This is a genomic window from Streptomyces sp. NPDC001714, from assembly GCF_042892755.1.
In the GTDB taxonomy this organism is placed as follows: Bacteria; Actinomycetota; Actinomycetes; order Streptomycetales; family Streptomycetaceae; genus Streptomyces.
This window is the reverse complement of sequence record NZ_JBIAUL010000020.1, coordinates 21,797-204,785: the sequence shown is the minus strand read 5'-3', so window position 1 is coordinate 204,785 and position 182,989 is coordinate 21,797. Positions and strand designations below refer to the sequence as shown.

The 182,989-nt window shown below is 72.0% G+C and carries 155 protein-coding genes and 3 pseudogenes; 91 read left to right on the top strand and 67 right to left on the bottom strand.

Going from position 1 to position 182,989, the window contains the following annotated elements:
- Positions 1-132: 132 nt before the first annotated feature.
- The 3 genes from ACFY0P_RS40610 to ACFY0P_RS40600 all read right to left on the bottom strand — a co-directional run bounded on the left by ACFY0P_RS40610 (position 133) and on the right by ACFY0P_RS40600 (position 2,103).
- Positions 133-969 (bottom strand): RNA polymerase sigma factor SigF, encoded by an 837-nt coding sequence (locus tag ACFY0P_RS40610; protein WP_388925393.1) that lies wholly within the window; start codon positions 967-969, stop codon positions 133-135.
- Between the two features lie 241 nt (positions 970-1,210).
- Positions 1,211-1,339, bottom strand: coding sequence for a hypothetical protein (locus ACFY0P_RS40605; protein ID WP_388925390.1), 129 nt, complete (start codon positions 1,337-1,339; stop codon positions 1,211-1,213).
- Between the two features lie 71 nt (positions 1,340-1,410).
- Positions 1,411-2,103: a GntR family transcriptional regulator gene (locus ACFY0P_RS40600; protein ID WP_388925387.1), complete on the bottom strand. Its 693-nt coding sequence runs from the start codon at positions 2,101-2,103 to the stop codon at positions 1,411-1,413.
- Positions 2,104-2,221: 118 nt separating this feature from the next.
- Between ACFY0P_RS40600 and ACFY0P_RS40595 the strand changes: the two genes are divergently transcribed.
- The 3 genes from ACFY0P_RS40595 (at position 2,222) to ACFY0P_RS40585 (ending at position 6,017) form a co-directional block, all read left to right on the top strand.
- Positions 2,222-2,755 carry a YbhB/YbcL family Raf kinase inhibitor-like protein gene (locus tag ACFY0P_RS40595; RefSeq protein ID WP_388925384.1) on the top strand — a complete coding sequence of 178 codons (534 nt, stop codon included), beginning with the start codon at positions 2,222-2,224 and terminating at the stop codon, positions 2,753-2,755.
- A 437-nt stretch (positions 2,756-3,192) separates the two neighbouring features.
- Positions 3,193-3,993: a DUF4239 domain-containing protein gene (locus ACFY0P_RS40590; protein WP_388925382.1), complete on the top strand. Its 801-nt coding sequence runs from the start codon at positions 3,193-3,195 to the stop codon at positions 3,991-3,993.
- Positions 3,994-4,163: 170 nt separating this feature from the next.
- The gene (locus ACFY0P_RS40585) at positions 4,164-6,017 is read left to right on the top strand and encodes a glycoside hydrolase family 15 protein (protein WP_388925379.1); all 1,854 of its coding nucleotides are present in this window, start codon (positions 4,164-4,166) and stop codon (positions 6,015-6,017) included.
- Between the two features lie 426 nt (positions 6,018-6,443).
- Here the strand turns inward: ACFY0P_RS40585 and ACFY0P_RS40580 are convergent, their stop codons facing one another.
- Positions 6,444-7,283 carry an SDR family oxidoreductase gene (locus ACFY0P_RS40580; protein ID WP_388925376.1) on the bottom strand — a complete coding sequence of 280 codons (840 nt, stop codon included), beginning with the start codon at positions 7,281-7,283 and terminating at the stop codon, positions 6,444-6,446.
- Between the two features lie 227 nt (positions 7,284-7,510).
- A pseudogene (locus tag ACFY0P_RS40575) lies at positions 7,511-7,977 on the bottom strand (hypothetical protein); the annotation flags it as partial.
- A 362-nt stretch (positions 7,978-8,339) separates the two neighbouring features.
- Between ACFY0P_RS40575 and ACFY0P_RS40570 the strand changes: the two are divergent.
- From ACFY0P_RS40570 to ACFY0P_RS40555, 4 genes are all read left to right on the top strand, one after another.
- Positions 8,340-8,579, top strand: a complete 240-nt coding sequence (locus tag ACFY0P_RS40570) for a ferredoxin (protein ID WP_388925373.1) — start codon at positions 8,340-8,342, stop codon at positions 8,577-8,579.
- Positions 8,576-9,970, top strand: a complete 1,395-nt coding sequence (locus ACFY0P_RS40565; RefSeq protein WP_388925370.1) for an NAD(P)/FAD-dependent oxidoreductase — start codon at positions 8,576-8,578, stop codon at positions 9,968-9,970. Before ACFY0P_RS40570 ends, ACFY0P_RS40565 begins: the two co-directional genes overlap by 4 nt.
- Before the next feature lie 37 nt (positions 9,971-10,007).
- Positions 10,008-11,228: a cytochrome P450 gene (locus ACFY0P_RS40560; protein WP_388925367.1), complete on the top strand. Its 1,221-nt coding sequence runs from the start codon at positions 10,008-10,010 to the stop codon at positions 11,226-11,228.
- 103 nt (positions 11,229-11,331) lie between these two features.
- Positions 11,332-12,267, top strand: a complete 936-nt coding sequence (locus ACFY0P_RS40555) for a TolB family protein (protein ID WP_388925365.1) — start codon at positions 11,332-11,334, stop codon at positions 12,265-12,267.
- Here the strand turns inward: ACFY0P_RS40555 and ACFY0P_RS40550 are convergent.
- Together ACFY0P_RS40550 and ACFY0P_RS40545 are read right to left on the bottom strand one after the other, a co-directional pair.
- Positions 12,255-12,842, bottom strand: a complete 588-nt coding sequence (locus tag ACFY0P_RS40550; RefSeq protein ID WP_388925362.1) for a hypothetical protein — start codon at positions 12,840-12,842, stop codon at positions 12,255-12,257. The two genes, ACFY0P_RS40555 and ACFY0P_RS40550, sit on opposite strands and share 13 nt — an antisense overlap.
- A gap of 55 nt (positions 12,843-12,897) precedes the next feature.
- A complete protein-coding gene (locus ACFY0P_RS40545; RefSeq protein WP_388925359.1) occupies positions 12,898-13,584 on the bottom strand; it encodes a response regulator transcription factor in 687 nt (228 codons plus the stop codon).
- A 110-nt stretch (positions 13,585-13,694) separates the two neighbouring features.
- Here ACFY0P_RS40545 and ACFY0P_RS40540 point away from each other — a divergent pair.
- Positions 13,695-14,290, top strand: a pseudogene (locus tag ACFY0P_RS40540) (M15 family metallopeptidase).
- A 38-nt stretch (positions 14,291-14,328) separates the two neighbouring features.
- Entirely contained in the window at positions 14,329-14,484 is a 156-nt protein-coding gene (locus tag ACFY0P_RS40535) for a DUF6131 family protein (protein ID WP_351496377.1), read from the top strand.
- Positions 14,485-14,558: 74 nt separating this feature from the next.
- Here the strand turns inward: ACFY0P_RS40535 and ACFY0P_RS40530 are convergent, their stop codons facing one another.
- From ACFY0P_RS40530 to ACFY0P_RS40515, 4 genes are all read right to left on the bottom strand, one after another.
- Positions 14,559-16,514 carry a YncE family protein gene (locus ACFY0P_RS40530; RefSeq protein ID WP_388925356.1) on the bottom strand — a complete coding sequence of 652 codons (1,956 nt, stop codon included), beginning with the start codon at positions 16,512-16,514 and terminating at the stop codon, positions 14,559-14,561.
- 85 nt (positions 16,515-16,599) lie between these two features.
- The gene (locus ACFY0P_RS40525; RefSeq protein WP_388925353.1) at positions 16,600-17,622 is read right to left on the bottom strand and encodes an aromatic acid exporter family protein; all 1,023 of its coding nucleotides are present in this window, start codon (positions 17,620-17,622) and stop codon (positions 16,600-16,602) included.
- A 160-nt stretch (positions 17,623-17,782) separates the two neighbouring features.
- Entirely contained in the window at positions 17,783-17,905 is a 123-nt protein-coding gene (locus ACFY0P_RS40520) for a hypothetical protein (protein WP_388925350.1), read from the bottom strand.
- Positions 17,906-17,967: 62 nt separating this feature from the next.
- Positions 17,968-18,666, bottom strand: coding sequence for a DUF4232 domain-containing protein (locus ACFY0P_RS40515; protein ID WP_388925348.1), 699 nt, complete (start codon positions 18,664-18,666; stop codon positions 17,968-17,970).
- Between the two features lie 187 nt (positions 18,667-18,853).
- Between ACFY0P_RS40515 and ACFY0P_RS40510 the strand changes: the two genes are divergently transcribed.
- From ACFY0P_RS40510 to ACFY0P_RS40495, 4 genes are all read left to right on the top strand, one after another.
- The gene (locus ACFY0P_RS40510) at positions 18,854-20,260 is read left to right on the top strand and encodes a helix-turn-helix domain-containing protein (RefSeq protein WP_388925345.1); all 1,407 of its coding nucleotides are present in this window, start codon (positions 18,854-18,856) and stop codon (positions 20,258-20,260) included.
- Positions 20,261-20,797: 537 nt separating this feature from the next.
- Positions 20,798-22,057 (top strand): nucleotide sugar dehydrogenase, encoded by a 1,260-nt coding sequence (locus tag ACFY0P_RS40505; RefSeq protein WP_388925422.1) that lies wholly within the window; start codon positions 20,798-20,800, stop codon positions 22,055-22,057.
- Positions 22,058-22,116: 59 nt separating this feature from the next.
- Positions 22,117-22,290, top strand: a complete 174-nt coding sequence (locus ACFY0P_RS40500; RefSeq protein WP_388925343.1) for a hypothetical protein — start codon at positions 22,117-22,119, stop codon at positions 22,288-22,290.
- The gene (locus ACFY0P_RS40495) at positions 22,287-23,582 is read left to right on the top strand and encodes a glycosyltransferase (RefSeq protein ID WP_388925340.1); all 1,296 of its coding nucleotides are present in this window, start codon (positions 22,287-22,289) and stop codon (positions 23,580-23,582) included. Before ACFY0P_RS40500 ends, ACFY0P_RS40495 begins: the two co-directional genes overlap by 4 nt.
- Before the next feature lie 34 nt (positions 23,583-23,616).
- Here the strand turns inward: ACFY0P_RS40495 and ACFY0P_RS40490 are convergent, their stop codons facing one another.
- The gene (locus ACFY0P_RS40490) at positions 23,617-26,628 is read right to left on the bottom strand and encodes a hypothetical protein (protein WP_388925337.1); all 3,012 of its coding nucleotides are present in this window, start codon (positions 26,626-26,628) and stop codon (positions 23,617-23,619) included.
- 213 nt (positions 26,629-26,841) lie between these two features.
- Between ACFY0P_RS40490 and ACFY0P_RS40485 the strand changes: the two genes are divergently transcribed.
- Both ACFY0P_RS40485 and ACFY0P_RS40480 read left to right on the top strand, forming a co-directional pair.
- Positions 26,842-29,508, top strand: coding sequence for a SpoIIE family protein phosphatase (locus tag ACFY0P_RS40485; RefSeq protein WP_388925335.1), 2,667 nt, complete (start codon positions 26,842-26,844; stop codon positions 29,506-29,508).
- Positions 29,509-29,620: 112 nt separating this feature from the next.
- The gene (locus ACFY0P_RS40480) at positions 29,621-29,962 is read left to right on the top strand and encodes a cupin domain-containing protein (protein WP_388925419.1); all 342 of its coding nucleotides are present in this window, start codon (positions 29,621-29,623) and stop codon (positions 29,960-29,962) included.
- On the opposite strand, the gene ACFY0P_RS40475 is transcribed toward ACFY0P_RS40480, so the two are convergent.
- Together ACFY0P_RS40475 and ACFY0P_RS40470 are read right to left on the bottom strand one after the other, a co-directional pair.
- Positions 29,959-31,569: an IS200/IS605 family accessory protein TnpB-related protein gene (locus ACFY0P_RS40475; protein WP_388925332.1), complete on the bottom strand. Its 1,611-nt coding sequence runs from the start codon at positions 31,567-31,569 to the stop codon at positions 29,959-29,961. The two genes, ACFY0P_RS40480 and ACFY0P_RS40475, sit on opposite strands and share 4 nt — an antisense overlap.
- Positions 31,570-31,813: 244 nt before the next feature.
- Positions 31,814-33,136: a phosphatase PAP2 family protein gene (locus ACFY0P_RS40470; RefSeq protein WP_388925329.1), complete on the bottom strand. Its 1,323-nt coding sequence runs from the start codon at positions 33,134-33,136 to the stop codon at positions 31,814-31,816.
- A 274-nt stretch (positions 33,137-33,410) separates the two neighbouring features.
- Here ACFY0P_RS40470 and ACFY0P_RS40465 point away from each other — a divergent pair, with 274 nt between their 5' ends.
- The 3 genes from ACFY0P_RS40465 to ACFY0P_RS40455 all read left to right on the top strand — a co-directional run bounded on the left by ACFY0P_RS40465 (position 33,411) and on the right by ACFY0P_RS40455 (position 39,203).
- Positions 33,411-34,757, top strand: coding sequence for a S8 family serine peptidase (locus ACFY0P_RS40465; protein WP_388925326.1), 1,347 nt, complete (start codon positions 33,411-33,413; stop codon positions 34,755-34,757).
- A gap of 232 nt (positions 34,758-34,989) precedes the next feature.
- Complete coding sequence (locus tag ACFY0P_RS40460; RefSeq protein WP_388925323.1) at positions 34,990-37,464, top strand: SpoIIE family protein phosphatase; 2,475 nt, start codon at positions 34,990-34,992, stop codon at positions 37,462-37,464.
- 602 nt (positions 37,465-38,066) lie between these two features.
- Positions 38,067-39,203, top strand: a complete 1,137-nt coding sequence (locus ACFY0P_RS40455) for a sugar ABC transporter substrate-binding protein (protein ID WP_388925320.1) — start codon at positions 38,067-38,069, stop codon at positions 39,201-39,203.
- A 19-nt stretch (positions 39,204-39,222) separates the two neighbouring features.
- Here ACFY0P_RS40455 and ACFY0P_RS40450 read toward each other — a convergent pair whose 3' ends face one another.
- The gene (locus tag ACFY0P_RS40450) at positions 39,223-40,527 is read right to left on the bottom strand and encodes a hypothetical protein (protein ID WP_388925317.1); all 1,305 of its coding nucleotides are present in this window, start codon (positions 40,525-40,527) and stop codon (positions 39,223-39,225) included.
- Between the two features lie 169 nt (positions 40,528-40,696).
- Positions 40,697-42,979 (bottom strand): heterodisulfide reductase-related iron-sulfur binding cluster, encoded by a 2,283-nt coding sequence (locus tag ACFY0P_RS40445; protein ID WP_388925314.1) that lies wholly within the window; start codon positions 42,977-42,979, stop codon positions 40,697-40,699.
- A 228-nt stretch (positions 42,980-43,207) separates the two neighbouring features.
- Here ACFY0P_RS40445 and ACFY0P_RS40440 point away from each other — a divergent pair, with 228 nt between their 5' ends.
- The 5 genes from ACFY0P_RS40440 (at position 43,208) to ACFY0P_RS40420 (ending at position 48,471) form a co-directional block, all read left to right on the top strand.
- Positions 43,208-44,227 (top strand): MraY family glycosyltransferase, encoded by a 1,020-nt coding sequence (locus tag ACFY0P_RS40440; RefSeq protein ID WP_388925311.1) that lies wholly within the window; start codon positions 43,208-43,210, stop codon positions 44,225-44,227.
- A gap of 94 nt (positions 44,228-44,321) precedes the next feature.
- A complete protein-coding gene (gene dnaK / locus ACFY0P_RS40435) occupies positions 44,322-46,154 on the top strand; it encodes a molecular chaperone DnaK (protein ID WP_388925308.1) in 1,833 nt (610 codons plus the stop codon).
- Positions 46,151-46,807, top strand: a complete 657-nt coding sequence (gene grpE / locus ACFY0P_RS40430) for a nucleotide exchange factor GrpE (RefSeq protein WP_388925305.1) — start codon at positions 46,151-46,153, stop codon at positions 46,805-46,807. The genes dnaK and grpE overlap by 4 nt, the downstream gene beginning before the upstream one ends.
- A gap of 36 nt (positions 46,808-46,843) precedes the next feature.
- Complete coding sequence (gene dnaJ / locus ACFY0P_RS40425) at positions 46,844-48,019, top strand: molecular chaperone DnaJ (RefSeq protein ID WP_388925302.1); 1,176 nt, start codon at positions 46,844-46,846, stop codon at positions 48,017-48,019.
- A gap of 5 nt (positions 48,020-48,024) precedes the next feature.
- Entirely contained in the window at positions 48,025-48,471 is a 447-nt protein-coding gene (locus tag ACFY0P_RS40420) for a heat shock protein transcriptional repressor HspR (RefSeq protein WP_089100113.1), read from the top strand.
- A 52-nt stretch (positions 48,472-48,523) separates the two neighbouring features.
- Here ACFY0P_RS40420 and ACFY0P_RS40415 read toward each other — a convergent pair whose 3' ends face one another.
- Positions 48,524-50,500 (bottom strand): PA14 domain-containing protein, encoded by a 1,977-nt coding sequence (locus tag ACFY0P_RS40415; RefSeq protein WP_388925299.1) that lies wholly within the window; start codon positions 50,498-50,500, stop codon positions 48,524-48,526.
- Positions 50,501-50,507: 7 nt separating this feature from the next.
- A complete protein-coding gene (locus ACFY0P_RS40410) occupies positions 50,508-52,541 on the bottom strand; it encodes a PA14 domain-containing protein (RefSeq protein ID WP_388925296.1) in 2,034 nt (677 codons plus the stop codon).
- A 293-nt stretch (positions 52,542-52,834) separates the two neighbouring features.
- Here ACFY0P_RS40410 and ACFY0P_RS40405 point away from each other — a divergent pair, with 293 nt between their 5' ends.
- On the top strand, positions 52,835-53,944 hold the full coding sequence (locus ACFY0P_RS40405; protein ID WP_388925293.1) for a sugar ABC transporter substrate-binding protein: 1,110 nt from the start codon (positions 52,835-52,837) through the stop codon (positions 53,942-53,944).
- A 275-nt stretch (positions 53,945-54,219) separates the two neighbouring features.
- On the opposite strand, the gene ACFY0P_RS40400 is transcribed toward ACFY0P_RS40405, so the two are convergent.
- The 3 genes from ACFY0P_RS40400 to ACFY0P_RS40390 all read right to left on the bottom strand — a co-directional run bounded on the left by ACFY0P_RS40400 (position 54,220) and on the right by ACFY0P_RS40390 (position 57,710).
- On the bottom strand, positions 54,220-55,062 hold the full coding sequence (locus tag ACFY0P_RS40400; protein WP_388925290.1) for a transglutaminase N-terminal domain-containing protein: 843 nt from the start codon (positions 55,060-55,062) through the stop codon (positions 54,220-54,222).
- 1 nt (position 55,063) lies between these two features.
- On the bottom strand, positions 55,064-55,996 hold the full coding sequence (locus tag ACFY0P_RS40395; protein WP_388925287.1) for an alpha-E domain-containing protein: 933 nt from the start codon (positions 55,994-55,996) through the stop codon (positions 55,064-55,066).
- A gap of 172 nt (positions 55,997-56,168) precedes the next feature.
- Positions 56,169-57,710: a circularly permuted type 2 ATP-grasp protein gene (locus ACFY0P_RS40390; protein ID WP_388925284.1), complete on the bottom strand. Its 1,542-nt coding sequence runs from the start codon at positions 57,708-57,710 to the stop codon at positions 56,169-56,171.
- Between the two features lie 395 nt (positions 57,711-58,105).
- Here ACFY0P_RS40390 and ACFY0P_RS40385 point away from each other — a divergent pair, with 395 nt between their 5' ends.
- Positions 58,106-59,158, top strand: coding sequence for a LuxR C-terminal-related transcriptional regulator (locus ACFY0P_RS40385; protein ID WP_388925282.1), 1,053 nt, complete (start codon positions 58,106-58,108; stop codon positions 59,156-59,158).
- Here ACFY0P_RS40385 and ACFY0P_RS40380 read toward each other — a convergent pair.
- Positions 59,121-60,107, bottom strand: a complete 987-nt coding sequence (locus tag ACFY0P_RS40380; RefSeq protein ID WP_388925279.1) for a helix-turn-helix transcriptional regulator — start codon at positions 60,105-60,107, stop codon at positions 59,121-59,123. The two genes, ACFY0P_RS40385 and ACFY0P_RS40380, sit on opposite strands and share 38 nt — an antisense overlap.
- Complete coding sequence (locus tag ACFY0P_RS40375) at positions 60,104-61,108, bottom strand: helix-turn-helix transcriptional regulator (RefSeq protein ID WP_388925276.1); 1,005 nt, start codon at positions 61,106-61,108, stop codon at positions 60,104-60,106. The genes ACFY0P_RS40380 and ACFY0P_RS40375 overlap by 4 nt, the downstream gene beginning before the upstream one ends.
- Before the next feature lie 327 nt (positions 61,109-61,435).
- Between ACFY0P_RS40375 and ACFY0P_RS40370 the strand changes: the two genes are divergently transcribed.
- Positions 61,436-61,774: a hypothetical protein gene (locus ACFY0P_RS40370; RefSeq protein WP_388925274.1), complete on the top strand. Its 339-nt coding sequence runs from the start codon at positions 61,436-61,438 to the stop codon at positions 61,772-61,774.
- Positions 61,775-61,964: 190 nt separating this feature from the next.
- Here ACFY0P_RS40370 and ACFY0P_RS40365 read toward each other — a convergent pair whose 3' ends face one another.
- Positions 61,965-62,378 carry a pyridoxamine 5'-phosphate oxidase family protein gene (locus ACFY0P_RS40365; RefSeq protein WP_388925271.1) on the bottom strand — a complete coding sequence of 138 codons (414 nt, stop codon included), beginning with the start codon at positions 62,376-62,378 and terminating at the stop codon, positions 61,965-61,967.
- Between the two features lie 113 nt (positions 62,379-62,491).
- Between ACFY0P_RS40365 and clpB the strand changes: the two genes are divergently transcribed.
- Both clpB and ACFY0P_RS40355 read left to right on the top strand, forming a co-directional pair.
- Positions 62,492-65,125 (top strand): ATP-dependent chaperone ClpB, encoded by a 2,634-nt coding sequence (gene clpB / locus ACFY0P_RS40360; protein WP_388925268.1) that lies wholly within the window; start codon positions 62,492-62,494, stop codon positions 65,123-65,125.
- A gap of 102 nt (positions 65,126-65,227) precedes the next feature.
- Positions 65,228-65,758 (top strand): YbjN domain-containing protein, encoded by a 531-nt coding sequence (locus ACFY0P_RS40355; protein WP_294006887.1) that lies wholly within the window; start codon positions 65,228-65,230, stop codon positions 65,756-65,758.
- Between the two features lie 9 nt (positions 65,759-65,767).
- Here the strand turns inward: ACFY0P_RS40355 and ACFY0P_RS40350 are convergent, their stop codons facing one another.
- Together ACFY0P_RS40350 and ACFY0P_RS40345 are read right to left on the bottom strand one after the other, a co-directional pair.
- Positions 65,768-66,949 (bottom strand): hypothetical protein, encoded by a 1,182-nt coding sequence (locus ACFY0P_RS40350; protein ID WP_388925265.1) that lies wholly within the window; start codon positions 66,947-66,949, stop codon positions 65,768-65,770.
- Positions 66,950-67,101: 152 nt separating this feature from the next.
- Complete coding sequence (locus tag ACFY0P_RS40345) at positions 67,102-68,289, bottom strand: pyridoxal phosphate-dependent aminotransferase (RefSeq protein ID WP_388925262.1); 1,188 nt, start codon at positions 68,287-68,289, stop codon at positions 67,102-67,104.
- A 140-nt stretch (positions 68,290-68,429) separates the two neighbouring features.
- Here ACFY0P_RS40345 and ACFY0P_RS40340 point away from each other — a divergent pair, with 140 nt between their 5' ends.
- The 8 genes from ACFY0P_RS40340 to ACFY0P_RS40305 all read left to right on the top strand — a co-directional run bounded on the left by ACFY0P_RS40340 (position 68,430) and on the right by ACFY0P_RS40305 (position 76,411).
- Positions 68,430-68,693, top strand: a complete 264-nt coding sequence (locus ACFY0P_RS40340; RefSeq protein ID WP_388925259.1) for a hypothetical protein — start codon at positions 68,430-68,432, stop codon at positions 68,691-68,693.
- A gap of 331 nt (positions 68,694-69,024) precedes the next feature.
- Positions 69,025-69,555 (top strand): DUF2617 family protein, encoded by a 531-nt coding sequence (locus ACFY0P_RS40335; RefSeq protein ID WP_388925256.1) that lies wholly within the window; start codon positions 69,025-69,027, stop codon positions 69,553-69,555.
- Between the two features lie 85 nt (positions 69,556-69,640).
- Positions 69,641-71,290, top strand: coding sequence for a polyamine aminopropyltransferase (locus ACFY0P_RS40330; protein WP_388925253.1), 1,650 nt, complete (start codon positions 69,641-69,643; stop codon positions 71,288-71,290).
- An 85-nt stretch (positions 71,291-71,375) separates the two neighbouring features.
- Positions 71,376-72,119, top strand: a complete 744-nt coding sequence (locus ACFY0P_RS40325) for an SRPBCC family protein (protein ID WP_388925250.1) — start codon at positions 71,376-71,378, stop codon at positions 72,117-72,119.
- Positions 72,120-72,357: 238 nt separating this feature from the next.
- Entirely contained in the window at positions 72,358-73,155 is a 798-nt protein-coding gene (locus ACFY0P_RS40320; protein ID WP_388925247.1) for an aldose 1-epimerase, read from the top strand.
- Between the two features lie 10 nt (positions 73,156-73,165).
- The gene (pyrE, locus tag ACFY0P_RS40315) at positions 73,166-73,714 is read left to right on the top strand and encodes an orotate phosphoribosyltransferase (RefSeq protein ID WP_388925244.1); all 549 of its coding nucleotides are present in this window, start codon (positions 73,166-73,168) and stop codon (positions 73,712-73,714) included.
- A 161-nt stretch (positions 73,715-73,875) separates the two neighbouring features.
- On the top strand, positions 73,876-74,898 hold the full coding sequence (gene fbaA, locus ACFY0P_RS40310; RefSeq protein WP_388925241.1) for a class II fructose-bisphosphate aldolase: 1,023 nt from the start codon (positions 73,876-73,878) through the stop codon (positions 74,896-74,898).
- A 73-nt stretch (positions 74,899-74,971) separates the two neighbouring features.
- Complete coding sequence (locus ACFY0P_RS40305; protein WP_388925236.1) at positions 74,972-76,411, top strand: MFS transporter; 1,440 nt, start codon at positions 74,972-74,974, stop codon at positions 76,409-76,411.
- Positions 76,412-76,576: 165 nt separating this feature from the next.
- On the opposite strand, the gene ACFY0P_RS40300 is transcribed toward ACFY0P_RS40305, so the two are convergent.
- From ACFY0P_RS40300 to ACFY0P_RS40290, 3 genes are read right to left on the bottom strand one after another with little or no spacing between them, the layout of a single operon-like run.
- Positions 76,577-77,254, bottom strand: a complete 678-nt coding sequence (locus tag ACFY0P_RS40300; protein WP_388925233.1) for a hypothetical protein — start codon at positions 77,252-77,254, stop codon at positions 76,577-76,579.
- Positions 77,251-78,243, bottom strand: coding sequence for a metallophosphoesterase family protein (locus ACFY0P_RS40295; RefSeq protein ID WP_388925230.1), 993 nt, complete (start codon positions 78,241-78,243; stop codon positions 77,251-77,253). Before ACFY0P_RS40295 ends, ACFY0P_RS40300 begins: the two co-directional genes overlap by 4 nt.
- A complete protein-coding gene (locus tag ACFY0P_RS40290) occupies positions 78,240-78,677 on the bottom strand; it encodes a cupredoxin family copper-binding protein (protein ID WP_388925227.1) in 438 nt (145 codons plus the stop codon). The genes ACFY0P_RS40295 and ACFY0P_RS40290 overlap by 4 nt, the downstream gene beginning before the upstream one ends.
- Before the next feature lie 203 nt (positions 78,678-78,880).
- Here ACFY0P_RS40290 and ACFY0P_RS40285 point away from each other — a divergent pair, with 203 nt between their 5' ends.
- From ACFY0P_RS40285 to ACFY0P_RS40270, 4 genes are all read left to right on the top strand, one after another.
- The gene (locus ACFY0P_RS40285) at positions 78,881-79,483 is read left to right on the top strand and encodes a sigma-70 family RNA polymerase sigma factor (RefSeq protein ID WP_388925224.1); all 603 of its coding nucleotides are present in this window, start codon (positions 78,881-78,883) and stop codon (positions 79,481-79,483) included.
- A gap of 25 nt (positions 79,484-79,508) precedes the next feature.
- Positions 79,509-80,285, top strand: coding sequence for a zf-HC2 domain-containing protein (locus tag ACFY0P_RS40280; RefSeq protein ID WP_388925221.1), 777 nt, complete (start codon positions 79,509-79,511; stop codon positions 80,283-80,285).
- 264 nt (positions 80,286-80,549) lie between these two features.
- Positions 80,550-80,978: an ATP-binding protein gene (locus tag ACFY0P_RS40275; RefSeq protein ID WP_388925218.1), complete on the top strand. Its 429-nt coding sequence runs from the start codon at positions 80,550-80,552 to the stop codon at positions 80,976-80,978.
- A complete protein-coding gene (locus tag ACFY0P_RS40270; protein ID WP_388925215.1) occupies positions 80,975-81,547 on the top strand; it encodes a hypothetical protein in 573 nt (190 codons plus the stop codon). The genes ACFY0P_RS40275 and ACFY0P_RS40270 overlap by 4 nt, the downstream gene beginning before the upstream one ends.
- Positions 81,548-81,558: 11 nt before the next feature.
- On the opposite strand, the gene ACFY0P_RS40265 is transcribed toward ACFY0P_RS40270, so the two are convergent.
- Entirely contained in the window at positions 81,559-81,978 is a 420-nt protein-coding gene (locus tag ACFY0P_RS40265) for a DUF3151 domain-containing protein (protein ID WP_294005701.1), read from the bottom strand.
- Positions 81,979-82,129: 151 nt separating this feature from the next.
- Between ACFY0P_RS40265 and ACFY0P_RS40260 the strand changes: the two genes are divergently transcribed.
- The 9 genes from ACFY0P_RS40260 to ACFY0P_RS40220 all read left to right on the top strand — a co-directional run bounded on the left by ACFY0P_RS40260 (position 82,130) and on the right by ACFY0P_RS40220 (position 92,075).
- Positions 82,130-82,972, top strand: a complete 843-nt coding sequence (locus ACFY0P_RS40260; protein WP_388925211.1) for a tryptophan 2,3-dioxygenase family protein — start codon at positions 82,130-82,132, stop codon at positions 82,970-82,972.
- A complete protein-coding gene (gene kynU, locus ACFY0P_RS40255; RefSeq protein WP_388925208.1) occupies positions 82,965-84,173 on the top strand; it encodes a kynureninase in 1,209 nt (402 codons plus the stop codon). Before ACFY0P_RS40260 ends, kynU begins: the two co-directional genes overlap by 8 nt.
- Before the next feature lie 207 nt (positions 84,174-84,380).
- On the top strand, positions 84,381-85,256 hold the full coding sequence (locus tag ACFY0P_RS40250; RefSeq protein WP_388925205.1) for an alpha/beta hydrolase: 876 nt from the start codon (positions 84,381-84,383) through the stop codon (positions 85,254-85,256).
- 297 nt (positions 85,257-85,553) lie between these two features.
- A complete protein-coding gene (locus ACFY0P_RS40245) occupies positions 85,554-86,609 on the top strand; it encodes an alpha/beta hydrolase (RefSeq protein ID WP_388925202.1) in 1,056 nt (351 codons plus the stop codon).
- A gap of 49 nt (positions 86,610-86,658) precedes the next feature.
- Positions 86,659-87,837 (top strand): acyltransferase, encoded by a 1,179-nt coding sequence (locus tag ACFY0P_RS40240; protein ID WP_388925199.1) that lies wholly within the window; start codon positions 86,659-86,661, stop codon positions 87,835-87,837.
- A gap of 4 nt (positions 87,838-87,841) precedes the next feature.
- Positions 87,842-89,245: a sensor histidine kinase gene (locus ACFY0P_RS40235; protein WP_388925416.1), complete on the top strand. Its 1,404-nt coding sequence runs from the start codon at positions 87,842-87,844 to the stop codon at positions 89,243-89,245.
- Positions 89,242-89,928: a response regulator gene (locus ACFY0P_RS40230; protein ID WP_388925196.1), complete on the top strand. Its 687-nt coding sequence runs from the start codon at positions 89,242-89,244 to the stop codon at positions 89,926-89,928. The genes ACFY0P_RS40235 and ACFY0P_RS40230 overlap by 4 nt, the downstream gene beginning before the upstream one ends.
- A gap of 108 nt (positions 89,929-90,036) precedes the next feature.
- On the top strand, positions 90,037-91,404 hold the full coding sequence (locus ACFY0P_RS40225) for a sensor histidine kinase (RefSeq protein ID WP_388925193.1): 1,368 nt from the start codon (positions 90,037-90,039) through the stop codon (positions 91,402-91,404).
- Positions 91,401-92,075, top strand: coding sequence for a response regulator (locus ACFY0P_RS40220; RefSeq protein ID WP_388925190.1), 675 nt, complete (start codon positions 91,401-91,403; stop codon positions 92,073-92,075). Before ACFY0P_RS40225 ends, ACFY0P_RS40220 begins: the two co-directional genes overlap by 4 nt.
- 113 nt (positions 92,076-92,188) lie before the next feature.
- On the opposite strand, the gene ACFY0P_RS40215 is transcribed toward ACFY0P_RS40220, so the two are convergent.
- From ACFY0P_RS40215 to ACFY0P_RS40205, 3 genes are all read right to left on the bottom strand, one after another.
- A complete protein-coding gene (locus ACFY0P_RS40215) occupies positions 92,189-92,434 on the bottom strand; it encodes a hypothetical protein (RefSeq protein ID WP_388925187.1) in 246 nt (81 codons plus the stop codon).
- Positions 92,435-92,554: 120 nt separating this feature from the next.
- On the bottom strand, positions 92,555-93,748 hold the full coding sequence (locus ACFY0P_RS40210) for an MFS transporter (protein ID WP_388925184.1): 1,194 nt from the start codon (positions 93,746-93,748) through the stop codon (positions 92,555-92,557).
- A 20-nt stretch (positions 93,749-93,768) separates the two neighbouring features.
- Positions 93,769-94,509, bottom strand: coding sequence for a GntR family transcriptional regulator (locus ACFY0P_RS40205; RefSeq protein WP_388925181.1), 741 nt, complete (start codon positions 94,507-94,509; stop codon positions 93,769-93,771).
- Positions 94,510-94,690: 181 nt separating this feature from the next.
- On the opposite strand from ACFY0P_RS40205, the gene ACFY0P_RS40200 reads away from it, so the two are divergent.
- Both ACFY0P_RS40200 and ACFY0P_RS40195 read left to right on the top strand, forming a co-directional pair.
- Positions 94,691-95,896: a cytochrome P450 gene (locus ACFY0P_RS40200; protein ID WP_388925178.1), complete on the top strand. Its 1,206-nt coding sequence runs from the start codon at positions 94,691-94,693 to the stop codon at positions 95,894-95,896.
- Between the two features lie 87 nt (positions 95,897-95,983).
- Positions 95,984-96,577: a Uma2 family endonuclease gene (locus tag ACFY0P_RS40195; protein ID WP_388925175.1), complete on the top strand. Its 594-nt coding sequence runs from the start codon at positions 95,984-95,986 to the stop codon at positions 96,575-96,577.
- Between the two features lie 10 nt (positions 96,578-96,587).
- Here ACFY0P_RS40195 and ACFY0P_RS40190 read toward each other — a convergent pair whose 3' ends face one another.
- The gene (locus ACFY0P_RS40190) at positions 96,588-98,165 is read right to left on the bottom strand and encodes an ABC transporter permease (RefSeq protein WP_388925172.1); all 1,578 of its coding nucleotides are present in this window, start codon (positions 98,163-98,165) and stop codon (positions 96,588-96,590) included.
- Entirely contained in the window at positions 98,162-99,058 is an 897-nt protein-coding gene (locus ACFY0P_RS40185; RefSeq protein WP_388925169.1) for an ATP-binding cassette domain-containing protein, read from the bottom strand. Before ACFY0P_RS40185 ends, ACFY0P_RS40190 begins: the two co-directional genes overlap by 4 nt.
- Positions 99,059-99,131: 73 nt before the next feature.
- On the opposite strand from ACFY0P_RS40185, the gene ACFY0P_RS40180 reads away from it, so the two are divergent.
- A complete protein-coding gene (locus ACFY0P_RS40180) occupies positions 99,132-99,632 on the top strand; it encodes a GbsR/MarR family transcriptional regulator (protein WP_388925166.1) in 501 nt (166 codons plus the stop codon).
- A 216-nt stretch (positions 99,633-99,848) separates the two neighbouring features.
- Here ACFY0P_RS40180 and ACFY0P_RS40175 read toward each other — a convergent pair whose 3' ends face one another.
- Positions 99,849-101,372, bottom strand: coding sequence for an APC family permease (locus ACFY0P_RS40175; RefSeq protein ID WP_388925163.1), 1,524 nt, complete (start codon positions 101,370-101,372; stop codon positions 99,849-99,851).
- 160 nt (positions 101,373-101,532) lie between these two features.
- Here ACFY0P_RS40175 and ACFY0P_RS40170 point away from each other — a divergent pair, with 160 nt between their 5' ends.
- Together ACFY0P_RS40170 and eutC are read left to right on the top strand one after the other, a co-directional pair.
- The gene (locus ACFY0P_RS40170) at positions 101,533-102,915 is read left to right on the top strand and encodes an ethanolamine ammonia-lyase subunit EutB (protein ID WP_388925160.1); all 1,383 of its coding nucleotides are present in this window, start codon (positions 101,533-101,535) and stop codon (positions 102,913-102,915) included.
- A complete protein-coding gene (gene eutC / locus ACFY0P_RS40165) occupies positions 102,912-103,676 on the top strand; it encodes an ethanolamine ammonia-lyase subunit EutC (protein WP_388925157.1) in 765 nt (254 codons plus the stop codon). The genes ACFY0P_RS40170 and eutC overlap by 4 nt, the downstream gene beginning before the upstream one ends.
- Positions 103,677-103,694: 18 nt before the next feature.
- Here the strand turns inward: eutC and ACFY0P_RS40160 are convergent, their stop codons facing one another.
- On the bottom strand, positions 103,695-104,528 hold the full coding sequence (locus ACFY0P_RS40160) for a diacylglycerol kinase family protein (RefSeq protein WP_388925155.1): 834 nt from the start codon (positions 104,526-104,528) through the stop codon (positions 103,695-103,697).
- Between the two features lie 197 nt (positions 104,529-104,725).
- On the opposite strand from ACFY0P_RS40160, the gene ACFY0P_RS40155 reads away from it, so the two are divergent.
- Positions 104,726-106,009, top strand: a complete 1,284-nt coding sequence (locus tag ACFY0P_RS40155; protein ID WP_388925152.1) for an adenylosuccinate synthase — start codon at positions 104,726-104,728, stop codon at positions 106,007-106,009.
- A gap of 163 nt (positions 106,010-106,172) precedes the next feature.
- Positions 106,173-107,999, top strand: coding sequence for a bifunctional metallophosphatase/5'-nucleotidase (locus ACFY0P_RS40150; protein ID WP_388925150.1), 1,827 nt, complete (start codon positions 106,173-106,175; stop codon positions 107,997-107,999).
- A gap of 222 nt (positions 108,000-108,221) precedes the next feature.
- On the opposite strand, the gene ACFY0P_RS40145 is transcribed toward ACFY0P_RS40150, so the two are convergent.
- Positions 108,222-109,070 (bottom strand): LysR family transcriptional regulator, encoded by an 849-nt coding sequence (locus ACFY0P_RS40145; protein WP_388925147.1) that lies wholly within the window; start codon positions 109,068-109,070, stop codon positions 108,222-108,224.
- Between the two features lie 102 nt (positions 109,071-109,172).
- On the opposite strand from ACFY0P_RS40145, the gene ACFY0P_RS40140 reads away from it, so the two are divergent.
- A complete protein-coding gene (locus tag ACFY0P_RS40140) occupies positions 109,173-109,901 on the top strand; it encodes an SDR family oxidoreductase (protein WP_388925144.1) in 729 nt (242 codons plus the stop codon).
- 1 nt (position 109,902) lies between these two features.
- On the opposite strand, the gene ACFY0P_RS40135 is transcribed toward ACFY0P_RS40140, so the two are convergent.
- Positions 109,903-110,142: a DUF397 domain-containing protein gene (locus ACFY0P_RS40135; RefSeq protein WP_388925141.1), complete on the bottom strand. Its 240-nt coding sequence runs from the start codon at positions 110,140-110,142 to the stop codon at positions 109,903-109,905.
- Positions 110,139-110,981 (bottom strand): helix-turn-helix transcriptional regulator, encoded by an 843-nt coding sequence (locus tag ACFY0P_RS40130; RefSeq protein WP_388925138.1) that lies wholly within the window; start codon positions 110,979-110,981, stop codon positions 110,139-110,141. The genes ACFY0P_RS40135 and ACFY0P_RS40130 overlap by 4 nt, the downstream gene beginning before the upstream one ends.
- Positions 110,982-111,105: 124 nt before the next feature.
- Here ACFY0P_RS40130 and ACFY0P_RS40125 point away from each other — a divergent pair, with 124 nt between their 5' ends.
- The 4 genes from ACFY0P_RS40125 (at position 111,106) to ACFY0P_RS40110 (ending at position 112,786) form a co-directional block, all read left to right on the top strand.
- On the top strand, positions 111,106-111,513 hold the full coding sequence (locus tag ACFY0P_RS40125; protein WP_388925136.1) for a hypothetical protein: 408 nt from the start codon (positions 111,106-111,108) through the stop codon (positions 111,511-111,513).
- A 137-nt stretch (positions 111,514-111,650) separates the two neighbouring features.
- A complete protein-coding gene (locus ACFY0P_RS40120) occupies positions 111,651-111,998 on the top strand; it encodes a hypothetical protein (RefSeq protein ID WP_388925133.1) in 348 nt (115 codons plus the stop codon).
- Between the two features lie 75 nt (positions 111,999-112,073).
- Positions 112,074-112,340 carry a hypothetical protein gene (locus ACFY0P_RS40115; RefSeq protein ID WP_362326915.1) on the top strand — a complete coding sequence of 89 codons (267 nt, stop codon included), beginning with the start codon at positions 112,074-112,076 and terminating at the stop codon, positions 112,338-112,340.
- Positions 112,337-112,786 (top strand): hypothetical protein, encoded by a 450-nt coding sequence (locus ACFY0P_RS40110; RefSeq protein ID WP_388925130.1) that lies wholly within the window; start codon positions 112,337-112,339, stop codon positions 112,784-112,786. Before ACFY0P_RS40115 ends, ACFY0P_RS40110 begins: the two co-directional genes overlap by 4 nt.
- Before the next feature lie 103 nt (positions 112,787-112,889).
- Here ACFY0P_RS40110 and ACFY0P_RS40105 read toward each other — a convergent pair whose 3' ends face one another.
- The 5 genes from ACFY0P_RS40105 to ACFY0P_RS40085 all read right to left on the bottom strand — a co-directional run bounded on the left by ACFY0P_RS40105 (position 112,890) and on the right by ACFY0P_RS40085 (position 118,825).
- Positions 112,890-113,150 carry a hypothetical protein gene (locus ACFY0P_RS40105; RefSeq protein WP_388925127.1) on the bottom strand — a complete coding sequence of 87 codons (261 nt, stop codon included), beginning with the start codon at positions 113,148-113,150 and terminating at the stop codon, positions 112,890-112,892.
- Between the two features lie 165 nt (positions 113,151-113,315).
- Positions 113,316-113,966, bottom strand: coding sequence for a hypothetical protein (locus tag ACFY0P_RS40100; protein ID WP_351956489.1), 651 nt, complete (start codon positions 113,964-113,966; stop codon positions 113,316-113,318).
- A gap of 78 nt (positions 113,967-114,044) precedes the next feature.
- Positions 114,045-116,513 carry a dolichyl-phosphate beta-glucosyltransferase gene (locus tag ACFY0P_RS40095; protein ID WP_388925124.1) on the bottom strand — a complete coding sequence of 823 codons (2,469 nt, stop codon included), beginning with the start codon at positions 116,511-116,513 and terminating at the stop codon, positions 114,045-114,047.
- Entirely contained in the window at positions 116,510-117,211 is a 702-nt protein-coding gene (locus ACFY0P_RS40090; protein ID WP_388925121.1) for a GntR family transcriptional regulator, read from the bottom strand. The genes ACFY0P_RS40095 and ACFY0P_RS40090 overlap by 4 nt, the downstream gene beginning before the upstream one ends.
- A gap of 255 nt (positions 117,212-117,466) precedes the next feature.
- Complete coding sequence (locus ACFY0P_RS40085; RefSeq protein WP_388925119.1) at positions 117,467-118,825, bottom strand: aspartate aminotransferase family protein; 1,359 nt, start codon at positions 118,823-118,825, stop codon at positions 117,467-117,469.
- Positions 118,826-119,034: 209 nt separating this feature from the next.
- On the opposite strand from ACFY0P_RS40085, the gene ACFY0P_RS40080 reads away from it, so the two are divergent.
- A complete protein-coding gene (locus tag ACFY0P_RS40080; RefSeq protein ID WP_388925115.1) occupies positions 119,035-120,813 on the top strand; it encodes a serine/threonine-protein kinase in 1,779 nt (592 codons plus the stop codon).
- 134 nt (positions 120,814-120,947) lie between these two features.
- On the top strand, positions 120,948-122,474 hold the full coding sequence (locus tag ACFY0P_RS40075) for a PstS family phosphate ABC transporter substrate-binding protein (RefSeq protein WP_388925112.1): 1,527 nt from the start codon (positions 120,948-120,950) through the stop codon (positions 122,472-122,474).
- A gap of 211 nt (positions 122,475-122,685) precedes the next feature.
- Here the strand turns inward: ACFY0P_RS40075 and ACFY0P_RS40070 are convergent, their stop codons facing one another.
- The 4 genes from ACFY0P_RS40070 to ACFY0P_RS40055 form a co-directional block, all read right to left on the bottom strand.
- Positions 122,686-123,723 carry a Gfo/Idh/MocA family protein gene (locus ACFY0P_RS40070; protein ID WP_388925109.1) on the bottom strand — a complete coding sequence of 346 codons (1,038 nt, stop codon included), beginning with the start codon at positions 123,721-123,723 and terminating at the stop codon, positions 122,686-122,688.
- 1 nt (position 123,724) lies between these two features.
- Complete coding sequence (locus tag ACFY0P_RS40065) at positions 123,725-124,723, bottom strand: Gfo/Idh/MocA family oxidoreductase (protein WP_388925106.1); 999 nt, start codon at positions 124,721-124,723, stop codon at positions 123,725-123,727.
- Positions 124,720-125,874, bottom strand: a complete 1,155-nt coding sequence (locus tag ACFY0P_RS40060; protein WP_388925103.1) for a Gfo/Idh/MocA family protein — start codon at positions 125,872-125,874, stop codon at positions 124,720-124,722. Before ACFY0P_RS40060 ends, ACFY0P_RS40065 begins: the two co-directional genes overlap by 4 nt.
- Positions 125,875-126,624: 750 nt before the next feature.
- Positions 126,625-127,380: an SLATT domain-containing protein gene (locus ACFY0P_RS40055; protein WP_388925100.1), complete on the bottom strand. Its 756-nt coding sequence runs from the start codon at positions 127,378-127,380 to the stop codon at positions 126,625-126,627.
- A gap of 295 nt (positions 127,381-127,675) precedes the next feature.
- On the opposite strand from ACFY0P_RS40055, the gene ACFY0P_RS40050 reads away from it, so the two are divergent.
- From ACFY0P_RS40050 to ACFY0P_RS40040, 3 genes are all read left to right on the top strand, one after another.
- Positions 127,676-128,020, top strand: a complete 345-nt coding sequence (locus ACFY0P_RS40050) for a YbaB/EbfC family nucleoid-associated protein (protein ID WP_388925097.1) — start codon at positions 127,676-127,678, stop codon at positions 128,018-128,020.
- Between the two features lie 93 nt (positions 128,021-128,113).
- Entirely contained in the window at positions 128,114-128,713 is a 600-nt protein-coding gene (recR, locus tag ACFY0P_RS40045; RefSeq protein ID WP_093500254.1) for a recombination mediator RecR, read from the top strand.
- Positions 128,706-129,371 (top strand): DUF5063 domain-containing protein, encoded by a 666-nt coding sequence (locus ACFY0P_RS40040; RefSeq protein WP_388925094.1) that lies wholly within the window; start codon positions 128,706-128,708, stop codon positions 129,369-129,371. The genes recR and ACFY0P_RS40040 overlap by 8 nt, the downstream gene beginning before the upstream one ends.
- Before the next feature lie 52 nt (positions 129,372-129,423).
- Here the strand turns inward: ACFY0P_RS40040 and ACFY0P_RS40035 are convergent, their stop codons facing one another.
- Positions 129,424-130,143, bottom strand: coding sequence for a TSUP family transporter (locus ACFY0P_RS40035; RefSeq protein ID WP_388925091.1), 720 nt, complete (start codon positions 130,141-130,143; stop codon positions 129,424-129,426).
- A 112-nt stretch (positions 130,144-130,255) separates the two neighbouring features.
- On the opposite strand from ACFY0P_RS40035, the gene ACFY0P_RS40030 reads away from it, so the two are divergent.
- Complete coding sequence (locus ACFY0P_RS40030; RefSeq protein ID WP_388925088.1) at positions 130,256-130,423, top strand: hypothetical protein; 168 nt, start codon at positions 130,256-130,258, stop codon at positions 130,421-130,423.
- A gap of 157 nt (positions 130,424-130,580) precedes the next feature.
- Here the strand turns inward: ACFY0P_RS40030 and ACFY0P_RS40025 are convergent.
- A pseudogene (locus tag ACFY0P_RS40025) lies at positions 130,581-130,711 on the bottom strand (response regulator); the annotation flags it as partial.
- A gap of 198 nt (positions 130,712-130,909) precedes the next feature.
- Between ACFY0P_RS40025 and ACFY0P_RS40020 the strand changes: the two are divergent.
- The 4 genes from ACFY0P_RS40020 to ACFY0P_RS40005 all read left to right on the top strand — a co-directional run bounded on the left by ACFY0P_RS40020 (position 130,910) and on the right by ACFY0P_RS40005 (position 135,731).
- On the top strand, positions 130,910-132,181 hold the full coding sequence (locus ACFY0P_RS40020; RefSeq protein ID WP_352361221.1) for an aspartate kinase: 1,272 nt from the start codon (positions 130,910-130,912) through the stop codon (positions 132,179-132,181).
- Positions 132,178-133,257, top strand: a complete 1,080-nt coding sequence (locus ACFY0P_RS40015) for an aspartate-semialdehyde dehydrogenase (protein WP_388925085.1) — start codon at positions 132,178-132,180, stop codon at positions 133,255-133,257. The genes ACFY0P_RS40020 and ACFY0P_RS40015 overlap by 4 nt, the downstream gene beginning before the upstream one ends.
- A gap of 543 nt (positions 133,258-133,800) precedes the next feature.
- The gene (locus tag ACFY0P_RS40010; RefSeq protein ID WP_388925082.1) at positions 133,801-134,478 is read left to right on the top strand and encodes a SigE family RNA polymerase sigma factor; all 678 of its coding nucleotides are present in this window, start codon (positions 133,801-133,803) and stop codon (positions 134,476-134,478) included.
- A gap of 119 nt (positions 134,479-134,597) precedes the next feature.
- Positions 134,598-135,731 (top strand): hypothetical protein, encoded by a 1,134-nt coding sequence (locus ACFY0P_RS40005; RefSeq protein WP_388925079.1) that lies wholly within the window; start codon positions 134,598-134,600, stop codon positions 135,729-135,731.
- Positions 135,732-135,753: 22 nt separating this feature from the next.
- Here ACFY0P_RS40005 and ACFY0P_RS40000 read toward each other — a convergent pair whose 3' ends face one another.
- A complete protein-coding gene (locus ACFY0P_RS40000; protein WP_388925076.1) occupies positions 135,754-136,548 on the bottom strand; it encodes an SURF1 family protein in 795 nt (264 codons plus the stop codon).
- 160 nt (positions 136,549-136,708) lie between these two features.
- Between ACFY0P_RS40000 and ACFY0P_RS39995 the strand changes: the two genes are divergently transcribed.
- Entirely contained in the window at positions 136,709-138,517 is a 1,809-nt protein-coding gene (locus ACFY0P_RS39995) for a S9 family peptidase (RefSeq protein ID WP_388925073.1), read from the top strand.
- A gap of 266 nt (positions 138,518-138,783) precedes the next feature.
- Here the strand turns inward: ACFY0P_RS39995 and ACFY0P_RS39990 are convergent, their stop codons facing one another.
- Complete coding sequence (locus ACFY0P_RS39990) at positions 138,784-140,697, bottom strand: NAD-binding protein (protein ID WP_388925413.1); 1,914 nt, start codon at positions 140,695-140,697, stop codon at positions 138,784-138,786.
- Positions 140,698-140,868: 171 nt separating this feature from the next.
- On the opposite strand from ACFY0P_RS39990, the gene ACFY0P_RS39985 reads away from it, so the two are divergent.
- Together ACFY0P_RS39985 and ACFY0P_RS39980 are read left to right on the top strand one after the other, a co-directional pair.
- Complete coding sequence (locus ACFY0P_RS39985) at positions 140,869-141,939, top strand: permease (RefSeq protein WP_388925070.1); 1,071 nt, start codon at positions 140,869-140,871, stop codon at positions 141,937-141,939.
- Entirely contained in the window at positions 141,936-142,691 is a 756-nt protein-coding gene (locus ACFY0P_RS39980; protein ID WP_388925067.1) for a TIGR03943 family putative permease subunit, read from the top strand. Before ACFY0P_RS39985 ends, ACFY0P_RS39980 begins: the two co-directional genes overlap by 4 nt.
- A 23-nt stretch (positions 142,692-142,714) precedes the next feature.
- Here the strand turns inward: ACFY0P_RS39980 and ACFY0P_RS39975 are convergent, their stop codons facing one another.
- Positions 142,715-143,620 carry an alpha/beta hydrolase gene (locus ACFY0P_RS39975; RefSeq protein ID WP_388925064.1) on the bottom strand — a complete coding sequence of 302 codons (906 nt, stop codon included), beginning with the start codon at positions 143,618-143,620 and terminating at the stop codon, positions 142,715-142,717.
- 101 nt (positions 143,621-143,721) lie between these two features.
- On the opposite strand from ACFY0P_RS39975, the gene ACFY0P_RS39970 reads away from it, so the two are divergent.
- Positions 143,722-144,603 (top strand): helix-turn-helix transcriptional regulator, encoded by an 882-nt coding sequence (locus tag ACFY0P_RS39970; RefSeq protein WP_388925061.1) that lies wholly within the window; start codon positions 143,722-143,724, stop codon positions 144,601-144,603.
- Between the two features lie 36 nt (positions 144,604-144,639).
- Here the strand turns inward: ACFY0P_RS39970 and ACFY0P_RS39965 are convergent, their stop codons facing one another.
- The 3 genes from ACFY0P_RS39965 to ACFY0P_RS39955 form a co-directional block, all read right to left on the bottom strand.
- Positions 144,640-145,872 (bottom strand): cation:proton antiporter, encoded by a 1,233-nt coding sequence (locus ACFY0P_RS39965; protein ID WP_388925058.1) that lies wholly within the window; start codon positions 145,870-145,872, stop codon positions 144,640-144,642.
- 7 nt (positions 145,873-145,879) lie between these two features.
- On the bottom strand, positions 145,880-146,365 hold the full coding sequence (locus tag ACFY0P_RS39960) for a cation:proton antiporter regulatory subunit (protein ID WP_388925055.1): 486 nt from the start codon (positions 146,363-146,365) through the stop codon (positions 145,880-145,882).
- 99 nt (positions 146,366-146,464) lie between these two features.
- The gene (locus ACFY0P_RS39955) at positions 146,465-146,833 is read right to left on the bottom strand and encodes a peptidoglycan-binding protein (RefSeq protein WP_388925052.1); all 369 of its coding nucleotides are present in this window, start codon (positions 146,831-146,833) and stop codon (positions 146,465-146,467) included.
- 419 nt (positions 146,834-147,252) lie between these two features.
- On the opposite strand from ACFY0P_RS39955, the gene ACFY0P_RS39950 reads away from it, so the two are divergent.
- The gene (locus tag ACFY0P_RS39950; protein ID WP_388925049.1) at positions 147,253-148,236 is read left to right on the top strand and encodes an ATP-binding cassette domain-containing protein; all 984 of its coding nucleotides are present in this window, start codon (positions 147,253-147,255) and stop codon (positions 148,234-148,236) included.
- Positions 148,233-149,027: an ABC transporter permease gene (locus tag ACFY0P_RS39945; protein WP_388925046.1), complete on the top strand. Its 795-nt coding sequence runs from the start codon at positions 148,233-148,235 to the stop codon at positions 149,025-149,027. Before ACFY0P_RS39950 ends, ACFY0P_RS39945 begins: the two co-directional genes overlap by 4 nt.
- On the opposite strand, the gene ACFY0P_RS39940 is transcribed toward ACFY0P_RS39945, so the two are convergent.
- The 3 genes from ACFY0P_RS39940 to ACFY0P_RS39930 form a co-directional block, all read right to left on the bottom strand.
- Entirely contained in the window at positions 149,005-152,178 is a 3,174-nt protein-coding gene (locus tag ACFY0P_RS39940) for an ATP-binding protein (RefSeq protein WP_388925043.1), read from the bottom strand. The genes ACFY0P_RS39945 and ACFY0P_RS39940 overlap by 23 nt on opposite strands.
- 151 nt (positions 152,179-152,329) lie before the next feature.
- Positions 152,330-153,913, bottom strand: coding sequence for an adenosine deaminase (locus ACFY0P_RS39935; protein WP_388925410.1), 1,584 nt, complete (start codon positions 153,911-153,913; stop codon positions 152,330-152,332).
- 409 nt (positions 153,914-154,322) lie between these two features.
- Positions 154,323-155,534: a permease gene (locus ACFY0P_RS39930; RefSeq protein WP_388925041.1), complete on the bottom strand. Its 1,212-nt coding sequence runs from the start codon at positions 155,532-155,534 to the stop codon at positions 154,323-154,325.
- Positions 155,535-155,685: 151 nt separating this feature from the next.
- Between ACFY0P_RS39930 and ACFY0P_RS39925 the strand changes: the two genes are divergently transcribed.
- Complete coding sequence (locus ACFY0P_RS39925; protein WP_388925038.1) at positions 155,686-156,375, top strand: GNAT family N-acetyltransferase; 690 nt, start codon at positions 155,686-155,688, stop codon at positions 156,373-156,375.
- Here ACFY0P_RS39925 and ACFY0P_RS39920 read toward each other — a convergent pair.
- The 5 genes from ACFY0P_RS39920 to ACFY0P_RS39900 all read right to left on the bottom strand — a co-directional run bounded on the left by ACFY0P_RS39920 (position 156,364) and on the right by ACFY0P_RS39900 (position 161,196).
- A complete protein-coding gene (locus tag ACFY0P_RS39920; protein ID WP_388925035.1) occupies positions 156,364-157,023 on the bottom strand; it encodes a zinc ribbon domain-containing protein in 660 nt (219 codons plus the stop codon). The two genes, ACFY0P_RS39925 and ACFY0P_RS39920, sit on opposite strands and share 12 nt — an antisense overlap.
- Positions 157,024-157,205: 182 nt before the next feature.
- Positions 157,206-158,561 (bottom strand): beta-1,3-glucanase family protein, encoded by a 1,356-nt coding sequence (locus ACFY0P_RS39915; protein ID WP_388925032.1) that lies wholly within the window; start codon positions 158,559-158,561, stop codon positions 157,206-157,208.
- A gap of 284 nt (positions 158,562-158,845) precedes the next feature.
- Positions 158,846-159,604, bottom strand: coding sequence for a DUF2182 domain-containing protein (locus ACFY0P_RS39910; RefSeq protein ID WP_388925030.1), 759 nt, complete (start codon positions 159,602-159,604; stop codon positions 158,846-158,848).
- Positions 159,601-160,215: a DUF1326 domain-containing protein gene (locus ACFY0P_RS39905; RefSeq protein ID WP_388925028.1), complete on the bottom strand. Its 615-nt coding sequence runs from the start codon at positions 160,213-160,215 to the stop codon at positions 159,601-159,603. The genes ACFY0P_RS39910 and ACFY0P_RS39905 overlap by 4 nt, the downstream gene beginning before the upstream one ends.
- Positions 160,216-160,365: 150 nt before the next feature.
- Complete coding sequence (locus ACFY0P_RS39900) at positions 160,366-161,196, bottom strand: GAF and ANTAR domain-containing protein (protein ID WP_388925026.1); 831 nt, start codon at positions 161,194-161,196, stop codon at positions 160,366-160,368.
- A 271-nt stretch (positions 161,197-161,467) separates the two neighbouring features.
- Between ACFY0P_RS39900 and ACFY0P_RS39895 the strand changes: the two genes are divergently transcribed.
- The 10 genes from ACFY0P_RS39895 to ACFY0P_RS39850 all read left to right on the top strand — a co-directional run bounded on the left by ACFY0P_RS39895 (position 161,468) and on the right by ACFY0P_RS39850 (position 177,646).
- Positions 161,468-162,415 (top strand): ABC transporter ATP-binding protein, encoded by a 948-nt coding sequence (locus ACFY0P_RS39895; RefSeq protein WP_388925023.1) that lies wholly within the window; start codon positions 161,468-161,470, stop codon positions 162,413-162,415.
- Entirely contained in the window at positions 162,412-163,254 is an 843-nt protein-coding gene (locus tag ACFY0P_RS39890) for an ABC transporter permease (RefSeq protein WP_388925020.1), read from the top strand. Before ACFY0P_RS39895 ends, ACFY0P_RS39890 begins: the two co-directional genes overlap by 4 nt.
- Positions 163,255-163,282: 28 nt before the next feature.
- Positions 163,283-164,584, top strand: a complete 1,302-nt coding sequence (locus tag ACFY0P_RS39885) for a sensor histidine kinase (protein ID WP_388925408.1) — start codon at positions 163,283-163,285, stop codon at positions 164,582-164,584.
- Positions 164,581-165,249, top strand: a complete 669-nt coding sequence (locus tag ACFY0P_RS39880; RefSeq protein WP_388925017.1) for a response regulator — start codon at positions 164,581-164,583, stop codon at positions 165,247-165,249. Before ACFY0P_RS39885 ends, ACFY0P_RS39880 begins: the two co-directional genes overlap by 4 nt.
- A gap of 114 nt (positions 165,250-165,363) precedes the next feature.
- Positions 165,364-166,851, top strand: a complete 1,488-nt coding sequence (locus ACFY0P_RS39875; protein ID WP_388925405.1) for a hypothetical protein — start codon at positions 165,364-165,366, stop codon at positions 166,849-166,851.
- 170 nt (positions 166,852-167,021) lie between these two features.
- A complete protein-coding gene (locus tag ACFY0P_RS39870) occupies positions 167,022-168,062 on the top strand; it encodes a cation diffusion facilitator family transporter (RefSeq protein ID WP_388925014.1) in 1,041 nt (346 codons plus the stop codon).
- 108 nt (positions 168,063-168,170) lie between these two features.
- The gene (locus ACFY0P_RS39865) at positions 168,171-169,421 is read left to right on the top strand and encodes an acyltransferase family protein (protein WP_388925011.1); all 1,251 of its coding nucleotides are present in this window, start codon (positions 168,171-168,173) and stop codon (positions 169,419-169,421) included.
- A 162-nt stretch (positions 169,422-169,583) separates the two neighbouring features.
- Positions 169,584-170,246: a hypothetical protein gene (locus tag ACFY0P_RS39860; protein WP_388925009.1), complete on the top strand. Its 663-nt coding sequence runs from the start codon at positions 169,584-169,586 to the stop codon at positions 170,244-170,246.
- Positions 170,247-170,333: 87 nt separating this feature from the next.
- On the top strand, positions 170,334-172,361 hold the full coding sequence (locus tag ACFY0P_RS39855; protein WP_388925006.1) for an SPFH domain-containing protein: 2,028 nt from the start codon (positions 170,334-170,336) through the stop codon (positions 172,359-172,361).
- A 272-nt stretch (positions 172,362-172,633) separates the two neighbouring features.
- On the top strand, positions 172,634-177,646 hold the full coding sequence (locus ACFY0P_RS39850) for a DNA repair ATPase (protein ID WP_388925004.1): 5,013 nt from the start codon (positions 172,634-172,636) through the stop codon (positions 177,644-177,646).
- On the opposite strand, the gene ACFY0P_RS39845 is transcribed toward ACFY0P_RS39850, so the two are convergent.
- Together ACFY0P_RS39845 and ACFY0P_RS39840 are read right to left on the bottom strand one after the other, a co-directional pair.
- Complete coding sequence (locus ACFY0P_RS39845) at positions 177,613-178,668, bottom strand: PucR family transcriptional regulator (RefSeq protein WP_388925001.1); 1,056 nt, start codon at positions 178,666-178,668, stop codon at positions 177,613-177,615. The genes ACFY0P_RS39850 and ACFY0P_RS39845 overlap by 34 nt on opposite strands.
- 267 nt (positions 178,669-178,935) lie before the next feature.
- Positions 178,936-179,433: a hypothetical protein gene (locus tag ACFY0P_RS39840; protein WP_388924999.1), complete on the bottom strand. Its 498-nt coding sequence runs from the start codon at positions 179,431-179,433 to the stop codon at positions 178,936-178,938.
- A gap of 451 nt (positions 179,434-179,884) precedes the next feature.
- Here ACFY0P_RS39840 and ACFY0P_RS39835 point away from each other — a divergent pair, with 451 nt between their 5' ends.
- The 3 genes from ACFY0P_RS39835 to ACFY0P_RS39825 all read left to right on the top strand — a co-directional run bounded on the left by ACFY0P_RS39835 (position 179,885) and on the right by ACFY0P_RS39825 (position 182,624).
- Positions 179,885-180,160, top strand: a complete 276-nt coding sequence (locus ACFY0P_RS39835; protein ID WP_388924996.1) for a hypothetical protein — start codon at positions 179,885-179,887, stop codon at positions 180,158-180,160.
- Between the two features lie 217 nt (positions 180,161-180,377).
- The gene (locus tag ACFY0P_RS39830; protein WP_388924993.1) at positions 180,378-180,584 is read left to right on the top strand and encodes a hypothetical protein; all 207 of its coding nucleotides are present in this window, start codon (positions 180,378-180,380) and stop codon (positions 180,582-180,584) included.
- Between the two features lie 564 nt (positions 180,585-181,148).
- Positions 181,149-182,624: a sialidase family protein gene (locus tag ACFY0P_RS39825; RefSeq protein WP_388924990.1), complete on the top strand. Its 1,476-nt coding sequence runs from the start codon at positions 181,149-181,151 to the stop codon at positions 182,622-182,624.
- Positions 182,625-182,989: the final 365 nt, after the last annotated feature.

Below are 182,989 nucleotides of genomic sequence, written 5' to 3'. Positions count from 1 at the left end.
GCTACGAGAAGACCGCGACCATCTACCTGGCCGGACTCCATATCGCCGGCATCTTCCTGTGGTCCGCCCCCTGATCCAAACGAAACAGCCTAGGCATCTGGCAGGCGTCGGGCAGGCGTCAGGCGTCAGGCGTCAGGTGAGCATGCCTTCGCGAAGGCGGGCGAGGGTGCGGGACAGGAGCCGGGAGACGTGCATCTGGGAGACGCCCAGGCGTTCGCCGATCTGGGCCTGGGTGAGTTCCTCCACGAACCGCAGGTGGATGATCTGCCGGTCGCGCTCGGCGAGTTCGGCGATCAGCGGAGCCAGGGTGTGGAAGTCCTCCACCAGTTCCAGCGCGGTGTCCTCGGCGCCGATGAAGTCCTGCAGGGCGCTCTCGCCGTCCGCGCTGCCGTTGATGGTGGCGTCCAGGGAGGCGGAGCTGTAGCCGTTGGCGGCCAGACGGGCCTCGCGCACCTCGTCCTCCGGCAGGCTCATCAGGTCGGACAGTTCCCTGACCGTGGGCGTGCGGCCGAGGCGGCTGCGGAGCTCCTCGGTGGCGCGGGCGAGCTGGACGCGGGCCTCCTGGAGCCGGCGCGGGACGTGCACGGCCCAGGTGGTGTCGCGGAAGAACCGCTTGATCTCGCCGACGATGTACGGCACGGCGAAGGAGGTGAACTCGACCTCGCGGGAGAGCTCGAAGCGGTCGATCGCCTTGATCAGGCCGATCATGCCGACCTGGACGATGTCCTCCATCTCCTCTGCCCCGCGGCTGCGGAAGCGGCCGGCGGCGAAGCGGACCAGGGACATGTTCATCTCGATCAGCGTGGTGCGCGCGTACTGGTACTCGGGCGTGCCCTCCTCCAGTACCGCCAGCTGGTCGAAGAACAGCCTCGACAGTTCCCGTGCGTCCTTCGGCGCGACCTTGCAAGGGTCCGCGATCTCCGGAACGTCCACGGTCTGCCCGACGGTCCGCACGGTTGTCGTCCGCATGATGCGCCCTCCCAGTCGATCGCCCTCGGCATCGCCGGCCCGTGGCTCGGCATGCACGCGCCTACCCCGGTCGCCGACCGGCATTCCTGGCGATCACCGACGTGCGGCGCTCAGGCGCCGGGTGCCCGGCCCACCTTGTCCGTGATGCCGAGGTCCAGCAGTGCCTGGTCCGCCGTGCCGAGGAAGGCGAGGGTCTTCCGGTCGAACACCCACACCGTGCGGCCGTCGCGGTCCTGGAGGCTCAGGCCGATGCCGGGGCGGCCGGTGCGTCCTCGGCGTCGGCGACGACCGAGACGCCCGGGATCCTCGCGGCCGCGCGGTAGAGGGCGGCGTCCAGTTCGGGCAGGAGCGTGGCGGCGGGCAGTTCCACGACCAGCCCTGTCCGCCCACCACCTGTCGTCCCTGTGGCGCCGATCACGCCGTGGTGAGCGTCGGGCTCGCTTACGGGGTCGAGGGGGCGTCGTCGGTCAGTACGTCCGCGGTCTGGGTGAGGTGCTGGACCAGGACCTCGGCCGCAGTGTCGGCGTCCCGGGCGAGCGCCGCCTCCTCCAGCCGGCGGTGTTCGCCGACACCGTCCCGGCCGGGGTTGCGGTGTGCCGACCAGCGGCGGGCCAGCTCGCTCGCGGTCCACATCCGGTCGAAGGTCTCCAGCAGGACGGGGTTGCCGCAGCCCTCCAGCAAGGTGCGGTGGAAGACCCGGTGGACCTCGGACCACGCGGCGCTGTAGTGCTCGCCCTCCTCCGGCAGGTATGCCGGGGTGCGGGCCAGCCGGTGGTGGGCGGCGCGCACGCGGGCCTCCCAGTCGACGTCGCCGCGCTCGACGGACATGCGCAGCATGACCGGTTCGATGGTCCGGCGGGCCTCCGCGAGCTGCTGCCAGCGGCGGTCGGAGAAGGCCGGAACGGCGAAGCCGCGGTTGGGCAGCCGGTCGGCGAGGCCGTCCCCGACCACGCGCACGAGCGCCTCGCGCACGACAGCCAGGCTCACGCCCTGCTCCCTGGCGAGGTCCTGCGGTTTCAGCGGGTCGCCAGGGGCGTGGTCACCGCGCAGGATCGCGCTCCGCAGGTGTGCGTAGACCTGCTCGGAGAGCATCTGCTTGCCCGCGGGGGCCGAACTGCGAGCCGTGTCAGTCATGCCCCGAGTGTAGACGATCTCCTAAATCATCGATTATTCGTGCTATCGTCGATGATGTGAGGGTGGCGGAGCGTGCACCCGCCACTGCCCAGCGCACAGCCTTGAGAGGACCGCCGAGATGAACGCCAACGACCCCTTCGCCCGTCTCCCCGAGGCGGCGTCCTTCACCGTCACCAGCACCACCGTCGCCGACGGTGCCGCCTGGCCGCCCGAGCAGCACGCCTCGGGCCTGCCCGGCGGGAAGGACGTCTCTCCGCAGCTGTCGTGGAGCGGCGCCCCCGAGGGCACCAGGAGTTACGCCGTCACCGTTTACGACCCGGACGCCCCCACCGGGTCCGGGTTCTGGCACTGGGCGGTCGCCGACATCCCCGCCACCGTCACCGAGCTGCCCGAGGGCGCCGGCGACGACACCGGCACCGGGCTGCCCGAGGGCGCCTTCCAACTGCCCAACGATGCCCGCCTGGCCCGCTACATCGGCGCCGCACCGCCGGCCGGGCACGGTGCGCACCGCTACTTCACCGTGGTGCACGCCCTGGACGTCGCCTCCATCGGCGTTCCGGCCGACGCCACCCCGGCCGTTCTCGGCTTCACCATGTCCGGCCACGTCCTCGGCCGCGCGGTGCTGACCGCCACCGCCGAGACGCGAGCCTGACCGGCGAGGGCCGCCGTACGGCCGGGACCGGTTTCGCTCCTTACGCCCTGGACACTCGGCACGGGAAGAGGAACAGGGGCAGGACGGACGAACCGGGCCCCGATCGGCCGGAGTCGGAAGGAAGATGAGCCGCCGTGACCGCGGAAGTCAGCAACCCGATCGCCGTTCGACGGCCCGAGACGGGCTGGGCGAGGGCGCGTCGCCTGCGTGGGCGAGGCATACGCACCTGTAGGCGCGCGACGCTCGACAACAACCGGGGACAGGTGCGGCCGGGGGACGACTGGAACGTCGTACGGGGCGAGGACTGACCGTCGTCACACGGACCCCCGAGGTCCCGCGGCTTGCTCACTCGGTGGTGTGAACTTCTCCCCGTGTGCCCTTAGTTGCCCGCGGAGCTATGGTTTTGGGTTGTTCTGCCCGGCCTAGACTCCGGGCCCATGTCGCTCTGGCTGCTCAACCACTTCAGTACGTTCACGCTGGCCGTCGTCACGGTCGGCGGCACCGTGGCCCTGGCGGTCGCCGGCAGCGTGCTGCTGCGGCGCAGGTATCCGTCGGTGGCCGGCGGGGAGCACAACGACATGGTCGGTGTGACGCTGGGGATGTTCGGCGCCATCTACGGGATCATCCTCGCGTTCGTGATCGTCACGCTGTGGACGCAGTTGGAGGACACCCAGACCATCGTCGCCGCCGAGGCCACCGACGCGGCGCTCATCACCCGTGACGCCGCCGCGTTCCCGGCGGCGGTGCGGGCCCGTCTCGACTCCGCCATGAGCGGCTACGTCCACGCGGTCGTCGAGGACCAGTGGCCGCGGATGCGCGCGGGGCACCCCAGCTACGGGGCCACGGAGACCCATCTCCGGGCCGCCTTCCAGGTGCTGCAGACGTACGACCCGAAGAGCGAGCGGGAGCAGGTCTTCTACGAGCAGACCGTCAGCCATCTCGACGACGTCGCCTCCCAGCGGCGTGCCCGCATCACCATGGCCCGCCAGGAACTTCCCCCGCTGCTCCAGGTCCTGGCCGTCGGCGGCGCACTCGTCCTGGTCCCGCTCACGTTCCTGTTCGGCATGCGCAAACTGAGAGTCCAGATCCTGTTCGTCGCCTCGGTCGCCGGGCTCGTCGGCTTCAGCCTGCTCCTCGTCTTCGTCCTGGACCGCCCCTTCTCCGGTGACCTCAGCGTCAGCCCGGCCCCGTACCGGGAAGGGGCCCTCGCCCAGTACTGGCCCTCGACGCAGCGCTGAGTACGGCAGGGCGTCCCCGGCGGGCCACCGGGGTCCCGGCGGCCCGCGGCTACGCCCGGGCCGGGGGCCGGCCGTACCGGGCCGCGCCCGACGAGCCGGAGCAGGGGCTCCGGCATACGCTGATCGAGGGGGTGCGTTCGGGTGAATCGCACACCGGAAGGGGCGCCCCGATGGACGACTACCCGCTGATCGAGAACCACGGGCTGATCGGCGATCTCCAGACCGCGGCGCTGGTGACCACCGACGGGGCGATCGACTGGTTCTGCTCCCCGCGGTTCGACTCGCCGAGTCTGTTCGGGGCCCTGCTGGACAAGGACAAGGGCGGCCACTGCACGGTCCGGCCGGCGCACCCGACCTGTTCGACCAAGCAGTTGTACCTGCCCGACACGGCGATCCTGGTGACCCGGTTCATGACCGAGGCGGGCGCCGGCGAGGTGATCGACTTCATGCCCGTGACCGGTACGACGGTCACGGACCGGCACCGCCTGGTCCGCCTGGTCCGCTGCGTGCGCGGCACCATGAGCTTCGACGTGGAGATCGCCCCGCGGTTCGACTACGGGCTCATGAAACACCAGTTGCACATCACCCCGCACGGAGCGGTCTTCGCCGCGGAGGACGGCACGGAACTCACCGTGCACCCCATCCGGGAGCCGGAGGACCCGCGGCTCGCGGAGGTGCTGACGTACCGGGACGCCGACCTGCAGGTCTCGCTCACCCTGGAGGCGGGCGAGCAGCGCGGGCTGATCCTGGAGACGGGTGCCGAGGGGCCGCCCAGGGAGATCCGGCGCGCCGAACACGAGCGGCTCTTCGGCGAGACCGCGGCGTTCTGGCGGTCCTGGCTGGCGCAGTCGCGCTACGCGGGGCGCTGGCGGGAGGTGGTGGAGCGGTCCGCGATCACGCTGAAGCTCATGACCTTCGCCCCCAGCGGCGCCGTGGTCGCCGCTCCCACGGCGGCCCTCCCGGAGCAGCTGGGCGGCGAACGCAACTGGGACTACCGCTTCACCTGGATCCGGGACGCCTCCTTCTCCGTGTACGCCCTGCTGGGACTGGGCTTCACGGAGGAGGCCAGGGCGTTCATCATCTGGCTGAGCGACCGGGTCAAGGAGCGGGCCGGCAGCGCGGGCAACACGGGCCCGCTCAACATCATGTACAAGGTCGACGGCTCCTCCGACCTGAACGAGCGGATCCTCGACCACTGGGAGGGCTACGCGGGGTCCGCCCCGGTCCGGATCGGCAACGGCGCCGCCACCCAGCTCCAGCTGGACATCTACGGAGAGGCGCTGGACAGCATCTACTTCGCGCACCGGCACGGCTTCCAGGTCGGGCACGGGGGCTGGACCTCGCTGCGTACGGACCTGGACTGGCTGGCCGACCACTGGAACCAGGCAGAGGAGGGCATCTGGGAGACCCGCGGCGGCCGCCAGGACTTCACGTACGGCCGGGTGATGTCGTGGGTGGCGTTCGACCGCGCGCTGCGCCTCGCCGAGTCGAAGGGGTGGCCGTCCGCGGCCGGCCGCTGGCAGGCCGAGCGGGACGCCGTCTACGAGCAGGTCATGGCCAAGGGGTGGAGCAGGGACCGGCAGGCCTTCGTCCAGCACTACGGCACTGAGGTCCTGGACTCCTCGCTGCTGCGCATGGCGACGGTCGGGTTCCTCACTCCCGGCGACCCGATGTGGGCGTCGACCCTGGACGCCATGGAGGAGGAACTGGTCAGCGACAGCCTGGTCTACCGCTACAACCCCGACGCCTCGCCCGACGGCCTGCGCGGTTCGGAGGGCACCTTCTCGCTGTGCACGTTCATGTACGTCGACGCGCTGGCGCGCGCGGGCCGTACCGACCGGGCGCGGCTCGTCTTCGAGAAGATGATGGGGTACGCCAACCACCTGGGCCTGTACTCCGAGGAGATCGACCCGACGGGCCGTCAGCTCGGCAACTTCCCGCAGGCGTTCACCCACCTCGCCCTCATCGACTCGGCCATCACCCTGAACGAGGCCCTCGACAGCCGGCGGCTCCAGCAGGTCTAGGAACGCTCCCGCCGCAGGTCGGCGTCGGTGAGGCCGTCCAGTTCACCGTGGGTGTCCGCAGTACAGGAAGGGCGACGGAGTCGCCGAGCACGAACTGTACGGGCGTGCACACCGCCGCGAGTCTGAAGGGGACGGAGAAGCCGGGCCGGTGGTAGCGGTCCCGGCGGCCGCGCAGCCGTCCGGCGGCGTAGAGGCCGACCACCGCCGGGCGAGCAGCAGGGCGGTGGCGTCGCCGCGGCGCAGCCCGTAGCCGTGCATGACGAGCGTGATCAGCGGCAGCGCCACGCCCAGGGGCACCAGGATGATGTGGGAGGCCAGGGGAAGGCCAGCTTCGACCGGGCCGGCAGCGTCTGCGCCGGTGCGTCGGCCGGCAGCAGGACCGTGTGCGTGTAGTCGTCCCCCCGGGGCCGACGCGGACGGGACGGGTCAGCCGCCGGTGGCGAAGCCCGGGAAGAGCGTCATCCCGCCGTCGACGTACAGGGTGGCGCCCACGACGTAGTCCATGAGGTCGGAGGCGAGGCCCACGGCCGCGTAGCCGATGTCCTCGGGGTCGCCGATGCGGTTGTAGGGGATCAGCCGCAGCAGGTCCTCCCGGGCCTGGGGCGTCTCCCAGGCGCCGCGGTTGATCGGGGTCTTGATGGCCCCGGGGGCGATCGCGTTCACGCGGATCTTCTTCGGCGCGAGCTCCTGGGCCAGCGTCTCCATCATCATCTGCACGCCGCCCTTGGAGGAGGCGTAGTTGACGTGCCCGGCCCACGGGATGATCTGGTGCACCGAGCTCATGCAGATGATCTTCCCGGCCGCGCGCGACACCTCGGGTACGACACCTCGGCGCAGGAACTCCTTGGTCGCCTCGCGAGCGCACAGGAACTGTCCGGTGAGGTTGACGTCCAGGACCTTCTGCCACTGGGCGAGGGTCATCTCGGGGAACGGGGCGTCGCGCTGGAGTCCCGCGTTGGCGACCAGGATGTCGATCGTGCCGAACTCCTCGACCATCCGGTCCATCATGGCGACGACCTGCTGCTCGTCGGAGACGTCCGCCTCGTAGGCGGCCGCCCGGACCCCGAGGCCGGTGATCTCCTCGACCACCTTCTCGGCCTCGTCGCCGCCGGCCACGTAGTTGACGACGACATCGGCCCCCGCCCGGCCCAGGGCGACGGCGGTCGCCCGGCCGATGCCGGAGTTCGCGCCGGTGACCAGAGCCTTCTGGCCCTTCAGCAGATGCGCGGGGATCACGCCCTGGGGGGCGCCCTCGGTGGAACTCACGGTGTCCTGCTCCTCCACTGCGTGCCCGCCTCCGCCGAGCCCGTCGCCCGGAGGTCCGGGCCTCAGCCAAACACCGGGGCGGGACGACGGCATGGCGCACCGGACCGCGTTGCGCTGCCCGGCGGAGGATCTTCGCCCGCTCGGGGGCCGGGCGCCGCGCGGGCTCAGCCCAGCCGCTCCAGCAGGTGGTCGCCGACGCGCAGGGCGTTCGCGATGGCCGTCAGCGACGGATTCACCCAGTCGTCCGCGCCCAGGTACCAGTCGTGCAGGGCGGGGGTCTCCTGGAACCGGGTGTCGTCGGGTTCCTCCGAGACGGCCATCAGCGTCAGGTTGTTGTGGCGCATGCGGTACCGGCCGACCACGTCTGCACTGTTCGCGAGGCCGCGCGGATGCCGGTCGTTCGCCGAAGCCAGTGGCAGCGCCGTCGAGTTGACGGCCCCGCGGGCCCACCACCACCTCGAGGTCGTCGTAACCGAGCGGCCAGGGCGGGGGAGATGCCGTCGTGGTGGCGGAGTCCGCTGAAGTCCTCGGGGCGCAGCCGGAACAGCGCCGCGCCGTAGAACTCGGTGTTCCCGCCGACGTAGTGGTTCACCCCGGGCGGGAACTCGTCGCCGTGCCGGTCCAGCCAGAACTCCGAGGCCCGGTACGTGGCCTTCACGAACACGGCCGTGGAGTCCCCGTTGTCGCCCTCCTGCTGCTGCGGGCGCTCCTGCCGGCACCGAACCCCCGGGACGGGCAGGCCACACTCCCGGCGTGGGCGGAGTGCGTCGCCCGGGCGACGCGACCGGGCGCCGGCGCCCGGTTTCCCGGGGTGCGGGCGATGTGGGCGCGGCATACGCTGATCGGGTGAAACGGCAGGATCTCCAGGCGGTCCCACCGCCGCCGGCCGCCTTCGCGCGTTGACGGATTCCTTCGAGCGTTCCTTGCCGCGATCACCAAATCGTTCCTGCGGAGACCCGACAGGCGTGGTGCGCCGCCTCGCCGTGCGCGGAGGCGGACACGGCGGGGGCCGACGGCATCGGGGGCCCGCAGCCTGCAGCCCCTGTGGAGGCCGCGATGCGAGTCGTCGTTGATCTTTCCCGATGTGAAGGGTATGCGCAGTGCGCGTTCCTGGCTCCGGACGCGTTCCGGATGCACGGCGAGGAAGCGCTGATGTACGACCCGGAACCCGACGACGCCCAGCGCGACCGGGTGCTGCGCGCCGCGGCGGCCTGCCCGGTCCAGGCGATCCTGGTCGACCGGTTGGAGGGGCGGCCGGAGAGACGGGACGCACGGTTGGAGGCGTCGAGGCCATGACCAGTGCCGACAACCTGCGTGCGTTCAGGCGCGAGGGCCGCATCGTGATCGTCGGGGCGTCGCTGGCGGGGCTGCGGGCCGCGGAGGCTCTGCGGGACGAGGGTTTCACCGGATCGCTGACGATGATCGGTGACGAGCTGGGCGAGCCCTACGACCGGCCTCCCCTGTCCAAGCAGGTCCTCACGGGGTGGGTGCCCGCCGAGGGCACCAGGTTGCCGCGGCGGCGTGAGATCGACGCGGAGTGGCTGCTGGGGGTGCCGGCGAGGGGTCTTGACCTGGCCACCGACCACGTGCGGCTCGCCGACGGACGGGAGGTGCCCTTCGACCGGGTGCTGATCGCCACCGGGGTGCGGGCCCGGCCGTGGTTCGTGGAGTCCGAGGCGGCGCTGGACGGGGTGTTCGTCGTCCGGACCCGTGAGCACGCCGAGGGGCTGCAGCGGGCGCTGGCCGCGGGGCCCTCGCGGGTGCTGGTCATCGGGGCGGGGTTCACCGGCTCCGAGATCGCGTCGGTCTGCCGGGAGCGGGACATCCCGGTGACCGTCGCCGAGCTCGCGCCGTACCCGCTGGTCGGGGCGCTCGGCGCGATGATCGGCGAGGTGGCGGCGCAGATGCAGCGGGCCCACGGTGTCGACCTGCGGTGCGGTGTCAAGGTCACCCGGCTGGAGGGCGACGCCCAGGGACGGCTGCGCCGTGCGCACTTCGACGACGGCAGCACGGTCGACACCGACGTGGCGGTGGTCGCGCTCGGGGGCATCCGCAACACCGAGTGGCTGCAGGGCTCCGGACTGGCGGCGGGTGTCTGGGGCATCGCCTGCGACACGGGCTGCCGCGCCCTCGACCTCAACGGCCTGGTCACCGACGACGTCTTCGTCGCCGGTGACGTGGCGCGCTGCCCCAACCCGGTCTACGAGTACCGGCTCATCTCCCTGGAGCACTGGGCCAACGCCGTGGAGCAGGCCGAGGTCGCGGCCCACAACATGGTCAACGGCCAGGCGGAGCGCTGGCCCCACCTGTCCATCCCGCGGTTCTGGTCGATCCAGTTCGGCGTCAACATCAAGTCCGTCGGCGTGCCCACCTTCGCCGACGAGGTGGTCGTCAGCCAGGGGTCGGTGTCCGACCACCGCTTCGTCGCCGCGTACGGCTACCAGGGCCGGGTCACCGCGGCGGTGACCTTCAACAACGCGAAGTGGCTCGACCACTACCGGCGGCTCATCGAGACGGCCGCGCCCTTCCCGCCGCCCTGCCCCACGCCGGACCAGCCCGTCGACACGAAACCGGTGCCCGTCGACTTCCCCGGCCCCACCCTGCTCGCCCAGGGCGCCACCGTGGTCGTCACCGGACACGACCCGGGCGAACGCCGCGTCACCGCCGCGCACCAGCACCACCGGTAGGCCCGCCGGCAGGACCACCGGAGGAAAGGACAGCGAGATGACCACGACCGAGACGCCCGACACGCTGCGCCGGATCCTCGACCACTCCTCCCGGGCCGACCCGTACCCGCTCTATGCCGAGCTGCGCAGGACACCGGTGGCCCGGCAGGAGGACGGCAGCTACGTCATCAGCACGTACCGCGAGCTCGAGGACATCCTGCACAACCCGCACCTGAGCTCCGACGTCCGCAACCTGTCGCATCCGATGCCCTCGGCCGAGGGAGCGGCCACACCGGCGTTCATCAACATGGATCCGCCCGAGCACGACCGCCTGCGGCGGATGGCGATGCGGCACTTCGGCCCCCCGCACACCCCGGGGCTGGTGACCGGCCTGGAACCCGCCCTGGCCGACACCGTCGGCGGGCTGGTCGACGACGTCGCGGGCAAGGAGCGGATCGACGTCGTCGACGACCTCGCCTACCCGTTCCCCGTCACGGTGATCTGCCACCTGCTCGGCGTGCCGCGCGAGGACGAACCACGGTTCCGGGTGTGGGTCAACGACCTCATCAACTCGATCGACTACGACGCCAGGGTCGACCCCGAGGAGAAACTCACCAAGGGCGTGCAGGCCCGCCAGGACCTGCGCCAGTACCTCGGCGGACTGGTGGAACAACGCCACGGCCACCCGAGCGACGACCTGTTGTCACGGCTGGCCAACGACGACGGGCCGGACGGGCGGATGACCGACGAGGAGATCATCAGCACCGCCAACCTGCTGCTGATCGCCGGCCACGAGACCACCGTCAACCTCATCGCCAACGGCATGCTGACGCTGCTGCGCCACCCGCAGGTGCTGCAACGGCTGCGCGACGAACCGGACCTGATCGTGCCGCTGGTCGAGGAACTGCTCCGCTACGAACCCCCCGTGCAGATCATTCCCTGGCGCGCGGCGTACAGCGACGTCACCGTCGCCGACACCGTCATCCCCAGGGGCTCGCAGATCATGCTGATGCTGGCCTCGGGCAGCCGCGACCCGAACCGCTTCCACGATCCGGACCGCTTCGACCCCGACCGGCGCGACAACCGGCACCTCGGCTTCGGCAGCGGCATCCACCTCTGCTTCGGCGGCCCGCTGGCCCGACGCGAGGCCCAGATCGCGCTGACCGAGCTGGTACGCCGCCTCGACCACCCCAGGCTGGTCGCCGACCCGCCCCCGTACCGGCGCAGCCCCGTGCTGCGCGGGCCGATCCATCTGCAGGTCGAGCAGAACGGCGGTTAGCGCGGGCTATTGCACAGCTGTGACAGCGGACGCACAGCTCCGTCACCCCCTGTCGGAAGACTTCTCCCATCGCAGTGTCGTTCACAGCCCTGGGGGAACCTCGATGTCCGCTCGTCACCGTCGGAGCACCGCCGCCGTCACCACCGCGAGTGCCGCCGCACTGTTCACGCTGTGCGCCGCGGCCGCCACCGCGACGGCCGTTCCGTCCTCAGGCAGCGTCGCCTCGGTCGCCGTGCCCCGGGGGCTCAGCATCAGCAACGGCACCCGGCACGTCGTGGTCGGCGGCAGGTCGATCGACTTCGGCACCATCGTGCGCGACCTGGCCTGGAACCCCGGCGGCAGCAAGGCCGCCTTCGTCGACGGGCACGGAAACCTCGTCGTCTCCGACCCCGACGGCGGCCACCGCGTCACCGTCGCCGTCAACCCGGGCGGGCAGACCTGGTCCCACCCCACCTGGCAGGTGACCGCCGCCGACCGGGCGAACCACATCCCCGCGAAGAACAACCTCATCTTCTCGGCCAAGATCCACGGCCACACCGTCCTGGAGGGCGTCAAGGCCACCAGCAACCACGGCAAGCCGGCCCGGATCAGCCTGAACGGCGACCCGGGCGACGGCAACGTCCCCCAGACGGACAACACCTGGCCGAACGTCGGCGGCACCTACGGCACGGCCGTCTACGAGAACACCCACACCGGCGAGGTCTACATCCGCGACGACTACCTGCGGCAGCAGGGCGGGGCGCTGACCAAGGGGTCCGAACCCGCCCTCTCGCCCGACGACGAGGAGGTCGTCTTCGTCCGCTCCGTCCACGGGCACGACCACCTCTTCGTCGAGGACTTCGGCGGCTCCACCACCGTCGTCAAGGACGTCACCCCCAACGCCACCACCGACTACACCGAGCCCACCTGGTCGCCCAACGGCAAGACGATCGCCTTCCGGGCTCCGACCGGGACGTACACCATCACGAAGACCGCCCACGGCTTCGGCAAGCCCGTCAAGGTCTCCACGCACACCGGCCTGCCCGCCTACCGCGGCTGATCGCCGCCCGACCTGCCGCCGGAGCGGGCGAGTTCGGCCTCCAGCTCCGGCAGGTGCTGGTCGGCGGTGTCGTGCGGCAGGTACTCGACCACGTCGAGGAAACGGAACAGGACCCGGGTCCCGGTGACGGCGAACTCGTAGTCGCCGTACCCCACCACGGCACCCATCTCCCCACGGACGGCGCCCCGGACGACATGCGCGGTCATGTCGTCCGGGCTCTGGGCCGTGAGCCCCCGCCGCGCGTTGGGGCGCGCCAGGTACGGGCAGACCATCGAGGCGTAGAGCATGCACGCGCGGTGCCCCGGACCCTCCAGGGTCGCCGCCATGTTGCGGTACGGACGCCCGGCGGAGAGCGCCTCGCGGATCGCGCCGCTCTCCGCGGCACCGACCACCCGCCACACCGGGCCCCTGGGCATCAGCGTGTTGCAGACCGAACAGAGCCGCCGGCGCGCACACTCGGCGCTGCGCCCGTAGTCGGTGAGCGCGAACTGCGGCTCGTCGCCCTCCCACGGCGTGATGGCGGGTACCGGATAGCCGCGGCTGTCACGAGGCCTGGCCTCGACGGTCGCCGGCATGGGAACGGAATCGAATCGCACACCCCATGGTGAACCACACGGTCCCGCCGCCGCCTCACTTTCCCGTGCGTCCGGTCTCCGGCTGCGTGTCGATGCGGTACCCGGCGCCGGGGACCGTGGCGATGATCCAGGGTTCGCCGAGCCGCTTGCGCAGTGCCGAGACGGTGATGCGCACGGCGTTGGTGAACGGGTCGGCGTTCGCGTCCCACGCGCGTTCCAGGAGTTCCTCGGCGCTGACGACACCGCCTTCGGCGCCGACTAGGACTTCGAGCACGGCGAACTGCTTCCTGGTCAGCGCGACATAGTGCCCGTCGCGGTAGACCTCCCTGCGGAACGGGTCGAGACGCAGCCCCGCGATCTCCCGTACGGGGGGCCGGCTGTGGGCGCGTCTGCGGTCGAGTGCTCTGAGCCTGAGCGCGAGTTCCTGGAGTTCGAAGGGTTTCGTGAGGTAGTCGTCGGCGCCGAGTTCGAAGCCGGACGCCTTGTCGTCGAGACGGTCGGCCGCGGTGAGCATGAGGATCGGCATGCCGCTGCCGGAGGCGACGATGCGCCGGGCGATCTCGTCTCCCGACGGCCCGGGGATGTCGCGGTCGAGGACGGCGATGTCGTAGTTGTTGACGCCCAGCAGTTCCAGTGCCGTGCCACCGTCCCCCGCGATGTCGGCGGCGATCGCCTCCAGACGCAGGCCGTCGCGGATGGCCTCCGCCAGATAGGGCTCGTCCTCGACTATCAGCACACGCATGTCATCGAGGCTACGGGCCGGCACCTATGGCCGGCGTATCGAAATCCGCATACGCGCCGGCAACAGCCCACGGTCTTGGCTGGAGGCATGTCCTACGGCGAACCAATCCGGTGAAGGACGGTTTCGTCTTCGTGGACGAGCTCGTTCCCGGAATACGTTGGGATGCGAAGTACGCCACCTGGGACAACTTCACCGGCAAACCGGTGGACGGATTCCTGGCCAATCGAATCGTCGGTACGAGCGCTCTGTGCGCGGGTCTGGAAAAGGCGCGGCAAAAGGCGGCGTCCCTCGGCTTCGGACTGCTTCTCTGGGACGGTCACCGCCCGCAGCGCGCCGTGGACTGCTTCGTGCGCTGGTCGCGGCAGCCGGAGGACGGCCGGACGAAGCCAGGTCGGGCCACAGCCGGGGGAGCACCGTCGACCTGACCCTGTATCACCTGGCCTCCGGTGAACTCGCTCCCATGGGCGGCGGCCATGACCTGATGGATTCGATCTCGCATCACGGAGCGGAAGGGATCACGCCGGCCGAGGCGGCCGACCGTCGATATCTGCGCTCTGTCATGGCGGCCTCCGGTTTTGGCTCCTACGGGTGCGAGTGGGGGCACTACACGCTGAAAGACGAGCCTTATCCGGACACCTATTTCGATTTTCCCGTCACCGGGTCGACCGCCGCCGGTATGACCTCGCCGCTTCGGGGAACCCGGTAACCCGACAGAGGTCATGGAAAGCACTGGGAGGCACGGTCATGATCGCTCTCGGCATCATCCTGCTCATCGTCGGATTCCTCACGGGCATATCGATCCTGTGGACGCTGGGCATCATTCTGCTCGTCGTCGGTGCCGTCTTCTGGATCATGGGATCCATGGGCCACGCGGTGGCCGGCCGACGTCACTACTGGTGAGCGTGACAGCGCGCTGCCACCGGAGTGTCAGGAGGTGAGGACGGAGTTCGCGTCTCCGGGCGCCGGCTCCGGCCTCACTTCGTGAAGGTGAGGTACTTCCAGGCGCCGTACGTCGTCGTGTTCACGCTGTCGCCCGAACCGCTGATGTAGGAGTCGCGGACCCGGAAGCGGTAGCCGGTGGGCGGGGTGCCCGTGAGCGTGACGACGGACCTGCCCGTGGAGTCGAGCTTGAAGTACTCCTTGTCCGTGGTCTGCCAGACGCCGTCGTAGTAGACCTGGACCTGCAGCAGCTGCTTGCGTCCCGGGTACGCCGTCATCGTGGTCGTGACGACCGGGTCCTTGGACTGCTTGAAGTACGAGTACGTGTGGTTCCACGTGTACTTGGTCCGGTAGGCGCCCCCGAGGGCCGTGGCGACCTTCACCCGCGCGCCGACCGTGCTCGTCGCCGTCCCCGGCGCGTAGCGGGCGTCGCCGGTGAACTTCGCCGTGAGCTTGGTCTTCCGCTTCAGGGTGACGGTGACCGAGAGGTTGCCGCCGGAGCTGACCGTGCCGGACTTCACCAGGGTGTTGGGCCTGTCCGAGCCGTACGGGTCGGCCCAGATCTCGACCTTGCGGTTCTTGTAGGTCGTGCCGAGGTGCGCGGTGAACGTGACGGACCTGCCGTAGTCGTACGCCTTGCCGTTGTTGTTCAGCGTCAGCGTGGGCGTGGCACGCGAGACGTCGACGGTGTCCGAGGCCGTCGCCGCGGTGTGCGTGGTGTCGCCCGCGTACGTCACCGTGTACTTCACCCTGCCGCCGGCCGGCGGGGTGTCCGTGAAGGAGTAGGCGCCGCCCGTGCCCAGGTACCTGGTGCCGAGGAACTTGCCGTTCGGCGACTCCAGGTCGGTGCGGGTGACCTGCAGCGGGGTGCCCGCGGGCAGCGCCAGGTTCGCGGTGAGCTTTCCCCTGACGGTGAGGGACTTGGCGCGGGTCGCCTTCGCCGGGGCGTCGGCGGTCAGGGTGGGGGCGTACATGCGGGGCGCGTCGACGGTCTGGAACCGCATGGCGTCGCTGCGCCCGGTCAGCACGAACAGCCGTGAGCCGTCGGCCGACCAGCTGGTGGAGTGGCCGCCGGCCGGCATCCAGTCGCGCGACAGGTCGCGGACGCTGGCCGGCCGGTCGGGGTCGGTGCCGAAGACAAACGTGTCGCCGGTGTTGTCGGTGTCGAGCACGGTGGCCGCGACGGTGCCGTCCGGGGCGATGCTGACCGTCTCCGGGTTCCGGGCGATCGGGAAGGTGCGCACCTCGGACAGGTCGGAGAGGCGGTACTCGGTGAGCACCCCGACCCCGGGGCCGGTGACGACGACGTTCTGGCCGTCCGGGGTGAGGGCCGCGTCCTGGTAGGAGCCGCCCTTCTCGGCGGTGACGCGGATCGCCGGGGTGCCGGAGGAGATGTCGTAGACGACGATCGGGCCGGAGCTGATGCCGCCGTCGAGGGCGAGCAGGGTGCCCGGGTTGTCGGGGTCGGCGTAGAGCATCGGCGGGCTCGCGAAGTCGTGGCCGGCCGCCAGGTCGAGGGTCACCGCGGGCGTCGGGGCGGTCAGGTCGACCTCGCCGAGCCCCGATTCCCACTGGTCGCCGTAGCCGAACCACAGCCTGCCGTCGGCGTAGGCGAGCCGCGAGGGGGCCGTCTTGTCGCCCGTCGGGTACTCGGCGGTCTGCGTGAGCTGTCCGGTGTCGATGGCGACGATCTCGTCGGCGCCGCCGACCGCGGCCCACAGCGTGCCGGAGTCCGGGCTCAGCTCCAGGTCGCCGACCTGGGACAGCCCGGTGAGTTCGGTGACGACCTTGCCGGCGAAGTCGGTGACGACGATCTGGCTGTCGTAGCTGTCGCTGATGAAGACCCGCTGGTGGACGCCGTCCACCACGGTGTCGGTGGCGCCCCAGACCGGTATGGACGTGCTGGAGTCGGCGGACGCCGGTGCGGCGAGCACCACCGAGCCGAAGAGGGCCGCCAGGGCTGTGGCGGCCGGAAGGGTGCGCAGACGCACGGTGTCGATCCCCCCGGAACTGGGAAAAGCCAAAGTGAACGAAGAGTAAACGACGTCGCGGGGTGGCGCGGCACCGGGATCCTCCTCAGCTCCGGAAGCCGTCGCAGAGGTCGAGGATCCTGGTGAACGGCCTGCGGAGCACCACGGCGGCGGGCTCTCTGTCGTTCTCGGCGTACCGGGTCAGTCCGGCGCGGGCGGCGTCCGTGTCGGCGCCCGGATCCCGCCCCGCGAGGACCGCCTCCAGGGCGCGCCCGGTGGTCTCGGCGACCGGGAGGAGAGAGGTCCGGGCCAAGGAGAGCGCCGGGGTGGGCCCGTCGCGCACGCTGAAGAACTCGCCCTCGGCGGCCAGGGAGAGGAGATGGGGCACCGCCCGGACGGCGAGGTCGATCCGGTCGCCCAGTTCGGTCACCTCGCCGCGGTGGCGCCGCCGCAGCGGATTGAACCGCAGGGCCTTCTCCGCCTCCCGCGCCCGCGCCCCGTAGCCGCGCAGCCGGTCCGCCGCCGCCTGCGCCGACGTCCGGTTCGCGCGCGCCGCGTCCGGGGACCCGATCGCGCGCGTGGTGCGCACTAGGCTCTCCGCGAGGCCGTCCGCGCACTCCCGTGCCAGCGCCGCCGCCTCCTTGCGGGGGTCCCGCGGCCAGAGCAACGGACCGAGGACGGCGGTGACGGCACCTCCCAGCGCGTTCTCCCACAGCCGGGCGAGGCCGTACGACTCCGGTGAGGGGTTGGCGAAGACCAGCAGCGAGGTCACCGCGACCTGCACGTTCAGCGTCGTCCCGGAACTGATGACGGTCCCGCCGAGCAGGGCCAGCCCCATCACGACGGCGAGGACGAGCGTGCTCGGCCGGAAGAGGCTGACCACGGTGACGCCCAGGGCCACGCCGGCCATCACGCCGAGGATCCTCAGCAGCAGTGCCGTCAGGGAGGAGGCGGAGTCACCGCGCAGGCACAGCAGCGGGACGATGGCGGCGAACACCGGTGGCTGGTCGGCTCCGGCCCACAGCGCCGTCTGCCAGCAGAGCACCGCGATCACCAGGATCCGGGCCGCCGTCGGCCCCTGCATCCGGAGCCTGCGGCCCACCCGCGCCCACGGGAAAACGCCCGTCACCCGCCCACTTTAGGCACACATCACGGTCTGTCGCTCTGTGGCGACACCCCGTGGCGCCGCGTCCGCCGTCTCCGTCGCGTGCTCGTCAGGAGGCACCGGAGGACGAGCCCTTCCTGGCGGCAGGCGATCGGCTGGTGGCCGTTCCCGTGCTCCGTCCGTCCTACCTGCGGCGGCGGACCGCCGCGGCCTGGGGCAGGTCGCCGGTGCCGCCCAGGACGACGACCTGGAAGGCGGCGCGGAGATAGGCGGTCACGAAGCGGGAGATCCTGCGGGTGCTGTGCATGGCGGGTCACCTTCCTGCCGGGGTCGGTCCTGGGGCCGGTGCTGCGAACGGGGGCTCGGGCGTCACCAGTTGACGGCGTCGTCCATCGACTGCTGCCAGTACGTGACCTTGAGCGAGTCGTCGACGTAGACGCCCTTCGCGGGCAGCGGCGGGTGGGCGCCCGTGCCGACGCTCTCGTTGCCGGAGCGGCCGTGGAAGTAGACGGTCAGGGAGTTCACGGTGTGGCCGTCGGCGCCGCTGCCGTCGGTGGCGGACAGGTTCACCGAGGCGTAGCCGGACTCGCCCGGCGCGAGCGTGACGACCGCCTGCGGCTGCGAGTCCTCGATGACCGGGGGGACGGACTGGGCCTCGCCGAAGCGGACGGCCGGGTAGGAGTAGAGGTAGCAGGTCCTGCTGCCGGTGTTGGTCACCGTGAGGAGCATGTGGTTCACCGGGCGGTTCAGCGGGGCCGCGACCGTCTTGGTGTTGGACCCCTCGCAGGTGACCGGCTTGCCGGCCGCGGCGGTCGCCTTCGAGGCGGGGGTGGTCACGGCGGACCTCGGTGTGCCGGTGGCGGTGCCGGTGGCGGGCTTGGCCTCCGCGGTGGAGGCGGCGGACGGGGCGTTCGCGGCGGGGGAGTTCGGGGCCGGGTCGGTGGCCGCCACGACGCGCTCGGCGTGGACGCCCGTGCCGTCGTTGCACGCGGTCAGGGACAACGCGGCGAGTACGACGGTGGTGGCGGTGCCGACGAGACGGGTGCGGGAGGTGCGGAGGCTGGACATGCGGACGTGCCCCTTCGTTGTTCGGGTGGCGGTGGTGATTGGATGACCGAAGCCTGCGAGGCGATCTGTCCCAACCGCCAGCCACGACGGGCAGTTGGGGACACTGGAACGCGGAAACGGGCTCTGGCCAGGGTGAACACCGTGACCCTGGAACGCGGGACTGGAACGCGAGGGGATGGGGGGACGGGTGTCAGGGGCAACAGGGGCCGACGCGGCGGAGGCGTTCGCGCTGCTGCTGCGGGAGCTCAAGGACCGCTCGGGTCTCAGCTACGGAGTGCTCGCCAAGCGGCTGCACATGAGCACGTCGACGCTGCACCGGTACTGCAACGGCACGGCGGTGCCCGTCGAGTACGCACCGGTGGAGCGCCTCGCACGGGTCTGCCGGGCGACGCCGGACGAGCTGGTGGAGCTGCACCGGCGCTGGATCCTGGCGGACGCGGCACGGGGGAGCCGGGCGGACCAGGCCGCGGCGACGGCTGCGCCGCGGCAGGCTGACGCCGCCGCGTCACACGGCCCCGACGACGGTGAGGAGCCGGTCGGCGTCGACTCCGCCGCGTCACACGGTGCCGGCGACGGTGAGGAGCCGGTCGGCGTCGACTCCGCCGCGTCACACGGTGCCGGCGACGGTGAGGAGCCGGTCGTCGTCGACCTGCCGCCGCAGCCCGCGGCGCCGCGCCGGCGCCGTACCGCGCTGATCGCCGCCGTGGCGGTGGCCGCCGTGCTGGGGGCCGTCGTGTTCGCCGTGCATCCGTCGTTCGGCGGCAAGAACGGCGGCGCGGGCGACCGGCAGGCGGCCGGTGACGCCGCCGCGATCACCGGCACGGCGGACACCGGGAAGACCTCGGACTCCCCGTCCCCGAGCGCGCACGGACGCAAGCCCTCCGCATCGGCCTCCGCCACCCCCACCGAGTCCGCGGGGACCGGGTCCGGCGGTTCGGCGGCCGACGGCAAGCAGGGCGGCGGGGCCCAGGACGCCGACGGCGGCACCACCGGCACCGCCGTCCCGCTCACCGTCAACACGCGTCCCTACGTCTACGACGACCCCTGCAGCCAGCACTTCCTCGTCGACAGCGAACCCGCGCAGGTCGGCCCGCCGGCGAGCGAGCAGGACGCCCCGCGCTGGGCCGCGGCGTACGGTGCGGTGTCCTCGGACGAACAGGAGGTCGCCCTCACCGTCCAGGGCACCGGCGCGGAGACCGTCGTCCTGGAGGCGCTGCACGTGCGCGTGCTCAGCAAGGACGCGCCGCTCGCCTGGAACGACTACGCGATGGGCGTCGGCTGCGGCGGTGGCGTCGGGACCAAGTCGTTCGACATCGACCTCGACGACGGCAGCCCCACGGTCACCGCCAAGAACGGCCAGCGCGACTTCCCGTACAAGGTCAGCGAGTCCGACCCGGAGGTCTTCTACGTCTTCGCCCGCACCAAGGCCCACGACGTCCGCTGGGACCTCACCCTGGACTGGTCCAGCGGCAGCCGCCGCGGCACCGTCCACGTCGACAACACCGGCACCCCCTTCCGCACCAGCGCCGACGCCGGCCGCCCGGGCTACGACTACCCGCTGGGCGGCAGCGAGTGGATCCCACGGGGCAGCTGACGGGGTGTCGGCCCTTGGGGACGGCGGTGGCGCGCGGGGCGCGCGGAGCGGCGCGTGATCGTTGTCGTGCGCCATCTCGGGGCGGAGATATGGGAACTCCGCTTCCGTTTGTGGCGGGTGTGCTGAAGTCTTGGATACGCGGTTCGCTGCACCGAGGGGGGCTTCGGGGCGGCGGGCGGCCATGGCCAAGGCGTGGGCACCAGCAGCCCACAGCCGCAGTCCACGGTGCTTCTGCCGGGACTGCCGGCGCCTCCCGGCCTGATCTGTCGGTCTTCAGGGTGGTTCTCTCGGATCCACGAACCGAGATCCACAAACAGGGGGAAGTTATGAAGATCATCCTTTGCGTCTGGCATCGGACCAGAGGTCCTCAGACCCACGAGTGAGACAGCGGTTCGTCGGATCCGCCGACCCACCGCGAATTCCGTGCCGCACCCGACGCCGCGGCTGCCCGCCTCAGGACCAGGCAGCCGCGTTCCAGGGGCGCCGTTTTCCGGTCTGCGTATGCCCGCAGGCCGGCTCATGGACGAGGACACCACCATGCGCATCTGCGTACTCGGGCAGGGCTATGTCGGCCTGCCCCTGGCCCTCAGGGCCGCCGAAGCCGGACATGTCGTCACCGGCTTCGAACCCGACCAGGAACGCTGCGGCAAGCTGGCCGCCGGCAGGTCGTACGTCGAGGACGTCGGGTCCGACCGCCTCCGGGACGTGCTGCGTTCGCAGGCCTACCGGCCCAGCTCCGACCCGAAGGACCTCAAGGGTTTCGACGTCGCGGTCATCACCGTGCCGACACCGCTGACCGACAGAGCCCCGGACCTCACCTGCGTACGGGAGGCAGGAAGGCTGCTGGCGGTCCGGCTGGAGCCCGGAGCCACCGTCGTACTCGAGTCGACCACGCACCCCGGCACCACCCGCGACGTGCTCGTCCCTCTGCTGGAGGAGGGTTCGGGCCTGGTGGCGGGCCGTGACTTCCACGTCGGGTTCAGCCCCGAGCGCATCGATCCCGGCAACGCCGACTGGCGGCTGGAGAACACGCCCAAGATCGTCGCGGGGCTCACCGGCGCCTGCCTGGCACGGGTGAAGTCCTTCTACGACTCGGTCACCGAGATCACCGTGCCGGCCTCCGGACTGGAGGAGGCCGAGCTGGCCAAGGTCTTCGAGAACACCTACCGGCACGTCAACATCGCGCTGGTCAACGAGCTGTCCCGGATGGCCCACACGCTCGGCGTCGACGTGTGGCACACCCTCGAACTCGCGGCGACCAAGCCGTTCGGGTTCACCCGGTTCCTGCCCGGCCCGGGGGTCGGCGGACACTGCCTGCCCATCGACCCGGTCTATCTCAGCCACCACGTCAAGGCGCGGCACGGACAGACGTTCCGGCTCATCGAACTGGCCCAGGACATCAACGAGAGCCAGCCCGACTACGTGGTGCGGCGGCTGCAGGACGCGCTCAGCAGCCGCTTTTGCCGCAGCGTGCACGGCGCACGCATCCTCGCCCTCGGCGCGGCCTACAAGCCTGGCACGTCCGACGCGCGGCAGTCGCCCGCCGTCCAGGTCATCGACCGGCTGCGGGCCATGGGCGCCGACGTCGTCGTCGTGGATCCCCACCTGGCCGACGGCGGCCGCCGGCAGATCCCCTTCGGCGCGGCGGCGGACGGCGAGAGCGTCGCCGACTTCGACGCCGTCGTGCTGCTCACCCCGCACCCGGAATTCGACCTCGCCCGGATCGCCGACGAGGCGGCCTACGTGCTCGACACCCGGGGCGTCATGGCGCCCGCGCCGCACATCGAGCGGCTCTGAGGCACCCGAGCTCTCGAGCTCTCGAGCTCTCGAGCACCCGAAGAACAAAGGACGGAAACATGTACGGACACAACGGTGTGGGTGCCGCGATCGGCACCGCCGCGGGAGGCGCGGCGCTGGCCGCCACCGGCGGCACGGAGCTGGGCTGGATCGTGCTGGGCGCGATGCTTCTGGTACTCGGCGGGGTCTCGGTCTTCCGGCTGGCCACCCGCGGCAGGCGGGTGACGGCTTGAGCACCCCACCACGGGCCCGGTTCACCGCGGTGACCGCGGTGGTGGCGGCGGCCCTCGCCGCTGCCACCGTGGTGGTCCACCTCCAGTCGAAGAGCCCGATTCTCACGTTCTACTGGTGGCTGGGCATGGTGGTGATCCTGCTCTGCCTGCTCTCGTTCCTCAAGGGCCGCTCGTTCGCCCACCTGCCGGTCGCTCCCGGCCGTACCGTGGCCATCGTCCCGGCGTTCGAGGAACCCACGGAGAACCTGCACCGCACGGTGCGCTCGCTGCTGGCCCAGACGCGGCCCGTCGACGAGATCCACGTGATCGACGACGGCTCCCGGCAGCACCCCGTGGAGCCCTTCGACCACCCCCGGGTCTTCTGGCACCGGCAGGAGAACAAGGGCAAGCGCGGCGCCCAGGTCACCGTGCTCCGGTACCTCCAGGAGCAGGGCAGGCACTTCGACTTCGTCCTCACGATCGACTCGGACGGGGAGCCCTTCCCGGACGCGCTCGAACAGCAGCTGCGCGCCATGAGCAACCCGAGGATCCAGGCGACCACCGGGATGATCTACATCCGCAACTTCGAGGAGAGCTGGGTCTCCCGGGCCGCGGACATCGACATCGGCACGTCCTGCGTGATGATGCGCTCCTCACGCTCCATGCTCGGCGCGCTGGAGACCACCTCGGGGGCGCTGGCCCTCTACCGGGCCGAGCTGCTCTACGACCACCTGGACGCCTACGAGGTCGAGTGCGGCACGGGCGACGACCGGTGGCTGGCACTGCGGGCCCTCATGCGCGGGGAGGTCGTGGCCGTCAACGAGGCCGGCGTGGTCACCGACATGCCGACCACGCTCGGCAGGACGTACCGTCAGCGGCTGCGCTGGGCCCGCTCCTGGTGGTGGATGCTCCCGTTCGTGTACGCGCGGCTCTCCTTCAAGCAGCTCATATCGCCGACGTTCGGTCTGCTCCAGCTCGTCATCACGCCGATCATGCTGGCCTGGACCGCCGTCATGACGGTGCTGACCATCGGCGGGCGGTACCACAACCCCGGCGTGGCCCTGGTGTACCTCGGCACGTACCTCGTCGTCCGGTACGGCCAGGCGGGCCTGTACGTGCTCATGCGGCCCGACCTGACCACCCGCCAGCGCTGGCGCTCCTGGCTCGTCGGAACACCGGCGGCGGTGTTCATGAACATCGTGCTGCTGTGTCCCACCCGCTACTGGGCCCTGTTCAAACTCCGCGACAACGCCTGGCAGTCGCGCGGACTGACCGCGAGGACCGCGCTGCCGGCGGGTCCGCGGGCGTCCTGAACGCGCGTCCGCGGACCGCCGGCCCGTGCCCCGCTCAGCGGGTGACCATCACCGCGTCCAGGGCGACGGTGGAGCGTGCGGAGGTGCTGCCGGAGAGGATCCGCAGCTGCACCTTGTGGGTGGTGATCGTGGTGCCGAGGGTGCGGGTGAAGACGACCTGCCGGTAGGCGGTCCTCGCGGCGTAGGTGTTCACCGTGCCGACCGTCCTCCCGTCCACCACGACGGCGAACCGCCCGCCGTCGGACTTGCGGGTCGCCACGATGCGCAGCCGGGTGCCGTCCGCGGAGAAGGACACGTACGCGCCCTTGGCGGTGGAGGTGCGTTCGGTGCCGGACCAGGCGCCGGACGCCGACACCGACTTCCAGGCGCCGGTGTAGTGCAGTGCCGTCGCGCGGTCGTCGAGCGGGATGCCGGTGGTCGCCGCCGTGCTCCAGGCGCCGGTCTGGCCGGCGTCGTCGTGGGCGCGGACGTAGAAGCGGTAGGTGAGTCCGGCGCCCGGCCGCACGGGGCTGCCCGCCTTGCCGAAGACCGCGGAGGTGGCCGTGGTGCCGGTGCGCCAGGTGTGGAGGGGGCCGAGCTTCCAGGCACCCGAGCCGTCCCGGGTGGCGACCCGCCAGCCGATGTCGTACGCCTTCACGCCCGCGGTCTTCGCCGACCAGGTGACCGGCACGGAGGCGGTGGTGGCCGCGCTGCTCGCGACGGCCGGGGCGGTGACGGCGGCGGCGGGGGCCGTCCGGCGCAGGGTCACCTTGCCGGTGACGTCGGCCGCCGCCCGGCCGGTGACGGTGTCCCGCACGGTCAGCGTCCAGGTGTACGCGCCCTCGGCGGCCGTACCGCCGGTCTCGGTCCTGCCGTTCCACACCGGCGCGACCCTGCCGTCGGCGGCCGTACCGGTCAGGGAACGCACCTGCGTGGTACCGGACTTGAGGGTGAGCGTCCAGCTCACCGGGCGGTCGTAGGTCCAGCTGGGGGTCCAGGTGTCGGCGGACGCGTCGCCGTTGGGGCTGAAGCCGGCCGGTGCGGTGGCCGACGCCGCGGTGGGCACGCCCGCCCAGGTCACGTGGGTGACACCGGCGTCGTCCAGCCAGGCCGCCCAGGGCGCGTCGCGGTCGACCGCCCAGCGTTCGGCGGCGGCGGAGTCCGCCCTGACCGGGAGGGTGAACAGGGGCTGGGCCGTGGCCGACGTCCCGCCCAGCGGCTGGGCGTTCAGCGTGACGGCGGCGCTGCCCGAGGACTTGGTGAAGGTGTAGAGGACGTCGGCGCCGAGGATCGGGGTACGGACGGAGGCGTCCACGGTGGTGCCGGCCGAGCTGCCGGCCTTGAGGAGGAGGCCGGTGGTGGCGGTGGCGCCGCAGGTGGTCAGCAGGATCCAGGAACCGCGCGCCTGGAGGGTGCCGGGCAGGCAGTCCACGGTCGCGACGGTGGTGGCCGTGCCGGTCGTCAGGTCGGTGCGGCGGATCGCCCAGGTGGACGTGGTGCCGTTGCGCACCGAGGAGTACACGGCGCCGCCGTACAGCGCGGAGCCGGCCGGCACCCGCTCGTGGTGGCCGTCCGCGAAGGTGTGGAGGAGAAGGGTGCCGTCGGAGGTGGTCGTCCGGTCCGAGACCAGGGCGTGGGCACCGTCGAAGTCCGCGACGGTCACCGTCGAGCCGTTGTCCTGGTCCAGCGGGGTGCCGACCGGCTTGCCGTCCTCGTAGACCTGGAGGGGGCCGTCTTCGGAGGCGGTGCCCTGCTGGACCAGGACCCGGTCCCCGGCCGCGGCCAGGGTCTGGTGCACCAGGCCGCCGGTGTAGGCCAGGACCCGGGACGGCGTGCTCGCCGAGGCCCCGGACGCGCCGACGGCCAGGTCCGAGCGGAGCAGGACGCCCTGCCGCCGGGACGAGTCGTCGGCCGTGTAGAGCGTGCCGCCGGACAGGGCCAGGGCGTCGAGCCGGGCGGGGCCGGCCGGGATCGTGGTGGCGTCGCCCGCGGTGGCGGAGACCCGGCCGTCGGCGAGTGTCTGGATCGCGGCGTCCACGTCGGGCCGGTAGAGCGTCGTGCGCATCCTGCCGTCGTCGCCGACCGAGAGGTCGGTGAAGGTGCCGCCGAGGTCCTGGGCCGCCGTGGATCCGTCCCTGGCCGCCGCGAACAGCTCGTTCGAGCCGTCCGACGCGTTCCGCTCGTACCAGGCGAGGGTGTCGTCGCTGATCCAGCGCGCCCCGCTGACGGGCAGGGTGACGGTGGCCGGGCCGTCACCGGGCGCCGACCGCTGCCACTCGGTCAGGGTCGAGCCGTCGACGACCCCGACACGGCCGGGCGTGAACTCCAGGCCCTGCGGGAGTTCGTCGGTCGCGGGCTCGGCCACGGCGACCGTCGCGCCGGTGGCGAAGCCGACGTACACGATCTCGTGGCCCCAGCCGGGCGCGGTCCGCCGCAGCACCAGGGCGCCGTCCGCGTCGGAGGCGAGGACCTCGTACTGCTCGTCGTCGGAGAGCAGGGTCCGGTCCGTGCCGCCGGGGGTGCGCAGCACCAGCCGCACCCGGTAGGCCGAGGTGTCGTCCTGGTAGCTCTGCTGGACGAGGATGCCGTCGCCGGCCTGCCCGCGGTAACGCTCGTCCCCGGCGGCTCCCGAACCGTCGTAGGCGACCGGGAGCACCTCCTCGTCGCCGGAGCCGAGGTGGCGCAGGGTGACGTGGTCGGCGAGGGCGCCGTTCGGGTTGGTGGAGGTGGCGACCGCCACCACGCCGTCCTGCACGGAGACCGCGTGGACGGTCACCGTCTCGTCGGTGTCCGCGAGCCGGCCGAGGTCCTGGGGGGTGCCTCCGGCGACGGCGAGCCAGCCGTGTGCCGCCGTGTCCGCGCCGGTCGTCTGACGCCAGACGACCGCCTGGCCGGAACCGGACACGTCGGCCGCGGCGGGCGCGGAGGTGGTCCGCGCGGCCAGCGTCGTCGACACGTCGGTCGCGGCTGTGGCGGCGGCCGGGGCGGGGGTGACCGCCTGGGCCACGGCGAGCGCCGTGAGGGCGGCTACCGGGACCGCGAGGAAGCGGCGTCTGTGCGAAGGCATGGCGGCCCGATCTCTTTTCGGAGGTCAAGGCGGGAATTCTCACACAGCTGTCCGCACCGCCCGGCGGCGGGATCTTGTGTCGGCCCCGGCCCGGGCCGTACTCCGCCGTTCGCTCACATGCCGTACGCGCCCGGGCGCGCAGCGCGTCGGTGCTGCGAGCGGATGCGGCTCAGGGGTGATGGAGCCGGATGGGTTTGGTGTTATATGAGCCGTATGCACCACATGCTCCGGCAGGTGCGGTCCTGGTACGGGATACGCAGCGTTGCCGGTCAGATGTTCCTTCTGCAGGTCGGCGTCGTCCTGGTTTTCGTGGCGACGGCGGTCGCCGCTCTTCTCCTGCAGGCACGGACCGACGCAGATCGGGAGGCCCGGAACCACACCCAGGCCGTGGCCGCCTCGGTCGCCGCGGATCCCACCGTGCGCCAGGCGCTGACCGGCACCCATCCGACCGCCGTGCTCCAGCAGTTGGCCGAGGAGACCCGCCGGCGCGCCCATGTGGACTTCGTCGTCGTGATGAGCCCCGAGGGCATCCGGTACACCCATCCGAACCCCGCCGAGATCGGCCGCCGCTACATCGGCGGCATCGGGGCGGCGCAGCGCGGCGGCACCGTCACCGAGACGACGACCGGGACGCTGGGCCCCTCCGTCCGGACCGTCGTCCCCGTGACCACCGCCGACGGCAAGGTCGTCGGGCTGGTCTCCGCGGGCATCACCCTCCACCAGGTGAGCCTGGCCGCCGCCCGGCAGGTGCCGCTCGTGCTCACGGGCACGGCGCTGGCACTGACGGCAGCCACCGCGGGCACGGCACTCGTCGGCAGGCGCCTGCGCCGCCAGACCCGCGGTCTGGGGCCGGTGCAGATCACGCGCATGTACGAGCATCAGGACGCCGTCCTGCACTCGGTGCGCGAGGGCGTCCTGATCGTCGACCGGCAGCGCCGGCTCCTCCTGGCCAACGACGAGGCGCGGCGCCTGCTGGGACTCGCGGCCGACGTGGAGGGCCGGCCCGTCACCGGCCTGGGGATCGCCCCCAGGGCCGAGGAGCTCCTCGCGTCCGGCAGGGCGGCCACGGACGAGGTGATCGAGGTCGGCGACCGGTTGCTGGCCGTCAGCCAGCGGCCCATGGACGGGCCGACCGGACCGGGCGGCTCGGTCGCCACCCTGCGCGACACCACCGAACTCACCGCGCTGACGGGCCGGATCGAGGTGGTCCAGGAACGGCTCACGCTGCTCTACGACGCCGGACTGCGCATCGGCACCACCCTCGACGTGACGCGCACCGCCGAGGAACTGGCGGAGTTCGCCGTGCCCGGGTTCGCCGACTACGTCACCGTCGACCTGGCCGACACCGTGCTGAGCGGCGAGGAACCGGACGAGGTGGACACGGGCCGGCTGCGCCGGGTCGCCCTGCACGGCATCCGGCAGGGCGTGCCGCTCTGTCTGCCCGGCGCGCTCATCCACTTCGAACCCTTCACCCCGCAGGGCGAGGGCTTCGGTTCCGGGCGGATGGTGCTGGAGTCCGACATGGCGGCCTTCTCCGGCTGGCAGGCCCAGGACCCCGACCGGGCACGTCAACTGGTGGCCTACGGCATCCACTCCATGATCGCCGCTCCGCTGCGGGCCCGCGGCGTGATCCTCGGCGTCGCGACCTTCTGGCGTTCCAAGGAGCCGACCCCCTTCACCGCGGAGGACCTCACGCTCGCGGAGGAGCTGGTCGCCCGCGCGGCCACCAGCATCGACAACGCGCGCCGCTTCACCCGGGAGCGCACCATGGCGGTCACGCTGCAGCGCAGCCTGCTGCCGCACGCCCTGCCGGAGCAGAACGCGGTCGACGTGGCGTACCGCTACCTGCCGGCGGGGGCGGGGCTCGGCGGTGTCGGAGGCGACTGGTTCGACGTGATACCGCTGCCCGGAGCGCGCGTCGCCATCGTGGTGGGCGACGTCGTGGGCCACGGAGTGCACGCCGCCGCCACCATGGGGCAACTGCGCACCGCCGTCAACAACTTCTCGACGCTCGACCTGCCGCCGGACGAACTCCTCTGGCACCTGGACGAGTTGGTCACCCGCATCGACCAGGACCGGGACGGCGAGCAGGGCACCCGCACCCTCACGGGCGCCACCTGCCTGTACGCGATCTACGACCCCGTCTCCCGGGTGTGCACCATGGCCCGGGCGGGCCACCTGGAGCCCGTCATCGTGCTCCCGGACGGCGACGCCCACCTGCCCGGCGTACCGGCGGGGCCGCCGCTGGGGCTGGGCGGGATGCCGTACGAGACGGGCGAGGTGCTGCTGCCCGAGGGCAGCGGCATCGTGCTCTACACCGACGGCCTGATCGAGGACCGGCGCGAGGACATCGACGAGGGCATCGAGCGTCTGCGCCGCGCCCTGGCGGTGGCCGGGCGCACGTCGGACCAGATGTGCCAGGCGGCCATGGACGCCATGCTGCCCGGGGCGTCCCGGGACGACGTGGCCCTGCTCGTCGCCCGCACCCGGGCGCTGGACGACAAGCACACCGCGTACTGGACCGTGCCGTCCGATCCCTCGGCCGTCGCCGGGGTCCGGGCCGCGGCCACCGAGCTGCTGCGGGACTGGGGCCTGAAGGAGGAGGCGTTCACCCTGGAGCTGATCCTGAGCGAGCTGGTCACCAACGCCATCCGGTACGCGACGGGCCCGGTCGGGGTGCGCCTGATCCACGACCGCTGCCTCATCTGCGAGGTCTCCGACGGCAGCAGCGTCTCCCCGCACCTGCGCCGGGCCGCCACCCTGGACGAGGGCGGCCGCGGACTCTTCCTGGTGGCCCAGTTCGCCGACCGCTGGGGGACGCGCTACACGCCCGACGGAAAGGTCATCTGGACCGAGCAGTGGTTCGGCACGGGGCCGTGAACCGGCACGGCGCCGTCGGCGGACCGGTCCCGCGCCGGGGTTGCGCACCCGGTCCGCGCAGCAGAAGGATGCCCGGACGTCGATGCCCGCGATCGAGACCGGAGGCGCCGCGGTGAGCAAGCCCGAGCTGGAGTTCCATGTCCCCGACGGACCGTGGCGGACCCCGGCCGGCGCCGGTCCGGGGGTCCAGGAGCGCGTCCTGGCCGAGGACCCAGGGGACGGGTCCCGTACCGCGCTGGTCCGCTGGGCCCCGGGCACGGACACCTCGGCGGACGGGGTGACCCGCCACGACTTCTGGGAGGAGGTCTACCTCGTCGAGGGAGCCCTGCACGACCTGACGCTGGACCGGACCTTCACCGCCGGCATGTACGCCTGCCGCCCGCCCGGCATGCCGCACGGCCCCTGGACCGCCCCGGACGGCGTCACCATGCTGGTGATCACCTACCGTTCCTAGAGACTGAGCGGGAGTGAGTCCTGTTGCCAGGATTCATGCTCAGCCGAACGCCCCGCACGGTGTTGGGCGTTCTGGTCGACCGCGTTCGCTCCGCGTCCGGGCAACACGGATCGTGTCCGTGGTCCGGGGGCGTGGGGGCGGTTTCCCTCGCACTCTGGGATTTCCGGTCGGGCCTGGACGGTCCGATGCCCGCACCCATCGCTCTGGTGGGTGCGGGGCGGTGCCGTCCGTCGCCGGATCGGGTGTCCCAGGGCGCGTCTTCCGATCGCCACGGCGGCTGCGTCGTGGCGAGTGGTCTTACGAGTAATGGTGGTGAGGGGTTTCTGCCAGTGCTGGGCTCCCCACCTGCTGGTGTAGGCGGGGTCGACGGCGATGACGGGGATGCCAAGTTCGGCCGCCATGCACACCAGCCGGGCCCGCAGCCGAGCTACGGGCATACCGGAGATCAGCTTGCGGAATCGCTTCTTGCGGCCGTGTTTCTCCCGGGTGGTCTCGGCGGTGAAGTCGAGGTCCTCGACAGCGATGGCGAGCTCGTTGCTTTTGGTCCAGTGCAGCAGTCGGATCAGTGCGTGCCGGATTTGGGCGTCGCGGTGCTGGGAGGTCCCGGTGAGGTCGTAGCCGAACCGGAGCGGCTGGCCGACAGGGTTGCCGTGTGCATCCAGGCGCCAGGCGGCGAGGTGGTCGGCGTTGGTGTCGACGCCGACCAGACCGTTCGCGCGGGCTGCATCCAGCGGCACCGTCCGGACGGGTGGGAGGGTCCAGGAGGCGGTCAGGTACCAGCGGTCGCGTGCGATGTCTTCGTGGATGCCGTAGGCAACGGCCCTATGGGCAGTAGCGCGGTCGGCCCACTGCTCGCCCCGGTGTGCGAATGACACGCGGGCGGTGAGGACGTACCGGCCGCGCGGTGCGTTCGCCAGGTGTGCCAGCGGCGAGGGCAGCTTGATCGAGACTTCGCCGTCAGGGGCGACGCGGATGGTCTCATTGCCATACCGCTTGCCGGACTCGCCATCGGCCTGGAGGAACCGACGCCCGGTCTGCCACCGTCGACGCCACTCTTCTTCAGTGAGCTTCGCTGCCTTGAGGTGGTGCCGTGTGGTCAGCAACCGCTTCCCGCCGCGCACCACGTGCACGACCCCGGCCTGCCACTCCGCCCTCGTCGCCTCCAGTCGGTCTTCGAGGACGCGCAGACGGCGGGACTTGGCGTGCCACTCCTTGCGCGAGCGGTAGCCGCCCGGAGCGTGCTTGTCACCTTTCTCGCACAGAGGCAGGGACAGTCGGTGCACGATCGTGCGCACCCCAGCGTGGAGGTTCTGGATGTGCGCGAGCTGACTGCGCCGGGCGAGCGCCCACTGGTCGTGGGTGGCCTTCGTGATCGAACCGGCCCAGCGCGAGGAGGACTCCTCAGTGAGGGCACGTTTGCGCTGTCCCCACTGTTTGCTGTCGTGGTCCGGCCCGGCCGCGCACCTGGTCTTCAGATCACGGGAGGCGAGCGACCCGAGATGGTCCCCGACCAGGCACAGCACCTTCTCGTCCTCGCCGGTCAGGCCCTTGAGCCGGGTACGGACCGTAACGCCCGCAGGACCGGGCACCACGAACGGTGTCGCCACCTCTCGCAGCTCACCCTCCGCCCGCCCCCCGACCCTGTGTCGCCGAAATCCGTCACCCCGTCCAACGACCACTACCGGTGAAGGTCACGTATTCGATGCAAGAACTCTCGTTCCCCCGGAGTGGACCTGCCAGCGCCCGGAAACCCTGAGCGTGGACCCCAGACAATGGTCGACGACGGCATACCCGGCTCGCGCGTTGCAGGCGGCCGGGGCGTCCGACATGGCCTCGTGGCAGCAGGCCGCTTCAGACGAGTTCGGGTTGCGGGGCCCCTCGTCGTGCCGTCGGCTCGGTCCGCGGTTCCCAGCGGTTGGCGGTCCGCACGTAGGCGTGGACCACCGAGGCCGTCGCCAGTACGAGCAGCGGGCCGGACACCCAGGGGTGGGTGGCCATCTGCAGCGGCAACCAGCGGTAGGACGCCAGGAGTGCGGCGAAGACCGCCGTACCGTGGGCGACCAGCCGGACGCCCGAGCGGTCCCAGCCGCGGTCGAACGTGCGCAGGGCCGCCTCGACCGTGAGCGCGAACACCGCGCCGGCGAGGAGGTCCGCGCCGTAGTGGTAGCCGAAGCCCAGCGTCGCGGTGACCGTGGCGACCAGCCAGAACGTGCCCGCCCAGCGCAGCGCCCGGGGGCCCCTGCGGGAGTGCACGAAGATCGCGGTGGCCCACGCCGTGTGCAGGCTGGGCATGCAGTTCCGCGGGGTGAAGCCGTCGTACGACACGGGGTGCGGGGCGGTGACCCGCGGCACCGTTCGCGGCCACAGGTCGGGCACCGGCCAGTGCCCGCCGTGCGGCGGACGCTCCGGCCAGAGGCTGACCGATGCCCAGTGGTCGGCGCCGGTGCCGTAGGCGAAGACCGGTCCGACCACCGGGAAGAGCATGTAGACGGCCGGCCCGAGCAGGCCTATCACCAGGAAGGTGCGGACCAGATGGTGGCGCGGGAAGCGGCGGTCGGCCGCCACGTGGCGCAGCTGGTACAGCGCGACGGCGACCGCGGCCACGGCGAGCTGGCCGTAGACGACGTCGAGGACGTTGAAGCCGACCGGGCCGGTGGCCGTGACGAGCCGGCCCACCAGCCACGACGGGTTGCCCAGGGCGTGGTCGGCGGTGGCCACGTACTGGTCGAGCACCGTCGGGCGGGTCTTCGAGGTGATGAGCAGCCAGGTGTCGCCGGTCTTGCGGCCGGTCACCAGCAGCAGGCCGAGGCCGACGCCCTTCAGCAGCAGGACGCGCTCCTGGCCGGTGCGGCGGGTCACGGCGACGACCGCACAGCCGAGCAGCACCCACAGGGCGCCGTTGCCGAACGGCTGGCCGTGGGTCACCTCGGCACCGGTCGCCCACCGGACCGCCGCGAAGGCGAGGTCGATGGCGATCGCGGCGCCGAGGGCGACGAACCGCTGCCGCCAGGTGAGCACCACCATCGTCAACGCCAGCCCCGCGTACAGCAGGAAGCCGGACTTGGGGGCGCATATCGCCTCACGGGCCTGGTTGGTGAGCGGTCCCGGCAGACCGTAGTGACGTGCGGCGACCTCCAGGGCGACGAGGAACGCGAAGGCCGTGGCAGCAGCCACGGCCCAGAGTCTCGGTGATGTGTGTCTCAAGGTCCGGCCGATTTGTTAGAGGTTGAGGGACAGTTGGGATCCTGTTCGACGAGGGAAGACGGAAAGACCGCTACCGGGGTTCCAGCTCTGTTCTCGACGGCTGGAAGGCTAATGGCGGGATAACGCAGGGTAAAGGGTTCGGCATCGTCGGTTCAACGCACTTGATCTGTGCATGACCTCTCCGGTGGGATGCGCGAAGACCACTCGAGATCACTTCGTGAGACTCCGAACCACAGGGGGATCCATGCAGATAGCCCGTACCGGGCGGGGCGTCGCGGCTGCCACGTCCGTCGCCGCCCTCGCGGCCACCGCGCTCACGGCCGCCGCGCCCGTCGCCGCACCGCACACCCTCGCGGTGCCGGCCGTCGTCGGGCACACCCTGGTGCACAGCGTGAGCAGCCCGCTCTCCGACGCGCAGTGCCAGGCCAAGTGGCAGATCAACTGCTACACCCCGCTCCAGTACCGCACCGCGTACGACCTGAACGCCCTCTACCGCAAGGGCGTCACGGGCAAGGGCCGCACCATCGTCATCGTCGACTCGTACGGCTCGCCGACCGTGCAGCACGACCTCGACGTCTACAGCAGGCAGTTCGGGCTGCCCAGCACCAAGGTGAAGGTCGTCAAGTGGGGGCACGTGCCCGCCTTCGACCCCAAGAACTCGGACATGACCGGCTGGGCCGGCGAGACCACCCTGGACGTCGAGATGGCGCACGCGGTGGCGCCCGCCGCGAAGATCGTCGTCGTCGAGACGGCCGTCTCCGAGACCGAGGGCACCACCGGTCTGCCGGAGATGATGGACGCCGAGAAGTACATGATCGACCACGGCGTCGGCGACGTCATCAGCCAGAGCTTCGGCGCCACCGAGAACACCTTCCCCGGCTTCGCCAAGGGCGACTTCTCCAGCATCAAGAAGCTGCGGTACGCCTTCCAGGACGCCAACCGCAAGCACGTCACCGTGCTCGCCGCCTCCGGCGACGGCGGCGCCACCGACCTCCAGGCGGACGGCAAGACGTACTACAAGAAGCGCGTCAACTCCTGGCCATCCTCCGACCCGTTGGTCACCTCCGTCGGCGGCACCCAGCTCCACCTCGATGACAAGGGCAAGCGCGTCAAGCCGGACAGCGTCTACAACGACTACGGTTCCGGCGGCGGCGGTCAGTCCCACGTGTTCACCCGCCCGTCCTTCCAGAACGGCGTGAAGAAGGTGGTCGGCACCCGCCGCGGCACCCCGGACATCTCGATGTCCGCCGCGGTCAACGGCGGCGCCTGGATCTACTCCAGCTTCGACCCGACCGCCACCGGCTGGGACGTCAGCGGCGGCACCAGCGAGGCCACCCCGCTCTTCGCGGGCATCGTCGCCCTCGCCGACCAGGCCGCCGGCCACCGGCTGGGCAACATCCAGAAGCGGCTGTACGACCTCTCCTCCTACCGCTCCAGGATCACCGGCGTCGTCGACGTCAACGACGGCACGAACAACAGCTACCAGGGCGTGACCGGCTACAAGGCGGTCAACGGCTACGACCTCGCCACCGGCGTCGGCACCGTGGACGCCCTGCGCTTCGTCCCGGCCCTCGCCAAGCAGAAGCCCTGACCCTGCTCGCACCGCACGGACGACGGCCCGGGTCCCGCACCCGGGCCGTTCCCGTCGCCCGCGCCCGCCCGTCCGCCGCGCGGCGGAGGTGACGTGTCGGGGTGGGCGAAGGACGATGGAGAAGAGGTGTGAGGGCGACGCGGTGAGACCGGTCGGCTCCGGGTCCCATGGCCTCCTCGGCGGTTGCCCGGGGCCACGGCGGACGGGGCCGGCAGAACAGGCGGTGACCGGCATGCGTGATGCCACCCCGGGCGGCGGGAGCGGCGCCGTACCGCCCGACCCGGCGGACCCGGCGGATCAGGCCACGGCGGTCGTCGACGACCGGGGGGTCGTGGCGGGGTGGAGCGCGGGCGCCGAGCGGCTGCTCGGCTACCCCTGTCAGGAGGCCCTCGGCAGCCCGGTCGGCCGCCTGATCGCTTCGGACGGCGGCGGGGACGCCCTCGCGGCCCCGGGCGGGACCGCGACGACGGCCCTGTTCCGGCACCGGAACGGCCGGCCCGTGCCGCTGCGGGTGCGGGCCTATCCGTCGGTCGACCGCGAGGGCCGCACGCAGCGGCTCCTCGTGGTGACGCCGCCGGAGCCGCCGGAGTCACCGGAGTCACCGGAGTCACCGGAGCCGCCGGAGCCGCCGGAGCCGGACGTGGTGACCGGGGACGAGGCGTTCGGCCAGTGCAGGCTGGCCGTGATGGTGTACGACTCCGCGCTGCGGGCCGTGAAGGCGAGCGCCGGTGCCGTGCGCGAACTCGGTCTGCGCGAGGAGCGGATGCGCGGCCGGCGCATCACCGACATCCTGCCGCCGCACCTGTGCCACCGGGTCGAGGACGGCATGGTCCGGGTGCTCGCGACGGGCGAACCCGAGGAGTTCCGCCTCCGCGGCCGGGTCCGGCCGGACGGTCCCGAGCGCGTCTGGTCCATCACCGTCTCGCCGCTCGTCACACCGGCGGGGCGGGTGCGGCACGTGGAGGTCTCCGCGCTGGACGTCAGCGAGCAGTACCTGGCCAGGGAGCGGCTCGCGCTGCTCAACGACGTCAGCGCCAGGGTGGGCAGCACCCTGGACGTGATGCGCACCGCGCAGGAGATGGCCGACGTCACGGTGGGACGGCTCGCCGACTTCGTCACCGTCGACCTGCTCGACTCCCTGTACCGGGGCGTGGAGCCAAGACCGTCCGGGACGGGCCGGGTCCCGCTGCGGCGGGCGGCCCAGCAGTCCGTGCTGCGGGGTGTGCCCGAGGCGCTGATCGAGCCGGGGGACGTGGACGACTATCCCGCGTCCGCACCCCCGGTCCGCGCCCTGGCCACCGGCAGGTCCTCGCTGCACAGCACCGGGGACGAGGCGATCCGGAACTGGGAGCTCGTCGATCCCGAACGGTCGGGTGTGGTCCGCAGGTTCGGGATCCACTCGGTCATGGTCACTCCGCTGCGCGCCCGCGGCATCACCCTCGGCGTGGCGGTCCTCGTCCGGCACCGGCGCGAGGAACCCTTCACCCGCGACGACCTGCTGCTGGCCGAGGAGATCGCCGCGCGTACCGCCGTGGCCGTGGACAACGCCCGCCGGTACACCCTCGAACGCGGCACCGCCCTGGCCCTGCAGCGCAGCCTCCTGCCCCACCGGCTCTCGGCTCAGGACGCCGTAGAGGCGGCCCACCGCTACCTTCCGGCGCGCACCCGGGCGGGGCCGGGCGGCGACTGGTTCGACGTGATCCCGCTCTCGGGCGCCAGGGTCGCCCTGGTGGCGGGAGACGTGGTGGGCCACGGACTGCGGGCCTCGGCCACCATGGGACGGCTGCGGACCGCCGTGCGCACCCTGGCCGACGTCGACCTGCCCGCCGACGAACTGCTCACCCACCTCGACGACCTGGTCACCCTCCTCGCGGCCGAGGAGGAGAGCACCGCGGAGCACGAACCCGACGTCGAGCCCTGCACCGACCTCATCGCCACCTGCCTGTACGTGGTCTACGACCCGGTCTCCCGCCGGTGCACGGCCGCCAGCGCGGGCCACCCGCCACCCGCCGTCGTCGGTCCGGACGGCCCGGCGGACTTCCTCGACGTGCCGCCCGGGCCGCCGCTGGGCGTGGGCGGGCTGCCCTTCGAGACCGCCGAGCGGGTACTGCCCCCGGGCAGCCTCCTCGCGCTGTACACCGACGGCCTGGTTCAGGACACCGGGCACGACCTGGCCGGCGGTCTGGCGCGGCTGCGCCGGGCCCTCGACCGGAACGCCCCCCGGCCGCTGGAGGAACTGTGCGACGAACTGCTCCGGACGCTGCTGCCCGCGCGGCCCGAGGACGACGTCGCCCTGCTCGTCGCCCGCACCCGGGCGCTCGACGCCGACCAGGTCGCCGCCTGGGACCTGCCCTCCGATCCGGCCCGGGTGGCCGACGCCCGGGCCCAGGTGCTGGCCCGGCTGGAGGACTGGCACCTGCCGGACGTGGCGTTCACGGCCGAGCTGGTGGTCAGCGAACTCGTCACGAACGCGATCCGCTACGGGCAACCGCCCGTCCAGCTGCGGCTGATCCGGGGCGCCGCGCTGATCTGCGAGGTCTCCGACGGCAGCGGCACCGCCCCGCACCTGCGCCGGGCCCGCACCTACGACGAGGGCGGCCGCGGCCTGCTGCTCGTCGCCCAGTTCGCCCGCCGCTGGGGCACCCGCCACCAGGCCGGCGGCAAGACCATCTGGGCCGAGATCGGACTCACCGGCCCGGTCACGTGACGGCGGCGGAGGCGGAGCGGACGGGGCTGCCGCCGGGGCGGGGGCGGCCCCGTCCCAACCGCGCCCGTCGCGTCCGACCGTCGACTCGGCCGCCCGGTAGGGGACACGGGCATCCGGGCCGGTCGCGCCCGCGACCGGGCCGCACCGGCCGAGCGCGCCGTCGACGCGGCCGGCGCCGCCCCGTGCCGGCCGTGCGTTCACGAGCCCGCCCATGGACCGCCCCATGGCGAGCGTGCGCCGAGGCCTGCCGATCTTCGCGGTAGCAGTTCTCAAAGCGCTTTAAGATCTTGTTCCGCCGAGGGAGGACTGTGAAGACGGGGTAGCGACTGCGAAGGCTCGGTGAAGTCCCCGACGTCGGCGGCCCGTTGCCCGCCCCGGCTCCGCCGCCTTCGTGATCTCCGGCCCCGCGGCCCCGGCGAACTCCCGCTCCACCGGCCTGACCTGGGATAACCATCTCCCGCTCGGGCGCCTCCGGCCGACGTGCGTGCCGCGCCCCAACTGCCGCGTTGTCCTTACGTCTTGACGTACCCGGCCGGTACGCGTTTGCTTCCTTCACACCATCGGTTGCGCATGACGCTCCCCCCACCCGGAAGGCGCCTGATGTGAGCGTTCCTACCCTCCGCGGGACCCCTCTGCCCCGCATCGCGACAGTCCTGGCCGCCTCCGCGTCCGCCCTCACGCTCACCGCGTGCGGCGTCGTCGACGGCATCGGCGGGAGCGACGACTCCGCGTCCGCGAAGAAGGGCGACGACATCACGGTCGGGCTGCTCCTGCCCGACAAGGACACGGCACGGTTCGAGAACTTCGACCACCCCATCATCGAGAAGGAGGTCGCCTCCCTCACCCACGGCAAGGGCAAGGTCGACTACGCCAACGCCGAGGCGAGCGTGGCCACCCAGAGCAGGCAGTTCCGGCAGATGGTGGACCGGAAGGTCGACGTCGTCCTGGTCGACGCGGTGGACGCCAAGGCCATCGCACCGGACGTCCGGAAGGCGAAGGCCGCCGGCATCCCCGTCATCGCCTACGACCGGCTCGCGCAGGGCCCGATCGACGCGTACGTCTCGCACGACAACGAACTCGTCGGCGAGGTCCAGGGCCGCGCCATCCTCGGGGCGCTCGGCAGCAGGGCGGCGACCAGCGAGGTCGTCATGATGAACGGCGACCCCGCGGACCCGAACACGGCGAGCTTCAAGGAGGGCGCCCTCGGCGAACTGCAGAACAAGGTCCGCATCGCCGAGCAGTACGACACCGGCAAGTGGTCGCCCGCGGTCGCCGAGGCGAACATGAAGAAGGCGATCCGGGCCGTCGGCCTGAAGAACATCGCCGCCGTCTACTCGGCCAACGACGGCATGGCCGGCGCCGTCATCGACGCCCTGAAGAAGGCGGGCGCCACCACGATCCCGCCGGTCACCGGGCAGGACGCGAACCTGGATGCGGTGCAGCGGGTCGTCTCGGGCGAGCAGTACATGACCGTGTACAAGTCGTTCCTTGACGAGGCCACCGACGCCGCGCAGATGGCGGTGTACAAGGTGCAGGGCCGTGACATCCAGTACGACGCGCTGGCCCAGGACAAGGTCGACAGCCCGACCGAGAAGGACATCCCCGCGACGCTCGTGCCGGTGGTCGCCCTCACGAAGGACAACATCCAGGACACGGTGATCGCGGACGGCGTCTACACCGTCGCCCAGATCTGCACCTCGAAGTACCGGTCGGCGTGTGCGGCGATCGGCCTGAAGTAGCGGCCGAGCACGTCTGCCGTCAGGCGGGTGACCGGGCCGGGGGCTCTTCCCCGGCCAGGAACTCCACCACGGCCAGCACGAACAGCAGGCACAGGGCGATGCCGACCACCACCCAGCCGGTGGGGTACGGCCACAGCAGGTAGACCAGCACCGCCACGGCGACCAGGACCCAGGTGATCAAGGCGCGGTACCGGCGCGTGAAGGGGCCGACCGGCCCGGTGCGCAGGCCGGCGCGGTCGGCGGTGCCGCGTACCGCTCCGATCCCGGACGTCCACAGGCCCCGGACCAGCCCGGCGTACCGGCCGGGGCCGGAGAGCCAGGCGGCCAGGGCGACGACGACGGCCAGGGCCACCACCATGCGCACGCCGGTCCGCAGGAAGTGGGTCAGCGCGTCGTAGACGTCGGCCGCCGCGCCCGGGGAGACCCCCGCGGGCAACCGGTCCAGGTAGAACACGCGGAACACGCGCAGCCCGATGCCGAGCAGCCCGGTGGTGACGGCGACCCCGAGGCAGCCCGCGACCAGGGCCCGGCGTCGCCGGACCGCGAGCAGTACCCCGGCGGCGACCAGCAGTACGGCCAGCACGGGCAGCCAGTTCCCGGCGAGTTGCAGCAGCCGTACATAGGTCTTGACCTTGCCGACCTGGTCGGACCTGGCGAGGGTGAAGTCGGTGTGCACGGCGGGGATGTGCTCGGCGGGGGTCAGCCCGGCGTCGACGAGGCGCTGTTTGACCTGGTCCACGACGGGGCCGATGTCGAGGGTGACGTTGTCGTCGTTGAGCTGCACCGCGCCGCCGCCGCTGCCGGTGAGGGCCTTGTCGAGGCTGCTGTGGATCTTGCGGTTCGCGTCGATCCAGACGGTCCGGAACGCGTCGGACGCGGCGACCTGGCGGGCCTTGTCGTGGACGAAGCTGCGTACGGCCCCTTCGAGCGCGTCACCGAGTCTGCCGCCCAGCGCCTGCTGCAGGCGGGGCCGGTCCGCGGGGGCCACGTCGGCGAGCAGGGCGGGCAGGTCGAGGCGGCTCATGAGCGCGTCGGTGGCCCGGTTGGCCACGGCGTTCTGCACGTCGGGGTCCGAGGCGAGCGGGGCGACCGTGCTGACGTAGCGGTCGGTGTCGCCCACCTGGTCGGCCGCCCACGAGGCGACCACGGCGAGGGGGGCGAGCAGGCAGCCGACGACGACCAGGACGACGGCGAGGAAGGATCTGACGCGGTGCCGGGGCGGCCGGGCCCGTGCGTTCTCCAGGGCCGCGACCCGGGCCCGCAGCTCTTGGACGTCGTCGGACCGGTCCGCTGCGCCGTCCGCGTGCGCGCTGTCCTCCGCCACCCGTACCTCCCGCTCGATCCGGCCCTCCTGCCAGCCGAACCGCCCTGGCGCCCGCGCGCGAGCAGGAGGGGGCCGTCCGGGGTACGGAGACGGCCGACCGGCCCCCTGGGGAAACCAGAACGCCCCCCGAACCACAGGGGGCTCGGGGGGCGTTCCGCGTCCGAAGGGGCTACTTCACCGGCTCCGGCTCCGGCTCGCTCTCCTGCTCCGCGGCGCCCGCCGGGTCCACCGGGGTCTTCACCGAGTCGAGGAGCAGCTGGGCCACGTCGACGACGGTGATGGACTCCTTGGCCTTGCCGTCGTTCTTCTTGCCGTTGACCGAGTCGGTGAGCATCACGAGGCAGAACGGGCAGGCGGTGGAGACGATGTCGGGGTTCACCGACAGCGCCTCGTCGACGCGCTCGTTGTTGATGCGCTTGCCGATCCGCTCCTCCATCCACATCCGCGCGCCGCCGGCGCCGCAGCAGAAGCCGCGCTCCTTGTGGCGGTGCATCTCCTCGTTCCGCAGGCCCGGGACGCTGGCGATGATCTCGCGCGGGGGCGTGTAGATCTTGTTGTGGCGGCCCAGGTAGCAGGGGTCGTGGTAGGTGATGATGCCCTCGACCGGGGTGACCGGGACCAGCTTGCCCTCGTCGACCAGGTGCTGGAGCAGCTGGGTGTGGTGGATGACCTCGTAGTCGCCGCCGAGCTGCGGGTACTCGTTGCCGATGGTGTTGAGGCAGTGCGGGCAGGTGGCGACGATCTTCTTGGCCGACTTGGGCTTCTTGGTGCTCTCGTCCACCTCTCCCTCCTCGTTGAGGGACTCGCCGAACGCCATGTTCAGCGCGGCCACGTTCTCCATGCCGAGCTCCTGGAACAGGGGCTCGTTGCCGAGGCGGCGGGCGGAGTCGCCGGTGCACTTCTCGTCGCCGCCCATGATCGCGAACTTGACGCCCGCGATGTGCAGGAGCTCCGCGAAGGCCTTGGTGGTCTTCTTGGCGCGGTCTTCGAGGGAGCCGGCGCAGCCGACCCAGTACAGGTACTCGACCTCGGTGAGGTCCTCGATGTCCTTGCCGACGACCGGGACCTCGAAGTCGACCTCCTTGAGCCACTCCAGGCGCTGCTTCTTCGCCAGGCCCCAGGGGTTGCCCTTCTTCTCCAGGTTCTTGAGCATCGTGCCCGCCTCGGACGGGAACGCGGACTCGATCATGACCTGGTAGCGGCGCATGTCGACGATGTGGTCGACGTGCTCGATGTCGACGGGGCACTGCTCGACACAGGCGCCACAGGTGGTGCAGGACCACAGCACGTCCGGGTCGATGACGCCGTTCTCCTCGGCGGTGCCGATCAGCGGCCGCTCGGCCTCGGCGAGGGCGGCGGCGGGGACGCCCTTCAGCTGCTCCTCGGACGCCTTCTCCTCGCCCTCGGCGGTCTTGCCGCCGCCGGCCAGCAGGTACGGCGCCTTGGCGTGCGCGTTGTCGCGCAGCGACATGATCAGCAGCTTCGGGGAGAGCGGCTTGCCGGTGTTCCAGGCCGGGCACTGCGACTGGCAGCGACCGCACTCGGTGCAGGTCGAGAAGTCGAGGAGGCCCTTCCAGGAGAACTGCTCCACCTGCGAGACGCCGAAGACGTCGTCCTCGCCCGGGTCGGTGAAGTCGATCGGCTTGCCGCCCGAGGTCATCGGGAGCAGCGCGCCCAGCGAGGTCTCACCCGTCGCGTTCCGCTTGAACCAGATGTTCGGGAAGGCGAGGAAGCGGTGCCAGGCGACGCCCATGTCGGTCTTGAGGGCGACCACGATCATCCAGATGAAGGAGGTCGCGATCTTCAGGCCGGCGAAGAAGTAGGTGAGGTTCTGGAGCGTGGAGACGTCCATGCCCCGGAACCAGGACACCACCGGGTACGAGATGAAGAACGACGCCTCGTAGGAGTCCACGTGGTGCTGGGCGCCCTCCAGCGCGTGCAGCGTGAAGATGCAGACGCCGACGATCAGGATGACCGTCTCGACGAAGTAGGCCTGGCCGAAGTTGGAGCCGGCGAACCGGGACTTGCGGCCCGGCCGGTTCGGCTTGCTCAGCTGGCGGATCGCGATCAGCACGAGGATGCCGAGGACCGTCATGGTGCCGATGAACTCGACGAAGACGTTGTACGGCGCCCAGTCGCCGATGACCGGCAGGATCCAGTCGGCCTGGAAGAGCTGGCCGATGGCGTTGACGATCGTCAGGAGGAGGGAGAAGAAGCCGACCGCGACGAACCAGTGCGCCACGCCCACGATGCCCCAGCGGTTCATCCGGGTGTGGCCGAGGAACTCCCTGACCACCGTGACGGTCCGCTGGACGGGCTCGTCGGTACGGGTGCCGGCGGGCACGTTCTGGCCGAGCCGCAGGAAGTTGTAGATCTGCAGGACGGCGCGGGCGAACAACGCCACGCCAACCACGATCAGAACCAGCGACACGATGATCGCGGCGAGTTGCATGGGGGCTCCTCGGGCCTGCGAGGGGTGGTCTCTTCGGGTCTCTGTACAGAGGGTGCCCGAAATTACTAAGCGGTAACTTATCCAGTCGGTTCGAGACTACCCGCATCTTTACTCGCACTGTAGCCAGGTGCGGGGTGATCTGGATCGCTGAGGTCTGCCTGGGCGGTACGCCCCAACCCGATCGTGTTATTCGTACATAATTGTTACATTTAGGTCTAATTTGGACCCGTGCTCTACGGGATCGCCGCCGCCACCACCGCCTTCCTGCTCGCCGCCTTCCTCGCCGCGCTGATCCGGCCGTGTGCCCTGCGGCTCGGGCTCGTCGACAGGCGGCGGGCCCGGCGGGTGCCCGCGCTGGGCGGCCTCGCCGTGGTCGGAGCCACCTGTCTGGTCGCGTTCGCCGGCGACTGGACCGGTGTCGCCCCGCTCGGTACCGGCGTCGGGGAGCTGGTGGCCGCCGGGGGAGCCGTGGCGCTGCTCGGGGTGGTCGCCGACGTGTGGCGGCTGAAGACGCGGTTCCTGCTGTTCGGTACGGCGGTGGCGGCCGCGTGCGTGGTGCCGTACGGCGAGTTCGGGATCGTCGGCGGGGTGCTCGGCGCGGGCTGGATCGCCTTCGTCGCCGTCGCCTTCAAGGGGCTCGACCACGCGGACGGGCTGGCCGGGACGGTCGGGGTGGTGACCGCCTTCGGGGTCGGGGCCTGTGCCGCCGCCGAGGTGATGGACGGGCTCGCGGCGCTGCTGAGCGTGCTCGCGGCCGCGCTCACCGGGTTCCTGATGCACAACTGGCCTCCCGCGCGGATCGCCCTCGGTGCCACCGGCTCGCTGTTCACCGGCTTCGTGCTGGCCGCGGCCGCGCTGGTCACCCGGTCCGGCTACGACCCCGCGGCCAGCGCGGGCGTGCTCTTCGCGCTCACCGCCGTGGCGAGCGGCGACGTCCTGCTCGTCGTGCTGTCCCGGCTCCTCGCCGGGCGCCCGGTGCTGCGGCGCGGGCCCGACCATCTCGCGCACCGGCTGCGGCGCCTCGGGCTCACCTCGCAGCGGGCAACCGTCGTCCTCGGTGTCGCGTCCTTCGCCGGGGTGCTCGTCGCGGTCCTCGTGCACGGCGGCTGGGTCGGCCGGACCGGCGCCACCTGCGTCGCCTGCGTCACCTTCAGCATCGTGCTGCTACTCCTTCGGGTTCCGGTGTACGGACCCCGGAACGCCGTATCGACGCAGGTCAGCGGGCACTTGCGTGTAAGGAACGGATAAGACTTGAGTCTGCTCCACTCAGGTCTGTTGACCCCGGGCGCGGCTTCATGCACACTTGAGTCCGTTCCACTCAAGTCAGCTGGAGGAAATCACCATGGCACGTGCGGTCGGCATCGACCTGGGCACGACTAACTCCGTCGTCAGCGTTCTTGAAGGCGGCGAGCCCACCGTCATCACCAACGCCGAGGGTGCCCGGACCACGCCGTCCGTCGTCGCCTTCGCGAAGAACGGCGAGGTTCTCGTCGGCGAGGTCGCCAAGCGTCAGGCGGTCACCAACGTCGACCGGACCATCCGGTCCGTGAAGCGTCACATGGGCACCGACTGGAAGATCCAGCTGGACGGGAAGGACTTCAACCCCCAGCAGATCTCCGCGTTCATCCTGCAGAAGCTCAAGCGGGACGCCGAGGCCTACCTGGGCGAGAAGGTGACCGACGCGGTCATCACCGTCCCGGCCTACTTCAACGACTCCGAGCGTCAGGCGACGAAGGAGGCCGGCGAGATCGCCGGTCTGAACGTCCTGCGCATCGTGAACGAGCCCACCGCGGCGGCGCTGGCGTACGGCCTCGACAAGGACGACCAGACGATCCTCGTCTTCGACCTCGGTGGCGGCACCTTCGACGTGTCCCTCCTGGAGATCGGCGACGGCGTCGTCGAGGTGAAGGCCACCAACGGCGACAACCACCTCGGTGGTGACGACTGGGACCAGCGCGTCGTCGACTACCTGGTCAAGCAGTTCGCGGCCGGCCACGGCGTGGACCTCGGCAAGGACAAGATGGCCCTGCAGCGTCTGCGCGAGGCCGCCGAGAAGGCGAAGATCGAGCTGTCGTCCTCCACGGAGACCTCGATCAACCTGCCCTACATCACCGCCTCCGCCGAGGGCCCCCTGCACCTCGACGAGAAGCTCACCCGCGCCCAGTTCCAGCAGCTGACCGCGGACCTTCTGGAGCGCTGCAAGACGCCGTTCCACAACGTCATCAAGGACGCCGGCATCCAGCTCGGCGAGATCGACCACGTCGTCCTCGTCGGCGGCTCCACCCGTATGCCCGCCGTCGCCGAGCTCGTCAAGGAGCTGACCGGCGGCAAGGAGGCCAACAAGGGTGTGAACCCGGACGAGGTCGTCGCCATCGGCGCCTCGCTCCAGGCCGGTGTGCTCAAGGGTGAGGTCAAGGACGTCCTGCTCCTCGACGTGACCCCGCTGTCCCTCGGTATCGAGACCAAGGGCGGCATCATGACCAAGCTCATCGAGCGGAACACGACGATCCCGACCAAGCGGTCCGAGATCTTCACCACCGCCGAGGACAACCAGCCCTCCGTCCAGATCCAGGTCTACCAGGGCGAGCGCGAGATCGCGGCGTACAACAAGAAGCTCGGCATGTTCGAGCTGACCGGTCTGCCGCCGGCCCCGCGCGGTGTCCCGCAGATCGAGGTCTCCTTCGACATCGACGCCAACGGCATCATGCACGTGACCGCGAAGGACCTGGGCACGGGCAAGGAGCAGAAGATGACCGTCACCGGCGGCTCCTCGCTGCCGAAGGACGAGGTCGACCGGATGCGCCAGGAGGCCGAGCAGTACGCGGAGGAGGACCACCGCCGCCGCGAGGCCGCCGAGACCCGCAACCAGGGCGAGCAGCTCGTCTACCAGACCGAGAAGTTCCTCAAGGACAACGAGGACAAGGTCCCGGGCGAGATCAAGACCGAGGTCGAGGCCGCGGTCGAGGAGCTCAAGGAGAAGCTCAAGGGCGAGGACACCGCCGAGATCCGCACCGCCACCGAGAAGGTCGCGGCCGTCTCCCAGAAGCTGGGCCAGGCCATGTACGCCGACGCCCAGGCCTCGCAGGCCGCCGGCGGCGCGCCCGCCGGTGACGCCGCCGACGACGTGGTGGACGCCGAGATCGTCGACGACGAGCGCAAGGACGGTGCCGCGTGACGGAGGAGACCCCGGGCTTCGAGGAGAAGCCCGACGTCCCCTCCGGCGCCACCCCCGACGACGCCGAGCCGAAGGCCGCTCCCGCACAGGGGGCGGCCCCGGCCGGGGACTCAAGCGCACAGCTGGCCGGTCTGACCGCACAGCTGGACCAGGTACGCACCGCGCTCGGTGAGCGCACGACGGACCTCCAGCGCCTCCAGGCCGAGTACCAGAACTACCGTCGCCGAGTGGAGCGCGACCGGATCACGGTCCGGGAGATCGCCATCGCGAACCTCCTGACCGAACTCCTGCCGGTGCTCGACGACATCGGCCGCGCCCGGGAACACGGCGAGCTGGTCGGCGGTTTCAAGTCGGTGGCCGAATCCCTTGAGACGGTCGCGGCGAAGATGGGCCTGCAGCAGTTCGGCAAGGAGGGCGAGCCCTTCGACCCGACGATCCACGAGGCGCTGATGCACAGCTACGCGCCGGACGTCACCGAGACGACGTGCGTGGCCATCCTGCAGCCCGGGTATCGCATCGGCGAGCGCACCATCCGCCCCGCGCGGGTGGCGGTCGCCGAACCGCAGCCGGGAGCGACGGCGGTGAAGGCCGAGGGGGCCGACGAGGCCCCGGCGGCCGGGGACGAGAAGGACAACGGCCCTGAGGAGGGCTGACGTCGTAGGTAACACGTGGAAGGAGGGGCGTCGGGGATGAGCACCAAGGACTTCATCGAGAAGGACTACTACAAGGTCCTCGGCGTCCCCAAGGACGCCACCGAGGCCGAGATCAAGAAGGCGTACCGGAAGCTCGCCCGCGAGTTCCACCCGGACGCCAACAAGGGCAACGCCAAGGCCGAGGAGCGCTTCAAGGAGATCTCCGAGGCGAACGACATACTCGGCGACCCCAAGAAGCGCAAGGAGTACGACGAGGCCCGCGCCCTCTTCGGCAACGGCGGCTTCCGCCCGGGGCCGGGCGCGGGCGGCGGCAACTTCAACTTCGACCTGGGCGACCTCTTCGGGGGCGGCGCCCAGGGCGGGGGCGGCGGCTTCGGCGGCGGCGGCTTCAGTGACGTCCTGGGGGGCCTGTTCAACCGGGGCGGCGGCACGGCCGGCCGTACCCAGCCGCGGCGCGGCCAGGACATCGAGTCCGAGGTCACGCTGAGTTTCACGGAGGCCATCGAGGGCGCCACGGTCCCGCTGCGGATGTCCTCGCAGGCCCCCTGCAAGGCCTGTTCCGGCACCGGCGACGCGAACGGCACGCCCCGCGTGTGCCCGACCTGCGTCGGCACCGGCCAGGTGGCCCGCGGCTCGGGCGGCGGCTTCTCGCTGACCGACCCCTGCCCGGACTGCAAGGGCCGCGGCCTGATCGCGGAGAACCCCTGCCCCGACTGCAAGGGCAGCGGCCGTGCCAAGTCGTCGCGGACCATGCAGGTGCGCATCCCCGCCGGGGTGACCGACGGCCAGCGCATCCGGCTGCGCGGCAAGGGCGCACCGGGCGAACGCGGCGGCCCCGCGGGCGACCTGTACGTCATGGTGCACGTGGACACCCACCCGGTGTTCGGCCGCAAGGACGACAACCTCACGGTGACCGTCCCGGTGACCTTCACCGAGGCGGCGCTCGGCGGTGAGGTCAGGGTGCCCACCCTGGGCGGACCGCCGGTCACCCTGAAGCTGCCCCCGGGCACGCCCAACGGCCGCACCATGCGCGCCCGTGGCAAGGGCGCGGTCCGCAAGGACGGCACCCGCGGCGACCTCCTGGTCACCGTCGAGGTGAGTGTCCCGAAGGACCTGTCGGGGAATGCTCGTGACGCACTGGAGGCGTATCGCGAGGCGACCGCGGGCGAGGACCCGCGGGCCGAGCTGTTCGAGGCCGCGAAGGGAGCATGACAGAGATGGACGGCCGTCGACGTAACCCGTATGAACTGACCGAGGAGACCCCGGTCTACGTCATCTCGGTGGCGGCCCAGCTCTCCGGACTGCACCCGCAGACGCTGCGCCAGTACGACCGCCTCGGTCTGGTCTCCCCCGACCGCACGGCCGGGCGGGGCCGCCGCTACTCGGCCCGCGACATCGAACTGCTCCGCCAGGTGCAGGCGCTGTCGCAGGACGAGGGCATCAACCTGGCCGGTATCAAGCGCATCATCGAACTGGAGAACCAGGTCATAGCGCTCCAGCAGCGGGTCGCCGAACTCCAGGCGGCCGTCGACGGTGCGGCGGCCGCGATGCAGCAGCGGGAAGCGGCGGTCCACGCGTCGTACCGCCGTGACCTGGTGCCGTACCAGGAGGTGCAGCAGACCAGCGCGCTGGTGGTGTGGCGGCCGAAGAAGGCCAAGGACTAGCGGCAGTTGTGCGAAGAAGGGCCCCGGCAGCACGCCGGGGCCCTTCTCGTGTCTACGGCTCCAGGATCGCCCAGTCAGCGCCGGGCGCCGACTCCGTGCCGTCGGCGTACAGCGCGGTCACCCAGTAGTAGTGGGTGGTGCCGCGGGCGGCCGTGGCGTCGTCGTACGAGCGGTCGGCCGTGGCCGCCAGCTTCTCGTACGTCTGCGTCGCCGGGTTCCAGCGGTAGACCTGGTAGCCGGTCGCCGAGTCGACCGCGTTCCAGGTGAGGTGGATACCGCCGGAGTCGGGGGTGTCCGCCGTCAGGGTCACCGGCGAGTCCTCGGGTGTGGCCACCGACGGGGTCAGGTCCAGCTCGTCGACGGCGACCGCGTACGCCTGCCTGGTCCACTGGTAGTTGGAGTTTCCCGCGGTGTCGACCGCGTCCACCCAGTAGCAGGCGTGGTCGCCGTCGGGCAGCCGCACGTCCCGGTAGTGGGAGGTGCCCGCCCGCAGATAGGCCCACTCGCCGCCGGAGCAGACCTGTTGGTCGCCCTCCTCACCGATGACCGTGCCCCGGTAGACCACGTACCGCAGCAGGTCGGCCTCGGTGTTGTCGTCCCAGTCCAGCTCGACGCCGTACTCCGTGGCCGTCGCGGTCAGGCCGGTCACCTGGGCGGGCGGCTTGTCCGACTCCAGCGTGGTGACGGTCACGGTGTCGGAGAGCGGGGACACCTGCGGCCACTGCACGTTCGCCACCGCGTAGTGGTACGTCGTGCCCTCCTCGGCCGAGAAGTCGCCGCAGCTGTACCGGCGGGACCCGTCGGAGAGGGTGGTGAAGCTGGTCGTGCAGGTGACCCACTGCGCCGTCGAGGTGTCCACGGGCAGCGTGGTCGAGCGGTAGACGCGGAACTCGCCGTACGGGGCGTCCTCGGCCCTCATCGTCCACTGGAGGGTCGCGCTGCCGGTGCCCGCGGTCGCCGTGAGCTCGCGGGGTGCGGCCAGCGGGCGGGTCACCGACTGGAGGTCGGTGAACGGCGACACGTGGCCCGAGCCGTCCACGGCCGCGACCCGGTACTTGACGGTCTCGCCCCGGGTGAGCTTGTCGTCGGTGAGGCTCACCGTGTAGCCGAGGTCCCAGGACTTGGTGACGACGCCGTAGAAGTCGGTCCGCTCCACCCGGTACTTCACCGCGGCGTGCACACCCGACCAGCTCAGTTCGGCGCCCGTGTCGGTGGCGGAGGCGGTGAACCGGGCGGGCGCCTGCAGCACGGTGCTGGTGACCAGGGTGTCGGCGGTACCGGTCGACTCGTTGCCGGCCTTGTCGTAGGCGCGGATCTCGTAGTAGTAGAGGGCGCCGGTCGCGGGCGGGGTGTCGGTCAGGGACGTCGCCGTCGTCGTCCCCACCTTCGTCCAGCCGGTGCTGCCCCGCAGGCGCCGGTAGACCCGGTAGCCGGCGAGGTCCATCTCCCGGTTCTTCGTCCAGCCCAGCTTCGTCGTGTTGGCGTCGCTGTCGTAGGACACCAGGGGATCCAGCGGGGTGAGCGGCTTGACCTTGTCGACGGTGGCCGAAGTCCTCGGGGTGTACGTGAACTTGACCTTGGCGGCGCCGGTCCAGTTGACGTAGTCGACGCGGAGGGTGTGCCTGCCGGACGGGACGGTCACGTTGACGGTCTTGCTCACCGTCTTGGTGGTGTTCTTCCACAGGTCGACCTTGCGGCTGCCGTCGAGGTAGACCCGGATTCCGTCGAGGCCGGAGGCGGCGAGGGTGAAGGGGCCGCCGGAGCCGAAGTCGCGGGTCACGGTCCAGCGCACCCCGAAGTCGTCCTTCGGGAGGCCGGAGGCCGGAGCGCCGCTCCAGCTCTCGCTGACCGAGGAGTCGCAGTCGGTCTTCTTCGGGGTGCCCTTGAAGGTGGTGTTCGCGAACATCTGCCGCTTGAAGACGGGGGAGGCGCAGGTCGTCGCGGCCGAGGCGGTGGGGGCGGCGACGGTGGTGAGGACGCCGGCCGTGGTGGCGAGTACCACGGCCGTCGCCTGCAGGGTGGTCTTCATCGAGGGCTCAGGCTCCGTTCGGCAGGGACGCGCAGGCGTCCACGTTGCTGAAGGTCTCCGAGCCGTCGGGAGCGACGACCGAGAGCACGTAGAAGACGGTGGTGCCGTGGGGCACGGTGGGGTCGGTGTAGTGGGTGGCGGTAGGGGCCAGCGGCACGTCCGTCACCCGGACGTAGGTGCTCGTCGCGGGGTCCCAGCGGTACACGTTGATGCCGGCGGCCTCCGTGGCCACCGAGTCCGCACAGTCGATGTACATGCCGCCCTCGTCGCCGAGGGTGGTGTAGGTGGTCAGCGAGCAGTCCGCGGTGTCCTCGGGGACCACCGCCGGGGTGAGGTTCTGCTCGGTGACGGTGACCGCGGAGTAGGGCCCGCCCCATTTCGGGATGTCCCGACTGTCCTCGTACGAACCGGAGTTCCCGTAGATGTCGACCGGGACGACGATGTAGGTCTTCGTCTCGCCGTTCGCCACCTCGGGGCCGACGACGTACTCGGAGCTGCCGGCGGGGACGGACTCGAGGTACGAGGGCTCGTAGTGCTCCGGGTCCTCGTACACCTCGTAGTGGTCGATGTCCGCCGCCGTGCTGTCGTCCCAGTCCAGCTTGACGCCGTACTCCAGGGGCTCGGCCGTCAGGTGGGTCACGGGCGGCGGCGGGACCTCGTCGCCGGGCCGGGTGACGGTCATGTCGGCGGAGCCGGTGGACCAGCGGCCGGCGGTGTTCTGCCGGATCATCACGTAGTGGTACGCGGTGCCCTGGTCGCCGTCGTAGTCGACGCAGGAGCGGACCGTGTTGCCGGCCGCGTCGGTGCTCTTCTTGCGGCTGCGGCAGTCGGTGAGGTTGTCGTAGCTGAGTTCCACCGGGGTGGTCGTCGACCGGTAGACGTCGTAGTCGGCGGTGTCGCCGCCCGCCGCCTCGGTCCAGGTGAACACCGCGCCGTAGCTCGGCACGGTCGCCGTCACGTTCTGCGGCGGCAGGATGGTCCGGGTGCTGCGCACGACGTTGGAGGAGCGGGCGTTCTTCGCCGCGTCGAGGGCGCTGACCTTGTAGTCGTACGCGTGGCCGTAGGCCGCCGAGGTGTCCGTGTAGCCGGTGGCCGTGGTGTCGGCGAGCTTCGTGTACGCGGTGTCCGAGGCCTCCTTGCGGAAGACCCGATAGCTCACCGCGTCCACGGGGGCCGTCCAGGAGAGGTTGTTGGAGGCCTCCACGGCGGTGGCGGCGAGGACCGGGGCGGCGGGCGCGGTCATGTCCTGCGACACGACCAGCTGGTCCTCGGAGCCCGCCGACGAGTTGCCCGCCTTGTCGTAGGCGCGTACCTCGTAGTAATACGACTGCCCGGTCGGCGGCGTCTCGTCCGAGGCCTGGCGGGCGGCGGCCGCGGCCGAGGCCACCTCGGTCCAGCTGCCGGAGCCCTTCAGCCGCCGGTAGAGCCGGTAACCGGCGAGGTCCATCTCCTTGTTGGCCGCCCAGGTGACCAGGGTGTTCGTCCCCTCCCCGTCGGGCTGGTAGACGGCGGAGACCCCGGTCGGCGCGAGCGGCTTGACCTTGTCGACGGTGGCCGAAGTCCTCGGGGTGTACGTGAACTTGACCTTGGCGGCGCCGGTCCAGTTGACGTAGTCGACGCGGAGGGTGTGTTTGCCCTTGGGGACGGTGACGTTGACGGTCTTGGTGACCGTCTTGGTGGTGTTCTTCCACAGGTCGATCCGGCGGACGCCGTCCACGTAGACCCGGATTCCGTCGAGGCCGGAGGCGGCGAGGGTGAAGGGGCCGCCGGAGCCGAAGTCGCGGGTCACGGTCCAGCGCACCCCGAAGTCGTCCTTCGGGAGGCCGGAGGCCGGAGCGCCGCTCCAGCTCTCGCTGACCGAGGAGTCGCAGTCGGTCTTCTTCGGGGTGCCCTTGAACGTGGTGTTCGCGAACATCTGCCGCTTGAAGACCGGCGAGTTGCATGTCGTGGCCGCCGACGCGGTCACGACGGCGCCGCCGAGCAGGGTGCCGGCGGTGGCGAGCACGACGGCGACGGCCGCCGTGCCTCTGGCTGGAGTCATTCGATCCTCTGCTCGCATCGGAACGACAGGGACGGTCGTTCCCGATGTCGACTCGTGAGCAGACGCGTTGGTTGTACGGATCTTTGCCTTCTCCTGAACTGCCCTTGAGTGGAGGGTCCGTAAAGAGTGTTTGGAGGGGGTTCCGCTCCTCCTTCACAGATGCAGCGGAGCGTGGTGTTGCGCACTCGTTAAGTAGTTCCGCTTGACGCCGGGTGTGGCGTACGCGTTGTCTTTTCAGACATCTGGGTCGCAAAGCAGCCCCACGTCCGGAACGCACCTGAAGTGAGCCCCGTATGCGTCGTATAGCCATGTTTGTGGCCGCGTCCACGATGACCCTTTCGCTTGCCGGCTGCGGCGTGCTCAACGCGACAGGGTCGTCGACGTCCGCGGCCCCGACGAAGGGCAACGACATCACGGTGGGTGTGCTGATGCCGGACAAGATCAACACCCGGTACAGCAACTTCGACTACCCGATCATGAAGTCGAAGATCGCGGAGCTCACCAACAAGCAGGGCAAGGTCGACTACCAGAACGCCGCGTCGTCCGCCTCCACGCAGGCGACGCAGATGCAGAAGATGATCGACGACAAGGTCGACGTGATCATCCTGGACTCCGTCGACTCGCACGCCATCGCGGGCATGGTGAAGAAGGCCAAGGACGCGGGCATCCCGGTCATCGCCTACGACCGCCTCGCCGAGGGCCCCATCGACGCGTACGTCTCCTTCGACAACGAGCTGGTCGGTGAGGTCCAGGCCCGTACCCTCCTGGAGGGCCTCGGCAGCAACGTCGACACCTCCGACAAGGTCATCATGATCAACGGGTCGCCGACCGACCCCAACGCCAAGCAGTTCAAGACGGGCGCCATGTCCGAGCTGAACGGCAAGGTGACGACCGCGGGTCTCTCGTACGACACCAAGGACTGGAACCCGGACATCGCCGAGCAGGAAGTCACCAAGGCGGTCGACTCGATCGGCAAGGACAACGTCGCCGCCGTCTACTCCGCCAACGACGCGATGGCCGGCGGCGTCGTCAAGGCCCTCAAGGCGGCGGGCGTGACCAACATGCCGCCGATCACCGGGCAGGACGCGGACCTCGACGCCATCCAGCGGATCCTCAGTGGCGAGCAGTACATGACCGTCTACAAGCCGTACCCGGACGAGGCCGAGGCCGCCGCCGAGATGGCCGTCTACAAGGTGCAGGGCAAGGACATCCAGTTCGACGCGCTCACCCAGGACACCGTCGACAGCCCCACCAAGAAGGACATCCCGTCCCAGCTGGTGCAGGTCAGCGCCGTCACCAAGAGCAAGATCAAGGAAACCGTCGTCGCCGACGGCATCTACAAGATCTCGCAGATCTGCACCGCCGCGTACAAGACCGCCTGCGCGGAGGCGGGCCTCAAGTAAGCCCTGCCGAGCCCCGTTCCCTACGCAGGGAGCGGGGCTGCCGTGGGCGGGGTGTCACTTACCGGCGTTGGCAGGGTGCCTCCCCCACGCTCGGCTTCGCTCGCGCGGGGGGACCCCCATCGCCCACCCGTGCCGCCCTGCGGCACGCCTGCCCGCGGCTGTGTCTATGTAGCCGACGCGGCTGCAGCGCCCCTTTAGGGGCGCTGGGGGTACCCCCGGCCGAAGGCTGGGGGAGGAACTGCGCGACCAGCCCCCACGCACCCGCAGCCGACCGACTACGCGACCCTCGTGAACTCCACCGTCACCTCAGGAGCCCCTCCCGGCACCCCCCGGTAGATCCCCTTGTGCGGCGTGACGTCGTCGTAGTCCCGCCCCCGGCCCACCACCACGTGGTCCTCCCCGGCCCGCACCCGGTTCGTCGGGTCGTACCCGCACCAGTCGCCCGCCCAGTACTCGATCCAGGCGTGGCTCTGCCCGGCCACCGGCCGGTTCAGTTCCGCCTCCCGCTCCGGGTGCAGGTACCCGGAGACGTACCGGGCCGGCAGCCCCAGCCCCCGCAGCAGGGCGATCGTGAGGTGGGTGATGTCCTGGCAGACGCCCGCCCGCTGCTCCCACGCCTCCGCGGGGGAGGTGTTCACGCCGGTCGCCCCGGGGAGGTAGGCCACCCGGTCGGCGACCATCCCGGAGACGGCCACCGCGGCCTCGTGCGGTTCCAGCCCCGCCGCCGCGGCCCGCGCCTTCTTCACCAGCTTCTTCGGCACCGACGTACGCGAGGTCGCGCCCGCGAACTCCAGCAGCCGGGACCCGGCGGCCCGTTCGGCCAGCTCCGCCCACCCCGGCGCGGCCGGCAGCGGGCCCGGCGCCGCCGTCTCCACCAGACTGGACGCGGTGATCGTCAGGTCCTCGTGCGGCTCGAGCAGGTCGAAGCCGGTGACCTGGGTGCCCCAGTAGTCCCAGTACGACCAGACGGCGGTCGCCGGCTGCACCGTGACCCGCGCGTCCAGCGTGGTCTGCCCCGGCAGGGTCAGCGGGGTCATCCGGACCTCGTTGTGCGAGGAGGCCGCGGGCTGCGCGTACGAGACCCGGGTGGTGTGCCGGATGCGGAGGCGACGAGCCATCTCAGGCTCCTTCCTGGGCCCACTGAACGGGCCCCTGGTACGGGAAGAACCGCTCCGCCACCGCGTCGGCGGACGCCATGCAGGCCTGCTGGAGATCGCGCAGCAGGACGGGCAGCTGCTCCTCCAGGGAGGCGGTGTCCAGGTACTCGAGACGGGTACGGGCCCGGCCGATCGGGGAGCGGGCCGGGTCCTGGCGGGGCCGGCCGAGCGCGGCCAGGCACTCCTCGGCCGTGGTCAGCGCGTGCAGCGCCGAACGCGGGAAGTCCCGGTCCAGGAGCAGGAATTCGGCCACCCTCGGGGTGTCCCCGAACCCGCTGTGCACCCGCGCGTAGGCCTCGTCGGCGCCGCTCGCGCTGAGCAGCGTCGGCCAGTCCGGCGCGTGCGCCGCGTCCAGCACGCGCACCGAAAGGAGCCGTACGGTCATGTCCACCCGCTCCAGGCTCCGCCCGAGGACGACGAACCGCCAGCTGTCGTCCCGGCTCATGGTGGAGTCGGCCAGTCCGAAGAAGAGCGCGGCCCGGCTGCGGACCAGCTCCAGGTAGGCGTAGGGGCCGGTGCGGCGGGCCGCGCGGCGCCGGTCGCCGAGCGCGTGCCAGGTGGAGTTGAGGCACTCCCACATCTCCGAGGAGATGGCCTCGCGGGCGCTGCGCGCGTTCAGCCGGGCGGCGCCGAGCGCGCCCTCGATGGAGCAGGTGGAGCGGGCGTCGAAGGCGAGCTGGTCCAGGACCTGCTGCATGTCGACCCGTTCCGGGCCGGCGTCCACGCCGAGGATCGCGTACAGCGACCGGCAGGCGGCGTCCTCGTCGCGCCAGGGGTCCTCCAGCATCCGGTGCAGGTAGGCGTCGAGGATCCGGCCGGTGGTGTCGGCCCGTTCGACGTACCGTCCGGTCCAGGTCAGCGACTCCGCGATACGGGAGAGGATCACGTCGTTCATCGAGCCCCCCGGTCACACATCGGCTGGTACGGATTGCTTGCGGAAACCGGGCTGGTTCCAACCCGGCTGGTGCTGATCGCGTAGGACTCGACCGTTCGCTGAGCGGCCGAGCGGTGTGAGCAAGGAATCCCTCTCGTCCTGGAGAGGGAGGGTTCAATGCCGCTGGGCTCCTTCATTGCTGTGCCCCCTCATGGACGACGCTGGGGGTGCTGGCGGGGCCGAGCTGTCGCGGGGCGACGTCAGGCTGTGTCGGTGTCGGTGCCGCCATTCGTTCCGCCGGCCCCTCGGCGAGCACCCAGGTGTCCTTGGAGCCGCCGCCCTGGCTGGAGTTGACGATCAGGTTGCCCTCCTGGAGGGCGACCCGGGTGAGGCCGCCGGGCAGCACCCAGATGCCGTCGCCGTCGTTCACGGCGAACGGCCGCAGGTCAATGTGGCGCGGCGCCATCCGTTCACCCGCGAGGGTGGGGGAGGTGGAGAGGGCGACCGGGCGCTGCGCGATGAAGCCGCGCGGGTCGGCGGTGACCGCTTTGCGAGTGCGATCCAGAGTCTCCTTGTCGGCCTTCGGGCCGATCACGATGCCCTGCCCGCCGGCCCCGTCGACCGGCTTCACCACCAGTTGGTCCAGCTGGTCGAGGACGGCCTCCAACTGGCCCGGTTCGTCGGGTCGGTAGGACTCGACGTTGGGGAGCACCGGTTCCTCGCCGAGGTAGTAGCGGATCAGGTCCGGGACGTAGGTGTAGAGGAGTTTGTCGTCGGCGATGCCGTTGCCGACTGCGTTCGCGAGTGTGACGTTTCCGGCGACGGCGGCGCTCAGGATGCCGGGGCAGCCGATCACCGAGTCGGGGCGGAAGTGCAGCGGGTCGAGGAAGTCGTCGTCGAGGCGCCGGTACACGACGTGCACGGGCACCTCGCCGCGGGTCGTCCGCATCCACACCCGGTTGCTCCGGCACACCAGGTCGTGACCCTCCACCAGCTGCACGCCCATCAGCCGGGCGAGCAGGGCGTGCTCGAAGTAGGCCGCGTTGCTGGGCCCGGGGGTGAGGACGACGACCCGGGGATCGCTCGCCGCGCCGCCGGGCGCGGCGGCCCGGAGGGCGGCGAGCAGCCGCCCCGCGTACCCGTCCACCGGGAGCACGTGCTGCTCGGCGAAGAGCGAGGGGAAGACCCGGGTCATCGCGCGCCGGTTCTCGATGACGTACGACACCCCGCTCGGCACCCGCACGTTGTCCTCGAGGACCCGGAAGGCCCCGGCCTCGTCGCGGACCAGGTCGATTCCGGCCACATGGATGCGCACCCCGCCGGGCGGCTCCACCGCGTGCGCGGCCCGGTGGAAGTGCGGCGAGCCCAGCAGCAGCCGCCAGGGCACCACCCCGTCCTCGAAGGCCCGCGCGTGTCCGTAGGCGTCGGCCAGATAGGCCTCCAGCGCCCGGACCCGCTGGGCCACCCCTCTTCGTATGAGATCCCACTCCAGGGCGTCGAGGATCCTCGGCACCAGGTCCAGCGGCCAGGGCCGCTCCTCGCCCGCGAAGGCGTAGGTCACCCCCCGGTCGGTGAAGGCCCGTGCCATCTGGTCGGCCCGGAACCGCAGTTCACCGGGCTCGATCGGCTGGAGCGCCGCCAGAACCGGCTCATAGGCGGTCCTGACCTCACCCGGCCGCACAAACATCTCGTCCCACGCGTCGGCCAACGCGTACGCGTCAAATATGTCCGCCATGGAGGGACGTTAGAGCGGGCACGTAACGCGGCGATCACTGGCGGATTTCGGGGATTCGCCGGGACCGCCGCGCCACGCGCCCGCGAGCGACCCTCCCTGCAACGCACCTCCCCCGTGGGTGCGTTGCACGGGACCCCCGGCCCGATCGGAAGAGGATGGGCCGGGGCCCCGCCGGGTGTACGGCGACACCCGTGGGAAGCGGCTCCCACGATGCCCCGCACACCCCCCTGCCACCACCGTCATCTTGTTGCAACGAGGCTGGAGGAGGCGGTGCGATACCGGGTCGTATCCGGGTATTGCGGCGCCCTGCGTGAGGGGAGCCGTGTTGCGGACCCGGTCCGGACCGCTCATAGTTGCGCTGCGGAAGAGGCTGCAAACCGGGGGTGGAATGGTCGATGGCCGGGCACGGGACGGAGGAGCATCCACACGGTGCCGACCGGCTGTGCGCCGTCGGGGACCGCGTGTACTCCCGGGCCGTGCGCCGGGGCCGGGTGCCGCGCACGGACGCCGACACGGTGCCCTGCCTGCTTGAGCTGGCGCTGCTGCACCCCGACCCCGACGACATGGACTGGCTGGTGCCGACCGCCCCGCAGGAGGTCATGACCCGGCTGCTGCGCGGGGTGTACGACGAGGTGACGGACAGCCAGCGGCGGGTGGGGTCGGCGGTCGAGGCGTTCGAGTGGTACGCCGGGCTGGGACGGCAGTTGCAGGCCGTGTCGGCCTCCGCGGAGGGCACGGCGGCCATCCGGGTGCTCGACGGGCTGTCCAGGATCCAGGCGGCCATGGACGAGGCGACGGAGGCGTGCAGGCAGGAGGTGCTGACCGTGCAGCCGGGCGGTATCCGGCGCGAGTCGGAGCTGACCGAGGGGCTGCACCGGGCCGTCGCCCTGCGCGGGCGGGGCGTGCGGATGCGCGACCTGTACACGCACGTCGCCCGGCACGGCCAGGGCCTGCTCAACTACCTGGAGCTGATGGGCGACGCGGTCGAGGCCCGCACGCTCGACGAGGTCATCGACCGCCTCATCCTCTTCGACCGCACGGTGGCGTTCATCCCCGCGAACGCGGACCGCACGATGGCCCTGGAGCTGCGCCACCCCGCGCTGGTCGAATACTTCGTCACGGTCTTCGAACGCCTCTGGCGCCTCGCGATCCCGCTCACCGCCCCGCTCCCCGACACCGGCATCGAGGGCATCTCGCACCGGGAGCAGTCCATCGCGGCGCTGCTCGCGGAGGGCCACCAGGACGCGGTCATCGCCGAACGGCTCGGCATCAGCGTGCGCACCTGCCGGGCGCACATCGCCCGCCTCTCCGAGACCCTCGGCGCGGCCAGCCGTACCCAGCTGGGCGTGCGCATAGCGCAGGTGGGCCTGGACCGGCCGCCGGGCGGGGCGAGCGCGGCCCCGGACGCGGTCAGCCTTCCTGATCAAGGATCCCCGAGCGTGCGATGAGGTAGCCGAGCTGGGCGCGGCTCTCGCTGCCGAGGGTGGCGGCCAGCTTGGCGATGTGGACGCGGGCGGTGCGGATGTTCATGCCGAGCCGCTCGGCGACGACGGCGTCGGTGTGACCCTCCACGAGGAGGGCGGCGATGGCCTGCTGGCGGGGGGTGATGCCGTTGACGGTGGGGCGCTGCTCAAGGGTCGGGTAGAGGGGGGTGGCCAGGCGCCAGAGGCGGTCGAAGGTGGTGCGGAAGTAGGTGATCAGCGCCGGGTGACGGGCCTCCAGGGCCAGCGAGCCGTCGGCTGCGGCGGGCAGGAAGGCGACGGCCCGGTCGACGACGATCAGCCGGTCCGGGGTCTCGTCGAGGCCGCGCACCTCGATGTCGCCCCGCAGCCGCTCGAAACCGCCGTACACGGCCGGGACATGGCGCAGGGTGTGCTGGTAGAGGGCGCGGATGCGGGCGCCGCGGTCGAGGATCGCCTGGTCGCGCTCGCGGGCGGCCGCGACGGCGGCGCGGGCACGGGGGCCGGTCAGCCCGGCGTGCGACTGGATGCAGAGCACCTCCTGGCCCGCCTCGGCCATGGCGTCGGTGATGGCCTGGTTGATGGGCTTGGTGCCGCGGTGCAGGCGGAGCGTGGGGGTCTCGGCGTCCGTGCCGGGGTCGCCGACCCGCAGCAGCGGTTCGAACTGCGCCAGCAGCCGTTCCTCCCGTCGCCGTTCGTCGGCGATCCGGGCGGCGGAGGAGCGCAGCAGCCGGTGCAGGGCTGCGGCGGGGGCCACCGGCTCCAGCCGGCCCAGGTCGTCGAGGGCCGGGTGCAGCAGACCGAAGTCGGTGAGGCAGGGCGCGCCGGCGGCCTCCCGGGCGGATATGTGCCCCTCCCGCAGGGCACGCTCGTAGAGTTCCGCGCCCGTGGCGCACAGGTCCTCGACGCCGTGCTCGGCATGAGGCTCGGGGGTCACGGCCTGTCGACCTCGTCGGGAGGTGTCTGATCCAGGATTCCGGACTGGGCGATCAGGTAGCCCAGCTGCGCGCGGCTGCCGCTGCCCAGGACCTGGGCCAGTTTGGCGATGTGGGCCCGGCAGGTCCGTACGTTCATACCCAGGCGGCGGGCGATGGCCTCGTCGACATGGCCTTCGACCAGCAGCTTGGCGATGGAGTGCTGGATGTCGGTGATGCCGTCGGGGGCGGTCTCGTAGGGGGCCCCGGCGTTCAGCGGCACCGCGCGGTTCCACATGAACTCGAACACCTTGATGAGGTAGCGGACCAGGCCGGGGTGGCGGATCTCCAGGGCGACCTGGCGGTCGTCGCGGGTGGGGATGAAGGCCACGGTCTCGTCGCAGATGATGAGCCGCTCGACGAGTTCGTCGATGGTGCGGTACTCGGCCTTGCCGCTGGCGAACTGGTCCACGTAGGCCAGCCGGTCGGGGCTGTAGCGGGCGGTGTGCTGGTACAGGGTGCGGATTCGGACCCCGCGCTCGATCAGCGGCTTGTCCCGTTCGAGGGCCTCGATGAGCCGCTGCTCGGGGCGGCGCCGGCCGCTCGGCTGCACGGTGAGCATCTCGGTCTGGCACTGCGCGATCGCCAGGTCGAGCGCGCCGTTGATCCGGTCGAGCCCCTCCAGGACGGAGATCGAGTGGGTGGGCACCGCTTCCTGGGCGCCGAGGGCCATGAACGGCTCGAAGAGGTCGGAGAGCGCGACGGAGGTCCGCCGGCGTTCGCTGATCTCGCGCTCCAGCGGGTGCAGACGCTGACCCAGGGCCACCGAGGGGGGTACCGGACGGAGCCAGTTCGGGTCGTCCGGATCCGGCTGGAGCAGGGCGAATTCCATCAGGCAAGGGGCGCTGTCGACCTCCGCCCGCGCGATGCGGCCCGTGCGCAGGGAGGCCGCATAAAGACGGCTGCCTTCCTCACACAGATCGGCCAACGCGTGGGGATGTGTCGTACTAGTCCCATTTGCCATCAATATCCACCCCCCAGGGTCCTGAACATGCAGGAACATGATGCACCGATCGTGTGGCCATGATGTGCCTGAATGAGCCATCGTCTTACTGGACGGGGGAATGAGGGGACCTTCAAGTGAGGACGAAGCCGACTATGCGTAACAGATTGCTTCGCTCGGTGCTTGTCGCCGCCATCTCCGCCGTTGTGGCCGTCGGGACGATGGTCGGTCTCTCCGGTGCGAGCGGTGACGGTGCGCACACGGGTGGTACTCGGATCTCCGAGGCCGCCTCGGTCGACACGAATCTGCCCGTTGGGCTGGACGACAGCACCTGGGACTGATGGAGAGATGACGACACCACCCGAGGACCGCTCCTTCCGCCGCGAGATGGCCACCGCCTACCGCTCCGGCTGGCACTTCATCGATCTGGTCACCGCCATCCCCCACAGCGGTGACTCGTTGATGGTGACCGTGTTCGGAGAGCCGGTGGTCGTCACGCGGGACGAGGAGGACGACGTCCGGGCCTACCGGTGCCTGCGGCGGCCTCGGGGGGCGCCGCAGCCCGTACGGTGCGCCGTCCGATACGGAATGATCTTCGTCAACCTCGACCAGCGTGACCACCAGCTGTCCGAGACGGCGGCCCCCACCGCCCCGCGAACCATCTCAGCCACCCCCCGCAGTGCCTGACGCGATTCCCCCGTCGTAAAAGATCGCTCAGGTGCTTCCCCCCGCAGCGGCGTCACCGTGACCTGAACACGGTGACGCCGCTGCAGTTTTAGGGGGACATTTCAGTTCATCGGACGGTTTCGGCCGCACCCCCATGGTGGCTGAAACCAGCCGCAGGAACGGGTCGGCCGCCCCGCCCCGTGGCCGCCCCTCATCCGCGCCCCAGCGCCCGCTCCACCGTGATCTCGATCACCACCCTCGACGGGTTCTCCCCGGGTGTCCTCCCGTACCGCTCGGCGTACCGGCGCTCCGCCTCCGCCACCCTCCCCGGCTCGGTCCGGACGGACGCCCGCCCCTCCAGCGTCGCCCACCGCCGCCCCGCCACCTGGCACACCGCCACCCGGGCCCCGTCCGGCCCCGCGGCCAGCACATGGGACACCTTCGCGCTCGTCCTGTTCGTGATCACCCGGGCAAGTCCCGCCTCCGGGTCGTAGGTCACCCCGACGGGCACCACGTGCGGGCTGCCGTCGGACCGCAGGGTGGTGAGGGTGCACAGGTGGCGTTCCAGCCAGAAGCGCAGGTACGCCTCGTCCGGTGCGGCGGGGTCCACGCGGTATGTACTCATGGCCCGGAAGGTAGTCCCGGGAAGGGCTCCCGCTCGCACCTTGAGTGGAATAGACTCAACTTTGTGTACGTTGGCTGAGTCAGCCGTACGACGCCGAGGAGGAGAACGCGAACGTGGACGCCGAGCTGACCAACAGGAGCCGGGACGCGATCAACGCGGCAAGCAACCGGGCCGTGACCGAGGGGCACGCGGACCTCACCCCTGCCCACCTGCTGCTGGCTCTGCTGGCCGGGCAGGACAACGAGAACATCACCGACCTGCTCGCCGCGGTCGACGCCGACCAGGCCGCCGTACGCCAGGGCGCCGAGCGCGTGCTGGCCGCGCTGCCCAGCGTGACCGGTTCCACGGTCGCGCCCCCGCAGCCCAACCGCGACCTGCTCGCGGTCATCGCCGACGCCGGCGAACGCGCCAAGGACCTCGGCGACGACTACCTCTCCACCGAGCACCTGCTCATCGGCATCGCCGCGAAGGGCGGCGCGGCCGGCGAGGTCCTCGACCGGCAGGGCGCCACCGCGAAGAAGCTGGCGGAGGCCTTCCAGAAGGCGCGTGGCGGGCGCCGGGTGACCACCGCCGACCCCGAGGGGCAGTACAAGGCGCTGGAGAAGTTCGGCACCGACTTCACGGCCGCCGCACGGGACGGCAAGCTCGACCCGGTCATCGGCCGCGACCAGGAGATCCGCCGGGTCGTGCAGGTGCTCTCCCGCCGTACGAAGAACAACCCCGTCCTCATCGGTGAGCCGGGCGTCGGCAAGACCGCCGTGGTGGAGGGGCTCGCCCAGCGGATCGTGAAGGGCGACGTCCCCGAGTCCCTCAAGGACAAGCGGCTCGTCTCGCTCGACCTCGGGGCCATGGTCGCCGGGGCCAAGTACCGCGGCGAGTTCGAGGAGCGGCTGAAGACCGTCCTCGCCGAGATCAAGGACTCCGACGGGCAGATCATCACCTTCATCGACGAGCTGCACACCGTCGTCGGCGCGGGCGCCGGCGGCGACTCGGCGATGGACGCGGGCAACATGCTGAAGCCGATGCTCGCCCGCGGCGAGCTGCGCATGGTCGGCGCCACCACCCTGGACGAGTACCGCGAACGCATCGAGAAGGACCCGGCGTTGGAGCGCCGCTTCCAGCAGGTACTGGTCGCCGAGCCGACGGTCGAGGACACGATCGCCATCCTCCGCGGCCTGAAGGGCCGTTACGAGGCCCACCACAAGGTCCAGATCGCGGACGCGGCGCTGGTCGCCTCCGCGACCCTCTCCGACCGCTACATCACCTCCCGCTTCCTCCCCGACAAGGCCATCGACCTGGTCGACGAGGCCGCCTCCCGCCTGCGGATGGAGATCGACTCGTCCCCGGTCGAGATCGACGAACTCCAGCGCTCCGTGGACCGGTTGAAGATGGAGGAGCTGGCGCTGGAGAAGGAGACCGACCCGGCCTCCCGGGAGCGCCTGGAGAAGCTGCGCCGCGACCTCGCCGACAAGGAGGAGGACCTGCGCGGCCTCAACGCCCGCTGGGAGCGCGAGAAGCAGTCCCTGAACCGGGTCGGCGAGCTGAAGGAGAAGCTCGACGCCCTGCGCGGCACCGCCGAACGCGCCCAGCGCGACGGTGACTTCGACACCGCCTCCAAGCTGCTGTACGGCGAGATCCCGCAGCTCGAGAAGGAGCTGGAGGCCGCGTCCGAGGCCGAGGAGGAGACCTCCCGGGACACCATGGTCAAGGACGAGGTCGGCTCCGACGACATCGCGGACGTGGTGGCCGCCTGGACCGGCATCCCGGCCGGCCGCCTGCTGGAGGGCGAGACCCAGAAGCTGCTCCGCATGGAGGACGAGCTGGGCCGCCGCCTGATCGGCCAGACCGAGGCCGTACGGGCCGTGTCCGACGCCGTCCGCCGCTCCCGCGCGGGCATCGCCGACCCGGACCGCCCCACCGGTTCCTTCCTCTTCCTCGGCCCGACCGGCGTCGGCAAGACCGAACTCGCGAAGGCCCTCGCCGACTTCCTCTTCGACGACGAGCGGGCGATGGTCCGCATCGACATGTCGGAGTACAGCGAGAAGCACAGCGTGGCCCGGCTGGTCGGCGCCCCGCCCGGGTACGTGGGTTACGAGGAGGGCGGCCAGCTGACGGAGGCGGTCCGCCGCAGGCCCTACACCGTTGTGTTGCTGGACGAGGTGGAGAAGGCCCACCCCGAGGTCTTCGACATCCTGCTCCAGGTGCTGGACGACGGCCGCCTCACCGACGGCCAGGGCCGCACGGTCGACTTCCGCAACACCATCCTGGTGCTGACGTCGAACCTGGGCAGCCAGTACCTGGTCGACCCGGTCCTCGGCGAGGAGGAGAAGAAGCGGCAGGTCCTGGAGACGGTCCGGCAGTCCTTCAAGCCGGAGTTCCTGAACCGCCTGGACGACCTGGTGGTCTTCTCCGCCCTGGCCAAGGACGAACTGGCCCGGATCGCCCGGCTCCAGATCGACCGGCTGGCCAAGCGCCTCGCCGACCGCCGGCTCGCCCTGGAGATCACCCCGGAGGCGCTGGCCTGGCTCGCCGAGGAGGGCAACGACCCGGCCTACGGCGCCCGCCCGCTGCGCCGCCTGGTCCAGACCGCCATCGGTGACCGCCTCGCCAGGGAGATCCTCTCCGGCGAGGTCAAGGACGGCGACACGGTCCGCGTGGACGCCTTCGGAGAGGGGCTGATCGTGGGGCCGGCGACGGCGGAGGAGGCCGTGGAAAACGCCGGTCAGGAGACCGGAAAAACGCTCTGAGCGGAATTCCGCCAACGCGAGATGAACCCGCCGGGGCGGGGGTTGCCACCCCCCTCCCCGGATGGGGGAGGATGGCGGGATCCGCATGAAGGGAAAAACACGGTGACCATCGACCCGTCCTCGATTCCGAACTTCGGGGGCCAGCCCGAGCCGCAGCCCCAAGGACCGGCGGGCCCCGTCGTCCCGGATCAGGATCTTGTGAAGCAGCTCCTCGACCAGATGGAGCTCAAGTACGTCGTCGACGACGAGGGCGACCTCGCGGCGCCGTGGGAGCAGTTCCGTACGTACTTCATGTTCCGCGGCGAGGACGAGCAGGCCGTCTTCTCGGTGCGGACGTTCTACGACCGCCCCCACAAGATCGACGAGAAGCCGCAGCTGCTCGAGTCCATCGACGACTGGAACCGGCGGACCCTGTGGCCCAAGGTCTACACCCACACCCACGACGACGGCACCGTCCGTCTCATCGGTGAGGCCCAGATGCTGATCGGCACGGGTGTCGACATCAACCACTTCGTGTCGTCCACGGTCAGCTGGGTGCGGGCCGCGATCGAGTTCGACAAATGGCTCGTCGAGCAGCTCGGCCTGGAGGAGGCCGTCAACGAGGCCGAGGAGCCGGAAGACGGCGACGAGTAAGCAGCAGACCTACAGCGGCGTCTGCGCGTACACGACGAGGTACGTGCCGTAGCCGAACGAGAGCCCGGCCAGGGCCGCGACCACCACCGTCGCGTGCCAGGGCCGGGCTCTCGCCGTGCGGACCAGCGCCCGGGCCAGCGGGAGCAGCAGCGGGAAGGCCGGGAGCAGGAAGCGCGGCTTCGACTCGAAGAAGCCCGAGCCGCCGAGTGCGATCAGCAGGAGTACGGCGGTGTAGGCGAGCAGCGGGAGCGGGGCGCGGTCGAGGGCCAGGAGGGCGAACAGGACGGCCGCCGCCGCCACGATCACCAGGGCCATCGGGAAGACGAACCGGTCGCCGCGCAGCAGCAGCGTACGGACGAACGCCAGCGAGCCCCGGCCGAAGTCGAAGCGCGAGCCCCACAGCCGCTGTACGCCGAAGTAGCCGCCCAGCGCATCGCCGGTGCGGCCGCCGACCCAGAGGACGTACGCGGTCCAGCCCAGCGGGGCGAGCGCCGCGCCCGTCCACAGCCTGTGGGTAACCCGGCCGCGGGCGCGGTGCAGCTCACGGCCGGCGGCGAGCAGTACGGCCGCGGCGACCGCGAAGCCGTTCGGGCGGGACAGGCCGGCCAGGGCGGCCAGGGTGCCCGCCCACAGCCAGTTCCCCGCCAGGACCGCGTACAGCGACCAGGCGGCGAAGGCGGTCAGGACCGGTTCCGTGTACGCCATGGACAGCACCACGGAGTGCGGAAGCAGCCCCCAGAGGAGCACCAGGGCGGTGCCCACCGCACGGCCGTGCAGCAGGGCGCCCACCGCGTAGATCCCGGCCGCGGCGACGGCGGCGGCCGTCCACGACACCAGCAGCCCCGCGCCGGCCCCGCTGAGCGGGGTCACCGCCGTCAGGATCCGGATCAGCGCCGGGTAGAGCGGGAAGAACGCCAGGTCGCTGTGGACGATGCCGGGGCCGAAGTACAGGGTGCGGCCGTAGCCGTGCGCCGCGATCCCCAGGTACCAGGCCGCGTCCCACGACCTCCCGAGCAGCGTCAGCGGATGCCGGCCGCCCGCCCAGGCGGCCAGCGCCAGCACGGCCATGCCGGTCAGCCGGGCCGCCGCGAACAGCCCCACGGCGACCCCGCCGGCGGTCACGAGGGACAGCCGGGTGCCGGGCTGCTGTGCGACGGGCGGGGCGAGGGCGGTGGTACTGGCGTGGCTCACATTCGCACAGTGCCGGGGGATCGGGGCGCGTGCGAGAAATGTGCGCCCGATGGGGGAAGCGCAGCGCCCCGTAAGGGGCACGGGGCTGTGCCGACATGCGGCTCCGCCGCGTGGGCGCGACCAGCCCCAGGCACCCCCAGGCGAGGACGGTCTCAGCTCAGCTGCCGCAACCGCTCCGCGGCCTCCTTCAGAACCTCCGCCCGCTTGCAGAACGCGAACCGCACGAACGGCGCCCCTGCCTCCCGGTGGTCGTAGAAGACCGCGTTCGGGATGGCGACGACCCCCGCCCGCTCCGGCAGGGAACGGCAGAAGGCGAACCCGTCGGTCTCGCCGAGCGGGCGGATGTCGGTGGTGATGAAGTACGTGCCGGCGGTGTCGTAGACCTCGAAGCCCGCCTCCGTCAGGCCCGCCGCCAGGATGTCCCGCTTGGTCTGCATGTCCTGGCGGAACGCCTCGAAGTACGCGTCCGGGAGGGCGAGGGCCTCCGCGACCGCGTACTGGAAGGGCCCCGAGGCGACGTACGTCAGGAACTGCTTCGCCGAGCGCACCGCCGCGACCAGCTCCGGCGTCGACGTCACCCAGCCGACCTTCCAGCCGGTGAAGGAGAAGGTCTTGCCGGCCGAGCCGATGGTGACCGTGCGCCCGCGCATGCCGGGGAGGGTCGCGAGGGGCACGTGCTCCGCCTCGTCGTAGACGAGGTGCTCGTACACCTCGTCGGTCACCACCAGCAGGTCCCGCTCCACCGCCAGCTCCGCGATCGCGGTCAGCTCGGCGCGGGTGAGGACCGTGCCGGTCGGGTTGTGCGGGGTGTTGACCAGGAGGAGGCGGGTGCGCGGGGTGACCGCCGCGCGCAGCTCGTCGAGGTCGAGGCGGAAGGCGCCGGCGTCGGGGCGGAGGGTGACCGGGACCCGGGTGCCGCCCGCCATCGCGATGCTGGCCGCGTAGGAGTCGTAGTACGGCTCCAGGGCGACGACCTCGTCGCCGGGCTCCAGGAGAGCGAGGAGGGCGGCCGCGATGGCCTCGGTGGCGCCGGCGGTGACCAGGACCTCGGCGTCCGGGTCGTACGACAGCCCGTACCGGCGCTGCTGGTGCGCGGCGATCGCGGTACGCAGCTCGGGGACGCCCGGCCCCGGCGGGTACTGGTTGCCGCGCCCCTCGCGCAGCGCGCGCACGGCGGCCTCCCTGACCTCCTCGGGACCGTCGGTGTCCGGGAAGCCCTGCCCCAGGTTGATGGAGCCGGTGCGCAGGGCGAGGGCGGACATCTCGGCGAAGATCGTGGTGCCGAACTCGGCCAGCCGACGGTTCAGGAGCGGGCGTTCGCTGGAGGTCATGCGGGTCATCCTGCGCCCAAGCTCTGGAGTTCCTCAACTCTGCTTTGGCTGGTGAGACGGCCGGGCATCCCCCTGGCACGCCGCGCTCTCGCGGCGGCCGGGGCGCCCACGGGGGGTCGCCTTCGGGGGAACGGAAAGAAGGTGACGCCATGGGCACCGTCTTCATCGTGGTGGTGGCCGCGATCATCTGCTTCGCGATCGTCGCGTCGGTGGTCCGCCGGGCAGGGTCCTCTTCGTCCTACGACAGCTCCGGCAGCTGGTGGGCCGGGGACTCGGGATCGTCGTCCTCGCACGGCGGCGGTCATCACGGCGGCGGCCACTCCTGCGGCGGCGGGCACTCCTCGTGCGGTGGCGGCTCGTCCTGCGGGGGCGGCTCGTCGTGCGGCGGGGGCGGCTGCGGCGGGGGCAGCTGAGCCGCCCGCGGGCGACGGGGGACCGGGGCGTCCGGACGGAGAGCGGGGGAGCTCTCGCCGGGCGCCCCGGCGCGCGCCGGGAGGGCCGGGGCGCACAACTTGGTTGAACAGTTGAGCTGTGGAGCCCTCTGAGGGATGGAAACCCCACGAAGTTGGGTAAAAACGCTGTGGCAGCGCCACAGTTCATGATTCCCTCTAAATCACCAAAGCAGCACCTCGGACGTCCTGACGACACCCTCCCCCGGCTGGGCCGGCCGGGCCGATCTCCCGGTGTCGACCGAGGTGCGCCGGACCACACTCCTCCCCTTTTGCGTGTTAGCGGAGCCGATCCATGCTCACGACCCTGAACACCACCTACACCGATACGCGCGCGGCCGACCTCGCCTGGGCCCTGGGACGCGAGCCGCTGCCCGCCCTGGCCACCCTCGACCTGGAACTGACCGGGGCGAAGCTGCAGTTGAGACTGCTCGGCGCGTCCCACCAGGTGCTCCTGGAGGAGGAGCGGGGCGGCTGTTCGGAGACGGTGGCGTGCATCCCGGGGTCCAGCACCCCCCTGCCGCTCGGGGTCGCCAAGCGCAACGGCGACTGGGAGTACGAGTTCGCGGCCCGCGTCGAGGTGCTGTCACCGGGCTCCTTCGCCGGCCGCGCCCAGGAGTTGCTGGCCCTCGTCTCCGAGCATCCGCACGGCCTCGCCGGGGTCTTCCCGGGCAGCCCGCACGCGTTCACGGCGATGCTGGCCCAGCGGCACGAGGGCCAGGTGCACTGGCGGACCTGGCACGCGTACCCGCAGGACGGCCAGCTGGTGGCGACCCGGACCCGGGTCGGCGTACGGGGTGCGGTGTCCCGCCCCCTGGCGGGATGACATAAACCAACGAGGCGTCAAAAGGCCCCGAGTTCCACACGTGTGGGTGACGAAGCGTACCGAGCGAGTGACGTAACGTCGCAGAGTGATCGATCCGCACGCACCCGCCCCGCCCGGCACACCGCCGCCCTGGGGCGCCCCCGCGCCGCTGCCCGTGCGGCCGGGGACGGGCCGCTTCCTGGTCCTGGCATGCGTGTTCGTCTGCGCGGCCTGCGGACTGGTGTACGAACTCGAACTCGTCGCCCTCGCCTCGTACCTGATCGGCGACTCGGTCACCCAGGCCTCCGTCGTGCTGTCCGTGATGGTCTTCGCGATGGGCGTCGGCTCCCTGGCCGCGAAGCGGCTGCGCTGGCGCGCGGCGGCCGGGTTCGCCGCGGTGGAGGCCGCGCTGGCGCTGGTCGGCGGCTGCAGCGCCATGGCGTTGTACGCCGTCTTCGCCTGGACCGGCGGCTGGGGCGGACTGTGGGCCACAGGCCCGCGCTGCCTCCTGGTCGCCTTCTCCCTCGCCATCGGCCTGCTCATCGGCGCCGAGGTGCCGCTGCTGATGGAACTCATCCAGCGCATCCGCCGCCAGGACGCGGGCGGTGCGGTGGCCGACCTGTTCGCGGCCGACTACGTGGGCGCGCTGGTCGGCGGCCTCGCCTTCCCGTTCCTCCTGCTGCCCTTCCTCGGCCAGCTGACGGGCACCCTGCTCACCGGCACCGTCAACCTCGTCGCGGGGGGCGCCCTGGTCCTCGGCCTGTTCCGCCGCGACCTGTCCCGCCGCGCCCGCTGCACGATCCTCGTCGCCAACCTGACGGTCCTCGGCCTCCTCGCCTCCGCGGCCGCCCTCGTCGGCGACTTCGAACGGGCCGCACGGCACGCCGTCTACGGCGCGGACGTCCGGGTCGCCCTCCAGACAGACGTCCAGGAGATCGTCCTCACCGGCGGCACCCACGGCCGCCCCCTCGACCTCTTCCTGGACGGCCGGCTGCGGGTCGGCGGCCACGACGAACGCCGGTACCACGAGGCCCTCGTCCACCCCGCGATGACCGGCCCGCACGCGCGCGTGCTGATCCTCGGCGGCGGCGACGGAATGGCCGCCCGCGAGGTGCTGCGGCACACCGGCGTCGACCGCGTCGACATCGTCGAACTCGACGCGGGCCTGGTCCGCCTCGCCCGCCACGACCCCGCCCTGTCCGCGCTCAACGGCCACGCCTACGACGACCCGCACGTCCGTGTGTTCACCGCCGACGCCTTCCACTGGCTGCGCGAGGCACCCCGCTCCGGTTACTCCGGTTACTCCGGTTACGACGTCGTCATCGCCGACCTGCCCGACCCCGGCATCACCGCCAGCACCAAGCTGTACTCCCAGGAGTTCTACGGTCTCGTCCGCCGCGCCCTCGCCCCCGGCGGCCGTCTGGTCGTGCACGCCGGACCGGTCCAGGCCCGCCCCCGCGCCTTCTGGACCGTCGCCGCGACACTACGGGCGGCAGGCCTCGCCACCACCCCCTACCGGGTCCCCGGCCAGGACGCCGGCTTCACCCCCGGGCCCGACCGCTCGGCGGGCGAGTCCAGGGCCCCGCACGACTGGGGCTTCATCCTCGCGACGGCGGGCTCCCGGAGACCGCCCCTGCGGCTCCCGGCCGACGGCCCGCGGCTGCGGACGCTCACGGAGGCCGCACTGGAGAGGGACGCACTGCAGACGCCGGTGGCCGGGCTGCCGCCGTCCACGCTGGTGCACCCGCGGTACTGAGAAGGCCCGGCCGTCAAGGAGGCTCGCAGCCTGCCGTGCGTCGGGGAGGGTGTGCCGGACCGACTCGTGGGTAGGCTCAGTCGGCATGGAGCACCAGGTGTACGTCCCGGCCCCGGCCTCGCGGCTCAGGGAGGCGCTGGCCGACCCCGCGCGGGTCGCCCGGGCGGTCCCCGGCCTCCAGCAGGACGCGGGCGCCGACCCCGGCACCGGCCGGCTCAAGGTCCGGATCGGCAGCCACTCCATCACCTACCGGGGCTCCCTGCGCGTCAGCGCCCACGACGACGGCTCCTACGCGGTCGACGGTGACGCCACCGAGGCCCGCGGCACCGGCACGGTGAAGCTGGCGCTCACGTTCCGCCTCGCGGACACGGGCGAGGGGTGCACGGTCACGGTGACCGGTACGGCCTCCGCCGACGGGCGGGTCGCGGAGCTGCCTGCGGCGGCGGTGGAGGCGGCGGGGACGCGGCTGCTGGGCCGTTTCGCGGAGGGGCTGGGGGAGGAGACGGAGCCGACGGCGCCCGACGCACCGGCCTCGATCTTCGAGACGGAGGTCCCGCCGCCGTCCCTGGCACCGGAGCCGGAACCGGCGGAGGTGCCGGTGGTGGAGCCGCTTCCCGAGATCTTCGCCGAGGCGGCGCACGCGCGGCGGACGATGATCGGCCGCAGTGCGGAGGAGGTGGACCACGCGCCGCCGAGGGGGCGGTACGCGCCGGTCCCGGCGCCGCAGACGGTGGTGGGGAGTTCGGCCCTGCGGTGGGCCGCGCCGGCGGCGGCGCTGGCGCTCGCGTCGGCGATCGTGGTGACGAGGGCGCTGCGGCGCCGGCGGTGACGCTGTGCGGGTGCGCTGGGGCCGGGGCGGGGACGCTTACCGGCGCTGGCAGGGTGCCCGCGCCCACCCGTGCCGCCCCGGCGGCACGACTGCCCGCGGCTATGCAGGACACGGCTGGGAAGCGCCCCTTTAGGGGCGCTGGGGGTACCCCCGGCCGAAGGCTGGGGGAGGAACTGCGCGACCAGCCCCCACCCACCCGCACCCGAATCACAAGGGCTCCCCCCACTACTCTCATCCCGTGAGTAACGAAGACATCACGCTGACCGCAGGCGACGCCACCCTGCACCTGCACCCCGGCAACGGCGGCCGGATCGCCGGACTCGAGGTCGGCGGCCTCGAACTGCTCCGGCAAGGTGACCGTTTCGGCTGCTTCCCGATGGTTCCCTGGTGCGGCCGGATCCGGGACGGCCGCTTCCTGGACGGGGCCACCGTCGTCCAGATGCCCCTCAACTCCCCGCCGCACGCCATCCACGGCACCGCACGCGACGGCGCCTGGCGCACCGCGCGGGTCTCGGCGAGCGAGGCCGTGATCACGCGCGAAATCGGCGATCCCTGGCCGCACCCGGCCCGCGTCACCCACGTCGTGCAACTCGCCGAGGACTCGCTGACGCTGACGATGTCCGTGGAGACGTACGACGACTCCTTCCCGGCGCAGATCGGCTGGCACCCCTGGTTCAACCGGAACCTCGGCGGCCAGGGCGCCCAGGACGTCCGGGTGGACTTCACCCCGGCCTGGCAGGAGGAGCGCGGCGCGGACCACCTGCCCACCGGCAACCGCATCGACCCGAAGCCCGGCCCCTGGGACGACTGTTTCGGCATGCCCGACGGTGTCGACGTCACCCTGACCTGGCCGGGGCAGCTGGAACTGCAGGTCGCCAGCCGCGAGCAGTGGGTCGTGGTCTACGACGAGCAGGCGGAGGCCGTGTGCGTGGAGCCGCAGACCGGACCGCCGAACGGGCTGAACACACTCCCGAGGCTCGTCACCCCGCTGGAGCCGCTGGAAGCCGCGACCACCTGGACGTGGACGCGCCTCTAAGCTGGTCGGCATGACGGACGTACACGCTGAGCTGCTGCAACAGATCAAGGACAAGGCCGTGGTGCACGGCAGGGTGACCCTGTCGTCGGGCAAGGAAGCCGACTACTACATCGACCTTCGCCGGATCACGCTGGACGGCCAGGCCGCTCCGCTGGTCGGTCAGGTCATGCTCGACCTGACCGCCGAGCTGGACTTCGAGGCCGTCGGCGGCCTCACCCTGGGGGCCGACCCGGTGGCCACCGCGATGCTGCACGCCTCCCACGCGCGCGGAAGGACGCTGGACGCCTTCGTGGTGCGCAAGGCGGGCAAGGCGCACGGCCTCCAGCGCCGTATCGAGGGCGCGGAGGTCAAGGGCCGCCGCGTCCTCGCCGTCGAGGACACCTCCACCACCGGCGGCTCCGTGCTGACCGCGGTGGAGGCGCTGCGCGAGGCCGGCGCCGAGGTCGTCGCCGTGGCGACGATCGTGGACCGGGCGACGGGCGCGGCCGAGGCGATCGCGGAGCAGGCCGGTGTGCCGTATCTGTTCGCCTTCTCGAAGGATGAACTGGGTCTGGACTGACACCCCGGTCGACGAGTGGGATTGACCCGGATTCGACCGCTGCCAGGAGCATCGGTTCATGTCTGGAAAGATGGGGACGACGATGACGTCGCCCCCAAGGTCTAGGTCAGGGCCGTAAGAAAACAGCAGCACGCCGACCCGCACACTCAAGGAGCGGACAGATGCCCATCGCAACCCCCGAGGTCTACAACGAGATGCTCGACCGGGCGAAGGCAGGCAAGTTCGCCTACCCGGCCATCAACGTCACCTCGACCCAGACCCTGCACGCGGCGCTGCGCGGCTTCGCGGAGGCGGAGAGCGACGGCATCGTCCAGATCTCCACGGGTGGAGCCGAGTTCCTGGGCGGCCAGTACAAGAAGGACATGGTCACCGGCTCGGTGGCGCTCGCCGAGTTCGCGCACATCGTGGCCGAGAAGTACCCGGTGAACATCGCGCTGCACACGGACCACTGCCCGAAGGACAAGCTCGACGGGTACGTACGCCCGCTGCTCGCGATCTCCGAGGAGCGCGTGAAGAACGGCCGCAACCCGCTCTTCCAGTCGCACATGTGGGACGGCTCGGCCGAGACCCTCGCCGACAACCTGGCCATCGCGCAGGAGCTCCTGGAGCAGGCCCGCCGCGCCAACATCATCCTCGAGGTCGAGATCACCCCGACCGGCGGCGAGGAGGACGGCGTCTCCCACGAGATCAACGACTCGCTCTACACGACGGTCGAGGACGCGATCCGCACCGCCGAGGCGCTGGGCCTCGGTGAGAAGGGCCGCTACCTGCTCGCCGCCTCCTTCGGCAACGTGCACGGCGTGTACAAGCCGGGCAACGTCGTGCTCCGCCCCGACCTGCTGAAGGAGCTGAGCGACGGCGTGGCCGCCAAGTTCGGCAAGCAGTCCCCGTTCGACTTCGTCTTCCACGGCGGCTCCGGCTCCACCGAGCAGGAGATCCTCACCGCGCTGGAGAACGGCGTCGTGAAGATGAACCTCGACACGGACACCCAGTACGCCTTCACCCGTCCGGTCGCCGACCACATGTTCAAGAACTACGACGGCGTCCTGAAGGTCGACGGCGAGGTCGGCTCCAAGAAGACCTACGACCCGCGCACCTGGGGCAAGCTGGCCGAGGCGTCCATGGCCGCGCGTGTCGTCGAGGCCACGCAGAACCTGCGCTCGGCGGGCAACAAGATCAAGTAAGTCGCATCACGGTCCGGACCCGGCGGCTGTCTGCATCTGTCGACAGCGCCGGGTCCGCTGTATACCTGGACCCATGCCCGACGTCCGGCTGGCCTCCTCACAGGGCAAGTGGATCCTGCTCACCACCGTCCTCGGCTCCAGCATGGCGATGCTGGACTCGACGGTCGTCAATGTCGCCCTGCCCCGCATCGGGGAGGACCTGGACGCGAGCCTGTCCGCGCTCCAGTGGACGATCAACGCGTACATGCTGACGCTGGCCGGCCTGATCCTGCTCGGCGGCTCGCTCGGCGACCAGTACGGTCGCCGGAAGATCTTCGTGCTCGGGGTCGTCTGGTTCGCGGCCGCCTCCCTGATGTGCGGCCTGGCCCCGACGGACGCCGTTCTGATCGGCGCCCGGGCACTCCAGGGCATCGGCGGCGCCCTCCTCACACCGGGCTCCCTGGCCCTCATCCAGGCCTCCTTCCATCCCGACGACCGGGCCAAAGCGGTCGGCCTGTGGTCCGGCTTCGGCGGCATCGGCGCGGCCGTCGGACCGTTCCTGGGCGGCTGGCTGGTGGACGGCCCGGGCTGGCGCTGGGTCTTCCTCCTCAACGTCCCGCTGGCGCTGCTCTGCGTCCCCGTCGCCCTGCGGCACGTCCCCGAGTCCGCCGACGGCCGGGCCCACGGCCGCTTCGACGTGCTCGGCGCGGTGCTGGGCGCGCTCGCGCTGGGCCTCGTGACCTTCGCGCTGATCGAGGCCGGCACCACCTCGCTGCTCGCCGTCGCGGGCGTCGCGGCCGGCGTGGCCTTCGTGTACGTCGAGAAGCGCCGCCAGGACCCGATGCTCCCGCTGGACATCTTCGGCTCCCGCCAGTTCACGGCACTCAACATCGTCACCCTGTGCGTGTACGGGGCGTTCGGCGGCTACTTCTTCCTCACCGCGCTCCAACTCCAGGTGGTGGCGGGCTACTCGGCCCTGGCCGCCGGCACGGCCCTGCTGCCGACCACGGCCCTGATGCTGCTCTTCTCGGCCCGCTCGGGCGCCCTGGCCGACCGCATCGGCCCGCGCATCCCCCTCACGGTGGGCCCCCTGCTGTGCGCCACCGCGATGCTCCTGATGCTGCGCGTCGGCGAACACGCGAACTACCTGACCGACGTCCTCCCGGCGGTCCTGGTCCAGGGCGTCGGCATGGTCACCCTGGTGGCCCCGCTCACCGCCTCCGTCCTCGCCTCCGTGGGCACGGCCCGGGCGGGCATCGCCAGCGGCATCAACAACGCGGCCGCCCGCGCCGCCAGCCTGATCGCGGTGGCGGCGCTGCCGCTGCTCGCCGGGATGGGCCCGGAGGCCTACCGGTCGCCCTCGGCGTTCGACGCGGCGTTCGACCGGGCCATGCCCATCTGCGCCGGCGTCCTGGTGGTCGGCGCGGCCGTGGCCTTCGCCCTGGTCCGCAGGCCGGCCCCGGGCTGCGTGCGCCCGGAGTGCCGCACCCACGGGAACGTGACGTCGCCGCCGATCGAGGCGAAGGGCAGCTGAGCGCTCCGCTGGAAGTGCCGCGACATGCCGTCTTCCGACTGCAGAGCCGTTGTGGCTGGTCGCGCGGTTCCTCCCCCCAGCCTTCGGCCGGGGGGACCTGCAGCGCCCCTTCGGGGCGCTGCAGAACCGCAGCGGATTTCGCCGGACCCGCTCAGGGGCCGGAGGCTACTGCCGGCGGCGGAGCAGGGTGGTCCGCAGGTCGTGCTCGGTGATCTGGTCGGCGGGGCGGTGGAGTCTCCAGCGGTGAGCCTCGCCGCCGTCCATGGGCAGTACCTCGACGACGGTCTGCAGCGGTGGGCGGCCGCGTGCGGCACAGCCGAGTTGGCGGATCACGACGGCGGTGTCGTCGTCCAGGCCGAGCAGGACGCGCACGGTGTCCCTCAGTTCGCGCAGGTGCGGGCTCGGCCAGGCGCTTCCTGGGCGTGGTTGCAGGCGCACGGCAGATGTCTCGTGCCGTGCGGCCGCGGTCACGGCCGTCTGCCAGGCCGCGAGGAACAGCAGCGTGCCGGTTTCGGCGAGGAGGCTGAGGCCGGCCTGTGGAGCGGGCTGCAGACCGCGCTCGGTGAACCCGAACACGCCGACCGTGCGCGAGGCGGCGAAGCCGCCGAGGGCGCCGAGCGCGACGCCGGCCGCGGCGGCCCTCAGCGGCAGGGGCGGCGTCCCCGCCGCCAGCAGGGCGGCGAGGGCGAAGGAAGCACTGGCCTGGAGCAGGAACAGAGGGCCGATGACGTGGACGGAGCGGTACCCGTCGACGTACAGCTGAGCGTGGACGTATCCGCCGGCGGCGAGGGTCGCGGCGGTCGCCCATCGCAGGGCGGGGGCGAGGAGTCGTCGGCCGTTCATGCCAGCCTCTGATCCTTGACGGCCAGTTCGCGGTCGCCCTGGCGGTAGCCGACGCTGCGGATGCCGAGTGCGTCCTTGAGCTGCCGGGCGGGCACGACCTGCGGGGTGGGGGCGGGGGCGCGGCCCGGTTTCGGCAGGGGGTAGGCGGTGGTGGTGGCGGAGTGGAAGGTGATGTTGCCCTCGGTCTTGGTGAACAGCTGGTGGACGTGCCCGTTGAGGCAGGTGACGGAGGAGAAGCGGCGCAGCAGGGCGATGACCTTGAGGGCGTCGTCGGTGCTCCAGCCCCACTTCGGGTACATGGCGAACAGCGGGATGTGGCTGAAGACCACGACGGGCGTGTCCGAGGACAGGCCGGCGAGGTCCTTGCGGACGAAGTCGATCTGGGCGCTGCCGAGGTGGCCGAGCTTCTCCAGGCTCAGGGTGTTGACCAGGGCGATGAAGTGCACGCCGTGGGTGTCGAAGCTGTACCAGCCGTCGCCGAGCGTGCCAGCGCCGAAGGCGCGCCGGTAGGCGCGGCCCGCGTCGCCGATGGAGTCGTGCTCGCCCGGCACGGTGAACACCCGGTCGGTCTTCAGCCCGGACATCATCTGCTTGACCTGGTCGAACTGCCCGGCCGTGGACAGGTGGGTCAGGTCGCCGCTGTGCATGACGAAGTCGGGCCTGAAGCCGAGTGAGTTGACCTGGTTCACCGCTTCGGTGAAGGAGCCGGCCACGTCCGTGTTCGCCGGACCCTGGAACCCGATGTGGCTGTCGGAGACCTGCACGAACCGCAACGTGCCGCTTCCCGCCGCGGCGGCACCGGCGGCACCGGTGGCGGCCTCGGCGGTGGAGCCCCGGGAGCCGGCGATCTGGCTGATCACCTCTCCGCCGGCCACGGTCAGCACCACCGCGCCGCCGAACCACCCGGCGTGCCGCATGAGCTGGCGACGCGTCATGCCGTGTTCCGCGGCGGGCTCACCGGGTTCGTCGTAGATGTCGTAGGCGGTCATCGGGTCACCTCCACGGTGGCGGTCATGAACGGATGGATGGTGCAGAGGTAGGAGTAGGTGCCGGGCTCGGTGAACGTGTGGCTGTAGGTGCCGTGGGTGGCCAGGGCGGCGGAGTGCAGCGGACCGCCCGATCCGGCGCTGGTGACGGTGTGGGCGTCGGTGTCCTGGTTGGTCCAGGTCACCGTCGTACCCACCGGCACCTTCAGGGCGGCCGGCGCGAAGGCGAAGTTCTTGATCGCGACGGCGGTCCCGCGCACCGGCGTGACCGCGCTCGGGTGGCTCGCGGGCATGTCCATGGCGGGCATCGACGAGGAGTGCGGCGACGGGCCGCACGAGCTGAGGAGCCCCAGCGTGCCGGCGGTGGCGAGGGCGGCGAGGGCCAGCCCGGCCGCTGTGCGTGATCGTCGGCCCGGGGTGTGGAAGTTCGGGTGCATGGCGTCCGTTCGTCCTTTGCCGTGTGGGGAATCGAGGAGGAACCGCGCGTGAGTCGGTTCCTGTCCGGCTCCACGGACGGCGAGGGGCATACGGTTCGGCATATATGCGCTTTTGCTGGTTTTCTTTCCGGCGACGCGGAGCGTTGTCCGCACTGCGCCGTGCGTTACAGGACAAAGAACTCCATGTGCGCGATCATCGACTTATGCCCCGGAGTTTCCGAAAGCGTGAGCAAAGGGTTGATCCGGATCGCTCCGCGCGCCGTGTCTCCGGTAGAGGAACGCTTTCGACCGCGGACGAGGAGCTGCTGCGCACTCTCTACGCGGAGCACGCAGGGCCCCTGTTCCACTACGTGCTGCGACTGACATCAGGAGACCGGCAATGGGCGGAGGATGTGGTGCAGGAGACGCTGCTGCGGGCGTGGCAGCACCCCGCCGCGTTCGAGCCCGCACGCGGCCCGGCCCGGGCATGGCTGTGCACGGTCGCCCGGCATCTGGTCATCGACGCCCACCGGGCCCGGCAGGCCAGGCCGGCCGAGACCGGCGGCGAGGCCCTGGAGCGAGCCGCCGAGCAGACGCCGGGCGAGGACGAGATCGAGCAGGCACTGCAGAGCTGGGCGGTCGCCGACGCCCTCCGGGCGCTGTCCCCGGATCACCGCGCGGTGCTGCTGGAGACCTACTACCGGGGGCGGACCATGGCGGAGGCCGCACAGGTGCTGGGCATTCCGCTGGGCACCGTGAAGTCACGGACGTACTACGCCCTGCACGCCCTGCGGCTGGCGCTCCAGGAGCGGGGGATCGAGCCATGAGCGTGGGGTGCGGGAGGTGGCGACCGTGAGTACGGAGCATGACGCCCTCCGGCTGGCGCTGGGTGGCTACGTCCTGGGCACACTGCCCTCGGCGGAGATGGAGCGGATGCGGGTCCACCTCGCGGAATGCGACGCGTGCCGGGCCGAACACGTCCGGCTGGCGGGACTGCCCGCGCTGCTGGCGACGGTGACCGAGGCCGAAGCCGCGGGCCGGACGATGCCGGCGGCCGACGGCGACCTGGCCGACCGGCTGGTGGCTCACGCGGCCGAGAGCGCGCAGGTCTCCTCGCCCGCGCCGCCTGTGGCGGCACCACCACAGGCGGGTGTGCTGGAGGGCCTGCTGCAGCGGGCCGCGGCCCGGCGGCGCAGGAGTTGGCGCCTGCAACTGGCCGGCGCCGCCGCCTCCCTGGCGTTCGTCGCGGCGGCGGCCGGCGGCACGTGGCTGGCGACGGTCGGATCCGTGACCAGTCAGGCGACGCCGCCCGGGGCGACCGCGCCGACCGCCTGGCGCACGTTCTCCGGCAGCGATCCCGCCACCGGCGTCACCGCCTCGGTGCAGGTCTACCCCTCCGCCTGGGGGAGTGTCCTGCAGGTCCACGCCAAGGGGGCGCCCGCCGGAATCACCTGCCGGCTGCAGGCCGTCGGGCCCGGCGGCACCCGGGCGGACGGCGCCACCTGGCGGGCGGGCGAATACCCTCCCGGCACCACGGTGCCAGGGGCGGTCGCCATGTCCCCGGGGGACATCCAGCACTTCGAGATCCTCGCGGGCGACGGCCAGAAGCTGGTCACCATCCGATCGTGAGGCGTCGCCCGACCGTCCGGCGCCGAGACCCGCGCCACCACGGTGTGCCGCCAACCGGCCCGCTCCGCAAGCGACTTGTGACCGGCCTTGAGGCGAGCCCCGAGAATCCCGACAAAAGGCGTGAAAGGCTCGAACCGTCGGGCGCGTGCCGTCCGTGGAACTGAATGAGCGCACCCACGCAGGACCGGTACACCGACCCCCCGACGCTGTCGGCGGTCTCCCCTCGTTCCGGTCTCCGGACCTCCACGGAAGAGCCAGAAGACCATGTTCGTGACCGATTCGCCCCGCCCGAGTTCGCCGGCCGGCCGGCCCTGCCGCCACCAGGCGCTGCTCACCCTGCCCGCGCAGGAGGCGCACGTCTCCGCCGCCCGTCACTTCGCGGCCGATCTGCTGGAGACCTGGAGCGTCCCCGCGAGCGAGCGGGACTCCGCCGTTCTCATCGTGGACGAACTCGCCGCCAACGCCGCCCAGTACGGGCGTGAGCGCATGACCCTGTCGCTCGTCCTCGACCACGGCACCCTGCACATCGTGGTCACCGACTCCGGTACGGCGGTGGAGCGCCGTCGCCGCGACACAGCTCCCGACGAACACGGCCGCGGCACCGGCATCGTCCAGTACCTCGCCCAGTCGACCGAGGTCCACCAGACACGCAGCGGCCGCGAGGTCCGCGCCTGCCTGAGGTGTTCGGCATGACCGGCCCGGGCGAGCCGCGGCACCGGGTCACCGCACGACCCCGCGAGTGGGCCCCCGCGCCCCACAGGCCATGCCCCGTCGACGGCTGCCCGGGACCGGCCCGGGCTCCCGTGCGCTCCACGGAGCGTCCACCGGCCGTCGATCACGTCGAGGACCTCGAAACCGGCCACGACACGGTGCCGTGCCGACGCTGCGGCACCGGCCCCCGCGCCTACGCGGACGCGCCCGACCTGCGACGCGAGATGCACCGGCTGCTCGCGCTCGGGGCCGAACGCGACGGCCGCCGGGCCGGGCCGGTCAACGGTCCCCCGGCCGACGCGACGGCCGCCGAACGGGCCTGGCTGCTGCGCAGGGCGGCCCTCATGGACCGGATGGCCCTGGGCGGCGGCTCCGGCCCGGCCGCGGCAGCCGCGGAGACCGCCGAGCGACTCGTCCGGTACGACCGCCGCCATCCCGACCTGGTGGCCGGCCCGTACCGCCCCGACGCGGTCACGCTCGCCCGCAGGCGCCTGCTGTACGTCCGCCAGGAGTACGCCGCCTGGACGGCCGCCGGATGTCCCGGGAGCTGACCCGCCCCCTGCTATCCGTGCAGCTCGGCGTACGCCTCCGCGCTGCTGTCCTTCAGGAACTGCCAGCAGCGCTCGTTCTCGTCCTTCTCACCGATCTCACCGGCGGCGCGGGCGAGCGCGGCGAGGCAGCGCAGGAAGCCCCGGTTGGCCCGGTGCTCCCAGGGAACGGGGCCGTGCCCCTTCCACCCGGCGCGGCGCAGGGCGTCAAGGCCGCGGTGGTAGCCGGTGCGCGCATAGGCGTACGACTCGACGACCGCGCCGCGCTCGAACGCCTCGTCGGCGAGGAGCGCCCAGGCCAGCGAGAAGGTCGGGAACTTCGCCGCCACCTCGACGGGAGCCAGCGACTCCTCGCCCAGCAGGCGGTACGCCTCTTCGTTCTCCGGCAGATACGTCGGCTCCGGGCCGCCGAGCAGGTTCGTGTGCGTCGTCATGGCGCAAGTCTGCCACCGCCGGACGGGGGTGCCCGACGGGCGGGCCTTGCCGGATCCGGGTTACGTTGCGGAAGATGCCGGTGGGGACCGGGGCCCCCGTGTCGGCATCGGCAGGGGCGGACCGCTACCCGGAGTACAACAGGAGACAGCGATGTCCCATGAGGCTCTCGAAAACAACGAGCCCGAGACCCCGCATCTCGACTTCGCCGGCACGACGCCGTACGAGGACTACGTCAAGGCGGACGTGCTCACCCACCTCCAGCACACCCTCTCCGACGATCCCGGAGAGATGGTCTTCCTGGTCACGACCCAGGTGATGGAGCTGTGGTTCACCGTCATCGTCCACGAGTGGGAGACGGCCGCGGCGGCGCTGCGCGGTGACGACATCCCCACCGCGATCGCCGCGCTGAAGCGTTCCACCCGCGAGCTGGAGGCGCTGAACGCCTCCTGGAAGCCGCTCGGCCAGCTCACCCCGGCCCAGTTCAACTCCTACCGCTCCGCCCTCGGCGAGGGCTCCGGCTTCCAGTCGGCGATGTACCGGCGGATGGAGTTCCTGCTCGGCGAGAAGTCCGCGTCCATGCTCGTCCCGCACCGCGGCGCGCCCCGCGTCCACGCGGAACTGGAGAAGGCGCTGCACGAGCCGAGCCTGTACGACGAGGTGGTGCGGCTGCTGGGGCGGCGGGGGTATCCGATCCCGGCGTCGGTGCTGGTGGAACGTGACATATCACTGCCCTATACGCCTTCCGACGCCGTCGAGGCCGCCTGGACCGCCGTCTACTCCGGCGACGGCGACGCGGACCTCGCCCGCCTCGGCGAGGCGCTGACCGACGTCGCCGAGCTCGTCTGGCGCTGGCGCAACGACCACCTGGTCGCCACCCGCCGCGCCATGGGCGCCAAGCCCGGCACCGGCGGCTCGGCCGGGGTCGCCTGGCTGGAGAAGCGCGCCCGCAAGAACGTGTTCCCGGAGCTGTGGACGGCGAGGTCCCATGTCTGAGCGGGCCCTGCGGGCGGAGAAGCTGGACGCCGAGGACGAGCTGGCCGGGGTGCGCGAGCGCTTCGTCCTCGACGAGGTCGTCTACCTGGACGGGAACTCACTGGGCGCCCTGCCCTCGCACGTCCCCGGCCGCGTCGAGGACGTCGTCCGGCGGCAGTGGGGCGAGCTGCGGATCCGGTCCTGGGACGAGAGTGGCTGGTGGACGGCGCCGGAGCGGATCGGTGACCGGATCGCCCCGCTGGTCGGGGCGGCGGCCGGCCAGATCGTGGTCGGCGACTCGACGAGTGTCAACGTCTTCAAGGCGCTTGTGGGTGCGGTACGGCTTGCGGGGGAGGGCCGCGACGAGATCCTCGTCGACGCGACGACCTTCCCCACGGACGGCTACATCGCCGGGTCGGCGGCCCGGCTGACGGGCTGCACCCTGCGCCCGCTCACCCCCGCCGAGGTCCCCGCGGCGCTCGGCGACCGCACCGCCGCCGTACTGCTCAACCACGTCGACTACCGCACCGGGCGCCTCCACGACCTGCCGTCCCTCACCGCCGCGATCCACGCGGCCGGGGCGGTGTCCGTCTGGGACCTGTGCCACAGCGCGGGCGCGCTGCCGGTGGGCCTCGACGAGCACGGGGTCGACCTGGCGGTCGGCTGCACCTACAAGTACCTGAACGGCGGCCCCGGCTCACCGGCGTACCTGTATGTGCGGCGGGAGGTGCAGGACCGCTTCGACTCCCCGCTCCCCGGCTGGAACTCCCATGTGGAGCCCTTCGGGATGCGCCCGGCGTACGAACCGGCGGGCGGAGCGGTCCGCGGTCGCGTCGGCACCCCGGACATCCTCTCCATGCTCGCCCTGGAGGCGGCGCTGGAGGTGTGGGAGGGGGTGCCGGTGGCGGCCGCACGGGCCAAGTCCCTTGCACTGACGGACTTCTTCCTGGAGTGCGTCGAGGCGTACGTGCCGGCGGGCCGCGTCGAGTGCGTGACCCCGGTGGCCCACGAGGAGCGCGGCAGCCAGATCGCGCTGCGCTGTTCCGACGCCGGGGACGTCATGAGACGGCTGATCGAGCGGGGCGTGGTCGGTGACTTCCGGCACCCGGACGTGCTCCGCTTCGGCTTCACCCCGCTGTACGTCGGCTTCGCGGACGTGGAGCGGGCGGCGCGGGTGCTGGGAGAGGTCCTGGGGGAGGCGGCGGGAACGGCCGTCGCCTAGCGACATGGCGACATAGTGATCCCCGGACAGGGGCCGGGACGGTACAGAACCGAGCAATCCTCACCGTGCGTGACATCCGCGTGTCCCCGCACGTCACGGGCCTGGTACCGTCCCGGCCAACGGGCGACATCCCCACCTGGTCCGCCAACACCTCCCCCAGTGCCGAAAGCCTGGGAGGTGCCCCCATCGTCGCTGAGAGGTTGGAGCATGCCGGACGACGACGCAGCAGCCCGGGCCGCCGCCGAGGAGGAGTCGGCCTTCTCGCACCCGCACGTCGCGCCCGACGCCACGGCCGCCTACGGCGACCATCCCGACCAGGTGATCGACTTCTACGCCCCGCGTACCGAGGAGCCGCTGGCCCCGCTGGTGGTGGTCCTGCACGGGGGCGCGTGGCGTGCGCCGTACGACCGCGGCCACATCACCCCGTTCGCCGACTTCCTGGCCCGGCGCGGTTTCGCGGTGGCCAACGTCGAGTACCGGCGCGGCGCGACGCTCCCCGCGCAGGGCGGCACGGCCCCGGTGGCGGGCCGCTGGCCGGACACCTTCGACGACGTGGCGGCGGCGCTGGACGCCCTGCCGGCCCTGGTCCGCGAGGCGGTACCGCGGGCGGACCTGCGCCGTACGGTCCTCACCGGCCACTCGGCGGGCGGCCACCTGGCGCTGTGGGCGGCGGCCCGGCACGTCCTGCCGGCGGACGCCGCGTGGCGCACCTCCGGCCCCGCACCCCTGCGCGGGGTCGTGGCGCTGGCCCCGATCGCGGACTTCGCGACGGCCGAGAAGCTGGACGTCTGCGGCAACGCGGCCCTGCAACTCCTCGGCGGCGACGAGAAGTTCGCCGACCGTCAGCCGTATGCCGACCCCGCGCTCCTGCTCCCGACCGGCATCGCGACCACCCTGGTCCAGGGCCGCACGGACGTGGTCGTCCCGCAGGCGGTCGCCGAGTCCTACGCGGACGCGGCGGCCAAGGCGGGCGAGGTGGTGGGCCTGACGCTCCTGGAGGAGGTCGGCCACTTCCCCCTCATCGACCCGGCGGCGGACGCCTGCGCGGTGGTGGCGGAGGAGATCGCCCAGCTGGCCTGGTGAGCGCAAGCGGCTGGCGAGCCCGAGCGGCTTGGTGTGCCCGAGCGGCCTGGTGGGCCCGAGCGGCCTGGTGGGCCCGAGCGGCCTGGTGGGCCCGAGCGGCCTGGTGGGCCCGAGCGGCCTGGTGGGCCCGAGCGGCCTGGTGAGGGGCCGTCCCTGAGCCTTCCCTCACATACCCGTAGTACCTGAGAGCTACCTCCCAGGTGAGTCCCCGGGCGGGACGCGAACGACACGATCCGCTCCGTAATTTCCCGATCAGAGCAGCCCGACGGCCGGGCGCACTGAGCGGGGGGACCGACCATGACGGCGGCGACGGGGGAGCGGCAGGGGCACAGGCAGGGGTCGAGGCAGGAGCAGGGACACAGGCCGCCGGGCCGGGGGCGCCGGCGCGGGAGGCTGCGCCGCACCCTTCTCGCCGTCCTCCTCACCGCCGCCGTGGTCCTCCCCCTCTCCGCGGCCACCCGGCCCGGGATCCCCGCCCCGCCTCCCGCCGCTCTGCCCGCCCGCCTCACCCCGGCCGCCCTCGCCACCGCCTACGAGGCCAACCGCGCGAACGCCGACGCCGCCGCCCGCATGGCCGCCGCCGACGGCGACGCCTCCCGGGCCGCCGCGGACGCCGCCCTCGCGTCCCCCGCCCGTCGTCTCCTCCGCTTCGACGCAAGAGGAGACGGTCAAGTCACCGAGGTCTTCGGCGACTTGCCGCACGCGACGCGGGTCGCCGTCCTGGTCCCCGGCTCGGACACCACCCTCGACACCTACGCCCGCCTCCACGCGGCGGCCGAGTCCCTGTACCGGCGTCTCACCCGCGTGGCCCCCGGCGGCACCCGTACCGCGGTCATCGCCTGGCTCGGCTACCGGCCCCCCGCCACGATCAGCACCGCGGTCCTCACCCCGGGACGGGCCGGCCAAGCCGCCCCGTACCTGCGCGAGTTCCTCCGCGAACTCCGCACCCTCACCGCCCCCGGACCGGCGACCGTCGCCCTCCTCTGCCACTCCTACGGCACGGTGGTCTGCGCCCGCGCCGCCCCCGCTCTCACCGGCCTCGGCGTCACCGACATCGCCCTGGTCGGCAGCCCCGGCACCGGTGCCGGCTCGGCCGCGGCCCTGCACACCTCCGCCCGTATCTGGGCGGCCCGGGGAGCCGACGACTGGATAGCCGAGGTCCCGCACGTCCACGCCGATCTCTTCGGCACGACCGTCGGTTTCGGCACCGACCCCGTGTCCCCGTCCTTCGGCGCCCGCGTCTTCGCGGCGGGCCCCGGCGGTCACAGCGACTACTTCACCCCGGGCTCGGCCTCCCTGGCCAACCTCGCCCGGATCGTCCTCGGCGAGACAACGGAGGTCACCCGTGGGTAAGCCACCGACGCCCCGCAATGGGAAGGCCGCACAGCCCACCGCGCGGCCCGTGGCAGCGCTACGGCGCCTTGCCCGGCGCGTCGACGCGGCCACCCCGCCCGACCGGGACCGCGCCGTGGACGCCCTGCGCGCGTTCGCCGTGCTCGGTGTGGTCCTGGGCCACTGGCTGGTCACGGCACTGGTGGCGGACGGCGGCGACCTGCACACCAGCAGCCCTCTCCAGCACCTGCCGTGGCTGGCCCCGGTCTCCTGGCTCTTCCAGACCCTCGCCGTGTTCTTCCTGGTCGGCGGCCACGTCGCCACGCGCAGCTACGCCACCGCCCGGGCCCAGGGCACGCCCTACCACCGCTGGCTGACGGCCCGTCTGTCCCGCCTGTTCAAACCGGTGGCCGCGCTCCTCGCCCTCTGGACGATCGCGACCACCGCCCTCCTCCTGTCCGGCACCGACTTCACCACCGTCCGCACCCTCGCCAAACTCGCCCTGTCCCCCCTGTGGTTCCTCGTGGTCTTCGCGGTGCTGACGGCGGCGACCCCGCTCGCCGCCCGGCTCAACCCGCTGTGGCCGCTGGCCGTCGTCCTCCATGTGGACCTGCTCCGTTTCGGCTTCGACGCCCCGCCCGACGTCGGCTGGGTGAACCTGGCGGCGGGCTGGCTGGTGCCGTACTCGCTCGGCGCCGCCTGGACCCGTGGCGAACTGGACCGCCCGCGCGCCGGCTGGGTCCTGTTCACCGGCGGTACGGCGGCGACGGCCGGCCTGGTCGCGTGGGCGGGCTACCCGGCGTCGATGGTCGGCGTCCCCGGCGCGTCCGTCTCCAATCTCGACCCGCCCACCCTGGCCGCCGTCACCTTCGGCCTGGCACAGTGCGGCCTTGCCCTGCTCCTGCGCGAGCGGCTGCGTCGTGCGATGCGCCGCCCCCTGGCCTGGGCGGCGGTGGCCTTCGTGAACCTCTCGGCGATGACGATCTTCCTCTGGCACCAGACGGCCCTGATGGCGACCACGGCCACCGGCCTCCTGCTCGGCCGCCTCCCCGGCCTCCACACAGCCCCGGACGACCTCGCCTGGGTCGCGGCCCGCCTGCTCTGGCTGCCGGCCTTCGCCCTGGCGCTCACCGTCTGCTGGGCGGCGTTCCACACCTACGAGCGCGGCCGCCCCCTGCCGCGCTCGCGTGTGGTCCGGACCCACCGCTCGTCCGATCGGGCGACCCCGAGGGGAGCCCGCCGTGTCTAGGCTGATCGCTGTGACGGAGACGGAGACGGGGGCCCGGCGGCCGGAGTGGATCGGGAGCGGCCGCGTGCTGCGCTGGCTGCGGGTCCTCCGCGACGACCTGTGCACCGTCCGCCTCGACCCGCTGCCCCCCTCCGTATGGCTGCGCTGGCTGCCGCACGGTGTGCTGTGCCTGGCGGCGTTCGGCATCACGCTCGGCGGCATCGCGCAGCTCCAGCACAACGGCCATCTGGGCGCCGGTCTCGCCTCTCTGCTCGGGTTCGCCCCGGGCGGCGCCGTGCTCCTCGCGATGTGGCGGCCCGTCCCGGCCTGGTGGCTGTCGACGGGGGCCATGCTGGTGGCCGCCATCGCACTGCACGGCCGGCTGGGCACGACACCGGTGGTCCTGTTCACCTGGCCCTGGACCGTGGCCGGGATCATCGCGCAGCTGCTGGTCCTGCTGCTGCTCACGCTACGGGTCCGTGCCCGCGTGGCCGCCGAGGCACTCGCCCTGACCGTGGTGGTCACCTGGCTCCTCGACGGCGTCTGGGGAGCGCCGCCGCACCAGTCCACCTCGGTGGTGACCGTCGTCCTGTCCGTGATCGTCGTGGCGCTCGGCACGGCGCTGCGGGGCCGCCGCGAGGCGCGCGCGGAACTCGGCCGCCAGGCCTCGCTCACCGAGGAGGAGCGGGCCCGGCGCACCCTGCTGGAGGAGCGCAGCCGGATCGCGCGCGAGCTGCACGACGTGGTCGCCCACCACATGTCGGTCATCTCCATCCAGGCGCAGGTCGCCCCGCACCTGGTGGAGAACCCGTCGGACGAGCTGCGCGAGAACCTCGACGGCATCCGGCACAACGCGCTGGAGGCGCTGACCGAACTGCGCAGGGTGCTCGGCGTCCTGCGCTCCGAGAGCCCCGACCAGGACGCGCCCGACGACTCCGGCACCGGCCCGCACAGCCCGCAGCCCACCCTGGACCGGCTGGACACGCTGGTCGAGAACACCAGGGCGGCCGGTCTGACCGTCACCACCCGGATCAACGGCGAGCGGCGCCCGATGCAGTCGGGCGTGGAGCTGTCGGCGTACCGGATCGTGCAGGAGGCGCTGAGCAACGTGCTGCGGCACGCGCCGGGTGCGACCGCCCATGTCGAGATCGAGTACATCCCCTACGGACTCCTGCTGTCCGTCGCGAACTCCCGGCCGACCCGGCCCGCGCCGCCGTCGCCGGGCGCCGGGCACGGACTGCTCGGCATGCGGGAGCGGGCCGCGATGCTCGGCGGGTCGCTGACGGCGGGCCCCCTGGCGAACGGCGGCTACCGGATCTTCGCGGAGCTCCCGGCCACCGCTCCCGGCCTCCGCCTGGTACCCGGCCGCACCGCGGATCCCACCACCGGCACCACCCGTGCCCTCGACCCGAAGGACGACCGCGCATGACGAGCAGCAGTGGCAGCCCCATCCGGGTGGTCATCGCCGACGACCAGCAGATGGTCCGGCAGGGCTTCACCGTGCTGCTGAACGCCCAGCCCGGCATCGAGGTGGTCGGCCAGGCGGTGGACGGTCTGGACGCGGTGGCCAAGGTCGCCGAACTCACCCCGGACGTCGTCCTCATGGACATCCGCATGCCCGAACTGGGCGGCATCGAGGCCACCCGCCGGATCGTCGGTGAACGCCCGCACATCAAGGTGCTGGTGCTCACCACCTTCGACCTGGACGAGTACGTGTACGAGGCGTTGCGCTCCGGCGCGTCCGGGTTCCTGCTCAAGGACGCGTCCGCGGACAAACTGGCGGAGGCGGTGCGGGTGGTGGCCGCCGGCGACGCGCTGCTCGCGCCCGGCATCACCCGGCGGCTGATCGCCCAGTTCTCCCGGCTGGACGGGGGCGGGGTACGCGCCCCGCTGAAGACGCGGATCGGTGAACTGACCGAGCGCGAGACGGAGGTCCTCGCCCTGATCGCGCAGGGCCTGTCGAACGCGGAGATCGCCGAACGGCTGGTCGTCGCCGAGCAGACCGTGAAGACGCACGTGAGCCGCATCCTGGTGAAGCTGGGCCTCAGGGACCGCACCCAGGCGGCGGTGTTCGCGTACGAGTCCGGGCTGGTACGGCCCTCCGGGTACTGACCGGCCGGCCGCCGCTCCTCGACGTACCCGTAGTACCTGAGAAGGACGCCGGAGGACCCTTCTCACTGGTGACGACGGCGAGACCCGCCTCCGCCTACGGTCGTGTACGTGACCGAGACGACCCCTTCCCAGCCGATGCCGCCGCAGCCGCCGGACGGCGCGTTCGAACCGTACAAGCCGCGCAGCCCGGAGGTCCGGGCGGTGCTGGACGCCCTGGGCAGGTTGCGGCAGGACCTGTTCACGGACGCCTTCGCCTACCGGCCGTTGCCGCCGCTGAGCACCGAGCGTCCGTTGGCCCGCCGGCTGCCCGGCCCGCTGCGTAAGTACGCGCCCTGGACCATTCACATGGCGGTGGCCGCGGTCGGCGTGCTGGCGCTGCTGGTGTCCGTCGCGGACCGGCAGTCGCAGGGGCCTGCCATAGCCCTGCTGTCCGGGCTGCTCGTCCTGGCGCCGGTGCTGCTCACCCTGGCGCGTCCGGTCGCCGCCTTCTGGCTGTCCCTCGTCGTGACCTGGATCGGCGCCGTGCTGTCCAGCGCCTGGGACGAATGGCCGTGGCAGCGGGGCAACTTCCTCTCCCACCTGGTGGTGCTCACGGTCGTCGCGGTCCGCACCCGTCCGCGCACGGCGGCCTGGATGTGGGCGATCACCGCGTTCTACGGTGCCCTGAGCGTCCAGCTCCTCGGCGCGGGCCACTACCTCAACGACGTCGGCTCGATGCTGGTCGCCTCCGCGATAGTCCTGCTGGCCGTCACCGTCCGGCAGATCCGCCGGGAGGCCGAGCAGACGGTGACCGCGCAGCAGACGCAGACGGCGCACGAGCGTTCCCGGCGCACGCTTCTCGAAGAGCGCACCACGATCGCCCGCGAACTGCACGACGTGGTCGCCCACCACATGTCCGTCGTCGCCATCCAGGCGGAGGCCGCCCCCTACCGGGTGGAGAACCCGCCGCCGGAGCTGGAGAAGGCGTTCGTCACGATCCGGGAGAACGCGGTGGCGGCGCTCACCGAACTGCGCCGGGTGCTGGGCGTGGTCCGCGCCGAGGACTACGAGGTGCCGGACGCTCCGCAGCCCACCCTCGCCGACCTGGACGCGCTGCTCGACAACGTGCGGGAGGCGGGACTGGCCGTCGACAAGGGCGTGACCGGCGCGGTGCGTGAACTCCCGCAGGGCGTGGAGCTGTCGGCGTACCGGATCGTCCAGGAGGCGCTGAGCAACACCCTGCGCCATGCGCCGGGAGCGGGTGCCTGCGTCGAGATCGGCTATGTCATCGGAGGCCTGGGCCTGCGCATAGTCAACGGGCCGCCGCCGCAGCCCGCCCTCGTCAAACCGTCCCCGGGCGCCGGCCACGGCATCACCGGCATGCGGGAGCGGGTCTCCATGCTGGACGGCGAGATGACGGCGGCCCCGACGTCCGAGGGAGGCTACGAGGTGACGGTCTTCCTCCCCGTCGCCCCGACCCGTGAAGGTGACGCATGACCGACCGCACCATCCGTGTACTGATCGCCGACGACCAGATGATGGTGCGCGAGGGCTTCTCGGTCCTGCTGAACGCGATGCCGGACATCGAGGTCGTGGGCGAGGCGGTCAACGGCCGCGAGGCGGTGGCCAGGGTCGCCGAACTCACCCCGGACGTGGTCCTGATGGACATCCGCATGCCCGAGCTGAACGGCATCGAGGCGACCCGCGAGATCGTCGCCGCCGACACCGCGGCCAAGGTCCTCGTCCTGACCACATTCGACCTCGACGAGTACGTCTACCAGGCCCTGCGCGCGGGAGCCTCCGGCTTCCTCCTCAAGGACGCCTCGGCCCGCCAACTGGCCGAAGGTGTGCGGGTGGTGGCTTCGGGCGAGGCCCTCCTCGCCCCCTCGGTCACCAAACGCCTGATCACCGAGTTCTCCAAACTCTCCGACCCCCCGCGCCTGATGCCCGCGGCCCATGCCGCCTACGGCGACCTCACCGACCGCGAGACCGAGGTCCTGGTCCTCATCGCCCAGGGCCTGTCCAACGCGGAGATGGCCGAGCGCCTGGTGGTGGCCGAGTCGACCGTGAAGACCCACGTCAGCCGGATCCTGGTGAAACTGGGCCTGCGGGACCGTACCCAGGCGGCGGTGTTCGCGTACGAGGCGCGGCTGGTGACGCCGGGGTAGCAAAGCCGTCGCACATGCCAAGTGCACAGTCGATGTTGCGGTTCGATCGCGGGCAGTACAGCTGTGGGGTGCCTCGCCGGTGATCTCGGCGACGGCCGGCAGCTGGTCGTCGCTCACCGGCCGCTGTCCCGGGTCTTGCGGATTCCGGCTACGGCCGCGGCAACGGCTGTGTCGAAGGCAGGGTCCTGGCGTGCGACGACCCGACCGCGGAACTCCTCGACGACGCGGACCACCCCGGAGAGATCCGCGGGATCGGCATGGTTGATCTCGCGCGCCAGCTCGGCCTCGAAGTCGTCGGCGTCGCCGGGAAAGCCGTAGCCCATGGTGAGCGCGGCACGGAGTTCCCCGATGGTGCGCATCGGGGGAGCTGGGGCTGGCCGGGCGCTTCCGGTTGGGTTGGCATGGCGTCGGCTCCGTTTCGCGATGTGGCCTTCACCGTACCCGGCCGAATCCGTGAGCCGCTGAGCTCATCGAGCACCTCAAGGCCGCCTCCGACGGGTGAGCAGGTGGGGCAGGGCGCTCAGGGTCATCCCGGTCGCGCCGATCCACAGCGTGGCTGTCGCTCCGAAGAGCGTGCCCGAGGCGCCGCCCAGGAGGCCGCCCAGCGGGATGCCGCCCCAGGAGACGAAGCGGGCGGTCGCGTTCGTGCGGCCCAGGAGGCGGTCCGGGGTGAGGGTCTGGAGGAGGCTCGACTGGGCCACCACGCGGACGACTCCGCCCAGGGAGAGGGCCGCGAGTCCGGCCGCGGCCACGCACACGCTCCAGCCCGGCCGGGCCAGTGGCATCAGCGCGGTCGGCGGGCAGGTCAGCAGCGGGGCCAGCCAGATGACCGTCCGCTGTCCGACCCGCCGTGCGGTTCCGGCCGCCAGCAGCGCGCCCAGCAGCGCACCGCATCCCATCCCCGACAGGATCAGGCCGACGCCGAAGGACGAGAGACCGATCCCCCGCTCCAGGTGGACCAGCAGCATGGTCTGGTACATGAGCAGGAAGAGGTTGAACACCGCGTCGCCCAGGATGATCGGGCGCAGGGCGGGATGCCCGAGGGCGAACCGCAGGCCTTCCGCGATGTCCCGGGCCAGGCGCGGGCGTTCATCCGGCTCCGGCCGCTGTTCCCGCTTGCGGATGCTCATCGCCAGCAGGCCCGACAGGGCCATCCCCAGCGAGCTCGTGAGCAGCGTCGCGGGGGCGCCGACCACCCCGATCAGAGGTCCGGCCACCGTCGGTCCGCTGATGCTGGTCACCGAACGGACCGCCGAGAGCCGCGCGTTGCCCTCGACGAGGTGGGGCCGGCCCACCAGGTGGGGCAGGTAGCTGACGTAGGCGACGTCGAAGAAGACCGTCAGCACGCCATGGACCAGGGCGACGGTGTAGAGCCACCAGAACGCGAGGCGGCCCGCCCACCAGGCCACCGGTACCGTGACCAGGACCAGCGCCCGGGCGAGGTCGGCGGCGATCAGCACCGGCCGTTTCCGCGTCCGGTCCATCAAGGCGCCCGCCGGCAGCCCCACCAGGAGCGAGCCGGCCGTGGTCGCCGCGGTCAGCAGGCCGACCTGGAAGGCGGAGGCGTCCAGGGCCGTGATCGCGACCAGCGGCAGTGCCAGGAAGAGGACGCGGTCGCCGAGTTGGCCGAGTGCGGTTGCGGTGAGGAGGCGGCGGAAGTCCGGGTCGTGCAACAGCCCGCTCCGAGGGGACACTAGCGGTCCACTTCGAACTCGTAGACGACTTCCCGGCGTACGTCCGGGATGATGATGTCGGCGGTCTCCACGGGCCGCCCGCTGGTGTCGTAGATGGTCCGCTCGATCGCGAGCACCAGATCTCCGGCGGCGATCCCGAGCAGGTTCGCCTGTGCCTGGGTGGCGCGGGCCGGGCGCGGCAGCTCGACCACCGTCTCGACGGTCACGCCGATGGACCGCATGCGCTCGACCACCCCCCGGCCCGCGAGCGGCCCCTGCTCCGGCAGGACTACCGGGGTGCCGCCGGTGAGGGCCATCGACTCCCAGGACTCGGAGAGCTGGACGGGCACGCCGTCGGCGAGGAACTCGTAGCACGTGCGCACACAGAGGTCCCCGGCGGAGAGGGCGAGCCGCCCGGCGATGTCCTCGGGGGCAGGGACCCGGACCTCGCTGTGGGCGTCCCAGGCACCCGCCCGGCCCCGCTCCGTCAGGGCGGCGAGCGAGTGGTCACGGCGCCGGGAACGGACCATCCGCAGCCGTTCGCGCGGCACCCGGACGTACGTCCCCGAGCCCGCCCGCCCTTCCAGGAGCCCGTCGGCGATCAGCAGGTCCACCGCCCGCTGCACGACGTTGCGCCCGACGCCGTACTCCGCGGCCAGCCGCGCCCTGGACGGCAGCCGTTCGCCGAGCCGCCAGTCGCCCGCGACGATCCGGGCGCGCAGCGCCTCGGCCATGGCCAGGTAGGGCGCTTCCCGGGGCATCCGCGACTCTCCGCTCTCCGGTCCCGGACTGGTTCCGGGTTCGAAGTCGGCAAGCTACTGCCCCCGCCGAAAGCTGCTGGAGCAGAATCACGCTCCGTCGATCACCTACTGGACCCTGCCCGGCGCCTGAGCGCTGAGACACCCCTGGTCAGGAGGGGGACCGGCGGTCTAACGTCCGTCCATGGCAGCCTTCGACCCCTGGGACCCGGACTTCCTGGCCGACCCGTACCCCTCCTACGCCGAGCTCCGCGCCCGGGGCCGGGTGCAGTACTTCGAGCCCACCGACCAGTGGCTGGTTCCGCTCCACGCCGACGTCTCGGCGCTGCTGCGGGACCGGCGGCTGGGGCGCACGTACCAGCACCGGTTCACGCACGAGGACTTCGGGCGGACCGCGCCCCCGCCGGAGCACGAGCCGTTCCACACGCTCAACGACCACGGCATGCTCGACCTCGAACCACCGGACCACACCCGCATCCGCCGCCTGGTGTCGAAGGCGTTCACCCCGCGCACGGTCGAGCGGCTCAAGCCGTACGTGGCCCGGCTCGCCGGAGAACTCGTCGACGGGCTGGTGCACAAGGGCGGCGGCGACCTCCTCGCCGACGTCGCCGAGCCCCTCCCCGTCGCCGTCATCGCCGAGATGCTGGGCATCCCGGAGGCGGACCGCGCCCCGCTGCGCCCCTGGTCGGCGGACATCTGCGGGATGTACGAGCTGAACCCGTCCGAGGACACGGCCGCGAAGGCGGTGCGGGCCTCGGTCGAGTTCTCCGACTACCTGCGGGAGCTGATCGCCGAGCGGCGCGAGAAGCCGGGCGACGACCTGATCTCCGGGCTCATCGAGGCGCACGACGAGGGCGACCGGCTCACCGAGCAGGAGATGATCTCCACCGCCGTACTCCTCCTCAACGCGGGCCACGAGGCGACCGTCAACGCCACGGTCAACGGCTGGTACGCCCTTTTCCGCAACCCCGCCCAGCTCGCCGCCCTCCGCGCCGACCACGCCCTGGTCCCCACCGCGGTCGAGGAGCTGATGCGCTACGACACCCCGCTCCAGCTCTTCGAACGCTGGGTGCTGGACGACATCGAGATCGACGGGACGACCATCCCCCGGGGCGCGGAGATCGCCATGCTCTTCGGCTCCGCCAACCACGACCCCGACGTGTTCCACCGCCCCGAGGAACTCGATCTGACCCGCCGCGACAACCCGCACATCTCCTTCAGCGCCGGCATCCACTACTGCATCGGAGCCCCGCTGGCCCGCATCGAACTGGCGGCCTCCATGACGGCGTTGCTGGAGCGGGCACCGGCCCTGACCCTGACGGCGGAGCCGAAGCGGAAGCCGAACTTCGTGATCCGGGGGCTGGAGGGGTTGAGTGTCGGCGTGGAGTGATCACCCGTTCGGCTGATCACTGACCGATTCCCGTGGTCGGTCGTGAGCGACGGGTCAAGCTGGTGCCTGCCCGCGAAGGGAGGCACCATGACGGTTATGGCAGAGCGCACCTCGTCTCAGATGTCGGTAGACGTGTTCGATCGAATCGCGGAATTCGCCGAGCGTGTGGACGACACCGTCAGGCTCGAATTCATCGACGGACGGATCGGCGTCAAGAAGGTGACGAACGGCGACCACGGCTCGATCATCATGTGGTTGATCCGCCAGTGCATGCAGGCTCGGCCGGAGCTTGACCTCAACCCGACGCAGGGTCTGAAAGTGGAGGCATACCGCCGAGGCCGGGCCCGCCCCGATGGTGCCCTCGCACCCGTGGGTCACTTCGCAGGGCAGGGTGACTGGGCCGAAACCCGTGGGGTGTTGATGGTCGTCGAGGTTACGTCCTATGACTCGGACACCCACAACCGGGACCGGGTCGAGAAACCCCGCGCCTACGCCGAGGCAGGTATCCCGGTCTACTTGCTCATCGACCGCGCCAACCTCACGGTCCTCGTGCACAGCAACCCCGATCTGGAGGACGGATACCGGGACATCCACGTGGTGAAGCTCGGGGGCAAGGTCGTTCTCCCCGATCCCGTCGGCATCCAACTCGACACCGAGGAGCTCAAGCAGTACGTCGGCTGAGAGACAGCCCTCAGCCGGCCATGTCCCGGCGCCTCAGCCCCACCAGCCCCGCCCCCGCCAGCACCGCCGCCAGCCCGGTGAGGGTCACCACCGGCCCCCACTCCATCCCCCCGCCCGGCAGCTTCGGCAGGTGGCCGAAGGGGGAGAGGTCCAGGACGAGTCGGGGGGCGTTCAGGGCCGGGCCCACCCAGCCGATCAGGAGGACCGCCACGGCCACGCCCCAGGCGGCCGGGGCGAGGCGGGGTGCCATGCCGTACAGGAGCAGCGACAGGCCGCCGATCACCCATATCGCCGGGAGCTGGACCACGCACGCGCCCAGGATCGGGCCCACCTCCTTGCCGTAGCCGACCGCGAAACCCGCCCCGGCGAGGAGCATGATCAGGGCCGCTCCGGCGAACGCGATCGTCAGATGGCCGGCCGCCCACCGCAGACGGCTCACCGGGCAGGCGAGGAGCGGTTCGGCACGGCCCGAGGTCTCCTCGCCGTTCAGGCGGAGGACGGACGCGACGACGTACAGCGCGGCGACCAGGCCCAGCATCCCGACCATCGAGGCGAGGAACGCGTCCGTCAGCCCGCTCTGGCCGCCCATCCGCTCGAAGATCTCGCGCGCGTTGTCGTTGTCACCGACCAGGTGGGCCGCGCCCTCCGTCAGGCCGCCGTAGACCACGCCGGCCAGGAAGAAGCCGAGCGACCAGCCGAGCACACCGCCGCGCTGGAGCCGCCAGGCGAGCGCGGCGGCGGAGCCGAGGCGGCCGGTGGCCGGGCCGGGGCGGGCGGGGAAGAAGCTCATGCCGAGGTCCCGGCGCCCGGCCAGCGCGTAGGCGGCGGCGCCCTGGAGCAGCACGGCCGCCGCGAACAGCAGGAGCACCCACCAGCGTTCGGTGGCGAACGGGCGCAGGTTCTCCAGCCAGCCGAGAGGGGACAGCCACGTCCACACCGAGCCGCCGTCGTCCGTCGCCGCGTCGCCCGCCGCGCGGAGCACGAAGGCCGCACCCAGGACCGCCGACGTCAGGCCCCTCGCCAGGCGAGCGCTCTCCGTGAGCTGGGCGACGATCGCCGCCGTCGTCGCGAAGACCATGCCGGTCGCGGCCAGGCCGAGGCCGAAGGAGAGCGCGCCTGCCGTGCCCTGGCCCGCCAGACCGGCCGTGATCAGCAGGGCCAGCACCCCGTTCGCCACCGCCGCCGCCAGCAGGGCCGCGGTCAGTGACGCCCGGCGGCCCACCGCGCCCGACGCCACGAGTTCCGCGCGGCCGGTCTCCTCCTCGTCGCGGGTGTGCCGGACGACGATCAGCAGGCTGGTCACGGCCGCGAGGAGCCCGGCGTACACGCCCACCCGCCACGCCGTCAGGCCGCCGAGGGAGGTGTCGTGGAGCGGGCCGATCAGGGCGCGGAAGGAGGCGTTGGTCTGCAACTGGCGGACCAGGTCGGTGCGTTCGGCGTCCGTGCCGTACAGGCTCTTCAGGGTGTCCGGCATGGAGAGGACCATCAGCGCGTTCACCGCGATCCACACCGGGGTCGTCACGCGGTCGCGGCGGAGTGCGAACCGCAGCAGGGTGCCGGTGCCGGCGAGGCCGGAGAGAGGGGTCATCGGGCGGCCGCCTCGTCCTGGTAGTGGCGCAGGAAGAGTTCCTCCAGGGTCGGGGGCGTGGAGGTGAGGGACCGGACACCGGTCTCGGACAGCGAGCGGAGTACGGCGGTGAGCTGGTCGGTGTCCACCTGGAGGCGGATCCGGTGGCCCTGGACGTCGAGGTCGTGGACGCCGGGCAGGTGCGCCAACCCGTTGGGCGGCCCGGCGAGTTCGGCGGTCACGCTGGTGCGGGTGAGGTGGCGCAGGTCGGCGAGGGAGCCGGACTCGACGGTGCGGCCGGCCCGGATGATGCTGACGCGGTCGCAGAGTTCCTCGACCTCGCTCAGGATGTGCGAGGAGAGGAGGACGGTACGGCCGCGGTCGCGCTCCTCCTCCACGCAGCGCTGGAAGACCTCCTCCATCAGGGGGTCCAGGCCGGAGGTCGGCTCGTCGAGGATCAGCAGGTCGACGTCGGAGGCGAAGGCGGCCACCAGGGCGACCTTCTGGCGGTTGCCCTTGGAGTACGTACGGCCCTTTTTCGTCGGGTCGAGTTCGAAGCGGTCGATCAGGTCGGCGCGGCGGGTCTTGTCCAGGCCACCGCGCAGGCGCCCGTAGAGGTCGATGACCTCGCCGCCCGAGAGGTTGCGCCACAGGGTCACGTCGCCGGGGACGTAGGCGATCCGGCGGTGCACCTCCACGGCGTCCGCCCAGGGATCGCGGCCCAGGATCTGCGCGGCGCCCGAGTCGGCGCGCAGCAGTCCGAGCAGGACCCGGATCGTGGTCGACTTCCCGGCCCCGTTGGGGCCGAGGAAGCCGTGCACCTCACCGGCCTGGACGGCCAGGTCCAGGCCGTCCAGGGCACGGGTGCGGCCGAAGGACTTGTGGAGCCCGGCGACCGTGATTGCCTTCGTCATGGTTCAGAACGTACGCTTCTTTCAGAAAATTGTGAAGTTAAGGAAGCGTCTGAAGCTCGGATAGGGTGAGCCCATGACGGAAACAGCCGGTGGCCGGGACACGGAGGCCGTGTCGAAGTTCGTCGAGTCCTTCGCGGCACAGCTCGTCGAGGCCGGGATGCAGCGCATGCCCGCCCGGGTCTTCGCCGCCCTGCTCTCCTCCGACGAGGGCGTGCTGACCTCCGCCGAGCTGGGCGAGCGGCTGCAGATCAGCCCCGCTGCGGTGTCCGGGGCGGTGCGCTACCTGACGATGACGCACATGGTCGCGCGGGAGCGGGAGCCCGGCTCACGCCGGGAGCGCTACCGGGTGCACGGCGACCAGTGGTACGAGGCGCTGACCAACCGCGAGGCCGTGATCAAGCGCTGGGAGGGGGCGCTGCGGGAGGGGGTCGCCAGCCTCGGCCCCGACACCCCGGCGGGGCGGCGGATGGCCGAGACGCTGGCGTTCTTCGAGTTCGTGGACGAGGAGATCGTGAAGATGATGGAGCGCTGGCGGGAGCGCCGGGAGAAGCAGTTCGGCGACGCGCCCCGATAGCGGCGCGGGGGTGCCCCGCACGGCTTCGAAACAAGGGGCGGACGTCGCCACCGGCACGGGGTACGGCGCGTGCCCCGATAGGGGCGCGGGGAACTGCGCGCTCGGCCACGACGCTCCCGCAGGTACGCACTCACCTGCGGGCCGGTGGTGGGCTGGTCGCGCAGTTCCTCCCCCAGCCTACGGCCGGGGGTACCCCCAGCGTCCCTTACGGGGCGCTCAGCGTTCCCTCGTCTCCTCAAGTACCGTCCGCCCCAGGAGCGCGTACCGCTCCGGCGACCGGTGCTTGAGGTACTGGGCGTAGCCGACGCCCGTCGCCGCCACCAGCGCCACCAGCCACGGCGTCGCCTTCAGCAGCAGCGAACCGGACTCGGTGCCGGCCGCCACGCCCATGTTGGACACCAGCAGGACGACCACGGCGAGCATCGCGACACCGCCGATGAGCGGGGCGGCGAAGGTCTTGAACCAGTGCCGGCTCTCGGGGTGGTTCTTCCGGAAGTAGACGAGCACCGCGAACGAGCACACGGCCTGCACGACCAGGATCGCCATGGTGCCGAGGATGGCGAGGAGCACGTAGAGGGCGTTGTACGGGTCCTTGCCCGCGATCCAGAACGCGGCGATCAGGACGGCGGAGATCACCGTCTGGACCAGGCCCGCGACGTGCGGGGAGCCGTGCCGGGCGTGGGTGCGGCCGACGGTGCTCTGGAGCTTCGGCAGCACGCCCTCACGGCCCAGCGCGTACATGTAGCGGGCGGCGCAGTTGTGGAAGGCCATGCCGCAGGCCAGCGAGCCGGTGATCATCAGCCACTGCATGAGGACGACCGCCCAGTGGCCGACGTAGTGCTCGGTCGGGTTGAAGAAGAGCGCGAGGGGGTTCGCGGACGAGGCGGCCTTCACGGCCGCCGCCTCGCCGTTGCCGGTGATGGCCATCCAGGAGACGAAGACGTAGAAGACGCCGACGCCGAGGACCGAGATCATCGTCGCCTTGGGGATGATCTTCTTCGGGTCACGTGACTCCTCGCCGTACATCGCCGTCGACTCGAAGCCGACCCAGGACCAGAAGGCGAAGAAGAGGCCGAGGCCTGCCGAGGTGCCTTTGAAGGCGTTGACCGGGTTGACCGGCCCGAAGGTGAAGCCGTGCGGGCCGCCGCCGTGCAGGGCCACCGAGATCGCCATCGCCGCGAGGACGGTCACCTCGGTGCCGAGGAGGACGACGAGCAGCTTCTCGGCGACGCTGACGCCGAACCAGGTGCCGGTCGCGTTGATGGCGAGCATCAGGATCGCGAAGGCCCACCACGGGACGTCGAGTCCGGTCTGGTCCTTGAGCGTCGTGTTGGCGAAGACCGAGAAGATGCCGATCAGCGCCGGTTCGAAGACGACGTACGCGAAGGTGGCGAGCAGCCCCGACGCCAGGCCGGCGGTGCGGCCGAGACCGTAGGAGATGAAGCCGTAGAAGGCGCCCGTCGAGGTGATGTGCTTCGCCATCGACGTGAAGCCCACGGAAAAGATTGCCAGGACGACCATTGCGACGAGATAGCTCGCCGGGGCGCCTATGCCGTTGCCCGACGACACCATGAAGGGCACGTTGCCGGTCATCGCGGTGATCGGCGCGGCGGTCGCGACGGCCATGAAGACCACCCCGAGCAGACCGATCGCGTTGGGCTTCAGCCGGTGGACCGTGCCCTCGCCGTCGGCGCTCCCGCCTGTCCTCGTCGCCGGGGCGACTCCCTCGTCCACTGCCATCGGGGTGGCCCCTCTCCTGCTGTTCGCTGGCTGTACTGGACCGGAACTCTGTAGGCCGAATGAGTCCGTCGAGGGTCTCGGCGCGTTAAATGTTTGTCAACCAGACCTTTAGAAATCTGACGCAATCTGTCGGCAACACCCGGCTCGTACGGTCGCCGCCATGAGCACGTACACGGCCACCCTCGGCGGCGAACGCCACCGCTTCGACTCACTGGCCCGTCTGCTGGCCGCCGCGAGCCCCGAACGCTCCGGCGACCGGCTGGCCGGCCTCGCCGCAGCGAGCGCGCGGGAACGGGTCGCGGCGCGCTGGGCGCTGGCGGAGGTGCCGCTCGCCACCTTCCTGACCGAGCCGGTGATCCCGTACGAGGACGACGACGTGACCCGGCTGATCCTGGACACGCACGACGCGGCGGCCTTCGCACCCGTCGCCGGGCTGACGGTCGGCGAGTTCCGGGAGTGGCTGCTGGCGGCGGATTCCGGAGCGCTGGCCGCGGTGGCGCCGGGGGTCACGCCGGAGATGGCCGCCGCCGTGTCCAAGCTGATGGGGAACGCGGACCTGGTCGCCGTCGCCCGCAAGGTACGGGTGGTCACCGCGTTCCGCTCGACGATCGGCCTGCCGGGGCGGCTCGCGACGCGGTTGCAGCCGAACCACCCCACCGACGACCCGGCGGGCGTGGCGGCCGCCCTCCTCGATGGTCTCCTCCTCGGCTCCGGCGACGCGGTGATCGGCATCAACCCGGCGACCGACAGCCCGAAGGCCGTCCGCGACCTGCTGAACCTCCTGGACGGAGTGATCGGCCGCTACTCGATCCCCACCCAGTCCTGCGTGCTCTGCCACGTCACCACCAGCGTGGACCTGATGGAGCGCGGCGCCCCGGTCGACCTGGTCTTCCAGTCCATCGCCGGCACCCAGGCCGCGAACGCCTCCTTCGGCGTGACGCTGGGTCTGCTCGACGAGGCGTACGAGGCGGCCCTCGCGCTCGGCCGTGGCACCGTCGGCGACAACGTCATGTACTTCGAGACCGGGCAGGGCAGCGCCCTGTCGGCGGACGCGCACCACGGGGTGGACCAGCAGACGGTGGAGGCACGGGCCTACGCGGTCGCCCGCCGCTACCGCCCCCTGCTGGTGAACACCGTCGTCGGCTTCATCGGCCCCGAGTACCTCTACGACGGCCGGCAGATTCTCCGCGCCGCCCTGGAGGACCACTTCTGCGGCAAACTCCTCGGCCTGCCGATGGGCCTGGACATCTGCTACACGAACCACGCCGACGCCGATGACGACGACATCGCCACCATGCTGACCATGCTCGCCGTCGCGGGCGCGTCCTTCGTGATCTGCACGCCGGGCGGCGACGACATCATGCTCAACTACCAGTCGGCCTCCTACCACGACGCGTTGTACCTGCGGGAAGTACTGGGCCTGCGCCCGGCCCCGGAGTTCGAGGCCTGGCTGGAGTCGATCGGGCTCCTGGACGAGGACGGCGGCGTACGCGAGGTCGGCGGTCACCCGCTGACGGCGATCGGAAGGGAACTGGCCGCATGACCGAGGTGACGACGACCACCGGACTCGACGAACTCTGGCCGCTGCTGCGCCGCCACACCCAGGCCCGCATCGGCCTCGGCCGCTCCGGCCCCGCCCTGCCCACCCGGCACCGCCTGGGCCTCCAGTCGGCGCACGCGGCGGCCCGGGACGCGGTCCACTCGCCGTTCGAGCCGGACGCGGTCGCGGCGGGGCTGGCGGGTATGCCGACGGTGCGGGTCCGCAGCGCGGCCGGCGACCGGCTGACGTATCTCCAGCGCCCCGACCTGGGCCGCCGCCTCGACCCCGTGGACCGTGCCCACCTCCCGGCCGGCGACTGGGACGTGGTGTTCGTCGTCGGCGACGGGCTGTCCAGCCGGGCCGTGCACGAGCACGCGGCGGCGGTGGTACGGGCGACGGCAGCCCGCCTCCCGGACTGGAGCGTCGCCCCGGTGGTGCTGGCCGAGCAGGCCCGGGTGGCCCTCGGCGACGACATCGCCCACGCGATGGGTACGGCCCTGGTGGTCGTCCTCATCGGCGAACGGCCCGGCATGTCGGCGGCGGACTCGCTGGGCGCGTACCTGACCCACCGGCCGGTACCGGGCGTGACGACGGACGCCGACCGCAACTGCCTGAGCAACATCCGCCCGCCGCGCGGCCTCGACTACGAGACGGCGGCGGGGAAGCTGGCGGCGCTGATGGGGCGGGCACGGGAGCTGGGGCGGACCGGCGTGGACCTCAAGGACGAAAGCGATCACGGAGAGGCGATCGGCCGGGTGCTCTGAGGACGATGCCGTCAGGTGCTACGAGGAAGTCGGCACCGTGAGCCCCCACCCGCCCTCCACCACCCGCCAGGTCCGCCGCCGTACCGGGCCGGCCAGGCCGCCGTCCGCCCGGTAGCGGAAGTCCGCGCCCGCCACCGTCACCGTGCGGCCCGCGGCCCGTACCGGGGTCGCCTCCGCGCCCACCGACAGCGGGCGTACCTCCACCTCGGCGAGGCCGTCGTGGCCGCCCGGGATGACCGAGATCCCCTCGACCGGCTGGTCCAGGTCCACGACCGTCTCGCCGTCGACCTCCACCCGCAGCCGCGCGGGCGGGCCGGGTACGGCCGGGACCGGGCGCGCGGCCAGGGAGCGTACGAGGTGCTGGTACGGCCGCAGCCACCCCCGGGCCGGCACCGGCTCCGGTACCTCCCGCACGGCCGCCGGCGGGATCCGCAGCGCGCCCAGCACCACTCCGTCGCTGTCGTCGACGAGGAGGTCCATCCGGCGCTCCACCCCGTCCAGGACCGCCCGCGCCGCCGACACCGCACCGGCCGGCACCCCCAGCGCGTGCGCGACGCCCAGCGCGCCCCCGACCGGGACCATGGACAGCACGCAGTCGGCCAGCTCGCGCCGGCGGTGCAGGAAGGTCACCGCACGGACCAGGGCGCCGTCGTCCCCGACCACCACCGGCCGCCGCGAGCCCCTGCGGGCCAGCACGCGGGCGAATTCCTCGGGCCCGTCCGGCATGCACACCTTCGTGGCCGCACCCGCGCTGAGCACGTCTTTCGCGATCAGGACCGATTCACCGTCCGTTTCCCGTGCCGCCGGATCGATGATCACCAGCAGCTGATCGGACGTCGCGAAAGTCGCCACCTCGGTCCTGCCTCGCTTCCTCGGGTAGCATCACTGTGCAAGAGCCCCTTGCGCTATTGCGCCAGGGGCTTCGTCTATTCCGGGGCATCCGGTCCGACGGTTGTGCGGCCAACGACGGTCGCGGTGGTACGCGGCGACGAACCTTACGCGTACGCCCCTGACCTTGGACATGCCCCGCCCGGAAGGGGTGTACGCGCGTGCCCGCACTTGTGCTGCTCGGTGCTCAGTGGGGTGACGAAGGCAAGGGAAAGGCGACGGACCTGCTAGGCGGCTCCGTCGACTATGTGGTGCGCTACCAGGGCGGCAACAACGCCGGCCACACGGTCGTCGTCGGCGACCAGAAGTATGCGCTCCACCTCCTCCCTTCCGGAATCCTCTCGCCCACGTGTGTCCCGGTCATCGGCAACGGTGTCGTCGTCGACCCGTCGGTCCTGCTCTCCGAGCTGAGCGGTCTGAACGAGCGTGGCGTCGACACGTCCAAGCTCCTGATCAGCGGTAACGCGCACATCATCACGCCGTATCACGTGACCGTCGACAAGGTCACGGAACGCTTCCTCGGGAAGCGGAAGATCGGTACGACGGGGCGCGGCATCGGGCCGACCTACGCCGACAAGATCAACCGGGTCGGCATCCGGGTCCAGGACCTCTACGACGAGTCGATCCTGACCCAGAAGGTCGAGGCGGCCCTCGACGTCAAGAACCAGATGCTGACCAAGCTCTACAACCGGCGCGCGATCGCCGTCGAGCAGGTCGTCGAGGAGCTGCTGGGCTACGCGGAGAAGCTCGCTCCGTACGTCGCCGACACGGTCCTCGTCCTCAATCAGGCGCTGGAGGACGACAAGGTCGTCCTCTTCGAGGGCGGCCAGGGCACGCTCCTGGACATCGACCACGGCACGTATCCGTTCGTCACGTCCTCGAACCCGACCGCGGGCGGTGCCTGCACCGGCTCCGGTGTCGGCCCGACGAAGATCAGCCGGGTCATCGGCATCCTCAAGGCGTACACGACCCGTGTCGGCGCCGGCCCGTTCCCGACGGAGCTGTTCGACGAGGACGGCGACGCGCTGCGCCGGATCGGTGGCGAGCGGGGTGTGACGACGGGCCGGGACCGCCGCTGCGGCTGGTTCGACGCCGTCATCGCCCGCTACGCGACCCGCGTGAACGGCCTGACCGACTTCTTCCTCACCAAGCTCGACGTGCTGACCGGCTGGGAGCAGATCCCGGTCTGCGTGGCCTACGAGATCGACGGCAAGCGCGTCGAGGAACTCCCGTACTCGCAGAGCGACTTCCACCACGCGAAGCCGGTCTACGAGACGCTGCCCGGCTGGTCCGAGGACATCACCAAGGCCAAGTCCTTCGCGGACCTGCCGAAGAACGCCCAGAACTACGTGAAGGCGCTGGAGGACATGTCCGGCGCCCCGATCTCCGCGATCGGCGTGGGCCCGGGCCGGGACGAGACGATCGAGGTCAACTCGTTCCTGTAGGACGTCACTTCACAGCGTCTCTTGGGCCGGTCTTGGGAATCCTTGACCGGCCCTTGGGTCAACCGTGGTTACGCCGGTAACGGGTGAGGGTCAGCATCTACGCGGGTAGCCCGCCGCCTCCCGCATGACACACCCGTCCTCTGTGCCTTTCCAGGAGTCCTGAATGCCCGTCAATCCCATGAACCGCCGTGAGTTCGTGCAGAAGTCGGCCGTCACCGGCGCCGCCGTGGCCGTCGCGGGAACGGTCGGTACCGGCACCGCCCAGGCCGCCGAGGCCGGCCACCCCAAGCCGCCGAAGGCGCCCAAGACCTGGAGCTTCTCCATCCTGGGCACCACCGACCTGCACAGCCACGTCTTCAACTGGGACTACTACACCAACGCCGCCCCGAAGGACTCCAAGGGCAACACCTACGGCATCGCGCGCATCGCCACGCTGGTGAAGAACATCCGCAAGGAGAAGGGCGAGCACCGGGTGCTGCTCGTCGACGCGGGCGACATCATCCAGGGCACCTCGCTGGCGTACTACTACGCGAACGTCGACCCGATCACCGGCAAGGACGGCAAGCGCGGCCCCAAGCACCCCATGGCGATCGCCATGAACGAGATGCGCTACGACGCGGCCGCCCTCGGCAACCACGAGTTCAACTACGGCATCGAGGTCATCCGCACCTTCGAGAAGCAGTGCGACTTCCCGCTGCTCGGCGCCAACGCCCTGGACGCCAAGACGCTCAAGCCCGCCTTCCGGCCCTACACCGTCAAGCACATCAAGGTCCCCCACGGCCCGGACATCAAGGTCGGCATCCTCGGCCTCACCAACCCGGGCATCGCCCTGTGGGACAAGGACAACGTCTCCGGGAAGATGGCCTTCACGGGCCTGGTCGAGCAGGCGAAGAAGTACGTGCCGCGGCTGCGCGCCCTCGGCTGTGACGTCGTCTTCCTCACCGACCACTCGGGCCTGGACGGCTCGACGTCGTGGGGCGACGAACTCCCCTACGTGGAGAACGCGTCGAACCTGGTCGCCGAGCAGGTCCCCGGCATCGACGCGATCCTCGTCGGCCACACCCACGTCGACGTCCCGACGTACACGGTGAAGAACGCGGAGACGGGCGAGGAGGTCCTCCTCTCCGAGCCGTACTGCTACGGCTACCGCCTCTCCGTCTTCGACTTCGAGCTGGAGCTGGTGAACCACTCCTGGAAGATCACCAAGAAGACCGCCACCACCCTGAACAGCAACACGGTCGCCGAGGACCCGCGGATAACCGAACTCCTCACCGCCGACCACAACCTGGTCGTCAAGTACGTCAACACGGCGATCGGCACCTCCACGCAGGACATGTCGACGGCGGAGGCCTGCTGGAAGGACGTGCCCGCCATCGACTTCATCCACGAGGTCCAGAGGGACGCGGTCAAGGCGGGACTGTCCACGGCGGACGCCGCGCTCCCGCTGATCTCGGTGGCCGCGTGCTTCAGCCGCACCGCCGACATCCCGGCCGGCAACGTGACCATCCGTGACATCGCCGGCCTCTACATCTACGAGAACACGCTGTACGGCAAGAAGCTCACCGGCGCCCAGCTGAAGGACTACCTGGAGTACGCGGCGATGTACTACCACCAGGTGCCGAGCGGTACGAAGGTGGACACCGCCACCCTCACCAACGCCAACAGCTTCTGGGACTACATGTACGACACGGCGTCCGGTGTCTCGTACGAGATCGACATCGCGGCGGCCGAGGGCTCGCGCATCAAGAACCTCACCTACAACGGCGCGGCGATCCCCGACGACCAGGTCTTCGTCGTAGCCGTCAACAACTACCGCGCCAACGGCGGCTCCGGCTACCCGCACATCGCCGCCGCGGAGACCGCCTACAGCTCCACCAACCAGGTCCGCGACCTGATGATCGCCTACGCCACGGCCAAGGGCACCATCGACCCGTCGACGTTCGCGGCCACCAACTGGAAGCTGACGCAGGACGGCACGCCCGTCTTCTAGGACCTTCCGGCGTCTCGCGGCTTCGTCGTGTGGTGGCCCCACCCTCTCGGGTGGGGCCACCACTTTTTCTTTTTCCCGACCAAGAGCGAGCTGTCGATTTCCTTTGTGGATTTCATGGCCGCCCGCACGCGCAGCGCACCGCCGGGCGGGCTCAGGCCGCCCCGATGGCGTGCGGCCTCGGACCGGTCATGAGCCTGCGCAGGGCCCGACCCTTCCCCGGACTCAGAGCAGCGTTGCGGTCCTGACCAGATCGGCGACGGCCCGGGAGCGGCTGTGCGGCGGCCATGCGATCACGGTGGTGACCGGCGGCGCGTCCGGCACCGGTACGGCGGCCAGGCCCTCGCGCAGCTGGGGCCGGACGGACTCCGGCACCACACAGCAGGCGCGGCCCAGCGCGACCAGCTGGTACAGCTGGGCCTGGTCCCGGACCTCCGGACCGGGCCCCTCCGGGTACCTGCCGTCGCGGCCTCGCCAGCGCGCCAGGGGCAGGTCGGCCAGGTCGGTGACCTCGGCCGTCCGCACCTGCTCGCGGACGGCGAGGGGATGCCCGGCCGGCACCACCAGCACCTGGCCCTCCGTCAGCAGTTCCTCGGTGTCGAAGCCCGCCGCGGAGTCGAACGGCAGGTGCAGCAGCGCCACGTCGGCCCGTCCGTCGCGCAGCATCCGTTCCTGCTCGCCGACCCCGCACAGCAGCAGATCGACGGCGACCGCACCTGGTTCGGCGGCGTAGGCGTCGAGCATCTTCGCCAGCAGTTCGCCGGACGCGCCCGCCTTCGTGGCCAGCACCACACCCGCCCGGCCGGACGCGGCGAGCGCCGCGCGCCGGGTGCGCTGCTCGGCGGCCGCCACCGCGTCCAGCGCCGCCCGGGCCTCCCGCAGCAGCACCGACCCGGCCTCGGTCAGGGTGACCGCACGGCTGGTGCGTTCCAGCAGCGTCGCCCCGAGCCGTCGTTCGAGCTGGGCGATCGCCCGCGACAGCGGGGGCTGCGCCATCCCGAGCCGCTGGGCCGCCCGCCCGAAGTGCAGCTCCTCGGCGACGGCCACGAAGTACCGCAATTCCCGCGTCTCCACACCCTCATGCTATCGACCCGGCCGGGATCGATACCCCTGCGGTATCGCTGCCCACCCGATCGGTGTTGGCCCACGCGGCCCGGCCCCGGCCAGGATCGAAGCATGACCGAACAGCAGAAGACCGCGCTGGTCACCGGCGCGAACAAGGGCATCGGACACGAGATCGCGGCCGGCCTCGGCGCCCTCGGCTGGCGCGTCGGCGTCGGCGCGCGCGACGCGGAGCGCCGGGAGACCGCCGTGGCCAAGCTGCGGGCGGCCGGCGTGGACGCGTTCGGCGTACCGCTCGACGTCACCGACGACGCGAGCGTGCAGGCCGCCGCCGCGCTGATCGAGGACCACGCCGGACACCTCGACGCCCTCGTCAACAACGCCGGGATCACCGGCGGCAGGGCACAGACACCGACCACCGCTGACCTCGCGACGGTACGGGAGGCCGTCGAGACCAACGTCATCGGCGTCATCCGCGTCACCAACGCGATGCTGCCGCTGCTGCGCCGCTCGCCGTCCCCGCGGATCGTCAACGTGTCCAGCAGCGTCGGCTCCCTCACCCGGCAGACCGCGCCCGGCGCCGAAACGGGCCCGATCGCCGTCGCCTACTCACCGTCCAAGACGTTCCTCAACGGCGTCACCGTCCAGTACGCCAGGGAACTCCAGGGCACGAACATCCTGATCAACCTCGCCTGCCCCGGCTACTGCGCCACCGACCTCAACGGCTTCCAGGGCCACCGCACCCCGCAACAGGGCGCGGCGACCGTGATCCGCCTCGCCACCCTGCCCGACGACGGCCCGACGGGCCGCTTCTTCGACGACGAGGGCGAGGTGCCCTGGTGACTCACGTCGTGGCGTGAGCGAGGAAGGCGGCCCAGGTGGTGGGGGAGAGGGTGAGGTGGGGGCCGTCGGGGGCCGTTTTGGAGTCGCGGATGTGGATGGTGTGGGGGCAGGGGGATATTTCGAGGCAGTCGCCGCCGCTGTCGTTGCTGTAGGAGGACTTGCGCCAGGTGTAGGCGGTTTCAACGCACTGCCCGCCACTGTCGTCGCTGTAGCTCGACTTGAACCATCGCAGGGTCGTCATGTCCGCTCTTCTCCTGCCAGCTTCCGGATGAGGCTCAGGGAGTCGTCCGAGCTCAGTGCCTGCGTTCGGATCTTCGCATACCGGTGGGTGAGGCGAGCGACCTTTGCGGCATCGCTGACCAGCACGCTTTCGTCCTCGATCTCCATGTAGACCAGGCGGTGGTGTTCCTTGGTCTCCACCAGCTTCATGTCACCGCGTGCGCCTGCGTGCCCAGGCCTCAACCCCCGGTCAGTCGGCAGCACTTGGATACTCACATTGTCCCGCTCCGCGTCCTCGGCAAGAGACCGCAATTGGTCGCGCAGCACCTCCCAGCTCCCGAACGGCCTCCGTAGCACCGACTCCTCCAGGATCAGCTCGATCATGGCCGTCGGGTCCACCCGGTCGAACAGCGCCCGCCGTGCCACCCGCGCCTCGACCAGTTCCTCCACCTTCTCCTCCGGCAGCTTCGGGAAGCCTCCGCCGATCAGTGCCCGCGCGTACTCCGGTGTCTGGAACAGACCGTCGACCACGAACGTCTGGTACGACGAGAGCGTCACCGCCTCCTGCTCCACGAGCGCGAAGTTCTTGAACTGGGCCGGATACCTGTCCAGCAGTACGAACCTGCGTGCCTTCTCGAAGATGCCCAGCCCGCCACCGATCGCCTCCTCCAGCTTGGCGAGCATCTTGTCGCTGGCGGGCTGCGCTCCCGTCTCCATCGCGCTGATCGCGGACCCGGTGTAGCCGATGCGCTTCCCCAACTCCTCTTGAGTCAGCTCCTGTTGCTCGCGGAAGGCCTTCGCGAGCGCGGCCAGGAGCTGTGCCGTGCTGCCCGCCTCCGCCTTGTTCTCAGCCCGCGCCATTGCAGTCACCCCCGAACTCAACCGAACTCAAACGGTCACAACCACCGGACCCCGAATTCCCAGAGTTTGCAGCTCTTGACTCTGAGTTATGGCGACGGTAGCCGCAGGTGCCGACACTGATCCCATGAACACGCAAAGGGATCCCTTAAACCTCGGCTGGCTGCCCGCCTCGGGCATTCAACTCCGTAAAGCCGGCGTCCAGTTCGACGCGGTACGGGTGGACGACGGGGAGTGGGGGCGGCGGCTCGCCGACCGGCTCGCGGAGATGACCGGGGGTGATCCGGGACCCGTCATCGAGGTCGCCAGCGGGCGGCGGTGTGTGTACTTCCTGGTCCCGGCCGGAAGTACGGATCACCTGCCCTGGCCTGCGGAGGTGACGAGACTGACCGCCGTTCCGGCCCGGGTGTCGTACATCCCGATTCCCGCACTGGACGACATGACGTGGCCGTTGTCGTGGCGCTACCGGCCGACCTGTCCCGACCGTTTCGTGCACACGCGATTGCTGCGGTCCGCACTTCACTCGCCGGAGTGAAAAACGTCAACACGGCGCCGGGAAAAAGGGATTGTGGCTTGCGTTCGGCGCTTTGCGGGGCCCTAAAGTCACGATCAACAGATTGCCCCCGCGGTGCGCCAACACCCGGGGGCTCGACACCAGGAGACAGCCCTCCGATGCGCGTTCATCGTATGGCGCCCGTGCGCGCCTTCGCAGCCCTTGCCCACTCCCGTGTCGGGGACCGACGCCTGTCCTGGGGAGCGGTAGGCGTACTGACGTACCTCTTGGGGCTGCCGGACGGCGCCTGGATCACGGAGCGCATCCTCGCCGAACGGCGGCGGGAAGGGTGCATGTCGATCGTCGCCTCCCTGCGTGAGCTGGAGGAACGGCGGTATCTGCGGCGGGTGGTGTCGCGGGACCCGGTGACCCGGCAGTACTCGACGGTCTGCGAGGTATTCGAGTGGCCGTACGAATCCGCGACACCGGCGGGTGAAATGCAAAAAGTTCGCCTCGTGGCGGCTTAGAAAGCAGAGAAGGGAACGTCGTTGACTGTCACACTCGTACGCCCTGAGGTGGTATACCGTCGGTATACTGTCCTCATGGCAGACACCACGATCAAGGTCGACCCCGCCGTCCGTGACCGCCTTCAGGAGCTCGCCCGGGAACGCGGGATGAGCATGCGGGACCTCGTGGCGGAGCTGGCCGGAGCCACACCCACCAAGGAAGAGCTGCGCAAGCGGTACGAGGAGACCAGGGCGTACGTCGAGGAGCACTTCCTCGGCAGGCCCTACACGGAAGAGGACGAGAAGGCCGGGGAAGAACTGTGGGCCGACATCGAGTCCGGACGTATCGGGGAGGTCCAGTGACCGAGGGGGAGCGGTACCCGCTGCCGCGTGCCGTCATCTTCGACGACACGGCGGCCCTGGCGCTCGGTGCCGGTAACAGCATGGCCTCCCGGCTGGTCGTGGAGGCGGAGAAGGACGCCGCGCTGCGGGTCTACATCCCCGCGGTGAGCCTGGCCGCGGCGGAGCGGGAGCGGGCCGGGGTCGCGGAGCACGTCGGTGCGCTGCCGTCCGTCAACATCGAAGGGCTCGACTTCGCGGCGGCCACGGCTGTGGGCAAGCGGCTGCGGGCCGCGAACGGCGAGTCGTCGGAGGACGGGAAGGACGAGCCGGACTGGAGCGGTGCCCACGTGCTGCACCTTGCTCTGCCGACCGTCGAGTGGCCGCGTGGCCGTCCCGTCCTGACCAGGACCCCGATGCGGTACCGGGGCACGGGCATCCGCACCATCCGGATCGTCGAGCAGGGCTGACCACGGTCCCGACGACACCCCAAGGCTCCGGACCGAGGACGGTCCGGAGCCTTTTTCACTCACACAGAGATGAACACGCGGCTCATGGCCGGTTCAGTGGCGCCTACCAGCCGCCGAGACTGCAGTCGGAACCGACGTGGTTGAACTGCGCGCCCGGGCTGCCCTCGCCGTTGATGTCGATGAGTCCGTTGACGAGGCCCAAGTTGCCGAGGACGTCGAGGTTGAAGTCGTGGGACCGGCAGCCACCGCCGTGACCGCCGTACGCGTGCTGCTGTGCCGGCAGGGCGGTGGCCGGGACGGTGCCCATGAAGCTGACGCCTCCGACGATGGCGATCGCGACAGCTGCCTTGTGAAGCTTGCGCATGTTCCTCCTCGAGCTGATGAGAGCGCGCGGTCATATAAACTGATAAGCGCTCAATTCGGAGGCTAGATCGACATCGCTCGCCGCGCTCTTCGGAGGAGCCATACGGGGGCACCGGCATACGGGTGACCGGTCGTCAGTGTGATCGGGTGTCAGCGTGATCCGCCGTCAGCTGAAGACGATCATCGACCCCTGGGCCAGGCTGCGGGTCGCCGCCGCGTGCAGGCCCAGCCATACGTGCCGTTCCCGCGCGAAGGGGCTCGGGTCGTAGGGGGCCGGGACCGCCGGTTCCTCCAAGTCGGTGGGGGCGGCCGGGGGTTGGGGCGGAGCCGGGGGGTTCGCCGGGTCGATGCCGATCGACGGGGCGACGTACTCCAGCTCGCGCAGCAGGGCGTGGGAGGAGCCCAGCGGGCCGCCGCTGGCGAGGAGTTCGTCGCTGGAGAGCGGGTTCGGGAAGTCGACCGGGACGTAGGCGCCCGCGTGGTCGTAGTGCCAGACCAGGTGCGACTGCTGGGCCGTCGACTCGAACATCTCCAGGAGCTGCTCGTAGTCGCCGCCGAGGTCGTCCACGGGGGAGACGGGCAGACCGCAGACCTGGAGGAGGTAGGCGCGGCGGAGGAAGTGGAGTGCGTCGTAGTCGAAGCCGGCCACGGGCGCGACCTCGCCGGACAGGCCCGGCATGTACTGGTACACCGGCACCGGGGGCAGCCCTGCCTCGGCCAGCACCTTGTTGTACTGCGCGAGTTCCTCGGCGAACGGATTGTCGGGGGTGTGGCACAACACGTCGACGAGCGGTACCAGCCAGAGGTCACAGGCCAAAGAGGGCTCCTAGTATCAGCGCGTTCACAGCAAGTGCTCAGCCAGGCGGTCAGGGAAGAGTAATCCGTGCGGCGCCGGTCAGCTCCCCTCGTGCAGGTCCCATACCCAGACCCCACCGGTCCACTTACCGGGTTTTCCGGTCAGGGCCTCCACCGCCTGTCGTAGTTTCTCGTCATTGGGTTGCGGGGCCACCACAAGGACCCCCGCCTTCCAGTACGCGAAGTCCTTCTTGGCCTGTGCCCGCCAGTTCTTGCCGATCACCGGCACCTTCCCGGAGTAGCGGACGTCCCGCAGCATGCTGGAGGTGTAGCGCGGGACGGCGCCGTAGATTCCGATGCGGTCGGCGCCGTAGGGGCCGTTGAAGTATCCGCCGGGGAGCTTGAAGCCGAGACCGGCGCTGGTCTGCCAGTGCAGGGCCTCGGCGTAGCCGGGGTCCGGGAGCGGGAGGGGGACGAGGGACTCGCCCTTGCCCAGGTACGACTTCCACATCCCGCTGCTGATGAACTCCGGGACCGCCTCCCGCTGCTCGGACTTGAGCGGGGCGGGGACGATCGGCAGCAGGGCCAGGGCGACGGTGAGCAGGCCGAAGTACTGGGCGCCCATGCGGCGGGTGGCCAGCGCCCTCTCGACCGCGACCGCGAGCAGGATGCCCAGCGCGGGCGCGCAGATCATCGCCACCCGGCCCTCGATGACGGACTCGAAGAGCGGGAACTTCCGCACCAGCGCCCAGGGCCCCGGATACACCGTCTCCGTCAGCGGGATGCGGATCTTCGGGCCCATGGACAGCACGGCCGCCGCCACCGACGTGAACGCCAGCGCCTTGACCAGCGGCCGTTCCCACAGCCGTACGACGATCCCGAAGGCGACCAGGACCAGCGGCCAGCCGTAGAAGGCGTTCTGCTCGGTGGGGTTGAGGGAGAGCTCGTTGGCGCGGCCCGCGTTGCCGTAGAGCAGCGAGCGCTCGGCGAAGGCGAGGAGGGAGAGGGGGCTGTTTCCGGCGTTGTCGCCGTGCAGGACGCTGTGGTAACTCTGCGGGCCCGTGAACTGCCAGTACAGGGGGCAGACGACCAGGGGGAGGCAGACCGCCCCGGCGATCAGCAGGCCCTTGCCCAGCGGGCGCCACGCCGCCTTCGCCACCTGCGGCCGTACGGCCGCGTAGGCGAGGGCGAACAGGGTCATCCCCAACGCCGCCAGCAGGAACGGCTCCTCGCCCAGGAACACCTGGTACGCCGCCATCAGGCCGAGCACGATGCCGTCCCGCCGGACCCGCTCGCCGCCGGCGAGGCGCAGGGCGCGGTCGATGATCAGCGGGATCATGAACAGGATCACGAAGTTGGGGTGCGCGTTGGCGTGGCTGACCATCGGCGGCGCGAAGGCCGCGAGGGCCGCGCCGACGAAGGCGGCACCCCGGTGCCGTACCACCCGCTTCACGATCAGCCAGTACCAGGCGACGGCGGTCGCGGCGAGGCCCAGCGCCATGCAGACGGAGAGCGAGACGGCCGGACCGGCCAGGAGGGTCAGCGGGGCGAAGGGGACCGACAGGCCCAGCATGACCGTGTTGGCCATCAGGTTGACGCCGTCGGGGAAGTTCTGGAAGTCGGAGAAGAGCGGGTTGCGGAAGTGCGCGAGGTTGTCCGCGGTGACCGCGAAGAACCACTCCCACTGGTTCTGGTCCTGGAGGGAGTCGGTGAGGTAGCGGTGGTCCGGGTCGAAGAAGCGGCCCGAGTACAACGCCACGGACATCAGCAGGAAGAGAACCGGAACCAGCAGGTCGGCCGGGCGCAGCCGGCGGACGCGCAGGCGCGCGAGGTCGGCGAGGACCTTCGGGTAGTCCAGCGGGCCCACCTTCGAGCCGGGCTGGTGGCTCCAGCGGACCGGGACCTCGGTGATGGGGTGGCCGGCGCGGTGCAGGTGCTGCAGCACCTCCACGTCGATGCCCCAGCCGTCGAGCCGGGAGTCGGCGAAGGCCTCGCGGGCCAGGTCGCCGTCGAAGAGCTTGAACCCGCACTGGGTGTCCCTGAGACTCGGCACGGCGGTGGCGCGTATGAGCAGGTTCCCGGCGCGGCCGAGCAGCTCGCGCAGCCGGTGCTGGTGGTCGGCTATCTCCGCGCCCGGCACCGCACGCGAGCCGATCGCCGCCGCGCCGCCCTCGCTGAGCGCCTTGTCCAGCCGCTCCAGTTCCTCGATCGGCGCCGCGAGATCGGCGTCGGTGACCAGCACCCGGCTGCCGCCGCTCGCGGCGACGCCGAGCCGCAGGGCGTGGCCCTTGCCCCGGTTGCGGTCGGCGGCGACCAGCCGGACCTGCGGGTGCTGTAAGGCCGCGACCTCGCGAGTCCCGTCCGTCGAGCCGTCGTCGGAGACGATCACTTCCCAGGAGCCGAAGCGGCTCTCGTTGTCGGCGAGGTAACGGGTGACGGCGGCGAGCGTCGGACCGAGCCGCTCCTCCTCGTTGTACGCCGGGATGACGACGGAAAGAGCGACGGTCTCCCTGTTCTCCGAGGGCTCTGGAGGCTCCGGGGCCTGGGGGATCTCCGTGGACGCGGTCATCCGTTCTTCTCCGCCAGTCGCTCGATCAGGGCGAGGGAGTGCGTGTTGTACGCGGCGACGATCCCCCGGGCGGCCTCCGCGTCCCGGCGGGACAGCGCGTCGACCAACTCGGTGTGCCGGGACCACAGATACCCGCGTAGATCAGGCAGCCGGCGCAGATGCCGCACCGCGCACACCCAGGACTGCACGCGCAGCCGGTGCAGGAAGTCGGCGAGGTAGGGGTTGCCGAACAGGGCGGACAGCTCCCGCCAGAACCGGAGGTCGTAGCCGATGAGGACGGTCAGGTCGCCGGCGGTCGCGGCGCGCTGCGCCTCCTCGCCGCGCCGCCGGACCGTGGCCAGGGCGGCCGCGACCCGCGGCTCCTCGGGATTCTTGAAGGCCGGGTGGAGGCCGTCCGCGAGGGCCTGGAACATGCCGTCGGTGACCAGGCTGCGGGCCTCGATCATGCCCCGGTAGTCGGCGAGCGTGTACTCCGGCACCCGGAAGCCGCGGTGCTGGTCGGCGTCGAGGATGCCCTGCGCGGACAGGTCGACCAGTGCCTCGCGGACCGGCGTGGCGGAGACCCCGTACTGCTCGGCGATCTCCTTGACCGTGAACTCCCGGCCCGGCTGGAGCCGCCCTGCGAGCACCTCGTCACGGAGCGCGTCCGCGATCTGCTGGCGCAGGGTACTGCGGGTCACAGCGCCGTTGCCGGGCATTGTGGGGTGCCTCTCCTCACGCGTTCGGGTGACGTGCTCGCTTACACGTACATGTACGAGCACGCCACCTTACGCGTTCGGGTTCCGCGTGTACTCCTTCCGTGTCCGCGAAGCTACCCGTGGGTCCTTTCTACGGATCCTGTGAGTTTCCTGTGCTGGAGCGCCCCTTCAGGTGGCGCTGGGGGTACCCCCGGCCGAAGGCCGGGGGAGGAACTGCGCGATCAGCCCCCACCGGCCGGCGGCCGAAACCCGGCCTCAAGCCACCGTGAACTCGTCGGCCACGCTCAGCGCGGCGTCCAGCGCCGCGAACCCTTCCTTCAGCTCGGCCTCACTGACATTGCACGGCGGCACGACATGCGTCCGGTTCATGTTCACGAACGGCCACAGACCGTGCTCCTTCGCGGCGGCCCCGAACGCGGCCATCGGCGCGTTGGCCTCCCCGGCCGCGTTGTACGGCACCAGCGGCTCTCGGGTCTCCCGGTTCCTCACCAGGTCGAGCGCCCAGAACATGCCGACCCCGCGGACCTCGCCGACGCTCGGGTGGCGCTCGGCGAGCGAGGCGAGCGCGGGTCCGACCACCTCGGCCCCCAGCCGCTTCGCGTTCTCGACGACCCCTTCCTCCGCCATCACGTTGATCGTGGCGACGGCGGCGGCACAGGCCAGCGGATGCCCGGAGTACGTCAGCCCACCCGGGTAGGGCCGCCTGCCGAAGGTCTCGGCGATCCTCTCGCTGATGGCCACGCCGCCGAGCGGCACATACCCGCTGTTCACGCCCTTGGCGAAGGTCATCAGGTCGGGTACGACGCCGAACAGGTCGGCGGCGAACCACTCACCGGTCCGCCCGAACCCGGCCATCACCTCGTCCAGGACGAAGACGATCCCGTACTTGTCGCAGATCTCCCGGACACCGGCGAGATACCCGGCCGGCGGCACCATGATCCCGGCGGTCCCGGGGATGGTCTCCAGCACGATGGCCGCGACCGTGCCCGGCCCCTCGAAGGCGATGGTCGTCTCCAGGTGCTCCAGCGCCCGCGCGGTCTCCTGCTCCTCGGTCTCCGCGTAGAAACGGGAGCGGTAGAGGAAGGGCGCCCAGAAGTGCACGACCCCGGCGGCGGCGCCGTCGGAGGCCCAGCGGCGCGGGTCGCCGGTGATGTTGATCGCCTGCTGGGTGCCGCCGTGGTACGAGCGGTAGGCGGACAGCACCTTCGGGCGGCCCGTGTGCAGCCGGGCCATGCGCACCGCGTGCTCGATGGCGTCCGCGCCGCCGTTGGTGAAGAAGATCTTGTCCAGGTCGCCGGGCGTGCGCTCGGCGATCAGCCGGGCCGCCTCCGACCGCGCCTCGACGGCGAAGGCGGGCGCGAAGGTCGTCATCCTCGCGGCCTGCTCCTGGATCGCGGCGACGACCTTCGGGTGCTGGTACCCGACGTTGGTGAAGACGAGCCCGCTGGTGAAGTCCAGGTAGCGCCGGCCGTCGTAGTCCCAGAAGTACGACCCTTCGGCGCCGGCCACCGCGAGCGGGTCGATGAGGTCCTGCGCGGACCAGGAGTGGAACACATGCGCACGATCGGCCGCCTGCACGGCGGCTCCGGCCTGGGGATTGGGCTGAGGGGTCATGCGGGGGAGCGTAGGAGCGCGGGGGACGGGAGCGGTATCGGCGACATGTTCCGTGGTCAGGGGGATTCCGCGACAGGTTGTCCACAGCCTGGGGACATGGTGCGCGGCCGGTCCCTGTTACGTAACCGTAGACATGGCACTGCGCGATCCCCGGAACGGCCGCATTATTCTCGGCTCGATCACAAGTGTGAGCGAGGGGCGGATCTGCCATGGAGAAGCTGGGGCCGGGGGATCCGCAGCACATCGGGAGTTATCGGCTGCTGGCGCGGCTCGGTGCGGGCGGGATGGGGCACGTGTACCTCGCCCGGTCGGAGCGCGGCCGTACCGTCGCCGTGAAGCTGGTACGGGCGGAGCTCGCCGAGCACGAGGAGTTCCGGGCGCGCTTCCGGCAGGAGGTCCGCAACGCCCAGCGGGTCGGCGGGTTCTGGACCGCCCCCGTGCTCGACGCCGACACCGAGGCCGCCGTGCCCTGGGTGGCCACCGGCTATGTGGCCGGGCCGAGCCTCCAGCAGGTCGTCGAGCACGACCACGGGCCACTGCCCGAACGGTCGGTGCGCATCCTCGCCGCCGGGCTGGCGCACGCGCTGGGCAACATCCACGCGGCCGGGATCGTCCACCGGGACCTCAAGCCGTCCAACGTGATGCTCACCATAGAGGGGCCCCGGGTCATCGACTTCGGCATCGCGCGGGCGCTGGAGACGCTGCCCGGCGAGAGCCTCACCCGGACCGGCTCGCTCGTCGGCTCGCCGGGCTTCATGGCCCCCGAGCAGGTGCGCGGCGACCGGATCACCCCCGCCTGCGACGTCTTCTGCCTCGGCTCGGTGCTCGCCTACGCGGCCACCGGCCGGCTTCCCTTCGGCTCCACGGAGGGCGGCGCACACGCCCTGATGTTCCGGATCGCCCAGGAGGACCCCGACCTCTCCGGCCTCCCCGAGGACATCGCCGACGTGGTCCGCGACTGCCTGCGCAAGGACCCGGCGGCCCGTCCGTCGCTGGACGCGATCCTGGCCCGGACCGGAGCGGGCGGCACGGTCTGGGAAGGCCGGTCGCGGGACCCGTGGCTGCCGGGGGCGCTGGTGGCGCAGCTCGGCCGCCACGCCGTCGAGCTGCTGGAGGTGGAGGACCCGACGGTCCACGGGGCGCTGCAAGGGGTGACACGTCACGAGACGCAGGGGTCAGCAGACCCGGGGGCGCGACCAGCCCCCACCCACCCGCAGCCGACACCCAACCCGCCGTCCCCGGAACACGCCCCCGCCCACCCGGCCTACGGCTACCCGAACCAACCCCACCAGCACCCGCAGTCGTCCCCGTACAACCCGTACAACCCGTACACCGACACCGCCCCCACTCCCACCCCCGACCCCACCCAGATCTACCCACCCGTCCCCCCGCCCCCGCTGTACGACCCCCTCCCGGCCGACGAGCCCCGCCGCACGGCCCGCTCCACCGCCCTCCTCGTCGCCATCGCCCTGATCGTGCTGCTGGCCGCGGGCGGCTCGGTCTACGGGCTCATGAACAGCGGCGGCGACGACGGCACGGACGCCAAGGCGGGCGGCGGGACCACCTCCGCCCCCTCGGCCACCGACCCGACCACCGCCGCGGAGCCGACGCCCACCGAGTCGCCCTCCTCCTCGGCCGCCCCCAAGGGCACCGTCCCGAGCGGCTTCCTCGGTACCTGGGCCACCTCGATAGACAACGACACGGGCCACAACACCCGCGAACTGACCATCCGCCAGGGTGCCGTGGGCGACACGGTCCTCACCCTGGCCGCGGACGGCCCCGGCTACCACTGCGAGTTCGCGGCGAAGCTCGCCGAAAAGCCGGGCTCGGACGGCCCGTTGGAGATCGGTCCGTCCACGGTCACGGCGGGCAAGCCCCGTTCGTCGTGCAGCGCCGGAGCGGCCACCGAGGTGACCCTGCTGTCGGGCGGCAAGCTGAAGCGCGCGACGAAGGACGGCGACGAGAGCCTGACCTACAGCAAGGAGTGAACTCACCCTCCGTACGAGGTAGTTGAACGTTCGGCGAACAACAGTACGGGCGTCCGGTATGTCCCTTCACGGCCCCATCCTGCCCCTTACGGTGACCCCACCATTCGACTCCGGGGAGTGGCGGGGGCACCCACATGGAGTGGCTGAACACGGAGAACATCGTCGCTGTGGGCACCGCGGTGCTCGGCATCGTCGCGTCGGCGGGCATCTTCTGGTACGAGCGTCGCGTCCCGCGCCGTAAGCGCATCGGCTACCGCGTGCAGATGGACAACCCGATCGGCGACGACGCCCGTTCGGGCCGCATCGGCAGACGCCTGGGCCTCTTCGACGAGGCCCCGGACATGGCCGACGCCACCCTGGTCCTGCTGCGCATCGAGAACGACGGCTCCCAGGGCATCGGCCGCGACGACTACACCAGTCCCGAACTGCACGGTCTCACCGCGGTGTTCACCGACCGCATCGTCCGGGGCGTCTCGGTCACCCAGCCGACCGACAGCGACCACCTCATGCCGCACTTCACCCCGGACCGCGGCTTCGGCTACGCGGGCAACACCCTGCGCATCCCGCGGGTCCCGCTCAACCACGGCGAGCACTTCAAGCTCCTCGTGCTGCTCTCCGGCGGTGACGTCGGCCGGGAGATCAGGATCGTCGGCGGGCTCCACGACGGCGAGGTGCACCCCAACCGCAGCGCCACCCCGGACGACGCCACGCCCCTGTTCAGCCGCGCCTCCCGGCTGATCACCATCATGCTGACGCTCAGCGTCCTCACCCTGGCCACGATCGTCGTGGCCCGCGACGACACCCCGCCGCCGATCGGCTGCGCGAAGGGCTCGCTGCGGGTCATCGGCTCGACCGCCTTCGCCCCCGTGATGGAGGACGCGGCGAAGAAGTACGAGAAGGAGTGCGAGGGCGTGTCGATCACGGTGGACGCGCGCGGCTCGACCGCCGGGATCAGGGGGCTGAACGACGCCGGGAAGCAGGCGAAGAAGGGCTCCCCGCCGGTCCTGGCCCTCTCCGACGGCCCCAAGCCCACCGACATGCCCCAGCTGAAGGAGAACCGGGTCGCCCTGGTGGTCTTCGCGCTCGTCGTGAACGACGGCGTGCCGCTGCGGAACCTCACCACGGCCGACGTACGACGGCTGTACCGGGGCGAGATCACCAACTGGAAGCAGCTGGGCGGCCCCGACCTGCCGGTGGTGCTGGTCAGCCGGGACGCCGACTCCGGGACCCGGCAGGTGTTCCAGCGGCGGATACTGAAGCGCGGTGAGATCGCCAACTCCTCCGTGGACTGCCTGCACAAGGACGACCCGACGGCGAAGGTGATCCGCTGCGAGCTGGACTCGACCGACCAGGTGCTGTCGGAGGTGGCCCAGCTGAAGGGGGCGGTCGGCTACGCCGAGCTGAACACGGCGGAGGGCGCGAAGGGCCTGCACACCCTCTCCCTGGACGCCAACGCCCCGTCGGTGGACGCGATCGAGCGCGGCGTCAGCCCGTACCCGTACCGCGAGATCGAGTACGCGTACACCTACGGCCAGCCGGCGGCCGACTCACCGGCGTCGAGCTTCCTGTCGTACGTCAGCAAGGGGAACGGCGAGGACGTGATCCGGTCGTACGGGCATGTGCCTTGTTACACACCGGTGGGGATGAACCTGTGTGCGTGAAGTTAGTTACGCTTTGCGGTGGTTCGTGCGTCGTGGTGGAGCACCGTGCTGTGAGATCGCCCTGCTCCCGTCCCGGCCGACTCCTCCGTGAGCACCAAGCGCTGGGCGGCCGGGTCGTCCCGTACGCGGAGACGGGGCACCGGCAGCCGGACTACGAGCCCCGACGATCCCCACCACGACGGGTTGGCGAACACGCCACATGGGACGACCGTCAGCACCGGAACTCGATACCGCAGGCCTGCCTGATTCCATCCATCGCCCGCAGCGTGCCGATCGACGCCTCCAGCGGCCGCAGTTCCGACTCCCGCCTGCCCTCCGTCACACATCGCGCCACCTCCGCCGCCTCGAAGTGGAGCCCGTCGTGCCCGGTGCGCGGCTCGGTGTACCTGAGTGCCGTACCGCCGCCCGACGGGGTGAGCAGGACGTCCCCCGGCTGGTAGAAGGGGCCCGGCAGGGTGAGGGTGGCGTGGCTGCCGGCGATGGTCGCGGTGGTCGGGGTGTCGCTCAGGAGTGTGGTGTGCACGACGGCCTGGTTGCCGGCGCCGTCACGGAGGACGGCCGAGATCTGGCCGTTCACGCCCGCCGGGTGCGGCTGGCCGAAGGCGACGATCCCGGCCGGCTCACCGAGGACCCAGGTGGCGAGGGAGACCGGGTAGGTGCCGAGGTCGAGGAGCGGTCCGCCCGCGAGGTCGGCGCGCAGGATGCGGTGGCCGGGGGCGAAGTGCTCGCCGTGATCGGCCAGGACGGTGTGGAGGTCGCCGAGGACACCGGAGTCGAGGATCTGACGGACCACGTCGAAGCGGGGGAGGAAGAAGGTCCAGAGCGCCTCGGCGCAGAACAGGCCGCGTTCCCGGGCCAGTCGTGCGAGTTCGGCGGCCTGGGCCGCGTCGAGGGCGAGCGGCTTCTCCACGAGGGTGTGCTTGCCGGCCCGCAACGCCAGCTGGGCGCAGGCGAGATGGGCGGTGTGCTCGGTCGCCACATAGACGACGTCGACGTCCGCCGCCGTGACCAGCTCCTCGTACGAGCCGTAGGAGCCCGGGATGCCATGCCGGGCGGCGAAGCCCGCGGCCCGGCCCGCGGTTCGGGAGGCGACCGCCGTGAACCGCTGGCGGGTGTGGCACCGGACGGAGTTCACGAACCGCTCGGCGATCCAGCCGGTGCCGAGCACACCCCAGCGCAGGGCGGGCGCCGCCATGGGATCCGGGGTGCGCGGGGCGGGGAGGGCGGTGGGGAAGGCCCCGGTGGACATGTCAGACCTCCGGGACCTGTACGGCGACCGTCCGGCCGTCGGCGTGCATGGACCCGATGACGGCCTCGGCCACGGCGGCGGCCACCAGCCCGTCGTACGCGGTGGCGAGCGGCGCGGGCCGGCCCGCGGCGATGGCGTCGGTCCAGGCCTGCAGTTCCAGCCGGTAGGCGTCGGCGAACCGGGGCCGCCAGTCGGCCGGGTAGCCGGTGGCCCGGGTACGGGCGGTGTCGGACACCAGCCGGGCCGGGTCGGTCAGCGCCAGCGTGCCGTGCTCGCCGACCACCTCGCAGCGGACGTCGTAGCCGTAGCCGGCGTTGAGGAACGTCTCCACGGTGGTCAGCGCGCCGTCGGCGGTGCGCAGCAGCATCACCTGCGGGTCGCGCAGCCCGGCCACCGCCGAGGTGGGCCGGGCCGCGTGCCAGCTCACCTCGGTGATCGGGGCGCCGAGCAGCCAGGGCACGGTGTCGAACTCATGGATCGCCGACCCGGTGACACTGAACTCGTCGGTGGCGCCGGGCGCGGAGGACACACCCCGGCTCACGCAGTGCACGAGGAGGGGCGCACCGGCCGTACCGGAACCGAGGGCGGCCCTGAGATCGGCGTACCCGGGGTCGAAGCGGCGCATGAAGCCGAGTGAGACGAGGTGCGTGCCGTCCTCCCGGAGGACCCGCACGCACTCGGCCGCCGTGGGCGCGAGCGGCTTCTCGCACATGACCGCCTTTCCCGCCCGTACGGCGGCGATCGCGAGGTCGGCGTGCGTGCTGTCGTGGGAGGCGATGACGACGGCGTCGACGTCCGGATGGGCTATGAGCGCGTAGGCGTCGTCGGTGGCCCGCGCCCCCGGCACCCCGGCGGCCACCTCCGCGGCCCGCCTTCCGTCGATGTCGGCGACGTACGTCACCTGGGCGCCGGAGACCCAGCGGTGCAGCGTGTTCACGTGGTCGGCGCCCATGTTCCCGGCGCCGACGACTCCGACCCGTATCGGGTTCGACGACGTCATCGCAGGCTCACCCACGTGCCCTGTTCGGCCGAGCGGCTCATCGCGTCGAGGGCGGTCGCGCTGTGCACGGCGTCCTCCAGGGTCGGACCGTAGGAGGTGCCCTCGGCGACGGACCGCAGGAAGTTGCGGGCCTCGATCACCTTGAGGTCGTCGTAGCCCATGGCGTTGGCGGCGCCGGGCTGGAAGGCGGCGTACTCGCCGTGGCCGGGGCCGACGAAGACCGTGGAGACGGGCTGGTCCTGGTAGGAGGTGCCGAGGCTGACGCCCAGCTCGCCCATCCGCCGGTAGTCCCAGAAGACGGCGCCCCTGGTGCCGTGCACCTCGAAGCCGTAGTTGTTCTGCTCGCCGACCGCGATCCGGGAGGCCTCCAGCACACCGCGGGCGCCGGAGGCGAAGCGCAGCAGGCAGTTGACGTAGTCCTCGTTCTCGACGGGGCCGAGCTCCCCGCCGGTGGCCAGGGTGTGGCCGGCGGTGGCGCCGGTGGGGCGGGCGCGCTCCGGGATGAACACGGCCGTGTCGGCGGCCAGCGACTCGATGTCGCCGAGCAGGAAGCGGGCCAGGTCGACGCCGTGCGAGGCGAGGTCGCCCAGCACCCCGCCGCCACCCCGGGCCCGCTCGTACCGCCAGGTCAGGGCGCCGTCGGGATGGGCGGCGTAGTCGCTGAACAGCCGCACCCGGACATGGGTCACGGTCCCCAGCTCACCGGAGGCGATCAGCTCACGGGCGTGGGCGACGGCGGGTGCGTTGCGGTAGTTGAAGCCGACGGTGCCCCGCACCCCGGCCTCGGCCACCGCCGCCGCCACCGCGCGGGCGTCCTCGGAGGTCAGCCCGACCGGCTTCTCGATCCATATGTGCTTGCCGGCCTCGGCCATGGCGACGCCGATCTCGCGGTGCAGGAAGTTCGGCGCGGTGATGCTGACGGCGTGGACCCGCGGGTCGGCGGCGACCTCGCGCCAGTCCCGGGTGGTGGACGCGAACCCGAACTGCGCGGCGGCCTCCTCGGCCCGCCCGGGCACCTCCTCGGCAACGGCCACCAGCTCGGGCCGCACGGGCAGCTGCGGGAAGTGATGGGCCACCCGCTGGTAGGCCTGGGAGTGCACCCGCCCCATCCACCCGAATCCGACGACGGCGACGCCGAGCGTACGCACCATGGGCTGCCCCTCCTTGGACCGTCCAGAGCCTGAGTGCTCACGATGCGGCGCCGCTTCAGAAGATGTCAAGACATTCGGGCGTCCGGACAATTCCGCGTGCACCGCCATCGTGTCCGCCCGCGCAGTTCCCCGCGCCCCTATGGGGCGCGTCTGAGCCGCCGCCCGCTACAACGCCCCGTCAGGGGCGCGAGAAACTGCGCGATCAACCACGACGGTGCGGTACCGAAATACGGCGCGAAGCCCCCACCCTCCAGGGGCGCGGGGAACTGCGCGAACACCCCCCACGGTGCGGCACCGAACGACGGCGCGAAGCCCCCACCCCCCAGGGGCGCGAGAAACTGCGCGATCAACCACGACGGCGCGGCACCGAAATACGGCGCGAAGCCCCCACCCTCCAGGGGCGCGGGGAACTGCGCGATCAACCACGACGGTGCGGTACCGAACGAGGGCGCGAAGCCCCCACCCTCCAGGGGCGCGGGGAACTGCGCGATCAACCACGATGGCGCGGTACCGAACGAGGGCGCGAAGCCCCCACCCCCCAGGGGCGCGGGGAACTGCGCGATCAACCACGACGGTGCGGTACCGAACGAGGGCGCGAAGCCCCCACCCCCCAGGGGCGCGAGAAACTGCGCGATCAACCACGACGGTGCGGTACCGAACGACGGCGCGAAGCACCCACCCTCCAGGGGCGCGGGGAACTGCGCGAAGACCCCCCACCCCGCCGCACCGGTCCGACGACGCGCGCCACCCTCACCGCGGTTCCGGCGGCCGCTGCCTGGGCATGTTCGGCCGAGCCCCGTTCGGCCCCGGCGGCAGCGGGAACCGCCCGTTCAGATGTCCCGCATCCGCCCGCGGCCCCGCCGTCACCGTCGCCTGCATGCCCAGCGGCGCCGGCCCCGTCCGGAACTCCACCATCCAGTCGGCCGTCTCCGTACGGACCAGTTCGGTCACGTCCTCCGAGAACCTCCGCAGCACCCCCAGGCACCGCTCGGCCGCCTCGCTCGCCGTACCCTCGGCCGGCCCCAGCACCTCCCGCACACTCTCCGACGCCCAGTCGAACTGCAGCACCTGCAGTCGCCGCTGCACGGCCTGCGCGGTGGCCATGTCCCTTATCCATCCCGACGTCACCCCGAAGAACCGGTCGATGCCGACGCAGGACACCGCCAGCAGCAGCGCCAGATACCCCCAGGGCGCGACCCCGCCGACCACCCCGGTCAGGTCGAGGAGCGGCAGCGCCGCCCCGAGCGTCGCCCCCACGGCCGCCCCGCACCGCAGCGCCCGCGCCCCGCGCCGCTTCCAGATCCGGTCCGCCAGATACCACCCGGCCGTCTCCAGCGCCCCGCGCTCCACCCACCGGTACAGCTCGTCGAGCCGCTCGGCCGGCTCACCCCAGTCCCCGAGCGGGAACGCCCGCCCGGTCAGATCACCCGGCCGCAGTCCGGCCGCACCCTCGCCGCCCCGCCCGTCCTGAGGCGGTCCCTCGGGCTGCATCTCCGGCTGACCCACCCGGCACTCCCTAACTGATCCCGGCCGGTCACGTTCCGTGACACCGGACCTGACGTTGGGCCTGGCACTGGCCCCGGCACTGGACCCGACAATGGATGCTGACGACGGGAACCCTTCCTACCGCCCAATGGGTGGCGAAGGCTGTGCTTTCGTCTCTTTTCCGCCCGGAAGTGGGTCTTGATCAGGTATAGGGCCACCGGGAATCTCACTCGAAAGAGTGGCGGGGCGATGGCTGCGTCGACCACGTAGGCTCATCCACAACAGAGAAAATCCGGACCCGACCCAGGAGCTGATCGTGATCCCCGGTGGTGGCCAGCCCAACATGCAGCAGCTGCTCCAGCAGGCCCAGAAGATGCAGCAGGACCTGGCGCGGGCCCAGGAGGAGCTGGCGAGCACGGAGGTCGACGGACAGGCGGGCGGCGGCCTGGTGCGGGCCACCGTGACCGGTTCCGGCGAACTGCGCGCGCTGAAGATCGACCCGAAGGCGGTGGACCCGGAGGACACCGAGACCCTCGCGGACCTGATCGTCGCGGCGGTGCAGGCGGCCAACGAGAACGCCCAGGCGCTCCAGCAGCAGAAGCTCGGCCCGCTGGCGCAGGGTCTGGGCGGCGGCAGCGGCATCCCCGGCCTGCCGTTCTGATGTTCGTCGCCCGCACGACACCCGCACCGCCTTCCTAGGACAGGCGGCAGCCAACTACGGTACGTACCGAAAGACTCCAGGAAGGGCAGTCCGTTGTACGAAGGCGTGGTCCAGGACCTCATCGACGAGCTGGGGCGGCTTCCCGGCGTCGGTCCGAAGAGCGCGCAGCGGATCGCCTTCCACATCCTGCAGGCGGAGCCGACGGACGTACGGCGTCTCGCGCAGGCTCTCCTGGAGGTGAAGGCGAAGGTCCGCTTCTGCGCGACCTGCGGCAACGTGGCACAGGAGGAACTGTGCAACATCTGCCGCGACACCCGCCGCGACCCCACGGTGATCTGTGTCGTGGAGGAGCCGAAGGACGTCGTCGCGATCGAGCGCACGCGTGAGTTCCGCGGCCGCTACCACGTCCTCGGCGGCGCGATCAGCCCGATCGAGGGGGTCGGCCCGGACGACCTGCGGATAAGGGAGCTGCTCGCCCGCCTGGCGGACGGCACGGTGACGGAGCTGATCCTCGCCACGGACCCGAACCTGGAGGGCGAGGCCACTGCCACCTACCTCGCCCGCATGATCAAACCCATGGGCCTGAAGGTCACCCGCCTGGCCAGCGGCCTCCCGGTGGGTGGCGACCTGGAATACGCGGACGAGGTCACGCTCGGCCGCGCCTTCGAGGGGAGACGACTCCTAGATGTCTGACGCCACGCTGCACGCGACCGCGCAGAACCCTGACGACTTCGCGGTCCAGATCGCCGACCAGGTGGAGAGTTTCCTGGTGGCCGTGACGGAGGTGTCGAAGGGCGACGAGCCGGACTCGACGGTTCCCTTCCTCCTCCTTGAGGTCTCCCAGCTCCTGCTGGCCGGCGGCCGTCTCGGCGCGCACGAGGACATCGTCCCCGACGAGCGCTACGAGCCGGACCTGGGCCCCGAGCCGGACGTCGACCAGCTCCGCGAGAACTTCGGACGCCTCCTCGACCCCATCGACGTCTACTCCGAGGTCTTCGACCCGTACGAGCCCCGCAAGGCGCCGGTCCCGGCCCGGATCTCGGACGACCTGGCCGACATCATCACCGACCTCCGCCACGGCATGGCCCACTACCGTGCGGGCCGCACCACGGAGGCCCTGTGGTGGTGGCAGTTCTCCTACTTCTCCAACTGGGGTCCGACGGCCTCCGCCGTCCTCCGAGCCCTTCAGTCCGTCCTGATCCACGTCCGCCTCAACCAGCCCCTGGAGGAACTGGACGGCCTGGACACCGACCAGGCGACCATGGGCGACGAGACCCTGGAGTTCGAGGCGGGCCAGGTCATGCAGCAGGAGATCGGCGGGTCACCGGGAGTGCGGTCCTCTGCCAAGTAGGACAGCCACGGTGAACCCGTAATTCGTGGACTGAGCCTCGTCGGCGCGCGGGTCACAGCGTCCACACCCCCTTCGCCACCGCGGTGACCCCGCCCGTCAGGGCGAGGAGGAGGACCAGGCGGCGGGCGTGGTGTTCGGGGAGGCGGTCGCCCACCTTCCTGCCGATGATGCCGCCCGCCGTCATCGCCGCGGCCACCGCCGCCCACTGCGCGCCGCCCAGCCCCGGCACCCCGTTCGCCGTCACCGAGAAGGCGTTGACGAGCACGCCGTAGAACTGGGCGTTGGGGACGAACTCCCGTACCGTCCAGCCCGCGTTGAGGGCGTAGAGGGAGATCGGGGGGCCGCCCACGCCCGCCGCCGAGTTCATGAAGCCGCCGACCGCGCCGGCCGTGAGCGCGCCGCCCCGGCCGCGGAGTGCGGGGAGTCGGGCGCCGCGCATCACCAGGAGGACGGCCGCTGTCACCAGGGCGCCCATGGTCAGCAGGAGGAGCGGCGGCGGGAGCTGGTGGGTGATCCAGGTGCCCGCCGGGACCGTGCAGGCCGCCGCCGCGCACAGCGGGACCATCGCGGCCGGCCGCACCCGGCGCCAGCCGCCCGCCAGGCCCACCACGCTGATCGCGCCCGCCGCGCAGTTGGCGAGCGCGACGCCCTCGGCGGGGCCGAGCAGCAGGATCAGGGTGGGTACGGCGACCAGCGCGAAACCCATGCCGGTCAGCCACTGCACGCTCGCGCCCAGCAGCACGATGCCGGTGAGAAGGATCAGCGCCGTCATGGTGTACCTGCCTACACCAAGGGTTCGGGAGTGCACGTCCTCGTTGCGGGACGCGGGAGACGGGATCGTTGATCTCACCAGGTCAGCCCGTCCCAGACGCAAGGATCCCGCCGTGAAGCCGCTGCTCTCCTCCCGTCCCGTCCTGTGGTTCCTCTTCCTCTTCAACCTCGTCGTCGCCGCCGTCGCGCCCTTCGCCGTCGACGGCACGCAGGGGGTGATGACCGCCGTCGGGATGGGGGTCGTCTCGCTCGGCGCCGGGGTCAGCCTGCTGCGCTCATGAGGAATTGGAGCAGTCCTGCACGTCCGCTGTACGTCGGCTGCACGCGCGTTAACCGCACACGTACCGCGCGTGGGGGTGAGCCAGGCCGGCAGCGACACGCCCGCCCACAAGCCCGGCAAGGCACAGATCGCCGGCCTCTTGAGGAGGATGTGGCTGCGTAGGGGCCGGCGTGGGCGAGCGTGGCGGCGCCCGTGGTGACCCCCACTCGACCTCGAAGCCGTACCGCTTCAGCCCGCGCCGGAGGGATTCCGCGACCGGCTCGTCGTCTTCCACCAGAAGTGCGCGCACGCCCCGTACCTAATTCCTGAGACTTCACGTACGGAGGCCAATGTGAGGCAGGGCACTTTCCGCGTGGGGTGCCGTCCGCTGGGCAGGTTCCGGTCGCGAGCGGCGCGGCCCGACCAGTCTCACCATGCGGGAGCAGGCTGGTGGAATTCGGACGCTCGTTAAACTGAGCCGACACAACAAACCGAGCGAGGAGCGCACGTGGGCCTTGTCGTGCAGAAGTACGGAGGCTCCTCCGTTGCCGATGCCGAGGGCATCAAGCGCGTCGCCAAGCGAATCGTGGAAGCGAAGAAGAACGGCAACCAGGTGGTTGTCGTCGTTTCCGCGATGGGCGACACGACGGACGAGCTGATCGATCTCGCCGAGCAGGTATCCCCGATGCCTGCCGGGCGTGAGTTCGACATGCTGCTGACCGCCGGAGAGCGTATCTCCATGGCACTGCTGGCCATGGCGATCAAAAACCTGGGCCACGAGGCCCAGTCGTTCACCGGCAGCCAGGCAGGCGTCATCACCGACTCGGTCCACAACAAAGCCCGGATCATCGACGTCACGCCGGGGCGGATCAGGACGGCGCTGGACGAGGGCAACATCGCGATCGTGGCCGGGTTCCAGGGCGTCAGCGCGGACAAGAAGGACATCACCACGCTGGGACGCGGCGGGTCCGACACGACCGCCGTGGCGCTCGCCGCCGCGCTGGACGCCGAGGTCTGCGAGATCTACACCGACGTCGACGGTGTGTTCACCGCCGACCCGCGCGTGGTGAAGAAGGCGCGGAAGATCGACTGGATCTCCTTCGAGGACATGCTGGAGCTCGCCGCCTCCGGTTCCAAGGTGCTGCTCCACCGCTGTGTGGAGTACGCGCGCCGCTACAACATCCCGATCCACGTCCGGTCCAGCTTCAGCGGACTGCAGGGCACGTGGGTCAGCAGCAAGCCGATTGGGGACAAGAAGGTGGAACAGGCCATCATCTCCGGTGTCGCGCACGACACCTCCGAGGCCAAGGTCACGGTCGTCGGGGTGCCCGACAAGCCGGGCGAGGCCGCCGCCATCTTCCGGACCATCGCCGATGCCGAGATCAACATCGACATGGTCGTGCAGAACGTGTCCGCCGCGGCCACCGGCCTGACGGACATCTCCTTCACGCTCCCCAAGACCGAAGGCCGCAAGGCCATCGACGCGCTGGAGCGCAACCGGGCGGGCATCGGCTTCGACTCGCTGCGCTACGACGACCAGATCGGCAAGATCTCGCTGGTCGGCGCGGGGATGAAGACCAACCCGGGGGTCACGGCCTCGTTCTTCGAGGCGCTCAGCGACGCCGGGGTCAACATCGAGCTGATCTCCACCTCGGAGATCCGCATCTCGGTCGTCACCCGCGCCGACGACGTGCCGGAGGCCGTCCGCGCCGTGCACACCGCTTTCGGTCTCGACTCCGACACCGACGAAGCCGTGGTCTACGGAGGCACCGGCCGATGACTGCCAAGCCGGCGCTCGCGGTCGTGGGTGCGACCGGAGCCGTCGGCACGGTGATGCTCCAGATCCTGTCCCAGCGGGCGGACGTCTGGGGCGAGATCCGCCTGATCGCCACCCCGCGCTCGGCCGGCCGCAAGCTGACCGTGCGCGGGGTCGAGGTCGAGGTCGTCGCGCTGTCGGAGGAGGCCTTCGACGGCATCGACGTCGCGATGTTCGACGTGCCCGACGAGGTGTCCGCGCGCTGGGCGCCGATCGCCGCCGCCAAGGGTGTCGTCGTCGTGGACAACTCCGGCGCCTTCCGGATGGACCCGGAGGTGCCGCTGGTCGTCCCCGAGGTCAATCCGCACTGCGCCCGCAACCGGCCGCGCGGGATCATCGCCAACCCCAACTGCACCACCCTGTCGATGATCGTCGCCCTGGGCGCGCTGCACGCCGAGTTCGGGCTGCGCGAGCTGGTGGTGTCGTCGTACCAGGCGGTGAGCGGGGCCGGGCGGGCCGGCGTGGAGACGCTGCGGGCCCAGCTGTCGATGGTCGCCGGTACGGAGCTGGGCACCAAGCCCGGTGACGTACGGCGGGCGGTCGGGGACCTGACCGGGCCGTTCCCGGAGCCGGTCGCGCTGAACGTCGTACCGTGGGCCGGGTCGCTGCGGGAGGACGGCTGGTCCTCGGAGGAGATGAAGGTGCGGGACGAGTCCCGCAAGATCCTCGGGCTGCCGAAGCTGCCGGTCGCGGTGACCTGCGTGCGGGTGCCGGTGGTCACCACGCACTCGCTGACGGTCCACGCCAGGTTCCAGGGCGAGGTCACGGTCGACAAGGCCCGGGAGATCCTCGACACGGCCCCCGGGGTCGTCCTCTTCGACAACCCGGCCGCGGGCGAGTTCCCGACCCCCGCCGATGTGGTCGGCACCGACCCGACCTGGGTCGGGCGGGTCCGGCGGGCGCTCGACGACCCGACCGCGCTGGAGCTCTTCGTGTGCGGGGACAACCTTCGCAAAGGGGCCGCGCTGAACACCGCTCAGATCGCCGAGCTGGTGGCGGCGGAACTGACTGGCCGTTCAGGTAGTGAGGATTTTGTGTGAACAGCCGGTGACCACGGCAAACGCCCTGTAGGCGGCCCGGGTGGGAGCGGGCCCACAGGTAGGGTCTACGTAAGAAATGTGTCCCGGAGCATGGTCCAAACCTCTTGAACCAGGGCCCGTCCGCGTTCGAAGATTTTCCTCCCCGTCCTCCGCAACCATGCGGACGGCGGGGAGCGTCTTTGCGGTCGCCCACTTACCGGGCGCTTACGCAACCGGGCCTTGGGGGCGCGGGGACGCATGATCCTGGCGTGGGGACGCCGTGATCGGGGCGTGGGGACGCCTGTTCATCATGGGACATAAGGGAAGAGCGGGACGCATGGCGGCAATTGACGCACCGTCGGGTGTGCTGCCGGACGCGCACAGAACAGTGCCGACCGCGCCGGCCGGCCCACCCGGTGGACTCGGCGGACCCGGCGTGCACGTGGCCGGCGGACCCGGCGTGCGCCCGTCCGGCGGGCTCGGCGCGCGCCTGTCCGGCACGCCCGATGTAAAAGTGATGCCCGGCACGTACAACCCCACCGGGGGTAGACGTGTCCAACTGGCGTGGCAGAGGTACTCGAACTCAGCGCGCCCCGCGGCGCGACGGCCCTGCGGCCGCCCCGCGCCGGCCTGCGCCCCCGCATGCCCGGCGCGCCCGGCGGCATGCCGGTGATCGCGCCCATGCCCGCAGCGCGGCCCACCCGCATACCCGGCCAGCGCGACGGCGCGGAGGAGACGACGGCGGCGGCCGGTACCACCGTCGACCACCTCACCGAGACCTACCGGGCGCACTACCGCTCGCTCCTCGGCCTCGCCGCGCTCCTCCTCGACGACACCGCCTCCTGCGAGGACGTCGTCCAGGAGGCGTTCATCCGCGTCCACTCCGCGCGCAAACGCGTCCGTGACCCGGAGAAGACCCTGGCCTACCTGCGTCAGACGGTCGTCAACCTCTCCCGCTCCGCGCTGCGCCGCCGCATCCTCGGCCTCAAGCTCCTCTCCAAGCCGATGCCGGACGCGGCCAGCGCCGAGGAGGGCGCCTACGACCAGCTGGAGCGGCGCGACCTGATCAAGGCGATGAAGGGCCTCCAGCGCCGCCAGCGCGAGGTTCTCGTCCTGCGCTACTTCGCCGACATGACCGAGGCCCAGGTCGCCGAGACGCTCGGCATCTCGCTGGGCTCGGTCAAGGCGTACGGGTCGCGCGGCATCGCGGCCCTGCGCGTGGCCATGGAGTCGCCGGCATGACGGACAGTCCAGAGGGAGGCGACTCACATGATCGCCACGAGCCCTACGCCTGGCACGAGCCGACGCCAGGACAGCACCACGAGCAAGAGCACACGCAATCGCACGCTGGGAACGGAACTGTGAACCACGGCCCCGAGGAAAAGGGCCCCGAGGGCCTGGAGCAGGGCCCTGAAGGGCTCCGGAGCGGGCTCGGCCCCGGCTTCGGGGCCGGTGCCGACGGCCCGGAGACCCTGGACGGGCTCGACACGGACGAGCTGGCGCTGCGCCGGCTGCTGCACTCCGCGGTCGACGACCTCGCGCCGCGCGACGGCAGCCTCGACCACCTGCGCCGCGCGGTGCCCGCCCGCCGGGCCCGCAAGCGGCAGGCCGCCGTCGGCATGGCGGCCGCGGCCCTGTTCATCGGGACCGCGATCCCCGCCCTGATACACGTCTCCAACTCCGGCGGCACCGACCCCAACACCTCCATGGCGGGCCAGGCCTCCCAGGCGCAGGGCGGCGCCACCGGCGGCAAGAACCCCGACGGCGGCTCCGGCACCGCGGGCGGCAGCGGCGGCCAGGCCGCCGACCAGAGCCCCGGCGGCCCCAAGGACGGCGGCAAGAACGAGAGCACCGGAGCCGTCTCCGGCACCAAGGTCGTCCCCACCGCCAGCGCCGCCAGCAGCGCCCCCGTCTGCACCTCCGCGCAGCTCGGCACCCCGACGTCCACCGTCGACGCCCCCGACTCGACGGGCGTCGTCTACGGCACCTTCCGCGTCGTCAACGTCTCGACGACGAGCTGCACCGTCGGCGGCCCCGGCAGCGTGGGCCTCCTCGCGCAGGGCGCGGCCGACAGCACCAAGATCAACGCCGTCCGGCATGCCTCCGGCGACGCGGCGGCCGGGCTGCCCGACCCGACCACCGAGCTCACCGGCCTGATCCTGGCGCCCGGCGCGGCCTACGAGGAGAAGTTCGGCTTCGTCCCCTCCGAGACCTGCCCGACCAGCGGCTCCAGCACCGGCGGCTCCACCGACACCGGCGGCACCGACGGCGGCACGGCCTCCCCGAGCCCCTCCGAGGGCGCCAGCAGCAGCGCCGGTACGACCACGTCCGGGTCGGACGGCACCACCACCCAGCTGCTCACCGAGGACGGCACGGCCGACGGGAGCGTCGCGGTCTCGTACACCCCGGAGGCCGGGTCCCCGACCGGCTCGGCGACGGTGACGAACGCGTGCGCCGGGACGGTCTACTGGACCGGGGTCCTGGCGGCCCAGTGACGGGCGGGACCGGCGGGGGCCGTCATACGGCGGTCGGCTGCTGGGCTTCCTCTTCCGGCTCCGGGACCAGGCCGAGCGCCGCGTCCCGGGCGAACTCCACCTCGCGGCGCAGCAGCCGGAACCACATGAACACCACGAACCCCGCGAACACGAACCACTCACCGGTGTAGCCGAGGTTCTGGAACGCCTTGAGGTCGAGCCCCGAGTTGTCCGGCGCGGTCGCCGGTACGGCCGTCATCCCCGCGTCGGCCTTGTCCAGGGTGATCCACGCGTCGTACACCGGGTACGGCACCAGGTTCACCAGCGAGGCCGCGCTGATCGCCGCCGTCTGTCCCGACGGCAGCCCGCCCTGGTTGCTGACGCCGTTGTCCCCCGGCGTCTCGGAGGCCTGGAGCGCGCCGGTGACGGTGACCTCGCCGGTGGGCGGGGCCGGCACCTCGGCGGCGTCCGCCTTGCCGGGCAGCCAGCCGCGGACGACGGGCAGGGCCTTGCCGGAGTCGGTGCGCAGCAGGGTCAGGACGTAGAAGCCGTCCTTCCCGTCGACCTGGCGGTCGGGCACGAGCAGTTGCTTGGCGTACCGGCCGGTGACGGTGGCCCGCTTGCCGGAGGTCGACTGGTCGACGGGCAGCAGGTCGGCCAGCGGCCGGGCCGCCTCCGTCTTCGCCGTCTCGACCTGCTCGTCGGCGCTGCGATGCGCCTCGACCCGCGCCTCGAAGCGGCTCAGCTGCCACGACCCCATGAAGATGCAGAACGGGATGGCGAGCAGCACGAAGACGTTGATGCCCCACCAGCGGGGTGTCAGCAGAAAGCGGTACACGCCGTCCACGGTACGGGGCGGTTCATGACGGTTTACGGGCGGGGTGGGCGCGTCCCGCCCCGGACGTGCACCTGGAGGTTCGCAAAGTTATCCACAGGCCGTGGACTCTCCTCGACGCATTGTGGGCGGGGACGGGCACTATGGGGCCATGACTGCGGCCATGAGTGAGAGCGACATGCCGGACTGGGAGAAGCGCTTCCGCGCCCCTCGGGTCTCCCTGCCGGACTGGGCGGAGGACGCCCCCGACCGTTCCCTGTTCGTGTCGAACGCGACGGGGACGTACGAGCTGTACGCCTGGGACCGCGCGAGCGGGGAGCAGCGCCAGGCGACGAACCGGCCGAACGGCACGACGGACGGGCTGCTCTCCCCGGACGGCGCGTGGATCTGGTGGTTCGACGACAAGGACGGCGACGAGTTCGGCGTCTGGCGCCGCCAGCCCTTCGGCGGCGGCGCGGACGAGGAGGCGGCGCCGGGCCTGGAGCCGTCCTACCCCTCGGGTCTGGCGCTGGGCCGGGACGGCCGCACGGCGGTCGTGGGCCGCTCGACGGACGACGAGGGTACGACGATCTACCTGGTCAGAGCGGGGGAGGAGCCGCTGGAGATCTACCGGCACGCCGAGTCGGCCGGTGTCGGCGACCTCTCCCACGACGGCTCGCTGATCGCGATCGAGCACACCGAGCACGGCGACGCGATGCACTCGGCGCTGCGCGTGGTCCGCCCGGACGGCACGACGGTCGCCGAGCTCGACGACACCGAGGGCGGCACGGAGGAACTCGGCCTGGAGGTGCTGGGCTTCGCCCCCGTCGACGGCGACCCGCGGCTGCTCATCGGCCACCAGCGGCGGGGCCGCTGGGAGCCCCTGGTCTGGGACGTCGCCTCCGGCGCGCAGACGGACCTCACCCTCGACCTGCCGGGCGACGTGAGCGCGGAGTGGTACCCGGACGGCAGCGCACTGCTCATCGCGCACAGCCACAAGGCCCGCAGCGACCTGTTCCGCTACGACCTGGCCACGCGCGAGCTGGCCCGCATCCCGACCCCGCCGGGCTCCGTCTCCGGGGCCACGGCCCGCCCCGACGGCACCGTCGAGTACCTCTGGTCCTCGGCCGCCGAGCCGCCGGTGGTCCGCTCAACGACCGGCGAGGTGGTCCTGGACCCGCCGGGCATGAAGTGCCCCCCTTCCGTCCCTGTCTCGGACGCGTGGGTGGAGGGCCCCGGCGGCCTCATCCACGCCCTGATCCAGAAGCCGGCCGGCGCCGTCGGGCCCCTGCCCACCGTCTTCGACCTGCACGGCGGCCCGACCTGGCACGACAGCGACAGCTTCGCGGCGGGCCCGGCGGCCTGGGTGGACCACGGGTACGCGGTGGTCCGCATCAACTACCGAGGCTCCACGGGCTACGGCCGGGCCTGGACGGACGCGCTGAAGCACCGGGTGGGTCTGATCGAGCTGGAGGACGTGGCGGCGGTCCGGGACTGGGCGGTCGAGTCCGGGCTCGCCGACCCCGACCGGCTCGTCCTGACCGGCGGCTCCTGGGGCGGCTACCTCACGCTCCTCGGCCTGGGCACCCAGCCGGCGTCCTGGGCGGTGGGCATCGCGGTCGTCCCGGTCGCCGACTACGTCACGGCGTACCACGACGAGATGGAGTCCCTGAAGGCGATGGACCGCACGCTGCTGGGCGGCACGCCGGAAGAGGTCCCCGACCGCTTCGCCGCCTCCTCCCCCCTCACCTACGTGGACGACGTCAAGGCCCCCGTCTACATCTCGGCCGGCCTCAACGACCCCCGCTGCCCGATCCGCCAGATCGACAACTACGTCAACCGCCTGGCAGCCCGCTCGGCCCCCCACGAGGTCTACCGCTACGACGCGGGCCACGGCTCCCTGGTGGTCGACGAACGCATCAAGCAACTCCGACTGGAAATGGAGTTCGCGGAGCGCCACCTCACGCCTACGGCGGCGACCCCGACAGACTGACCGACCCGGCCTCTCGAGAAGCGAGCCCCTCACTCGCACCGGACCACGGCGCGGTGCGTCCCGTAAGGGGCGCGGGGAACGGCGCGGTCAACCACGATGGTGCGGCACCGGATCACGGCGTGGTGTGCCCGGTAAGGGGCGCGGGGAACGGCGCGGTCAACCACGACGGTGCGGCACCGGGCCACGGCGTGGTGTGAGCCGATTGAGGCTCAGCTCCCGCTCAGCCGCAGGCATCGGTACCGCGCCGGCCCACGCACCCCCACCCCTCAACCGAGCGAGTCGGGTGGGTGGGTGGGCAAGGCCCGGCGGCCGGACAGCTCCGCCAGCCCCCGACGGGTGGCGACCACCACCACCCGGTCCCCACCCCGCAGCACATACCCCCCGTCCGCAACCCCCTGCCGGCCCTCGAGCGCCAGCACCCGCCACGCCCCCACCCGAAACGCCCCCTCCACCGTCCGCCCCTCCAACTGCGGATGCCCGCCCACCCCCACCACCGCCACCAGCAGCACCTTCCGCTCCACCGGGATCGCCCCGAGGATCTGCCGCCCCAGCATCGCCCCCGCGAAGGACGGCGCCGCCAGGTACGACACGCTCCGGCTCCTGGTGATCGCACGCGGATGCGCCGCCCGCAGCGTCCGGTACACGGCGGTCGCGAAGTCGTCGTCGTACAGCCGCAGCACCGCCGTCAGATCGGGCCGCACGGACCGCGCGTACAGCACGGCCTCCAGATTCGTCGTGTCGGCGCTGGTCACCGCGAGCAGCGCCTGCGCCCGATGGATCTTCGCGGCCTCCAGGACCCCTTCCTGGGTCACGTCCCCGAGCACCACCGGCACCCGCAGCCGCCGCGCCACCGCCAGCCCGCGCGCCTCGGGGTCGGCCTCGACGCACACCACGGGCACGTGCAGCTCGCGCAACCGCGTCAGTACCCGCGTCCCGATCTTCCCCAGCCCGAGGAGCACGACATGCCCGCCCAGCCCCCGAGGCGGCTTGCGCAGCGCGGACGCGGTGCGGAAGGTCCCGAGCGCCTCCAGCACCGCCGCCAGCAGCACCGGCAGCAGCAGCAACCCGACCAGCCCGGACAGGAGTTGCAGGATCTGCCGGCCGAGCGGCGCCCCGATCGCGGGGTTGTCGATGGCGAACAGGTCGAGGAGCGTGTAGTAGAAGGCCCGTACCGGATGCATGTGCGTCACCACCGACAGCGCGACCGCGAGCGCGACCACGCAGCCCGCGCTGCCGAACAGCGACCACCTGAGCCGCCGCGAGAACAGCGAGGCGAGCGGCGGTACGACCCCCACCCCGCGCCCGGCCGGCTCCGCCGCCCCCGCGGACGACGACACGTGCTCCAGCACCATCACGCCACGCTCACCCGCGGCCCGTACCTGCTCGGCGTCCGGCAGCAGCCGCGGCCCCCGCTCCCGGCCGCCCTCGGCCGGCTCCGGCCCGGTGCCGTTCGGCGAGAGCAACGCCAGCGGGAACAGCCCCCGCTCGGCGGCGTCCTGCCCGGCGACGGCACCCGGCGGCAGGTCCACCGCCCGCAGCACCAGCCCCTCCGTGTGGATGACCTTGCCGCGCCCGGCGAGCGCGGTGGCGGCGAGCGCGGGCGCGGCGGTGTCGGCGTCGGACAGCACGATCGTGGAGGCGTCCCCCACCGCGCCGCCCTCGCTGCCGTCCACGTCCCCGATCGCCAGCGCGGCCGCCTGGTCGAGGAGTTCCTCGATGTGCTGCCCCAACCGTCGGTTGTACAGCCGCAGTACGAGCCGCAGCCGCGGATTCAGCCGGCGGGCGGTGAGGGCGGCCCGGATGTTGGTCTCGTCGTCGTCGTACACGAGCGCGAGCGCGGCGGCCCGCTCCACCCCCGCCTCGGCGAGCACCGCCTCGGTGGCCTCGACCGCCTCCAGCACCCGTTCCCCACGCGGCCCTTCACCGGAACCGGTGACCGCCCCGGCGCCGCCGGAACCACCGGTGCCGCCACCGCCACCACCGTTCCCGCCCGTCCGGCCCACGGCCGCACTGACCACCCGGTCGAACAGCGCGGCCGAGGCGGCCCGGGCGCGTCCGACGACCGGCGGCCGGGCGATGCGCACGTTCGGCGGTACGACAAGGGTGACCTGTTCGCCGTAGACCGTGCGCAACTCGGCGGCCAGCCGGTGCGCGAGCCCGTCGTCCCCGCACACCACCATGGGGGCCGGGGCCCCACCACCCTGATACGGAACGCTCGCCACGAGGGAAAAGACTGCCTCAACGGGACGCATGGTTCCAGCAACGAGATGAACAGCCGCCCCTGACCGCCCGTAGGGAAGGTGAGGGAGCATAATCCCGGATCTGACCGAAGTGCCGGAGGTACCCGACCCGTGGCCATCACCGAGAAAGCCGCCCCGCCCGGCACCGCGCCGGAGGACGGGACCCCCGGCGCCGCGCCCGAGGGCGGGACCCCCGGCGCCGACGGCACCGGCACCCCGCCCGACCGGGAGGGCTGGCACCTCAACTCTCCCCTGGCCCTGACCCTGCTCCTCCTCCTGGTCGTGGTGTTCCAGGGCCCGGTGCGCGGCGCGCTGTCGAAGCCGGTGATGCAGAGCTGGATGACGGTGTTCGTGGCGGTGGTCGTCCAGGCGCTCCCGTTCCTCGTCCTCGGCGTGCTGCTCTCCGCGGCGATCGCGGTCTTCGTCCCGCCCTCCTTCTTCGCCCGCGCCCTGCCCGGCCACCCGGCTCTGGCGGTACCGGTCGCGGGGCTGGCCGGGGTGATCCTCCCGGGCTGCGAGTGCGCGTCGGTCCCGGTGGCCGGCGCGCTGGTCCGCCGGGGTGTCACCCCGGCCGCGGCCATCGCGTTCCTGCTCTCCGCGCCCGCGATCAACCCGATCGTGCTGACGGCGACGGCGGTGGCGTTCCCGCGCAACCCCGAGATGGTGGTGGGCCGGTTCGCCGGCAGCCTGCTGGTGGCGTGCGCGATGGGCTGGCTGTGGCAACGGCTCGGCCGCACCGACTGGCTGCGGCTGCCGGCGCACGCGCACCACGAGGGCGAGACCAAGGGGGAGGCGTTCTGGTCCTCGGTCCGGCACGACACCATGCAGGCGGGCGGCTTCCTGGTGCTCGGCGCGATGGCGGCGGCGACGCTGAAGGCGGTGGCCCCGGCGGAGTGGCTGCGCACGGCGGCCGCCAACCCGGTGGTCGCGATCCTCGCCCTGTCGGTCCTGGCCGTACTCCTGTCCATCTGCTCGGAGGCGGACGCGTTCGTGGCGGCCTCCCTCACCCAGTTCTCGCTCACCGCGAAGCTGGCGTTCCTGATCGTGGGCCCGATGATCGACCTCAAGCTCTTCGCGATGCAGGCCGGCACCTTCGGCCGCGGCTTCGCCCTGCGCTTCGCTCCGGCCACCTTCGCGGCGGCGATCGCGGGCGCGGTCCTGACCGGGGCGGTACTGCTGTGAACCGGCAGGCGCAGGCGGCGGTGATGTTCCTGGTGGGCGCGGCCCTGCTGCACGCGGGCGGGACCAACCTCTACCTGCGCTACGTCAAGGCGGGCCTGCAGCCGCTGGTGCTGGCCGCGGGCGCCGTCCTGATCGTCTCGGCGCTGGCGACGGCCTGGTACGAGTGGAAGCGCGCCCGGGCCCGGAAGGAGGCCGCTCCCGAGGCACACCCCGCTCCCGAGGCACACCCGGAGGCACATGCCCACCCCGAACCCCGGATCTCCTGGCTGCTGGTCCTCCCCCTCCTCGCCCTGATCCTCGTCGCCCCGCCCGCGCTCGGCTCCTACAGCGCGCTGCGCACCGGCACGGCCCTGCAACAGCCGTACGGCTACCTGAAGTTGCCCAAGTCCGACCCGATGCCGCTCAACCTCGTCGACTACGCGGGCCGCGCGGTCTACGACCACGGCCGTTCGCTGGCCGGTCACCAGGTCCGGATCGAGGGTTTCGTGGCCGTCGACTCGGCCGGCACCCCGTATCTCGTCCGCATGGCCCTCAACTGCTGTGCGGCGGACGCCCAGCCGGTGAAGGTGGCCCTGACCGGCAAGATCCCCCCGGTCCTCCAGCCGGACGCCTGGCTCCAGGTGACGGGCACGTACACCGCCCGCCAGACCCACGACCCGGTGAACAACGGCCCGATCCCGTACCTGGAGGTCACCGCGGCCAAGCCGATCCCGACCCCGGCCGACCCGTACGACGAGACCTGGAACAACTGACGCCCGCAGGACCGTCCCCGCGCCTACCGCTCCCCGAAGAACGCGGCCAGTTTCGCGACGGCCGGGGTGACGTGCTCGTCCCGGTCGTAGAGGCCGACGTGTGTGGCGCCGTCGATCCAGAACAGTTCCCTGGGGCTGGTGACCCGCTGGAACGCGGCCACGCTCATCCAGGAGGTCACCGCCTCGCGGCCGACGATCATCAACAGCGGGCGCGGGGCGAGCAGTTCGAGGGCGTGGAAGGCGTCGAAGCCGGCGATGCGGTCGACGCTGTTCCAGGTGAACTCCTCGGCCGCGCGGGGGTGCCGGGCGCGGGCCGTGCGGTAGTACTCCCACCCCTCGTGAGCGTGCGGCCCGCCGGCGCGTGCCTCGTCCTCGGTCGCGGGGAAGAGCGGGAAGGTTGCCACGCCCTCGCCGCGGGCCTCGGCGGTACGCGCCGCCGCGGCCGCGGCCAGCATGCCCCGGAGGACGGCGGGGTCCTGGCCGCCGTCGGCGCCGTGGCGGAACTGGCGGGCGACGTCGACGGCGCTGACGGTGGCGACGGCCCTGATCCGCGGGTCGGTCGCGGCGGCGGCGAGGGCGTAGCCGCCGGAGGCGCAGATCCCGAGCGCCGAGATCCGGTCGGGGTCCGCCTCCTCCCGGGTGGCGAGGAAGGAGACGGCGGCCCTGAGGTCCTCGACCCGCTGGGCCGGGTCCTCCAGTCCGCGCGGCTCGCCCTCGCTCTCGCCCTGGTGGGCGGCGTCGAAGGCGAGGGTGGCGAAGCCGTGCTCGGCGAGGCGCCGCGCGTACTCCCCGGCGGCCTGCTCCTTCACCCCGGAGCCGGGGTGTCCGACCACGACGGCGGGGAGCGGCCCGGTGACGTCGCCGTCGGGCGTGTACAGGTGGCCGGCGATCTTCAGGCCGGCGCTCGGGAAGGTGACGTGAGTCTTCATGGCCCCCACCGTCGCGCCGCCCGCACCCGGGTGCCAGGGAGGGCCTTGCCTGTGCAAGCCAGTACCAGGCACGGGACGACGCGGGGGCCGACACTGGACCCATGACCCCCGCCGCTCCCACTCCCGGTCCCGCTTCCGTCCCAGGCAACGAACTGGGCGAGTTCCTGCGCGCCCGCCGCGCCGCCCTCGCCCCGGAGCGGGCGGGCCTGCCGGACGACGGCCGGCTGCGCCGGGTACCCGGCCTGCGCCGTGAGGAGCTGGCCCAGCTGGCGCACGTGAGCATCGACTACGTGGTCCGCCTGGAGCAGGGCCGCACCCGCAGGGTCTCCCGCCCGGTCCTGGACGCCCTGGCCGACGCCCTCCAACTCGCCCCGGACGAACGCGACTACCTCCTCACCCTCGCCGACGTGGCCCCCGCCGCTCCGCAGCGCCGCCCGGGCCGTCCCGAAGTCGCCCCCGGCCTGCGGCAACTGCTGGCGACGATGCCCGACGTCCCGGCGATGATCCTGAACCGCCGTATGGACGTGCTGGCCTGGAACGCCGGGGCGGCCGCGCTCCTCACCGACTTCGCGGCGCTGCCGCCGTCCGCCCGCAACCTCATCCGCCTCACCTTCCTGGACGAGCACGTCCGCGCCCTGTACGCGGACTGGCCGCGGGCGGCCCGCGAATGCGTGGCGGTCCTGCGCATGGAGGCGGGCCGTGCCCCTGACGACCGGGCCCTGACCGCCCTCATCGCCGAACTGGCCGACCGGGACCGGGACTTCCGTACCTGGTGGGCCACCCACCAGGTGCGCGGCCCCCGCCAGCTCACCAAGACCTACCACCACCCCCTCGCCGGCCCCCTCACCCTCGACGTCCACCAGTTCTCGGTCGACACCCACCCCGACCAGCAACTCGTCGCCTACACCCCGGCCCCGGACTCCTCGTCCCAGGAGGCCCTGCGGTTCCTGCTGCAGTGGTCGGCCACGGCACGAACGCGATGACGGCGGACGGCAGAGGCGCCACCGGGCCGGCCGCGGTCACATCCGGCCGACCGTGTCCTGGTCGTCGACCGGGGCGGCCGGGGCCGGCAGGGTGAGGGGTGGTTCGGTTTCCCTGCGGCGGGTGAGGCGGCGGGCCAGGGGTTCGGTGTAGCGGGCGGTGAGGGGGCCGAGGACGACGAGGATCAGGACGTAGGCCGTGGCCAGGGGGCCCAGGGAGGGTTCGATGCCGGCGGTGACGGCGAGGCCGGCGATGACGATGGAGAACTCGCCGCGGGCGACCAGCGTGCCGCCGGCCCGCCAGCGGCCCTTGGCCGATATCCCGGCGCGTTTCGCGGCCCAGTAGCCGGTGGCGATCTTCGTCACCGTGGTGACGGCCGCCAGGGCGAGCGCGGGCAGCAGCACCGGCGGGATGCTCGACGGGTCGGTGTGCAGGCCGAAGAAGACGAAGAAGACGGCGGCGAACAGGTCGCGGAGGGGAGCGAGCAGGTGGTGGGCGCCCTCGGCCACCTCGCCGGAGAGCGCTATGCCGACCAGGAAGGCGCCCACCGCGGCGGAGACCTGCAGCTTCTGCGCGATGCCCGCGACCAGCAGGGTCAGGCCCAGGACCACCAGGAGCAACTTCTCCGAGTCGTCGCTGGAGACGAAACGGGAGATGTGCCGGCCGTAGCGGACGGCGATCAGCAGGACCAGTCCGGCGACCCCGAGGGCGACCGCCAGGGTGAGGCTGCCCGCCGCCAGCCCGACGCCGGCCAGCAGCGCGGTGATGATCGGCAGGTAGACGGCCATCGACAGGTCCTCGAGGACGAGGATGCTCAGGATCACCGGGGTCTCCCGGTTGCCGAGCCGCCCCAGGTCCCCGAGGACCTTGGCTATGACACCGGAGGAGGAGATCCAGGTGACACCGGCCAGTACCACGGCCGCCACCGGGCCCCAGCCCAGCAGCAGGGCCGCCGCCGCGCCGGGCAGCGCGTTCAGCGCGGCGTCGACCAGGCCCGCCGGGTACTGGGTCCTGAGGTTGGAGACGAGATCGCTTGCGGTGTACTCGAGGCCGAGCATGAGGAGAAGGAGTACGACGCCGATCTCGGCGCCGATCGCGACGAACTCCTCGCTGGTGCCGAGCGGGTAGAGCCCGCCCTCGCCGAAGGCGAGCCCGGCCAGCAGGTAGAGGGGGATGGGCGAGAAGCGGAGGCGTCCGGCGAGCCGGCCCAGCAGGCCGAGGCCGAGGATGATCGCACCGAACTCGATCAGGAACACGGAGGAGTCGTGCACGGCTGACTCACTCCCGCCCGAGTATCGCGGCGGCCGCGTCGACGCCCTCACGGGTGCCGATCACGATGAGCGTGTCCCCGCCGGCGAGGCGGAAGCCGGGCGTGGGGGAGGGGACCGCCTCGGCGCGGCGCAGCACGGCGACGATGGAGACGCCGGTGTCGGTCCGCATCCGGGTCTCGGCAAGGAGCCGGCCGTTCCAGTACGACGTGGCGGAGAGTTCGATCCGTTCGGCCACCAGCCCCAGGTCGGTGGTGGACAGCAGGTTCGGGCTGTGGTGCGTCGGCAGCAGCGCGTCGATGAGCGCCGCCGTCTCCCCCGCGGACAGCCTGAGCGACAGGGCGCAGGCGTCGGGATCGTCCCGGTGGTAGGCGCTCAGGATCCGCGAACCGTCCCGGTGCGCGACCACGGACACCCGGCCCTGCTCCCGCGTGGCGAGGTCGTAACGCACCCCGATTCCCGGCAACGGCGTCCTGCTCAGGCGTGGAGCCCCCACGGCTGTCTCCCCTGTCTCGTCGTCTCGGCCCGCTGGGTCTTTGCTCTTTCTTTAACAACACCCTAACGGGGGAAGGGGGAGAGACCGGGCGGGGGCGGGTCAGGAGGGGTAGGGGACGTAGCAGTCCAGGGCCGGGTGGTACAGCACGTGCCAGGTGCGGCCCTCGACGACGCCGCTCGCCGGCAGGCCGTGGCAGGTCTGGATCCACTCGATCTTCTTCTGCGTGACCGTGCCGTAGACCCCGTCGGTGGCGAGCTTGGGCGGCTGCCCGCCCCACGCGTTGCTGAGGCACTGCGCCTGCCTGACCGCGGCTCCGGTGGCGCCGTACGCGAGCGTCGGCCGGTAGCCCGCCGCCACGTAGGAACACTGCCGGCCGGAGGCGGCCGCGGCGGTGTGGGGCAGCGCCGGGCCCAGGGCGACGGTCGCGCCCAGTAGCGCGGCCGAGGTGAGCAGTCGGTAACGTCTCATGCCCGCTCCTCAAGGGGGGCGACTCGACTTCCGCCCATGGTCGCGCGCGAGCGGTGACGCCCGCGAGTCGAGCGGATGCGCCGCGCGGAGGGTCACCCGGACAGCGGGACGCCTGCTCCTTCCGCCGCCGGTTCCCTCGCCGGTTCCGTCGCCCCGGGGCGGGCGGAGCGCCGGTCGCGTACGGCGGTGAGCGTGCCGAGCACCGCCATGCCCAGGCAGCCGAGCAGGACGACGCGTTCAGCAAGAGCGTCGCCGCGAAACGCAGGGAAGGGTTCCGGTCGGGCAATGCTCGGCCGTCCCGCCCGGCGGTGGCCCCGGGCGCGCCGCTCACCTGCGGGTTTCAACGCGCCGAAGCCGTCCCGGCGGGCTGAAACCCGGCTGAAGCCGTTCTGAACCGCCGTGGCCGCACGCTCTGCGGCATGACGACGAACGAACACGGACTCGCGATCGCGGCCACCGGGCTGCGCAAGGCCTACGGGGACAAGACCGTCCTCGACGGCATCGACATCCGGGTGCCGGCCGGCACCGTCTTCTCGCTCCTCGGGCCGAACGGCGCGGGCAAGACCACGGCGGTCAACATCCTGTCCACCCTCATCTCCGCCGACGGCGGCACGGCCCGGATCGCCGGGCACGACCTCACCGCCGAGGCCCAGAAGGTACGGGCCGCCATCGGGGTCACCGGCCAGTTCTCCGCCGTGGACGGACTGATCACCGGCGAGGAGAACATGCTCCTCATGGCCGACCTGCACCACCTCGCCAAGCGGGAGGGACCGCAGGTCACCGCCGAACTGCTGGAGCGGTTCGACCTCACCGAGGCCGCGAAGAAGCCCGCCTCCACCTACTCCGGTGGCATGAAGCGCCGCCTCGACATCGCCATGACCCTGGTCGGCCGCCCGCGGATCATCTTCCTCGACGAGCCGACCACCGGTCTCGACCCGCGCTCCCGCCACACCATGTGGCAGATCATCCGCGAGCTGGTCTCCGGCGGCACCACCGTCTTCCTCACCACCCAGTACCTGGACGAGGCCGACCAGCTCGCCGACCGCATCGCGGTGCTCGACGGCGGCAGGATCGTCGCCGAGGGCAGCGCCGAGGAGCTCAAGCGGCTGGTCCCGGGCGGCCACGTCCGGCTCCGGTTCTCCGACCCGGCGGCCTACGAGCAGGCGGCGACCGCGCTGCGCGAGGCCACCCGCGACGACGAGTCCCTCGCCCTGCAGATCCCCAGCGGCGGCACCCAGCGCGAACTGCGCGCCATCCTCGACTGGCTCGACGCCGCCGGCATCGAGGCCGACGAGCTCTCCGTGCACACCCCCGACCTGGACGACGTGTTCTTCGCCCTGACCGCCACCACCACCGGCGACGACAGCACCGCCGGCACCGACCAGAAGGAGACCGTCCGATGAGCACCGCCGGCTACGCGTTCCGCGACAACCTGACCATGCTGCGGCGCAACCTCCTGCACGCCCGCCGCTACCCCTCCCTCACCCTGAACCTCCTGCTCACCCCGGTCATCCTGCTGCTCCTGTTCGTCTACGTCTTCGGCAACGTGATGAGCGCCGGCCTCACCGGCGGCCACGCCGACCGGTCCGAGTACGTCGCCTACCTCGTCCCCGGCATCCTCTTCCTGACCGCCGCCATGACCTCGCTCGGCACCGCGGTGGCCGTCGCCACCGACATGACCGAGGGCATCATGGCCCGGTTCCGCACCATGGCGATCTCCCGCGCCTCCGTGCTGATCGGCCACGTGGTCGGCAGCGTGATCCAGACGATGGCGGCCCTGGTCCTCGTCCTGGGCATCGGACTCGCCATCGGGTTCCGGCCCGACGCGTCGCCGGTGGAGTGGCTCGCGGCGGCCGGACTGATGGCCCTGGTCAGCCTCGCGCTCACCTGGCTCGCCGTCGGCATCGGCCTGATCAGCCCCAACGCCGAGGGCGCCAGCAACATCGGGACGCCGCTGGTGATGCTGCCGTTCCTGTCCAGCGCGTTCGTGCCGGTGGCCGCCATGCCGGGCTGGTTCCGCTGGTTCGCCGAGTACCAGCCCTTCTCGCCCTTCATCGAGACCCTGCGCGGTCTGCTGCTGGGCAGCGAGATCGGCACGAAGAACGCGGTGCTGGCCCTCGGCTGGGGCGTGGGGCTCACCGTGCTGGGCTACCTGTGGTCCAAGGCGCGGTTCAGCCGCGAGCCCCGGCAGTGACCTCGTGCAGTGCCTGCCGGGCCGCCGCCCGCAGCTGATCCCGCCCCAGGGCCGCGTACCCCGACCTCGCGTCGGCGTACGCGGCCCCGTCCGCGTTCTCGGCCGCCTGCCGGGACCGGGCCGAGGACAGGGTCGGCAGGTCCCGCATCACCGGCAGCACCTCCGCAAGCGCCAGCAGCCGTACCGCCGCCACGTCGCCCCGGGCCAGCCCGGCGTGGCCGAGCGCGAGCAGCACCGAGCCGTAGACCGGCAGTTCCAGCAGGTCACCGGCGCCGGAACCATCGGCGGACAGCATCCCGAGCAGCCGCTCCCGCAGGTGCCCGGCGAGTTCCGCCACCGGCTCCAGCCGGCCGTGCTGCGCGTGCGCGGCGAGCGCGGCCGCCTGCACCTGGAGCGACCACGAGTCCAGGAAGGGATCGTCCGGGGCCAGCGCACCGGCCGTCCGGATCCCGGCCGCCGCCTGCCGCCACAGGCCGAGGCCGACCTCGGTCAGCCCCCGGGCCAGCGCGATCTCCGCCCGGGCCTGCAGCAGTTCGGGGCTGAAGGCCTGGGCGGACTCGGGCTGCCGGTCCGGGGCGGCGCGGCCCAGCCAGTACTCCGCCTCCTCGACGTCCCCGCGCTGCAGACAGGCGGAGACCAGCCCGTAGCGGACGCCGATCGCGTCCGACCAGGTCCCGGCCTCACTGAGCGCGTCGGCGGCCCGGAGATGGTCGTACGCCTCCGCGCCGCGCTCCGTCTTGAGGCACAGCTCGCCGATCCGGCCGTGGCTGAGCAGCGTCGTGATCGGATTGCCGAGCGGTCCCACCGCGGCGAGCATCCGGCGCGCGTACCGCAGCGCGCGCTCCGTCTCGTACGCGGACTCCCACAGGTAGCTGGCGACGCCCGCCGCGAGGCCCGCCAGCAGCGGCTCTCCGGCGTCGCACAGCTCCTCCAGGCGCGCGTACTCCGGCGGCCGCATGTCCGGTACGGCGCTCAGCACGGCGGCCAGCGCCCGCGGCACGGTGTCCGCCGGGGCGGGCGGCAGGCGGCGCAGCGTGACGAGCTGGCGCACGGCGTGCGGGCCGTAGCCCATGAAGAGGCCGGCCGCGCACACCGCCGCCGCGCTCCGGGCCGTCTCCACGTCCTCGGGGTGCCCCGGTCCCGGCCGGAAGTGGGACAGCGGCCCGCCGGTCTCGGCGGCGAGGGTGACGAACCGGGTGTAGCTGTTGCCGACGGACCACAGGGAGGCCAGCACGGCGGTGACGGCGGCGGTGGCCGGCCCGTCGGCGCGGGCCAGGGCGTGCCGCAGCGCGAGGACGAGGTTGTCCTGCTCGGCACGGATGCGGTCGAAGGAGGCCGGCGCGTCGGTGCCGAACATCCCGGCGTGGTGGGCCCGGCCGAAGTCCCGGGCCCAGGCGAGGAACCGGCCCGTCACGGCCTCGTCCTCACCCGCCTCCGCGCGCCGGGCGGCCCCGAACTCCCGCAGCGTCTCCAGCATGTGGAAACGCACCCCGGCGGCGCTCTCGCCCACCTTGACCAGGGACTGGCCGGCCAACTGCTCCAGCAGGTCCATCGCGCCCTGGCCGTCGTCCCCGGCCTCGCCGAGCACGTACTCCGCCGCGTCCGCGTCGAAGCCCCCCGGGAACACCGACAGCGCGCGCAGCGCCGCCCGTCCCTCGGGCTCCAGCAGGTTCCAGCTCCACTCGACCACGGCCCGCAGTGTCCGGTGCCGTTCGGGAGCGTCCCGGGCGCCGCCGCGCAGCAGCGCGAAACGGTCCCGCAGCCGGTGCGCGATGTCGGCCACGGAGAGCACCCGCACCCGGGCCGCGGCCAGCTCCACCGCCAGCGGCAGCCCGTCCAGATGGCGGCAGATCTCGGCGATCCGGTCGGCGGGCAGCTCCACACCGGGCCGGGCGGCCCGCGCCCGCTGTTCGAAGAGCTCGACGGAGGTCGCCAGGGACAGCTCCGGCAGGGCGTACACGGACTCCGAGGTCAGCCCGAGCGGGGCCCGGCTGGTGGCCAGGACGCGCAGCTCCTTCGACCGCGACACCAGCGCCTGTACGAGAGCGGACGCGCCGGCGATCACGTGCTCGCAGTTGTCGAGGACCAGCAGTGCGGGACCCGGACCCAGCGCGGCGATGATCCCGCTCACCGTGTCCTTGCCCCCGCCCGGGAGCTGGCGGCCCTCCCCGCCGACGGCCGAGGCGACCTCGTCGGCCACGTCGTCGTCGGTGACACCGGCCAGGGTGACGAAGTGGACGACGGGCTGTTCGGCCGCCCGGCTCACCGCGTGCGAGAGCCGGGTCTTGCCGAGCCCGCCGGGGCCGACGACGGTGACCACCCGCGCGCCGCGCAGCAGTCCGGCCACAGCGGCGATGTCGGCGTCCCGCCCCAGCAGCGGGTTCGGCTCGTGCGGCACCCCGTGCCGGACCGGTGCCGTGTCCGTGCTCAGCAACTCCTGGTGGACGGCGCGGAGTCGGGGTCCCGGATCGCTCCCCAGCTCGTCCCGGAGCCGGCGCCGGTAGCCGTCGAACCGGGTCAGCGCCGCGGCCCGCCCCGCGCCGGCGGCCTCGCAACGCAGCAGCTCCGCGAGCACCTCCTCGTCGCGCGGCAGCCGCCGGTTCAGCTCGGCCAGCGGCGCGGTGGCCTCCGCCCGCCGGCCCAGCCGGGCGAGCGCGAGGGCGTGGGAGCGCACCAGCGCCCGGTACGCCCGCAGCCGGTCGGCCCGCAGCGCCGCCACCGGGTCGTGCGCCTTCTCGTCGGCCCCGGCGCCCACGCTGCCGTCCCACAGCGCCAGCCCCGCCTCGGCCCGCGCCAGGGCGCCCTCGTGATCCCCCGCCCGGGCCCGTTCGGCGCTCGCCGCCTCGTGCACGAGGAGCGCGGAACTGTCGACCTGCGTCTCGTCCAGCCCCAGCCGGTACCCGGTCGGTGTGCTCACGACCAGCTCGGCACCCAGCTGCGACCTGAGCCGGGACACCAGGATCTGCACCGCCTTGCCCGGCCGCTCGGGCAGCTCGTCCGGCCACAGCCCCTCCACCAGCCGCCCGGTGCTGCAGCCGGTGCGCAGGTCGGCGGCGAGCAGCGCCAGCAGCCCGCGCAGCCGGGGCGCGGTGATCTCCCGGCCCCGGCAGGCGACTCGGGGCAGCAGGGTCAGCTCGGGGGTCTCGGTCACCCGTGCAGACTAGGCGGGTCCGGCGAAGTCCGCTGCGGTTCTGCAGCGCCCCGTAAGGGGCGCGGGGCTGTATCAATGTGCGGCTCCGCCGCGTGGGCGCGACCAGCCACGACGGCGCGGCAGTCGACACACAGCCTGACGTACCCGGAACTCAAGGCCGTGGCACGGCCCGGTCGAAGGCGCGCTCGAAGCCCGCAGAGGCTGCCTCCTCGCGCCACTGCACCGCGGCCTTCGGACTCGCGTCGAGCAGGGCCCGGCACTCCGCGCCCGGCGCACGCCCGCTGCCGGGGAGCTGCCCGGCGCAGGCGGCGACGGGGCGGTAGCCGTCGCGGGTGGGGTTGCCCCGCCACAGGCTCCGGCCGGGGAGGAAGGCGTACTCCAGGGAGGCCCGGGCCAGGTCCTTGAGCTCCGGGTACGTCAGGCCGTACGTCTCGGCGGCGTACTGGTACTCGTGGCTGATGTCGGTGCGGGAGACCCCCGGGTCGTCGGTGGCCAGGACGACCGGCACCCCGTACGCCCGGTAGGTGCCGAAGGGGTGCGCGGCGCCGCGCACGCCGAGGATCCGGGCGTTGCTGGTGAAGGGCACCTCGACGGCGGTCTGCCGGGCGGCCATCGTGCGGGCCGTCCGCTGCCAGTCGTCCTCGTGGCGGAGGTCGACGCCGTGGCCGACGCGTGCGGCGCCGGCGATGTCCACGGCCTCCCGGATGTGGAACCGCAGGTCCTCGGGATCGACCAGGCCGGGCCGCAACTCGCCCGCGTGCAGGGTGACCTGAGCCCCCGGGTAGACCGAGTGCAGGAACCTCACCATGCGCATCTGCACGGTGTAGTCGGCCAGCGCGACGGGCCCGTCCTCGGGCTGGACGAGGTTGACGGCGAGGAAGCGGGGGTCGGCCTCGGCGAGCCGCATGCCTAGGGCCAGTTCGGTGAAGACGCGTTCGCGGGACTCGCCGCGGAAGGCCTGGTAGACGTAGCGCACGGTGAGCCGGCAGCCGGGGCGGGGCCGGTCGGTGCCGCAGCGGGCGGCGGCCCGGAACTCGGCCTCGGCGTCGTCCGTCGCCCTGCGCGCCTCGGCGACCACCTCGTCGAGCCGGCCGCCCGCCGCGAGCCTCGCGTACGTCTCGGTGAGGTCGGGGTCCCAGCCGACCTCGTCGGCCAGCCGCTCGGCGCGGTCGGAGGCCGGGTTGACCATGGTCTCCAGATAGACCTGGTGCTGCGCCGCCACCGAGTCGGCGACCTCGGCGAGCACCTTGCCCGGGTGGCGCGCGGGCACCAGCCCGAACTTGTCGAACGTGGCGAAGAAGTGGTCGTGGCCGCTCCGGTCCGGCGGGAAGTCGTACATGGACCAGGCCCGCAGGATCGCCTCGCGGAACCCACGGTCGCCGCGGGCGTCGGCGGCCGGCCGGGTGCCGGGGCCGCAGGGCGGTACGACGGCGGTCAGCGTCGCCGTATCGACGCACAGCCCGTCGCGGGCGGCGAGCGCGATCAGGTACTCGGTCCTGACCGCGCCGAAGAGGTGGTTGTGCAGGTCGCCGCCCTTGGGCAGCTTCAGGAAGAACCCGCGCAGGGCGTCGGGGTCCGGGGCCGCCGTCCGCAGCGACGCCAGGTACGCGTCCGTGCGGGCTTCGGCAGCCGTCAAGGGGCGCGGGGCGGCCTGGGGTCGTCGGGGGCGGGGGAGCGCGGCCGCGGGCGGTGCGGCCGACAGGCAGGTCAGCAGGGAGCAGCAGAGCAGGGTCAGGGCGGCGGCGAGGGTGCGGGTGAGAGCGCGTGCGCGGGCCGGGTGCCGGGAGGCGGCTGCGACGGCGGGCGCCGTGCGGCGTGGGTGGCCGGCGGTGCGAGCGCCGTCGTAGGTCGTCACGGACCGATGATCATCAAGTCGGCCCGGCCGCGGCCGGACAGCCACGCGGCACGGACCGCAGAGCCACCCGGGCGGGCGCAGCACCGTGCCGTGGCCGGTGGGACGGTCAGGCGTCGGCCGGCGGGCGGTCCGCCGTGACGACGCAGTAGTCCAGCAGGCCGTCGCGATAGGCCGGCAGGAAGTTGCGCGGCCACTGCACGGGCAGGTCGAGGCCGGCGAGGAAACGGTCCAGGCCCGGCCAGACGATGGATGCGCCGGACCCGGACGTTCTCCCCCGTTCCCCGGTCCCTCAGTCCGCGTCGCCCAGCCGGGGGTGCTCGCCGTGCATGTGCTCGTGGCCGTGCCCTTCCCGCTGCCCCCCGCCGTGGCCGTCCGGCGAGCCGCCCATCATCCGCAGCATCGCCGGGCCGCCGGTGCGCAGGAACCGTACGACCAGCGCGGCGGCCAGCAGCAGGAAGGCGATGTTGAGGTACGTGGTGTAGTTCCAGCTGATCCCTTCGTCGGGGATCTTCGCGTCGGCCTGGTCGGGGACCAGCCCGAGGCCCCCGAAGACGAGCTCGACGACGTAGCCGGCCACCGCGATGGAGACGAAGAAGGTGCCCAGCAGGAAGGCGGCCATCCGGGCGCCGTAGTACTTCCGGTAGATGTTGAGGATCGGCAGGATCAGCAGGTCGGCGTAGATGAAGGCGATGACGCCGCCGAAGCTGATGCCGCCCTTCCAGAGCACCACGGCCAGCGGCACGTTGCCGATGGAGCAGACGAACGACACGACGGCCACCACGGGACCGATCAGCGGCCCGGTCAGCTTGGCCGCGAGCGGATGCCCGGCCAGGAAGAAGCTCTGCCAGAAGTCGTCCGGCACCCAGGCGGCGATCGCCCCGGCGATCAGCAGCCCCGCCACCAGGTCGCGCAGGATCGCCGCCCACTCCATGACGAAGATGTGGGAGACGGACGTGAACCCGTCCCGGGAGAACAGCCGGCGGACGAAACCGCCCTCGCCGCCCACCGACATGTCCATCGCCGCGTGCCCCTCCATCGAGCCCGCCAGCCCGCGCTCGGCCTGCTCCCGCGCCCGGTGCAGCAGCCGCTCCCGCAGCAGGACGCGGAAGAGCACGGCGAGGACGACGATCATGATCGGGCCGCCGACGAACTCCGCCGCGGTGAACTGCCATCCCATCAGCAGGGCCAGGATCACGCCCAGTTCGATCACGAGGTTGGTGGAGGCGATCTCGAAGGCCATCGCCGCGGTGAAGTCGGCGCCCTTGCGGAACAGGGAGCGGGCGAGCGCGACGGCGGCGTAGGAACAGGACGAGGAGGCGGCGCCGAACCCCGCGGAGAGCACGAGCGTACGGGGCCGGTCGTCCCCGAGCAGCCGTACGACCGTCTCCCGGCGCACCACCGCCTGCACGACCGCGGAGAGCGTGAAACCCAGGATCAGCGCCCAGGTGATCTCCCAGGTCATCGACCCGGCGATGGAGAGCGCGTGCCCGACCGCATGCATGTGTCCGCCCCTCACAGCCGACCGCGACCATTCGAACCCTCTGTTTATATACCCCCAGAGGGTATGTAGACCAGTGGTGCCACGGCATCCGGGTGGTGGCGACGCGGCAGTAGACTCCGCCTCGCTCGCGAGGGACCCAGGGGGGAGCCGCATGGTCTGGTCACGGTTGCGCCGCAGGCGGACGGCCCCCAGGCTGCCCCTGCCCGGCCCGTGCCGGCACGGGCGGCACACCCTGCGCACGGAGCGGCTGCTGCTGTACACCCCGGAGACCACGCTGGACCTCGTCGCCGCTGCGGCCGCCGCCTCGGACCCCGAGGCCCAGCGATGGCTCGGCTGGGGTGACCACGTCGTCGCCGACGCGGGCGTCCGCGAAGCCGTACTCCGGCTGCTTCCCGGCGACACCGAGACCCTGCGCAGGTCCCGGTCCCTCAGGAACCTGCTGGACCAGCCTTATGAACCGGTCTCCGGCGAAGAGGAGTTCCTGGTCGGCGTGCGCCTGGACGACGGCAGGTACGCCGGTTTCACCGGGGTGCACGCCGACACCGGGGAGATCGGCGGCTGGCTGGCGCCCGAGGCGCGCGGCCTGGGGCTCGGCACGGAGCTGTTCCGGGCCGCCGCGGTCCTCGGCCACGCCCACCTGGGACTGCGAACGGTGCGAGCGGGTCATGAACCGGCGAACACCGCGAGCGGCCGGGCCCTGGCGAGGGCCGGCTTCGTGGCGGCCGACGGGCCGCCACGCCACACCCTCCCGAACGGCCGTGAGATCGACGCCCGCTGGCTCGAGCGCACCACGACGGCCCCGCCCACCCGCTGCCACGGCGCCGCCCCGCTACCTGCGTGAACCGCACCCCGGGCAGAAGGCCGCCCCGTCCGGCACCACCGCGGAACAGGAGGAACACCGCTCGGACTGGGCCAGTTGATGGCCGCAGCCCGAGCAGAAGGCGGCACCGCGGGTCTCGGTCCGGCAGTGCGGGCAGACCAACTGACGCGGTGTGCTGGGGTCGTAGCCCTGCCCGGCCTGCTGCCCGGCCGCGTACGCCCGCTGCGAGGCCATGTCGTTGAGGCCGCGCTGCTGGGCCGCCATGGCCTCGGCGGCCGTGTCCGGAGCGCAGCGCAGGCACAGGCCCTGGGCCGCGTTCCAGCAGCGGCCGCAGACGTAGTCGGTGCAGCGCGCGCAGCGGTTGAAGTGACCCTGCGCGTTGTCGATCGCCCGCTGGAACGCCTCGTCGCGGGCGCGCCCGTAGCCGGCCCCCGCCAGCCCGTCGGCCGCCGACGTCAGTCCGGTACCGGTACGGCCGAGCAGCCCCCAGGCCACGTCGACGCCCTTGTGGAGCCAGGTGGCGGCCCGCTCCCCGGTGTACGGCTCGAACGGCGAGCGCCAGGTGTCGTAACAGCGCGAGCAGGAGAACTCGAACTGGAACCCGGCACCGGTCCCGTTCCGCTCGCACAGGTCCCGGTAGTTGTTGCTGAAGTAGATCTCGGCGCTCATGTGGTCCCCCCACAGGTCAGGCCATCGGCACACATGCCGTACGACGCAGGGGAAACGGTACTGGTTCTGGCCAAAGCAGCCGAGTACAGGCCATGGCCCGAGACGGTTGCCTCGGGCCATGGCCCTTCTCGGCGGGGCCGGTTGCGGCGGCGCTCCGGACCGGGTGCCACCGGCCGGACGGACTACCAGCCGACGGCCACCAGGAGCCACTGCGGGTCGGCGTGCGAGATGAAGGAGGACTGGCCCGCCACGTCGTCGTAGGGGAAGCCGTAGGCGAGGTGGTTGATGGCGTTGTCGTGCCAGAACCTGGCGTAGTAGTTCGCCGGCGCCGCCGTGTAGAACTGGGCCGGGTCGGACTGCTGGGAGGCCGGCAGGGTGGCGACGTGCCGGTTCAGGGCGGCGCACGTGTTCGGGTCGGACGCCAGGGAGGCCGCGCAGCCGAAGATGTCGGAGGTGGCCGCGTTCACGCCCACCGACTGGGCGTACGAGGTGAAGTAGTTCGCGTTGGCGCCGCCCGCGCGGAAGCTCGGGTCGCTGCCGGGCGCGATGATCCGGTACGGGGCCTGGGTCTGGGCCAGCACGTCGAACTGGGACGGCACCGCGTCGATGAAGCGCTGGAAGGTGGTGGCGCGGTCCTCGGCGAAGGTCTGCCGGTTCTCGCCGACCTCGGTGTCGTAACCGTCCTTGGCGTGCAGCCGCATGGCCAGCTTCAGGCCGAAGGCGTCGACGCGGGTGGTGTTGCCGTTGAAGACGTTGTTGCCGACCGTGAACTCGATGAAGTCGTAGTACGCGCTGGAGGGCGAGCCCAGGTAGAAGTACATGCGGCCCGCGGAGTTGGCCGGCATGTCGAGGTAGGGCTGCTCGGCGATGGAGTGCGTCTGGCCGTTGAAGCTCCAGTACACCTGGCTGTCGGGGTACTTGCCGTTGGTGCGGTTGAGGATCTTCACCTCGACGGCGTTGTGCGCCGCGGGGATGTCGCCGGTGCTGCCCCAGAAGTCGTCCGGCGGGGTGGTGGACCCGGGGCCGTAGACCTGGAACTCCCAGAGGGAGTAGCCGTACGGGGTGCCGCGTGCGGTGCCGTAGAGACGGACGTAGCGCCCGCTGCCGGTGACGGCGAGGCTCTGGGTCCCGCCGGTGGCCGTGGTCGTCGAGTAGACGGTGGTCCAGGTGATGGCGTCGGTGGAGGTCTGGATCTGGAAGGCCTTCGCGTAGGCGGCCTCCCAGTTCAGGGTGACACTGCTGAGCTGCTGGACGGAGCCGAGGTCGACCTGCAGCCACTGCGGGTCGGCGAAGGCCGAGGACCAGCGGGTGCCGGTGTTGCCGTCGACCGCCGCGCTCGCGGGGAAGGACGCGTTCTCGGTCGAGGAGGCGGTGGCGGGCCGGCCCTGGGACAGCAACTGGTCGGCGGCGTGCGCGGGCGACGGGGCGAGGACCGCGAAGAAGGCTGCGATCAGGACGACGACCAGGCCGAGGGCCGTGCTCGGGCGTACGGCGGCGGCCGGTGGTCTGCGGGTGGGTGCGCCGGCGGAACTCTGCATGCGAAGTCTCCTCAAGCCGGTTCGGCGTGCGTGGGGATGGAGCAACAGCAGACATGAGAGCGCTCCCTCGGGTTGTAGACCCGTGGCTGCCCGCCGTCAACAACTGAAGCCGAAATCAACCGGGTTGAGGCTCCGTGGACGACATGGTGCTGATCCTGGCCCTGTGCGTCGCGCACATGCCATCCGTCGCATTTGGTTTCCGACTGCTCCGACGGCCCGAGGCGGAACCGTTATTACAACCCTTGACGCATCCGGTACGGACCTTTGCGTGCCGTCCCCGGTCCTCACATCGTGGACATACCGCCGGAGGTGAGCCCCGGAGCCAGCGCCGGGAACCAGAAGACGGCGACGGCCAGGGCCAGCGAGGTGATGCCCACGGCGCGGGCCACCAGGTGGCCGCCCGGAGCCAGCTTCTCGGCGGTGATCACGGCGGTCAGGACCACCATGGCCCACAGGTTCATCACACCGAACGCCGCCAGCAGCACCATCAGCGACCAGCAGCAGCCCAGGCAGAAGGCCCCGTGGTGGGTTCCGGCCCGCAGATCACGCGAGGGCCCCGGGTACGAGGCGTAGCGCAGCATCAGCCCGACCGGCGAGCGGCACTTCGCCAGGCAGAGGTCCTTGAGGGGCGTGAGCTGGTAGACGCCGCCGACGACGAAAACGGCCGCGGCCACCGCCGTCCCCGTCGCGGCGGGGAGGCTCCCCACCCGGCCCAGGCCCGCGGCCAGCCCGTACGCCGGCAGCCCGGCCGCGGCCCAGACGAGCAGGTAGGCGACCGTGAAGACGATCATGCGCGGCGCCCGGTACGCGGTGAGGGTGCGGGCGTACAGCGCGGCGACGGGTGCCGTGGCGGGCAGCATCATCGCAGCCGTCATCAGCGTCCACACGGCCAGGAAAGCGGGGAGGCCCAGGCCCATCGTGCCCGGCATCGCCGGTGCGCCGCTCCAGCGCGTCACCACCCAGACCCAGGCGGCGGCCGCCGCGACCAGGAGCAGTCCGGCGGGGCCCGCCCCGCGGCGGACGGTGACCGGCCGACCGGTCACGCGGACCACGCGAAGGGCGCCGAGTGCCCGTTGCCGCCGGAGAAGTCCCAGGACCGGCCGTACACGCCGCCGCCCCTCGCCCGGGTGGACCGGGCGATGGCCAGCGTGCTGTTCGCCGGGTGGAACATGCCGGTCAGGCGCATGACCGGACCGTCCTCGCCGAACTGCGGGGCGACCTGGTCCTCGATCTCGATGTCGATGACGTCGCCCACCCGCGCGGCGTGGCTGCGGCCGTCGTCGCGGTACTCGATGGGCACGCGCTCCACACCGAGGATCTTGCCGATGAGCGGCGCGAGTGCCGCCATCGGCCCGCCGGCCTCGCCGGAGAAGACCCTGCCCAGGGCCTCCGCCTGGCCGTCGTCGGCCGAGGCGTCGAGGTAGAGCGCCACCTGCCAGCCTCCCTCGGCCATCACCCGGGGAGCGTCGATGAAGAGGGCGACGCTGCGGTCGGAGACGTCCACGCCGTCCACGCTCCCGCTGTCCACGTGGAACGCGAAGGTCACCCGGCAGCGCTCGTGGTCGGCCGCCGCGGTGAGACCCGAGGTGGTGCAGGGGCAGACCACGTCGCAGTTGCAACTCTCCAGATATGTGCCGTTCAGATTCCAGGGCATGGCTCTACCTCCCCTTCGGCGATGAGCCCCGGGAAGGCCCGTTCCGTCCCGGTACCGACCTTCTTCAGGCTATTCCCGACGACCCCCGTCGCGCAGATCCGCCGTCGGCCGGCCGACCCCGCAAGGCGCCCCTCCGCGCCAGGGCGGATGTCAGCGGGTGACGGTGGTGTGGAGGTGGTTGAGGGCGGAGATCACGGTGGTGTTGCGGTGCCAGACCAGCCAGCGGCCGACCTGCCTGCCGAGCTGGTCGAGTGCTGCCGACTGGGCGGCGGTGAGGTGGTGGAGGGGCCGGTCGTGGTGGGAGGAGATCATGCCGATGACGGTGCCCCTGGGACTCAGCAGGGGTGCGCTGTGGCAGGCGCGGCTGCCTGTCTGCAGGATCGTCTGCCGGGAGGCTTCGTCGAAGGTGTCGGAGGCGGCGACGTCTTCGACGGTGACCTGCCTGCTCTGCTCCGCGGCCTGCGCGCAGGAGGTGGTGGAGGTGTCGACGAAGGCGAAGTAGTCGGTGAAGCGCCCGTTCAGCCCGGTGTGGTGTTCCATGCGGAGCATGCCGTTCTGCACCAGCTGCACGTTGCCCATCTCGGCACCGGTGATGTGCAGGGTGTGGTCCAGGGCCCTCTTGAGGACGGCGCTGTCGTCGGTCAGTCGTCGTTCGCCGGTCCCCAGGGCGGGCAGCGGCGGAGCGGCCGGGCGCGGTCGGCCCGGCACCCAGCTGGAGGCGTCCGGTTGCGGGGCGGGCAGGTGGACGGCCGTTTCGGCGAGGGTGTGCAGTTTGACGTTGAACCGCTGGGAGGCGCGCCGCAGCAGGTCGAACGCCTCCTGCTCCGAGGAGAGCCGGTACGAGGAGACGAGGAGCCGTTCGGCCCGGGCGACACCGGCCCGTGCCAGTTTCCTGTTCCGTGCGTCGATCACCTGCTGCTCGGCGTCCTGGGACCCATGCTCTCCCGGACGGTGAGCAGGCGTACCGGAATTCTCGGTCATGTGTGCAACTCCTGATCTGACCCGCGTGCCTGACAGCCCCCTCCCGTCTTCCCGTCTTCCGCCCGGCATGTTCTCCCGCGGTATGCGCCACCTCGCTTACGGTCGCCGAGCGGTGCGACCGAGGGCGCACGGGCGCGTAGTACCGCGGTACGACCCGAGGGGCGCGGATCAGTCCCCGGTACCACCGAATCGGGGCGTTTCGGCTCCTAGCGTTGTCGCCGAGGCGTCAGGGGCGACAGACGGACGCCGGTTCCGACAGGGAGAGGCGCGCATGATCGACGCACAGCAGCTGACCAAGAGGTACGGCGAGAAGACGGCCGTCGACGGGCTGGACTTCGTCGTGCGGCCGGGCACGGTGACCGGCTTCCTGGGGCCCAACGGCGCGGGGAAGTCCACGACCATGCGCATGATCGTCGGTCTCGACGCCCCGACCGGCGGGTCGGTGACGGTCAACGGCCGGCACTACGCCCGTCACCAGGCGCCGCTGCAGGAGGTGGGGGCGCTGCTGGAGGCGAAGTCGATCCACCCGGGCCGCTCGGCCTACAACCACCTGCTGGCGCTCGCGCTGACCCACGGCATTCCGCGCCGCCGGGTCGACGAGGTCGTCGAACTGGCCGGCCTCGGCAGCGTGGCGAGGAAGCGGGCCGGTGCGTTCTCCCTCGGCATGGGGCAGCGGCTCGGTATCGCCGCGGCGCTGCTGGGCGATCCGCAGACGGTGATGCTGGACGAACCGGTCAACGGGCTCGACCCGGAGGGCGTCCTGTGGATCCGCAACCTGCTGAAGGCCCTCGCCGGCGAGGGCCGGACCGTGTTCGTGTCCTCGCACCTGATGAGCGAGATGGCCCTGGTCGCGGACCACCTGATCATCGTGGGGCGTGGACGCCTGCTGGCCGACACCACGGTGGCGGACCTCGTGAGGGAGGCGGGCGGCGACACGGTGCAGGTGGCCACCCAGGACCCGGCCCGGCTGCGGGAGGCACTGGCCGGTCCCGGCGTCGACATCACCGGCCGGGCCGGCTCCGAGGAGCTCCAGGTGAGCGGGCTCAGTGCCCGGGAGATCGGCCTGAAGGCGGCCGAGCACGGGATCGCGCTGTTCGAACTGACCGCGCGGACGGTGTCGTTGGAGGAGGCGTTCATGAACCTGACCAGGGATGCCGTGGAGTACCACGGCTCCACGACCGGCATCGAGACCCGCGTGGCCGAGGGGAGTGCGGCATGAGCACCCTCACCGCACCCGTCGAGGAGACCTCCCCGGCCGCCCCCGCCCGCCCCGCCTACCGGGTGACCGGACGGCGCGTGCTGGCCTCGGAGTGGGCCAAGCTGTGGTCGCTGCGCTCGACCTGGATCACCCTGGGCCTCGGCCTGCTCTTCCTGGTCGCCTTCGGGCTCATTGCCGCGAACCACTACAAGTCCGGCGTCGGCTCTCCGCACCAGGACCCTGACTTCGCCACCGCGACGGCCGTGAGCCTGTCCCTCTTCGGCACCAACTTCGCCCAGCTCGCCCTCGGCGTGCTCGGCGTGCTGGTCACGGCCGGGGAGTACTCCACCGGAATGATCCGCTCCACGCTCACGGCCGTACCGCGCCGGCTGCCGGTCCTGTGGTCCAAGGCGGCGGTGTTCGGGCTGGTCGCGCTGGTGGTGGGAACGCTGGGCGCATTCGTCGCCTTCCTCTTCGGCAGCCAGATCGTCTCGGGCACGCCCGCGGCCATGGGCCTCTCGCACGCGGGCGTCGTACGGAGCCTGCTGGGCGCCGGGCTCTATCTCGGCCTGGTCGGTGTCATCGGCACCGCCCTGGGCGCCCTGCTGCGGTCGGTGGCGGGCGGCATCTCGGTACTGGTCGCCTCCCTGATGCTGGTCCCGGGCCTGATCTCCCTGCTGCCCAGCTCCTGGCAGGACGACATCAGCCCCTACCTGCCGAGCAACGCGGGCGAGTCGATGTTCGCCCTGACCCACGACAGCACCACCCTGTCGCCCACCGCCGGGCTGCTGGTATTCCTCGGCTGGACGGTGCTCGCACTGGCGGGGGCGGCGTACCGGCTCGTGCGCAGCGACGTCTGACTGCCTGCACCATGGGCAGGTGACCACCTTGACGACGACCACCTCCGCCGGGGACATCGGCGCGGCGGGACCGCCGGCCGCCCGGCTCGCCCGGGCCGGCCAGCGGCTGCGGGAGGCGGACCGCGCCCACCCGTGGGTGCTGGACACCGCGGTGGCGGCGCTGGTCTTCCTCATGTTCTGCCTGCCGGACCTGCTGCACCACGGCCGTGTGGGGGACGGGGACGGGGGCGACCGGCACAGGTTCCGGTTCGCCTTCACCGAGCTTCCCCTGGCGGCGATGCTGGCCCTGCAGGCCGGTCTGGTGCTGCCGCTGCTGTGGCGGCGGCGCCGGCCCATGGCGGCCTTCGTCACCATCGCCGCGGTCTTCGTCCTGCAGTGGTCGCTGGATGCCGTGCTGCGCGCGGACGTCGCCCTGTTCGTCGCCCTGTACAGCCTGGCCCTGCACGGGCGGCTGCGCCGCCTGCCGTGGGCCTGCGCCGTCATGGCCGCGGGGATGGTGCTGGTCGCGGTGCGGGTGTCGTCGGCCATGTCCGTCTGGGACGCCCTGTTCTTCCTGCTGAGCACGGCGACCGCGGCCCTGGCCGTCGGCCTGATGGTGCGGACCCGGCGGGCGCAGCTCGCCGGGCTGCGGGAGCGGGCGGCGCGGCTGGAGACGGAACGCGACCAGCGCATCAGGCTCGCGACCGCCACGGAACGCGCCCGGGTGGCCCGTGAGATGCACGACATCGTCGGCCACAACCTGTCCGTCATCATCACCCTCGCCGACGCGGGCGCGTACGCCACCGACACCGCTCCCGAACGCGGCAAGGAGGCCCTCCAGCTCATCGGCGACACCGGCCGGACGGCCCTCGGTGAGCTGCGCCGGGTGCTCGGCGTCCTGCGCGAGGCCTCGGACGGCGCCCGCCAGGCACCCGAACTCAGCCCCCAGCCCGGCCTCGCGGACATCGAGGCGCTGTGCGACGGCGTACGCACCGCCGGACTGGAGATCGTCTACCGGACCGTCGGCGAGGTGGACGCCCTGGACCGGGGAATGCAGCTGACGGTCTACCGCATCGTCCAGGAAGCCCTGACGAACGCCTTGAAGCACGCCGGTGCCGGCACCCAGGTGAACCTGTCGGTCGTCGTCGGGGACGAACGGCTCGTCATCCGGATCCGGGACAACGGCCCGGCCGGGGACCCCGGACCATGGAACGAGGAAGGACACGGACTCGTGGGCATGCGTGAACGAGCGGCGCTGTACGGAGGGACCGTGAGCGCCGGACCCGCGGCCGACGGGGGGTGGGCCGTGGAGGCCGCCCTCGACCTCACACCGCGGGGAGGCACCCGGTGACCACGGTGCTCGTCGTCGACGACCAGCAGCTGCAGCGCTACGGCTTCCGGGTGCTGCTCGACTCCATGCCCGAGACGGAGGTGGTCGGTGAGGCCGCGAACGGCGTCGAGGCCGTCCGCAGGACCGCCGAACTGCGTCCCGACGTCGTGCTGATGGACGTACGGATGCCCGGCATGGACGGCATCGAGGCCACCCGCCGGATCGCCGAGGCCGGGGGGCGGTCCCGGGTCCTCGTGCTGACCACCTTCGACGTCGACGAGTACGTGCACGCCGCCCTGCGGGCCGGAGCCAGCGGCTTCCTCCTCAAGGACGCGCGCCCCGAGGAGCTCCTCGCCGGGATCCGCGCGGTCGCCGGGGGCGACGCGGTGATCGCGCCGGCCCTCACCCGCCGCATCCTGGACGAGTACGCCCGGCACGTGCCCGCCGGAAGAGGCGGCCAGGACGAGGACCCGCGGCTGGCCGCCCTCACCGAACGCGAGCGCGAGATCCTCGTCGCCATCGGCAAGGGCTGGACCAACGGTGAGATCGCCGCCCGCTTCGTCGTGGCCGAGTCCACCGTGAAGACGCATGTCGGCCGCGTCCTGGCCAAGATCGGCGCCCGGGACCGCGTCCAGGCCGTGATCTTCGCCTACGACCAGGGAATCGCCCGCCCCGGTGCCGGCTGACGGGAACCGGCGCTTTCTTGCCTCCCTCTCACCATGTGAGCCGTAGGGTGGGATGTTCTCCTACAAGCCGTAGGAGGAGCCGGCCCCGTGGCGTACGACGACGAGAGGTGCGAAATGGCCGACGGCTCGAACGCCACGACGACCGGTGCCCCGCGCACCGGCCTTCCCGCGCAGGCCGTCCGGCCCCGGCGCCCGCGAGGCGACCCCCGGCTCGGAGCGGTCGCGGCCGCGTTCACGCTCGCCCAGCTCGTCCTCGTACGGCCCGATCTCGGCCTCGGCTGGGACGAGACCGTCTACGTCAGCCAGGTCAGCGGTCACGTGCCCGCCGCCTACTTCAGCGCGCCCCGCTCCCGCGGCATCTCGCTCCTCGTCGCCCCGATCGCGTCGTGGTCCGACTCCACCGTCCTGCTCCGGACCTACCTGGCCGTCCTCTCCGGACTGGCCCTCTACCTCGCCCTGCGCGTCTGGCGGGGCCACTTCGGACCCGGTGCCCTGGCCCTGGCCGGCGGCCTGTTCGCCTCGCTGTGGGTGACGCTGTTCTACGGCCCCGAGGCCATGCCCAACTACTGGGTCGCCATCGGCGCCCTGGCCTGCGCCGGCTGCTTCCTGCGCGCCCGCGCGAACGCCCGGGACCGGGCGGCCCGGTGGGGGGTGTTCGCGGGCGCGGCGCTGATGGCGGGGATGCGCCCGACGGACGCGGTCTACGTCGTGCTGCCGCTGCTCGCCCTCTCCCTGCGCCGCCCGCGTCTTCTCGCCGTGCTGGCCGCGGGGCTGGTGGCGGGGGCCGGCGAGTGGGTGATCGAGGCGTACACGAGCTACGGCGGCCTCGCACAGCGCCTGTCCGCCGCCTCCGCGATCCAGGGCGGTCTCGGCTGGCATCTCGCCGTGGCCGACCAGCTGCGCAGCCTCGGCGGGCGCACCCTGTGCCGCCCGTGCACCGGAGCGGCTCCCCACCCGGCGGTGACCCTGTGGTGGTTCGCGCTGCCGGTCCTCGCCGTCCTCGGCGCGGTGGTCGCCGTCCGCGCCCGGCGCGCGCTGCCCGTGCTGCTTCCCCTGGCCTGCGCCGTCACGGCCGCGGTCCCCTACCTGTTCCTCATCGGCTACGCGGCCCCCCGCTTCCTGCTGCCCGCCTACGCCCTGCTCGCCCTCCCCGTCGCCCACGGCCTCGTCCACCTGGTCACCGCCCCGGCGCACCGGGCCGGGCGCATCCTGGCCGTCGGCCTCCTGGCGGTCGGCCTGGCAGGCCATCTGGCCGTGCAGTACGTCGTCCTGGAGCACACCGTCCACAGCTCCGCAGCCTCCCGCGCCGAATGGGCCCGCACCGCCGCCGCCCTGCACGCACGTGGCGTACGGCCGCCGTGCCTGCTCAGCGGCTACGAGGCCGTCCCCGTCGCCTTCTACGCCGGCTGCGGCTCCGCCCAGACGAAGGGGCATGACGCCCGCACCACCGTGGCCGAGCTGAAGCGCGCCGCCCACCGCACGTCCTTCGCCGTCCTTACGCGGCCGCACGGCCGTCCGCCCACGTACGCGCGCACCTGGCCCGAGGAGAAGGTCGGCGTTCTCCGCGCGTACCTGGCACCCGGCACCCGGCGGGGCGGGTGACCGCCGGGACCGGAGACCGGCCCCGTCGCCGTCCCGGGCATCCGCGTATTCGCAGGTCAGAGGCGTACTATCGGAGATGACAACGGACACCGATGCAGCCTTTGGCAATAACCCCGACCATGCGTTTCACTGCGAGCCGGACACCTGACGCGAGGGGGAGGACGAACGCCATGGGCGACCACGAGCACCGCCACGGGAGTCACGAGCACGGCCACGGCGCGGGCGGCCACGCCGGGCACTCCCACGGCGTCTCGGCGGACGCGGACCGCCGCTGGCTGGCCATGGCGCTGACCCTCATCACGGTGTTCATGGCGGCCGAGGTCGTCGTCGGCGTCGTCGCGAGCTCCCTGGCCCTGATCTCCGACGCGGCGCACATGCTCACCGACGCCGCCTCCATCGTGCTCGCGCTCGTCGCGATGCGGCTGTCGGCCCGCCCCGCCCGCGGCGGCTTCACCTACGGCCTCAAGCGCGCCGAGATCCTCTCCGCCCAGGCCAACGGCCTCACCCTGCTCCTGCTCGGGACCTGGCTCGCGTACGAGGCGGTACGACGGCTGATCAGTCCGCCCGAGGTCGAGGGCGGCCTGATGCTCGCCACCGCGCTCGCCGGCATCGTCGTCAACGTGGTGGCCACCTGGTGCATCTCCAAGGCCAACCGCGACTCCCTGAACGTCGAGGGCGCCTACCAGCACATCCTCAACGACCTGTTCGCCTTCATCGGCACCGCCGTCGCCGCGCTGATCGTCGTCCTCACGGGCTTCGCCCGCGCCGACGCCATCGCGACGCTCGTCGTGGTCGCCCTGATGGTCAAGGCCGGCTACGGCCTGGTCCGCGACTCCGGCCGGATCTTCCTGGAAGCCGCCCCGGTCGGCCTGGACCCGGACGCGATCGGCGACGAACTGGCCGGGCGGCCCCAGGTCGTCGAGATCCACGACCTGCACCTGTGGACCATCACCTCAGGCGAACCCGCCCTCTCCGCCCATGTCCTGGTCGAACCCGGCGGCGACTGCCACGCCGTACGACGCAACCTCCAGCACCTGCTCCGCGACGAGCACGGCATCACCCACGCCACCCTCCAGGTCGACCACCTCGGTGAGGGCGGGGACGGCGAGGAACTGCTGCAGATCGCCGCCTCGTCGGCCGAACCGGAACCGGCCGAGCACTGCGACGACGCCCACGGGCCCGTGCACCGGCCGGGCCCGCACGACCACTGACGGAGGGACGCCCCGGGCCTCGGCCCGTGGTCCCCGCTCGCCTACGGGCGGCGCCCCGAGCGGGAGAAACGGGTGTGATCCCGCCGCGCCTGGGCAGACGACGCGGTCATGAGCACCCTCCAGCGGAGCACGGCGGACGAGGCCACGCGGCGGAGCGCTGTGGTGCGGGCGACTCCACCGCCCGTCCCCTCGCCGCCCGAAGGCGGCAGCGGCGGCGGGCGCGGCTTCCCGTCGGCACGGCGCGGTGGTGGGCGGGTGGCGGGGCTGGACGGACTGCGCACGGTCGCGGTGGTGCTGGTGATCGTCTACCACGTCGAGCCGGACCTGGTGCCCGGCGGCTCGGTGGGCGTGGACGTGTTCTTCACGATCAGCGGCTTCGTCATCACCCGGCTGCTGGTCGCCGAGTACGCCCGTACCGGCCGGATCAGGCTGTGGTCGTTCTACCGGCGGCGGTGGCTGCGGCTGATGCCGGCCCTGCTGGTGATGTGCGCGGTCGCCGCCCTGCTGTCCGCGCGGTTCGCGTTGCCCCTGTTCGACGGGGCGTGGGCGGCGGCGGTGCTGGCCGCGGGGTCGGTGGTCAATCTCGTACGGGCGGCGGACCCGGGGACGTACTCGGATCTCACCGCGCCGCTCGGCCACACCTGGTCCCTGGGTGTGGAGGAGCAGTTCTACCTGGCCTGGCCGCTTCTCCTGCTGGTCCTGCTGCGGCACGCGACGGCGCGGGCGGTGCTGGGCGGGGCCGCGGTGCTCTGCGTCCTGCCGGTGCTCTGGCGGACGGTGCTCTGGGATCCCGCCGCGGCACACCGTATCTACAACGGCCCCGACACCCGCGCCGACCAGCTCCTCGTCGGCGCCCTGCTGGCCCTCGTCCTGGCCCGGCTGCGTGCCGAGGACCCTCGTCTGGCACTGCTGCGCCGCTGGGCGGGACGGCTCTGCCCTCTCGCGCTCACGCTGCTGGCACTGATCGCCTGGCAGATCCCGATCACCGAGACGAACAGGTGGAATCCCCTCTGGTACACGGTCGGATTCCTGGCCGCCGCCGTGCTGTCGGCCTGCGTGGTGGCCGCACTCGAGCTGTGCCCGCGGGCGTGGCCCTCCCGTCTGCTGTCGCCGGCCGTGCCGGTGTGGGTCGGGCGCAACCTCAGCTACGGGATGTACCTGTGGCACTACCCCGTCATCCGGCTGCTCTCCGACCTCGGTGTGCACGGCGGCCGCCTGCTCGCCGCCGGGCTCGCGGCGACGCTCGCCGCCGCCCTCGCCTCGTACGTACTCGTCGAGCGGCCCCTGCTGCGGCACCACCCGGTCCGCGGGCGCCGACCGGAACCGGCAGTCGCCGCCGCGGGACCACCGGCCCTGTGACCAGCGCCCCGGCATCGGGAGCTGTGAGCTGATCCGGGACGCGAAAGGGCCGCCGAGACTTCCGGGATCATGCACTGCGCCGTCGTTACCACGGTGTCACCCTTGCGCGTGCGGCACACGAAGCGTGGCCGTCGGGGGATCTGCAGAGGCGGGGCGAGCGCAGTGGGGGACTTTCTGGGGGCGGTCACGGCGTTTCCGACCGTGGTCTTCACCTTCGCGCTGGCCGTGGTGGCGGTCTACTGGCTGCTGGTGCTCCTGGGGGGCGCTCACTTCCACGGGGCGCGTGGAGGGCATCACGGGCACGGGCACGTGCACGGCCACGGCCACGGCCACGGGCATGGTGGGGGACGCCATGGCCACGGGGGACTGCAGAAGGTGCTGGGCCTGGGCGGGGTGCCGATCACCGTGGCGGTGTCGCTGGTGGTCGCCTTCGCCTGGTTCAGCGCGCTCAGCGGCCGGGTCGTGTTCGGCAGCGGACACGGGGGAGTCCTGCTGCCGGCCGCCCTGGTCTGCGGGTGGGCGGGAGCGCGGGTGCTCGCGTGGCCGCTGGGGCGGCTGATGCCGGCCCCTGCCCCGCCGCCGTCCCGCCGGGACTTCGTCGGCCTCGGCTGCGTGATCCGCACCGGCCGGGTCGGCCCCGACTTCGGACAGGCCGAGGTCCGCGCGGCCGACGGCTCCTCCGCGGTCGTACAGGTCCGGCAGAGCCTCGACGACGCGGCAGGGTCCGGCGGCGTGCTCCGCGCCGGGGCGTCGGCACTCATCTACGACTACGACGACGCGGGCGAGTACTTCTGGGTCATGCCCGCCGTGCCGACCACCGGCTGAGCCGACAACACCCCGCGCTCGCCGGGGCGTTCGGCACGCCCGTCGTCCACTCATCCATCCACGGCAAGGTCGTCCAAGGGAACAGCCATGTCTGTCGTCACTATCGGAATCGGCGTGCTCGTCGCCGTCCTGCTGCTCATCGGTCTGGGCACACTGCTGCTCTTCGGCCGGCTGTTCCGCAAGGTGGTCCAGGGCGAGGCGCTGATCGTCTCCCGGCCCAAGAGCGTCGACGTCACCTTCACCGGGGCCCTGGTGCTGCCGATGCTGCACCGGGCGGAGGTCATGGACATCTCGGTGAAGACCATCGAGATCGTCCGCACCGGCCGGGAGGGCATGATCTGCAAGGACAACATCCGCGCCGACATCCAGATCACGTTCTTCGTCCGGGTCAACAAGACGGTGGAGGACGTCGTCAAGGTGGCCCAGGCGATCGGCACGGAGCGGGCCAGCCACCAGGAGACCCTGCAGAACCTGTTCAGCGCGAAGTTCGCCGAGGCGCTGCGGACGGTGGGCAAGCAGCTCGACTTCGCCGACCTCTACACCAAGCGCGAGGAGTTCCGGGACCGCATCGTCGCGGCCATCGGCACCGACCTGAACGGCTACCACCTCGAGGACGCCGCGATCGACCACCTCGAACAGACCCCGCTGGAGCAGCTCGACGCCTCCAACATCCTGGACGCCCAGGGCATCCGGAAGATCACCGAACTGACGGCGCTGGAGCACATCCGGACCAACGACTTCCAGCGCAACGAGGAGATGGAGATCACCCGCCAGAACGTGGACGCGCGCGAGGCCGTCCTCGAGCTGGAACGGCGGCGCGCGGAGGCGGAGATCCGGCAGCGCAAGGGGATCGAGACCCTGCGTGCCCAGGAGGAGGCGGCCACCGCGCAGGTCCAGGAGGAGGAGCGGCTCAAGGCGCACAGCGCGCTGCTGCGGACCGAGGAACTGCTCGGCGTCCAGCGGGAGAACCAGGTCCGGGAGATCGCGGTCGCCGAGAAGAACCGGGAGCGGGTCCTCGCGGTGGAGAGCGAGCGCATCGAGAAGGACCGGCTGCTGGAGGTCGTCAACCGGGAGCGGGAGGTGGAGCTCGCCCGGGCGGAGAAGGACAAGCAGGTCGAGGTGGAGCGCCGGAGCGTGGCCGACGTGGTGCGCGAGCGCGTCGCGGTGGATCGCACGGTCGCGGAACAGGAAGAGGAGATCAAGCGGGTCCGGGTCGTGCAGGAGGCCGAACGTACCCGGCAGACCGTGATCATCGCCGCCGAGGCGGAGGCGCAGGAGCAGCTGGTCAAGGACATCAAGGCGGCCGAGGCCGCCGAGCAGGCCGCGCACCTGCGGGCCAAGGAGCAGCTGGTGCTGGCCGAGGCCGGGCAGAAGCGCGCGGAACTGGAGGCCGCCGCCAACGTGCGCCGGGCGGAGGGCGAGCGCGCCCTGGCCGGCGCGGCCGGCCTGGCCCAGGCCGAGGTGGCGGAGCGGCAGGCCATGGCCGAGGCGGCCGGCGTGCGGGCCCGGCTGGAGGGCGAGGCCGCGGGCCTGAAGGAGAAGGCGGCGGCCGTCGAGAAGGTCGGCCTCGCCGAGGCCGCGGTCGCGCAGAGCAAGGCGAACGCGGAGGCGGCGGGCATCCGGGAGCGGCTGCTCGGCGAGGCCGCCGGTCTCAAGGAGAAGGCGGCGGCGATGGCCGCGCTGGACGAGGCCTCCCGGACCCACGAGGAGTTCCGGCTGCGCCTGGCCGCGGACAAGGAGGTCCGGATGGCCGCGCTGGAGGTCCAGAGCAAGGTGGCCGAGGCCCAGGCCGCAGTGCTGGCCGCCGGACTGGAGAGCGCGGACATCGACATCGTCGGCGGGGACAGCGTGTTCCTGGAGCGGCTGGTCGGCGCGGTGTCCTTCGGCAAGGCCGTCGACGGCGCGGTGCAGGGCTCCGAGACGGTGCAGACCCTCGGGGCGGACTGGCTGAGCGGCGAGAAGAGCTTCAGCGGCGACGCGACGGAGGTACTGCGCTCGCTGGCGGCCGGCGGGCCGTGGAACCTGGCCCTGCTGATGAAGCTGCTCGGGGGCCAGGCGGCCGACGGCACCACGACGGTCGACCCCGTGCAGCTGGCCAACGGTTCAGCCAAGTAGCGCGACGACGAGGGCGCCCCCGAGGGGGCGCCCTCGAAGCAGCGGCTCCCGAAGCAGCGGCTCCCGAAGCAGCGGCTCCCGAAGCAGCGGCTCCCGAAGCAGCGGCTCCCGAAGCAGCGGCTCCCGAACTAGCGCCCCCGAAGGGGCGCTGGGGGTACCCCCGGCCGAAGGCTGGGGGAGGAACTGCGCGACCAGCCACGACGGCGCCGCAGACGACCGACGGCGCAACGCGGCGCTTTCAGCGCTCAGGCCAGGAGAAACGGAAAGCAACCATGGGCGTCGAGGACGGCACCTACCAGATCCTGCGGGCAAGGCTCACCGACCGCGCCGCGGAACTCGGCCGACGGGCGGCCTCGTTGAACTCCCGCCGGCAGGACGCCTTCGGCTCCCGCCCGCTGGAGCTCGCGGGCTCGGCCCGCCCCCGCACCGGCGGCGAGGGCATCGGGTGCGGCGTGGTCGCCGTACGGCCCGACGTCCTCCTGCTGGGGACCTCGGCGCCCGACCTCGCCGCCGGCCTGCTGTCGCTGCACGCCCTGGACGGCTCGCCCCTGCGGCCCGGGCACGTCCCCGGCCTGCTCGACGACGAACGGTTCCACCGCGACCTTGCCGAACTGCTGCGCTACTACCGCGACGCCCGCCTCACCGACCTGAGACGTACGGCGTCGGGGCGGCTGCTCGCGGTGTTCCGCACCGGCGAGAACGAGGGTGATCTGCGGGTCCTGAGCTGGCAGTTGCCGGCGGACCTGGCCGACCGGGTCGAGTACCTGGGCAACCACGGTGAACGCGACCTGCCGCAGCCGCCCGTCTCAGAACTGCCGTGGACGACGACCGGACGCGAGTACCACGCGGACGGAAGGATCCTGATCGAAGGCGGCGAGGGCGCGGTCTCGGTCGCCACCACCGGCGGCAGCCTCACGGTCCGGGCGCACCCCGGCGACCGGCTGCTGTTCCAGGAAGCGGTCGACGAGCCGCTGCAGAGTCTCGCCGACGCCACGGTCGCCTACTCGGCGACCGGCCCCCTGCTGCTCCTGCGGATCCGCCCCTACAACGAACCCGCGGACCGCTACCTCGTCGTCAACACCCGTACCGGTTCGGTGCGTCGCCAGGACTCCCTCGGCCGCGGTGCGCGGCTGCTGCCCGCCGAACAGGGGCTGATCTTCCCCGGCGGCTACGAGCTGGCGGACGGGAGCCATCGGGCGTTCCGGATCGGCGGCGGGGCGGTCGGCGCGGTCGGTGTGGGCGCCGGTTCCGCGGGCGGTGGGTCCGCCGGGTCCGGCACGTCCGGCACATCCGGCATGTCCGCCGCGTCCGCCGCGGACGAGCTGCGCTTCGACGCGGTGCTCCCCTCGCCCAACGGCGAGGACCTGCTCTACGTCCTGTGCCGGCCGGGCCGCGCCCAGGTCCTGCTGCTGCCGTGGAACACCGTCCGCCGTGAGGCCGCGAGCGCCCTGCACGGCGCGGCGTTCACCCTGCTGCCGGACGGCACCCTCATCCTGCTCAGACCGGACCACGAGCCCGTGCGCACGCACGAACTCCAGCTGTGGCAGACCCCTTTCCAGTCCGCGGACCACGCCGCCGCCCAGCCCGTCGGGGACGGGCCGCTGGCCCGGATCGGCAACGCCGACCTGGTCGCGGGCATCGCCGACTGCCTCGACGTGGTCCGCGGCGCGACCGCCGCCGTCCAGGAGAACCCGGCGACGGCCGCCCCGGAGCTGATCCTCGACGCCTGCACCAAGGCCGCGGACCGCCACTACTGGCTGGCCGACACCGGCCTGCTCGAACCGCTCACCGAACTGCGGGCCGCCGCCGAGCAACTGCTCGCCGAGCAGGCCAGGGTCCGCCGGCTCGCCGCCCGCGCCGCGCAGGCGCTGGACCAGGCAGCCGCGGAGGCCGCCGCGTTGGTCCGCCGGTCCCACGGCGAACCGCCCACCGACGCGGACGCCTGGACCGTACTCCTCGCAGAACTGCGCCGGGCCCAGGGCCGTACCCGCACCCTGCGCGAACTGCCCCAGCTCGACCTGGCCGCCCTGGAGGAGGTCGAGGCGGACCTGGCCGCCGAACTCGCGGCGGCGACCGAGCGCGCCTTCGCCTTCTTCGCCGGTCCCGACGCCTTCGCCGCCCCCCTCGCCGCGGCCCGGCTCGTCGGCGAGGAAGCCGCCTCGGTCGCCACCGCCGCCGAGGCCGCGCGGCTCGCCGACCGCCTCACCGAGCAGGCGGACGCCCTGGCCACCGTCACCGACCTGGTCACCGGCGCGGCCGATGCCGACCCGAGCGCCGGAACGGCCGTACTGCTGGCGATCGGCGAGGTCCTGGCGGCCGTCAACCGGGCCCGGGCGGTGCTGACCACCCGCCGCCGCGCCCTGCTCGACGCCGAGCACCGCGCCGCGCACGCCGCCGAGTCGGCGCTGCTCGCCCAGGCGACGACCGCCGGGCTGTCCGCCGCCGACAGCCCGGCCGCCTGCGACGACCAGCTCGCCCGCCTGCTGCTGCGGGTGGACGCGCTCGAGGCCCGCTTCGCCGAGGCCGAGGACCTCGCCGCCGACCTGGCCCTGCGCCGGGAGGAGATCCGGCAGGCGTTCGCCGCCCGGCGCCAGACCCTGCTGGACGAGGCCACCGCGCACGCCGACCGGGTCGCCGCCTCCGCCCGGCGGGCCCTTCAGGCGCTGAGCCGCCGGCTCGCCGGGCTCGGTTCGGCGGCCGACGTGCACGCCGCGCAGGCCGCCGACCCGATGGCGTTGCGCATCCGCGCCGCCGCCGGGGAACTGCGCGACCTCGACGACCAGGTACGCGCCCAGGAGCTGGAGGACGGCCTGCTCGGTGCCGTCCGCTCCGCCCTGCGCGAGCTGCGTGACCGGGCCGACCTCTCCGAGGACGGCGGTGCCACCGTCCGCCTCGGCCGCCACCGCTTCGCCGTCCGCCGCGAGCCGGTGGAACTCACCCTCCAGCCGGACGGCGACGGCCTGGCCTTCGTCGTCACCGGAACCGGCTACCGCAGGTCCGCCGCCCTCCCCGAACTGCTGGCCGGCCGCGAGTTCTGGACACAGCCCCTGGTCAGCGAGTCACCGACGCTCTACCGCGCCGAGTACCTGGCCGCCGCACTGCTGTCCACGGCCACCGGCGACCCCGGTGAACCGCTGCTCGACCAGGTCCGCCGCGCGGCCGAGCGGGGCTACGACGAGGGGTACGAGCGCGGCGTCCACGACCACGACGCCGCGGCCATCCTCGCCGCGCTGCTGCGGCTGCGGGCCGGTGCCGGGCTGTTGCGGCACCCTGCCGAGGTGCGCGCCACCGCCCAGCTGTTCTGGGCCCACGGCGCGACCGACGCCCAGCGGGCCGCCTGGCAGCGCCGCGCCCGCTCCTTGGCGCTGGCCCGCGTCCACTTCGGATCCGACGTCCACTTCGGGTCCGACGGCCACTTCGGGTCCGGCGGCCACTTCGGGTCCGGCGGCCGCTTCGGGTCCGGCGGCCGCTTCGGGTCCGACGGCCGCCTCGGATCCGACGGCCACCACGGATCCGACAGCCGCTTCGGATCCGACAGCCCTTTCGGATACGGCGGCCGCCTCGGATCCGGCGGCGCGGCGCCGGGGACCGCCTCGTCCGAGCTGGCGGCCGAACTCACGGACGCGGTCGCCGAGTTCACCGCCGCCACCGGGCTGCCCCCGGTGCCGCGCGCGGGCGACTACCTCCAGGAGGAACTCGCCGACCCGCACGACGGATTCGCCACCGGCGTCGCCGCGCGCACCCTCCTGGACGGCTTCCGCCACACCGACGCCGCCCCCCTCCTCGTCTCGGACCTGGCCGCGCTCGACACCGACCTGCCCGCGCGGTACCAACTCGCCGGTGCCTGGCTGGGGTCGTACGCGGCCATGCATGCGGACGGCACCGACCGTGAGGGCGTGCCGGAGGCCGTGGCGCACCTGTGCGCACCCGACCTGCCGCGGTACGAGATCACCGCGCCCGTCGGCGAGACGGTCGACGGCCTCCTCGGCAGCCACCCCCGCGTCCGCGACGGCCGGCTGACCGTACGCATCGACGAACTCCCGTACCGGGCACGGGTGTTCAGGGAAGAACGAGCCCCGGCCTTCCGGGCCTTCCAGCGCCGGCGGGCGGACGTCCTGGCCGCCGAGCGGGCCCGGCTGCGCCTGGACGACCACCGCCCCCGCCCGCTCGCCGGCTTCGTCCGCAACCAGCTCATCGACCAGGTCTATCTGCCGCTGGTCGGCGACAACCTGGCCAAGCAACTCGGCACCCTCGACACCACCGGCCCGGCGGGCCCCGCCGACCGCAGCGGCCTGCTGCTCCTGCTGTCCCCGCCCGGCTACGGCAAGACCACCCTGCTGGAGTACGTCGCCGACCGCCTCGGCCTGCTGATGGTCCGCGTCGACGGCCCCGCGCTCGGCGCCGGCACCACCTCGCTCGACCCCGACCGTGCCCCCGACGCGGCCGCCCGCCGAGAGGTCGAGAAGATCGTCTTCGCCCTGGAGACGGGCAGCAACGTCCTCCTCCACCTGGACGACATCCAGCACGTCTCGGCCGAACTGCTCCAGAAGTTCATCCCGCTGTGCGACGCGCAGCGCCGCATCGAGGCCGTCAGCGACGGCGTGGCCCGCAGCTTCGACCTGCGCGGGCGCCGTTTCGCCGTCTGCCTCGCGGGCAACCCCCACACCGCGAACGGGCAGCGCTTCCAGATCCCCGACATGCTCGCCAACCGCGCCGACGTCTGGAACCTCGGCGAGGTGCTCACCGGCCACCGGGAACTGTTCGCCCTCTCCTTCCTGGAGAACGCCCTCGCCGCCAACCCGGTGCTGGCCCCCCTCGCCGGAACCGACCCCGCCGACCTCGCCCTGCTGGCCGCCCTCGCCGACGGCGACCCCGGCGCACAGGCCGACCAGCTCACCCACCCCGTGCAGGACCTGGACCGGGTGCTGGCGACTCTCTCCCGGCTGCGCCGCGTCCAGCGGACCGTCCTGGCCGTCAACGGTGCCTACATCGCCTCCGCCGCCCAGGAGGACACCGACCGCCGCGAACCGCCGTTCCTGCTCCAGGGTTCCTACCGCACCATGGCCCAGCTCGCCGCCCGGGTCGACCCCGTCCAGAGCGACACCGAGGTCGAGGCCCTGCTCGACGACCACTACCTCGCCGAGGCCAGGACCCTGGGCAGCGCCGCCGAGGCCAACCTCCTCAGACTCGCCGCTCTCCGCGGCCGCTCCGCCCCCGAACAGAAGGCCCGCTGGCACGAGCTGTGCGCCGCCTACCCGCCCCCCGCCCGCCCGTCCACCGTCTGATCCGGCCATCCCAGCAGCCGCGCACCGAACACCGCCGTCTCCAGGGTGTACCGCTGCAGCGCGTCGTCCGGATCCAATCCCGTCAGCCGGACGACGTGCGCGAGGCGGTACGCCAGGGCGCGCACGCTCACCCCGAGCCGCCGGGCCGCCTCCGCCGCGACGTAGCGCGACTCCGCGTAGGCGGTCAGCGTCTCCAGCAGCAACTGAGCCCCGCCACGCGCCTTCCGCAACGGGCCCAGCACCCCGCGCACCAGATCCTCCAGGGCCTCCCGGTCCCGCAGCAGCACCGGCAGGACCAGCAGATCGGCCGCGTTCAGCAACTTCCCGTCCAGCCCCAGCTGGACCGCCTGCTCCAACGCGTTCCGCGCCTCCTCGTAGGAGTGGACGACTCCGCCGGGCCCGCTGTGCGGCCGGCCCACCACGACCCGCCGCCCCTGCGTCAGCTCCGCGAACGCCCTGACTGCCGAAGCCTCACCGGGGCCGGCGGGCACGATGCACACCAGTCGCCCGTGCTTGACCGCCAGCAGGACCTCTTCCTCCCCGAAGCGGCCGAGCAACTGCCGCTCCAGCGCCCGCACCTGGGGATCCTCCAGGTCGTAACCATCGCCCTCGGCGACCGCGACGACATGCGCACACGCCAGATTCAGCCCGAACCGCTCGGCATGCTCGGCCAGCCGCCCCACGTCACTGCGACTGCTCAGCAGATCCGCCACGAACTCCCGCCGCCCGGCCTCCTCCTGCCGCAGCCGTTCCCGGTAGGCCCGCCCGTGCCCCGCGGCGAGCGCGGCCACCGCGGCCCGCAACGCGGCCAGCGAAGCGGCGTCGACGACCTGCCCCTCCCAGACCCGGCCGGTGGCGGCAAGCCGCTCATCCACCAACTCGGCAAGCCCCCGCCCCTCCTCGGCGGCCCGGTCGCCGTACTCACGCAGCGACTCCAGCTCCGCCCGCCGCAACCGCCGCCCGCTCCTGGCCACATCCTCCAGCAACCGCCCCCACGAACCGTCCTCGGACGAAACAGACACACCCGAGCCCGCTCTACCGGTAGCCAACTCCCGTATCCTCCCCCGCGCACCGCGACAGCGACCTGCCAGCGTACGCCGCACCGCATGAACACAACACCTCAGGCGCCCTTTTCACGTGCCCGGCCCGCGCTCTGCCCGGTCTTGGTGCCCACCGTCTTCCGACGCCGCCGGGTACCGACTGGCCAGGGCTGGAGAGCGTGTTGGGGGCCGACACCGGCGACGGCGAGGAAGCGCTCGTCCTCCGGCGCGACGCGCCCACTCAAGTGTTCACAGGCTGCACCGGCAGTAAAGACGGGCGCCCGCCGACCGCGCCCGGAACGCCAGTGCCGTGAACGTGCCCACCGTGTCCTTGGCATCGAGGTAGTCCGCGAAGTCGGCCTCCTCGATCTCGTACCACTGGGCCGCCACCATCGGGACGGCGTCCTCGGGGAGGCCGGCAAGGATGTCCCGCCAACGATCGGGGAGTTGCTGGAGGACCAGGCCCGTCCCCCAGGGGGAGTCGGGGTCAGTGGGCTCGTGCTGGGGGTACGGTGGTTCGGGCCAGACCAGTTCCGGCGCGTCCTGCTGATCGGCGAAGGGGATGCCCTCGGCGTAGGCGACCAGCCGGCCCAGGACGACGTTCGGGTCCAGGCCCTTTGCGTCGATCCAGTCCGCACCCGTCTCCTTCAGCGACGTCCCGCGGAGCCAGTCGCCGTCGGGTCCGATGGCCTGGTTCACGGCCGTGGTGTGGTCGGTCGCGTGGAAGTAGTCGTACAGCACACCCATGTCGGTCTCCGTCGTTCACCGGGTCCTGGGCACAAGTAGAGCAGGCGACACCGACACCGGCACCGCGCTCACGCCCCTGCCGGGCTTCGTTCTCTGCCGTCCGATCCACCTGGTCGGCCGGACGGGCCGGCTACCGCGCTTCGCGTAGTCGCGGTTACTCAGCGCGGCCGCCCGCGGATGCCCAGGACGGGCGGGGGAGAGGATGCGACGCTGGAGTGAGGGGCCCGCGAGTGGAGGTCCGAGTGTGTCCCATCCGGCCCGGGGCCGTCTCCTTCGGCCTGGCGACCATGTCCCGGTGCGGCTCGATGGATGCGACACGCAATCGTGCGGTCAGTCTGTGCGCCGGCCGGCCGGGGCACCACTCACCGAGCGTCGCCAGGCGGCCTTACCGCGTGGATCCGGCCCGCCGGGACCAGGACCGCGCGACCACCCCGGAAGGCAGGTGCGTCCCATGCGCACGTCGACCCGTATCGCCGGTGCCCTCACCGGCCTGACCCTCGCCCTCGGTGGTGCGGTCCTCGCCGCTCCCGCGGTCCGGGCGGACATCCCCGCCTGCACGAAGATGGCCGAACTGGCCGGTGCCACCGCTTCCGACTCGGTCACAGCGGCCTGCGGCCGTGGCGTGGTCGGAGACCTGCAGAGTTGTGTGACCGGACTGACCGGGGCCGGAGTGGCGGGCGGCGCCGCGACCGCCGCCTGCCGGACGGCGGCCCAGGAACCGCGATAGCGGACCGCTCGCGGCAGCCGCCCGCCGGCACCGGTCCGAGGTGGTACGGCCCGTCTCCTCCACGACCACCGGCCCGCCCGCACACAACGCGGCCCCGGTGGGCAGTCGCGCCTCGCGAGCCTCATGCGGAGCGCCCATGCTGAGCAAGAGGGCGCCGTCGTCTTGAGACTTGTCCTTCCCGAAGGCCAACGAAGGCGCCTGAGAGGAGGAGGAAGCCATGCGCCTGCGAAGAATCCTGGGCCTCGCCCTGGCCGCGGCAACCCTTGCCGGCATGAGCGTCGTCGGCGCTGTCAGCGCCGGGGCCGCCTCGTCTCCGAACATCTCCAGAGACGACTGCACGGCCGCCGGCGGACAGCTCGTTCCACGCCCCTACGACGGCTACGTCTGCGCGCTGCCTGACGGGACCACGCAGGCGATCACTTGACCGTCCGGTGCGCCCGGTGCGCCCGGCGCGGTGGGCAGGGAGTGACGGCACCCGGTCCACCGTCGGGCGGATCGCCCGCGGCCGTCTCGACACCGCGGCACTCGCGATGGCGGCCGGTCCGCGCCGTCCTGAACGGCCTCGCCCATGGCGTAGTACAGCGAGCGGCGAGGTCGTTCGCGTTTTCCAGCTGCATTGATTCTTTCTTGCTGTATTGATTCTTTCCTGGCTGAACTGGTTCGGATTTCCCAGCCGTATTGATCACGAGCGTCGTCGACGCTTGGCAGGTCCTGAACAGGACAGCCGCGCAGGTGATCGCGCCGCTGTCCGCATCGAGGTGCCCGCATCGCCGACCGGCACGGTGCACCCGCCGGCCGGCTCCCCCGTGCTCCTCGACCACCCCGGGGACGACTCCGTCGTTCGGCCCATCAAGGGCACCGGCTGCGACGCCGAAGAGGACCGAGCGGAGTCGCCCCACCCTCGCGTTCCGGTACGCCTCCGTGCCCCAGGCCGCCCCGATGACTGCGGTCCCGCACCCCGGCCGACAGGCCCCGGAGGAAATCCCGCATGCGCGTCTTCCTGTCCATGACCGCCGTCGCCACCGCCGCACTCCTGCTCGTCACGGTCACCGGCGCGCCTCCCGCCGCAGCAGACCGGAACCCCGACGGCACACCACTGGTCAAGGTGTCCCACGGCGACCCCTACGCGGAGTGCACCATCGGAGCGAGGTCCCCCGACAGCGTCGTCTACCCGGGCACCGAGGTCGAGCCGTACCTGTCCGTCGATCCGCGCGACCCCGAGCGCGTGGTCACCGTGTTCCAGCAGGACCGCTGGAACGACGGCGGCGCCCGTGGCCTGGCGGCCGGCTGGACCACGGACGGCCACACCTTCCACCGGAGCACGCTGCCGTTCAGCCTGTGCGCCCCCGGCGGCGCGGACTACGAACGGGCCACCGACCCCTGGGTGAGCACCGGACCGGACGGCACGGTCTACGCCGGCGGGGAGGGCGTCGACTTCACGAAGAGCACGCGCAGCGCCCTTCTGGCCGTCACGTCCCGCGACGGCGGCCGCACCTGGCAGAACCTCACCACCACGCACGTCGACGAAGAGCCGTTCTTCAACGACAAGCCCACACTGACCGCCGACCCGATCCGCAAGGGCACCGCCTACCAGGTCTGGAACCGCCTCGACAACGACCCACCCGGACCCAGCTCCCTCGACGGTCCCGGCTACATCTCGCTCACCCGCGACGGCGGGCGCACCTGGAGCAAGGCCCGGCGGTTCGTCGACACCAGCACCGTGCCCGACACCCAGACCATCGGCCATCTGATCGTCGTCGACCGGCGCACCGGCACCCTGTACGACTTCTTCGACCGGATCACCTACTCCGACGACCTGAGCACCGTCGTCGAAGCCCGCTACGAGGTGGTGACGTCGACCGACGCGGGAGAGACCTGGAGCGCCCCGGTCACCGTGGCCCGGGACACCTCCGTACCCGAGGTCGACCCGAACGACCCCACCCGACTGCTGCGCGACGGCACCACCCTGCCGAGCCCGGCCGTCGACCCCAGGACAGGCACGCTGTACATGGCCTACGAGGGATCGGACTTCTCCGGTGGGGAGTTCGACTCCGTCCAGCTAGTGCGGTCCACCGACGGCGGACGCACCTGGGGGACCCCGGAGCTGATCAGCCCCGAGGGCGTTCCGGCCTTCTCGCCGTCGATCGCGGTCGCCGAGCGGGGTGGCACGGTCGCGCTCACCTACTACGACCTGCGCTTCCTCGAGCCCGGCAACACCACCACCCTGCCCACCGCCTACCAACTGGTCACGCTGCAGCACGGAAACCCGAAGCTCCGGACCGAACGACGGATCTCGCGGGTCTTCGACTGGCTGCGGGCGCCGTTCGCCGGGGGCTCCTTCCTCGGCGACTACCAGGGCCTGGCGGCAGACGGCAAGGGAGTACGGGCGGTGCTCACGGAGACCAACTCCGGCGCACCACAGAACCGTACGGACGTGTACACCGGCAGTCTCCGCATCCCCTGACGCATCCGAGGACACATCCGCTGACGCATGCGCTGACCGACGCGGACGCCGTCGGCCGGCCCGACCGCCGACGGCTGCGGACGGGCCTGGCCCCACTCCGCGACCACGTCGCGCGGGCAGGCCGCCCGCGTCCCGCCCGGCGGCGCAGGCCGGCTGCTCCGGGGGCGCGTGGTTGCCCGGCCCGTCGGGCACGGAAGGGGCGCGTGGGGCACGACCTGGCATTCGGAGATCCGACGCGCCGCCGATCGCCCGCCCGCGCGTGCTTCCGGCGCGTGGTTGCCCGGCCCGTCGGGCACGGAAGGGGCGCGTGGGGCACGACCTGGCATTCGGAGATCCGACGCGCCGCCGATCGCCCGCCCGCGCGT

What these genes read in the sequence shown, in the direction of transcription:
- ACFY0P_RS40610 (WP_388925393.1), bottom strand. Translation starts at nt 969, where the DNA reads ATGCGGACGACAACCGTGCGGACCGTCGGGCAGACCGTGGACGTTCCG.
- ACFY0P_RS40600 (WP_388925387.1), bottom strand. Translation starts at nt 2,103, where the DNA reads ATGACTGACACGGCTCGCAGTTCGGCCCCCGCGGGCAAGCAGATGCTC.
- ACFY0P_RS40595 (WP_388925384.1), top strand. Translation starts at nt 2,222, where the DNA reads ATGAACGCCAACGACCCCTTCGCCCGTCTCCCCGAGGCGGCGTCCTTC.
- ACFY0P_RS40590 (WP_388925382.1), top strand. Translation starts at nt 3,193, where the DNA reads ATGTCGCTCTGGCTGCTCAACCACTTCAGTACGTTCACGCTGGCCGTC.
- ACFY0P_RS40585 (WP_388925379.1), top strand. Translation starts at nt 4,164, where the DNA reads ATGGACGACTACCCGCTGATCGAGAACCACGGGCTGATCGGCGATCTC.
- ACFY0P_RS40570 (WP_388925373.1), top strand. Translation starts at nt 8,340, where the DNA reads ATGCGAGTCGTCGTTGATCTTTCCCGATGTGAAGGGTATGCGCAGTGC.
- ACFY0P_RS40565 (WP_388925370.1), top strand. Translation starts at nt 8,576, where the DNA reads ATGACCAGTGCCGACAACCTGCGTGCGTTCAGGCGCGAGGGCCGCATC.
- ACFY0P_RS40560 (WP_388925367.1), top strand. Translation starts at nt 10,008, where the DNA reads ATGACCACGACCGAGACGCCCGACACGCTGCGCCGGATCCTCGACCAC.
- ACFY0P_RS40555 (WP_388925365.1), top strand. Translation starts at nt 11,332, where the DNA reads ATGTCCGCTCGTCACCGTCGGAGCACCGCCGCCGTCACCACCGCGAGT.
- ACFY0P_RS40550 (WP_388925362.1), bottom strand. Translation starts at nt 12,842, where the DNA reads ATGCCGGCGACCGTCGAGGCCAGGCCTCGTGACAGCCGCGGCTATCCG.
- ACFY0P_RS40545 (WP_388925359.1), bottom strand. Translation starts at nt 13,584, where the DNA reads ATGCGTGTGCTGATAGTCGAGGACGAGCCCTATCTGGCGGAGGCCATC.
- ACFY0P_RS40535 (WP_351496377.1), top strand. Translation starts at nt 14,329, where the DNA reads ATGATCGCTCTCGGCATCATCCTGCTCATCGTCGGATTCCTCACGGGC.
- ACFY0P_RS40520 (WP_388925350.1), bottom strand. Translation starts at nt 17,905, where the DNA reads ATGCACAGCACCCGCAGGATCTCCCGCTTCGTGACCGCCTATCTCCGC.
- ACFY0P_RS40515 (WP_388925348.1), bottom strand. Translation starts at nt 18,666, where the DNA reads ATGTCCAGCCTCCGCACCTCCCGCACCCGTCTCGTCGGCACCGCCACC.
- ACFY0P_RS40505 (WP_388925422.1), top strand. Translation starts at nt 20,798, where the DNA reads ATGCGCATCTGCGTACTCGGGCAGGGCTATGTCGGCCTGCCCCTGGCC.
- ACFY0P_RS40500 (WP_388925343.1), top strand. Translation starts at nt 22,117, where the DNA reads ATGTACGGACACAACGGTGTGGGTGCCGCGATCGGCACCGCCGCGGGA.
- ACFY0P_RS40490 (WP_388925337.1), bottom strand. Translation starts at nt 26,628, where the DNA reads ATGCCTTCGCACAGACGCCGCTTCCTCGCGGTCCCGGTAGCCGCCCTC.
- ACFY0P_RS40485 (WP_388925335.1), top strand. Translation starts at nt 26,842, where the DNA reads ATGCACCACATGCTCCGGCAGGTGCGGTCCTGGTACGGGATACGCAGC.
- ACFY0P_RS40465 (WP_388925326.1), top strand. Translation starts at nt 33,411, where the DNA reads ATGCAGATAGCCCGTACCGGGCGGGGCGTCGCGGCTGCCACGTCCGTC.
- ACFY0P_RS40460 (WP_388925323.1), top strand. Translation starts at nt 34,990, where the DNA reads ATGCGTGATGCCACCCCGGGCGGCGGGAGCGGCGCCGTACCGCCCGAC.
- ACFY0P_RS40445 (WP_388925314.1), bottom strand. Translation starts at nt 42,979, where the DNA reads ATGCAACTCGCCGCGATCATCGTGTCGCTGGTTCTGATCGTGGTTGGC.
- dnaK (WP_388925308.1), top strand. Translation starts at nt 44,322, where the DNA reads ATGGCACGTGCGGTCGGCATCGACCTGGGCACGACTAACTCCGTCGTC.
- dnaJ (WP_388925302.1), top strand. Translation starts at nt 46,844, where the DNA reads ATGAGCACCAAGGACTTCATCGAGAAGGACTACTACAAGGTCCTCGGC.
- ACFY0P_RS40420 (WP_089100113.1), top strand. Translation starts at nt 48,025, where the DNA reads ATGGACGGCCGTCGACGTAACCCGTATGAACTGACCGAGGAGACCCCG.
- ACFY0P_RS40415 (WP_388925299.1), bottom strand. Translation starts at nt 50,500, where the DNA reads ATGAAGACCACCCTGCAGGCGACGGCCGTGGTACTCGCCACCACGGCC.
- ACFY0P_RS40410 (WP_388925296.1), bottom strand. Translation starts at nt 52,541, where the DNA reads ATGACTCCAGCCAGAGGCACGGCGGCCGTCGCCGTCGTGCTCGCCACC.
- ACFY0P_RS40405 (WP_388925293.1), top strand. Translation starts at nt 52,835, where the DNA reads ATGCGTCGTATAGCCATGTTTGTGGCCGCGTCCACGATGACCCTTTCG.
- ACFY0P_RS40400 (WP_388925290.1), bottom strand. Translation starts at nt 55,062, where the DNA reads ATGGCTCGTCGCCTCCGCATCCGGCACACCACCCGGGTCTCGTACGCG.
- ACFY0P_RS40395 (WP_388925287.1), bottom strand. Translation starts at nt 55,996, where the DNA reads ATGAACGACGTGATCCTCTCCCGTATCGCGGAGTCGCTGACCTGGACC.
- ACFY0P_RS40390 (WP_388925284.1), bottom strand. Translation starts at nt 57,710, where the DNA reads ATGGCGGACATATTTGACGCGTACGCGTTGGCCGACGCGTGGGACGAG.
- ACFY0P_RS40385 (WP_388925282.1), top strand. Translation starts at nt 58,106, where the DNA reads ATGGCCGGGCACGGGACGGAGGAGCATCCACACGGTGCCGACCGGCTG.
- ACFY0P_RS40375 (WP_388925276.1), bottom strand. Translation starts at nt 61,108, where the DNA reads ATGGCAAATGGGACTAGTACGACACATCCCCACGCGTTGGCCGATCTG.
- ACFY0P_RS40370 (WP_388925274.1), top strand. Translation starts at nt 61,436, where the DNA reads ATGACGACACCACCCGAGGACCGCTCCTTCCGCCGCGAGATGGCCACC.
- ACFY0P_RS40365 (WP_388925271.1), bottom strand. Translation starts at nt 62,378, where the DNA reads ATGAGTACATACCGCGTGGACCCCGCCGCACCGGACGAGGCGTACCTG.
- ACFY0P_RS40345 (WP_388925262.1), bottom strand. Translation starts at nt 68,289, where the DNA reads ATGACCCGCATGACCTCCAGCGAACGCCCGCTCCTGAACCGTCGGCTG.
- ACFY0P_RS40340 (WP_388925259.1), top strand. Translation starts at nt 68,430, where the DNA reads ATGGGCACCGTCTTCATCGTGGTGGTGGCCGCGATCATCTGCTTCGCG.
- ACFY0P_RS40335 (WP_388925256.1), top strand. Translation starts at nt 69,025, where the DNA reads ATGCTCACGACCCTGAACACCACCTACACCGATACGCGCGCGGCCGAC.
- ACFY0P_RS40325 (WP_388925250.1), top strand. Translation starts at nt 71,376, where the DNA reads ATGGAGCACCAGGTGTACGTCCCGGCCCCGGCCTCGCGGCTCAGGGAG.
- pyrE (WP_388925244.1), top strand. Translation starts at nt 73,166, where the DNA reads ATGACGGACGTACACGCTGAGCTGCTGCAACAGATCAAGGACAAGGCC.
- fbaA (WP_388925241.1), top strand. Translation starts at nt 73,876, where the DNA reads ATGCCCATCGCAACCCCCGAGGTCTACAACGAGATGCTCGACCGGGCG.
- ACFY0P_RS40305 (WP_388925236.1), top strand. Translation starts at nt 74,972, where the DNA reads ATGCCCGACGTCCGGCTGGCCTCCTCACAGGGCAAGTGGATCCTGCTC.
- ACFY0P_RS40300 (WP_388925233.1), bottom strand. Translation starts at nt 77,254, where the DNA reads ATGAACGGCCGACGACTCCTCGCCCCCGCCCTGCGATGGGCGACCGCC.
- ACFY0P_RS40295 (WP_388925230.1), bottom strand. Translation starts at nt 78,243, where the DNA reads ATGACCGCCTACGACATCTACGACGAACCCGGTGAGCCCGCCGCGGAA.
- ACFY0P_RS40290 (WP_388925227.1), bottom strand. Translation starts at nt 78,677, where the DNA reads ATGCACCCGAACTTCCACACCCCGGGCCGACGATCACGCACAGCGGCC.
- ACFY0P_RS40285 (WP_388925224.1), top strand. Translation starts at nt 78,881, where the DNA reads ATGCCCCGGAGTTTCCGAAAGCGTGAGCAAAGGGTTGATCCGGATCGC.
- ACFY0P_RS40275 (WP_388925218.1), top strand. Translation starts at nt 80,550, where the DNA reads ATGTTCGTGACCGATTCGCCCCGCCCGAGTTCGCCGGCCGGCCGGCCC.
- ACFY0P_RS40270 (WP_388925215.1), top strand. Translation starts at nt 80,975, where the DNA reads ATGACCGGCCCGGGCGAGCCGCGGCACCGGGTCACCGCACGACCCCGC.
- ACFY0P_RS40265 (WP_294005701.1), bottom strand. Translation starts at nt 81,978, where the DNA reads ATGACGACGCACACGAACCTGCTCGGCGGCCCGGAGCCGACGTATCTG.
- ACFY0P_RS40260 (WP_388925211.1), top strand. Translation starts at nt 82,130, where the DNA reads ATGTCCCATGAGGCTCTCGAAAACAACGAGCCCGAGACCCCGCATCTC.
- kynU (WP_388925208.1), top strand. Translation starts at nt 82,965, where the DNA reads ATGTCTGAGCGGGCCCTGCGGGCGGAGAAGCTGGACGCCGAGGACGAG.
- ACFY0P_RS40250 (WP_388925205.1), top strand. Translation starts at nt 84,381, where the DNA reads ATGCCGGACGACGACGCAGCAGCCCGGGCCGCCGCCGAGGAGGAGTCG.
- ACFY0P_RS40245 (WP_388925202.1), top strand. Translation starts at nt 85,554, where the DNA reads ATGACGGCGGCGACGGGGGAGCGGCAGGGGCACAGGCAGGGGTCGAGG.
- ACFY0P_RS40230 (WP_388925196.1), top strand. Translation starts at nt 89,242, where the DNA reads ATGACGAGCAGCAGTGGCAGCCCCATCCGGGTGGTCATCGCCGACGAC.
- ACFY0P_RS40220 (WP_388925190.1), top strand. Translation starts at nt 91,401, where the DNA reads ATGACCGACCGCACCATCCGTGTACTGATCGCCGACGACCAGATGATG.
- ACFY0P_RS40215 (WP_388925187.1), bottom strand. Translation starts at nt 92,434, where the DNA reads ATGCGCACCATCGGGGAACTCCGTGCCGCGCTCACCATGGGCTACGGC.
- ACFY0P_RS40205 (WP_388925181.1), bottom strand. Translation starts at nt 94,509, where the DNA reads ATGCCCCGGGAAGCGCCCTACCTGGCCATGGCCGAGGCGCTGCGCGCC.
- ACFY0P_RS40200 (WP_388925178.1), top strand. Translation starts at nt 94,691, where the DNA reads ATGGCAGCCTTCGACCCCTGGGACCCGGACTTCCTGGCCGACCCGTAC.
- ACFY0P_RS40195 (WP_388925175.1), top strand. Translation starts at nt 95,984, where the DNA reads ATGACGGTTATGGCAGAGCGCACCTCGTCTCAGATGTCGGTAGACGTG.
- ACFY0P_RS40190 (WP_388925172.1), bottom strand. Translation starts at nt 98,165, where the DNA reads ATGACCCCTCTCTCCGGCCTCGCCGGCACCGGCACCCTGCTGCGGTTC.
- ACFY0P_RS40185 (WP_388925169.1), bottom strand. Translation starts at nt 99,058, where the DNA reads ATGACGAAGGCAATCACGGTCGCCGGGCTCCACAAGTCCTTCGGCCGC.
- ACFY0P_RS40180 (WP_388925166.1), top strand. Translation starts at nt 99,132, where the DNA reads ATGACGGAAACAGCCGGTGGCCGGGACACGGAGGCCGTGTCGAAGTTC.
- ACFY0P_RS40175 (WP_388925163.1), bottom strand. Translation starts at nt 101,372, where the DNA reads ATGGCAGTGGACGAGGGAGTCGCCCCGGCGACGAGGACAGGCGGGAGC.
- ACFY0P_RS40170 (WP_388925160.1), top strand. Translation starts at nt 101,533, where the DNA reads ATGAGCACGTACACGGCCACCCTCGGCGGCGAACGCCACCGCTTCGAC.
- eutC (WP_388925157.1), top strand. Translation starts at nt 102,912, where the DNA reads ATGACCGAGGTGACGACGACCACCGGACTCGACGAACTCTGGCCGCTG.
- ACFY0P_RS40150 (WP_388925150.1), top strand. Translation starts at nt 106,173, where the DNA reads ATGCCCGTCAATCCCATGAACCGCCGTGAGTTCGTGCAGAAGTCGGCC.
- ACFY0P_RS40140 (WP_388925144.1), top strand. Translation starts at nt 109,173, where the DNA reads ATGACCGAACAGCAGAAGACCGCGCTGGTCACCGGCGCGAACAAGGGC.
- ACFY0P_RS40135 (WP_388925141.1), bottom strand. Translation starts at nt 110,142, where the DNA reads ATGACGACCCTGCGATGGTTCAAGTCGAGCTACAGCGACGACAGTGGC.
- ACFY0P_RS40130 (WP_388925138.1), bottom strand. Translation starts at nt 110,981, where the DNA reads ATGGCGCGGGCTGAGAACAAGGCGGAGGCGGGCAGCACGGCACAGCTC.
- ACFY0P_RS40125 (WP_388925136.1), top strand. Translation starts at nt 111,106, where the DNA reads ATGAACACGCAAAGGGATCCCTTAAACCTCGGCTGGCTGCCCGCCTCG.
- ACFY0P_RS40120 (WP_388925133.1), top strand. Translation starts at nt 111,651, where the DNA reads ATGCGCGTTCATCGTATGGCGCCCGTGCGCGCCTTCGCAGCCCTTGCC.
- ACFY0P_RS40115 (WP_362326915.1), top strand. Translation starts at nt 112,074, where the DNA reads ATGGCAGACACCACGATCAAGGTCGACCCCGCCGTCCGTGACCGCCTT.
- ACFY0P_RS40105 (WP_388925127.1), bottom strand. Translation starts at nt 113,150, where the DNA reads ATGCGCAAGCTTCACAAGGCAGCTGTCGCGATCGCCATCGTCGGAGGC.
- ACFY0P_RS40095 (WP_388925124.1), bottom strand. Translation starts at nt 116,513, where the DNA reads ATGACCGCGTCCACGGAGATCCCCCAGGCCCCGGAGCCTCCAGAGCCC.
- ACFY0P_RS40090 (WP_388925121.1), bottom strand. Translation starts at nt 117,211, where the DNA reads ATGCCCGGCAACGGCGCTGTGACCCGCAGTACCCTGCGCCAGCAGATC.
- ACFY0P_RS40085 (WP_388925119.1), bottom strand. Translation starts at nt 118,825, where the DNA reads ATGACCCCTCAGCCCAATCCCCAGGCCGGAGCCGCCGTGCAGGCGGCC.
- ACFY0P_RS40080 (WP_388925115.1), top strand. Translation starts at nt 119,035, where the DNA reads ATGGAGAAGCTGGGGCCGGGGGATCCGCAGCACATCGGGAGTTATCGG.
- ACFY0P_RS40075 (WP_388925112.1), top strand. Translation starts at nt 120,948, where the DNA reads ATGGAGTGGCTGAACACGGAGAACATCGTCGCTGTGGGCACCGCGGTG.
- ACFY0P_RS40070 (WP_388925109.1), bottom strand. Translation starts at nt 123,723, where the DNA reads ATGTCCACCGGGGCCTTCCCCACCGCCCTCCCCGCCCCGCGCACCCCG.
- ACFY0P_RS40065 (WP_388925106.1), bottom strand. Translation starts at nt 124,723, where the DNA reads ATGACGTCGTCGAACCCGATACGGGTCGGAGTCGTCGGCGCCGGGAAC.
- ACFY0P_RS40060 (WP_388925103.1), bottom strand. Translation starts at nt 125,874, where the DNA reads ATGGTGCGTACGCTCGGCGTCGCCGTCGTCGGATTCGGGTGGATGGGG.
- ACFY0P_RS40040 (WP_388925094.1), top strand. Translation starts at nt 128,706, where the DNA reads ATGTCTGACGCCACGCTGCACGCGACCGCGCAGAACCCTGACGACTTC.
- ACFY0P_RS40035 (WP_388925091.1), bottom strand. Translation starts at nt 130,143, where the DNA reads ATGACGGCGCTGATCCTTCTCACCGGCATCGTGCTGCTGGGCGCGAGC.
- ACFY0P_RS40015 (WP_388925085.1), top strand. Translation starts at nt 132,178, where the DNA reads ATGACTGCCAAGCCGGCGCTCGCGGTCGTGGGTGCGACCGGAGCCGTC.
- ACFY0P_RS39995 (WP_388925073.1), top strand. Translation starts at nt 136,709, where the DNA reads ATGAGTGAGAGCGACATGCCGGACTGGGAGAAGCGCTTCCGCGCCCCT.
- ACFY0P_RS39990 (WP_388925413.1), bottom strand. Translation starts at nt 140,697, where the DNA reads ATGGTGGTGTGCGGGGACGACGGGCTCGCGCACCGGCTGGCCGCCGAG.
- ACFY0P_RS39975 (WP_388925064.1), bottom strand. Translation starts at nt 143,620, where the DNA reads ATGAAGACTCACGTCACCTTCCCGAGCGCCGGCCTGAAGATCGCCGGC.
- ACFY0P_RS39970 (WP_388925061.1), top strand. Translation starts at nt 143,722, where the DNA reads ATGACCCCCGCCGCTCCCACTCCCGGTCCCGCTTCCGTCCCAGGCAAC.
- ACFY0P_RS39955 (WP_388925052.1), bottom strand. Translation starts at nt 146,833, where the DNA reads ATGAGACGTTACCGACTGCTCACCTCGGCCGCGCTACTGGGCGCGACC.
- ACFY0P_RS39950 (WP_388925049.1), top strand. Translation starts at nt 147,253, where the DNA reads ATGACGACGAACGAACACGGACTCGCGATCGCGGCCACCGGGCTGCGC.
- ACFY0P_RS39945 (WP_388925046.1), top strand. Translation starts at nt 148,233, where the DNA reads ATGAGCACCGCCGGCTACGCGTTCCGCGACAACCTGACCATGCTGCGG.
- ACFY0P_RS39930 (WP_388925041.1), bottom strand. Translation starts at nt 155,534, where the DNA reads ATGCATGCGGTCGGGCACGCGCTCTCCATCGCCGGGTCGATGACCTGG.
- ACFY0P_RS39925 (WP_388925038.1), top strand. Translation starts at nt 155,686, where the DNA reads ATGGTCTGGTCACGGTTGCGCCGCAGGCGGACGGCCCCCAGGCTGCCC.
- ACFY0P_RS39920 (WP_388925035.1), bottom strand. Translation starts at nt 157,023, where the DNA reads ATGAGCGCCGAGATCTACTTCAGCAACAACTACCGGGACCTGTGCGAG.
- ACFY0P_RS39915 (WP_388925032.1), bottom strand. Translation starts at nt 158,561, where the DNA reads ATGCAGAGTTCCGCCGGCGCACCCACCCGCAGACCACCGGCCGCCGCC.
- ACFY0P_RS39905 (WP_388925028.1), bottom strand. Translation starts at nt 160,215, where the DNA reads ATGCCCTGGAATCTGAACGGCACATATCTGGAGAGTTGCAACTGCGAC.
- ACFY0P_RS39900 (WP_388925026.1), bottom strand. Translation starts at nt 161,196, where the DNA reads ATGACCGAGAATTCCGGTACGCCTGCTCACCGTCCGGGAGAGCATGGG.
- ACFY0P_RS39895 (WP_388925023.1), top strand. Translation starts at nt 161,468, where the DNA reads ATGATCGACGCACAGCAGCTGACCAAGAGGTACGGCGAGAAGACGGCC.
- ACFY0P_RS39890 (WP_388925020.1), top strand. Translation starts at nt 162,412, where the DNA reads ATGAGCACCCTCACCGCACCCGTCGAGGAGACCTCCCCGGCCGCCCCC.
- ACFY0P_RS39875 (WP_388925405.1), top strand. Translation starts at nt 165,364, where the DNA reads ATGGCCGACGGCTCGAACGCCACGACGACCGGTGCCCCGCGCACCGGC.
- ACFY0P_RS39870 (WP_388925014.1), top strand. Translation starts at nt 167,022, where the DNA reads ATGGGCGACCACGAGCACCGCCACGGGAGTCACGAGCACGGCCACGGC.
- ACFY0P_RS39865 (WP_388925011.1), top strand. Translation starts at nt 168,171, where the DNA reads ATGAGCACCCTCCAGCGGAGCACGGCGGACGAGGCCACGCGGCGGAGC.
- ACFY0P_RS39855 (WP_388925006.1), top strand. Translation starts at nt 170,334, where the DNA reads ATGTCTGTCGTCACTATCGGAATCGGCGTGCTCGTCGCCGTCCTGCTG.
- ACFY0P_RS39850 (WP_388925004.1), top strand. Translation starts at nt 172,634, where the DNA reads ATGGGCGTCGAGGACGGCACCTACCAGATCCTGCGGGCAAGGCTCACC.
- ACFY0P_RS39840 (WP_388924999.1), bottom strand. Translation starts at nt 179,433, where the DNA reads ATGGGTGTGCTGTACGACTACTTCCACGCGACCGACCACACCACGGCC.
- ACFY0P_RS39835 (WP_388924996.1), top strand. Translation starts at nt 179,885, where the DNA reads ATGCGCACGTCGACCCGTATCGCCGGTGCCCTCACCGGCCTGACCCTC.
- ACFY0P_RS39830 (WP_388924993.1), top strand. Translation starts at nt 180,378, where the DNA reads ATGCGCCTGCGAAGAATCCTGGGCCTCGCCCTGGCCGCGGCAACCCTT.
- ACFY0P_RS39825 (WP_388924990.1), top strand. Translation starts at nt 181,149, where the DNA reads ATGCGCGTCTTCCTGTCCATGACCGCCGTCGCCACCGCCGCACTCCTG.